Annotated in this window: 182 protein-coding genes, 21 tRNA genes, 1 other RNA gene and 1 other annotated feature; of the genes, 81 read left to right on the top strand and 123 right to left on the bottom strand. The window is 39.1% G+C overall.

Going from position 1 to position 206494, the window contains the following annotated elements; translation table 11 throughout:
• Positions 1-134: 134 nt before the first annotated feature.
• From H5118_RS08310 to H5118_RS08300, 3 genes are all read right to left on the bottom strand, one after another.
• Positions 135-210, bottom strand: a tRNA-Glu gene (locus tag H5118_RS08310).
• 144 nt (positions 211-354) lie between these two features.
• Positions 355-430: transfer RNA gene (locus tag H5118_RS08305), tRNA-Glu, on the bottom strand.
• A gap of 37 nt (positions 431-467) precedes the next feature.
• Positions 468-543, bottom strand: a tRNA-Ala gene (locus H5118_RS08300).
• A 1126-nt stretch (positions 544-1669) separates the two neighbouring features.
• Here H5118_RS08300 and H5118_RS08295 point away from each other — a divergent pair.
• The 8 genes from H5118_RS08295 to H5118_RS08260 all read left to right on the top strand — a co-directional run bounded on the left by H5118_RS08295 (position 1670) and on the right by H5118_RS08260 (position 4959).
• Positions 1670-1745: transfer RNA gene (locus tag H5118_RS08295), tRNA-Val, on the top strand.
• A 152-nt stretch (positions 1746-1897) separates the two neighbouring features.
• Positions 1898-1973: transfer RNA gene (locus tag H5118_RS08290), tRNA-Val, on the top strand.
• 161 nt (positions 1974-2134) lie between these two features.
• A tRNA-Val gene (locus tag H5118_RS08285) sits at positions 2135-2210 on the top strand.
• 151 nt (positions 2211-2361) lie between these two features.
• A tRNA-Val gene (locus tag H5118_RS08280) sits at positions 2362-2437 on the top strand.
• Between the two features lie 48 nt (positions 2438-2485).
• Positions 2486-2561: transfer RNA gene (locus H5118_RS08275), tRNA-Val, on the top strand.
• Between the two features lie 32 nt (positions 2562-2593).
• Positions 2594-2669: transfer RNA gene (locus H5118_RS08270), tRNA-Val, on the top strand.
• A gap of 61 nt (positions 2670-2730) precedes the next feature.
• Positions 2731-2806 (top strand) — tRNA-Val (locus H5118_RS08265).
• A 506-nt stretch (positions 2807-3312) separates the two neighbouring features.
• Positions 3313-4959, top strand: a complete 1647-nt coding sequence (locus H5118_RS08260) for a tetratricopeptide repeat-containing response regulator (protein WP_033020645.1) — start codon at positions 3313-3315, stop codon at positions 4957-4959.
• Between the two features lie 4 nt (positions 4960-4963).
• Here H5118_RS08260 and msrB read toward each other — a convergent pair whose 3' ends face one another.
• The 10 genes from msrB to H5118_RS08210 form a co-directional block, all read right to left on the bottom strand.
• On the bottom strand, positions 4964-5404 hold the full coding sequence (gene msrB, locus H5118_RS08255; protein ID WP_024605441.1) for a peptide-methionine (R)-S-oxide reductase MsrB: 441 nt from the start codon (positions 5402-5404) through the stop codon (positions 4964-4966).
• Between the two features lie 147 nt (positions 5405-5551).
• Positions 5552-5992 carry a hypothetical protein gene (locus H5118_RS08250; protein WP_138489371.1) on the bottom strand — a complete coding sequence of 147 codons (441 nt, stop codon included), beginning with the start codon at positions 5990-5992 and terminating at the stop codon, positions 5552-5554.
• 2 nt (positions 5993-5994) lie between these two features.
• Complete coding sequence (locus H5118_RS08245) at positions 5995-6513, bottom strand: DUF2919 domain-containing protein (protein WP_182712209.1); 519 nt, start codon at positions 6511-6513, stop codon at positions 5995-5997.
• Between the two features lie 10 nt (positions 6514-6523).
• Positions 6524-8542: an NAD-dependent DNA ligase LigA gene (gene ligA, locus H5118_RS08240; protein WP_182748458.1), complete on the bottom strand. Its 2019-nt coding sequence runs from the start codon at positions 8540-8542 to the stop codon at positions 6524-6526.
• An 80-nt stretch (positions 8543-8622) separates the two neighbouring features.
• A complete protein-coding gene (zipA, locus tag H5118_RS08235) occupies positions 8623-9390 on the bottom strand; it encodes a cell division protein ZipA (RefSeq protein ID WP_182733428.1) in 768 nt (255 codons plus the stop codon).
• 74 nt (positions 9391-9464) lie between these two features.
• The gene (locus H5118_RS08230) at positions 9465-12866 is read right to left on the bottom strand and encodes a chromosome segregation SMC family protein (RefSeq protein ID WP_182748457.1); all 3402 of its coding nucleotides are present in this window, start codon (positions 12864-12866) and stop codon (positions 9465-9467) included.
• A gap of 67 nt (positions 12867-12933) precedes the next feature.
• On the bottom strand, positions 12934-13665 hold the full coding sequence (locus tag H5118_RS08225; RefSeq protein ID WP_182724598.1) for an RNA methyltransferase: 732 nt from the start codon (positions 13663-13665) through the stop codon (positions 12934-12936).
• Between the two features lie 76 nt (positions 13666-13741).
• On the bottom strand, positions 13742-15778 hold the full coding sequence (locus H5118_RS08220; protein ID WP_002958579.1) for an FUSC family protein: 2037 nt from the start codon (positions 15776-15778) through the stop codon (positions 13742-13744).
• A 10-nt stretch (positions 15779-15788) separates the two neighbouring features.
• On the bottom strand, positions 15789-16649 hold the full coding sequence (locus tag H5118_RS08215) for an HlyD family secretion protein (RefSeq protein ID WP_024605435.1): 861 nt from the start codon (positions 16647-16649) through the stop codon (positions 15789-15791).
• Positions 16650-16817: 168 nt separating this feature from the next.
• Entirely contained in the window at positions 16818-17021 is a 204-nt protein-coding gene (locus H5118_RS08210) for a DUF1656 domain-containing protein (protein ID WP_024605434.1), read from the bottom strand.
• A gap of 392 nt (positions 17022-17413) precedes the next feature.
• Between H5118_RS08210 and H5118_RS08205 the strand changes: the two genes are divergently transcribed.
• The 3 genes from H5118_RS08205 to H5118_RS08195 are packed head-to-tail and all read left to right on the top strand — an operon-like array spanning position 17414 to position 19940.
• Entirely contained in the window at positions 17414-18523 is a 1110-nt protein-coding gene (locus H5118_RS08205; RefSeq protein WP_002958576.1) for a YjgN family protein, read from the top strand.
• Positions 18524-18532: 9 nt separating this feature from the next.
• The gene (locus tag H5118_RS08200) at positions 18533-19555 is read left to right on the top strand and encodes a M48 family metallopeptidase (RefSeq protein ID WP_182748456.1); all 1023 of its coding nucleotides are present in this window, start codon (positions 18533-18535) and stop codon (positions 19553-19555) included.
• Positions 19542-19940, top strand: a complete 399-nt coding sequence (locus tag H5118_RS08195) for a DoxX-like family protein (RefSeq protein ID WP_182748455.1) — start codon at positions 19542-19544, stop codon at positions 19938-19940. Before H5118_RS08200 ends, H5118_RS08195 begins: the two co-directional genes overlap by 14 nt.
• 54 nt (positions 19941-19994) lie before the next feature.
• Here the strand turns inward: H5118_RS08195 and speB are convergent, their stop codons facing one another.
• From speB to H5118_RS08165, 6 genes are all read right to left on the bottom strand, one after another.
• Positions 19995-20918, bottom strand: coding sequence for an agmatinase (speB, locus tag H5118_RS08190; RefSeq protein ID WP_182748454.1), 924 nt, complete (start codon positions 20916-20918; stop codon positions 19995-19997).
• 3 nt (positions 20919-20921) lie between these two features.
• Complete coding sequence (speA, locus tag H5118_RS08185) at positions 20922-22835, bottom strand: biosynthetic arginine decarboxylase (RefSeq protein ID WP_002958572.1); 1914 nt, start codon at positions 22833-22835, stop codon at positions 20922-20924.
• Between the two features lie 529 nt (positions 22836-23364).
• The gene (locus H5118_RS08180) at positions 23365-23697 is read right to left on the bottom strand and encodes a YnfA family protein (protein WP_007378102.1); all 333 of its coding nucleotides are present in this window, start codon (positions 23695-23697) and stop codon (positions 23365-23367) included.
• A 77-nt stretch (positions 23698-23774) separates the two neighbouring features.
• Positions 23775-24644 carry an MYG1 family protein gene (locus tag H5118_RS08175; protein ID WP_154903389.1) on the bottom strand — a complete coding sequence of 290 codons (870 nt, stop codon included), beginning with the start codon at positions 24642-24644 and terminating at the stop codon, positions 23775-23777.
• 232 nt (positions 24645-24876) lie between these two features.
• Positions 24877-25338, bottom strand: a complete 462-nt coding sequence (locus tag H5118_RS08170) for a GNAT family N-acetyltransferase (RefSeq protein WP_002958569.1) — start codon at positions 25336-25338, stop codon at positions 24877-24879.
• 207 nt (positions 25339-25545) lie between these two features.
• Entirely contained in the window at positions 25546-27798 is a 2253-nt protein-coding gene (locus H5118_RS08165; RefSeq protein ID WP_182748453.1) for an EAL domain-containing protein, read from the bottom strand.
• A 310-nt stretch (positions 27799-28108) separates the two neighbouring features.
• On the opposite strand from H5118_RS08165, the gene cysZ reads away from it, so the two are divergent.
• Positions 28109-28819 carry a sulfate transporter CysZ gene (gene cysZ, locus H5118_RS08160; RefSeq protein ID WP_182671383.1) on the top strand — a complete coding sequence of 237 codons (711 nt, stop codon included), beginning with the start codon at positions 28109-28111 and terminating at the stop codon, positions 28817-28819.
• 73 nt (positions 28820-28892) lie between these two features.
• On the opposite strand, the gene H5118_RS08155 is transcribed toward cysZ, so the two are convergent.
• From H5118_RS08155 to hemA, 14 genes are all read right to left on the bottom strand, one after another.
• Positions 28893-29414 carry a hypothetical protein gene (locus tag H5118_RS08155; protein ID WP_024605426.1) on the bottom strand — a complete coding sequence of 174 codons (522 nt, stop codon included), beginning with the start codon at positions 29412-29414 and terminating at the stop codon, positions 28893-28895.
• 1 nt (position 29415) lies between these two features.
• Entirely contained in the window at positions 29416-32724 is a 3309-nt protein-coding gene (locus H5118_RS08150) for a PKD domain-containing protein (protein WP_182748452.1), read from the bottom strand.
• A 16-nt stretch (positions 32725-32740) separates the two neighbouring features.
• Positions 32741-33826 carry a 23S rRNA (cytidine(2498)-2'-O)-methyltransferase RlmM gene (gene rlmM, locus H5118_RS08145; protein ID WP_024605425.1) on the bottom strand — a complete coding sequence of 362 codons (1086 nt, stop codon included), beginning with the start codon at positions 33824-33826 and terminating at the stop codon, positions 32741-32743.
• A gap of 17 nt (positions 33827-33843) precedes the next feature.
• Entirely contained in the window at positions 33844-34212 is a 369-nt protein-coding gene (locus H5118_RS08140) for a DUF423 domain-containing protein (RefSeq protein WP_182748451.1), read from the bottom strand.
• A gap of 19 nt (positions 34213-34231) precedes the next feature.
• On the bottom strand, positions 34232-34867 hold the full coding sequence (locus H5118_RS08135) for an alpha/beta family hydrolase (RefSeq protein ID WP_182748450.1): 636 nt from the start codon (positions 34865-34867) through the stop codon (positions 34232-34234).
• 2 nt (positions 34868-34869) lie between these two features.
• Positions 34870-35772, bottom strand: a complete 903-nt coding sequence (locus tag H5118_RS08130; protein WP_002958561.1) for a transcriptional regulator GcvA — start codon at positions 35770-35772, stop codon at positions 34870-34872.
• 121 nt (positions 35773-35893) lie between these two features.
• Positions 35894-36748 carry a 3-deoxy-8-phosphooctulonate synthase gene (gene kdsA, locus H5118_RS08125; RefSeq protein WP_002958560.1) on the bottom strand — a complete coding sequence of 285 codons (855 nt, stop codon included), beginning with the start codon at positions 36746-36748 and terminating at the stop codon, positions 35894-35896.
• A 9-nt stretch (positions 36749-36757) separates the two neighbouring features.
• Positions 36758-38011 (bottom strand): DUF819 domain-containing protein, encoded by a 1254-nt coding sequence (locus H5118_RS08120; RefSeq protein ID WP_024595290.1) that lies wholly within the window; start codon positions 38009-38011, stop codon positions 36758-36760.
• Positions 38012-38025: 14 nt separating this feature from the next.
• Positions 38026-38853: a tetratricopeptide repeat protein gene (locus H5118_RS08115; RefSeq protein ID WP_002958558.1), complete on the bottom strand. Its 828-nt coding sequence runs from the start codon at positions 38851-38853 to the stop codon at positions 38026-38028.
• Between the two features lie 149 nt (positions 38854-39002).
• The gene (locus H5118_RS08110) at positions 39003-39377 is read right to left on the bottom strand and encodes a SirB2 family protein (protein WP_007583965.1); all 375 of its coding nucleotides are present in this window, start codon (positions 39375-39377) and stop codon (positions 39003-39005) included.
• 29 nt (positions 39378-39406) lie between these two features.
• Positions 39407-40951 (bottom strand): response regulator, encoded by a 1545-nt coding sequence (locus H5118_RS08105; protein ID WP_024595292.1) that lies wholly within the window; start codon positions 40949-40951, stop codon positions 39407-39409.
• 54 nt (positions 40952-41005) lie between these two features.
• Positions 41006-41845, bottom strand: coding sequence for a peptide chain release factor N(5)-glutamine methyltransferase (gene prmC / locus H5118_RS08100; protein WP_182733438.1), 840 nt, complete (start codon positions 41843-41845; stop codon positions 41006-41008).
• Between the two features lie 2 nt (positions 41846-41847).
• On the bottom strand, positions 41848-42933 hold the full coding sequence (gene prfA, locus H5118_RS08095; protein ID WP_002958554.1) for a peptide chain release factor 1: 1086 nt from the start codon (positions 42931-42933) through the stop codon (positions 41848-41850).
• Positions 42934-42940: 7 nt separating this feature from the next.
• Positions 42941-44197, bottom strand: coding sequence for a glutamyl-tRNA reductase (hemA, locus tag H5118_RS08090; protein ID WP_024594740.1), 1257 nt, complete (start codon positions 44195-44197; stop codon positions 42941-42943).
• 83 nt (positions 44198-44280) lie between these two features.
• Between hemA and lolB the strand changes: the two genes are divergently transcribed.
• The 16 genes from lolB to H5118_RS08010 all read left to right on the top strand — a co-directional run bounded on the left by lolB (position 44281) and on the right by H5118_RS08010 (position 50962).
• The gene (gene lolB / locus H5118_RS08085) at positions 44281-44868 is read left to right on the top strand and encodes a lipoprotein insertase outer membrane protein LolB (RefSeq protein WP_182748449.1); all 588 of its coding nucleotides are present in this window, start codon (positions 44281-44283) and stop codon (positions 44866-44868) included.
• A gap of 2 nt (positions 44869-44870) precedes the next feature.
• Positions 44871-45728 (top strand): 4-(cytidine 5'-diphospho)-2-C-methyl-D-erythritol kinase, encoded by an 858-nt coding sequence (ispE, locus tag H5118_RS08080; protein ID WP_154903382.1) that lies wholly within the window; start codon positions 44871-44873, stop codon positions 45726-45728.
• Positions 45729-45816: 88 nt separating this feature from the next.
• Positions 45817-46764 (top strand): ribose-phosphate pyrophosphokinase, encoded by a 948-nt coding sequence (locus H5118_RS08075; protein ID WP_002958550.1) that lies wholly within the window; start codon positions 45817-45819, stop codon positions 46762-46764.
• A gap of 149 nt (positions 46765-46913) precedes the next feature.
• Positions 46914-47525 (top strand): 50S ribosomal protein L25/general stress protein Ctc, encoded by a 612-nt coding sequence (locus H5118_RS08070; protein ID WP_002958549.1) that lies wholly within the window; start codon positions 46914-46916, stop codon positions 47523-47525.
• Between the two features lie 19 nt (positions 47526-47544).
• Positions 47545-48129, top strand: coding sequence for an aminoacyl-tRNA hydrolase (gene pth, locus H5118_RS08065; protein WP_002958548.1), 585 nt, complete (start codon positions 47545-47547; stop codon positions 48127-48129).
• Between the two features lie 53 nt (positions 48130-48182).
• Positions 48183-49274 carry a redox-regulated ATPase YchF gene (gene ychF, locus H5118_RS08060; protein WP_002958547.1) on the top strand — a complete coding sequence of 364 codons (1092 nt, stop codon included), beginning with the start codon at positions 48183-48185 and terminating at the stop codon, positions 49272-49274.
• A 454-nt stretch (positions 49275-49728) separates the two neighbouring features.
• Positions 49729-49805, top strand: a tRNA-Met gene (locus H5118_RS08055).
• A 46-nt stretch (positions 49806-49851) separates the two neighbouring features.
• Positions 49852-49936: transfer RNA gene (locus H5118_RS08050), tRNA-Leu, on the top strand.
• Between the two features lie 39 nt (positions 49937-49975).
• A tRNA-Gln gene (locus tag H5118_RS08045) sits at positions 49976-50050 on the top strand.
• 5 nt (positions 50051-50055) lie between these two features.
• A tRNA-Met gene (locus tag H5118_RS08040) sits at positions 50056-50132 on the top strand.
• Between the two features lie 89 nt (positions 50133-50221).
• Positions 50222-50306 (top strand) — tRNA-Leu (locus H5118_RS08035).
• A 40-nt stretch (positions 50307-50346) separates the two neighbouring features.
• Positions 50347-50421: transfer RNA gene (locus tag H5118_RS08030), tRNA-Gln, on the top strand.
• 71 nt (positions 50422-50492) lie between these two features.
• Positions 50493-50577: transfer RNA gene (locus H5118_RS08025), tRNA-Leu, on the top strand.
• A gap of 39 nt (positions 50578-50616) precedes the next feature.
• Positions 50617-50691: transfer RNA gene (locus tag H5118_RS08020), tRNA-Gln, on the top strand.
• Between the two features lie 71 nt (positions 50692-50762).
• Positions 50763-50847 (top strand) — tRNA-Leu (locus H5118_RS08015).
• A 40-nt stretch (positions 50848-50887) separates the two neighbouring features.
• Positions 50888-50962, top strand: a tRNA-Gln gene (locus H5118_RS08010).
• Positions 50963-51003: 41 nt separating this feature from the next.
• Here H5118_RS08010 and H5118_RS08005 read toward each other — a convergent pair.
• Together H5118_RS08005 and H5118_RS08000 are read right to left on the bottom strand one after the other, a co-directional pair.
• On the bottom strand, positions 51004-52587 hold the full coding sequence (locus tag H5118_RS08005; RefSeq protein WP_002958546.1) for a bifunctional diguanylate cyclase/phosphodiesterase: 1584 nt from the start codon (positions 52585-52587) through the stop codon (positions 51004-51006).
• Between the two features lie 154 nt (positions 52588-52741).
• Complete coding sequence (locus H5118_RS08000) at positions 52742-53911, bottom strand: FAD-dependent monooxygenase (protein WP_259397927.1); 1170 nt, start codon at positions 53909-53911, stop codon at positions 52742-52744.
• A gap of 256 nt (positions 53912-54167) precedes the next feature.
• On the opposite strand from H5118_RS08000, the gene miaB reads away from it, so the two are divergent.
• Genes miaB through lnt form a run of 5 tightly spaced genes read left to right on the top strand, consistent with a single transcriptional unit; the run spans position 54168 to position 59626 of the window.
• A complete protein-coding gene (gene miaB, locus H5118_RS07995) occupies positions 54168-55616 on the top strand; it encodes a tRNA (N6-isopentenyl adenosine(37)-C2)-methylthiotransferase MiaB (RefSeq protein ID WP_182748448.1) in 1449 nt (482 codons plus the stop codon).
• A gap of 50 nt (positions 55617-55666) precedes the next feature.
• Entirely contained in the window at positions 55667-56725 is a 1059-nt protein-coding gene (locus H5118_RS07990; RefSeq protein ID WP_002958543.1) for a PhoH family protein, read from the top strand.
• A gap of 4 nt (positions 56726-56729) precedes the next feature.
• Positions 56730-57188, top strand: a complete 459-nt coding sequence (ybeY, locus tag H5118_RS07985; RefSeq protein ID WP_024596412.1) for an rRNA maturation RNase YbeY — start codon at positions 56730-56732, stop codon at positions 57186-57188.
• Between the two features lie 22 nt (positions 57189-57210).
• A complete protein-coding gene (corC, locus tag H5118_RS07980; protein WP_002958541.1) occupies positions 57211-58095 on the top strand; it encodes a CNNM family magnesium/cobalt transport protein CorC in 885 nt (294 codons plus the stop codon).
• Positions 58076-59626 (top strand): apolipoprotein N-acyltransferase, encoded by a 1551-nt coding sequence (gene lnt, locus H5118_RS07975; RefSeq protein ID WP_182748447.1) that lies wholly within the window; start codon positions 58076-58078, stop codon positions 59624-59626. Before corC ends, lnt begins: the two co-directional genes overlap by 20 nt.
• Positions 59627-60106: 480 nt before the next feature.
• On the opposite strand, the gene H5118_RS07970 is transcribed toward lnt, so the two are convergent.
• The 4 genes from H5118_RS07970 to H5118_RS07955 form a co-directional block, all read right to left on the bottom strand.
• The gene (locus H5118_RS07970; protein WP_182748446.1) at positions 60107-60556 is read right to left on the bottom strand and encodes an ATPase; all 450 of its coding nucleotides are present in this window, start codon (positions 60554-60556) and stop codon (positions 60107-60109) included.
• An 89-nt stretch (positions 60557-60645) separates the two neighbouring features.
• A complete protein-coding gene (locus H5118_RS07965; RefSeq protein ID WP_182748445.1) occupies positions 60646-61494 on the bottom strand; it encodes an alpha/beta hydrolase in 849 nt (282 codons plus the stop codon).
• A gap of 29 nt (positions 61495-61523) precedes the next feature.
• Positions 61524-62558: an RDD family protein gene (locus tag H5118_RS07960; RefSeq protein ID WP_182733445.1), complete on the bottom strand. Its 1035-nt coding sequence runs from the start codon at positions 62556-62558 to the stop codon at positions 61524-61526.
• 151 nt (positions 62559-62709) lie between these two features.
• The gene (locus H5118_RS07955) at positions 62710-63795 is read right to left on the bottom strand and encodes an alkene reductase (RefSeq protein ID WP_182748444.1); all 1086 of its coding nucleotides are present in this window, start codon (positions 63793-63795) and stop codon (positions 62710-62712) included.
• A gap of 180 nt (positions 63796-63975) precedes the next feature.
• Between H5118_RS07955 and H5118_RS07950 the strand changes: the two genes are divergently transcribed.
• Positions 63976-64752, top strand: a complete 777-nt coding sequence (locus H5118_RS07950) for a hypothetical protein (RefSeq protein WP_182748442.1) — start codon at positions 63976-63978, stop codon at positions 64750-64752.
• 67 nt (positions 64753-64819) lie between these two features.
• Complete coding sequence (locus H5118_RS07945; protein WP_182694060.1) at positions 64820-65344, top strand: CIA30 family protein; 525 nt, start codon at positions 64820-64822, stop codon at positions 65342-65344.
• A gap of 144 nt (positions 65345-65488) precedes the next feature.
• Here the strand turns inward: H5118_RS07945 and H5118_RS07940 are convergent, their stop codons facing one another.
• The 4 genes from H5118_RS07940 to H5118_RS07925 all read right to left on the bottom strand — a co-directional run bounded on the left by H5118_RS07940 (position 65489) and on the right by H5118_RS07925 (position 69207).
• A complete protein-coding gene (locus H5118_RS07940) occupies positions 65489-65743 on the bottom strand; it encodes a hypothetical protein (protein ID WP_182748440.1) in 255 nt (84 codons plus the stop codon).
• A gap of 25 nt (positions 65744-65768) precedes the next feature.
• Positions 65769-66245, bottom strand: coding sequence for an FKBP-type peptidyl-prolyl cis-trans isomerase (locus tag H5118_RS07935; RefSeq protein ID WP_024594701.1), 477 nt, complete (start codon positions 66243-66245; stop codon positions 65769-65771).
• Between the two features lie 2 nt (positions 66246-66247).
• Positions 66248-68671, bottom strand: coding sequence for a Lon protease family protein (locus tag H5118_RS07930; RefSeq protein WP_259397925.1), 2424 nt, complete (start codon positions 68669-68671; stop codon positions 66248-66250).
• Between the two features lie 77 nt (positions 68672-68748).
• Positions 68749-69207, bottom strand: a complete 459-nt coding sequence (locus H5118_RS07925; protein ID WP_002958528.1) for a zinc ribbon-containing protein — start codon at positions 69205-69207, stop codon at positions 68749-68751.
• 175 nt (positions 69208-69382) lie between these two features.
• Between H5118_RS07925 and leuS the strand changes: the two genes are divergently transcribed.
• The 13 genes from leuS (at position 69383) to lipA (ending at position 82135) form a co-directional block, all read left to right on the top strand.
• Positions 69383-71971: a leucine--tRNA ligase gene (leuS, locus tag H5118_RS07920; protein ID WP_024594703.1), complete on the top strand. Its 2589-nt coding sequence runs from the start codon at positions 69383-69385 to the stop codon at positions 71969-71971.
• Position 71972: 1 nt separating this feature from the next.
• Positions 71973-72464: an LPS assembly lipoprotein LptE gene (gene lptE, locus H5118_RS07915; RefSeq protein WP_024594704.1), complete on the top strand. Its 492-nt coding sequence runs from the start codon at positions 71973-71975 to the stop codon at positions 72462-72464.
• On the top strand, positions 72464-73501 hold the full coding sequence (gene holA / locus H5118_RS07910; protein WP_182748437.1) for a DNA polymerase III subunit delta: 1038 nt from the start codon (positions 72464-72466) through the stop codon (positions 73499-73501). Before lptE ends, holA begins: the two co-directional genes overlap by 1 nt.
• 21 nt (positions 73502-73522) lie before the next feature.
• On the top strand, positions 73523-74158 hold the full coding sequence (gene nadD, locus H5118_RS07905) for a nicotinate-nucleotide adenylyltransferase (protein WP_024594705.1): 636 nt from the start codon (positions 73523-73525) through the stop codon (positions 74156-74158).
• Between the two features lie 55 nt (positions 74159-74213).
• Entirely contained in the window at positions 74214-74531 is a 318-nt protein-coding gene (gene rsfS, locus H5118_RS07900) for a ribosome silencing factor (protein WP_002958523.1), read from the top strand.
• A gap of 37 nt (positions 74532-74568) precedes the next feature.
• Complete coding sequence (gene rlmH / locus H5118_RS07895; RefSeq protein WP_002958522.1) at positions 74569-75039, top strand: 23S rRNA (pseudouridine(1915)-N(3))-methyltransferase RlmH; 471 nt, start codon at positions 74569-74571, stop codon at positions 75037-75039.
• 9 nt (positions 75040-75048) lie between these two features.
• The gene (gene mrdA, locus H5118_RS07890; RefSeq protein ID WP_182748435.1) at positions 75049-76917 is read left to right on the top strand and encodes a penicillin-binding protein 2; all 1869 of its coding nucleotides are present in this window, start codon (positions 75049-75051) and stop codon (positions 76915-76917) included.
• Complete coding sequence (rodA, locus tag H5118_RS07885; protein WP_002958520.1) at positions 76914-78020, top strand: rod shape-determining protein RodA; 1107 nt, start codon at positions 76914-76916, stop codon at positions 78018-78020. Before mrdA ends, rodA begins: the two co-directional genes overlap by 4 nt.
• Positions 78020-78784 carry a septal ring lytic transglycosylase RlpA family protein gene (locus tag H5118_RS07880; RefSeq protein ID WP_182695326.1) on the top strand — a complete coding sequence of 255 codons (765 nt, stop codon included), beginning with the start codon at positions 78020-78022 and terminating at the stop codon, positions 78782-78784. The genes rodA and H5118_RS07880 overlap by 1 nt, the downstream gene beginning before the upstream one ends.
• Positions 78785-78883: 99 nt before the next feature.
• Positions 78884-80047, top strand: a complete 1164-nt coding sequence (locus H5118_RS07875) for a serine hydrolase (RefSeq protein ID WP_002958518.1) — start codon at positions 78884-78886, stop codon at positions 80045-80047.
• A gap of 174 nt (positions 80048-80221) precedes the next feature.
• The gene (ybeD, locus tag H5118_RS07870) at positions 80222-80500 is read left to right on the top strand and encodes a DUF493 family protein YbeD (RefSeq protein ID WP_002958517.1); all 279 of its coding nucleotides are present in this window, start codon (positions 80222-80224) and stop codon (positions 80498-80500) included.
• 19 nt (positions 80501-80519) lie between these two features.
• A complete protein-coding gene (lipB, locus tag H5118_RS07865; RefSeq protein WP_182748433.1) occupies positions 80520-81173 on the top strand; it encodes a lipoyl(octanoyl) transferase LipB in 654 nt (217 codons plus the stop codon).
• Positions 81170-82135 carry a lipoyl synthase gene (gene lipA, locus H5118_RS07860; protein WP_182748431.1) on the top strand — a complete coding sequence of 322 codons (966 nt, stop codon included), beginning with the start codon at positions 81170-81172 and terminating at the stop codon, positions 82133-82135. The genes lipB and lipA overlap by 4 nt, the downstream gene beginning before the upstream one ends.
• 80 nt (positions 82136-82215) lie before the next feature.
• Here the strand turns inward: lipA and H5118_RS07855 are convergent, their stop codons facing one another.
• Entirely contained in the window at positions 82216-83502 is a 1287-nt protein-coding gene (locus H5118_RS07855; protein WP_182748429.1) for a VCBS domain-containing protein, read from the bottom strand.
• A 255-nt stretch (positions 83503-83757) separates the two neighbouring features.
• On the opposite strand from H5118_RS07855, the gene H5118_RS07850 reads away from it, so the two are divergent.
• Positions 83758-83997 (top strand): RNA-binding protein, encoded by a 240-nt coding sequence (locus H5118_RS07850; RefSeq protein ID WP_002958513.1) that lies wholly within the window; start codon positions 83758-83760, stop codon positions 83995-83997.
• Positions 83998-84316: 319 nt separating this feature from the next.
• Complete coding sequence (locus H5118_RS07845; protein WP_182748426.1) at positions 84317-85936, top strand: M28 family metallopeptidase; 1620 nt, start codon at positions 84317-84319, stop codon at positions 85934-85936.
• 25 nt (positions 85937-85961) lie between these two features.
• Here the strand turns inward: H5118_RS07845 and H5118_RS07840 are convergent, their stop codons facing one another.
• The 25 genes from H5118_RS07840 to H5118_RS07720 all read right to left on the bottom strand — a co-directional run bounded on the left by H5118_RS07840 (position 85962) and on the right by H5118_RS07720 (position 111033).
• Positions 85962-86909 carry a PDC sensor domain-containing protein gene (locus H5118_RS07840; RefSeq protein WP_024603579.1) on the bottom strand — a complete coding sequence of 316 codons (948 nt, stop codon included), beginning with the start codon at positions 86907-86909 and terminating at the stop codon, positions 85962-85964.
• A 220-nt stretch (positions 86910-87129) separates the two neighbouring features.
• Positions 87130-87345: an EF-hand domain-containing protein gene (locus tag H5118_RS07835; protein ID WP_182737175.1), complete on the bottom strand. Its 216-nt coding sequence runs from the start codon at positions 87343-87345 to the stop codon at positions 87130-87132.
• 80 nt (positions 87346-87425) lie between these two features.
• The gene (locus H5118_RS07830; protein WP_182748424.1) at positions 87426-87632 is read right to left on the bottom strand and encodes a calmodulin; all 207 of its coding nucleotides are present in this window, start codon (positions 87630-87632) and stop codon (positions 87426-87428) included.
• Between the two features lie 169 nt (positions 87633-87801).
• On the bottom strand, positions 87802-88014 hold the full coding sequence (locus tag H5118_RS07825) for a calmodulin (RefSeq protein WP_007585535.1): 213 nt from the start codon (positions 88012-88014) through the stop codon (positions 87802-87804).
• A gap of 601 nt (positions 88015-88615) precedes the next feature.
• Complete coding sequence (locus H5118_RS07820; RefSeq protein ID WP_002958506.1) at positions 88616-88831, bottom strand: TIGR02450 family Trp-rich protein; 216 nt, start codon at positions 88829-88831, stop codon at positions 88616-88618.
• 70 nt (positions 88832-88901) lie between these two features.
• Positions 88902-89255 carry a cupredoxin domain-containing protein gene (locus H5118_RS07815; RefSeq protein WP_008134637.1) on the bottom strand — a complete coding sequence of 118 codons (354 nt, stop codon included), beginning with the start codon at positions 89253-89255 and terminating at the stop codon, positions 88902-88904.
• Positions 89256-89275: 20 nt separating this feature from the next.
• Positions 89276-91522 (bottom strand): heavy metal translocating P-type ATPase, encoded by a 2247-nt coding sequence (locus H5118_RS07810; protein ID WP_182748422.1) that lies wholly within the window; start codon positions 91520-91522, stop codon positions 89276-89278.
• Positions 91512-91955, bottom strand: a complete 444-nt coding sequence (locus tag H5118_RS07805) for a MerR family transcriptional regulator (protein WP_182715658.1) — start codon at positions 91953-91955, stop codon at positions 91512-91514. Before H5118_RS07805 ends, H5118_RS07810 begins: the two co-directional genes overlap by 11 nt.
• A 508-nt stretch (positions 91956-92463) precedes the next feature.
• Positions 92464-92961 carry a DUF2059 domain-containing protein gene (locus tag H5118_RS07800; protein WP_182748420.1) on the bottom strand — a complete coding sequence of 166 codons (498 nt, stop codon included), beginning with the start codon at positions 92959-92961 and terminating at the stop codon, positions 92464-92466.
• A gap of 130 nt (positions 92962-93091) precedes the next feature.
• Positions 93092-93424: a Na+/H+ antiporter subunit G gene (locus H5118_RS07795; RefSeq protein ID WP_002958501.1), complete on the bottom strand. Its 333-nt coding sequence runs from the start codon at positions 93422-93424 to the stop codon at positions 93092-93094.
• Positions 93425-93433: 9 nt separating this feature from the next.
• A complete protein-coding gene (locus H5118_RS07790) occupies positions 93434-93703 on the bottom strand; it encodes a K+/H+ antiporter subunit F (protein ID WP_007378493.1) in 270 nt (89 codons plus the stop codon).
• Complete coding sequence (locus H5118_RS07785) at positions 93697-94233, bottom strand: Na+/H+ antiporter subunit E (RefSeq protein ID WP_002958499.1); 537 nt, start codon at positions 94231-94233, stop codon at positions 93697-93699. The genes H5118_RS07790 and H5118_RS07785 overlap by 7 nt, the downstream gene beginning before the upstream one ends.
• The gene (locus tag H5118_RS07780) at positions 94233-95750 is read right to left on the bottom strand and encodes a monovalent cation/H+ antiporter subunit D (protein ID WP_024595965.1); all 1518 of its coding nucleotides are present in this window, start codon (positions 95748-95750) and stop codon (positions 94233-94235) included. The genes H5118_RS07785 and H5118_RS07780 overlap by 1 nt, the downstream gene beginning before the upstream one ends.
• Entirely contained in the window at positions 95747-96100 is a 354-nt protein-coding gene (locus H5118_RS07775) for a Na+/H+ antiporter subunit C (protein ID WP_010554685.1), read from the bottom strand. Before H5118_RS07775 ends, H5118_RS07780 begins: the two co-directional genes overlap by 4 nt.
• Positions 96100-98892: a monovalent cation/H+ antiporter subunit A gene (locus tag H5118_RS07770; protein WP_024603510.1), complete on the bottom strand. Its 2793-nt coding sequence runs from the start codon at positions 98890-98892 to the stop codon at positions 96100-96102. Before H5118_RS07770 ends, H5118_RS07775 begins: the two co-directional genes overlap by 1 nt.
• Positions 98893-99107: 215 nt before the next feature.
• Positions 99108-100283, bottom strand: coding sequence for a hypothetical protein (locus H5118_RS07765; RefSeq protein ID WP_182748474.1), 1176 nt, complete (start codon positions 100281-100283; stop codon positions 99108-99110).
• Positions 100270-101148 carry a lipoprotein NlpI gene (gene nlpI / locus H5118_RS07760; RefSeq protein WP_002958493.1) on the bottom strand — a complete coding sequence of 293 codons (879 nt, stop codon included), beginning with the start codon at positions 101146-101148 and terminating at the stop codon, positions 100270-100272. The genes H5118_RS07765 and nlpI overlap by 14 nt, the downstream gene beginning before the upstream one ends.
• 141 nt (positions 101149-101289) lie before the next feature.
• Entirely contained in the window at positions 101290-103416 is a 2127-nt protein-coding gene (gene pnp, locus H5118_RS07755) for a polyribonucleotide nucleotidyltransferase (protein ID WP_182715660.1), read from the bottom strand.
• 620 nt (positions 103417-104036) lie between these two features.
• A complete protein-coding gene (gene rpsO / locus H5118_RS07750; protein WP_002958490.1) occupies positions 104037-104306 on the bottom strand; it encodes a 30S ribosomal protein S15 in 270 nt (89 codons plus the stop codon).
• Between the two features lie 153 nt (positions 104307-104459).
• On the bottom strand, positions 104460-105419 hold the full coding sequence (gene truB / locus H5118_RS07745; protein ID WP_182748418.1) for a tRNA pseudouridine(55) synthase TruB: 960 nt from the start codon (positions 105417-105419) through the stop codon (positions 104460-104462).
• Complete coding sequence (gene rbfA, locus H5118_RS07740; RefSeq protein WP_002958487.1) at positions 105403-105885, bottom strand: 30S ribosome-binding factor RbfA; 483 nt, start codon at positions 105883-105885, stop codon at positions 105403-105405. The genes truB and rbfA overlap by 17 nt, the downstream gene beginning before the upstream one ends.
• 109 nt (positions 105886-105994) lie before the next feature.
• A complete protein-coding gene (gene infB / locus H5118_RS07735; protein WP_002958484.1) occupies positions 105995-108655 on the bottom strand; it encodes a translation initiation factor IF-2 in 2661 nt (886 codons plus the stop codon).
• A gap of 25 nt (positions 108656-108680) precedes the next feature.
• The gene (gene nusA / locus H5118_RS07730; RefSeq protein ID WP_182671311.1) at positions 108681-110180 is read right to left on the bottom strand and encodes a transcription termination factor NusA; all 1500 of its coding nucleotides are present in this window, start codon (positions 110178-110180) and stop codon (positions 108681-108683) included.
• A 39-nt stretch (positions 110181-110219) separates the two neighbouring features.
• Positions 110220-110675, bottom strand: a complete 456-nt coding sequence (gene rimP, locus H5118_RS07725) for a ribosome maturation factor RimP (RefSeq protein WP_002958482.1) — start codon at positions 110673-110675, stop codon at positions 110220-110222.
• A gap of 281 nt (positions 110676-110956) precedes the next feature.
• Positions 110957-111033: transfer RNA gene (locus tag H5118_RS07720), tRNA-Met, on the bottom strand.
• A 435-nt stretch (positions 111034-111468) separates the two neighbouring features.
• Here H5118_RS07720 and H5118_RS07715 point away from each other — a divergent pair.
• Together H5118_RS07715 and H5118_RS07710 are read left to right on the top strand one after the other, a co-directional pair.
• Positions 111469-111930, top strand: coding sequence for a globin domain-containing protein (locus H5118_RS07715; protein WP_002958480.1), 462 nt, complete (start codon positions 111469-111471; stop codon positions 111928-111930).
• A gap of 314 nt (positions 111931-112244) precedes the next feature.
• Complete coding sequence (locus tag H5118_RS07710; protein WP_182748417.1) at positions 112245-113801, top strand: cryptochrome/photolyase family protein; 1557 nt, start codon at positions 112245-112247, stop codon at positions 113799-113801.
• 60 nt (positions 113802-113861) lie between these two features.
• On the opposite strand, the gene H5118_RS07705 is transcribed toward H5118_RS07710, so the two are convergent.
• The 9 genes from H5118_RS07705 to H5118_RS07665 all read right to left on the bottom strand — a co-directional run bounded on the left by H5118_RS07705 (position 113862) and on the right by H5118_RS07665 (position 123782).
• Positions 113862-114308 (bottom strand): Hsp20 family protein, encoded by a 447-nt coding sequence (locus H5118_RS07705; protein ID WP_024595972.1) that lies wholly within the window; start codon positions 114306-114308, stop codon positions 113862-113864.
• Positions 114309-114553: 245 nt separating this feature from the next.
• Positions 114554-115084 (bottom strand): peroxiredoxin-like family protein, encoded by a 531-nt coding sequence (locus tag H5118_RS07700; RefSeq protein WP_182748415.1) that lies wholly within the window; start codon positions 115082-115084, stop codon positions 114554-114556.
• Positions 115085-115197: 113 nt separating this feature from the next.
• Positions 115198-116595 carry a sigma-54 dependent transcriptional regulator gene (locus H5118_RS07695; protein WP_084324654.1) on the bottom strand — a complete coding sequence of 466 codons (1398 nt, stop codon included), beginning with the start codon at positions 116593-116595 and terminating at the stop codon, positions 115198-115200.
• Between the two features lie 9 nt (positions 116596-116604).
• Positions 116605-116979: an Hpt domain-containing protein gene (locus H5118_RS07690; protein WP_182736014.1), complete on the bottom strand. Its 375-nt coding sequence runs from the start codon at positions 116977-116979 to the stop codon at positions 116605-116607.
• 108 nt (positions 116980-117087) lie between these two features.
• Entirely contained in the window at positions 117088-117828 is a 741-nt protein-coding gene (locus tag H5118_RS07685) for a bifunctional diguanylate cyclase/phosphodiesterase (protein WP_182748413.1), read from the bottom strand.
• A gap of 500 nt (positions 117829-118328) precedes the next feature.
• Positions 118329-118619, bottom strand: coding sequence for a hypothetical protein (locus H5118_RS07680; RefSeq protein ID WP_182694241.1), 291 nt, complete (start codon positions 118617-118619; stop codon positions 118329-118331).
• A gap of 688 nt (positions 118620-119307) precedes the next feature.
• Positions 119308-122118, bottom strand: a complete 2811-nt coding sequence (locus H5118_RS07675; RefSeq protein WP_182748411.1) for a PAS domain-containing hybrid sensor histidine kinase/response regulator — start codon at positions 122116-122118, stop codon at positions 119308-119310.
• Positions 122111-122722: an isochorismatase family cysteine hydrolase gene (locus H5118_RS07670; RefSeq protein ID WP_182748409.1), complete on the bottom strand. Its 612-nt coding sequence runs from the start codon at positions 122720-122722 to the stop codon at positions 122111-122113. The genes H5118_RS07675 and H5118_RS07670 overlap by 8 nt, the downstream gene beginning before the upstream one ends.
• Before the next feature lie 22 nt (positions 122723-122744).
• Positions 122745-123782 (bottom strand): response regulator, encoded by a 1038-nt coding sequence (locus H5118_RS07665; protein ID WP_259397919.1) that lies wholly within the window; start codon positions 123780-123782, stop codon positions 122745-122747.
• Positions 123783-124039: 257 nt separating this feature from the next.
• Between H5118_RS07665 and H5118_RS07660 the strand changes: the two genes are divergently transcribed.
• The 3 genes from H5118_RS07660 to H5118_RS07650 all read left to right on the top strand — a co-directional run bounded on the left by H5118_RS07660 (position 124040) and on the right by H5118_RS07650 (position 127135).
• On the top strand, positions 124040-124303 hold the full coding sequence (locus H5118_RS07660) for a GrxA family glutaredoxin (RefSeq protein WP_024595981.1): 264 nt from the start codon (positions 124040-124042) through the stop codon (positions 124301-124303).
• Between the two features lie 160 nt (positions 124304-124463).
• A complete protein-coding gene (locus H5118_RS07655; RefSeq protein WP_024606656.1) occupies positions 124464-126308 on the top strand; it encodes a DEAD/DEAH box helicase in 1845 nt (614 codons plus the stop codon).
• Between the two features lie 236 nt (positions 126309-126544).
• Positions 126545-127135, top strand: a complete 591-nt coding sequence (locus tag H5118_RS07650) for a membrane protein (RefSeq protein WP_024596511.1) — start codon at positions 126545-126547, stop codon at positions 127133-127135.
• A 76-nt stretch (positions 127136-127211) separates the two neighbouring features.
• Here H5118_RS07650 and H5118_RS07645 read toward each other — a convergent pair whose 3' ends face one another.
• From H5118_RS07645 to prmB, 9 genes are all read right to left on the bottom strand, one after another.
• Complete coding sequence (locus tag H5118_RS07645; RefSeq protein ID WP_182693393.1) at positions 127212-128765, bottom strand: AbgT family transporter; 1554 nt, start codon at positions 128763-128765, stop codon at positions 127212-127214.
• 142 nt (positions 128766-128907) lie between these two features.
• Positions 128908-129183 (bottom strand): YfcL family protein, encoded by a 276-nt coding sequence (locus H5118_RS07640; protein ID WP_024596509.1) that lies wholly within the window; start codon positions 129181-129183, stop codon positions 128908-128910.
• Positions 129180-130343, bottom strand: coding sequence for an ATP-NAD kinase family protein (locus H5118_RS07635; RefSeq protein WP_182748407.1), 1164 nt, complete (start codon positions 130341-130343; stop codon positions 129180-129182). Before H5118_RS07635 ends, H5118_RS07640 begins: the two co-directional genes overlap by 4 nt.
• Positions 130333-130887, bottom strand: a complete 555-nt coding sequence (locus H5118_RS07630; protein WP_182748405.1) for an elongation factor P hydroxylase — start codon at positions 130885-130887, stop codon at positions 130333-130335. The genes H5118_RS07635 and H5118_RS07630 overlap by 11 nt, the downstream gene beginning before the upstream one ends.
• A 118-nt stretch (positions 130888-131005) precedes the next feature.
• On the bottom strand, positions 131006-131467 hold the full coding sequence (locus H5118_RS07625; RefSeq protein WP_182724571.1) for a zinc-ribbon domain containing protein: 462 nt from the start codon (positions 131465-131467) through the stop codon (positions 131006-131008).
• Between the two features lie 61 nt (positions 131468-131528).
• On the bottom strand, positions 131529-132176 hold the full coding sequence (locus H5118_RS07620) for a glutathione S-transferase family protein (RefSeq protein ID WP_182724570.1): 648 nt from the start codon (positions 132174-132176) through the stop codon (positions 131529-131531).
• Positions 132177-132282: 106 nt separating this feature from the next.
• Complete coding sequence (locus H5118_RS07615) at positions 132283-132660, bottom strand: DUF4112 domain-containing protein (RefSeq protein ID WP_024591638.1); 378 nt, start codon at positions 132658-132660, stop codon at positions 132283-132285.
• 118 nt (positions 132661-132778) lie between these two features.
• Positions 132779-133876 (bottom strand): chorismate synthase, encoded by a 1098-nt coding sequence (gene aroC, locus H5118_RS07610; RefSeq protein WP_002962170.1) that lies wholly within the window; start codon positions 133874-133876, stop codon positions 132779-132781.
• 64 nt (positions 133877-133940) lie between these two features.
• Positions 133941-134876 (bottom strand): 50S ribosomal protein L3 N(5)-glutamine methyltransferase, encoded by a 936-nt coding sequence (gene prmB, locus H5118_RS07605; protein ID WP_007580615.1) that lies wholly within the window; start codon positions 134874-134876, stop codon positions 133941-133943.
• A gap of 152 nt (positions 134877-135028) precedes the next feature.
• On the opposite strand from prmB, the gene smrB reads away from it, so the two are divergent.
• Both smrB and H5118_RS07595 read left to right on the top strand, forming a co-directional pair.
• Positions 135029-135586 (top strand): endonuclease SmrB, encoded by a 558-nt coding sequence (gene smrB, locus H5118_RS07600; RefSeq protein ID WP_007377742.1) that lies wholly within the window; start codon positions 135029-135031, stop codon positions 135584-135586.
• Between the two features lie 27 nt (positions 135587-135613).
• Positions 135614-136543 (top strand): AEC family transporter, encoded by a 930-nt coding sequence (locus tag H5118_RS07595; protein ID WP_182721231.1) that lies wholly within the window; start codon positions 135614-135616, stop codon positions 136541-136543.
• A gap of 1 nt (position 136544) precedes the next feature.
• On the opposite strand, the gene H5118_RS07590 is transcribed toward H5118_RS07595, so the two are convergent.
• From H5118_RS07590 to sixA, 3 genes are read right to left on the bottom strand one after another with little or no spacing between them, the layout of a single operon-like run.
• Complete coding sequence (locus H5118_RS07590; protein ID WP_182748403.1) at positions 136545-137282, bottom strand: SDR family oxidoreductase; 738 nt, start codon at positions 137280-137282, stop codon at positions 136545-136547.
• 8 nt (positions 137283-137290) lie between these two features.
• A complete protein-coding gene (locus tag H5118_RS07585) occupies positions 137291-137644 on the bottom strand; it encodes a RidA family protein (RefSeq protein ID WP_165743672.1) in 354 nt (117 codons plus the stop codon).
• A gap of 18 nt (positions 137645-137662) precedes the next feature.
• Positions 137663-138133, bottom strand: a complete 471-nt coding sequence (gene sixA / locus H5118_RS07580; protein WP_024593905.1) for a phosphohistidine phosphatase SixA — start codon at positions 138131-138133, stop codon at positions 137663-137665.
• Positions 138134-138324: 191 nt separating this feature from the next.
• Between sixA and H5118_RS07575 the strand changes: the two genes are divergently transcribed.
• A complete protein-coding gene (locus tag H5118_RS07575) occupies positions 138325-141048 on the top strand; it encodes an insulinase family protein (RefSeq protein WP_182748402.1) in 2724 nt (907 codons plus the stop codon).
• A gap of 54 nt (positions 141049-141102) precedes the next feature.
• Complete coding sequence (locus H5118_RS07570; protein ID WP_182748400.1) at positions 141103-143355, top strand: EAL domain-containing protein; 2253 nt, start codon at positions 141103-141105, stop codon at positions 143353-143355.
• On the opposite strand, the gene H5118_RS07565 is transcribed toward H5118_RS07570, so the two are convergent.
• On the bottom strand, positions 143352-143546 hold the full coding sequence (locus H5118_RS07565) for a hypothetical protein (protein WP_182695843.1): 195 nt from the start codon (positions 143544-143546) through the stop codon (positions 143352-143354). The genes H5118_RS07570 and H5118_RS07565 overlap by 4 nt on opposite strands.
• Positions 143547-143685: 139 nt before the next feature.
• Positions 143686-144258: an elongation factor P-like protein YeiP gene (gene yeiP, locus H5118_RS07560; RefSeq protein ID WP_002962153.1), complete on the bottom strand. Its 573-nt coding sequence runs from the start codon at positions 144256-144258 to the stop codon at positions 143686-143688.
• A 194-nt stretch (positions 144259-144452) separates the two neighbouring features.
• Here yeiP and H5118_RS07555 point away from each other — a divergent pair, with 194 nt between their 5' ends.
• Positions 144453-144839, top strand: coding sequence for an MmcQ/YjbR family DNA-binding protein (locus H5118_RS07555; RefSeq protein ID WP_039489238.1), 387 nt, complete (start codon positions 144453-144455; stop codon positions 144837-144839).
• Between the two features lie 35 nt (positions 144840-144874).
• On the opposite strand, the gene H5118_RS07550 is transcribed toward H5118_RS07555, so the two are convergent.
• The 3 genes from H5118_RS07550 to fadI all read right to left on the bottom strand — a co-directional run bounded on the left by H5118_RS07550 (position 144875) and on the right by fadI (position 148976).
• Positions 144875-145384 carry a GNAT family N-acetyltransferase gene (locus H5118_RS07550; protein WP_024596740.1) on the bottom strand — a complete coding sequence of 170 codons (510 nt, stop codon included), beginning with the start codon at positions 145382-145384 and terminating at the stop codon, positions 144875-144877.
• A 74-nt stretch (positions 145385-145458) separates the two neighbouring features.
• Positions 145459-147666, bottom strand: coding sequence for a fatty acid oxidation complex subunit alpha FadJ (gene fadJ, locus H5118_RS07545; protein WP_182748398.1), 2208 nt, complete (start codon positions 147664-147666; stop codon positions 145459-145461).
• Entirely contained in the window at positions 147666-148976 is a 1311-nt protein-coding gene (fadI, locus tag H5118_RS07540) for an acetyl-CoA C-acyltransferase FadI (protein ID WP_182724567.1), read from the bottom strand. Before fadI ends, fadJ begins: the two co-directional genes overlap by 1 nt.
• Positions 148977-149282: 306 nt before the next feature.
• Here fadI and H5118_RS07535 point away from each other — a divergent pair, with 306 nt between their 5' ends.
• From H5118_RS07535 to H5118_RS07495, 9 genes are all read left to right on the top strand, one after another.
• Complete coding sequence (locus H5118_RS07535; RefSeq protein WP_182748397.1) at positions 149283-150239, top strand: MoxR family ATPase; 957 nt, start codon at positions 149283-149285, stop codon at positions 150237-150239.
• 3 nt (positions 150240-150242) lie between these two features.
• Positions 150243-151187: a DUF58 domain-containing protein gene (locus tag H5118_RS07530; RefSeq protein WP_004335626.1), complete on the top strand. Its 945-nt coding sequence runs from the start codon at positions 150243-150245 to the stop codon at positions 151185-151187.
• A gap of 2 nt (positions 151188-151189) precedes the next feature.
• Positions 151190-151624, top strand: a complete 435-nt coding sequence (locus tag H5118_RS07525; RefSeq protein ID WP_004335624.1) for a DUF4381 domain-containing protein — start codon at positions 151190-151192, stop codon at positions 151622-151624.
• Positions 151617-152603, top strand: a complete 987-nt coding sequence (locus H5118_RS07520) for a VWA domain-containing protein (RefSeq protein ID WP_182748395.1) — start codon at positions 151617-151619, stop codon at positions 152601-152603. Before H5118_RS07525 ends, H5118_RS07520 begins: the two co-directional genes overlap by 8 nt.
• Positions 152603-154534: a VWA domain-containing protein gene (locus H5118_RS07515; RefSeq protein ID WP_182748393.1), complete on the top strand. Its 1932-nt coding sequence runs from the start codon at positions 152603-152605 to the stop codon at positions 154532-154534. The genes H5118_RS07520 and H5118_RS07515 overlap by 1 nt, the downstream gene beginning before the upstream one ends.
• Entirely contained in the window at positions 154528-156186 is a 1659-nt protein-coding gene (locus tag H5118_RS07510; protein ID WP_182748391.1) for a BatD family protein, read from the top strand. The genes H5118_RS07515 and H5118_RS07510 overlap by 7 nt, the downstream gene beginning before the upstream one ends.
• A 61-nt stretch (positions 156187-156247) precedes the next feature.
• A complete protein-coding gene (locus H5118_RS07505) occupies positions 156248-156805 on the top strand; it encodes a sigma-70 family RNA polymerase sigma factor (protein WP_032827217.1) in 558 nt (185 codons plus the stop codon).
• Complete coding sequence (locus H5118_RS07500; protein ID WP_138489429.1) at positions 156805-157557, top strand: DUF3379 family protein; 753 nt, start codon at positions 156805-156807, stop codon at positions 157555-157557. The genes H5118_RS07505 and H5118_RS07500 overlap by 1 nt, the downstream gene beginning before the upstream one ends.
• A 164-nt stretch (positions 157558-157721) precedes the next feature.
• Complete coding sequence (locus tag H5118_RS07495; RefSeq protein WP_182748389.1) at positions 157722-158576, top strand: Tim44 domain-containing protein; 855 nt, start codon at positions 157722-157724, stop codon at positions 158574-158576.
• Between the two features lie 47 nt (positions 158577-158623).
• Here H5118_RS07495 and ggt read toward each other — a convergent pair whose 3' ends face one another.
• Together ggt and H5118_RS07485 are read right to left on the bottom strand one after the other, a co-directional pair.
• Positions 158624-160297, bottom strand: a complete 1674-nt coding sequence (ggt, locus tag H5118_RS07490; protein ID WP_039489224.1) for a gamma-glutamyltransferase — start codon at positions 160295-160297, stop codon at positions 158624-158626.
• 98 nt (positions 160298-160395) lie between these two features.
• Positions 160396-160938, bottom strand: coding sequence for a GNAT family N-acetyltransferase (locus H5118_RS07485; RefSeq protein ID WP_182748387.1), 543 nt, complete (start codon positions 160936-160938; stop codon positions 160396-160398).
• A gap of 51 nt (positions 160939-160989) precedes the next feature.
• On the opposite strand from H5118_RS07485, the gene H5118_RS07480 reads away from it, so the two are divergent.
• Positions 160990-161355 carry a hypothetical protein gene (locus tag H5118_RS07480; protein ID WP_024596750.1) on the top strand — a complete coding sequence of 122 codons (366 nt, stop codon included), beginning with the start codon at positions 160990-160992 and terminating at the stop codon, positions 161353-161355.
• A 101-nt stretch (positions 161356-161456) separates the two neighbouring features.
• On the opposite strand, the gene fabB is transcribed toward H5118_RS07480, so the two are convergent.
• Entirely contained in the window at positions 161457-162668 is a 1212-nt protein-coding gene (gene fabB / locus H5118_RS07475; protein WP_004335606.1) for a beta-ketoacyl-ACP synthase I, read from the bottom strand.
• A 179-nt stretch (positions 162669-162847) separates the two neighbouring features.
• Between fabB and mnmC the strand changes: the two genes are divergently transcribed.
• From mnmC to H5118_RS07460, 3 genes are all read left to right on the top strand, one after another.
• Positions 162848-164857 carry a bifunctional tRNA (5-methylaminomethyl-2-thiouridine)(34)-methyltransferase MnmD/FAD-dependent 5-carboxymethylaminomethyl-2-thiouridine(34) oxidoreductase MnmC gene (gene mnmC, locus H5118_RS07470; RefSeq protein WP_182748385.1) on the top strand — a complete coding sequence of 670 codons (2010 nt, stop codon included), beginning with the start codon at positions 162848-162850 and terminating at the stop codon, positions 164855-164857.
• 67 nt (positions 164858-164924) lie between these two features.
• Positions 164925-165248 carry a hypothetical protein gene (locus H5118_RS07465; RefSeq protein WP_182724561.1) on the top strand — a complete coding sequence of 108 codons (324 nt, stop codon included), beginning with the start codon at positions 164925-164927 and terminating at the stop codon, positions 165246-165248.
• Positions 165249-165430: 182 nt separating this feature from the next.
• Positions 165431-166066, top strand: a complete 636-nt coding sequence (locus H5118_RS07460) for an NAD(P)-binding oxidoreductase (protein WP_182695815.1) — start codon at positions 165431-165433, stop codon at positions 166064-166066.
• A 176-nt stretch (positions 166067-166242) separates the two neighbouring features.
• On the opposite strand, the gene H5118_RS07455 is transcribed toward H5118_RS07460, so the two are convergent.
• Complete coding sequence (locus H5118_RS07455) at positions 166243-167001, bottom strand: sulfite exporter TauE/SafE family protein (protein WP_182748383.1); 759 nt, start codon at positions 166999-167001, stop codon at positions 166243-166245.
• Between the two features lie 186 nt (positions 167002-167187).
• On the opposite strand from H5118_RS07455, the gene H5118_RS07450 reads away from it, so the two are divergent.
• The 3 genes from H5118_RS07450 to H5118_RS07440 all read left to right on the top strand — a co-directional run bounded on the left by H5118_RS07450 (position 167188) and on the right by H5118_RS07440 (position 169793).
• Positions 167188-168192 (top strand): YHYH protein, encoded by a 1005-nt coding sequence (locus H5118_RS07450; protein ID WP_182748382.1) that lies wholly within the window; start codon positions 167188-167190, stop codon positions 168190-168192.
• A 35-nt stretch (positions 168193-168227) separates the two neighbouring features.
• Positions 168228-168524: a hypothetical protein gene (locus H5118_RS07445; protein WP_182195342.1), complete on the top strand. Its 297-nt coding sequence runs from the start codon at positions 168228-168230 to the stop codon at positions 168522-168524.
• A 162-nt stretch (positions 168525-168686) separates the two neighbouring features.
• Positions 168687-169793, top strand: a complete 1107-nt coding sequence (locus tag H5118_RS07440) for a hypothetical protein (RefSeq protein ID WP_310736094.1) — start codon at positions 168687-168689, stop codon at positions 169791-169793.
• Between the two features lie 243 nt (positions 169794-170036).
• Here the strand turns inward: H5118_RS07440 and H5118_RS07435 are convergent, their stop codons facing one another.
• The 16 genes from H5118_RS07435 to ssrA form a co-directional block, all read right to left on the bottom strand.
• Positions 170037-171200, bottom strand: a complete 1164-nt coding sequence (locus H5118_RS07435; protein WP_182748379.1) for a hypothetical protein — start codon at positions 171198-171200, stop codon at positions 170037-170039.
• Positions 171193-173988, bottom strand: a complete 2796-nt coding sequence (locus H5118_RS07430) for an AAA family ATPase (RefSeq protein ID WP_182748378.1) — start codon at positions 173986-173988, stop codon at positions 171193-171195. The genes H5118_RS07435 and H5118_RS07430 overlap by 8 nt, the downstream gene beginning before the upstream one ends.
• Complete coding sequence (locus H5118_RS07425; protein ID WP_182748377.1) at positions 173985-177263, bottom strand: type I restriction endonuclease subunit R; 3279 nt, start codon at positions 177261-177263, stop codon at positions 173985-173987. Before H5118_RS07425 ends, H5118_RS07430 begins: the two co-directional genes overlap by 4 nt.
• A 19-nt stretch (positions 177264-177282) precedes the next feature.
• The gene (locus H5118_RS07420) at positions 177283-178170 is read right to left on the bottom strand and encodes a DUF4145 domain-containing protein (RefSeq protein WP_182748376.1); all 888 of its coding nucleotides are present in this window, start codon (positions 178168-178170) and stop codon (positions 177283-177285) included.
• A gap of 52 nt (positions 178171-178222) precedes the next feature.
• Positions 178223-179239 carry a virulence RhuM family protein gene (locus H5118_RS07415; RefSeq protein ID WP_182748375.1) on the bottom strand — a complete coding sequence of 339 codons (1017 nt, stop codon included), beginning with the start codon at positions 179237-179239 and terminating at the stop codon, positions 178223-178225.
• Positions 179232-180635: a restriction endonuclease subunit S gene (locus H5118_RS07410; protein WP_182748374.1), complete on the bottom strand. Its 1404-nt coding sequence runs from the start codon at positions 180633-180635 to the stop codon at positions 179232-179234. Before H5118_RS07410 ends, H5118_RS07415 begins: the two co-directional genes overlap by 8 nt.
• Positions 180628-181671, bottom strand: a complete 1044-nt coding sequence (locus H5118_RS07405; RefSeq protein ID WP_182748373.1) for a YhcG family protein — start codon at positions 181669-181671, stop codon at positions 180628-180630. Before H5118_RS07405 ends, H5118_RS07410 begins: the two co-directional genes overlap by 8 nt.
• On the bottom strand, positions 181671-184115 hold the full coding sequence (locus H5118_RS07400; RefSeq protein WP_182748372.1) for a class I SAM-dependent DNA methyltransferase: 2445 nt from the start codon (positions 184113-184115) through the stop codon (positions 181671-181673). Before H5118_RS07400 ends, H5118_RS07405 begins: the two co-directional genes overlap by 1 nt.
• A 1-nt stretch (position 184116) precedes the next feature.
• Positions 184117-185040, bottom strand: a complete 924-nt coding sequence (locus H5118_RS07395; RefSeq protein ID WP_182748370.1) for a restriction endonuclease — start codon at positions 185038-185040, stop codon at positions 184117-184119.
• A gap of 320 nt (positions 185041-185360) precedes the next feature.
• Entirely contained in the window at positions 185361-185615 is a 255-nt protein-coding gene (locus tag H5118_RS07390; RefSeq protein WP_182748368.1) for a hypothetical protein, read from the bottom strand.
• Positions 185616-186236 carry an inovirus-type Gp2 protein gene (locus H5118_RS07385; RefSeq protein ID WP_182748366.1) on the bottom strand — a complete coding sequence of 207 codons (621 nt, stop codon included), beginning with the start codon at positions 186234-186236 and terminating at the stop codon, positions 185616-185618.
• A 127-nt stretch (positions 186237-186363) separates the two neighbouring features.
• The gene (locus H5118_RS07380; protein WP_058552048.1) at positions 186364-186576 is read right to left on the bottom strand and encodes a hypothetical protein; all 213 of its coding nucleotides are present in this window, start codon (positions 186574-186576) and stop codon (positions 186364-186366) included.
• Positions 186573-186782: an AlpA family transcriptional regulator gene (locus tag H5118_RS07375; protein ID WP_182748364.1), complete on the bottom strand. Its 210-nt coding sequence runs from the start codon at positions 186780-186782 to the stop codon at positions 186573-186575. The genes H5118_RS07380 and H5118_RS07375 overlap by 4 nt, the downstream gene beginning before the upstream one ends.
• 338 nt (positions 186783-187120) lie before the next feature.
• Positions 187121-188254 carry a hypothetical protein gene (locus H5118_RS07370; RefSeq protein ID WP_182748363.1) on the bottom strand — a complete coding sequence of 378 codons (1134 nt, stop codon included), beginning with the start codon at positions 188252-188254 and terminating at the stop codon, positions 187121-187123.
• On the bottom strand, positions 188247-189476 hold the full coding sequence (locus H5118_RS07365; RefSeq protein ID WP_259397902.1) for an integrase domain-containing protein: 1230 nt from the start codon (positions 189474-189476) through the stop codon (positions 188247-188249). The genes H5118_RS07370 and H5118_RS07365 overlap by 8 nt, the downstream gene beginning before the upstream one ends.
• 199 nt (positions 189477-189675) lie before the next feature.
• Positions 189676-190032: a transfer-messenger RNA gene (gene ssrA / locus H5118_RS07360) on the bottom strand.
• A gap of 263 nt (positions 190033-190295) precedes the next feature.
• Between ssrA and H5118_RS07355 the strand changes: the two genes are divergently transcribed.
• Entirely contained in the window at positions 190296-191921 is a 1626-nt protein-coding gene (locus tag H5118_RS07355) for a DUF342 domain-containing protein (RefSeq protein ID WP_154903370.1), read from the top strand.
• On the opposite strand, the gene rnt is transcribed toward H5118_RS07355, so the two are convergent.
• Positions 191905-192609, bottom strand: coding sequence for a ribonuclease T (rnt, locus tag H5118_RS07350; RefSeq protein WP_138489440.1), 705 nt, complete (start codon positions 192607-192609; stop codon positions 191905-191907). The two genes, H5118_RS07355 and rnt, sit on opposite strands and share 17 nt — an antisense overlap.
• 202 nt (positions 192610-192811) lie before the next feature.
• On the opposite strand from rnt, the gene H5118_RS07345 reads away from it, so the two are divergent.
• Positions 192812-193690: an OmpA family protein gene (locus tag H5118_RS07345; RefSeq protein WP_024595663.1), complete on the top strand. Its 879-nt coding sequence runs from the start codon at positions 192812-192814 to the stop codon at positions 193688-193690.
• A gap of 67 nt (positions 193691-193757) precedes the next feature.
• Here H5118_RS07345 and H5118_RS07340 read toward each other — a convergent pair whose 3' ends face one another.
• A complete protein-coding gene (locus tag H5118_RS07340; RefSeq protein ID WP_182721329.1) occupies positions 193758-194651 on the bottom strand; it encodes a DMT family transporter in 894 nt (297 codons plus the stop codon).
• A gap of 216 nt (positions 194652-194867) precedes the next feature.
• Between H5118_RS07340 and H5118_RS07335 the strand changes: the two genes are divergently transcribed.
• Entirely contained in the window at positions 194868-196070 is a 1203-nt protein-coding gene (locus tag H5118_RS07335; protein ID WP_182748361.1) for an aromatic amino acid transport family protein, read from the top strand.
• A 73-nt stretch (positions 196071-196143) separates the two neighbouring features.
• On the opposite strand, the gene H5118_RS07330 is transcribed toward H5118_RS07335, so the two are convergent.
• The 4 genes from H5118_RS07330 to H5118_RS07315 all read right to left on the bottom strand — a co-directional run bounded on the left by H5118_RS07330 (position 196144) and on the right by H5118_RS07315 (position 200085).
• Positions 196144-197334 (bottom strand): amino acid aminotransferase, encoded by a 1191-nt coding sequence (locus H5118_RS07330; RefSeq protein WP_002962951.1) that lies wholly within the window; start codon positions 197332-197334, stop codon positions 196144-196146.
• 80 nt (positions 197335-197414) lie between these two features.
• Positions 197415-198074: a GAF domain-containing protein gene (locus H5118_RS07325; RefSeq protein WP_182737338.1), complete on the bottom strand. Its 660-nt coding sequence runs from the start codon at positions 198072-198074 to the stop codon at positions 197415-197417.
• Between the two features lie 56 nt (positions 198075-198130).
• Positions 198131-199780 (bottom strand): SpoIIE family protein phosphatase, encoded by a 1650-nt coding sequence (locus tag H5118_RS07320; RefSeq protein ID WP_182748359.1) that lies wholly within the window; start codon positions 199778-199780, stop codon positions 198131-198133.
• Positions 199780-200085: an STAS domain-containing protein gene (locus H5118_RS07315; RefSeq protein ID WP_149602997.1), complete on the bottom strand. Its 306-nt coding sequence runs from the start codon at positions 200083-200085 to the stop codon at positions 199780-199782. Before H5118_RS07315 ends, H5118_RS07320 begins: the two co-directional genes overlap by 1 nt.
• 135 nt (positions 200086-200220) lie before the next feature.
• Between H5118_RS07315 and H5118_RS07310 the strand changes: the two genes are divergently transcribed.
• Positions 200221-200550 (top strand): translation initiation factor, encoded by a 330-nt coding sequence (locus tag H5118_RS07310; RefSeq protein ID WP_002962947.1) that lies wholly within the window; start codon positions 200221-200223, stop codon positions 200548-200550.
• A gap of 12 nt (positions 200551-200562) precedes the next feature.
• Here the strand turns inward: H5118_RS07310 and H5118_RS07305 are convergent, their stop codons facing one another.
• Complete coding sequence (locus H5118_RS07305) at positions 200563-203577, bottom strand: EAL domain-containing protein (RefSeq protein ID WP_182712752.1); 3015 nt, start codon at positions 203575-203577, stop codon at positions 200563-200565.
• Between the two features lie 192 nt (positions 203578-203769).
• Positions 203770-203887: a sequence feature (Phe leader region), on the top strand.
• Positions 203888-203931: 44 nt separating this feature from the next.
• Between H5118_RS07305 and H5118_RS07300 the strand changes: the two genes are divergently transcribed.
• Positions 203932-205089 (top strand): chorismate mutase, encoded by a 1158-nt coding sequence (locus H5118_RS07300; RefSeq protein ID WP_002962945.1) that lies wholly within the window; start codon positions 203932-203934, stop codon positions 205087-205089.
• Positions 205090-205171: 82 nt separating this feature from the next.
• Here H5118_RS07300 and tyrA read toward each other — a convergent pair whose 3' ends face one another.
• Complete coding sequence (gene tyrA, locus H5118_RS07295; RefSeq protein ID WP_182748357.1) at positions 205172-206305, bottom strand: bifunctional chorismate mutase/prephenate dehydrogenase; 1134 nt, start codon at positions 206303-206305, stop codon at positions 205172-205174.
• Positions 206306-206494: the final 189 nt, after the last annotated feature.

The raw sequence follows: 206494 nt of genomic DNA, 5'->3' as shown, positions 1-206494 counted from the left end.
CCGTGAAAGGGCGGTGTCCTAGGCCTCTAGACGATGGGGACACATAAATGTGTCACTAGGACAACTGAATTTTTAGACTCGTTTCAGGCGAGCTTTCTTAATAACACTACACTTCCCTATTAAAAATAAGTAAGTGGCGTCCCCAAGGGGATTCGAACCCCTGTTACCGCCGTGAAAGGGCGGTGTCCTAGGCCTCTAGACGATGGGGACACATAAATGTGTCACTAGGACAGTTGATAAGTTTAACTCACATCATGAGCTTTAAGGTAATTGCGTTTAATACAAGTAAAGACTCGGGCTTTAATTGTGACGCTATTTTCTCGGTAAAACCGCCTTTAACTAATAAAAGTTAAGTGGCGTCCCCAAGGGGATTCGAACCCCTGTTACCGCCGTGAAAGGGCGGTGTCCTAGGCCTCTAGACGATGGGGACACAGAAAACTGCTACCCTAGGACAAAACACTAATTTTTGGTGGAGCCATGCGGGATCGAACCGCAGACCTCTTCACTGCCAGCGAAGCGCTCTCCCAGCTGAGCTATGGCCCCAACTTAATCAATACCCACCGTGATAAACACATCGTGTATCGCTTAGTGCGGGGCGCATTCTATGCACCACCCAAAATAAAGTCAACAGTTTTTTACCTAGCTTTATTTAAATGGTTTAATTTTCAACAAACTGGCTATCAAGCGTGCTAAAAAATACAATTTGAATAAGATTCAAGCCCTACTGCTTATAATAACATCACTATATTGCAGCGAATACTCAATAGCCCCCACTCCCCCATTTAATGAAACAAAATTGCATCAAAGCAAAGGTATACATTTATATGCAAATTAAACTTATCTATAAACTACCAATTAAGGCCCCGCCAATCGCCTTAATCTTTTAAAAGTTACAATTGCTTATAATAACCAAAACTTAAATGTGGGTTTGAGAGTACCCGCAGCCTTTACTTGCTTAATAACCAGCGTAACTCGTACTAAAAAATTCGATTATTGTTTGAAGAGCATTTTTAAAAGAGCACTGTTGCTTCGTAATTCTATGTATAAAACTTCAAGGCGCGTTGATCTTTGGTGGGTGAAGCGGAAGCTTTGCTCGGCTTTTACTTGGCCCACTAGGTTACAAACCTCGCGCCACGATTTAATCGTCCCTAGATTGAACAAATTTGAATCCACAAAGGTCAACACGCCCTAGTTATATGTGATCTATTTAGTCTTAACCCGAAGCTAGTAGCGAGGAATACGTATTTACGAGATGGCTAGGTTGGCTTATAAAAATAAAGTAAGTACAAAAATAGAGTTTAGAATGCTGAAATAGCATTTATTTTGGGAAGTTTAGATTAAATTCATTTTTAAAGGACCACTCTATTCACTAAATAACTCGCCCTAATATTAATCGATCTTGCTCATAATCATAAAAACGACTCCAGTAAAAAAACAATGAGTATCGTAAAACTAAATTTAAGGTTAATAAAATACAATTCCCTACTCACTTTTAGGTGCTTAATTGAACTGCAATATCAAATTTGATGATAAAATAGACTTCAACCATATCCTATTGTTTATAAAACCTTCATTCAGCACATTTTTATCATTCAAGTGTTGACACATTTCCAACTCTATCTATAATAGCGCCCCACAACAACGCAGCAATGCAATGTTGTTTAGATGTGGGTGATTAGCTCAGTTGGGAGAGCATCGCCCTTACAAGGCGAGGGTCACTGGTTCAAGTCCAGTATCACCCACCACTTTTTAGTTAAAGTGTTCACATCTAAATTCTATATGGGTCATAAGCTCAGTTAGAAAATAGAGAGCATTACCGCTACTAACAAGTAACGGCAAAGTTCACTGGTTAAAGTCCAGTACAATTTATTTAATAGTAGCGTTTTAAATTATATGTGGGTGATTAGCTCAGTTGGGAGAGCATCGCCCTTACAAGGCGAGGGTCACTGGTTCAAGTCCAGTATCACCCACCACATATAAAACCTATTACTATATTAATAGTCGTGTTTTAAAATTGTAATATGGGTCGTTAGCTCAGTTACAAGAAAAGAGAGCATCACCGCCTTTTATAAAAGATGGCGAGGTTCACTGGTTAAAGTCCAGTACTATCTATATCGGTAGTAGCATGTAATATGGGTCGTTAGCTCAGTTGGGAGAGCATCGCCCTTACAAGGCGAGGGTCACTGGTTCAAGTCCAGTACGACCCACCATTTTTTAAATGGTGCATATTACAAAAAATCTAAATGGGTCGTTAGCTCAGTTAGAAAAAGAGAGCATAACCGCTATTTACAAGTAACGGCGAGGTTCACTGGTTAAAGTCCAGTACTATTTATTTTAATAGTAGCGTTTTAATTTATATGTGGGTGATTAGCTCAGTTGGGAGAGCATCGCCCTTACAAGGCGAGGGTCACTGGTTCAAGTCCAGTATCACCCACCACATATAAACCTATTATTATATCAATAGTCGCGTTTTAAAATTTAATATGGGTCGTTAGCTCAGTTGGGAGAGCATCGCCCTTACAAGGCGAGGGTCACTGGTTCAAGTCCAGTACGACCCACCATTCCTAGAATGGTGCATATTAAAATGTAATTTGGGTGATTAGCTCAGTTGGGAGAGCATCGCCCTTACAAGGCGAGGGTCACTGGTTCAAGTCCAGTATCACCCACCAAATTACATCAAGCGGTTAATTGATAATAAAGAATTAAATAACAGGCATACCTATTATATGTGGGTGATTAGCTCAGTTGGGAGAGCATCGCCCTTACAAGGCGAGGGTCACTGGTTCAAGTCCAGTATCACCCACCACATATAAATACCATCAGATAACTTCTCTAGTAATAACTCTTTCTTTTCATATTAAATACATTTAAGAACTTTATAAAATCTCAATATAAAAATCGTATGTAATTAACTTAGTCGTAAGAAAAAGAGCATCACCACCCTTTACAAATAATGGCGAGGGTCACTGGTATCAAGCCAAGTAATCACCCACCACATATAAATACCATTAAACAATTTCTCTAGTAATAACTTTTTCCCATATTAAATACGTTTAACTCCTATTTTTACCTTAAATATATTTCATATTTTTATTAAAATCTAAATTTCCATATCAAAGCACTCATCAAATATAGCGTTTCCATTTTACTTATTTGGTTTTTAATTATGTTATTCGGCTCAGTACTTTCGTAGTTAGATAAACGTATTAGGCAAAGTTAAGTACCTAATAAATACAGCTATCATTTAAATTCCCTTGTAAGGAGTTAAACTGTTGATTATAGTCTGTGTTAAATACAATTACGCTTAAGCCAATGCCAACTAAGATCTATTCAAAAGCCAAAATACTTATAGTAGAGGAGCAGCCACTTGCTCAAAGCTATATGAAACAATCGTTAGAAAGGCTTGGCTTTCGGCAGTTGCGCTTTGCTGATCATGCAAACTCTGCAAAAGAGCAGTGTTTAAGTGAAGAATTTGATCTAATAGTTTGCTCATTCAACTTAAACAAACACCAAGATGGCTACCAGCTTTATGAAGAGCTACGTGTAAAGCAGCTCATAAAAAGTTCGACTGGCTTTATTTTTATCTCAGCAGAAACAAGTGGCTCACTCGTTCATAGTGTTCTTGAGCTGCAGCCAGATGACTTTTTAGTTAAGCCTTTTACAGTACAAGAGCTTAAAACACGCATTGAACGAATCTTAAAGCGTAAACACGACTTACAAACAGTGTATTCATTAATTGATGATGGTAACGATTCAAAAGCTATTAAATTTATTGATACCGCTCTGGATAAAAAAAATAATAATTACAGTCCTATCCTACTTCGCTTAAAAGGCGATGCCCTACTTCGCTTAAAGCGTGCTCAAGATGCAAAAGACTTTTTTAAGTCTGTTCTCGATATTCAAAAATTTGCTTGGGCAAAAGTAGGTTTAGTAGAGGCACTTATAGCGAATAACGAACATATTTTGGCGCAGCGAATGCTCAAGACAATGTTAGAGCGCCAAGAAACTCGTTTAGTAGCCCTTGATTTGTTGGGCAGATTAGAAATAAAGCTAAATCAGTTTGAACTAGCACAAAGCTTTTTAAGTCAAGCAGCAGACATTGCACCGCGAAACATCACACGCCAAAAATCGTTAAGTAATGTGTCGCTAATTAATCACGACTACGAAAAAAGCTATTTAACTCAAAAAGATATAGCCACCTTTGCAAAGCACTCAATACACGACCACCCCGATGTATATTTAAATGCAGCACGTGCCGGTATCGACTTTGCGTTAACGACTGATCAAACTGATCAAATTCAACGAATTTCTAGACAAACAAATCAGTACATTAATGATTTAAAAAAACAGTTTCCTAATAATGCAAATCAAGCGCAAATTGATGTACTTAATGCACGACTTCATTACTTAAAAGACGAGCATCAAAAAGCGAAAAAGCTAATTGAGCAGCTTGATGACGACGATACTCATATCCGATCGGTTGATGGAGCACTTGATAAAGCAAAAGCATTTCATGAACTGGGGTTTCATCAGAAGGCGCAAACCTTATTCACACAAATAATTAGCCACTGTGAAAGACACCCTGCAGTTAGCGACACAACTTACTTGCGTTATATTCAGCAGCAACAAAGTGAGCGACGCGATATTAAAATGGGTCCAAAAGAGCTTAATAACCATGCCGTTAATCAATTTAATAAAGGGCAGTTAAATACTGCGCTGGAAGCTTTTACGCAAGCATTTAGAGTAATGCCTCGCAATCAGAGTATTGCACTTAATTTATTACAGTGCCTATTTGATTCAACCAAGCAATCTGGCAGCTCATTTAATATGGATCTTGCTAGAAGATGCTACGCCCTTCTTGATAAAACTAAATTACAAGCAGATCAGACGCAGCGTTTAGATAAGATTTTACATATAGCAAAAGAAATGAATTTAGATATTCAAAGCGCTAGTAAATAAAATATTAGATCTTTTTCATTGCTGCGGCATTAACGCAATAACGTAAACCTGTTGGTAATGGGCCATCTGGAAAAATATGGCCTAAGTGCGAATCGCATACGTTACAAACCACCTCTATGCGCTCCATACCATGACTTGTATCGTTTACATAACCAATCGCTTCAATTGTTGCAGGTTGCGTAAATGACGGCCAACCAGTGCCACTATCAAACTTTTCATCGGCATCAAACAATAGATTATCACAGCAAATACACACATACTTGCCAGGTTCGAGTAATGTACAACTACCCGAGCTATCTGGGCGCTCTGTTCCCTTCTTACGTGTTACGTAATATTCATCTTCTGATAGTTGCATCCGCCACTGCTCGTCAGTTTTGACTACTTTTTTACTTGGGGTAGGATTGCCGTTGGTGGCAAAGTTAATAACATCATTCCACTTCAACATAATAGCCTCATTGAATAGTTGATTAACCGTACTTAATAAATTTATAAGAAGTACGGTTAATTATTACGTTATTTAATACACTAAAGATCAGCTAAAGAGTGTTGACCGTTTAAAACTAAAACTCGTTCAATTTTAAAGGTAATCTCCTCAGCTAAAGGTAATATTTTGTTTTTCTGAGTCGGTAAGTATTCGTTTAATAAAACTATCTAGCTCTGCTTTTTTTACAGGTAAACTAACACTCATTTGGCGCTCGTTATTACTGTAAATAATTAGCTCATCATCCTTTGTTGTTATGCGTTCAATACTCTCAATAACTAACCAATTTGGACCATGCTTTTTATCAAAAAATCCCATCAAACTAAAAAGTAGTAAATGTTGGGCATCTCGCTGAATAAAATCCTCTAGCCTATTTCTTGATTTAAATAAGGGCGTTAGCCTATAAACGCTTGAGCAAAAAACAAATACCCACAACCCAAATAGCGCTTTAAACCACATAGACTCTAAAAGCTCAGTGCTAATCATTAAAATAATAAGCACTAACCCTATTAACGATATAGCTATCGCTATTTTTTTATTTACAGCGTCCACAACTAATCCCTTTTAAGTCGCTTTTTTTCTTCTGATGCTTTTTCTGTCGGCTCAGGCCAATCATTAAAAAAAACGGTTAAATAACGGCTTTTCACCAAATACCACAATACCCATAAAACAATCATCATTTGTACTGCTAAAAATGATGAAAATCGATAATGGCTATGCGCTGCCTGAATACTTAACCATGTTAAATCAACAACAGCACATAAAATAAGAGGCCAGCGCATATGTCGCCATATTTTTGCTAACTTATCGCTCGCACTGTGTGAATCTCGTGGTCTGCGTAAACAAAATAAAATAGTCGGTATTATTGCAATACTTCCAATTGCTATTGCGATAAAAAAATCATTTTTATTTTTAAAAAATAACGACATTAAATCCAGTTCAGGCCTGCGGCTTAAAGCCGCAATCACCCAAATAAAATAGCCACGTAAAAGCACCAGCAAACTTAAATGAAATGCTATAGGTGTACGGTAACTTCCGTACTTATCCCAGTATTCTGGCCCATATCGGCTCATTGTCGCTTTCCTAGCCATTATGCTTTTTAAGCAGCTCAATTAATTCATCTTCCGTGAGTATGTCGATACCTAAATCTTGCGCTTTAGTTAGTTTTGAACCTGCTTTTTCACCTGCGACTAACGCATCAGTTTTCGCTGATACGCTACCAGATACTTTAGCACCTAATTGCTGCAAGCGAGCTTTAGCATCATTGCGGTTAAGTGTATTAAGCGTGCCGGTAAGTACATATGTAAGTCCTGCGAGTGGTTGCTCTTGCTCAGAAGGCGCACTCAACGCTGGCCAGTTTACGCCTTGCTCTATAAGCGCATTAACAACTGCTAAATTATGCTCTTCATCAAAAAAGCCACGAACATGCGTTGCAACTATTTCGCCTACATCACTTACCTGCGTTAAACTATCAATGCTGGCATTTATTATATTTTCAAGGGTAAGGAAGTGATTAGCTAAATTTTGTGCTGTTGCCTCACCTGCTTCGCGAATACCTAATGAATATAAAAACTTAGCAAGCGTAGTGCCTTTCGCCTCTTCAAGGGCTGTTACTAAATTTTTCGCTGACTTAGGTCCCATTCGTTCAAGTGACTCAAAATGTCCTTGTTTTAAAACAAACAAATCAGCGGGTGTTTTTATAAGCTCTCTGTCTACCAGCTGATCAACAATTTTATCGCCAAGGCCGTCTATATCCAGCGCTTTGCGTGACGCAAAGTGTTTAATTGCTTGTTTGCGTTGTGCAGGACATACAAGCCCACCCGTACAACGAGCGACAGCTTCGCCTTCAACCTTTTCAACATGAGAGTCACATATAGGACAAGTTACTGGAAATTCGATATCTCTGGCATCATCAGGGCGGCGCTCAAGTACAACTTGCGTTATTTGTGGGATTACATCTCCAGCACGGCGAATAATAACTGTATCACCTACTTTTACACCCAAGCGTGCAATTTCATCACCATTATGTAGTGTTGCATTTGATACGGTAACACCACCAACAAAAACAGGCTCTAGGCGTGCAACTGGGGTAATAGCGCCAGTACGGCCCACCTGGAATTCGACATCCAGCAGTTGGGTTATTTCTTCTTGCGCGGGAAATTTATACGCTATAGCCCAGCGGGGAGCTCGTGCCACAAAGCCTAGACGCTCTTGTAAGGCCTTTTGGTTTATTTTTATTACTACGCCATCAATTTCATATTTGAGCTCACCACGGCGTGTTAAAATATCGCTGTAGTACTCAAGCGCGGCTTTAGGACCTTCAACTAATTTTGTTTCTGGGCACAGTGGCAACCCCCAATCAGTTAACTTTTCTAATTGCTGATAGTGATCCTCAGGAATACTGCCATCAGCTACAAGCCCGGTACTATAGGCATAAAACATGAGTGGGCGTTTAGCTGTAATTTTAGAGTCGAGTTGACGCAAACTCCCCGCGGCTGCATTACGCGGGTTAACAAATACTTTTTCACCGCGTTTTTGCGCTTCAGTATTTAATTTATCAAAGCCAGCGCTGTTCATAAATACTTCGCCGCGCACTTCAAGCTCTTTTGGGTAATCACCACGTAACTTAAGCGGTACATTACGAATGGTTTTAACATTTTGAGTAATGTTTTCACCGGTAAAGCCATCACCCCGCGTAGCCGCTTGTACAAGCACACCATCACGATAAATAATTGATACGGCTAATCCATCAAGTTTTGGCTCACAACAAAAAGTAAGCTCATCAGTACTCATTAAGCGCTCTTTTATACGACGATTAAACGCAGTGAATTCTTCTTCACTAAACGCGTTATCAAGCGATAACATGGGTACTTGGTGCGCTACTTGCTCAAATTTACTCAGTGCGGCACCGCCTACTTTTTGTGTCGGAGAGTCGGCGGTTAAAAATTCAGGGTGCTGCATCTCTAGTGCGCTTAATTCGCGTAATAACCTATCGTATTCAGAATCAGGAATACTGGGGGTGTCGAGCACATAATAGTTATAGTTGTGTTGCTCTAATGTAGTACGAAGATGATTAATTTGCTCACTAATGCTGCTAGACATTTAAACCTCAATAAACATAAAAAAAGCCACTTTGACGATTCACCGTCCAGTGGCTTATAAAAATATAATGTATGCGTTATTTACTCTGAAAAAGAACGAACCTGTTCAACATATTGCCTGATGCGCTCTACTGTCATTTCATTTCGCTCAGCATCTAAAATTTGTGCACCAAATTCATCCGCTAACTTTTTAGCTGCGCTGTGCAACATATTAAATGCCGCTAGACCATCGCCGTCGCACGGTAACGTCATAAATAAGCTTACCCCAGCGGTACTAAACTGTTCCATATTATCAATATCAAACGTACCTGGGTTATACATATTTACTAATCTAAATAAAACAGGGCCTTGGCCAGCCGGATCTAAGTGGCGATTAAAAAAACCTTCCTCAGAATATTTAAAACCTAAAGTATTAACTGCTGGTAATAATTTACTGCCCTGCATACTAAGCTCTTCTGGCATTTGAATATGCACAATAACAAAGTCAGACATTTGAGTAGGCGCTTCTTCAGCACTTTGATCTTTTGTTTCAAGATCATCAACTATCTCTAGGTCGTCTTCAATTGGTGTTTCTGGCACGCTTGTATCAATTTGCGGCTCATTTGCATCAAAGTTAAGCTCGCCAAATTGTGGCTCATCACGTTCGTCTTGCATTGGCTCTTTTGGCTCAGCCTCAGTACGAAACGGTTTAGATGAAGCTGGTGCGCTTTGTTGTAATGGCTCAACCCGTTTATTATCCGATACTTCTGGGCGGTCTTTTTTTCTGACTGACCACAATCCATGTATTAATAAACCACCAATGACAATTACACTGATAACGATTAAAACCCATCTTAATTGTTCGGCCATCCCCTCACCTTTTATTATTTGATATGCCTAAAACCTGTATATTAATGAAAAACTAATACACTTGTTATAAAAATTTATGCGTGTGCAAGTTGCACAGCTTGCTCTATATCTACAGCAACCATACGCGATACGCCAGGTTCTGCCATAGTAACACCTGTTAATCTACCTGCCATTTCCATCGCAATTTTATTATGACTAATATAAATAAACTGCACTGATTGTGACATTTCTTCAACCAAACGGCAAAAACGCACAACGTTGGCATCATCTAGTGGTGCATCTACTTCGTCCAGCATACAGAAAGGAGCTGGATTGAGCCTGAATATAGAAAACACTAATGATAATGCGGTCAGCGCTTTTTCTCCACCACTTAACAAATGAATTGTTGAATTTTTCTTACCCGGTGGTCGTGCCATTATACTAACACCACTTTCGAGTAAATCGTCACTGGTTAATTCTAAATACGCGCTCCCACCACCAAAAACTTTAGGAAATAGCTCAGCAAAGTCTTCGTTAACTTGATCGAACGTCGCTTTAAAGCGTGTTTTGGTCTCACTATCAATTTTACGAATTGCACCTTCAAGGGTACTTAACGCTTTTGTTAAATCATCTAATTGATTATCAAGATAATCACTACGTGCCTTGGCTAAATCAAACTCTTCTATTGCCGCTAAGTTTACTGCACCTAATTTATCTAACTGATTAGTAAATCCGGTTAACTGATTTTGTGCTGCACTTAAATTTAATGAATCTGGTAATTCATCAAGTATTGCTTTTAAGCTTTGTTTTAATTCTTCTAATGGTTCAAGCGCAACTTGCGCTTTTATTACTAAGCTTTGTTCTTCAATTGTTAGCTTTTGGTGCTGCTCTTGCAAGCCCACCAGCTCACCTTGTGAATTTTTAAGGCTTATTTGCTTAGTGTTTAAGCTCTCTTTCGCCTGAGCTAATTCTTTTTGTAGCAATACTAATGCCTGCTCACCTTTTTGATGCTGTGCTAAGAGCTGCGTAATTTTATCGCTAAGTTCTTGCCCTGGTATCAGCAGCTCTTCTATTTCATTTAGTAGTTCTTGCGCACCTTCTGATGCACTAACGTGCTCTTGCTCCGCATGGCTCAATTTGGTTTGGCTTAACTGCCATTCACTGCGTGCCTTTTGCTCTGAGAGCGTTGCCTTATGTGCTTGTGTTTTATATTGCTCAAGCATGCTTAATGCTTCGCTATAACTTTTATTACTTTGTGAGCGCAAGCTATTTGCAGCGTCTATTTCATCCGCTAAGTTAAGTTGCTGCTCATTTAACACTTCAAATTGCGCTACTTGCTCATCAAGCACGGTATTTAATTGTAAAAGCGCAGTGGTGAATTGCTGTTTTTGTTGCTGTAGCTTTTCTAGTTGTAACTTAAATTGTGCTACTTGCTGTTTGAGCATATCGCTGCGCGTACTGGCTACCGCTATATTTTGCGCAAGCTCATGTATGGCTTCTTTTAGCTCGCTTTGCTCGTTAACTAACTTTATTTGCTCAGCTGTATGTACGTCACGCGTGTGTGTTACTTGTTGTAGCTCGTCCTCGGTATTATTTAATTGCTGCGCTTTATCTTGCAATTGCTTATGCTTTAACAGTAATGAGTTTTCTGCATTACATTCGGCACTTACATGCCAGTTACGACCATATAAAGCACCGTTTTTATCCATAATGGCTGTATAAAAACTATCTTTTAGTATTTCTAAATCACCGCTTTCACTATAAGCAATACGTGCTAAATGCTCTGGATAAACACCGCTTGTTATATATGTAGCTAAGCTATTTGTTGGCATGCTTTTATCACTATTTGGCCACACACTGTTATCAGCTTGCTGCTCACTTACATTTAAATGCTCTAAAGATTTAAGTGCTTGCTCTATTAGAAGCTCAAAGCCTTCTTTAACACCTAGCTGATTAAACAAACCATTAGTACGTTCACTTTTCTCATCAAGCCCTAATGTACTTTTAAGCCCCGTTATACTGGCTTTTAACTCGTTTATTGTTTGAGTGAGCGTCGAATATTGTTTTTGTGAGTTATTAACAAGCTCATTTTGCACTTCAAGCTTAGCAGTGCACTTCGTATGTGCTGTTTGTTTAGCGGCAAGTTCTTGAGTTAAGGTTTGTGTTTGCTGTGTTTGCTGTATTAACTGCTGCTCTACATCACTACTTTGTAGCTCACTAAGCTGAACAGTTAACTGATCAATTTGCTCGTTAACGTGGCTTATTTGCTGCTGAGTTTGTTTAATGTGACTACTATGTAGTTGCACGTTATTATTAAGCTGTTGCTGTTGCTCACACAAAGCTTGCCAATGAGTATGGTGGCGCTGCTTAAGTGCTAATAATTCCTCAAGTTCATGCGTTAACCCACTAACTTGCTCTTCACATATTAAGGCGTTTTCATTTGCCTCTTGCAGGGCTTCATTAAGTTGCTCGCACACAATTTGCTGCTGCGATTTTACCTCAGCACTTTGAATTTGGCGTTGCTGTAATTTAATTAAACTTTGTTTAAGCGTTTGGGTTTGCTGCTTTACATTGATTTGTTGTTGCTCAGCGCGAGTAAGCTCGGTGTGTATTACATGTTGCTGATGCTGTGCATCGCTTAGTTTATCTTGCTGGGCTTGTACTTGCCCCTCTAGGCTTGCAAGTACATCGTCATGCCCTGAGTTAGCGGTTTTAAAAAACAAAATTTGATCATTAAGTTTTTTAATTTGGGCACTTTTTTCAAGTTGCTGCTGATGTAACTTTTGCCATTTTAAAACGGCAATTTGGCCTTTTAGCGTACGTTCTTGTGCTTTTAATTCGCGGTATTTTTTTGCATCAACCGACTGCACAGCCAATTTATCGAGCTGGCTTTGTAATTCTTTACGCACATCTAACAAACGTTCAAGATTTTCGCGAGTGCTCTTTATACGAGTTTGAGTTTCGCGGCGGCGCTCTTTGTATTTAGAAACGCCAGCGGCTTCTTCTAAAAATACGCGCAGCTCTTGTGGTTTACTTTCTATTAAGCGCGAGATCATCCCTTGCTCAATAATTGCGTAACTACGTGGACCAAGACCGGTGCCTAAAAATATATCGGTAATATCACGCTTACGGCATTTACTGCCATTTAAAAAATACAGTGACTGTCCGTCGCGCGTTACTAAACGCTTAATAGCAATTTGGTTTCGATCGGCAAATGTGTTTGAAGGACTTCCTTTATCGTTATCAAAAACAAGCTCTACAGAGGCTTGTGATATGGCTTTTCGATTAGTTGAGCCATTAAAAATAACGTCGGTCATGGCGTCGCCACGCAGGTTTTTAGCAGAGCTTTCACCTAGCACCCATCGTACTGCATCAATAACGTTAGATTTGCCACAGCCATTGGGGCCAACAACACACGTCATTTGATCAGGAAATGGAATTTTAGTGGGCTCTACAAACGATTTAAAGCCCGCTAATTTAATAGTGCTTAAGCGCATCTTATTGTTATTACCGATTATTATTGTTATTGATTACAAACAATTTAACTCATTAACAGTTAAATTGTTAAGCTTGTCGTTTAAAATTATCTAAAATAATACCGGTCGCCATTGCAACATTAAGCGATTCTGCACCACCAAAAGCGGGGATGGTGATTTTATTAGTTACTAACTTTGCACATGTCTCGCGTATTCCATGCGACTCACTGCCCATTAGTAAAACGCCTGAGCCCGTAAATTGGGTTTTATGCACGCTTTGCCCATCTAAAAAAGCACCGTAAACAGGTAAATTTAAAGACTGTAGGTAATCAGGTAAATCTACTTGGCTTACCGATACCCTTACAAATGAGCCCATCGTGGCGCTAATTGTTTTTGGGTTGTAAGCGTCTGCGCTGTCGGTGCTAGTTACTATATGTTTAATACCGTACCAGTCTGCCACTCTTATTATTGTGCCTAAATTACCAGGGTCTGATACGCCATCAAGTGCGAGTATTAAGCCACTTGCTTGTGGTAAAGCTGCCTTTGGCATATCAACAATAGCAATGGCTGCATTATTGCTAACTAGCGTGCTGGCTTTGGTGAGGACTTCTTCATCAGCTTCAATAAAATTAGCGTGCTGATACTTACCTTGGTACGCATTTATAAATTCGTTTGTAGCAAAAATATTAACCACATTTAATGGGCTGTTTAATAACTCAAGTACGTTTTTCTCACCCTGTACAAGGTATTGATTATATTGCTTTCGGTACTTTTTTTGGCCAAGTTGGCGAATAAGTTTGAGTTGGTTTTTTGAAATCATAACAGCCCCATAAAATTATCCAGCAAGTATAACAGATTTCGCTATAACATCTGAACTCGAAAAGCAGCGAATGGGGCTAATTTATCTTACTCGCACTTCTTTCAAAGGTCAGATTAATGCGAATAAACATGCCTTTTATTGCTTCTAATTGATTTGAATCGTCAACCGTCTGAGCCAATTCCTCATAAAGATTATCTGACGCTTGCTTAAACTTATTATTAAATTTGCCCTTGGTTGCCAACATAAATGCATCGGCTAATGTACGCTGCCACTCATTTAAATACTTTAGCTTTGTATTACCAGCCAAATTTTCACAAATTGAGTTTAAACGTACCGACGCATGCCCTAAATTTAGAGCGGTTAGTGCAAGATCTGTAATAACGCGTGAGTGTGAACCTTGATCGTAATTAGTTAAGCGTATTAACCTATCTGCCATGCGGCGGTTATACCAAATACTTGGGGTTGGATGGTTATTTATTTCGAGTAAATCTTTATAAGTAGCCTTAAAAACACGATGAACAAGTAATTGTACACTCGGGCCTGTGAATAACTGAAAAATCCAAAATAAAATACTCACCCCCGCAAAAATTGCCATTGCAGAGCTAAGTGTGTAATCGATTGAAAACGCAAGGCTCATATCGGTACTGGGTCTTACCAAAATCGTAAATGGGATACAAAACCCCAAGCCATATGGCAATGTTTGTTGATCAGCTAGCAGCAATAAACCCAAAAAATAAGGCCCTGCTAATACAAGTAGCAATATTTCTAATTGCCCACCACTTTGTGATAATAAATTGAGTGCGTAAAAAATAGTTACAATAGCAGCAACCACCACGCCTACCAATAAACGCTTTATTACCACCTGTAAAATAGCTAACGGTATTCTCGCCAACATTATCGAAAATATGACCGGTAAAATCATAATTAATAATGCAGCAGAAGAACCTGTATTAATCCAAATAAATGCGCCGATAGAAAATACCAAAGCAGTTCTAAATCCAACAATAATGCCAGCTAATGGGTCGCGATATGTAAGCATACTGGGTGCATTTAATAATGTTTTATCACGCTCTTCTAACGCTCTGTATGCGCGTAGTAAAATTGTTAAGTCGGCTGCTACTTCTAAGCTCACATTGAGCATGTGAGATTCAAATGGCGAATCACACACCGTATTTGCTCTATAGTCGGTTAGCTCTTTACGCAGCGTTTTAACTTGTTCGGCGCAGTAATCAAAATCGTCAGACTCCTTAATTTGCGCAAATACGTGCTTAAGTTTACTTATTAATTTATCTAAAGTAGGTGTAATAAGGTCTTCGTGGTTTCGCTGTAGACGGCCAATTATTTGAATTAAGGCCAATAAAGAAAGTACTTTTTGCGACAACTGATTTGCAGCACGCGAGCGCCCTGGACCTTTTGGTCCTTCGTACCTTACTGCGCTGGAATCTTCGTTTATTGATCCCAATGTTGCCATAATGCCATCTATTTGCTGATGACGGTTTTCGTGCGAGCCCTTAGAATCAAGCTCAATAACTAAATAATGTAACGTTTGATTTATAACCGACCGCGCTTGTGTTTGCAGTAAATGTTTAACCTTTACAGGCCAAAATAGATGACTCACAAGCCCAGCACATACAGAGCCTATTATTATTTCGCTTACTCGCGCTTGTGCAATATCAAATATACTTTGGCTGCTCACCATTGCCGGAGTAACCATGACTAAAAGTACAATAATGGCGGCTGTTACACCGGCCATAGCAAACGCATACACAAAGTTTGCTTGGCGTACCATTGCCGATAACGCAGAGTTCACCCCCAACCATAATGCCAGTGCACCGAGCGCTAAATAAGGGTAGAGAATTAACTGAGTTAAAAGCAATATGCCAAATAAACCGCCCACTATGGTGCCTATTATTTGGCAAATTGCTTTTTCAATAACCAATCCGCTTTGCGGGCGTAATTGCAAAAATATAGCCGAGACTAACGCCCAATAAGGCCTTTCAAGATTAAGCGACATAGCAATAGTGAGCGCCATCACCATGGCTATAACGCCCTTAGTCGCAAAAATAATTGCCTGTTTTTTAGGAAAAAACAAATTTTGTAATACAACGCCCACTGTATTCCCCTTAACGTGTAGCGAGATGTATAGTGGCGGTCATTCCTGCGCTAAGCTGTGTATTTTCGGGCAATGAATCTAACTTAATATCAACAGGTATACGCTGTGATAAACGTACCCAATTAAATGTTTGTTGCACTTGCGGTAAAAGCTGACCGTTACTTTGTGTATTCGTATTTGCAATGGCTTTACCTACACTCATTACGTGCCCTGTTAATTGCTTACCACCGCTTAGAAGCGCTATTTTAGCTTTTTGATCAGGATAAATAAGCGGTATTTTACTCTCTTCAAAGTAACCCGTTACGTAAAATGAATCTGACTGAACAATAGCAAAAACAGGTGTGCCTTGAGCTACATAGTTACCTTGGCGTAAATTTAAATTAATTATTTGCCCTGATGCAGGCGCAACAATTTTAGTTCTATCAACATTTAACTGCGCAATTGTTTGCTCTGTTTTAGCTAGGTTATAATTTGCCTCAGCAATTTTAGTATTGATACGCGTTGATTCTAAAGTTTCTTCACTTATTGCCTGTTGAGTGTTTAGCTCAACACGTCTTTCGTATTTATGTTTAGCAAGTTCCCATGTATACAATGCGTTTTCTGTGTTTGCTTTACTTTTATCAAGCGCTGCTTGATAACGCTTTTTATCAACATTAAAAAGTACTTCGCCTTTTTGTACGTTTTGACCATCTTTAATATTTAAAGCAGTTACCCAACCCGACACGTCTGGAGCAACCGTGACAATATCGGCTCGAATACGCCCATCACGCGTCCAAGGAGTATGCATGTAGTCAGTCCATACCCAACGCCCAGCAAAAACCGCAGCTATAACAATCAAGATAGTAAAAGTAATACGCAGATATTTAATCATTCAATTTATCTTCCACTTAGTAATACCAACCCGCAATAATACTTGAGTAATTTGAGGGCTTAAACCTGACGCTAACTGTGTTAAAAATTTCTGATATAGAACAACTAAATAACGAAATTTTTGCCTTGTTATCGACACGGTTTTCTTGCCTCAAAATAGCTCAATTAATTAAACAGATTGGTATAAATAGACGGCGAGTGCCAAGTAACAAACAAATAGTGACACCTCAAACCAAGCCACTTTCCAAATACGGTCATGCCAATCTAGTCGATGCAAAGCAAAACGAGTCAACGCCGTTAAAATAAATGCTATTGGGAAGTAAACAATCAGCGGGCTAAACTCTAACCCCCCTAACACGACTGCTTGGAACATAATAAATATCCTAATGTTATTTAAAGCGGTGATAAAAGCTGTAAAACCTAAATAAATTTACATCCGCACTACTCTTACAATCTATTATTTTGGCATATAAATCAATTAGCTTAATTGTACGTAGGTGTGCTTAATACATAATTAATGCCATTACATTTAAGCAGCACTAAGTATGTATAGTAGCTAAATCGCATATTAATAAGCTAAAGACCCCAGTTACCAGCCAAATAAATAAACCAGCGAGGTTTATTTATAAAAAAGTATTAGAGTATTTAACTCAATATTTAAAACGCCTATTTATAGCTGTTTGCAGAAGGGTTGGATAATTATAAACATTGAATTTTGCACTAAAAATGGGTAAATTAACAAAAAAACAACATGGATATAATTTAATGGAATCAATACACCCTACCCCATCTGAAACAACCCCACCAATAAATGAACCTGCTGAACCAATTTTTAGCGGAAAAGTGCAATTTAGTGGTAAAGGTGGTGAGTTTTTTGGAATTTGGATTGTAAATATATTACTTAGCGTTATTACGCTTGGCATATATTCGGCGTGGGCTAAAGTACGTACGCATCGCTATTTTTACGGCCACACCCGTATAGATGGCCATAGTTTTGACTACCTAGCAACACCAATACAAATTTTAAAAGGTCGGATTTTAGCGGTTGTTGTATTTTTTATTTATACATTTTCTATTAGCTTTATGCCTATTTTAGGCCTATTTATTGCTCTTGGTTTTATCTTTTTAATGCCATGGATTATTAACCAAGGTTTACGTTTTAATCTGCGTATGACCCGCCATCGTAATGTTCGCTTTGCTTTTAAAGGCAGTTATGGCGAAGCCTTTGTTAACTTTATACTTTTACCTATTGCAAGCATATTTACGCTTTATTTATTAATGCCTTACGTTATAAAACGTATTGATAGTTATATCCATAGCAATATTAGTTATGGCGATAAACCACTTACTGTAAATCTTAAAGGCGAAACCTATTACCTAACAGCGCTTATTTGCTTTGTAGTGAGCTCTATCACCATGGTGGTATTTATGGGGATTTTAGGATTATTTGGCCTCAACTTAGTAGATATTGAAAACCAACAAAATTTAGAAAACTCTGCAGCGATGGTTATGCTTCCTATCTTTATGATGATTGCCTATGTGCTAATGATTGCCATTGTTTCTGCTGTATGGCACGCCGCTATTAGAAATCACATTTTTGATAACAGCCATTTTGAAGGCGTTGCTACATTTAAATCAGAGCTAAAACCAATTCCTTTCGCTGTTTTACTATTAACTAATATGTTGGCTATTGTATTTTCTTTAGGGCTTGCATACCCATGGACAAAAGTACGTACATCAAAAATGCTCGCTGATGTAACTAACGTCACTATTTATCCTGGTGCATTAAACCTAATCGATACCGCGCAAGAACAGCAATCATCATTTGCTGAAGAAGCTGCAAACGTATTTGATATTGACCTTTCTTTAACTTAAGAGCTCACCATGCATGTAAAGGGACATTTTTTCCCCATCGCATCGAGTAACTATCAAGTGTGTGTTGCAACTATTAGCGACACACACATTGAGGTTATCAACGATGAACACGTTATCGCTCGCCACGCAATCTCAAGTCTTAAATTAAGTTCGGGGATGGCAGGACTTGCCGACGAACTAAACTTTGAAGATGGCAGTCGTTTTATTCCTCAAGATGTAAGTTACAGATGGCCATTTAAAGAAAATAACCATCACATAATGGAGCGCCTTGAAAAAAGTAAATGGGCAATTTTAGCCGCAGTCATATTTACACCACTTTTTATGTGGTTAGTACTTTATAAAGCGGTACCTGCCATTGCTGTTTACAGTGTTGATACCCTGCCACGTAATGTAGTGGAACAAATGGGGGAGCAAAGCTTTACACTTATTAAAAAGATTGCGCTTGACCCAAGTGAGCTGCCCGCAGAGCAGCAAACTAAAGTACAAGCACATTTTACAAGTATGCTTAATGCGTTATCGCTTGACCAATCGGTTTATAGGTTATCGTTTTATAAATCAGACAGCTTTGGTGCTAACGCGTTTGCACTACCCCATGGCCGTATCGTGGTAACCGATGATTTAGCAAATTTACTTGCCGATAAACCCAATGCACTAAAAGCGGTATTGCTACACGAAATGGGCCATGTAGTCCACCAGCATAGCGTACGTATTACAGCACAATCTGCCGCAAGTACGATTGTACTAGCAGTTGTATTTGGTGATTTAGAGGGAGTTGCAGAGGTTGCATTAGGTACGGGTGCATCGTTTGCTCAGCAAGGGTTTTCACGAGATATGGAACGCGAGGCAGATAGCTTTGCACTCACCCAATTAGAATCGCTTGGGTATTCGAGTAATGACTTTGCTGATGCAATAGAAGCGCTGCAAGAAAGCCATACCAGCGAAAACGAACACCTCGAAAAAGTAAATGACTTATTAGAGTACTTATCTAGCCACCCAAGTGCACAAGAGCGTATTGACAATGCTAGGAAATAATCGCGGTTATATCCAACTTGCTCGCTACATAGTGAGTTTAAGTTGGATATATCACGGCTTTTTCCCAAAGCTTTATCACGTAGCACCACTTGAAAAATTAATGACTGGCAGTGCTGGTTTTTCAGCCGAAGTGTCTGATTTAATTACACGTTCGGCGGGTGTTGGCGAAATTATATTTGGCTTGTGTTTATTTGTGTTTTATAAACATAAGCATTTGGTAGCTTTAAATATATTGGCGCTTATGGGGCTTTTACTTGCTGTAGTTGTAATGCAGCCACAATTGCTTATTGAAGCATTTAACCCTGTAACTACTAACCTGCCGCTTATTGGGCTAAGCGTTATTTGGTTAAAAGAAATTGAGCAGTTGAATAATCGATACCTCTAAATAAAAAAGGGTAAGCAAATGCATACCCTTTTTTGTAGTACAAAATTTATAAAATTAGTACTTATTTTTATGCGTCCACAAATGCAGTAATTCGCTCGCAATGGTTGCTGCAGCAATTGCGGTAAGCTCACTTTGGTCGTACGAAGGTGATACTTCTACCACATCCATACCCACCATGTTTATGCCTTTCAGCGCACGCAGTACTTTAAGTATTTTATCTGACGTTAAACCACCACACACAGGAGTGCCTGTACCAGGCGCAAACGCAGGGTCTAAACAATCTATATCAAACGTTAAGTAAACAGGTAGGTCACCTACTCGCTCAAGTATTTGCGCTGCAATATCATTAGCATGTAAATCGTTGGCTTGCATTGCATCAATCACAGCAAACTCATGTTTACTTTGATCAAAGTCGGTACGAATACCTATTTGTATACTGTGCTCAACATCAATCAGCCCTTCCATTGGTGCATGATAAAACATAGTGCCGTGATCAAATCGCGAGCCATTGCTATAAGTATCGGTGTGCGCATCAAAATGTACCAGCGCCATTTTGCCATGTATTTTTGCATGAGCACGTAATAGCGGAAGCGTTACAAAGTGATCGCCCCCTAAACCTAATAGTGTTTTACCTTGGCGAAGTATTTGATCAGCAGCCATTTCTAGTTGCGCAGTAAAATACTCAGGATCGCCAACAGGGTAAGTAAAGTCCCCTGCGTCTGCCACTTTTAAGCGCTCAAACAACGGGAAAGTCCACGGGTATTTAGTGTCTTCCCATGCTAAATGAACCGATGCACGACGAATTGCATCAGGGCCTAAGCGCGCACCAGGGCGGCCCGAGGTCGCTAAATCAAATGGTAAGCCTAAAACCACTACGTCTGCATCAATTGCATTAATGTTTTGCACCATAGGACGACGTAAAAACGTCATCCCATTTGAGTACAATGAGTGATCTGCGTGACCAAACAAAGTTGACATTGCTTATAACTCTTCTAAATAAGTGTAGCCATCAAGGCCGCTTTGCAACTCGTCTAAAACGCTTTGCTGTTCGTGTTTTTCAATTTTAGTGCTTACTAACTGCTCGTATGATTGCTGAAAACTTTCAACATCTAAATGTACATAGCGCATCATATCGGCAACAGTGTCACCTTGGTTTATCTCGGTAATACTTGCAACGCCTTGCTCATCCATATTAACAATTGCGCTGTGCGTATCACCAAACAAGTTATGCATATCACCTAAAATTTCTTGATAAGCACCCACTAAGAAAAAGCCCATTAAATAAGGTTTATCAGCACTAAACTCTGGCACTGGTAGTGTGCTTTCAATACCTTGTCCATCTACGTAATGCTCAAGTGCGCCATCTGAATCACAGGTTATATCAAGTAATACGGCACGTTTTTTTGGTGCTTCAGTTAAGCCACTTAATGGCAATACCGGAAACACTTGATCAATGCCCCATGCATCTGGAAGGGATTGAAATAACGAGAAGTTTACAAAAAACTTATCGGCTAAACGTACGTTTAACTCGTCAATAATCGGACGATGAAAACGGTTTTTATTATCCATGTGCTTGTTGAGTTCATAACAAATACGAATATTAATTTGCTCAGCCCATGCACGTTGCGATAAGTCTAATAACCCGAGTGCAAATTGGTTATGCGCTTCAGCTAAATCACCTTGGCTGTCGTGATAAATCTCAATTAATGCACGGTCATCCGTTAAATCAGTTAACTGTACAAACGATGCCCACATGTTTTTTAATAACAGGGGTGCATCTGCCGCTGGCGCTACTAACTCTTCTGGCGTGTAACTTTCAGTACCAATAACATTAGAAATAAGCACAGCATGATGCGCCGTAAGCGCACGACCCGACTCAGAAATAATAGTCGGCATTGGTTGCTCATATTGCTTACATGTATCACCAATGGTGTACACAATGTTATTCGCATATTCAGCTAAACTATAATTCATAGAGTTATGCGACTGACTACGCGTGCCGTCGTAATCAACAGCTAAACCACCGCCTACATCAAGACAATCAATTTCTGCGCCTAATTTACGTAGCTCACAGTAAAAACGCGCAGCTTCGCTTACACCTAAACGTACGTCACGAATGTTCGCCATTTGTGACCCTAAGTGAAAATGCACAAGCTGCAATAAATCAAGCTGGTTTGCGCCTTTTAAACGATTAACTACATGTAAAACTTGCGATGCGGATAAACCAAATTTTGATTTTTCGCCACCACTCGCTTGCCACTTACCTTTACCTTGCGACGCTAAACGTACACGAATACCAATGCGTGGTTTTACGTTAAGCTCTTTTGCTTGGCTAAGCACCATGTCTAGCTCAGAAAGCTTTTCAAGTACGATATACACTTTATGACCTAGCTTTTCGCCAATAAGTGCTAAACGTACGTATTCTTTATCTTTGTAGCCATTACATACAATAACAGCGCTGGTTTTTTCAGCTAATGCTAATACTGTGAGTAGTTCTGGCTTGCTGCCTGCCTCTAAACCAAGTTGCTTTTTTTCTACTTGTGCTTGGCTTGCTACTATTTCTTCAACCACTTCACGTTGTTGGTTTACTTTTATCGGGTAAACTAATAGATAGTCTTTAGGGTAACCATAGTTTTCAATCGCAGTATTAAATGCGCCGCATAAGCTGTGTACACGATGGTGTAAAATTTGCGGAAAACGAACTAAAGCAGGTAAGCTTAAACCTTTATCTTGTAGTTGCTTTGCGATATCTGTTAATGCAATGGTTTGCTCTGGTGCATGAGCCTTGGGTGCAACATACACATCACCTTGATCATTAATACCAAAAAAACCTTGGCTCCAATGACGAACATTGTAGCTCGTACGAGCTTGTTCTAGTGATGTTGTCTCTTTCATTTATCTTTCTCTTTTATTTAATTAATGCCGGCTCGGCTAGTGCCGCGCATTAAAAGAAAAATAGAGATTCAAGTCCAACAAGTATTTTTACTCGTAACGAGTGATTTTTGATGTTAAAAAAATAACCAAACAACTATTGCCCGCTAGCATATATAAAACAGGACTTTGATGATTTTAAAGATAAGAAAAGTTATAAAAAATGGCTATTTTTAAATGACTCATTATAAATTTTATTAGTAAAAATGAATTAGCTCGTTCAATAAAATTCATCTTGAGTTACTTTGTTTATAAAATTTACTTTTGATGGATTAGAGCAAGACGTTCTCAACACCTCAATTACTCACAGTTGAGGCTGCGTGTTGTGACCAAGTAATACCTATGTATTCTGCAAAGTGAATAAAAACTGCACGTCAAAAACGCTTAGCATACATCCACCGGCGCATATGTAGCGTTAGGTATTGCCTGTGGTATTGAAAGTGGGAAATTGCAGTAGTGTATAAGCGAATTCGATTAATTGGGTATAAGCTAGCTATGCACTTTTTGGGGCGAACATAATTATTGCCATACCTAGCAGTGCAACTAGACCACCGATAATATCCCACATAGTAAGCTTTACGCCATCTACAACCCATAACCATAATAGCGCAACACAAATATATACGCCGCCATAAGCAGCATACACACGCCCTGCTGCAGTAGGGTGTAAAGATAGCAACCATGCAAATAGTGCCAAACTTAACGCTGCAGGAATTAAAAGTAAAATGCTCTTATCTTGCTTAAGCCAAAGGTAGGGCAAATAGCAACCCACTATTTCTGCTAAGGCTGTAATAGTAAAAAGTGCGATTGTTTTTAATTCAAACATAATGCTCCGCGCAAAAATAACAAGCATAACAATCAATACAAATTGTTATGCTTAGTATTCGTTATGAATCTGCGTTTTTATTCGCTAAGCGCCATAGTGGCAAGTTTCATTGTGCTTTCAAACGACTTGGTACCCGCTATAAATAAACCATTATGGCAAAACACTGCGTCATCAATACCTGTTTCATCTACGAACGCTTGATCAGATAAACCAGACCATGCTTTAGGAAGCGGTTTTCTATCTTCAAACGAGCCAGGCTCAACGGGTACTGTTTGTAATATCCATTGCCCAGAATGCGATGGGTAAACCATGTATAGCGCCTCACTTGATAAAATATGCACTGTTTTTTTCCACGGTGTGTACTTTTCAAGCACGATTACTCTGGCATCGTCTGCATTTTCAATTGCTCTGGCGACAATCTCTTTTGCATTAACACTACCGTGAGCTGAGGCGATAAAACGAATGAGCATACGTGCTGCAAATTCAACGGCTTCATCAAAACAGGTATCAAAGTTACTTTCTTCTTCCCATGTAGGGTTAAACATTGAAATTGTTTGGCTCAAGCTTATCCCTTTTGATACACCTTCAACATGACCACAATCAATGGCGTCAATAGTTGAAACTAAGCCTGAATCCACTCTATCAGCAACGGCCTGGTTATCATCACACAGTGCTAAGCCGTATTTTTTCCACACTAAACCAAATGATGAAAAAGGAATGCCATTTTCTCGCTCGCCTGCACCACCACGTTGATGATGATCAAAGCGATTAGTTTCAGGATCGTATTCCCCACCTACATCTATTACGTAGTCGGCACTTTCTATAAGCGCTTTATCGCGTGTGCGTACCAATTTAAACGTTGGCAAAACATGTTTAAGTACCGCAATACTAAAAACGTCATCTGCATGAAAATTACCATTGTGGGTTACTACTGTTATTTCGCTCATTTGTTTATTGCTACTTTTAGAAAAGATAAAAATTCTCGCTTTGTAAGTTAGTCACTAATTATCGAGGCAGATTTTATACGAAGACAGGTGTTAAAAACAGTGAAGTATTTTTGCATCACTATAAAAGCTGCTTTTATAGTTACTAGTTTGAGTATGACTTTTATTACAAGATAATAATGAAGGCAGATATTTACGACACATTAAGCTTTAACATGTCGCAGCGTTAATGAACTTATTTACTAAGCCCTAATTCCATAAAAACACTTTGTGGATTATCTACATATGAGCCAAAACTGCTACAGCGTTTAAAGCCTAAATTTTCATATAAATTGATTGATTTTATTTGTTTTGGGCCTGTTTCTAAGCGTATTAACGGGATTTGTTTTTCGCCAGCTTGATGCAATAAAATCTGCATAATACGTCTTGATAGCCCTTTACCACGATGACTTGGTTTTACATATAAACGTCTTATTTCGCCGTAAGGCTGGGTATCAAATTTCTCTACAATCGCACCGCAGGCAATAATACCTTCTTCAGTTTTTAAACCAATAGCGTACACATTAGGTAAGGTTAATTCGTTTAACTCCAGAGACTGTGCGGTAGCAACAGGATATAAAGAGTTTATAAGCCGGTCTATATCATCAAATACATTTACCACGTCGGGATCATTCGGGTTCAAATCGACTAACTGCATAAAGCTTCCATTCATTGTTATAAGTTTATTAAGCTTTAAATAATATATTTAAGCGGTCATAGCTTAGCATTGTTTAATTAAAAAATCTTTACTCCTTATTTAGCATATGGCTTAGGACATTTCTCCAGCTAAAAGAGCAAAAGTGGCCTAGCAAGTGTGTAAATTTTGCTAAACTATTACTAATTAATAAATAGTAATGTTCAAGTATTATTGCGCATTAGTATTAGCGCTATGCCATTTTGAATAGCCTTCTTTATCCATCGGCCTTGCAATTAAGTAGCCTTGCATGGCGTCAATATTCATTTTTTTAAGTAAGTCATATTGTTCTGTTGTTTCTACGCCCTCAGCAACTACCTCTAAGTTTAAGCTTTTTCCTAGGCTGATAATTGTTTGCGCAATATTAAAGCCAACCGTGCTATCTAAAATTTTATCAATAAAGCTTTTATCTATTTTTAATTCTTTAACAGGAAACGCGCTTAAGTACGCTAAGCAGGAGTAACCGGTTCCGAAATCATCAATCGAAAATAAAAAGCCAGCGGCAATGAGTTCTTTCATTTGCCTAATTGTATAATCTATATCGCTTGAGAGCATTGACTCAGTTATTTCTAACTTAATTTGCTGTGCCCGAATATCAAATTTATTGATAGTGCTAAACAGCTCTCCTTTTAAATTTGATGAATTAAACTGGCTTTGACTAATATTAATTGAAACACTAAACGAGTCGTCTATTATGTTATCTGCTTTAAGTTCGTTTATTAAAATACATATATCATGTAAAACAATATTTTGTAGTTTTTGAATAAGCCCGTATTGCTCTGCAATTGGTATAAATTCGTTTGCCGCTATTAACCCTTTTTGAGGATGGTTCCACCTAATGAGTGCTTCAGCACCAATAACATCACCATACGTATTTACCTGAGGCTGAAAATAAGCACAAAACTCATCAGATGCAATCGCCCTGACTATATCGGTTTCTAGTTCAGTTTGTTTTTCAAGCAGTGTTTGTAAGGCTGGATCGTAAAAGCTACTGCTATTCCCCCCTTTATTTTTAGAACGATACATAGCCGTGTCTGCAAATTTTAATATATTGCCTGCCTGCGCATTTACGCTATCAATTAGACAAATACCTATGCTGCAGCTTACTTGAAATGCAAGGTTGCCCACTTCAAATTTATCATGAAAAGCTCTTTGAATCTCTTTGGCTACTATTTTGCACTCGATGCTCGCCTGCTGTGTATTTTCTCCAACGTGTTTTAGTAAAATAATAAACTCATCGCCACCCGCTCTGGCCAACGTATCAGAGCCTTTTATTATTGCGCTTAACCTTTTTGATAATTCCACAAGTACTTCATCACCCGCACTGTGCCCAAGTGAATCATTAATACGCTTAAAATTATCTAGGTCTAAAAATAATAACGCCCCTATATTTTTATCACGCTTAACACTCTCCACACACATGCTTAATTTGTCGCTAAGCATTCTTCTATTTGGAAGATTCGTTAATGGGTCGTAAAAAGCAAGCTTATGTACTTCTTGTTCGGCCTTTTTCTTTATTGAAATATCTCTGGCCATCCATACTACGTGCCTTTTTGTAGGACTATTGGGGTGGTAATGATCTAATGCAGCAGCCCTGCCTTCAAAAACTATATTCCCCTTTGGTACAGCTAATTCATATTCAAAAATTTGCGTCTCGTTAGTCGAGAGTGTTTTTTTAATAACGTCCATTATCATTTGTGCATCGTCTTGGGAGAGCAGTTCCTTAACACTTTGACCAATAAGGTCCTTGCTTGAATCAAGCAGTAACTCATTAGAGGTACCATACACATCGGTATAAATTCCCTCTTCACTTAAAATAAGAATGAGATCAGGCATTACCTTAGTGAAGGCTTTAAACTTTTCATTACTTTGCTGTAAATTCGCGAGCAGCTGTTTTGCTTTGTTAAATTCGTTACTTTTTTCAAGAGCGATACTAGAAAAGTGTACAAAAAAATCGATTAACTCTAAGTCTTGCTTTGATGGTGATTTAGGAGTGCTGTGATAGATAGCAAAGGTGCCTAATAAATCGGCTTGAGTTGAAAAAATAGGCGTTGACCAACATGACTTAAGACCAAACTTTAGTGCTAAGTCTTTAAAGTCCTCCCACAGCGGTGAAGTTTCGATATTTTCAACAATAGTGCGCGATTTCGAAAATGCAGTAGTACCACATGAGCCCACTTTTGGCCCTATATAGACTCCATTAAGCAAACTACAGTACTCTGGATGAATATTAGGAGCTGCGCAATGAAAAAGCTGCTGGCCTTTAACTGATAAGATTGAACACCTAGCGGATTCATCATCAATAATCTGCTCGATTGATGAACAAATTTCAGTAAGCACCTCAGTTAAAGGTACCCCTAATGCAATTTTAGATAAAATGCCTTGCTGGTGAGATAATAACTTTTTTAACCTATCCGTACCCATTTTCCTTTACCCGTATTATTTATACACATTGAAACAACAAAAGCTTTAATCAAGCGCTTTTTTCTTACGCAGTAAAGTTCAGTATAGTCATGATTAGTAAGTTTTTTATTTTATTGGCAAAAAATAATCGGGCCTGTCTTAAATAATCATAGTTGCATATTACTGAACACCTATTGTTACTATATAAACAAAACCACAATATTAAAGCTAACACTTTGTTACTTAAAAGTACTGTTCAAAATTTTTAAGCTATTTATACTATAAGTAATGGTAAATATTTTTTGAGGTTACAGTGCAGATCACACAAGGTATGGAATACTTTTTTTCGGGGTTTAAATTAATTAGCCAAAAAGGGCTAAAGCGTTTTGTCCTTATTCCGCTATTGATTAATATTTTGCTGTTTGGTAGCTCGCTGTTTTTTTTAGTTGGCTGGTTAAGTGATAGTTTTAGCTACATAAACAACATGCTCCCCGAGTGGTTAAGCTGGTTAGAGTGGCTAATGTGGCCTATTGCCGTATTAGTTGTTTTGTTTAGCTATAGTATGCTCTTTACAGTTATCACTAATTTTATTGCAGCCCCTTTCAATGCGCTCTTGAGTGAAAAAGTTGAGCTTTACCTAACAGGTCAAAAAATTAACGATGACGGCTTTGCCGAACTAGTTAAAGATATACCTCGCATGCTTGCCCGTGAGTGGACAAAACTATGCTACTACCTTCCTCGCGCAATTGGCTTTTTTATATTGTTATGGGTTTTACCGGTCATTGGTCAAATACTATGGGTGTTATTTACTTGTTGGATGTACGCAGTTCAATACGAAGACTATGCGTTTGATAATCATAAAATTGACTTTAAGCAAATGAAAGACGATTTAAAATCTAAGCAAGGTTTGTCATACGGATTTGGTTTTGCTGTTATGTTGTTAACTGCTATCCCTTTTATAAACTTAATAGTTATGCCAGTCGCAGTGTGCGGTGCAACACGTTTATGGGTAGATAACTATCGTCCAAAATATCGCAGTTAATTAAAAGGTTGCTGACTTTTCAATATTCGAAGGACACCGCATTCTAGATTAAAAAGCACCTAAGGTGCTTTTTTTAATCTATTTTTAAAGCAATAAACTCAAGCGATGCACGCCTTGGTAATGCATCGCTTTGTTTATCTACTTCTTCAAATTTTTTAATCAAAATACTAAAGCGCTGATTATTAATATTAACGGCTGTAACTTCACCAATTTTTATACTGTAGTTTTGCTGCTGATCAAACAGCTTTAGTATTTGACCTTTTACACGCTCTACGTATAAATAAGGTGTTTGGTCTGGCATCTTTAAACGAATGACATTGATTTTACTTAGTTCATGTACCGCGACCCAATTCTGACTCTGCATTAACGTATTATAACGACTAATACCTTCAGGCTGATAAACAACATCTTGGCTTATAACGCATGTATTACAGTCCTTTACTGATTCAATTCGCCAGTCAACAGCTGTATTTTTATAATACAAATTATCATTTTTTAGTAACCACTCACGTGCATTGTTAGTATCGCTACACGCTATTAGTAAGCTAAAAAAACTACTCAAGATAATAAACTTAGTGCTTAGCATTGGCTTCATACTATTGCTCTTTAATTGCTTTTAACTCAGCAATAATTGCACTACTAGGCTGTGCTTCTTTTATATAACTGGGCAGCGTTTCAATATTAGTAGGCGAGCTTTGTAAATTATGCACCTTACTGTTATTTGTATTTGGCACGCCAAATCGATTACCTGCACTTTGCATATAAAACTGTAAATTAAGCATGCTCCACTCATCTACATCACTCAGTATTGATATTGTATTATCTTGGTTAGTATCAAAGCTGGTTAAGCTTTCGGTGTAAATTGCATTACAATTAAAATCAACTGGTAGTGAGCTATTTCTATTTAACCCCTGTATTTCAAGTATGGTGCTTTCATTTAAATCTGCTGAACTACCATTTGAATAATCAATAATAAAATCATCCGTAGAGCCTAAATGACTATTAGTATTTGGTGCAATATCGCAACTAGCATTGCCTGGGTAAAAACGCTCATAGTAACGATCGCCTTCGTTATTACCTATTGTTGATAAACCCGCTAATTGATATAAATAATTCATGGAGCTGAGGTGGTTAGGCTTAAAATTAACCTCCTCATCACCGCCATGGTATAAACCTAAGTTATGACCTAACTCATGAAATATTGTTGATGCTTGATAATTATAAGTTACATTGGTTGCTACTTGCGTATCAAGCGTTAAACCCCAGCCTCCCATAGTTACCATTAAATCATTACCGCTTATCTCAGCAATACCCGACCCACTAATACTACCGTCTTCGTTACCACTACTTGCCATTAATAAATAATGGAAAATGGGCCTGCGAGTTATATCGCTAAATTCCATTTTATAAGCAAATAAATTAGGGCTACTTAAATCGTATTCAAACGGGGTATAGCTGTTAAAAGGGACAAGATTTCCGCCACCTAAATCAAAGTTTTGCGGTGCTGTATTTGTATTTTGATCAAACAAATCACCTACGTCAAAGTGGACTGTATAGCCTTTTTCTGCAAAAACAGTGGCTACTTTTTCAAGTGCGATTCGATGTGGAGTAATACCTACATCAGTGCTGTCCATATAATCAACTTCAATAAATATATCTTTTTGTGAGGTACGCGCCCCCCACTCATAAAGTGGTAAACCCGCGAATGTTGTACCCTGTTGCTCAGCGCAATCAGGAATACCATCCTCATCATCATCTATTGTGCAATTTATATTGTTTGGCCCAGCGGGTGTGTTAAACACAGAATAACTCCAATCAGTACTTTGATTAGTGTCTGTCGCATTAAGCTCGCGCTTTAAGCTGCCTCCTTGCTCGGAGTTGATTTGCTCTGCGTTACCACCTTGCCATTGTGATGGCGTTACTGGTTCTTGTACTGAGTTACCAAATTTTACAAAGTCGATTGTTTGTGTACCTGCACTATTAAGTAATTCTACAAAACCGTTTATGTACCAATAAGGTCTAATTTCATCACTAGCATTACCCACAAGCGCTATTTTAGGGTTGTTAACTGATGCACTGACTAAAAAATCATCTCCAAACTTGCTTTGTAAAATAAGGTACTCACCATTTTCAAGCTCTTTATTGGGCAGTGAAAAAGTTGTCTCTGCACTAGTCGAGCTATTAATCATATTAATACTGCGGGTTTTAAGCGAGTAACTCTGTAAGTTTACAGCAGCCCCTGTGCCGTTATAAATTTCAATCCAAGGTAAGTCGTTACTAAATTGCACAGAAGAAACTTCAGTTATTTTTATATCTTGGCTAGAGGTAGTAAAAGAAGTAGCGGTTTGCGTTTCAATGGCCGTATCATCAAAATTAGTTAAATCAGCTGTAACACGGACAATATATTGGGTATCTTCATTAAAGCTTGCGCTTACATTTACAGTATGAAAATAAGTACTTGTGTCACTAGTAGTACCCGACAAACTTTCAATATTTAAGGCCAAGCAAGTAGTAAAATTATCTGCCGACACTTGTACGCTTCCTGTACAAACACCACTACTAGAATTAACTGCTAAAGTGCTCGTTAGCATAATATCTGAAAATGTAATACTAACAGGGCTATCTACAAGAACTGGGTCATTATTACTTTGGGGTGTTACATTACTAATTGTAGCGGGCGTTGAATCAACCACAGTAATATTCAGGGTAAATTCGGTTGTGTCTTTTGAATCAGACGCAGTTAACGTATAGCTTTGTGAAGTAATACTGTTTGCAGGAGGCGTGTAGCTAAAAAGTAAGGCTTGTGCATCAATAACACTAATTTGTGCACCATTTAAATCATCACCAAAATCAATCTGAACCGTATCGTTATCAGCATCGCTAACTACTAAACTAAATTCTGTGGCTTGATTATATTGCACGCTAATACTTACATCATCTGCAGTTGGTGGATTGTTTGGTGCTAATACTACAACTGTTTTTTGAGCGCTATTTGTAGCGTTATCGTCATCGGTTACAGTAACCACAAATGTAACATTGGTATTTTGTGCAACAGTGGGCGCATTAAAACTAATGCTTGTTTGTGTTTGAGTAAGTTCAACTACAGGACCACTTATTTGCTGCCAAGTTATGCTATTAATACTACCATCGCTGTCTTGTGCATCTGCAACTAAGGTTACACTGTCACCTTTTTCAGCTTCTTCAGGGCCTGTAACAATGACTGTTGGCGCGCTATTTACTTGATTAATTAAAACCGTTTTACTCGCTTGAGCGCTTTTACCTGCATTGTCAGTTACGGTTACGCTAAAACCTAGTGTTGTATTTTCAGATACATTAGGGGCGGTAAAACTAAGGACTCCATCAGTTTGTGAAAACTCAACATTGTCCCCAGCAGACTGAATCCAATTAATATTACTTATAGTGCCATCTGTATCTTGAGCGTTAGCAACTAAACTAACTTGTGTGCTGGCAAGTGCACTACTTGGGCCTGTTATATTAACTGTAGGAGCATTATTTTGAGAGGTGATAGTGCCTGAAAAAACTTGTTGTGCAGTAGCACCTGAGTTGTCAGTAACTGTAACCGAAAAGCTAAAGGTCGTATCGGTTGTTACACTAGGTGCAGTGGCTGTAAGCGTGTTACCGTTAGAGGTAAACGTAAACTCAGGCCCGCTAAGTTGTTGCCATTGATAGCTGGCAATTTGTCCGTCGCTATCACTTGCAAGCGCTGTAATAGTAAATGATTGATTAGAAGTAATAACGTTACTGCTAACCGAAAGCGTAACACTGGGCGCAGCGTTACCAGGGGCCGTAGTTGTATCACTACTTTCGCCTCCCCCGCCACAGCCTGTGATTAAAAGTGATAAAAAAAGTAAACTTAGCCATTTATTAATATTGTTTTTTACCACTTTTAGCCTCTACATATTAACTATACAAATTTTGTGGCACCTTAGTAACGTTTAAATGAACGGTTATTTCCTCACGATCATGATATAGATGTTTAGCTTGCAACTCGTAATTGATACCTTGTTTCTCAAGCTCTTTTCTGATCATCGAAAGACATTCATAAACACTATCAAAGCGTTTTTTCATAGGCAGCTTTAAGTTAAATATAAACTCTTTTGCGTATGCATTTACTGCCCAGTCAATCATTAGCGTAGTCACTTTGGTCGGTTTTTCCACCATATCGCACACTAACCAAGTAATATTTCTTTTTTCTGGGCGATATTTAAAACCGTCGGCTCTAAAATGTTTAACTTGCCCAGTTTGCATTAAATCGTCATTCATTGGGCCGTTATCAATCGCACTTACAAACATACCACGGCGTACAAGCTGATAAGTCCAACCACCTGGGCATGCACCTAAATCAACACTGCGCATACCAGCAGCTACGCGTGACTCGCGTTGTTGCTCAGGTATAAATACGTTAAATGCTTCATCGAGTTTTAACGTTGAGCGACTCGGTGCATCGCTTGGCATACGAAGGCGCAAAATACCCATGAAAAATGGAGAATTATTAAAGCTATACGAGTAACCAACATAAGCCGTATTGTTTGTTAAAAACATGACATGCATTACTGGGCGATTTGCTTTTGGCTCACGCAGTACTGTATTTTGTTTTTCGAGGGCTTTTTTAAGCGGTGTTGAGATTTTTTTACAGAACGTTAAAAGCTCTTTGCCTTCGTTTGTGTCTGGCGTTTCAACGCGCAGTTCTGAGCACAATGTAAAATCTTTAGCAGCTTCAACTACTGCGCTCACACGGTCCTCTACTGGCATGTTTTCAAGTAATGTGCCGGCAAACCATTGACGTGCAAACACCATGTTTTTAAAATCAACTTTTTTGATTATTTCGTCGCTGTGATGCGCTTCAAAACATTCGTAAACAACATAACCTGTATTTGGTTTTGCTTTTACATACCCTGCAAAACCTTGCTCTGCAGCATGAAACGTTATTTCAGCAGCGGCATCGTTTTCAAAACCACTACGACAAAAAATCACAACACTAGACATATTAACCCTTAAACTCTTTAAAACTTAAATCGTGCAACTTGCACTAAAATAACAATCCAACCAATAATAAAGCACAACCCACCAAGCGGTGTTATAGGCCCAAGCCACTTCATTCCTGTTAGAGCGAGTAAATATAAACTACCACTAAAAAGTAGTGTGCCCATTATAAAAAAGCCACCAGCCCAACTCAGGTTTATGCCCCATTTAATTAAAATAGCCACCGCCATAAGTGCAAGTCCATGTACCATTTGATACTCAGCAGCCGTTTTAAAAACGCCTAATGAATACTCCGATAAGCGGCTTTTTAAACCATGGGCAGCAAATGCACCTAACATCACCGAAAGCATACAAAAAATACTACCGGTCATTAAAAATAATTTAATCATCTAACCTCCTGCTCGAGTCTTAACGTATCTCAATTTGTTGCTTAATAAATTCAACAGCACTTAACGCTGCTTTTTCTCTATTTTGCAGTTCAGTTACGCCACTTTTTTTACGTGGTTTTAATGAGTGATCGCCATCACTCAGCCAAGTAAACAAAGGCTGCTTTGGCATTTTCATAGTAAGCAGTTCTTCACGTGTACCAAATGTATCTCGCTCGCCCTGTAATACTAAAAAAGGGCAAACAATATCAGCAAAATGATCGGTGCGTAATTTTTCTGGCTTACCCGGCGGATGAAATGGATAACCAAATGCTATAACACCTGAAAGGCTTTGCTCTGTACTACATGCAAGCATTGATGCCATGCGACCGCCCATCGATTTACCGCCTATAAACAACGGCAAATCTGGCTGCGCACTCGTTAGCACTTGTTCATAATAAATAAGTAGCTTTGGTGCTCGCTCAGGAGGCCTGCGTTTATTAGTTTTTTTAGCGATTTGCATATATTCAAAATCAAATAAACCAACATCAACACCCTGCTCGCTTATTAATTTTGCCATGTGCTGCATAAAGTCAGAATCGCTACCAGCACCTGCGCCATGTGCAAATATAAACTGTGCTATTGCAGGTTTCTCCGTGCTTTTAAACCATTCAATCATTATTAATACTCATGTTCTTGCTCATGCTCTACTAAGCTCAGCATCCACTCTTTAAACGAAACTATTTTACCAAGCTCTGTTTGCGACTCACGAAGCACTAAGTAATACGCATTTTTACTCTCTAGGCTATGATTAAACGGAATTACCAAACGCCCTGCGTCTATGTCGGGTTTAGCTAATACACTATTGCCGATTGCCACACCTTGTCCATGTACCGCTGCTTGTAACACCATAGAGGAGTGGCTAAATATAGGCCCTTGATTTACCTGGATGTTACGCACGCCTGCGGTTTTCATCCACGTTTTCCAGTTTTTACGTGTAGTGTCGTGTAATAGTGTGTGATGCGCTAAATCACTAGGTTGATCAAGCGGCTTTAATCCGCTTAATAACATAGGACTACAAAGTGGTACTAAATATTCGGTATGAAGCTTGTACGCTTGTACGCCATTCCAATGACCCCTTCCATAATAAATAGCAATATCTACGTCATCCGTGAGTGAGTTTTCATCTTGGTCTTGTGCTTTTATTCGAACATCTATCTCTGGATGTAACTCATTAAACAAACTCAAACGAGGCACTAACCACTGAATAGCAAAACTAGGGGTTAGGCTTACCGTTAGTGAGCCCTTAGCGCCACGAGCTAATAGCTTTTCAGTTGCATCAATAAGCTGAGTAAAAATCTCTTTAATATCTAAAAAATAGCCTTGGCCTTCTTCAGTTAACAATAAAGAGCGGTTTTTACGTAAAAACAACTTCAGCCCTAAATGCTCTTCAAGTGTTTTTATTTGATGACTTACTGCCGCCTGCGTTACATAAAGCTCTTCTGCAGCTTTTGTAAAACTTAAATGGCGTGCAGCCGCTTCAAAGGCTTTTAATGCGTTTAATGGAGGTACCCGTCTTGACATAATAACCAAGCTTAGAATTAGTTTTTCTTATGCGTGAGATTATATACATCATATAAGTTTGTGTATATTAAAGGCATAAAAAAAGCGACCTGAGTCGCTTTTTAATAAACATCATGCTTAATTATAAATCGCTTGCACTTGTATCAAGTGGGGCAAAGCTTTTAATTAAATCATCAACCGCTTTCATTTGCGTTAAGTAGCCTTCTAACTTACTAAGCGCTAGCGCACATGGGCCATCACATTTAGCTTCGTTAGGATTTGGATGCGCTTCGATAAATAAACCAGCAATACCCAACGCCATACCGCTGCGCGCAAGCTCTGCTGCTTGTGCACGACGACCATCAGCAGAGTCAGCTCGTCCACCAGGGCGTTGTAACGCATGTGTTGCATCAAAAATAACAGGTGCCATTGCCTTCATGTCATCCATACCCAGCATATCAACCACAAGGTTGTTGTAACCAAAGCTAGAACCACGCTCACAAAGGGCTACGTTGTTATTACCAGCTTCATTAAATTTAGTAATGATATGACGCATTTCATGTGGCGCTAAAAACTGTGGTTTTTTCACATTAATAATTGCACCTGTTTTAGCCATCGCCACAACTAAATCTGTTTGACGCGCTAAAAAAGCAGGTAACTGAATTACATCAACAACTTCTGCAACAGGTGCAGCTTGATGCGGTTCATGTACGTCAGTAATTAGTGGAATTTTAAACGTGTTTTTAATTTCTTCGAATATTTTTAAACCTTCTTCCATACCTGGACCGCGGTACGAATTGATTGAAGAGCGATTAGCTTTATCAAATGAGGCCTTAAATACATAAGGAATATTTAATTTCGTCGTAACTTCTACGTAATGCTCTGCAACACGCATTGCTAAATCGCGAGATTCTAATACGTTAATACCACCAAACAAGACAAACGGTTTGTTGTTTGCAAGTTCAATTTCATTAATTTTAATAATTTGGTCTTTCATTTAAATTCCTTAAGGTGCAACTGCTTGCATCATTAATCCACAAATATAAGCCATATAAGTACCCACACCGTAGCCCAGTACAGCTAACAAGACACCAACAGGCGCTAATGACGGATGAAACGCTGATGCTACAACAGGTGCTGACGCTGCGCCGCCCACATTAGCCTGAGAACCCACTGCCATATAAAATAACGGTGCTTTAATCAGTTTAGCCACAATTAACATAATGCTTGCATGCACTAACATCCAAATTGCACCCACTAAAAATAGCCCAGGGTTATTGAAAATAGCGGTTACATTCATGTGTAAACCAATCGATGCAACCAAAATATATAAAAAGCTAGAAGCTACTTTTGAAGCGCCAAACGCTTCTATTTGCCTCACTTTAGTAAACGATAAGCCTATACCAATCGTTGTTGATATAACAATTAGCCAAAAGAATTTACTGTTTAAGCTGTATTCTTTTGCCCATTCATAAGTAGTGCCAAAGTACGGCCCCAAAAAGTCAGCGCAAAAGTGTGCTAAGCCAGTTATACCAAATGCAATTGCAATCAGCGTCATGTAATCATTAAGAGTTGGGATGCGTGCATGTTCTGCGTGATATTCTTCCACACGCTTTTTCAAATCTTCAATTGCGCTTGTATCAGCACCCGTCGCTGCATCAATCTTTTTATGATTTGCTGCCATTAACAATAAAACAGCCATCCAAATATTAGCGACAATTACATCTACTGTAATCATGACTGAGAATATATCACCACCAACTTCAAACATTTCTTTCATTGATGCTTGGTTAGCACCGCCGCCAATCCAGCTACCTGCAACAGTTGTCATACCGCGCCATACGGCATCTGGGCCATGCCCACCAACAATACTTGGGTCAAATGCGCTCACTACTAAAATAGCTAATGGCCCACCAATAACAATGCCTAAAGTACCCACTAAAAACATAATAAGTGCTTTAGGGCCTAAGTTAATAATCGCTTTTAAATCAATACTAATGGTAAGTAGTATTAAACAGGCAGGTAGTAAGTAGCGCGAAGCCACATAATAAACATTAGATTTATTACCATCTACAATACCAAAGGTATTTAATAACGAAGGTAAAAAGTAACACAGTAATAAAGCAGGTACGTATTTATAAAAACGTTTTAAAGCTGGACGCTCACTGTTTGAGGTTTTAAAAATAAACCCCAAAATAATAGCAAGCAAACCAAGCACAACGGCATCATTTGTAATTAATGCGCTTTGAGTTTCAACCATAATTATTCCTATTCTTAATGGTGCGTTTTATTATTATCTTCTAGTTCTTCTATTTGGTGTTGAATAATCTCTATTGCAGGATCGTCCGGACACTCATCTACAAAAAACTGTAAATCATCACGTGCCATTTTAGGGCAACCGAGCTGATTTAATAAGTAACCTCTGTCGCGTCTCTCATACGGGTCGTCGCCTATTAACTCCATTAGCATCTCTACACAGGTTAAAGCATGACCAAATTTATTTTCGCTAATGAAAGACCATTTTTGCTGAGCTAAAAATAACTTATATACTTCGTCATCAAAAATCAGTTCTAGTGGCTCTTGCTCTTGACCATCATCTTCATCTGCGTTTTCAGGGATAATATACCAACTTTGTTGTCCACTGCTTGGCTCTATTATGTAGCCTTCTTCATCACTAATCGCCACATGTACACCAACATCACCTTGGGTAAGACTAAGGTTCGCGTCACAGTTAGCTTGTTGTAAAAAATGACAAAGTATAATTGCCAGTGTTGTAGGTGAACCACTGCGCATAGAAAGCGTATAGCTTAATGTATTTAATTTATATTCAGGCACTTTTAAACCTGATGCACTAAATAGCCAATCACTGTAAAACATATCTAATAATTTTTCGAGGCGATCGTGCTCATCACTCACTTTTAAACACAGCGCTGAAATTTGCTGTTCAAAGTCAGTTAAAGTTTCATAACATGGTGTTAAATCTATCTGAGGGTCCCACTTTGACTCTGCTTTAATACAGCGGTAAATCGCTGGAGGTGTAAATTCATCGTAAGCATCATCAAGATAAGATTCATCGTGTTCGTCAAACCCGAGGGTAGTCATTAATACTGCAACATTTTAGAAAACGAAGGCGTAGTTTACCTAACTTTAAAGCTATATACCAATATAGAGGTGTATTTGAATATTTTCTGAGAGGGAGTTGTATTTGAGCTTTACAAAACAACTATAAAGCTCAAATAGTCAGATATTACTTAAAGCAAAAAAGCTGATTTAGACGTCGCTAAATAACCTATCGCTAAAATAACAGCGGTATTAACTAAAACGTAAGCAACTTTAGCCGTCATTTTAGTTTGTCTGGCGCTTTTAGCCCCAATACCGATGTATATAACCACTAAAACTATTTTTTCTAATAGCCAATATTGTTCAAACGGATTAATTTTGGCCATAAATATAAGCGTAAGTGCAGACACTAATAACAAAGTATCTATACTGTGACTACCAATCATTACTGCTTTATTTTTTGCTAATTTACCACTGCCCATTCGCGAAAAAGCGCGAACATAAAATAATATTACACTTAACATCGCAATTGCCATGTGCGAGTGCTTTACTGCTAAATAATCCATATGCCCCTGTACTTCTGTTTTATAAAAATCTAATCAGGAAAACGGCTAAGAACCGCCTCTAACTCATCAAGCTTTTCGTTAAATACTTCAACCATTTTTGGTTCAAAATGTGTGCCTTTTTCAGCATTAATTTCATCAACCACATTTTGTAATGTCCAAGGCTCTTTATAACACCGTTTATGGCGAAGTGCATCGTATACATCAGCAAGTGCGACTATGCGACCAAATACATTAATTGCGTTTCCGCTTAGACCTTGTGGGTAACCAGACCCATCCCATTTTTCATGATGCTCTTTTGCAATAATTGCACCTGTACTCACAATTTCATGGGGAGAGTCTTTTAAAATAGTATAGCCTTTATCAGTATGGGTTTTCATCACTTCCCATTCTTGAGGTTCTAACTTTGCTGGTTTGTTTAAAATCGCATCAGGAATACCCACTTTACCTACATCATGAAGAGGAGACGCCAACCTTACTAAATCTGCATCATGTTTAGATAAACCATAGCCCTCAGCTAAAATATGACAAATATGTGCTACACGTTTAACATGATTACCTGTCTCGGTTGAGCGCTGCTCTACTGCTTCACTTAACCTATAAACAAGCTCTTGTTGTGTCGCTTCTATTTCAGACTGAAGCTGCACATTTTCAAAGGCAAGTTGCACATTTTGAGAAAATATTTTGATTAAATGACGCTGAGTATCCGTTAAATCCTTTGGGACACCTGATATGAACAGCATTGAGTTATGATTGTACTCACTACTGCAGTACGCAAATAAGTAATTATCTTTATAAATAATACTTTTATCATTAAGCGCCTGATGACACGCACTTAACTGCTCAGCTTGTAATACCTCATCAAGCTCTTTACCTTCACTTTTTTCAAAATCGCCAGTGCCAGAGCAAACTATTAGTTTTTTATTTTTTTCATGTTCTGGGTTTTGTGCAACTAAAGTGGTGGCATACATAGCTTGATCAGCAATACCCAATAAAGATGTTAATTGCTGCATAACGCCTTCAATAAAGTGCTCAATTGAATGCGCAGAAAAAATATCACGAGACGCTATAATTATTTTCTCAAGCCCTTCGCGTGATTGCTCAATCGAAATAATATCCCGATACGAGCGTAGGCTCGACATAATAACAGTAAATAATTTTTGAGCCGTTAGCTCCGTTTTCGATTTGTAATCGTTAATATCATAATTAATAATGACTTGACGTTCAGGTGCCTGGCCAGGTTGGCCTGTTCTTAAAATAATCCGTATATGATTATTTTTAGCTTCTTCACGAATAAACTTAGCAACCTGCAAACCAGCGTCGTCGGTTTCCATTACCACGTCAAGTAGCACAATAGCGGCATCTGGATGCTCTTTTATGAGCTCTTTCGCTTCAGCACCTGAGTAGGCACTAATAAACTCTAAGCGTTTATTTTGAAATTCAAAATCACTCAGTGCTAGTTTTGTAACAGCATGAACTTCAGGTTCATCATCAACGATTAATACTTTCCAGGTACCGTGTTCAATCTCATCGATTGTTTCTTCTGGTTCATCTGAAAATAAAAAATCACCCATCATAGTCGAAATTCCTTCATGGCATTATTTAACGCACTAGTAGGCAATTATTATTCTCTAGGGCCACAGTGCAAGTGTTACACGGTCATTGTTACCAAGGTCTTTCACTGTTTTAATATTAACAAACGCCATTTTTTCAAAAAAATGACGAACAGCTTCACCTTGCTCAAAACCGTGTTCTATTAAAAGATAGCCATTAGATGACAAATAGTCACGTGATTGTGTAATTATTTGTTTAATATCAGACATTCCGCAATCATCAGCCACTAATGCCGATAGAGGCTCAAAGCGCACATCACCCTGATTTAAATGTATATCACTACTTTCTATATAAGGAGGGTTAGTGACAATTAAATTGAATTTTTCGCCATGCAACTCACTAAACCAGTTACTTTGTTTAACATGTACATTATTAATCGCTAATCGCTGCTGGTTACGTGTAGCAAGTGCAACTGCATCGCTTACTCTATCTACTGCAGTAATTTGCCAATTAGGCATTTCACTACCCAGTGCCAACGCTATTGCACCAGTACCTGTGCCTAAATCCAGCACCTTTGCTGTAGCGGGTAGCGCTATTTCAAGTGCTTGCTCGACTAATGTTTCAGTATCTGGTCGAGGTATTAGGGTCGTTGCGTTAATTTCAAGCGATAAGCTCCAAAATTCACGCAGCCCAGTTATATGGGCTACGGGCTCACCTTTTAAACGTCTTTGGATAAATACATTAAACTGCGATTGTTGCTCATCACTAAGCGCATGTTCTGGCCAAGTAAAAAGGTAACTGCGAGGTTTTTGAAGTATATGAAGAAGTAAAACTTGTGCATCTAATTTAGCACTTTCGCTGCTAAGTGCTAATAAGTCAGCACCTGCAGCAATTGCTTGTTCAAGAGTGTGAGCCACAATTACTCGTCGCCCATGGCCGCAAGTAAGTCAGCTTGATGCTCTTGCATTAATGGGTCAATAATCGCACTTAAATCACCGGCTACCACTTCGTTTAAACGATAAAGTGTTAAGTTAATACGGTGATCGGTAATACGACCTTGCGGGTAGTTATAAGTACGAATACGCTCAGAACGATCGCCACTACCTACCAAGTCACGACGTTCAGAGGCTTCTGCCGCATGGCGTTTTTCATCTTCAGCCTGTTGCAAACGTGCTGCAAGTACCGACATCGCTTTAGCACGGTTTTTATGCTGCGAACGCTGATCCTGACACTCAACCACAACACCGGTAGGTATATGTGTAAGTCGAATAGCAGAATCAGTTTTATTTACGTGCTGACCACCTGCGCCTGATGCACGAAATGTATCAACTTTTAAATCTGCTGTATTAATTTGTATCGCTTCAGCTTCTGGTACTTCTGCCATAACCGCAACAGTACACGCTGAGGTATGAACACGACCTTGTGATTCAGTCTCTGGCACACGTTGTACGCGGTGTACACCTGATTCAAACTTTAATTGACCGTAAACGCCTTCGCCACTGATATTTGCAATAACTTCTTTGTAACCGCCATGCTCACCTTCATTGGTGCTTACAACTTCTACTTTCCATTTTTTATTTTCTGCGTAGCGGCTGTACATACGAAATAAGTCACCAGCAAAAATAGCAGCTTCATCGCCGCCCGTCCCTGCACGTACTTCAACAAACACGTTGTTGTTATCTCGCGGATCTTTTGGCAACATTAATACTTGAATTTGATCTTCAATCACTAGTATTTGTGCTTTTGCTTCTTTATATTCTTCTTGCGCCATTTCACGCATTTCAGGGTCAGAATCTTTAAGCATTTCTTCTGCACTGGCTAAATCGTCTTGCGTTTCTTTATAGTTTAAAAACGTTTTTACAATCTCTTCAAGCTCAGAATACTCTTTTGAAAGCGCACGAAAACGGTTTTGATCACTAATGACCGACGGGTCGCTTAGCAGCGCTTGTACTTCTTCATAACGCTCTACTAAGGTTTCTAATTTATTATAAACAGACTCTTTCATTTAACGGTTATTCCTGATCAATACCTAACATTTTTTTCAACTGGTTTAGCTGCGCCACTTCACCTTTTTTCGCTGCATCTTGTATTGCACGGGTAGGCGCGTGCATTAAGCGATTGGTTAATTTATTGGCGAGCTCTAATATAATTTTTTCTGCATCTTTACCTGTATTGAGCTGACTAACAGCACGCTCTACAAGCTCAGACTTAATTGTTTGTACATCGTTTCGATAATGGCGGATTAAATCTACCGAATCGAGTGAACGCATCCACATTGCAAATTCTTTGGTGCGTTCAGTAATAATTATTTGCGCTTGCTGTGCAGCTTGCTCGCGCGCTGCCATATTCTCGCTTACAATGGTTTGTAAGTCATCAACGGAATATAAATAGGCAGCATCTAGCTCCCCAACTTGGCTTTCTATATCACGCGGAACCGCTATATCTATAAATAGCATAGGTTTGTGACGTCGCTGCTTTAGCGCCTGCTCAACCACCCCTTTACCAATAATAGGCAAAGTGCTGGCTGTAGAACTAATCACTATATCGGCTTTATGCAAACGCTCAGGCAATTGCGCCAAAGCAATCACATCTGCCGACACTTCATCAGCTAAGTTACGAGCTCGCTCAATAGTTCTATTTGCAACAGTGATATTTTGAGGCTCATTTTGGTATAAATGTTTAGCAACCAATTCAATGGTTTCACCTGCGCCAATTAATAACACATTGGTCTTATCAAGCTTGCCATAAATATGCTTTGCCAAGTTAACTGCAGCAAACGCTACCGATACAGCACTTGCGCCAATATCGGTTTCAGTTCTAACTTGTTTCGCCACTGAAAATGTTTTTTGAAACAACCTATCAAACGTAACACCTACAGCATCGTGGTTTTTAGCACTAAAAAACGATTGTTTTATTTGCCCCAAAATTTGCGGTTCGCCCAACACCAAAGAATCCAACCCACACGCCACGCGCATTAAGTGATTAATAGCATCGTTATCTTCGTAGCAATAAGTGTTTTTGCTCAGTTCATGTTCATCCAAACCATGGAAACTGGCAAGCCAGCTCAACAGTGTTTGGGAATTTTGCTGAGCGAGGCTACAATAGATCTCGGTTCGATTGCAGGTAGACACAATAACCGCTTCATTAAAGTCGGCATGGCCACTTAATTGTTGCAACGCCTCTGAAATTTGCTCAGGCGAAAAAGCCACTTTTTCACGTAATTCTACGGATGCGGTTTTGTGATTTATACCTAGTGCTATTATGGTCATATTTGCCAAATATTGCTGAGCCCTACTTCAAAGGCGGTAATTTTACCAAAAATCAGCGGAATATGGAAAGTAAGGAACAACATTTGATTCGACAATATTTGATTTTATTCATGTTTTTTTTGTTTTTAGGTGGCTGTGCTCATCAAATTGATACAAAAACAACACTTTATGATGATTGGAAACCACGTTTAGCTGCTCAAAAAACTTGGCAAGTAGAAGGTAAACTTGCATTTATTAGCCCAGAAGAGCGTCAATCTGCAAACTTAAATTGGCAGCAAACAACAAATTCCAATAATTTAATACTGACTACTTTTATTGGTACTCGTATTTTGTCGCTTAAACAAACAGCTAACGGTGCTGAATTAAAGTTTGACGGTGAACAATACTTTGATACTAACGCTGCAGAGCTTTTAAAACGATTAACGGGTTTTACACTACCGGTTGATAATGCCGATAACTGGCTTAAAGGCACTATTGACGATGAAAGTTTAATTGTTGATGAGCTTGGGCGTGCAAAGCAAGTATTATGGTTTGATAATACAGGCAAAAAATGGCAAATAGATTATGGCGCCTATGTACAAAACGCAGGTTACTGGTTACCTACTAAACTGACGTTAAAGCACCAACAAATAAAAATTAAAATTCAACTATACGATTGGCAGTTTAAATAAGTATGAATAACAAAACCTCTTTTTCACTTATTGCTCCGGCAAAACTCAATTTATTTTTACATATTAATGCTCGCCGAGAAGATGGTTATCATGAACTTGAAACCTTATTTACTTTTTTAAATTTTGGCGATGAGCTGCATTTTGAGTTAACAACAGATGGGAGTATTTCTGTCGGTGGTGATACTAAAGACATCCCTCTAAATGATAATCTCATCTATAAAGCGGCTTTATTATTACAAACACACTGTAAAACCTCTTTGGGTGTAAAAATAAATTTAATTAAGCGCTTGCCGATGGGGGGCGGTGTTGGAGGAGGTTCATCTGACGCAGCGAGTACTTTATTAGCCCTAAATAAGTTATGGAAATTGGCACTAAATTTAGAAACACTAGCACAATTGGGGCTCAAGTTAGGGGCAGATGTTCCAGTGTTCATACAAGGTCAAAGCGCCATAGCGCACGGTATTGGTGAAAAACTACACCACGTAACACTTGAACAAAAATGGTACTGCGTTGTACACCCTAACCAACATGTAAGTACCGCAAAAATATTTACACATCCAGATTTAAAACGCGACACACCAAAAATAATAGGCGACTGGAAACACCATACTTTGACCAACGATTGTGAGCCTTTAGTTAAAAAGCTTTGCCCCGAGGTTGAAAAAACCCTCCAGTGGTTGCTAAAATACGCACCGTCGAAGATGACCGGAACAGGTTCATGTTGTTTTGTCGAATTTGCTAGCCAAGTTCAAGCACAAGATGTACTTGAAAATCTCCCCCATACTTGGCAGGGTTTTGTGGCTTCAAGCGCAAATGTCTCACCTGCTCATACGGAGTTAACCGCCATATTCGATCAATGAAGTAACGTACAAGTAATCATAAGTTAACCCGCAGTGAAATTTATCATTGCCCGTTAGTCCAAATATTCAGTGCCTGAGGAACCCTACCGTGCCTGACATGAAGCTCTTCGCTGGTAACGCAACACCTGAGTTAGCTCAAAAAGTTGCAAAACGTTTATATATTGAATTAGGCGATGCTGTTGTTGGCCGTTTTAGCGACGGTGAGATCAGTGTTCAAATAAATGAAAATGTTCGTGGCTCGGACGTTTTTATCTTGCAATCAACCTGTGCCCCTACAAACGATAACCTGATGGAACTTATCGTTATGGTTGATGCTCTACGTCGTGCATCTGCAGGTCGTATTACTGCCGTCATTCCTTATTTTGGTTATGCGCGCCAAGACCGTCGTGTACGTTCTGCTCGTGTTCCAATTACCGCTAAAGTTGTTGCAGATTTCTTATCAAGTGTTGGTGTTGACCGTGTTCTTACGGTTGATTTACACGCTGAACAAATCCAAGGCTTCTTTGATGTACCTGTAGATAACGTATTTGGCAGCCCTGTATTACTTGAAGATATGAAAGAACGCGACTTTGAAGACGTCGTTGTTGTATCTCCAGATATCGGTGGTGTTGTACGTGCTCGTGCAATTGCAAAACTACTAAACGATACCGATTTAGCAATCATTGATAAACGTCGCCCTCAAGCAAATGTTTCTCAAGTAATGCACATTATTGGTGACGTTGAAGGTCGTGATTGTATTATCGTAGATGATATGATTGATACCGGTGGTACATTGTGTAAAGCCGCAGAAGCACTTAAAGAACATGGCGCTAAGCGTGTATTTGCATACGCAACGCACCCTATCCTTTCAGGTAAAGCAGCCGAAAACTTACGTGACTCAATGATTGATGAAGTAATTGTAACTGACTCAATTCCGCTATCTGATGAGCTTAAAGCCCTTGATAAAGTTAAGGTACTTACGCTTGCTGACATGTTAGCAGAGACTATTCGTCGTATTAGTAACGAAGAATCTATCTCAGCGATGTTTGAACACTAAAATTAAACATTCCTGAATATAAAAGCGCCTTTTGGCGCTTTTTTTGTAAGCGATGTTTATTTTATCTGGGCGTGGTGGTATGATAGCGCGCCTTTTGGCTAGGGACCTTGGTCGCAAAGGCCCTACACATTTAAATAACTGGAGACATCATGTCTAACAAAACTTATACGTATAACGCTGAACTTCGCGTAGAAACTGGTACTGGTGCGAGCCGCCGCCTACGTCGCGAAGACAAAGTTCCTGCAATCCTTTACGGAGCTGATAAAGAAGCTTTATCTCTTACTTTTGCTCATAAAGATATGATCAAAGCTCAAGAAGACGAAGGTTTCTACACGCATATCCTTACGCTTAACGTTGATGGCGAAGCTGTTGAAGTAATCTTAAAAGATATCCAACGTCACCCATTCAAGCCTAAGCTTACTCACCTTGATTTCCAACGTGTAGATGCTACTCATAAATTTCAAACTAAAGTTCCTCTACACTTCATCGGTGAAGAGATTGTAACTAAAGCTGGCGCAACTGTTGTTCACCAGTTAACTGAAGTTGAAATTACGTGTCTTCCAAAAGCACTTCCAGAATTCATTGAAGTAGATGTTTCTAAGTTTGTTGTTGGCGATTCAGTTCATATCTCTGACCTAACTTTCCCTAAAGGCGTTAGCTCTGTAGATTTAGCTAAAGGCGAAGGCCATGATCAGTCTATCCTGACTATCAAAGCAAACAAAGCAGCTCCAGTTGAAGACGACGCTGCAGCAGCAGAATAATATTTAAGGTCTCGCAACCTTGAATTCTATTCAAATGCTTGTGGGCCTGGCTAATCCAGGCCCCGAATACGCAAACACACGCCACAATGCAGGTGCTTGGTTCATCGAGCAAATCGCTGCACGCTATAACTGCACTCTAAAACACGATCCTAAATATCACGGCCTTACAGGCAAAGTGATCATTCAAGGCCAAGAATTCAAATTATTGATCCCCACTACTTACATGAATTTAAGTGGTAAAGCGGTCAGTAGTTTAGCTAATTTTTTCAAAATCCCTGTCGAGGACATTTTAGTTGCCCATGACGAATTGGATTTAGACCCAGGCGTTGCCAAATTAAAAAAAGGTGGCGGGCATGGCGGTCATAATGGTTTAAAAGACATTATTGCAAAAATGGCAAATCAAAAAGACTTTATGCGCTTGCGCATTGGTGTAGGTCATCCGGGGCATCGTGAAATGGTAACTGGTTGGGTGCTTGGAAAAGCGGCCAAAGAAGACCAAGAAAAAATGGATGCTGCTGTTGATGAAGCAGTTCGTTGCATGGAAATACTTGCAAAAGATGGTGTGTTAAAAGCACAAAACAGACTACATTCGTTTAAACCCTAGTAACTTGGGTCCAAGTACACCGTTTAAACGAATTCTAAACAAGGTATCTTACTATGGGTTTTAAATGTGGCATCGTTGGCTTGCCTAACGTAGGTAAATCAACGCTTTTCAATGCACTAACTAAAGCGGGTATTGAAGCCGCTAACTTTCCTTTTTGTACCATTGAGCCTAATACAGGTGTGGTACCTGTGCCAGATCCTCGTCTAGACGAACTTGCTAAAATTGTTAATCCTCAACGAGTTCTTACCACTAGTATGGAATTTGTAGACATTGCTGGCTTGGTAAAGGGCGCATCTAAAGGTGAAGGCCTTGGTAACCAGTTTTTAGCTAACATTCGTGAAACCGATGCAATTGGCCACGTAGTTCGCTGTTTTGAAGATGAAAACATCATACACGTAGCAGGCACTATTGACCCTGCTGACGATATTGACGTAATCAACACTGAGTTAGTACTTGCTGATATGGATAGCGCTGAAAAAGCCCTTTTCCGTAACGCAAAAAAAGCAAAAGGTGGTGATAAAGACGCCAAAGAGCAAAATGCCGTACTTGAAAAAGTAAAAGTGCATCTTGATGAAGGCTTAACTTTACGCGCTTTAGCATTAACTAAAGAAGAAAAAGCAGCAATCAGCTCTATCAACTTCTTAACTATTAAACCAACTATGTATATTGCAAACGTTGCTGAAGATGGTTTTGAAAATAATCCATACCTTGACCGTGTACGCGCTATTGCTGCAGCAGAAGATGCGATTGTTGTTCCTGTATGTGCTGCTATCGAATCTGAGCTTTCAGAATTAGATGACGAAGACAAGCTTGAGTTTATGGCTGATCTTGGCTTAGAAGAGCCCGGTCTTAATCTTGTTATTCGTGGTGGTTATGAATTACTACAATTACAAACTTATTTCACTGCGGGTGTTAAAGAAGTGCGTGCATGGACAATCCCTGTAGGTGCAACAGCGCCACAAGCAGCGGGTAAAATCCATACCGACTTCGAGCGTGGCTTTATTCGTGCGCAAACGATTGCTTTTGACGACTTTGTTGCCTTTAAAGGTGAAAGCGGCGCAAAAGAAGCAGGTAAGATGCGTCAAGAAGGTAAAGAGTACATTGTTAAAGACGGCGATGTAATGAACTTCTTGTTCAACGTATAAGTCAAATGAAACCAAATTAGTATTGGTAATAATTTTAAAGGCTCGTTTTTACGAGCCTTTTTTGTACCTCCAACGTTATAAACTTATAACATTGATATAGCCCCAACCTAAATGCCTACGTTTAATTTAAAAAACACACTGCGCAGAAGATCAAACCTCAATAATAAGTACCTCTTAAACAAATTAATGTTAAGATTTAACCAGAGCGTAATAATTTGTTGAATAATCAAACAGCTTCAAACTATTGGTTTTTGCTTTTTTTATTTAGCGACAAATTTTGTATGTGAATTGCACTCAAAAAATCATCATTTTTATTAAAATTTAGCCGCTTAGCTTAATTTTCCTGCAAACAAACACAGTTAAGTGTTTTTTTGCAAAAAAGGTGTTGACGAATTTGGGTCATATCAGCATAATACGCCCCGCACTCAGCGATGAAGTGCTAACAAAAAAAGATGGCTAAGTAGCTCAGCTGGTTAGAGCACATCACTCATAATGATGGGGTCACAGGTTCAAATCCCGTCTTAGCCACCATATTTTTTTGTTGCTCAATGAAGAGTTTAAAATAACTACCTTGTGTGCGGGAGTGGCGGAATTGGTAGACGCGCTGGATTTAGGTTCCAGTATCTTAGGATGTGAGAGTTCAAGTCTCTCCTTCCGCACCATAATTCTTGATAAGAATTAAAACTATCAATTGTTATTGTTGGGATATCGCCAAGCGGTAAGGCACCAGGTTTTGATCCTGGCATTCCCAGGTTCAAATCCTGGTATCCCAGCCAACAATGGCTAAGTAGCTCAGCTGGTTAGAGCACATCACTCATAATGATGGGGTCACAGGTTCAAATCCCGTCTTAGCCACCACTTCTTTTTTTAGAAGTGGCTCTGCAAGAGTTAAATTGCACTCAATGAAGAGTCTAAAATAACTACCTGTGTTTTATAACACAAACGATGCGGGAGTGGCGGAATTGGTAGACGCGCTGGATTTAGGTTCCAGTAACTTCGGTTGTGAGAGTTCAAGTCTCTCTTTCCGCACCATGTTCTTGATACGAACTAAAAATATCAATTAATTCTTTGTTGGGATATCGCCAAGCGGTAAGGCACCAGGTTTTGATCCTGGCATTCCCAGGTTCAAATCCTGGTATCCCAGCCAACTTCTTCTACCAAGGAAAGTTGGATAAAAGAATACCTCTTGCTTAGAGTTTAAATGAGCAAATTAGTGATGCGGGAGTGGCGGAATTGGTAGACGCGCTGGATTTAGGTTCCAGTATCTTAGGATGTGAGAGTTCAAGTCTCTCCTTCCGCACCATGTTCTGATAAGAACTAAAATTATAAAAGAATTCTTTGTTGGGATATCGCCAAGCGGTAAGGCACCAGGTTTTGATCCTGGCATTCCCAGGTTCAAATCCTGGTATCCCAGCCAACTTCTTCTACCAAGGAAAGTTGAATAAAAGAATGACTCTAGCTTAGAGGTTAAATGAGCACATTAGTGATGCGGGAGTGGCGGAATTGGTAGACGCGCTGGATTTAGGTTCCAGTATCTTAGGATGTGAGAGTTCAAGTCTCTCCTTCCGCACCATGTTCTTATTAAGAACTAAAATTAATATCAAATTTATAGTTGGGATATCGCCAAGCGGTAAGGCACCAGGTTTTGATCCTGGCATTCCCAGGTTCAAATCCTGGTATCCCAGCCAATTTGACTTCCTCCTCTAAAACTTCTCAATATTCATTAAATTCAGCTTACTTTTTCTGTACTTAAATATACATTTATAAATTCGTCTATATTTATTGGTTTGCTATATAAATACCCTTGTAAATAATCACAGTTCATACTCAATAGCGCTTGCTCTACTTCTTTGGTTTCTATTCCTTCAGCTACTACATCGCAATTTAATCGGCTCGCCAAAAACAACGTAGATTCTACAATAGCGTAATCAGGCGGATTAATGAGCATGTCTTTGATAAACGATTGATCTATTTTTATCTGGTTTATGGGCAACTCCCTTAATAACGACAGTGACGAAAACCCCGTACCAAAATCATCAACACTAAATTTAAATCCACGCATACTTAACTGCTGCATCATTTTTCTTGCTGCGGGTATGTTTGTCATCATTGCCCCTTCTGTAATTTCAAATATTAGTGAATCACTTAAAGTCGGGTCAGTAGTAAGTAAGCTAATTATAAATTCATAAAACTCGCTGCTTTCAATATCTTTCGTTGATAAGTTGACATGAATAGTACCGGTAAACCCAAAGAGTTTAAGTTTTCTAATATGGTTAACTGCTTCTTGTACAACCCATTTCGATAAAACAAAAATAAGCCCTGTACGCTCAGCTACACTTATAAACTTTTCAGGACTAATAAAGCTACCATCAGCTTGCGGCCATCGGATCAGCGCTTCTAGGCCATGCAATTGAATATCTTTGGAGTTCATTATTGGTTGTAAATAAAGCTCGAACTCACCTTTGTGTAACGCGGCTTTAATTTTGACTGATAAATCAAAAAAGTCCTCAGCTCGTTTACCTATTTCAGATGAGTAATTTACTAAAGGTTGAAATGTCTTTTTTGCTTCATGCAGTGCCAAGTTGGCTTTTTTTAGTAACTGGTCGGGTAATCGGCTATCATCTGGGAAACGGCTTACGCCTATACTTAATTGTATTTTAACCATTTGCTCATGTGTACAAAACGGAGCTTTAACGGCTGAGTTTATAATATTTACACAGTGAGCCATGCTTTCATCAGTATCGGTATTCAGTAAAAACGCAAACTCATCCCCCCCGATTCGATATAACTTAGCAATGCCACATAGTTCTTTGCTTAACTTATTAGCAAAAGCAGCCAGTAGTTGATCACCACATTGATGACCAAACGCATCATTAATTTGTTTAAAATTATTTAAATCAATATAAAATAATGCAAATGAAGAAGGGTAATCGACTTGTTTACTCAAGGATTTAAAAAAGTTATTGCGGTTGGGTAAGGTTGTTAAGTTATCGTGCTCAGTTTGATATTTTTGATACTGCGTTGCTTGCTCTATTTTAAGGATGCTTTTCAAACTCAGTTTGACAACTAAGAAAACAAACCCTGCACCACCAAATAATATTGTGGCAACTGCATTTCTTATTATTGGTGCCGTATCGTAATTTGAAAAGTAATAAAGTATCCACCAATACCCTAAAATAAAACAGACAATAGCGCATAACAGTACACTCCACGCTCTTTGCGATGTTTTTTTACAAACTTTAAAGGTTGTTTTTAAGCTAGCAACTAGCAGTAGCGCACCTAAAATAATTATTACTGAAAAAAAATTATCCACACATAGGCTCTTTAAAATTATTAAATTGCGGTTTAGTGATATAACCCTAGTCAAATTAAAATTTTATTTAATATAACTGGGTCACTATTTGTCCACTTAAAAACAGACATAAAAAAAGGCTCATAAATGAGCCTTTTTAATCTCTACTTTAAATTTAGCCTAAATCACCGCTAATTGCGTATTTTAAAACCCAGTTTTTTATAGGGCCTGTATTATTAGCCATTTTTAAAAACTGGCTACGTGCCCATTTAAGTGGCGCAACTTGGTTAGAAAAGCCAAAGTAACAGGCATCCATCATGCTCATCATTAATAAATTAGCCTTACGGCGAGCTCGCTCATATTCTTTAAGCGTTAACGGGCGCCCTATATCCCCTGCATTGTCTAAAACTTCAGCAAGTGCCACTACATCCTGAAAACCTAAATTTACACCCTGCCCTGCAAGCGGATTTATTGTATGTGCAGCGTCACCGACTAAAACCAAGCGCCCTTGTGAATAGTTGTTAGCATGTTGGCGAGTAAGCGGAAATATTGCATGAGTTTGTACTTCAAAGTCTCCAGCAAGTTCAGGAAATTTATTAAGTATGTGCATTTTTAGCTCAGCTGGGTTTAGCCCTTTAAATGCTTGCAGTGTATTTGCATCATCGTACCAAATTAAATTAGCGTATGGTGCATGCATTGGCAAAAATGCGAGTGGCCCACTTGGCGTAAACTGCTGCCATGTTTTTATTTGTTGCGGCGCATCGAGTTTAATTAATACCCCCATGCAATGCTGCTGATACTGCCAGCCGGTAATTCCTATATTAGCTTTAGCACGCAGCTGCGATTGTCCGCCATCGGCTGCAATCACTAAATCAGCGGTATAGGTTTGAGCTCCATACACAAGCGTAATTAAATCATCCGTTTGCTCTATTTTAGTAATAGGCGTGGCTTGCTCAATAACCTCAATTTTATAGTGATCAAATTGCTGCCATAAACTTGCTTGAATTAAACTATTTTCAATTAAGTGGCCTAAATGCGTGGTGTTTATATCGGCGCAGTCAAACAATAAATTATCACCACCGCGCTCAAATGCCTCTAATTGCTGATAAGGCGCTATGCGGTTTTGTCTTAAAAGCGGCATTGCTCCTAATTCATCAAGTAAATTTTCTGAAAAACGATTAATAGCCGACACTCTAATATCAACCTTATCACTACTAAGAATCTGTGATGGGTCTATTAGGTGTTTTTCGATTATGCGTACGCCAAAGCCCTGTTGAGCAAGCTTTATCGCCATAGCCGCGCCAACCATGCCACCACCAACTACTATCACATTATTTTTAGTCATGTTTTTCATCATTTTATTATTACTTGAGTCTGTTTTGATTGTATCAAAATTAATTTGTTTTATACCAGAGGATATCCCTAACCGCTGATTAAACTCGCCTCGTATTGATTTGAGATCACAAACATGAAAACTATACTTGGATCTGGACGGGTATCCAGCTAAAATACGCCTCCTTTAAGTGAGCATGCTTGCTCCTTAATCCTGTTTCAAGCACATTTTTGTGCCACTATCGAATTGAACACGAGGCTATATTTCAATGAGCAAAAAGCTGCATATTAAAACCTGGGGTTGTCAGATGAACGAATACGACTCTCAGAAAATGGCTGAACTTTTAGATGCCACCAACGGCTACCAGCTAACTGAAGATGCAACAGATGCCGACGTAATCTTACTTAACACCTGTTCAATTCGTGAAAAAGCACAAGAGAAAGTATTTCACCAATTAGGTCGCTGGAAGTTATTAAAAGACGACAAGCCAGATTTAATCATTGGTGTAGGTGGTTGTGTTGCCTCACAAGAAGGTGACTCTATTCGCCAACGTGCACCATTTGTAGATGTTATTTTTGGTCCGCAAACGCTACACCGTTTACCAGAAATGATTAAACAAGTGCAAGGCGACAAAGGCTCATCGGTTGTTGATATTTCATTCCCAGAGATTGAAAAATTTGACCGCCTGCCAGAGCCAAAAGCAGATGGCCCATCTGCTTTCGTATCAATTATGGAAGGCTGTTCTAAGTACTGTACTTTTTGTGTTGTACCTTATACCCGCGGTGAAGAAGTTAGTCGCCCAGTAGATGACGTACTACTTGAAGTTGCACAACTTGCAGAGCAAGGCGTACGAGAAGTAAATCTTTTAGGTCAAAACGTAAATGCATACCGCGGCGATACGCACGATGGCGAAATTTGTTACTTCTCTGATTTAATTCGTCTTATTGCAGCTATTGATGGTATTGACCGTATTCGTTTCACCACATCGCACCCGGTAGAATTTACCCCAGATATAATCGACGTTTACGCCGATGTACCAGAGCTTGTAGATCACTTACATTTACCAGTACAAAGTGGTTCAGACCGTATATTAAACCTAATGAAACGTGGCCATACGGCAATTGAATACAAATCGACAATTCGTAAGTTACGTAAAATTCGTCCTAACTTAAGTATGTCGTCAGATTTCATTATTGGTTTCCCAGGCGAAAGCAAAGAAGACTTTGAAGCAACCATGAAGCTTATTAGCGACATAGGTTTTGATATGAGCTTTAGCTTTATTTACAGCGCACGCCCAGGTACGCCAGCGGCAGATTTGCCGGATGACGTAACAGAGCAAGAGAAAAAAGAGCGCTTATACTTACTACAAAACCGTATTACACAAATGGCGCAGCAAATTAGTCGTCAAATGTTCGATACAGAGCAACGTATACTTGTTGAAGGTCCTTCTAAGAAGAACCCTATGGAATTACGTGGCCGTACAGAAAACAACCGTGTAGTAAACTTTGTTGGCCCGCACACTGTGATCGGACAGTTTGTTGATGTACGTATTACCGAAGCACTACCTAACTCTTTACGTGGTGACTTAATTCGTACAGAATCAGAAATGAACTTACGACGTGAAGTCGCTCCTTCAGCTATTTTAACTAAAGCTGCAACTGCAGAGCCAAAACCAGACACTGTTAACGAAATTGGCGTAGCTACTTTCGTTCCTTAGTCACACAATTAGCGCCAGTTAACGCTGGCGCAGTACTATAGGAAGCAATTTTGAGTAATCAGTTAAAAACATTAGAGATTTATTTAGAACCTGCCGATAACAAACGCCTTTCTTCTTTATGTGGCCCGTTTGACGAAAACATCAAACAAATTGAACGCCACCTGGCTGTTGAAATAATTCACCGTGACAACTTTTTTAAAGTAACCGGTAAACTACACAACTGCGCCGGCGCTGTAGAAATCTTAAAAAACCTTTATGTTGATACTCAGCCTGTTCGTGGTGTTTTAGGCGAAATAGAACCCGACGCCGTTCATTTAGCTATTACCGAATCAAAAGCCTTAGAGCAAGATGCATCCAGCAGCGCTTATGGCAAAGAAATGGTTATTAAAACCCGCCGTGGTGTTATTAAACCACGTAACGACAACCAAGGTGTTTATGTGGCTAATATTTTAAACCACGACATTACCTTTGGTATTGGCCCTGCAGGTACTGGTAAAACTTACCTTGCAGTTGCAGCCGCCGTCGACGCTCTTGAGCGCCAAGAAATACGCCGTATATTACTAACGCGCCCTGCTGTAGAAGCTGGCGAAAAGCTTGGCTTTTTACCTGGCGATTTAAGTCAAAAAATAGACCCATACCTGCGCCCTCTTTACGATGCGCTTTTTGAAATGCTAGGTTTTGAAAAAGTAGAAAAGCTCATCGAAAAAAATATCATCGAAGTCGCACCGCTTGCTTACATGCGCGGACGTACTTTAAACGATGCATTTATTATTTTAGATGAAAGCCAAAATACCACCGCCGAGCAAATGAAAATGTTTTTAACCCGTATAGGGTTTAACTCAAAAGCGGTGATTACAGGCGATATTACACAGGTCGATTTACCTCGTGGCACACGCTCAGGCCTTCGCCATGCAATTGAAGTACTTGATGGCGTAAACGAAATTAGCTTTAACTACTTCAAAGCCCACGACGTAGTACGTCACCCTGTTGTAGCACGCATAGTTGAAGCCTACGAGCGTAACGACGAAAGCGAGCGACTTAAGCGCATTGAAAAGCAAAATGCAAAAGACGCACTCGCTGCTCTTCAACAGCCTACTACTAAAGAGTAATACTTTGACAACCGAACTTGATTTACAAATAGCCTGTGAGTTTGACAACCTCCCAAGCGAAGAACAATTTGCGCTATGGGCCGACAAAGCCCTTAGCCAATACCGTGATGAGTCCGAACTCAGTATCGTTATTAGCGACGAAGCGCAATCGCAACAACTTAATAACGACTATCGCGGTAAAAATAAACCGACCAACGTACTGTCGTTCGAATTTGAAGCACCACCAGGCATAGATATTCCCTTGGTTGGTGATTTAATTATTTGCCCAGCCATTGTATTAGCTGAAGCAATTGAGCAAGAGAAGTCATTTCATGACCACTTTGCTCACATGGTTATTCACGGATGCTTGCATTTGCTTGGATTTGACCATATAAAGAGTGAAGACGCTTTAGAGATGGAAAGCATCGAAAAGCAATTACTTGCAGAGCTAAACATAGCAGACCCATACCGGGACGATATTTAAATTAACGGAGCAATTAGACGCAATGAGCGACGGTAACTCGCAATCTAGCCAGGGTTCTTCTGGCAAAACGTGGTTGGGCAGAATAGCCCAAATGTTGCAAGGGGAACCCCAGAATAGAGAAGAGCTGGTCGAAGTTATTGCCGATGCGCAAGAACGAGACGTAATCGATCCAGAAACAAAAGAGATGATAGAAGGTGTGCTTGGCGTGTCTGAGCTTAAAGTGCGAGACATAATGGTTCCGCGCTCACAAATGATCACTCTTGAGATCGACAGCCCGCTTGAAGAACTAATTCCAATGATGGTTGACTCAACTCACTCACGTTTTCCAGTGGTGATTGAAGACAAAGATCATGTAGAAGGTTTTTTACTCGCTAAAGATTTATTGCCACTGATCTTAAATAAAGACGAGCATTTACCATCAATACGCGATTATTTACGCCCAGCAATGGTAGTACCTGAAAGCAAACGTGTTGATACATTGCTAAACGAATTCCGTCAGCAACGCTACCATATGGCTGTGGTTATTGACGAATACGGCGGCGTATCGGGCTTAGTAACGATTGAAGATATTCTTGAAATAATTGTTGGCGAAATCGAAGATGAGCACGACGAAGAAGAAGAACATCAAGATATTCGTCAACTTGCTAAACATGTCCACGTAGTGCAAGCACTCACTCCTGTAGATGACTTTAACGAGCATTTTAAAACAGGCTACAGCACAGACGAAGCCGACACTATTGGCGGAACTGTACTGCACGCATTTGGCCATATGCCAAGCCGTGGTGAAACGATTGACATAGAAGGTTACCAATTTAAAGTAACCAACGCCGACAATCGTCGTATTTTGCAACTGCAAGTCACCGTTCCTAAGGCTGATGATAACGACAGTGAAGAAACTGCTAACTAGACTTACCCTATTAGCAAAAGATAAAAAAGCATGGCTCGCACTCGTTGCGGGCCTTGTTTTAACTTTTGGCTATGCCCCTTTTGAAATTTGGCCCATCGTATTTATTAGCCTTGGCGCTATAATTTTTTGCATTAATCCCAATAATAACGGTAAAGCACACGCAAAAACCGCCGCTAAATATGGCTTTATATTTGGCCTAGGCTGGTTTGGTGCAGGTATAAGCTGGGTACATGTTTCTATTGCCACCTTTGGCGGTATGCCGCTTATAGCGTCGCTCTCGTTAATGGCTTTTTTGTGCGCCTACTTAGCATTATTTCCCGCACTTGCCTTTTGGGCAACTACACGCTTTGCTAGTGGCCCTAAAAGCTTTGGCGCATTACTAATTGCCTGCTTTGCAATTAGTGAGTATTTACGTGGCACCGTACTTACCGGTTTCCCGTGGTTAAGCTTTGGCTACACACAAACCGACGGACCTTTAAGGCTGCTCGCCCCTTATATTGGCGAGTTTGGCTTAACTCTTACCTGTGTCGCTATTGGCTTTGCACTATATAGACTTACCCAAAAAGATTTTAAAACCCCGGCGGTTACTGCGACAGCTGTTGCGCTTATTTTTACAGGTGCAAATACCACAGGCAGCATTCATTACACAGATAAAAACATGTCAGTATTGCTCGTACAAGGCAACATACAGCAACATCTGCGCTTTGAGCCAAGTGAGTTTTGGACCACAATGAGCAAATACCAAGACATGACACGCCCACATTGGGATGCCGACTTAATAGTGTGGCCTGAAGCCGCAGTGCCTGAAATAGAAATGCTTGCCGATTCCTACCTAGCCAATTTAGACAGTGCCGCCTCGTTTAATCAAACCGCCCTTGTAACCGGTATTGTTGACTACCAGCGAGACACCAAAAATATATTTAACACACTTATTGTGGTCGGTAATAAAGAACGCGGCGACGAGCATGGGCATTACCATTACCTTGATAAAAACCGCTATCAAAAACACCAGCTATTACCCATTGGTGAATTTGTACCGTTTCAAGATTTTTTGCGCCCTATTGCCCCATTATTCGATTTACCTATGTCATCGTTTACCCGTGGCGACAAAGTGCAAAACAACTTGCGCGCCAATGGCTATAACCTACTCCCTGCTATTTGCTACGAAATTGTTTTTGCAGATTTAGTACGCGGTAATTACAAAAGCGATTCCGACCTACTCTTTACAGTAAGTAACGATGCCTGGTTTGGTGACTCTATTGGGCCTTTGCAACACATGCAAATAGCCCGTATGCGCGCGCTCGAACTACAACGCCCTCTAGTGCGTGTTACTAACAATGGTGTAAGCGCCGTATACGACCCTATAAGCCACACACAACAAACCATGCCTCAGTTTGAAGCTACAACATTGAAAGCCAACATTAAGCTCATAAAAGGCGACAGCGTGTACAGCCAATACGGCAACATATTTGTGTGGGGATTTGTGTTGTTGATGGGAGTTGTTGGGTTTGGGGTTAGGTTGAGAAAGTGAATTAAAATTAATAGCTGTCGGTGGACAGCTATTTAAAAAAGTGTTTATTGTTGGGTTTCGCTTCGCTCTACCCAACCTACGCAAATTTACTTTTTAATCTAGCCTATGCTAAAAATATAACGAGCTTTGTTCTATTTTTAATGCTTGGTGTTGCTCAATATCAGGTTTAAAAAGTTAAACTCGACTGTAATTTATAATTGGATTTTCACAGATAAACTCACCACCTTTAACGGCATACATCAATACAATATTGAGATTGAGCCTAAATGCCGACCGACTTTAACTTTATCGGTATGCGACTTTATTTCACTTACTTGCGGGAGTTTAATTAAGTATCAAATTTAAATGAGGTTAGCATACAGCATAGTAACATTTTATCGTAACCCGACTATTGGCGTCCACGCTCCCAACTAAATAACTTTTTAGTCATAACTACTCGTTATGCTTTTTGCTTTCTATGGGGGTAGTTTACAGCAACTATCAAAACCACTTAAACTTTAGCTTTGCTGAGTGTACTCTGCTCACCTGTGGCCTCAGTAGATTACAATGAATATCAATATAGCTACTTTTATTTGGTTCTATAAAAATATCATCGCTTTTACCTAAACAATTACCAACAAACTTTCCGTTTTTATCGAATGTAGATGCTATAACACCACCTGCATATATGCTTTCATTGGTGATATTTTTTAACTCGGCAGTTATTCTTACTCGCCCATTTTCTTTAAAGATATCAGAAAGGGTAAGTTTATAATCACTATTTAAGTCGTCAGTGCCCTTCAATGCTTTATTTGATACCTGCTCTTTAAAGCCACTATCAACTTCTGCGGCTATTGTTAGCGCGTACACACTGATACCACCGAGTGTTGCTATTACAAACCCTATCCCCCAAAAAAAGCCCTTTATAGCCTCATTAAAATTATTACTCATTTAATTCCCTTTTAATTTTTCACTACTAAATTTCGTTAACAATATACCCAAAATTACTTCTTTCACTAACCTAGTATATAAATTAAGACTTATTTTTGTAATAAGCTTTTTAAACCATAGTACCAACTAAGCGCTGCCACCGTGCCATGAGTTTCTTCTTCAAAGTAACGTTGATTTATATATAAACTATTACTCGGCTGCGCTTTTAGTTTTTTAGCAAGCTCTAAGCCCCATTTATAATTAGCCTCTCCAATTTCACCAAAAGCTGCATTATTAGCAAAAGTAAAATATACATTGCCTTTAAGCTGCTTATTTATAAGCTGTTGCTCGTCAAAATAACGATTGAGATAATTATTATCCCAAAGGTAGGTTGCATCAATAATTAAGTAATCAGTAAATAAAGAGTGATTTGTAAGTAAAACATAACTTGCGAACAAGCCGCCGAAAGATTCCCCAATTAAGACCCGCTTATTTGATGTACGATAATTTTTATTAATGAAGGGAATAAGTTCTTTTTCAAAAAAAACGGTGTAGTTTGCGGCATTGCCAATGTTTTCAAATTTTTCGAGTAGCTTGCCGTTAAAAGTCCAATCGACATTGGTAGGGGTAAAGTCGCGCTCTCTTATCGCATTTTTACTGTTAGGAACAGCGACAATAATTGCTTGTTGAATTTGTTTTTCTAGCCGCTCAGTACTGAGTGCTTCAACAAGCCCCGCTAAGGCTTTTAAATGGGTTGGGTCGCCATCAAGCAGGTAAATAACAGGATATACTAGTTCGAGGTTTTGCTTGTAGCTTGGCGGTAAATAAACACTATAACTGCGCTGCTCACCTAAAATAATAGACTTAAGCTGATGTGTTTCTGCTAACACAATATTTTCTGACGCATACGAAGCAGTAATAAAATACAGATAACTAAACGCCATTAATAAAGCTTTCATAACCATCCTTGTAATTAATAAGAGCAAACTTAACTTTTTACAGTCTCTTCTACCGTTTCAACGTTTACAACTTGATTCAAGTTACCTTTAATAACTACAGTTGCTGATATTTTATCTTGAATGGCTTGTCTATTTGGGTCCCAATATATTTGTAAAAACCCTAACAAGCCTGTGGCAAAGCCTGCGCCGTAGCCGCCGTAGCGACCAAAACAATCTAATAAACCTAATGGCTCGCCGCTTAGGGCTACAACACGGATATTACAAACCTTTTTACCCGGTGTTTGGCCGCGCCAAAGTAACGAGAACAACGTAAAGTAAACAGCAGCCCAGCCAAAACCTAAGCCTAAGTCTTGAATAATGCCTTTGCTCCACTGCAAAATACTATTTGTGCTTGTTTGTGCAGGTTTTTCTTCTATTAACTGTACAGGTTTTTCTTCTATTAACTGTGCAGGCTTTATTTCGTTATTTTCACTGAGCACTAATAATTGTAAAAGTACGGTAGCAAGTTGTGGGTTTTGTAGGTCATCCATTTCTGCTAATTTGGGAACTTGCCCAATTAAATTATCAAGCGCGTTTTGTTGGCAAGGTTGCTCACAGCTGTCATCGGCTGTTTGCGCTAAATAAGTATTTACCTGTTGTTTTTCTGTGGGAGTAAGCTGAATTTCATCTTGTATTTTTACGCCCTGAACAGCTAAACCTTGATCAGTGTTATCGTCTTCTAGGTAATCTATGCCAATTGAAAGCACAGTAAGTGCGCTTACAAATAAAATACTTGCTGCCGTTATTTTTAAGATTCTTCGCCACACATTCGACATTTTTGGAAGGTATTGCTGTGCAGTGCCTTTATAAAAAGCCATTGCAGCAACAAACGCTATTAAAGCAGCGCTAAGCTTGGCCGCTAAAAATATCAGTGCAACATCAATAATTATCGCTAGTGCACGCCGAATTGGCGTAGCTAAAGGCAAGCCCAGTAAAGCGCTGTCAATTTTAAAAGCGTAGGGTGTAATAACTTCTCGGGTTTCAGAATTTGATAATTCTAATTGTTCTATTTCTGTGGCTTTCATTTATTTTCTTGTTATTAAAATAGGTAACCCGGTTAACTTACGCGTTTTTTATTTTTTGCTCAAGGTAAAGCTATTAGAATCAATGCACAAAAAAGGCTGCATAAAATGCAGCCCTTCATGTTTTTACTCAATGTTAATTACTTACTGGCAATTATACCGTTGGATAATCGGTGTAGCCTTGTTCTGCGCCACCAAACAAAGTGTCGGGGTTGTGGCTGTTAAGTGGCTTGCCTTGCTTTAAGCGTGCTGGTAAGTCTGGGTTTGATACAAACGGGCGACCAAAGCCAATCATGTCGGCCCAGCCTTCGCTAAGTGCATTGTCTGCGCGCTCTTTGGTGTACTTACCTGCGTAAATTAATACTCCACTGTAGGCTTTGCGAATCGATTTTTTAAATTCAACACTCATTAAAGGTGCGTCATCCCAATCGGCTTCGGCTATATGCATGTAACCTACACCGGCTTTATTTAGTGCCTCAGAAACCGCTAAGTAAGTTTCCTTAGGGTTTTCGTCTACAGTGCCATTAAGAGTTGTTAACGGGGCAAGTCTTACGCCTACTTTGCTGCTACCAATTTCGTCGCTAACAGCATGTACCACTTCAATTAAAAAGCGTATACGGTTTTGCACACTGCCACCATATTCATCGGTGCGAGCATTTGACTCTGAGTCTAAAAATTGATTAATAAGGTAACCATTTGCAGCATGAAGCTCTATGCCATCAAACCCTGCATTAACTGCATTTTTAGCTGCTTGGCGAAATTCACCTATGACATGCGTAATATCTTGTTTGCTCATTTCGCGTGGGAGTTGGGTGTCTACAAACCCCGGTGCGCCGTTTGTATCTACAAATACTTTTACGTCTTTTGCAGCAATAGCCGATGCAGAAATAGGCTGCACGCCACCAGTGTTGTCACTGTGGGTAACACGGCCAACATGCCAAAGCTGAGCAAACATCACTCCACCAGCGCTATGTACTGCGCTTGTTACTTTACTCCAGCCTGCAACTTGCTCATTTGAATAAATACCCGGAGTCCAAGCGTAACCTTTACCAAGCTCACTAATTTGTGTGCCTTCGCTTACAATTAGTCCGGCACTTGCGCGCTGTGCGTAATATGTTGCCATTAAGTCGTTAGCTATATCGCCAGGCTGCGTTGAACGCGAGCGAGTCATTGGGGGCATAACAATACGGTTTTTTAATGTTTTACCTGCAAGTTCTATTGGTTCAAAAAGTAATGTCATAATGCCTCCTAAGTTTGATTGCGCTCATAATAACGTAACCAAGCACATGCAAAAACAACAAAAACTGCAAAATAGTTTTGTTGTATCTGCAATAAAGCCACAAAGTAAAACACATTAACTTTAGGTGAACTAAATGTATTTTATTGACTCTTAACAGCACTATTAAGTTGAGGGTTTGATGTGAATAAAGGGAATGCATGGCCGTGGGTTATCTCGTTGTGTATACACGCTATTGCGTTGTACTTTTTGTTTTCGCAATCTATTAAAGTTGCGCCGCCAAAGGAGGAAAAAAACGCAATAATACAGGCCTATGTTACGGTTAATTTAGCAAGCCTACCTAAGCTAAGCTCAGTTGTTACAACAACCAATGCGCCTGATATAAAACCTGTAAACACTAAAACTGATGCACCAAATTCAGCGACCTCTAACACTACACCTATAAAAAAAGATTCTACAAAAGCCAAAGTAAGGGTAACTAAAAAAACGCAAGCCAAAACCATCACGTTACCAAAGGCACAAACAGAGCTTAAAAAAGACCCTGTAAAACCTGTTGACCCCCTGGTAGCGGCGCCTTCAGAGCCTACAACAAAAGCTTCTCAAACATTTAAAAAGCTAAATCCATACGCGCCGCTATTTGGCTCTCCTGTAAATAATATGACTCATAAAAAAATGGTCTCCTTTGGTGAAGATAAAAGCTCTGAAAATGAAGAGATAAACAATCAGCCCACAATTAAAACACCAGTAAAATCTGATAATTCAGAAGTTATTAACCAAAATACAACAGGCACACGACGATTAGAAAAATTTAACGGTAAATGCTATTTAATTGATACTTCAACCGTATTTGGTAGTAATGGCATGCCTCAAGGTAGCGGTAAACCCTGTCCTGAGGATAAAACTGATAAAGAAATTATGTTTGAAAAAATCATGAAAAAATGGAGCCGTAAAAATAATTAACTTTAAATAAGTGAACAAATAATATGTTTATCCGTATTGATAAGCTTAAAGTAATTAGGAGTAAGCCATGATCACCAAACAACTATCCTCACTTTTTGTATTTAATTTATTAGTTGTAAGTGCACAAGCTAATGCAAACCAGCGCTGGTACGTTGTTAACGACTCAGTAATGGGCGGTGTATCTAATAGCCAAGTAACACAAACTCAAGAAAGTTTGCTTTTTACAGGCAATGTTTCGCTTGATAATAACGGCGGTTTTGCATCAATACGTACAGAGCTAAGTACACAAAGCCAAAATACTAAAGCTATAGCGCTGCGTGTTAAAGGTGATGGACAAATCTATCAGCTTAGGCTCAGAACTACCAATTACCTTGATGGCGCAGCGTACACTCACTCATTTAAAACAGTAAAAAATGAATGGGTAGATATAAACTTTGCTCCGAGTGATTTTACTTTAACGTATCGCGGCCGCGTGCTTGAGCAACAACCGATTATTGATTTTGACGATATAAAACAGCTAGGCTTTATGATTGCAGGTAAGCAAGAAGGTAAGTTTAAACTTGAAGTGGGTAAAATTGAGTTTAAAAGCTAATCAAGCAGCAAGCTTTGGCATTGAGCGGTGTAATCATGAGCGCGAATGGTTGCGCTACTTTCGGTGTACTATTTAGCCCTACTAGCAAAAAGCCCCACTTTATTAAAGTAGGGCTTATACCAATTTATCAAACTAACTCGTTACTTACTTAGTGCTTTGGTTATCTTGCGAGAGCGAAATAAGTACAAGCGCCGCATTTAGACGAGTATTTAAATTATTATAAATAGTCATTCCAAACACACCGATAATACAAACTATTAAACCCATTTGTAGGTTAACGCTCATCTCTAGTAAAAAAACAGCTGCAACTAGTAAGCATAGCGCTAATGCATAAATAATAGATTGAAAGGTAAAGTTAATATCACCTTTGGCTATTTTAAGTAATTCATCTTTATTCATAATTTACTTCCTTGTTATTTAATCACTAAGACTCAATTGCCAGTAACTCTACTTCAAAAATAAGTACTGAGGCAGGAGGAATACTCCCTACACGTTTTTCGCCGTATGCTAATTGGTGCGGTACATAAAAAATGTATTTATCACCTGGGCTCATCAGTTGTAAGCCCTCAGTCCAGCCTTTAATCACTTGGTGCAAGCCAAAACTAATCGGTGTTTTACGCTCTACTGAGCTGTCAAACACCGTGCCGTCGATTAGTGTGCCGTGGTAATGCACGTTAACCATACTTGTTGGGCTTGGTGTGTTTTCACTCTCACCTTTGTGTACTATTTTGTACTGCAAGCCAGAAGCTGTTTCTACTACACCTTCTACTTTTGCGTTAGCGGCTAAGTAATCGGCCCCTATTTGTGCATTTATGCCTGCTTGTTGTTTTGCTTTTTTACTATTTTGAAATATTAAAAAACAAAAAATGGCGATAACCACCGCCAAAATTATATTGATCATTATTAACCTTTTTCGTTATCTAGTTCTTCGTCTTTTTCGTTATCGTTATCGCCATTTACTATGTCGGCAATTTCTTTAAGGCGAGCAAGCGCAATTCCGTTTACTGAGTTTTCTGGATACTGGTCATCAATAATATCGCCAGCTTCTATATCCATTAACAGGTTAAGCGCTTGGTCTACGGTTTCAACTGCGTAAATATTAAATTTACCTGCCTCAACTGCATTAAGTATTTCGTCATCAAGCACTAAGTTAACTTGGTTTGATTTAGGAATGATAACGCCTTGCGAACCTGTTAAGCCACGCATTTTACACAGTTTGAAAAAGCCTTCTATTTTTTCATTTACGCCACCAATAGCCTGTACATCACCATGTTGGTTAATAGAGCCTGTCAGTGCAATTGATTGGCTAATAGGTAGGCTTGTAATAGACGAAATAAGCGCACACAACTCTGCTAAAGATGCACTATCGCCATCTATATAACCGTAGCTTTGCTCAATAGCGATATTAGCGCTAAGCGTTAAGCTAAAGTGCTGCGCGTATTTATTACCTAAATAACCGGTAAGTAGCATTACCCCTTTTGAGTGAATTGCTTTACCAAGCTCGGCTTCACGTTCAACATCTATTACGCCATCGGCGCCAGCATAAACCGTTGCCGTAATACGCGCAGGGGTACCAAATGAGGTATCGCCAATGTGTAATACGGTTAAACCATTTACTTTACCAATGGCTTGGCCGTCGGTTGCAATAAGTGTGTGACCTTCTTTTATATCGCTTAGCATGTTTTCACTAATTTGGCCGGTACGGTATTGCTTACCTTCAATGGCTTCATCAATATGATGCGCATCTACAACAGTTAATTTATCTTGTTTTGCGTAGTAACTTGCCTCTGCAACTAATTCAAGTACATCAGCAAAGCGCGCAGAAAGCTTATTGTGATGCTCTGCTTGGCGGTAGCTAAACTTAAGTAAACGCACCATAGCTGCTTGTGTGGTACTGCACTTTAATGTTTGCTCGCAGTACTCGGTAACTTTAGTTATAAATTGGTACTGTAATTTATCGCTACTTGGTAAGTAGTAATCAAAGTCAGCTAATACTCTAAATAACTCTGCAAACTCTTCATCGTATTCACCTATGGTGTAATACAGTTCGCGCGAGCCTAATAAAATAATTTTTACATCAAGCGGTATAAGCTGCGGGCGAAGTGTAAAACTACTACCTACTGAGCTATCTTGATACGGTAAGTCGTTTTTAATTTGATGCGTTTTAAGCGAAAGTTTTAAACCATCCCACACTTGAGGGTTAGCCATTACCTTTTCAGCATCCATAATTAAATAACCGCCATTAGCACGGTGCAATGCTCCCGGCTGAATAGAGCGATAACTGGTAATTAAAGACCCTTGCGATGTGGAATACTCAATTTTACCAAATATATTACCAAATGTTGGATTGGGCTCGTACACCACGGGTGCTGCATCGTCTTCTTTAAATTCAACTAAAATATTAGGTGCAAAAAAGTCGGTAAGCATGCCTTTACGATCAAAGTCTTCTTTGCTTTCTTCGCTTTCGTCTTCGTCATCGAGCCACTCAAGTACCGCGTCTATAATTTCAACGCGTATATCTTTTAAATAACGCAGTACACCAATATGAGTTGCATATTTATGCTCTAAGTCTTTTAAAAGCGGTTTTGTGGCCTGCTCTGCAGTCGACTTTTTAAGATTACGCTGTTTTTCTTTTGATTCGCGCTTCCAGCGTGGCAGCTCAATTAACGCTTCTATTAATGCATCTTCTAGCTTTTCAATTTTTTCAAAAAACTCTTCGCGTAACGTTTCTTCAAGTTCGCCAAATTCGCTATCGCTTAATTGTTTACCATCTACAAGCGGTGCAAACCCTACTGAATTTTTTTCTTCGACTAATGCAACACTTTGCTCAAATGCCGCAATTTCTACTGCGGTAATAGCGCTGTCGTAGGCATCGTTAAATTCACGGTCGATTGATTTTTTTTTGCGTTGGTATCCTGGGTTATCAAATGCAGCAGGAAATGTGTCGAGTACTTCATCTAAAAATGAATCTATGTCGTCACTAAGTTGCTTGCTTTGCCCTGCATGCATAAACAGCGCAATAGGCTCTCTGTGGTCATCGTAATTATTTACGTATAACCATTCGTTTGGTGTTGGGCGGTCTTTTGCGTGTTGCTTAAGTTTATCTTTAACAAGCGTAAAGCGCCCATGGGCAGCCTCGCCCATTACATAAACGTTATAACCAGGTAGTTCCATCCCTAAAGAGAAATCTAAGGCACTTTGGGCGCGTTGTTGGCCTATAAATGTTAGTTGCTCGGGGTATGGATTGCTCATACACGTATGTACGTGATTAGTAGAAATACTCGGTGCGAGCTTTGAAACAGATAGTGGCAGCAATTTTTTCGTCATTCTAACTTCTTTTTTTACCAACATATTCGCTGGCCTTTGGGCGTATTAAGTGGCCAGCAGCCACTTAATACTTATATTTAAGGGTGCAGCGCCTTACGACTAAAATAGATTCCATCACATTCAATACACGGTGTAATTTGTGTCGCGTGATAAACATCGTAACTATGAGTGCAATTCTTACATACTAATGTGCCCATGGCTATCCATTCGCCTGCGTGATACACACCATTGTGCTTAAAATCTTGACTAAGAGATTGCCACTCAAGCTGAGTTTTATCTTCTATGTGCGAAAGCTCAAACCATAAGGACTCTTTAAGCTCTTGCCATGCAAGCGAATTATAGTGAGATTCGTTTTCTTGGACATGTTCTATATCGCGCTGTAAATAACTTTTATATAAAGCGTATCTTTCTTGCCCTAAATCTTTAAGTGCCTGCTCAGATTCAACAAATCGAGTAACTGCGTCTTTTACTTCATGATCTTTTACATCTTTTAGCCATTTGGTTAAATCGCCAAGCCATGCTTTATAATCTGCCATTTTTTACTCCTTCAAAATTGCTGTTAAATCACCCTATAACTTAGATAAGTATAGGTTAACCTGAACTGAAGGTTAGAATTTATCAAAACCGCGTTTTTGACGCTGTGAATAGCACTTTATTTGGGGTATCCTAATGGCAATTTTTTATTAGTTTGCAAGAAGTCTGGAACCATAGATGCAAGAGCAATATAACCCGCAAGATATAGAGTCAAAAGTACAAAGCTACTGGGAAGAAAACCAGGTATTTAAAGTCACTGAAGATGAGAGCAAAGAAAAGTATTATTGCCTTTCTATGTTTCCTTATCCGAGTGGTCGACTGCATATGGGTCATGTACGTAACTACACCATTGGTGATGTTGTTTCTCGTTTCCAGCGCCTGCAAGGCAAAAACGTAATGCAACCTATGGGTTGGGATGCGTTTGGTTTACCTGCAGAAAACGCTGCTATCAAAAACAAAACAGCACCTGCTAAGTGGACATACGAAAATATTGACTACATGCGTACACAGCTTAAGCAATTAGGTTTTGGTTATGACTGGGATCGCGAAATAGCGACGTGTCATCCAGAATACTACAAGTGGGAGCAGTGGTTTTTCACTAAGCTTTACGAAAAAGGCTTAGTGTATAAAAAAATGTCGACGGTTAACTGGGATCCAGTGGATCAAACAGTATTAGCTAACGAGCAAGTTATTGACGGTCGCGGTTGGCGTTCAGGCGCTGTGGTTGAGCAAAAAGAAATTCCACAGTGGTTTATTAAAATTACCGACTACGCACAAGAACTACTTGACGATTTAGACAAGTTGGAAGATTGGCCAGAGCAAGTTAAAACAATGCAGCGTAACTGGATTGGCCGCTCTGAAGGGTGTGATATTGAATTTAAACGCACCGATAACGACGAAACTTTTAGTGTATACACAACTCGTCCAGACACCTTTATGGGTGTTACGTATGTTGCTGTTGCTGGTGGTCACCCTATTGCACAAGAAGCCGCTAAAAATAGCGATGCTGTTGCAATGTTTGTTGAAGAATGCAAAAACACCAAAATTGCCGAAGCAGACATGGCAACAATGGAGAAAAAAGGCATAGCAACAGGCTTTTACGCAACTCACCCATTAACGGGCGAGCAAGTACCAATTTGGGTCGCTAACTTTGTATTAATGCATTACGGCTCAGGCGCTGTTATGGCGGTACCTGCACACGACCAACGCGATTTTGAATTTGCAACGGCTTACGGCCTAGATATTAAACAAGTAATTGCACCGGTTGAAGGCTCAGGTCTTGAAGTAAACCTTGAGCAAGAAGCATTTACCGATAAAGGCGTACTTGTAAATTCAGGTGAATTTGATGGTCTTGATTTTGACGCCGCGTTTAAAGCCATTGCCGACAAGCTTGAAGCACTCGGTGTTGGGGAGCGCAAAGTAAACTTCCGTCTACGTGACTGGGGTGTTAGCCGTCAGCGTTATTGGGGTTCTCCAATCCCAATGCTTAGCGACGAAGAAGGCAAAGAACTTGCAGCAACAGAAGATATGCTACCAGTTCGCTTACCAGAAGATGTGGTAATGAATGGTGTAACGTCACCTCTTAAAGCAGACCCTGAATGGGCTAAAACAACAGTAAATGGCGCACCTGCGTTTCACGAAACTGACACGTTTGACACCTTTATGGAGTCATCTTGGTACTACGCACGCTACTGTAGCCCACGCTACGACGAAGGCATGCTAGATCCAGCGGCTGCTAACTATTGGTTACCAGTAAACCAATACATTGGTGGTATTGAGCACGCTATTTTACACTTATTGTACTCGCGATTTTTCCATAAATTATTACGTGACTTTGGTTTAGTAAATTCAGACGAACCGTTCGACCGCTTACTTTGTCAAGGTATGGTGCTTGCTGAAACATTTTATCGTAAAGATGAAAAAGGCGGCGATGTATGGATTTCGCCAAGCGATGTAAATACCGAAACCGACGACAAAGGCCGCGTAACTAAAGCATGGCATAAAGAAGACGGTGAGCCGGTATTCTCATCAGGCATGAGTAAAATGTCGAAGTCTAAAAACAACGGTATAGACCCACAACAAGTAATTGCCCAATATGGTGCAGATACAGTACGTTTATTTATGATGTTTACAGCACCACCAGAGCAAACGCTTGAATGGTCAGACTCAGGTGTTGAAGGCGCACATCGCTTCTTAAAACGTGTATGGAAATACGCAGTAGACGTTAAAACAGTAGGTTACCAAGCACTTGATAAATCAGCGCTCACTAACCCGCAAAAAGTATTACGTCGCGACTTACACAAAGCAATTGCTAAAGTGACTGATGATGTTGAACGTCGTCAAACCTTTAACACCGCTATTGCAGCCATTATGGAGCTTTCTAATAAGTTATTAAAAGCACCACTGAGCGACAAACAAGATGTAGCGATTGCTAACGAAGCACTTGAAGCATTAGTTATTATGCTTGCACCTATTACTCCGCATTTATCACATGAGCTTTGGAAAGAGCTTGGTAAAGAAGGCGAGATTTTAGATGCGCAGTGGCCAAAAGTTGACGAGTCGGCTCTTGTTGAAGATGAAAAACTAATCATCGTACAAGTAAACGGCAAGCTTCGCGCTAAGTTAACAGTGGCAGCTGATGCCACTCAAGAGCAAGTAGAAGCCCTTGCGTTTGCAGAATCTAACGTAACTAAATTTACGGATGGCGCAACTATTCGTAAAATTATTTACGTTCCAGGTAAACTACTTAACGTGGTAGCTAACTAATATGGCTGCATTTAACGCCATTAAAAATGGACTAGCCTTAGTGCTAGTCTGTTTTTTGTTATCAAGCTGTGGCTTTCATTTAAAAAAAGCCTCTAGCTTGCCTGATAACTTAAAACAGCTAACACTTGTAGGCGATGATGAAAAATCGACTTTATTTACTGAGCTTAAAAAAGAGCTTAAAGCGAGTAACGTAGAGCTAGTATCGTCAGCTAAAGATAAAGCCCAATTGTATTTACGCAAAGAAAGTATTGAACGCCAAACTCTTTCGCTGTTTCAAAATGGTCAGGTTGCTGAATACGAACTTGCTTATGGCGTGTCGTATGTAGTTAAACTCCCAGGCGAAAAAGCGATAGAAAAACGTTTTGAGCTTTACCGTAATTACCAAGACGATCCGGATCATGCATTAGCAAAAGCAAAAGAGCTTGAGCTACTCATTAGCGAGATTCGTGAGCAAGCCAGTCGTCGTATTGTTAGAGAGCTGTCGCAACTATAATGCGCTGCTACGCTAATCAACTACCGAGTGAATTAAATAAAGGGCTAAAGCCCTTTTATTTAGTATTTGGTGAAGAGCCTTTTCAAGAAGCGCAGTGCGTACAACAAATTCGCGACTGTGCTAAGCAACAAGGTTTTGATGAAGTAATTAAGTTTACTTTAATGCAAGGATTCGATTGGCAAGAAATCATAGCCCAGTATCAGAGCATGTCGCTGTTTAGCGCCCGCACTATTATTGAGCTTGATTTAAACCAACAAAAGCCAGGCGTTATTGGCAGCAATACCTTTAAAAAAGTAGTTGAGCTGGTTAATCCCGATACTATTTTAATTGTTAAAGGCGCTAAAGCCAGTCAAGAAGTACAACGTGGTGCGTGGTTTAAAGCCCTTGATAAACTAGGCGTGTTCGTACCTTGCTACCCACTTACGGGCTCTCATGTAAAACGATGGCTTGATGAGCAATGCCAACGTTTATCACTTAATATGCAAAGCGACGCCAAAGTAAGCTTAATAAATGCCACTGAAGGCAACTTATTAGCTTGTTTTCAGGAACTTGAAAAGCTCTCGCTACTGCACGGCAATGCATTAATTACTCAGCAACTAGTTATGCAAGGGCTGTTAAATCAAGCCAAGTTTGATATTTTTGATTTAAGCGATGCACTGTTAAATGGCCACGCTAAACAAGCTATAAAAGTACTAAACAAACTTGCCAGCGATAACACCGAAGTGGTGAGTATTTTGTGGGCTATAACCAAAGAGCTTAATACACTTATAAGTGTGCAACTTGGTTTATTAAATGGCGAACCCATAGCAAATTTATTTAAACAAAAAGCAATTTGGAAAAACCAACAAGGTCCAGTTCAAAACGCAATTAACCGTTTAAATATGCACTCACTAGAACAAATAAACAGTGATGTTGCGTTGTTTGATGCTAGTTACAAGCAGGGTAATTTAATTGCACCTTACCAAGCGCTTGCTCATATTTGTATTAAATTTTGCCAGCCGCTCAACATTCCTATGCCGTGCCACGCGGTTAATTAATAAATAACTAATGGGTGTTAAATGATCGCAATTTTTGGTGGCACTTTCGACCCCGTCCATTTAGGCCATCTAAATATGGCGCAGCAATGCGTTAATGCGTTTAATTTAGATACGCTTTATTTTATGCCCTGTGCACTCCCTGCACATAAAGCAGCTCCGGGAATTAGTACGCAGCACCGTATTAATATGCTAAACGCAGCTATTGCACCTTATCCTCATTTTGAACTCGATTTAAGAGAGCTTAACCGAGCTGGTCCATCGTATTCGCTACTTAGTTTGCAAGAACTTCGTAAAGAGCACCCCACTACACCTATTTTATTTTTAATTGGTATGGACTCGTTTAACAATCTCGATAAGTGGTTTGAGTGGAAGGCAATAACACAGCTTTGCCATATTGTGGTGTACCAGCGCCCAGCTCAACATTGCACTGTAAAAGGTGAGCTCAAAAGCTATATGCAACACGCAAATGCTGGCGAAGTAGCGGCACTTAAACACTCACTTGCAGGTAAACTTTATTTTTTACCGGGCGAAATGCTCGATGCGGCCTCAAGTACAATTCGCAAGCAGCTAAAAAAAAGTAATAAAAAGAATGAACTATTGCCCGATGCAGTGAGTCATTACATAGAAGTGCATCAGCTCTATCAAATTGATGCTTAAAAACTCCTAGCGTGTTAAAATGCGCGCCATTAAATTTTTAAATTGAGACAAAACCTTGGATTCAAAACAACTACTCGCCTTTGCTATGGACAAAATTGACGATATGAAAGCGCGTGACATCGTTCATATTGACGTAACTGAAACATCAGATATTACAGATTACATGGTAATTTGTTCTGGTACTTCTAAACGCCACGTACAGTCAATTGCCGATCACTTAGCAAAAGAAGCGCGTCATGCAGATTCAGAGCCACTAGGTTATGAAGGTGAAGGCGACGGCGAATGGGCACTGGTTGATTTAGGTGATGTGGTTGTACACGTGATGCAAAACGAAGCACGTAGCTATTACGATCTAGAAAAACTGTGGGGCTAAACGCTCACTCATTTTAGACAATGCTTGGAAGTAATACGTGAAAATACAAATGATTGCTGTTGGTACTAAAATGCCAGCATGGGTAGAAACGGGATTTGCAGAATATCAGCGCCGTTTCCCTAAAGATATGGCGCTAGAGTTAATCGAAATTCCAGCCGGTAAACGTGGTAAAAATGCAGATATAAAGCGTATTTTACACATTGAAGGTGAAAAAACATTAGCGGCTATTCCAAAAGGCAATCGTATTGTAACGTTAGAGGTAACAGGGAAAGCACTGGATACTCACCAACTTGCTAAAAATATGGAAAAATGGCAACTCGATGGCCGCGATGTAAGTTTACTTATTGGCGGACCTGAAGGACTTGCTCCAGAGTGTATTGCAGCGTCTGAGCAAAAATGGTCGTTATCTAATTTAACATTGCCGCATCCTTTGGTGCGTATAATTGTTGCAGAGAGCCTTTACCGAGGCTGGAGCTTAAATAACAACCATCCTTATCATCGCGAGTAACCCCTTGCCATGCTAAAACATAGACCCACTATTCGTGACCACTCCGCAGAAGCAAACTTATTTGCTAGGCGAGCATTCGTGGGTTTTGTTTTTGTATTAGGATTAGTCGCAGTATTGCTTTCTAATCTTTATACTATTCAGGTCGAAGATCACCAAGACTACCAAACCCGCTCCAACGATAACCGCATTAAAGTTATTCCTATTGCACCCAACCGTGGTTTAATTTACGACCGTAACGGTGTGCTACTTGCAGAAAACAAACCTGTTTACAATCTTGAGGTCATCCCCGAAGAGGTAGACGACCTTGACGAATCGCTTGAGCAAATAAGTAAAATAATTGCGATTACAGAGCAAGACAAACAAGACTTTTTAAAAGATATAAGACACACCCGTCGTTTTAAATCACAAGTATTAAAAGCCCGCTTAGACGAAACAGAAGTGGCGAAGTTTTCGGTTAATCAACATAAATTCCCTGGTTTTAGCATTGAGGCACGCCTTGCACGCTACTACCCATTTGGTGACACACTAACGCATGCGCTCGGTTATGTTGCCAAGCTTAATAGAAAAGAGCTAAACCAATTAGAACAAGAAGACCGTGCAACCAATTACCGCGCCACACATGATATTGGCAAACTCGGCATAGAAAAATATTACGAAGAAACACTGCACGGTAAAGTAGGCTCACAACGGGTAGAAGTTAATAACCGTGGCCGTGTAATACGCACCCTGAGCATGACCCAACCGCAACCTGGTAGCGACCTAGTACTTACTTTAGACGTGGGCTTGCAACAAATAGCACAACATGCGCTTAAAGATATGCGTGGCGCTGTTGTAGTTATGGACGCCAAAGATGGCGGCGTGCTGGCACTTTATTCAAACCCAAGTTACGATCCAAACTTATTTGTACACGGCATTAGCAGCAAAAATTATAAAGCGCTGCTTAACCAAGACCGACCATTAATAAACCGTACTACGCAAGGTCGTTATGCGCCGGCCTCTACTGTAAAGCCTTTAATGGCAGTATTAGCGCTTGAAGAAAATATAGTAAATGAGTCAACATCAATGTGGGATCCTGGCTTTTTTCAAATTCCAAATGTTGAACATAAATGGCGAGATTGGAAACGTTGGGGCCATGGTCATGTAGATGTATATAAAGCGATTGAAGAGTCGTGTGATACCTATTTTTACGATGCGGCTTATCGATTAGGCATTACTAAAATAAGCGATTTTATGGCCCGTTTTGGCTACGGTGATTTGTCAGGTATTGATATTCACGAAGAAACTACTGCTATTCTACCTTCAAAAGAATGGAAAGAAGGACGCTTCAAAGAGTCTTGGTGGCGCGGTGATACTATTTCGGTAGGCATTGGCCAAGGTTACTGGACTGCCACACCTATTCAAATTGCAAATGCAACTAACATATTAGTTAATCGTGGTATTAATCATCCACCTCATTTGGTGCAAGTAATAAAAAAAGATAACGACATAACGCAAATTAACAACGAAGAAAAACCCCCTGTTATTTTAAAAGATCCGCGCCATTGGCAGGTATCGTTAGATGCAATGCATAATACAGTACAAAAAATATCAGGCACAGCCCACAAAGCATTTAAAGGGACTAACTACGACTCGGCTGGTAAAACCGGTACCGCGCAAGTAGTTAGTATTGCCCAAGGTGAGCGTTACGATGCAGAATCTCTTAAAGAACGCCAACGCGATAATACAATTTATGTAGGCTTTGCACCTTATAGCGATCCTAAAATTGTGGTTTCTGTTGTATTAGAAAACAACCACGGCGGTATTCAAATAGCTCGCCAACTTATGGATTACTACTTTGCAGCCAACCCTGTTAATCTTGCAAGGAACGAGACACCATGACCGCTTTGCACGATAAACGCTCTATTTGGATGCGTATGCACCTAGACCTACCGCTGCTTATTGCACTACTTATAATGATGGCTGGCAGCATAATGGTTGTTTACAGCGCAAGCGGGCAAGAGTCTTCTATGATGATTAGGCATATGACCCGCATGGGCGGTGCGATTGTTGCTATGATTGTTTTAGCCCAGTTTTCGCCTGCCACGTTAAAGCGGTTAGTGATCCCACTTTATTGTGTTGGGTTATTAATGCTAGTCGGTGTACTTTTATTTGGAGTAAGCTCAAAAGGCGCGCAGCGTTGGCTCAATTTAGGGGTGACACGGTTTCAACCTGCAGAATTAATGAAGTTGGCAGTCCCGATGATGGTAGCTTGGTATATAGGTAGAAATCACTTACCACCTCGCCCGCTACATTTAATTATTGGTTTTATGATTGTAATGCTCCCTACATTATTAATTAAAGAACAACCCGATTTAGGTACCGCTATACTTATTGCAAGCTCAGGTATATTTGTATTATTTTTGTCTGGGTTGAGTTGGCGTTTAATAGGGTTTTTAAGCTCGATTGTAGCGCTTGCTGCATGGCCATTTTGGCACTACGGTATGCACGATTATCAAAAACAACGTGTACTCACCTTTTTAGATCCTGAGAGCGATCCGCTTGGTTCGGGTTATCATATTATTCAATCGAAAATTGCTATTGGATCAGGCGGCATAGAAGGTAAAGGCTGGTTGCTTGGTACACAATCGCAATTAGAGTTTTTGCCAGAGCGCCACACCGACTTTATATTTTCGGTTTTAAGCGAAGAATTTGGCTTATTCGGCGTATGTGTTTTACTTAGCCTGTACTTATTTATTATTGGTCGTGGTTTATACATTGCTGTTAATGCACAAGATGCATTTGGTAAATTGCTCGCAGGCGCACTCACCCTCACCTTTTTTGTATATGTATTCGTAAACATAGGCATGGTATCGGGTTTATTACCTGTTGTAGGCGTACCTTTACCACTGATTAGTTATGGTGGTACATCGATGGTGACGTTAATGGCAGGATTTGGCATTATTATGTCAATCGCGACAGATAAAAGGATGCTTTTAAAATAATGCGACACACGAATCAGTTTATATTTACTACATTATTAATTTTACTTTTAAGTGCTTGTAGTAGTGGGCCAAGTAGCCGTTATAGTATGCGTCATGATGCAGCGCCATTAAGAGCTCCAACTACACTTGAGATGCAAGACGCTATAGTTACCGAAACCACTAAAAGTGCTAGCGCTAGCCGCCCATACACAGTGCTTGGTAAAAGCTATTCGCCCATGCTTGATGAGACGGGTTATAGTGAGGAAGGCATTGCCTCTTGGTATGGTCGTAAATTTCATGGTTATCACACCTCAAATGGTGAAACGTATGATATGTTTGCCATGACCGCAGCGCATAAAACGCTGCCACTACCTAGCTTTGTTAAAGTAACCAATACAGCAAATGGTAAATCGGTAATCGTACGCGTGAACGACCGTGGCCCATTTCATGACGATAGAATAATTGATCTTTCGTACGCAGCCGCTTATAAGCTTGGCTACTACACCCATGGTACAGCAAAGGTTAAGCTAGAGGCCGTTACGCTTGCGGGCGCAACTGCGCGTCAAACCTATATTCAGGTAGCTGCAGGTAGTACACTTGCTAATATTGAAGCACTTGCCAGCACATTGCGAGAGCAATACAAATTACCTACAAATATTGTGCAAAAAGACGATATTTACAGATTGCATTTAGGGCCAATAAAAGACACCCCTCATGCAGACGAAGTATTAAAAAAATTAAAACAAAATCAATTTCAAAACGCGTTCTTGCTTTACACTCAGTAAGACTAATACCCAAACCAGCCCAAGATGCTCGCATCTCGGGGTAGTTTGGGTATAAAATGGCGTAACGCGAATCTTTAACTTTAACCATTAATGAGTATGATGAAATCTATTAAACATAAAATCCTCAAAGGTGTATGCGGCCTAGTTTGTACAGCCGCCGTATTCTCAGCCAGCGCCCAAATTATTCCGGCACCACCTCAAGTTAATGCGAAAGGTTATTTTTTAGTCGACTTTACAACTGGTAAAGTTATTGCTGAAGGTGAAGCCGATACACAGCTAGCACCTGCAAGTTTAACTAAAATGATGACCAGTTATGTAATTGGTACTGAAATTAAAGCAGGTAATATTGCCACTACCGATATGGTAACGGTAAGCGAAAAAGCATGGGCTAAAAACTTTCCAGAATCTTCAAAGATGTTTATTGAAGTAGGTAAACAAATTAGTGTTGATGAGCTTAACCACGGTATTATTATTCAATCAGGTAATGATGCATGTGTAGCAATGGCTGAGCATATTGCTGGAAGCGAAAGCGCATTTGCTGATTTAATGAATGCCCATGCTGCTAAATTAGGTATGAGCAACAGTCACTTTATCAACAGCCACGGCCTTGATACTGACGAGCACTTCACAACTCCACGCGATATGGCGACACTTGGTGCTGCTCTTATTCGTGATGTGCCAGATGAATATGCACTTTATAAGCAAAAGTCATTTACTTATAACGGCATTAAGCAATATAACCGTAACTCATTATTATGGGATGAAAGCTTAGATGTTGACGGCATTAAAACAGGGCATACATCAGAAGCTGGTTACAGCCTAGTTACCTCAGCTACTAAAAACGATATGCGTTTAATTGCTGTTGTTATGGGTACTTCAAGCGAACGAGCTCGTAAAGTAGAAAGTAAAAAGCTACTTAACTATGGTTTTCGTTTTTATGAAACAATTACTCCGTACAAAGCAGGCGATAGCTTTGCAGAACAACGTATTTGGATGGGTAACAAAGAGAACGTATCTTTAGGTATTTTAGAAGATACACCAATTACTATCCCACGTGGTCAGCATAAAAACCTTAAAGCTAACTTTGAGCTAGATAATACGCTTGAAGCACCACTTGCTAAAGGTACTAAAGTAGGCACGTTATTCTTACAACTAGAGGGCGAAGATATTGCTCAATACCCACTAGTTACACTTGAAGAAGTGGAAGAAGGCAGCTTCTTTAGCAAAATTTATGATTACTTACGCTTACAGATCATGCAGTAATTTATATCTCCCCTATTAACTAGGTAACTAATTTAAACGTCTCCACTGTGAGGCGTTTTTTTTTGCTTGAAAAATGTTAGAATGCGCCCCATATAAGCAAGACTGCTAATTGCCTATCTGTATTAAGCTTCAAGCTTGTATAGAGTCCACACTTTTGTATGAGGAGTCACCGTCGTGGTTCAACCTGTTAAAGATACTAAATTTGATGAGTACCTAGAGTACCCTTGCCCATTTACATTCAGAATAATGGGTTTAGCTAACGTAAACTTAACTGATCAAATTTTAGCTAAGTTACAACCAATAGCACCTGGCGATTACGCCCCTAAAGTAAAACCAAGCAGCAAAGGTAATTACGAGTCAGTAAGCCTTGTAGCAACAGTTACTAGTGGCAAACACATTGAAGAAATTTACAACGTGATCAGCAATATTGATGACGTACGCCACATGCTTTAATCCATAGTTGAGATTTGTTGTGAACGAAAACACTTTGATCGTACGCCAACTGGGTCGTCAGCGTTATATGCCAATTTGGCAAAAAATGCAGGGCTTTACCGACACCCGTGATGAAAATACGCCAGATGAAATTTGGCTTGTAGAGCACGAGAGTGTATTCACCCAAGGTCAGGCTGGTAAGGACGAACACTTACTAGCTCCTGGCGACATTGAGGTGATTAAAGTTGACCGTGGCGGGCAAGTAACTTACCACGGCCCAGGCCAGCAAATGATGTATGTATTATTTAATCTACGTCGTTTAAAGATTGGTGTACGTGAACTGGTTACTTGGCTTGAAGAGTGCATTATTGAATCACTCGCCGAGTATGGTATTGAAGCTTATGCTAAAGCTGATGCACCAGGTGTATACGTTAATGACAGTAAAATTGCATCCCTTGGTTTAAGGGTTCGTCGTGGTTGCTCGTTTCATGGCTTAGCATTAAATGTTAACATGGACCTAAGTCCATTTTTACGCATTAACCCATGTGGTTATGCGGGCATGAATATGGTGCAAACTAAAGAATTAGATGGTCCTCAAAACCTAGAAAGTGCGGGTGAAGGATTGGTGAAACACATGATCAAGAAGCTTAATGCAACACAGGTTAAGCATACTGAAGGGTTTGAAAACGAATGAATAAACCAGTCAAAATGGAACCAGGTGTAAAACTACGCGACGCAGAAAAAATGGCGTTGATCCCAGTAAAAGTTTTACCTACAGAAAAAACTGAAATGTTGCGTAAGCCAGAATGGTTAAAAATTCGCTTACCTAAATCAACCGATCGTATTGACGGTATTAAAAAAGCGCTACGTAAGCATGGCTTACACTCGGTATGTGAAGAAGCTTCGTGCCCTAACCTATCTGAATGTTTTAACCACGGTACAGCTACCTTTATGATTTTAGGTGCTATTTGTACTCGTCGTTGCCCATTTTGTGATGTTGCTCACGGTCGCCCATTAAAACCTGATGCCACTGAACCTGAAAAGCTAGCACTTACTATTAAAGATATGAAGCTAAGCTACGTTGTAATCACTTCAGTTGACCGTGATGATTTACGTGATGGTGGTGCACAGCATTTTGCCGATTGTATTCGCGAGATTCGTAAACATAATCCAACTATTACTATCGAAATTTTAGTACCTGATTTTCGTGGTCGTATGGACCGCGCACTAGAGATATTAATCGAGACGCCACCAGATGTGTTTAACCACAATCTTGAAACTGCGCCACGTTTATACAAACTAGCTCGTCCAGGCGCTGACTATAAATGGTCATTAGAATTACTTCGTCGCTTTAAAGAAGCTCACCCAGAAGTAAAAACTAAATCAGGCTTAATGGTTGGTTTAGGTGAAGAAATTAGCGAAATTGAAGAAGTACTTCGCGATTTACGTGCTCACAAAGTTGACATGCTAACTGTAGGCCAGTACCTACAACCTTCTAAGCATCACTTACCGGTTAAGCGCTACGTGCCACCAGTAGAGTTTGACGGCTTAAAAGCGTATGCTGACGAAATTGGCTTTACTCACGCGGCTTCTGGCCCGTTTGTACGTTCAAGCTACCATGCTGATCAACAAGCAGCGGGTAAAGAAGTGAAATAATCACATTTATCAAAAAATTAAAAAAGCCGTTAATGATGCATAATCATTAACGGCTTTTTCATGCTAATTGATAAAATAGCTTACTGCGCTATCTTACCTCTTGTGATAGAAAAATCAGCAAACCTAACACGTTCTTCATCAACTCGAAGGCTGTCGGTTTCAACAATCGAGCGGTATATTCCCCACTTAGGACGAGCAAAATCATCATCATTAAAGCCGCGCCACATATCTATGTTTTGCTCGCTTATATTAAATATCTCTGCATTATCGCTTAAGCGCGTTAACGTCATATCAAACTTGCCATTTTCACTAAATGTAGCTTGTACAAATACCTCGACCCATTCATCTGTAATGAGTGACCAGTCGGTTTCAATGAGGTTTTTATCAAGACCCGTGCTATTGCCGTTTTCATCAAACCCTGCGCTATATCGCACTTGCAGCTGATTACCTGTACTGTTTTTTTGTGCTCCAGAGAGCGTAATAACAGGCTGGTCGTCGTTGCCATTAGTATTATCGTTGCTGTCATTTCGAGCTTTTATTTGAAAAAAATGGCTAAACTTACTCGTAAGCTCAAGCTCGCTGCTTACTTTAAATTTCCAGCTATATTGAAATGTCTCACCCTCAAACGCCAGTGTTTCTTGTGGTGATTTATCGTAGGTTTTTATTTCGTTACGTTGTCTATCACTTACGCCTTTGTCTTTATCTTGGTCATCATCTCGGTGAGCTAAAAAGACAAAATGGTTACCAATTATCGTATCGGTATCTTCAATAATATGGACAACACTTTGATGATTGCCAGCATATAAGTCTGGAGATTCAATTGACCCTTCGCCGATGGCATTTTCAATAAGCGTGTATGCGTCAAGCCCCGAATTAACGCCATCTGATCGCAATAAAACGTGTGATATTTTCTCAAAGCCATCAGCTTGAGCTATTGGTGCACATACAATTGTTATGATAATTTGTGCGCTGGTACCATCTACAGAGTTTACTGTTATTGTATCTTGTAGTGTTTCACCTTCACTTAAAGATGTTATTGAAGCGTTTAAATCGTCAAGTGTGTATGACCAATCTCCACCAGCATTTAAGCTAAAAAAACCATAGCTTGTAGCGCTATTTTCTTGTGCTACAAAAGCAGCTTCACCTGATTGTTGATCCGTAATAGTTAACGAGCCTGTTATTGCATCATTACTATCGCTAATAACTTCACCTAGAGTGTTACCACCAATTGTTGCAGGAGTTTGTGAAGAAATCGCTTCATTATTTTGCACCGTAGGATCAGAGCCTGAGCTGCCACAACCAGTAACTAAACAAGATAGAAGTATAGCTGTAACTGTATTACAGGGTTTAAGGGTATATTTAGACATGAGTAGTTCTGCGGTTAATAGTAAGTTAATTAAATATGAATTTACCAATTTATTGTACAAATAACCACAACTCAATTACCAATTAACATTACCAATTTACTGATATTTTAAATTTAATTATAAAATCTATTATTTTCATAGTGATACAAAAAATTATTTCTATAGAGTGTTTATTTATATTTGTTTTAAAATAAAATTAGGTTAAACCTGAGTTACTTGAGATAATTAATACTGACATAATTATTTAGGTTCATTATGAAACTATTAGTTCGTAACTTGTCTCGTGCTACCACTGAGCATGAGCTTCGTACTTTATTTGCAGAGCACGGTAAAGTGACTACTTGTAACTTGGTACTTGATAAAGAAACTGGCCAATCTAAAGGTTTTGCCTTTGTAGAAATGCCAAACGACATAGAAAGTAAAAGCGCAATTACTGCACTTAACCAATCTACTGTTGATAAAAGTAAGATCCGCGTAAAACTTGCAGACGCATAAAGCTAACTGCAACCTATGCAAAAAAACCAGCTAATGCTGGTTTTTTGCTTTTAGTGCCCAGTATTATAAAAGAAGCAGACAGCACAAAAAATGTCTCCTGCTCAGCTAATATTGCAGCAGCAAAAAATGCAATGCCACTAGCTATAAATAAATACCCACTTTTTTACATTGGCCCATTATGTGCTCCTTTAGGTTGTTCGTTATTTATACACTTTATAAAATCAATCTGCAATTGAATGAAAAGTTCTCTATAAAAATTCGACATCGCTGCGGTGCTTCCTTTATATTGAAAGCCTAATTAAATAACAATATGAAGACTATGGCATCTACTCTTTTAAAAAGCGCTAGCCTAAGCTTGCTAGTTGCACTCTTTGGCTGCTCAGAGCCTGCAAGCGAACAAACTCCATTAGAAAATACAGCAGGTGTAAGCCTTAGCAATATTAAACAGCATATTAAAACGCTAGCCTCTGATGACTTTGAAGGCCGAGGCCCGCTTACTCATGGTGAAGTAAAAACCGTAGGCTACTTAAGCGAGCAATATAAAGCGCTGGGTTTAACCGGTGCTTATAAAGGTAAATACTTACAGCCTGTAAAAATGGCAATGGTGACAGCTAATCAGGATATGCAGTTAAAGGTAGGTGATTTAAGCTTTGAATCAGGTAAAGACTTTACCGCACGTACCGAGCAACTTCAGCCATTAATTGATGTACGCCATTCTGACGTTGTATTTGTTGGCTATGGTATTAATGCACCAGAATATAACTGGAATGACTATAAAAATATCGATGTAACTGGTAAAACTGTGGTTGTGCTAGTTAACGATCCAGGCTTTGCTACTCAAAACGACGCCCTTTTTACTGGTAATGCAATGACCTACTACGGTCGTTGGACTTATAAATATGAAGAAGCCGCTCGCCAAGGTGCAAAGGCTGTATTTATTGTTCATGAAACAGCACCTGCGGCATACCCTTGGGGCGTAGTTGAAAGTTCAAACACCGGCACTAAATACACGTTAATGGATAACAATTTAAACGCGTCTAAATTACCGGTTATGGGCTGGCTAACACTTGATGCGACTGAGAAAATGTTTAACGCCGCAAAGCTTAACTACCAAGATTTAAAACAAGCAGCATTAAATGATGACTTTAAAGCGATGCCACTTAACTTAAAAGCAAACCTTGCCTTTAAAAACGAAGTATCACATGCAAAATCGCATAACGTAGTTGCACAAATTACAGGTAGCGAATCACCTGACGAATACGTTGTTATTAGCGCTCACTGGGACCATTTTGGAACTAAACAAACTGATACCGGCCCTAAGATTTATAACGGCGCGGTAGATAACGCTTCAGGCACTGCAGCCACGCTTGAAATAGCACGTATAATGAGCAAAATGAACAAGCAAAAACCATTTAAACGCTCAATTATTTTTGCTAACTTTACAGCAGAAGAAACGGGGTTAATTGGTTCTGAAGAATTTGCATCGGGTGCGGTTGTACCTACAAAACAAATGGTCGGTCTTTTAAATATTGATGGCATGAACGTGCTTGATGGCACTGACTACATTTTACAATACGGTAAAGATTTATCGACAATGGAAAACTATTTAGCAAAGGCTGCAAAATCACAAGGCCGTGTTGTTAAAATGGATCCTCGCCCGCAAAATGGCTTGTTTTTTAGATCAGATCATTTCTCGCTTTCTAAGCAAGGCGTGCCTAGTTTATTATTTATGAGTCTGGGCGATACCGATCCTGAGTACATTGCGCATAAATACCATAAAGAAGCAGACGACTACTCAGCTGGTTGGTCGTTAGGTGGTGTTAAGCAAGATATAGATCTTATTGTTGATATAGCCACACAGCTTGCAAATAATGGCGATTGGCCAAAGTGGACGAGCGAGTCTGACTTTAAAGCCAAACGCGCGCAAGATAAGCAATAAATAGCTATATAATATAAAAATCCTCCTACTTGGAGGATTTTTGTTTTAAACGAGCGCGCATTAATAGCGTTTCGGCCTTTGCCCCTAAATAAACATAAATAGCCAGTGCAATTAAAAGCCCTACTACTGCCAGCATCATCGCTATGGCAGGCATTAAATACTCCGATTGCCCCAAAGCCGCTTTAAACATAGTTAACAGCGCCTCAATTGATATAGCAATCAACACAGTAGAGATAAACCGTGTAATAGTGCGCCGCGTAGACGAGTGCCTAAAAATATCCTTATGCATCAGGATTTCTTCTTCGAGTATTGTTTTACCTAAATCAAATACTGCCAATGCCAAGGTGATGTAAATAATGATACTAAAGGGTTCAAGTGGGTCTGATGAGGTATCTACATGAGTTAATAGAGCGTATATATCACTAAAAACGATATTTAGTAAAAATAATACTAAGCAAAATAAGCACGCCACAATAATACCGTAACCCGCCTTGAAGTAAGGCGACATATTAGCGCGCGCAGTATCACCCATTACAAACTCAATAAGCTGCGTTAAGCTCACATCAACAACCAAGTAATGTTGATTATTAATTGGTTTTTTTAGCTCTTTAATCGCCGATATACATAAATGGTTAGTCGCTATAGAAATATAGGGATCAGTAAAGCACACTTTATCACTTGCTTTAGCGTTCAAAAAATAGGGTCGCTCACTTAAATCTTGTTGATTACCACTTTCACCTAATTTTTTGCTGTATGCGCGTTTAAAGCAGACGTTATTACCCTGCTGCAAACCTTCTGCATTTAAACAATATTGTAATTCTAAAAATGGGTACTGCTTAATCAGATAGCGGGTATCACGCTCTTTAGTTAATCCGTCCTCAATACTCATTAAAATAGATTCAAGTAAACTGTGTATTACATGCTCATATTCGTGGTAGCGCTCAACACTACTGATATAACTCATCCGCGCCATTTTAAATACTCATTAACCTAAGTTATAAATAGATTTGCAAGTTTAAAACCAACAATAAAATAACTTAATAATCAGTAACTTGACACTATTCAAACTCAAGCTTTGCACTACTTTGGTGACTAAATAGTAATATATTAAATTAAATGCACAAAAAAGCAGCTAAGTATTAATTACTTAGCTGCTTTGTGAGTATGACTGGTAAGGTTCTACATAGAGCTTATTACTGAACCTTCGAAAACTCTTCTTTAGATAACTCGCCATTTCCATCTGTATCTAATTGTTCAAAAAGCTGTACTAGTTGCGAATTTACTTGGGCTTCTGTTTTGCTAATTACGCCGTCGCCATCTGTATCAAAAGAATCAAAATCTACCGCAGCAAACGCCGCTGAAGAAGAAGCTAGGGCTACAAGAGCTAGAGTTTTATGTAATGTTTTCATAATCGTTTCCTTAGGCTTTGGGGCTGATTAGGGGTAAGAAGTCCTTTTCAAAGATCCTTTAGGAGTAAAATGTCTATAAATTAATATTCAAAAAAATCATTTTCTGTCGGAGCACCGCTACTTTGAACATTCAGCTCGTCAAATTGCTCTATCACTTGCGCCGATTCTTCAGAGCGACTAATTGAAGTGTTGTCGTCTGCATCGCGTGTTTCAAAGTCTGTGCTTGCAAATACTACTGACGAAGAAACAATAGCCATAAGTACAAATGTTGATTGTAGCTTTTTCATAATTTAATCCTTCAAAAGTATGCGGTGTCCTAAATAAATTTGCTCTATAGTGCTCTCTAGTCACTTCCTGGTTAATCTTTTTAGTAGGCTCCCTTGCCTACTTAGGTTGTCTTTGGCAACTCAGAATTTAGATAACATCACAGAGCATTAACTGCTTAAGGCTTTAATTTTAGGCCTTAGAAAACTCATCTTCAGATAGCTCACCATCTTGGTTAGTATCGAGTTCTTCAAACTTGCTTAAAAGCTCAGCATCTACTGAGGCTTCGGCTTGGCTGATTGCGCCATTACCATCTACGTCTAGCGTATCAAAATCTGTTGCTGCAAAAGCCGCTGATGAAGAAGCTAGCGCCATTAGTACTAATGTTGATTGAAATGTTTTCATAATAGTATTCCTTCATTGGGTTGTTGCGATTAAGGCCTTTGGCTTTCATCACGTTTTGCTTAATACACTCTAGGTATTACAACTTCGGTGCCACTTTTTATTTATTATTTAAAAACAATGAGTTAAATGATATAAAGCGAGAGAAGCTTAATTTGGGGAGGTGTTATTGTTGCTATTTAGCAACAGCCATTTAACTAAAAATAATAAACCATTATAAATCAATTGGTTAAGTTTAATTAAAAAGACACACTTTTGCTAAAAAGCCAATAAGGGGGCGTTTAGGTTAGCCTTCAAAATAAACTGAATATGAACATGAAAATTACATCGGATTTATTTTCGGCTATTAAATAATTAATTTATTTATAATCAGTAAGTTATATTGTTTTTGAAATTTATTATAAAAATTTTGGAAAGATATTTTGAAATTAACTGTTTTGTTGCCAAATGGCGAATTTATCTAGTAAGGTTTCAATGCTAAAGCAAAGTTGTAGCATTAAACTCATAATTTAATGCGCTGTAAAGCATAGGTTCGCTTGAGTTAAGCAAACCTACATCGTGTGCCAGCCAGCTATTGGAGTGAGGTAAATTATATAGATTTAAACTACTTCCACCCTTGCAGCCACTTTTGGTTATCTTTTAAATCTCGCCAACTAATTGGATATTGATTTTTTGACATAACAGCCTCAGTAATACATTCAATTACATTGCCGTCTTCATCAAATTCCACCTCAACAATAATGAAGTGTTTTTCTTTATTTATAGCAGGTGTTGCGGTCCATTTACTATTCAATAATTTTTTAGGGTTTAGTTTATTCATTCAATGTAACCACTCCTACTCATAGCTTATATAAGGCAACTATACGACCCCAACACCTACTTAGTTCAGACTACTCTGCAACTAGCTTGCCTTTGTACATTTGCATTTGACAATGAAAGTCATATTCACCGGCTTCAAGCGCAGGTAGTTTAACCGTATTGCCATCACCCATTGCCAGCGTTTTACTTATATCAAGCTGTGGAAATACCACTGTTTCGGCGCACGGCGCGCTGTCTTTTCTATCAAAGGTAAGTACAACCTCTTTGTTGGCTGCCACTTTAATGTGTCCTGGCTTATAAACACCGTTATCAACGACTATCGTTTCTTTGTTGTCATCACTTTGTGTTTGCTCTGGTTTGTATAGCCAAAACCAATAAATAATTGCAGCTATTAACAGTGCACCACCTATATTAATCATCAACATAATGTACTCCTTAGCTTAAATTACGATTTATTTGGTTTGAAAAAACGTAAGCGATTAGCGTTACTTACCACTGTAAGCGATGAAAGTGCCATAGCTGCACCTGCAACAACAGGGTTAAGTAGGATGCCAAAAAATGGATACAACACGCCGGCTGCAATCGGAATACCCGCCACGTTATAAATAAAGGCACCAAATAGGTTTTGTTTAATATTTGAAATAGTTGCATTACTCACTGCAATTGCATCAGCAAGGCCATGTAATGAACCACGCATTAAGGTAATGTCTGCACTTTCTATTGCAACATCGGTACCTGTACCAATTGCAAATCCTACGTCGGCTTGTGCAAGTGCGGGAGCATCGTTAATACCATCACCTGTCATACCCACTATTTCACCATTTGCTTGGCGTTTTGTTACTTCGTTTACTTTATCATCGGGCATTACTTCTGCAATAAAGTCATCAATACCAACTTGTTTAGCAACGGCTTGTGCAGTGGCTTTGTTGTCACCTGTTAGCATAACTAGGTGGATACCTTTATCTTGCAGGCGTTTAATAGCTTCAACTGAATCCTCTTTAATTGGATCGGCTACTGCAATAATAGCGTGGAGCTTATTATTACTTGCAAAATACATGGGCGTTTTAGCATCACTGGCAAGTGTTTGAGCTTGCTCGATTGCATCATCAACGGCCACGTTGTATTTATCCATTAGCGCTTTATTGCCAAACAACAATGTTTGCCCGTCAACACTGCCAGTGACACCTTTACCTGTAATTGCATTAAAGTCGGCTACTTTACTTAAAGCTAAGCCCTGCTTTTTAGCGTGTGCCGTAATTGCTTGGGCTAGTGGATGCTCTGAGCTACTTTCAAGGCTTGCAACAAGTTGCATTACTGTATTTTCATCACTGTTATTAAAGGTAACTACATCGGTAACTTGCGGTGTGCCTTGAGTAATAGTGCCTGTTTTATCTAAAATCATGGTGGTGATTTTAGATGTTGTTTGCAGCGACTCACCATTTCGAATTAATATTCCTGACTCTGCAGCTTTACCAATACCCACCATAACCGACATAGGGGTTGCGAGTCCTAGCGCACAAGGACAAGCAATAATAAGTACAGTGGTAACCGCAACAACGGCATAAGCAATTGATGGCTCAGGTCCAAAGTTTAACCATGCAAGGCCTGCAAGCACCGCAATAATCATGACTGTTGGTACAAATATTCCTGATATAACATCAGCTAAGCGCCCTATTGATGGCTTTGAGTTTTGTGCACGCTTTACCATATTGATAATATTGGCAAGTGTGGTTTCGCTACCAATGTGCGTGGCTTTAAATAATAAAGTGCCACTTTTATTAATACTTCCGGCAACGACTTTGTCGCCCGTTTTTTTGCTTACAGCCATTGGCTCACCAGTAAGCATTGACTCATCAACCGTACTGCTGCCTTCAATAACATCGCCATCCACAGGGATTTTTTCACCCGGGCGTACGCGTACTTCATCATTTTTTACAACATCACTAATGTCGATGTCTTGCTCTTGACCATCACGAATTACGCGTGCAGTTTTTGGTTGCAGGCCAATTAAGCGTTTAATTGCTTGTGAGGTGCGCCCACGTGCTTTTACTTCAAAAGCGAGCCCTAAACTAATTAAACCGATGATCATCGATGATGCTTCAAAATATACGTGTCTTGCGACTTGTGGTAATAAGTTTGGTGCTATTACCACAAACATTGAATACAACCACGCAGTACCTGTACCAAGCGCTATTAATGTATCCATATTGGCAGCATGGTTTTTGAATGCCTGCCATGCACCGTTGTAAAATTGTTTACCTGATATAGCCATAACCACAAGCGTGACTATACCCACTAAAAACCAGGCTATTCGTTGTGTGTCGGTGGTCACACTCATATCAAAAATAAGCCCGTATATCATTAACGGTGCACCGACCCCTAACGCTAATATCATATTACGCATTAGCTTTTTGTAATGTGCCTCATCCGATTTTGCTTTTTCATCAAGTGCATCTTGATCAGACTCGTTACTCATTGGCTTAGCTGAATAACCAATGTTTTCGACTGCTTTAATAAGCGTGCTTTCGCGGGCTTTACCTTCTACACGTACTGTACGCTGTGCAAAGTTCATTTCTACATTTTGCGCGCCTTGCACGCTATTAAGGGCTTTTTCAATTTTAGCCACACAACTGCCGCAATTAGCGCCTTCAATAATAAAGTTTTGCGCGGTGTCTTTTGTATTAGTCGTCATTACGCTGCTCCTTATTTGCAGAATCGTTTATTGGATCAACAAAAGATTCTATTAAACTACACACGTCACTGGCATTTGCACCATCGGCTGATGTATCCCATTGCGCCAGAGCTGCATGCATTCTATTTCGTAATTTTAATGTTTCTTGAAATAGTGCTTCGGTTTCTTCTAGGCGTTTAGTAATGAGTTTACGCGTTAACGGACAAGGACAATTCCCCTGCTCAGACTCGCCTATAATGTGTTGAATATCTTTGAGTGAAAAACCAAGTTGACGAGAGCTAATAATAAATTTTAAACGCTGCTGGTCTTGCTTTGTATATTCTTGATAACCATTTTTTTCACTGCGTATTGGGTTAAGTAACCCAATTCGTGTGTAATGACGAACAGTATCTGCAGTCACGCCCATTAACTTGGCGAGTTGTTTAACATACATAATTTAGCTCCGTCGTGTTTCAATAGCTTTATAATAAACCTAGGTGCAACACATAGGTCAATGGCTATTTTAAAACTAACAAAATAATACTAATTGGCTCAATTAAGTGCTCTATTTAAGACAATAAATCGAGTGGATAACAGAGCAAAGGTTTCGTTATTTAGTTGTTATTATTAATTGCCCCTGCATCCATGCAGTCGTATCTCAAAAATGTTTTATGCAGTTAGCACCGAATTTATTCCCTCAAATTGATTATGTATTGTTGCTCATTGGTATAGTGACACAAACATAATTAACTTAAGCTGATATTGGCCGTGTATTATCTGAAGGGGGCGTAATTTAGCAAAGAAGCGCCTAAGTAAGGCGCGTATTAATTTAAGGGCGTGTTGATCATTGGTGATTTAATTTATGCAGACTGTTTGGTCTTTAGGCAAGGCAGAGCCTATGTAGTGTGGTTATCACCCATAAACAGGCGATAACGCAGCATAAATACCAAACATGCGCTGCCCTAGTTTGATTCGCTACGGCTTTGCTCTAATTCGTCGCTTAGTTGCTGCGCTAAAGTTTGTATTTTAGGCATAGCATCTTTCATTAAGCTTTGTGACATTTGCATAGACTCTTGCATTACAACAGGCATTTTTTCAAGTATTTTTTGCCCTGTATCTGTTTTATAAAACGCTAACATATCGGCAATCTCTTGCTCACTAAAATGCTTGTCGTATACATTGACCATCATTGGCTGCATTTTAGCCCAGCTCATTTCGGTTTTTAATACCGTCGTCATGTCGCTGTAGTATTTATCAAAAATTGCTTGCTCAGAAGGCTTAACACCCATTTGGTCTGACATGCCTTTCATCATACCTTCAACCTGGCCGTACATAGAATCAACCATTGAATCTAAATTCATCACACTAATGAGTTCATCTATTTTTTGCTGCTTAGTATTTTGTTCAGCATATAAACTACTAGAAAAAATCAGTAATGATAAAAGTAGTACCTTACCCATAATAATATCCTTTCATATAAATAATTAATTTATAGTCACATGAATAGTTTGTATTGTAAAGGGTACAAGCAATCATTAAAAAGGCCGAATAAAATGAATTTATTCGGCCTTTTATAAATTACTTTTTGCGTTAGTCGTCTTCTACATTATCTAGGCCTTTAGTGCCTTCTTTGGCTTTTAGCTTATGATGAATAGCTGACTTTATTAGCATGTAACCACTAATCGGTGCTGTAATTAGTAAAAATATAGTAATGAGTATTTCTTTAACACTTAGGCCATGCTCTGAACTTGCAAAATAAACCATAGCCGCAATTAACATACTCGCCATGCCTAACGTGGTTGCTTTAGTTGGTCCATGCAAACGCATAAAAAAGTCAGGTAGTTTAATTAAACCTATTGAGCCAATTAAAATAAACGTACCACCAAATAACAATAATATTGATACAACCCATTCGCTGATCATGTTTTCACCTTATTCAATTATATCGCCACGTAGTAAATACTTACACACTGCAACCGTACTTATAAAACCTAGCATGGCAATAAGCAGTGCAGCTTCAAAATAAAGCCCTGTATCCATACTAATGCTGTATAAAATAATCAGTGCGATGACGTTAATGTACATAGTATCGAGCGCTAAAACACGGTCAGGCACTGACGGACCGATGATCAATCGCCATAAATTAAGCAATAATGATAAGCCAATCATCGAAAAAACAATGAGTAATACAGTATCTAACATTGAAATATCTCCTTTAGTGGAGCTTCGTAGCGTTGTTTTATTTGTTTGATAAGTGCTTCTTCATCTTTAAGATCAAGCACATGTATCAGTAAGTAGCGTTGCGTTGGCTCTTCACCTTCAGGTAACGACTCAGCAATTGGATAAACCTCTGCACTCACAGTACCAGGTGTAAGCGATACACAACTAGCCAATATAGTAATTGGCATGTCGTGTGTTAAATCTATAGGAACTTTTATAAAGGCCGGACGCAATTTTTTTGATGGTCCAAGTATAAGTAAAGCCACTTGTAAATTTGCAACAACAATATCGTATAGCACTATAAGTAACTGCTTAAGCGCCAAGCCTGGCTTTAAAATCAGTGGCTGAGGGTCTCGAAACGAAAAACTTAAAATAGGGATAAGTATCGCAAAAATAGTCGCTAATACTAAGTGCCCTACCGATACGCTATTGTTTAACAATAACCAAACCATAAACAAAAATAAGCTACGAAATGGCGTTGGTAACCAACGAAAACGGGCTTGTAATCTCATCACATGCCTCCTTTAAGTACAGCATTAATACCGCCGCTTAGATCATGTAACTGAGTAGCAGCATTTAGCATATATTCACTTATTGGTCCGCCCAAAATAACGAGCAATGGCGAACATGCAAGTAAAGCTATAATTACAGTTACCTGCAACGGGTGTGCACTTGCACAATCGGCATTTTCGCTACTTTTGCTTCTATGCTCCCAGAACAAAGTTGTGCCAGCGCGCGAAAGCGCAACTAACAACGCAAAACTTGTTACTAAATATACTGGCCAAAATAGTAAAGCTTGCTCACTGTTTAATGTCGCTTTAAGTATCCAAATTTTACCTACAAAGCCTGACAGTGGTGGCATACCAACTACCGTTAAAGACGCAATAATAAAGCACACACCTAATAAAAATGGCTGTTTTACAGAGCGACCTGCTACTAGTCTATCGCCAACTTTACCGCGCTGGATTGAAACTAAGTCTGCTAGTAAAAATAGTGCGGCACTAACAAGTGTTGAATGCACTAAATAATATAAAAGTGCAGCAGTGGCATTTACATTTTGCAATGCTATTAGCGCAACCAGCGTACCTACCGATACTAATACTAAGTTAGAGGTGAGTTTACGTAAGTCTTGTGCTGCCATCACACCAATTGCACCTACTATAATGGTAGCAATTGCTAAGCCCCAAAGCCAAGGCTGCGCCATGTGTTCAAGCGCTCCGGCTTGTTCACCAAATATCACCGTATAAACACGAAGCATAGCGTAAACGCCTACTTTAGTCATAATCGCAAACAATGCAGCAACCACAGGTTTAGCACTTGCGTAAGTATTTGGAAGCCATAAATGCAGAGGTAATAGTGCGCCTTTTAAAGCAAATACTATTAATAGCAGTAAGCCGCCTGCTTTTGCTAGATATACATCATCACCTGTAAGTAGTGATACCTTTTGCGTCATGTCTGCAATATTAAGCGTACCAAGCACACCGTACAAAATACCCAAACCAATTAAAAATACGCTTGAGCCAACTAAATTCAATATTACATATTGCAATGCCGCGCGAGTATTTTGTTTATCACCTGCGTGCATTAACAATGCATAAGATGCAATCAGTAGCACTTCAAAAAATACAAATAGGTTAAATAAATCGCCAGTTAAAAACGCGCCATTTACACCTAATATCAAAAAGTGAACAAGTGGGTGATAAAAGCTGCCTTTTTCATCATCGCCAGCACTACCATATAAAATAGCGCCCAAACCTAAAAATGAAGTTAACGTAACCAATAAGGTAGACAACATATCGGCTACTAAGACTATTCCAAATGGTGCAGACCAATTACCAATAGCGTAAACGTTAATACCTGTATTATTAACATGTACAAGTAAAAGCACACTAATGGCAAAAGTAGCTATTGCCATTACAATTGAAACTAAGCGGCGAATTTTAACGCTTTTACCACATGGTGGCAGCAATAAAATAACAGCCGTCAGCATAGGTAATAAAATAGGGAGCGAAGCTAAATGTTGGATCATTTTTGCTCCTTATTATCTGCAGAGGTGTTGGGCACATAACCATCAACATGGTCGCTACCTAAATCGGCGCGTCCACGTATTGCCAAAATAACCACGAATGCGGTCATCGCAAAACCAATAACAATAGCTGTAAGCACTAAAGCTTGAGGTAGAGGATCGGCGTATTCTGTACCAGTACCAAGCACTACCGCTTTATTAATAGTAAGACGACCTGCTGAAAACAAAAATAAGTTAACAGCATATGAAATCATAGTAAGCCCAAGTACTACAGGGAACGTACGAGCTCTTAGCAGTAAAAACACACCGCAACTGACCAATACTCCAACGCAAGATGCGTACAATAATTCCATTAAATATTTACCTCTTTTTTCTGGGTATCTGCCGTCATATTACCTAAGCTTGCCAAAATCATTAGCGTAGCGCCTACAACCGTTAAGTAAACACCTAGGTCAAATGCAATCGCGCTGGCAAGCTCTGTTTTACCGACAAACGGAATATCAAAGTAGTCAAACCAAGTTGTTAAAAATGGCTTATCAAAGAACCAGCTACCCACACCAGTGAACAGTGAAATACCAATGCCTGAAGCTATGATTTTACGATAATTAACATCAAAACGTCCGTTTATCCATGCTGTACCATGCGCCATGTATTGCAAAATAAACGCGATTGACGTTACCAGTCCAGCAATAAAGCCACCGCCAGGTAAGTTATGTCCGCGTAAGAAAATATATGCAGAAACCAATAACGCAAGCGGTAATAAACTTTGTGAAATACTCGCCAGTAAGATTGGATGGCGCTCTCGTGCCCATGGGCGCCCTTCGCTGTCACTTGCTGGCATAAATAATGGGATTCGAGAAAGTACTTTAAATATACCTAATGCGGCAATGCCTAATACGGTAATTTCACCAAGCGTATCAAAGCCCCTAAAGTCGACTAAAATAACGTTAACTACATTAGTACCACCGCCACCAATTTTAGCGTTAGCAATAAAGAAGTCTGAGATTGAATCTAATGGACGTGTAAGTAATGCATAACAGATACTCGCTATAACTACACCTAACGTAGAGGCAATTCCTAAATCTCGAAGTACGCGTAATGAACTTGATTCTTTTGGCGTATGCTGGGGCAAGAAAAACAATGCCAGCATAAGTAAAATAATAGTAACAACCTCAACAGTTAACTGTGTAAGTGCTAAATCAGGAGCAGAAAAGCGTGTGAATACAACCGATACCATTAACCCTACGATTGAGAGCATTAACAACGATACCATTCGAGAGCGATGCCAAATAACGGTAGCAAGAGCACCAATAATCAATAAGCCCGCACCAATTGCATTGTGCACATCAACAGGGGTAAGTGGCATGCTGCCAGCAAGTTGTTGCATTTCAAATAATGGCCAACCGGCACACAGTAAGACTACCGCTAACATAATTACTAGGTAGCGCTGCAGCGATCCATTTTCGATACTGCTTACCTTTGACTGACACCAGGCAACAACACTTAAAATTACACGTTCAAAGGTTTTTTTAGCATTTAAAGGTGGTAATGACGCTTGAAACTGAAATAGATATTTACGATTAATATAAATAAATAAACCGCCAGCAATCGCCATTGCACTCATTAATAGAGGCAAGTTAAACCCGTGCCAAATAGCCAATTCGTAAACTGGCATTTCTTTTCCAAGTACAGCTAAAGACGCCGCAGATAAAATGCCATCAATTGTAAAGTGTGGGAACATACCCACTAGCAAACAAATCACAACTAATATTTCTATTGGTACACGCATATAACGTGGCGGTTCGTGCGGCGTGCGAGGTAAATCAATTGGTTCACCATTAAAAAACACGTCATGAATAAAGCGAGCGGAGTACGCAACAGCTAATGCACCTGCAACCGTTGCCAGTACTGGAATTAACCACGACATAGAACCAAGCACTTGCTGATGCAGCGTTTCTGCAAAAAACATCTCTTTAGACAAGAAACCATTAAGCAATGGAACCCCTGCCATTGCAGCCGCCGCGACCATTGCAAGCGTTGCAGTGTATGGTAAGTATCGCCACATACCATTTAATTTACGCATATCACGCGTGCCTGTTTCATGATCGATAATACCAACGGCCATAAATAACGACGCTTTAAACGTTGCATGGTTAATTATATGAAATATAGCAGCAACAGTCGCAAGCTCAGTATCAAGCCCGAGTAATAGCGTTATTAAACCCAAATGGCTTATTGTTGAGTAAGCTAACAATCCTTTTAAATCGTGTTTGAATAATGCTATATAAGCACCAAACAACAGCGTAGCTAAACCAGTTAACCCAACAAGTAAGAACCACGTATCGGTGCCAGCTAAGGCAGGATGAAAACGTGCTAACAAAAATATACCGGCTTTTACCATGGTTGCAGAATGTAAATACGCGCTCACTGGCGTAGGCGCTGCCATTGCATGAGGAAGCCAAAAATGAAATGGAAATTGTGCCGATTTAGTAAACGCACCCAATAGCACCAATACTAATGCTACTTCGTATAAATCGTGAGATTGAATTATCGCTTTACTCGCTAGGATAACATCTAGGTCATAACTACCAACAATATCACCTAATAGCATTAAGCCTGCAAGTAACGCTAAGCCGCCCGCGCCTGTTACAGCAAGAGCCATACGAGCACCCTTTCGCGCTTCAGACTTATGCCACCAAAAACTAATTAATAAAAATGAGCTAATGCTCGTTAATTCCCAAAACAACCACAGCTGAATAACATTGTTAGACATAACAATGCCAAGCATTGCGGTCATAAACAGCATTAAATAACTATATAACTTAGCCATTGAGTCGTTGGCACTGAGGTAGTAACGCGTGTAGAGAATAACGAGCAAGCCTATGCCTAAAATCATAAACATAAACAATAAACTGAGGCCGTCTAACCGCAGAGATAGGTCGAGCCCTATTGACGGGATCCAAGCGAAAGAGTAACGAATGGTTTCGCCCGCTAAAACTGCAGGTGCATGGTATAAAGTTATTCCCAAAGCCGTTAAAGGCGCAAGAGCCGTTAAACTAGTGCTTAAATTGCGGGATAACTTACCTGTGCATGCAGAAATAACACTGCCAATTAAGGATAACAAGGGTATCCAGAGCAAAGTCATAATGTAGGGCCTTTTATAATCATAAGTTTATCAGGGCATCTCTTTTTAATACTAAGGGATGCTTTTACTGCCTGTTTTTAAACGACATTAATGACTATAGTTATACTGAAAAACACTGATTTTGTCTATAAAAAGCGGTTCTGTATGGGTGTTTTTTAAACATTTACTAACAATTTATTAAGCCTACAAAAACAATTAATTAATACTGATAATTGTTAATTTAATATGGCCTTATTTGCAAATGTAAGCGCGCTGGAGTGGCGATAAGAATTACCATTGGTCATATCTAAATGCTTCAACCAAATCTCTCTATACTGCGCCGAGAGCCCTAACTGCTGATATTGCATAATAGACCAATTTTCACTAGGTTTATATGCAACACCACCTATCTGGCAACTCTTTGCTTTATGCCAGCCTATTGGGGGCGACTCATCATGAGAGATAAATAAATTAGGTGCCACAAAACCCGTTTTTGCACACAACCATGCTTGTTTAGTTTTAGGCAAAGCATATTCATCTTCAAAACCGTTAAAATGCATCAACTCATGCAAAAACACACTGTATTTTGCTTTTGAGTTTATTAGCATTGTTCCTTTAGTAACATTAGCCGTTCCATCTTTTGGCATCATTACTATAAAATTAAAATTGTTAGGAAGCTGGTTATTGAGTTTAGCTGATTGCCAGTCACACTTTGCTATTTGATTAGTGCTACTTTTACACTCAAGCATACCTGCAACGTAAACTGGTTTTGAAAAGCAAAAAATATTTTCACGGGGCTCTGGCTGTTTATTATAAGCATTAATAAACTCGGTAAGTTTATATAAGCCACTACGATGATCGCTCATAGTCAGCACGTTAAACATACATTGATTATTAGGTTTACTTATATTTATTAAAGATGAAAAACCGAGAGCGTGGATAAACTCACTAGATACTTTACTCTGTGGTGTTTTTAACTGAAGCTTTAGATGATTTAGCACATCCCCTGCTGGTAATTTGTTTTTACTAGCGAGTAACTTTAAATCGCTCCAACGTGAGTGCTCAAGTAACTTTGTTGCTAATATTTTACGCTCTGGGATTGTTAAGTCATTTATAGCGGAGAGCCAAAATTGTTTTGCAGTATCGCTCTGACTGTTTTTAATAAGCTTAAGAGAATACATATATTGGGCTGAAGAAATTTTACTGCGGGCGAGTATAGCTAAAGAGGTATTTGGTAACTGCTCTAAGTGATCAGAAAAATAACCAGGTGATTTCCAATAACTTTGTAGCACATTAGCTTTTGCGTTTAAAACATGCCAAAAGCCAATAGCGCCTAGGTGATTACTCGAGCCTGTAATTAACAAACAACATAGTAATACACCTATTAATTTAAAACGCTTAACTTGCGTCAACACCTTGCATCAACTCAAGCTCTAAACGCGCATATTTGTACTCAATAAACTCGTGTACATTAGTTGCTAGCGCAAGCCTAAAGTAGTCTGATGCTAAATACAGCTCACCTGCTGCTTGATGCATTTTAGCTAAATAAAAATAAGCTTCGCATAAACGCTGCGCATATTCTTGCTCAGTTCTAACACCATCACTAATGCCAGATAAAAATGCATGTTCACTCATATCCCCCGTATAAAGAGAAATTAACTGGTACGCCCATTGTGACTCATCAAGCGCAGTGGCATTTTGTTTAAGTGCATCAAGCGCAACGGCTTTATCCTCTTGTGCTTGTGCTAAATAAACCCATAAAACTCGGTACGGATCTTTTGGAGAGCGAGCTAAAAATTCATTAAAATCATTTTTAGCAAGGCCTGCTCTGTCGCCGTAATACAGTGCGATACCACGATTTAAATAGGCGTATTCATGCTCTTCATCAAGTTCTAGGGCAGAATCGAAAAACTCATAGGCTTTTTCATACTGCTGCATAAGCGTATGTTGAATACCTAAAAAATTATACACTTCAGCTAAATCAGGCTTAAGCTTTACTGCGCGATTAAAATCAATACGCGAAAGAGTTGTCATACCTAGACTATCAAAAAGTACACCACGGTCGTAATAAAGCTTAGCTTGTTGTTCTTCGCTTAAGTCGGCTCTATTTAATAGCTCTGAGTAGCGTGCAATAGCAATTTCACTTCTAAAGTCAGAAGCTAAAGGTGCAGTAAATGGCACATTAACAATCGGGGTTGGTTCTGATTCTGTTGTAGTTTGGCAAGCGCTTAAAGACAAAATAGCAAAAGATGCCAAAGCTAAATGTTTGAGTATCATTAAAATCCTTAATACCAAGATATATCGCGATTAATATAAGACAGACCTTGTCCAATAAGGTTTCATTAAAGCATAAAAAAAGGGGCTAAACAGCCCCTTTTTTACTATCTAGCTAATATAACTAGATTAATAAGTTAGCAATTACGCGTCAGTTGGCGCGTCAGCTGCAGGTGCTGCTGATTCCATTGCTTCTTTAATACTTAGACGTACACGGCCTTGGCGATCTACTTCTAGTACTTTAACTTTAACTTCTTGACCTTCAGAAAGGTGATCAGCCACGTTATTAACGCGCTCAGTACTAATTTGAGAAATATGTACTAGACCATCTTTGCCAGGAAGAATGTTTACAAACGCACCGAAGTCTACGATACGTACAACTTTACCTTCGTAGATAGTACCTACTTCAAGTTCAGCTGTTAATTGCTCAATACGGCTAATTGCATTAGCTGCACTTTCGCCATCTGTAGCGGCAATTTTAATTGTACCGTCGTCACCGATTTCAATCGTGGTACCAGTTTCTTCAGTAAGCTGACGAATAGTTGCGCCACCTTTACCAATAACTTCAGCGATTTTCTTCTGTGGGATTTTCATTGTGTATATGCGAGGAGCAAACATTGATAGCTCTTCAGAAGGAGCAGAAATCGCTTCATCCATCACTTCTAAGATATGTAAACGTGCAGCTTTTGCTTGTTTAAGCGCAATTTGCATGATTTCTTGAGTGATACCTTCGATTTTGATATCCATTTGAAGTGCAGTAATACCTGCAGCAGTACCGGCAACTTTAAAGTCCATGTCACCTAAGTGATCTTCATCACCTAAGATGTCAGAAAGAACAACGAATTTATCGTCTTCTTTAACTAGACCCATCGCAATACCAGCAACAGATGCTTTAATTGGTACACCCGCGTTCATAAGTGCTAGAGAAGTACCACAAACAGACGCCATTGAAGAAGAACCGTTTGATTCAGTAATTTCAGATACTACACGGATTGAGTAAGGGAACTCAGTAAGTGTAGGCATTACAGCTGAAATACCACGCTTAGCAAGGTTACCATGGCCTATTTCACGACGCTTAGGAGAACCAACAAAACCAGTTTCACCTACACAGAATGGAGGGAAGTTGTAGTTAAGCATAAAGTGGTTTTTATGAGTACCAGTTAAATCGTCGATTAACTGTGAATCACGTTCTGTACCAAGTGTCGCTGTTACTAACGCTTGAGTTTCACCACGTGTAAAGATAGCAGAACCGTGAGTACGCGGTAATACGCCAGTCATTACGTCTAGTGCACGAATCATATCTGGTTCACGACCATCGATACGTTTTTCGCCAGCAGCTATACGGCCACGAACGATTTTCTTCTCAAGTGAACCGAAGATTTTGCCAATTTCTTGCTTGTCTAAAGACTCGCCTTCAGCAAGTTCAGCTGTTAATACTGCAACAACTTCATCTTTAGCTTCACCAAGAGCTTCTTTACGCGCTACTTTATCAGTGATTAAGTAAGCTGCGCCTACTTTTTCAGCAGCAATAGTTGCTACTTTATCTTCTAGTGCAACATCTTTCTCAGGTGCAGTCCAATCCCAAGTAGGCTTGCCTGCTTGCGCTTTAAATTCTTCGATTGCAGTAATGATCGCTTGAGATTGCTCATGACCATATACAACAGCGCCAAGCATTACGTCTTCTGCAAGTACGTTAGCTTCTGATTCAACCATAAGTACCGCTTTATCAGTACCGGCTACCACTAAATCAAGTTGGCTTTCTTCAAGCTCTTTTAATGTAGGGTTAAGTACGTATTCGCCGTTGATGTAACCAACGCGAGATGCACCAATTGGACCACTGAATGGGATACCAGAGATAGCAAGTGCTGCTGAAGTACCAATCATCGCAACCATATCAGGTTGGATTTCAGGGTTAACAGAAACAACAGTAGCAATAACTTGTACTTCGTTTACAAAGCCGCTTGGGAAAAGTGGACGAATTGGACGGTCAATAAGACGTGCAATAAGAGTTTCGCCATCGTTAGGACGACCTTCACGCTTTAAGAAACCACCAGGGATACGACCAGCAGCGTACATACGCTCTTGGTAGTTAACTGTTAGTGGGAAAAAGTCTTGACCAGGTTGTGCTTCACGCTTACCAACAACAGTTACTAAAACTGAAGTGTCGCCAATGCTTGCAAGTACAGCGCCGTCTGCTTGACGAGCGATTGCACCAGTTTCTAGAGTCACTGTATGTTGACCTAGTTTGAATTCTTTAATAATTGCTTGCACTTAAAATATTCCTTAAATGTATTCTAATAAGTTGTCATCAAAGTACCAATTACAGTACATAATTGTATTCAGTTGGAAATCAATTAAGTACTACAATTGGCAATGATGTGAATAATTGCAGATAAACCTTTTTACCTACGCGCATAGTATATACCAAAGCTACTTCAAAATGCGAGTCTAGGGTGTGTTGATCTTTGTGGATTGAAATTTGTTCAATCTAGGGGCGATTTAATCACGGCGCGAGATTTGTAACCTAGTGGGCTAAGTAAAAATCGAGCAACAAAGAGTTAATCGCCCCTAGGATGAACCCGCAGGGCAGCGCATGTTTGGCATTTATGCTGCGTTATCGCCTATTTATGGGGAATAATCACACTACATAGGCGCTGCCTTGCCTAAAGACCAAACATACAGCTGCAAAATTAATCACGAAAGGTCAACACACACTAGCTACTAGATTTAAGCTGGGCTAATGAGTGGGTAAATACAACGATGCTTGATAAGCTATGAAATAGGAGTTTTACAATATAATTCAATAAGTTTATAAATTTGTTTTATTTTCAAACACAAATTTTAGGCACAAAAAAAGGAGCTAAAAAGCTCCCATTTCTATAATCTAGTTCTTAACGACGTAGGCCAAGTTCTTTGATTAGTGCAGTATAACTAGTGATATCTTTACCTTTAAGGTAATCAAGTAGTTTACGGCGAGTGCTTACTTTACGAAGCAGACCACGACGTGAGTGGAAGTCATGCTTGTGATCAGCAAAGTGACCTTGAAGCTTGTTGATATCATAAGTAAGTAATGCTACTTGTACTTCTGATGAACCTGTATCGCCTTCTGCACGTGCAAATTTAGCAATGATATCGATTTTTTCTTGATTGCTTAGTGACATAGTAACTCCAAAAATTAAATTTAAAAGGTGTCTTAGCCGATCACTAATTCAGCCAAAACGATTAAGCCGGCGTATTCTACCAACTGTGGGAATAACTACAAGTTAATTATTCCCATCTACAACTAATAAGCCACTGCTGGGCACACTAATTGCTTATTCAGGCTTTACGTAATCATCTTGCTGGCTAGCAAGACCACGTTTAACCTTTAAATGGCCACTTGAGTTGCACTCGCCAGTACCAATAAACACACCATCCGCAACAACTTTAATTGCCCCCTCAGGTAAAGCTTCAGGTAACTCGACTGCTTGCCCATGACTAAATACTTTGCCCTGCTCTTTCGAAATTTCAATAACAGGTAAATCAGTTAAAGCAGTGTCTATAGGTAATAACAACGCGTCTAAATAAGTAGAAGGCGCAAGCTCTTCTGCTTTCGCTTTAGCAAGCAACGCTTCAATTTCATCAAGCGAAACCATTTTATCTGCCGGATACTGACCAACAGCAGTTCTGTGAAGCATTATAACGTGTGCGCCACACCCTAGGTTTTCGCCCAAATCATCAACGATTGTACGAATATACGTCCCTTTTGATACATGAGCCGTCATTTGTAATACGTTGTTTTGTTCATCAAATTCGTCAAACGATAAGCTAAACACATTTATTTTTCTGCATTTACGAGGGACTTCAATACCCTCTCGTGCGTACTTATATAATGGTCTACCTTGATACTTAAGTGCTGAGTACATTGATGGATATTGATCTGACTCTCCAACAAAAGCTGCAATTTCTTTTGTTAACTGCTCACGCGTCACATTCACATCTTTCGTGCTTACGATTTCGCCATCAGAATCTGATGTTGTTGTACGCTCACCCAGTTTTGCACGAACGATATAGGTTTTATCTGTATCGAGTAAAAACTGCGTAAACTTAGTCGCCTCACCAAAACAAATTGGCAGCATACCTGTAGCAAGCGGGTCTAAAGCCCCAGTGTGGCCAGCTTTTTGTGCAAAATAAACACCTTTCGCTTGCTGCAGAGCTTTATTTGATGAAATGCCTTGCGGTTTGTTTAACAACAAAATACCGTCAACTGCACGGCCTTTACTGCGCTTTGCCATCTGTATCAGTGCCTTCTTCGCTATCTGTATCTTCTACGTGCTTAGTACTTTGTTCACTATCTGAAATATCAGCATCAACACTTTCTACATCTTCATCGACATGCTTTGCGTTATCTTCGCGGATAATAGAATCCACTAAATTAGAAATACGCATACCTTCCATCAGTGAATTATCAACTACAAACTTTAACTCAGGCATTATACGAGCACGAATACGCTTACCAAGTAACGAGCGAATATAACCCGTTGCTTCATTAAGTACTTTAGCGCTTTGCTTAGCTGCATCTTCATCTTGTGTGTTAAACACAGTGATGAAAATTTTGGCATAAGATAAATCACGCGATACTTCTACCGCTGACACTGTCACCATACCTAAGCGTGGATCTTTAATTTCGCGTTGTAAAATTACAGCAATTTCTTTTTGGATTTGCTGTGCAACACGATCAGTGCGAGAAAATTCTCTCATTGCATTTGTCCTAAAATCATAACTTATTGAAATTTAATAATAAGCTAATTAAATAATGGATACACAAATGGGGGCTAAGCCCCCATTTATTAGTTTAGCGAGCTAACAATTAAAGAGTACGTTGTACTTCAACTGTTTCAAATACTTCGATTTGGTCACCAACACGTACGTCATTGTAGTTCTTAACGCCGATACCACATTCCATGCCGTTACGAACATCAGCAACATCGTCTTTAAAGCGACGAAGTGACTCAAGTTCACCTTCATAGATAACCACGTTTTCACGTAGTACACGGATTGGAGCGCTACGTTTAATAACACCTTCAGTAACCATACAACCAGCAATTGCGCCAATTTTTGGAGACTTGAATACGTCACGAACTTGCGCAAGACCAATGATTTCTTGTTTAAACTCAGGTGCAAGCATGCCTGACATTGCTTGCTTAACTTCTTCGATTAAGGCATAAATTACGCTGTAATAACGAAGGTCTAAGTTTTCAGTATCAATCACTTTACGAGCAGAAGCATCAGCACGAACGTTAAAGCCAACTACAATTGCGTTAGACGCTGCAGCTAGTGTCGCATCAGTCTCAGTAATACCACCAACACCAGAGCCTACAATCTTCACTTTTACTTCATCAGTAGAAAGTTTAGTTAGTGAATCAGAGATTGCTTCGATAGAACCTTGAACGTCTGCTTTAAGTACCACGTTAACTTCAGAAACATCACCTTCAGTCATGTTAGTAAACATGTTTTCAAGCTTAGCTTTTTGTTGACGTGCTAGTTTAACATCGCGGAACTTACCTTGACGGTATAAAGCAACTTCACGCGCTTTACGCTCATCTTTAACTACAGTTGCTTCGTCGCCCGCAGCTGGAATACCAGAAAGACCTAAAATTTCCACTGGAATAGATGGACCTGCCGACTTGATGTCTTTACCGTTTTCATCGCGCATTGCACGAACACGGCCATACTCAAGACCACATAATACAATGTCACCTTGGTTAAGCGTACCAGATTGAACAAGTACTGATGCAACTGGACCGCGGCCTTTATCAAGACGAGATTCAATAACAACACCTGCAGCCATACCTTCGGTAGGGGCAGAAAGCTCTAAAAGCTCAGATTGCATAAGTACGGCTTCAAGAAGGTCATCAATACCTAGACCAGTTTTAGCTGAAATATGAACGTACTGCGTATCGCCGCCCCATTCTTCAGGGATAACGTCTAGCTGAGCTAGTTCGTTTTTAACGCGATCTGGATCTGCGCCTTCTTTATCCATTTTGTTTACAGCAATGATTAAAGGAACGCCAGCTGCACGTGCGTGCTGTACCGCTTCTTTAGTTTGTGGCATAACACCATCATCTGCTGCAACCACTAAGATTACGATATCTGTCGCTTTAGCACCACGAGCACGCATTGATGTAAATGCAGCATGTCCTGGAGTATCTAAGAAGGTAATCATATTGCCGTTTACATCAACATGGTATGCACCAATATGCTGTGTAATACCACCGGCTTCGCCAGAAGCAACCTTCGCAGAACGAATGTAATCTAGAGTCGATGTTTTACCATGGTCAACGTGACCCATTACAGTTACTACTGGAGCACGAGGCTCTGACTTACCATCTTCATGGCGGTCGTTAAGTACTGTTTGCTCTAATTCGTTTTCTTTAACAATGATAACCTTGTGACCCATTTCTTCTGCAACTAGTTGTGCAGCTTCTTGGTCAATCACTTGGTTAATAGTAACCATGTCACCCATTTTCATCATTGTTTTAACAACTTCAGCGCCTTTAACAGCCATGCGTGATGCAAGCTCAGCTACTGTAATTGTTTCGCTAATACGCACTTCATTTTTAACATCAACAGTTGGTTTTTGGAAACCATGCTGCAGCGATGCTGGTGCTTTTAATTTAGACTTGTTACGGCCTCTTGACGCTGCAAATTTATCTTTTGCTGGCGCTTTTTTCTTTTTCTTAGCACGGCGAGTGCCTTGCTCATCACGAGCATCGGCAACATCTTCTGCTTCACGTGCATAAGTTGAAGTCGTAAGATGGTGATCCGCTGTTTCTTCGCGTTTCTTACGTTCTTCTTCTTCTTTCTTCCAGCGTGCTGAATTCTCTTCAGCTAGCTTTCTTGCCTCTTCTGCTTGACGTTTCGCTTCTTCTTCAGCTTTCTTCAATGCGGCCTCTTCTGCTTCTTTTTGCAGACGCTCAGCTTCTATGCGATCTTTCTCAGACTTAGCACTTTGCTCTGGGGTCATCTGCTTTTGTTTCGCTTTACGCTCTGCATCAGCTTTGCGTTTAGCTTCTTCTTTGGCTTTACGGTCAGCTTCTTCTTTCGCTTTACGTTCTGCCTCTTGTTTCGCTTTTAATTCTGCGGCTTCTTGTTCAGCTTTTTGTTGCTGTTCAAGACGGGCTTTTTCTTCAGCGGCTAAGCGTGCTTGCTCTTGTTCTTGTTCCATTGCGCTTTTCTTCACGTAGGTACGTGTTTTACGAACTTCAACTTGAACATCTTTAGCTTTACCCGTAGAACCAGTCACACTTAATGTGCTTTTGCTCTTACGTTGTAAAGTCATACGCGCTGGGCCATCTGAACCTGTACCACCATGATGCTTGCTTAAATGATCAAGTAACGTTGCTTTTTCAGCTTCTGTTACGTTATCAGTTGCTTGCTTAGTGATACCTGCTTGTGAAAACTGCTGTAGCAATTTATCAACAGTTGTACCTATATCGCCGGCTAGTTTTTCAACATTTACTTCTGCCATAGTGTGTAATACCTCCGTTAATAAATTACTCGTCTGCAAACCAACAAATGTTTCGTGCAGCCATAATCAGTTCACCCGCTTTTTCAGATGAAAGTTCTGTGATATCAACTAATTCGTCAATACCTTGCTCTGCCAAGTCTTCAAGTGTAACAACACCTTTGCTTGCCATAACAAATGCTAAGTGACGCTCTAAGCCTTCAAGCGCAAGTAAGTCTTCAGCAGGCTCTGCGCCATCTAAGCTTTCTTCCGTTTTAAGTGCTTTAGTTGTCAATGCATCTTTTGCGCGTGAACGCAATAAATCTACAGTATCTTCATCAAGACCATCAATTTCTAAAAATTCAGACGCAGGTACATACGCCACTTCTTCAAGTGTCGAGAAACCTTCGTTAATAAGTAATGATGCAAACTCATCATCTATATCTAAATTTTCAGTGAATAAGTTAAGTAACTTATCAGATTCAGCTTCATTTTTAGTACGCATGTCTTCAACAGTCATTACGTTTAGTTCCCAGCCAGTTAATTGGCTTGCTAAACGAACATTCTGACCATTACGACCAATTGCTTGTGCTAGGTTATCGGCTTCTACAGCGATATCCATTGAGTGAGTGTCTTCATCCATTACGATTGAAGCAACTTCTGCTGGTGCCATTGCATTGATAACAAATTGTGCTGGGTTGTCATCGTAAAGTACGATATCAACACGTTCACCACCAAGCTCAGACGATACAGCTTGAACTCGTGCGCCACGCATACCAACACATGCACCAATTGGATCAATGCGTTTGTCGTTAGATTTAACAGCAATTTTAGCGCGTGAACCTGGATCACGTGCAGCTGCACGTAACTCAATCATCTCTTCGCCAATTTCTGGCACCTCAATGCGGAATAATTCCATTAGCATTTCAGGTTTAGAGCGCGTTACAAATAATTGTGCACCGCGTGCTTCAGGTTTAACTTCATATAAAAGACCACGGATTCGATCACCCGGGCGGAAGTTTTCACGTGGCAACATGTCATCACGGTAAATTACCGCTTCTGCGTTGTTACCTAAATCAAGTACGATTGCATCGCGAGTTGCTTTTTTAACAACACCCGTTACCAGCTCGCCTTCTTGATCTTTGTATGCTTCAACAACTAAAGCGCGCTCAGCTTCACGTACTTTTTGTACGATAACTTGCTTAGCCATTTGTGTTGTAATACGGTCAAATTTGATTGAGTCGATTTGCTCTTCAACATAATCACCCATTTGCAAATCAGGTTCTTCAACCTGTGCTGCTTCTAGAGTGATTTCGCTGTATGGGTTCTCTAAAGAACCATCTTCTAATACAGCGGCAATTTGCCAGCGACGGAACGTATCGTAATCACCGGTTTTACGGTCAATTGCTACACGTACTTCAATTTCGCCATCGTGTTTTTTCTTTGTCGCTGTCGCTAGAGCGAACTCTAGAGCTTCAAAAATCTTTTCTTTTGGAACCGCTTTCTCATTGGAAACGGCTTCAGCAACCAATAATATCTCTTTTGCCATGGGTAATGCCTCGCTTGCCCTATTCCTTCGCACTCGAATTTAAAACTTCGCGATTAAATTCGCACGTTCGATGTTACTAAGCATGATCAGATGCTCTGCACCATCGCTAGATAGTGTGATCATATCGCTGCTAACTGCTACTAAGTCGCCTTTAAAATTACGACGACCATCCTGTGGAAGTTTAGTACGCACGCGTACTTCCTCTCCTTGCGCCTGCTCGTAGTGATCTTGTTTGAATAATAGACGATCAACACCAGGAGACGATACTTCCAAATCATATTCATTTGTAATTGGGTCTTCGACGTCTAAAATCGCACTAATTTGGCGACTGGCATCCGCACAGTTATCAACTGAGATCCCATCCTCATGAGCAATATATACTCTTAAGGTAGAATGGCGACCCGCTTGTACAAATTCAAGACCATGCAACTCAAAGCCTAACATTTCTACCGCAGGCGTTAACATGGTTACTAAATCTTGTTCAAGTTTTGTCACGAAAATCCTCCATACAAACAAAAAAAGGGCTTATAGCCCTAAAATACTGAGTTTAAATTTTAATTTGATAGCAATTGCCACAAATTGTAAGGTGCAGATACAACAACGCCCCGAACCAAGCGGGGCGTCACACCAATAAAGCATAAAACTGTGTGGCCGAGGGCCAAGCTTGGTTGCGAGTCAGTAAACTGACCTAATTAAACTACATAGCCTAAAACGCAAAACGCGCATTACTTAGAATGCGCGATATAAATTAGTAAGGTAATACCTACTAGTAGAATTGGTTGCGGGAGCCGGATTTGAACCGACGACCTTCGGGTTATGAGCCCGACGAGCTACCAGACTGCTCCATCCCGCGCCAATAGATATCAAACCTTAAATTTAATATCGCTGTTAGCTGTTATACAACACGCTAAACAATGGCCGCTATTATAAGGATGTACAGGATAATTAGCAACTATAATACGCAATTAGTTTATAAAATTTGCAATTCGTCAAGATGCTAATTTAATGTATATGTAAGTAACATAAGTAATCAGCCAACTTTATAAAATTCCCATACTTGAGTCATAAAATGTAGTAGCTTATTATTTCAGGATAAAAATCAGATAAACTGAAGTTTAATAACTCTTAAAATACGTTTTAAAGGCTCACTAATTACCAGAAAGTAAATAGATATAACAAAAAGCCATACTTTCACACTAAAAAAACGTGCAGAATTTGAACTGCCCGCTATAATCAACTTTATTCCTACTTGATAATAATAGTTATTACTCACTGCAACGAGATAAAAATGAATCAACAACAATCAGCATTATTAAATAACTTAACAATTATTAAGCCTAACTTTCATGCGTTTACGGCTAAGTTTCATAGTAAATTAGCCCAATCCAGTATTGAGATGAATTACCCGACGGCCTTACAGTTTAACGAAAAGAGCTTTACCCTCTTTTGCGTATTAGAACGAATTGTTAAGCATTTAGATAAACCAGCATCGGTAGCTCCTTTTTTAGCTCACCATTTAATGTATCTAAAAAAAAGCGGCGCTTCACACAGTGACATTGCCCTTTTATCTAACGCTTTTTACGAAACCCTTGAAGAGCACCTTGGTAAACATTTTACTACTGAGAGTCAGCTCGCTTGGAAAAAAGCGCTTAGGTACTTTGAAAGCTTTGCAAGCAATGTTCTTTTCAACGTTACCAATGTGGTTTCGTTACAACAAAGAATGCAGCAAAAGCAAAGTAATAAAATTTAGATATTCAATTTTGGGGGGGTGACTTAATTTACTTAATCTCCCCTTAATTAGACTCATTTTAACACCATGGTCAAAAACGCCTTGATATGCGGTTAAACTTTTTTGCCCTATTGCTAACAGCACACTGTATTGTGTTATTTAACGCTTCTATTCGTTTTACTAATCTATTATTAAACTCAAGAAACAAATAATCCCCAGCATTAAAAACAGCAAACTATTGTCGTTACGCACTTATTTACTCCTATTTGCTTGTTGTAAAATATTAAAACGATCGTTTAATTAACTATGCCCGTATAAAAAAATTTGGCTTTACTATGACCCATCACAAAACACTTAGATTAATACTAGGCGATCAGCTAAACCCATCTCATTCATGGTATAAACAAAAAGACGACGACACGCTTTATCTCATCGCAGAATTAAAACAAGAAACCAACTACGTTAAGCATCACATTCAAAAACTGTGTGCTTTTTTTAATGCTATGGAAAACTTTGCAACTGCATTAAAAACGGCAGGATTTAATGTTTTGCATTTAACACTTGACGATACCGCTGACGACAAAGATTTAATTGAATTACTCAAGCGAATTGCTGATAAATACCAATGCGAAACTATTGAATATCAATACCCTGATGAGTTTAGGCTTAAGTCCCAATTAGCTAAGTTTAAAAGTGATGGCTCATTTGATGTAATTGCCACAGATACTGAACATTTTTTATTACCGTTCACCGATATAAAAACACGCTTTACAAAAAACAAGCATGTGACAATGGAGCACTTCTATCGTGCTATGCGTAAGCAGTTTAATATATTAGTTGATGATACTAAGCCAACCGGTGGCAAATGGAATTTTGACAGTAATAATCGTAATAAATTTTCCAAAGCTGACTTAGCGTGTATACCAAAACCTAAGCTATTCAATAATAATGTCAAGAGCATCATTTCTCGCTTAAATAAGCACAAGATCGTTTACTTTGGCGAAATAGCCGATCAGAAACTAGAGTGGCCAACAACGCGTAAACAAGCTATTGAATCTCTCGAATACTTTTGCGAGCATTTACTTAGTTGCTTTGGTCACTTTCAAGATGCGATGACAGATCAAAGTAAAAATAATTCCAGCTTGTACCATAGCCGATTATCGTTTGCCCTAAACGCAAAAATACTCCACCCGTTATATGTAATCAAACGTGTAATAAGAGAATACGAACAAAGACCAAGTGAAATATCCCTCTCGCAAGTAGAGGGCTTTACTAGGCAAATATTAGGTTGGAGAGAATATGTACGTGCCATCTATTGGATTAACATGCCCGACTACGCTGTTAAAAATCAATTACAAGCCAAAAACACACTACCATCTTATTTTTGGAACAGCTCAACAAAAATGAATTGCCTAAGCCACTCATTAAAACAAAGCCTTGAAACCGCTTATGCCCACCATATTCAACGCCTAATGGTTATTGGAAACTTTTGCATGCTTACAGGAATAAACCCTGATCACGTAGATAACTGGTACCTAGGTGTTTATATCGATGCCATAGAGTGGGTAGAGATGCCCAACACCCGAGGAATGAGCCAGTTTGCCGATGATGGAATAATTGCGACTAAACCTTATGCTGCAAGCGGTAACTACATTAATAAGATGAGCGATTACTGCAAAAGCTGTCAGTACGATGTTAAACAAAAAGTAGGTGATAAAGCTTGCCCGCTAAATAGCCTGTACTGGCATTTCATGAATAAACACAGAGACAGGCTAGAAAAGAACCCACGTATTGGTATGGTATATAAAAACTGGGATAAACAAGAAAAAACACTCCAAGAACAAACGCTGCAACAAGCAACCTACTACCTTAATAATTTAGAAGCGCTGTAAACAAAAAAGCCGCCTCGAATGAGGCGGCTAAGTAATCAGGGGAATATGTACTTTAGAAGATTATTTACCTTCTATTAGATTGCTATTACCAATTTCAATTTTACGTGGTTTTAGCGCTTCAGGGATTTCACGTTCTAAGTCAATACTTAGTAAGCCATTGGCTAAATCTGCGCCAAGTACTTTTACATGATCTCCTAACTGGAATTTACGTTCAAAGTTACGCTCAGCAATACCTTGATGAATAAATTTACGCTCTGCGTTTTCATCTTTATTTGCTTTAGTACCTGTAACTTTTAATGTGTTATTTTCTGACTCAATGGTTAATTCGTTATCGCTAAAACCGGCAACGGCCATAGTGATTCTGTATTTGTCTTTATCGAGTGCTTCTATGTTGTAAGGAGGAAAACTTGGCTGCTTATCTGTATTAGCTGCCGCATCCATAAGTGATGCTAAATGTTCGAAGCCGATAAATGAACGATAAAGTGGTGATAAGTCTACTGTACGCATAATAATATCCTCATATTTAAGCGATATTTTGCATGTGCTCTTCTATTGAACAAGCTCAAGCAAAGTTTAATTAATAGTATAAATTTCAATTATTTAAGTTTAATTAAGGACCCATCAGGCGTCCTACTTAACTATATATGGACGGTAAAATTGTTTTCAAGAGATTAATTTAAAAAAATTAAAAATAAATAAAAATAAATAAAAAAAGCACTAAAAAGTGCCTTTTGAAACCATGAAAATGAATGTTATTTAATAAATGTGCCTCGGATTGGATAGTCGTTTTCTCTAGAAAACTTAATTCCACCTAGCAGTTGCTCTAAATCAGGACGAACAAATGGGCTGTTTGATATATCGACCATTTGAAGCTGATTTTTTTCATTAAGTACAAAAATGCCTGGCTCAGCAAATGGATGATCAGTTTCTGCATCACTGCGAGGCTCGCTGATATGTAGCCCTAAATCGGTCATTTGTTCGATTGTTAAACCATAGTAAATTGGGAAGTTAATATCTATTTTTTCAAGATGTTTATCAAGCTGCTCATGGCTATCACCACTTACCGCAACCACTTCAACACCAGCATCTTTAAAGTCTTTATGAACTTTAGCAAGCTCGTTAAGTTGCGCAGTACATTTAGGGCAGTGCTGGCCTCGATAAACAACAATCATTTTCCAGGGAGAGTCACTTACTCTATCAACTAAATCTACCTTATTCTCATCAACATCTCTCACTACTAGTGATGGCATAATATCCGCAGGTTTTAAACTAGTGTTACTCATTGCGATCTCCTTTTACTGTTTCAGATTAAAAATTAATTTGCTCTTACCCATAGAGCTTAGGGTAACTTTTATTAATTCAACCTGAAAAGTGTAATTAAAAATCGATTATAACTTTAAGACCATCCCTTTATTTTTCTATAAATGGTAGATGCACTAACCCCTAGATAAGCAGCAGCAAGAGGAATATTGTCTTCACAACTTTTAATTGCATTTTCAATCGCCCTTTTTTCAACTTGCCACAAAGGTTCTATATCGTGAACAGACATAGGCGATAATTGAACACTCTGCTCGTTTGTATTGTGAACTGACTTAGCGGATATCGAGTGCTTCACAGCCCCTAATCCAAATGAGCTTGGTAGCATGTCTTTTTCAATTACATCGCCATCATTAATAACAACGGTGTTTTCAATTACATTTTGTAGTTCGCGAATATTTCCTGGCCAATCGTAATTACAAAAAAGCGCCTTAACTTCATCAGAAAAACCAGTAAAATGCTTTGCATTATTATCGCTTTTTTGTTTCAAAATATACTCAGCAAGCAGTAATATATCGCCTCCGCGTTCTCTTAAAGGGGGGAGCTTTACGGGGATAACATTTAAACGGTAATATAAATCTTCTCTAAAACGCCCTTCTGCAACCTCTATGATAGGGTTTCTGTTTGTTGCACAGACTAAACGAACATCGCTGTGTAATACTTCACTACTACCCACCTTACTAAAAATGCCTGTTTGTAAAAAGCGTAATAACTTTGCTTGTAAGTTAAGTTCCATTTCACATAATTCATCTAAAAATAAGGTACCGCCGTTGGCCACTTCAACAGCCCCTTTTCGATCGCTTAATGCCCCACTAAACGCACCTTTAACATGACCAAAAAATTCTGATTCAAATAGCTCAGCAGGGATAGCTGCACAGTTTATGGCAATAAATGGTCCTGTATTTCTCGGGCTTGTATCATGAAGGGTTTGTGCGCAAACTTCTTTACCGGTTCCACTTTCACCTGTGATAAATACACACGCTTTACTTCTAGCTGCACTATCAAGTAATCTAAAAACGGTTTTCATTGCCAGTGATTCACCAACAAAATCTTGATTTTTATCTCTGTTTTTAACCAATGGTTGAACTTTAACTTGCTCTTTTGGCGTCAAGGCACTTTCTACTGAACTAATGAGTCGTTGACTTGTGAAAGGTTTTTCTAAAAAATCAAAACCGCCTAAACGCATTGCTTCCACTGCAATATCAATAGAGCTGTTTGAGGTGATCATGACTACATTAGCAGGATTTTTCTGCTTATTTACAAATTGTAATACCTCAAGCCCACTTATATCTGGCAAGCATACGTCTTGTACTATGACCGCTGGCATTTTTTCTTTAATACCTACTAAAGCAGAGTACCCATCTGTAAAGTGTTTGCATTGGAAACCAGCCTGCTCAAGCTGACTTGCATATAAAGCACCACTGGCAATGCTATCTTCAACAATATAAACAAGACCTTTATCAATTATATCTGACACAGCTTTCTCCTAGATAGCTATACTATTACTCATTATTTGATACGCATCTCGGGTTTTATCCAAGTTGTGTTTAATAACAAGCGCTGCGTGCAAGTTTTCTTGTGTAGTTGACGGTGGCGAATCGTGTAATTGTGTTGCTAACGCAGCTAAAGCAGATGCACCATATAAAGCTGCTGAATTTTTTAAGACATGCATTACTTCTTTAATTCTTATAGTATCTTCACTACTAATTGCCGTATCTAATTGGTTAGCCATAGTAACTAATTCATCAATAAATAATTTAATTAAACGAGCTAACACGGTTGTCCCAACATCCTTTTCGAGTTGAGTTAATACATTTAGCTCGGTAATACTTTTATCGACAAACTGCTCTGATATGGGCATAGATAACCTTTGTGTAAGTTAAAACTTCGTACACTAATAATATGTAAGAGTTGTAGTTTAAGAGTAATTTGTTTTTTGCATTTTGCAAATCAAAATGAATATAAACATTTACAAAGCCCAAGTATCAATACTTTTAGTTAACGTTTGCGGCTTATCTAGCAGGTACCCCTGAGCTATATCGCAACCAAGTTGTTCTAATATTTGTAATTGCTCATTCTCTTCAATACCTTCTGCTACCGTTTGTAAACCCAATCGTTGAGCCATCGCAATAATTGCGCTACATAACGTAAAGTCTTCATTATTAGTTGCAATACCACTTACAAAACTGCGATCAATTTTTAAACCATCAATATCAAATTGACGAAGTAAACCTAAAGAGGCATACCCAGTGCCAAAATCATCAATCCACACCTTTACGCCTTCTTTATGGAAGTTTTCAAACGCCTTAGCTATTTTATCAGGACTATGAATGAGCGCTGTTTCCGTTAATTCGACTTTAATAGCCTGTGGTGGTATTTGGTGCTTTTCTAGCAAAGACATTACTTTTGCAAACACATCACCATCTAAGATTTGTACCGGTGAAATATTTAATGAAACAGCAATATCTGTCATACCAAACTGCCGCATATGTTTTAAATCAGACAAACATTGCTCAAAAATCCAGTCACCTAATTCTAAAATCATTCCCGATTGCTCTACATGAGGGATAAACTCATCAGGGCCAACAATGCCAAAGCGCGGTGATTGGCACCTTACTAGCGACTCAAAGCCGACCAGCTTTCCAGATCCCAATGATAAAAGCGGTTGATAAACCATTTTAAAATAATTATTTTGCATTGAATCAGACATGATTCTCTCTAACTCATGCCATCTTGCTAGATTGACTGGTTTTTCCGATTCTAGGTATTTAAACGCACTCATGATTTTGCTCCGGTTTCACTCTTAGTGACTTATTATATTAAAGAGCAATTTACAGGCCATTTTAAATACAAAAAAACAGAAATAAAAACCAATATATTCAGGTAGTTAAATTAGAATATTAAATGGATTTACTTCTCCCATTTCATTCGCATTTTGCAATTCAGTTTGCAATGCAGCTACATTGGCAATGTGAGCGCTTAATCGAGCTTATAAAACACAGATAAGCCAGTTAATAGATACTGACCAAAGCTAATATTAGCAATTGTATATGAGAAAAGAGAAAGCTTTGATAAAACCCTGTTTAGGTTAAGCACCATCTAAATTTAAGAGAAAATAAATAATTTTATGGGGAGGGATAAAAAATTAAATTGGTGGTAGGAACATAAAAAAACGCAGGCAACTATAAATAGTTACCTGCGCAAAAGTCTCTAGTTTGAAAGAGTGTCGTTATTTTCGTTTTTAGAAGAAGTTACATGTTGTGCATAGTTGGTATTTTGCGAGTCAAACGTATTACTCATCAACTGAGCGTTTTCAACATCAGCTTGTGTAAAAGTAATTGGCTGAATATCTGCCAGCGGTTCAATCGAATCGTTACCTCGTAAAACTGTTATACCTATTACTAAAGTGGCAACAAGCAAAATTGACAAAACCATAATTTCAGGTGTTAGTACCCAATTGTTACCTTTAGGCTGTTGTTTGGCTTTTGTGTTTGTTTGCATATTGCACCCCTTAAAAATTTAACTAAATTCGTCTTGATTTGATATTTAATATATTGCGAAAGTCGTGCCAACCAGATAACAACTTTACAAAAAAGTAAAAACCTTACAAAATCATGTCGTTAAAATAAATTAAAGGTATGATTGAGTATTTAAATAAAGTTCATAACATTTTATTTTTATTTTGAATTGCAATTTGCGAATCAAATTAAAAAAAACACACTAAAAAACACTCATTAATTACTAAAAAATAAATTTAACTTACCCCTAAAATACTAGGTTAATTTCTCCGTTTATCAAGTTTTATGCAACACAAACCCACTTTTTATATTGTCTGTTGATCTTTGCGGATTAAAATTCGTTCAAACTACAGGCGGTTTAATCGCGGCGCGAGGTTTATAACCTAGCGGGATCGGTAACTGCTCCTGCGTTACCCTACTGACTTACATCGATGTAAGACCGAGCAAAGCTTCCGCGTTCTGCTCACGCCCCTTACCTACATCCATGTTGGCAACAAAGAGTAAATAGCCCTTAGGAAGAAACCTTTGGGCAGCGCCTGTTTGGCATTAATGCTACGTTATCGCCCATTTATGGAAAATAACCACACTGCATAGGCTCAACTTTGCCTAAATACCAAACACACTGCTACAAACTTAACCCTAAACGTTTAACAAACCCTAGCCTTCATTGCTCAACTCAGCTTTTCCCACACTTGCGCTAAACGAGAGAGCTTTAAATGTTTAGCTTCAATAACCTGCTCTGGGGCATATTTATCAAGTAATAAATAAAGTGTCTCACTTACAATTGGCTTAGCTAAATAGTCATTCATCCCCGCGTCTATAAATCGCTCTTTATCACCATGAATCGCATTTGCAGTGAGTGCTATTATGGGGGTGGTTATACCTAACTTTCTGATTGCTTTAGTTGCAGAAATCCCATCGAGTATTGGCATTTGGATATCCATAAAAATAATATCAATTTCATCGTTTTGCGCCTTTATTATTGCCTCTTGACCATCACTAACAATATGTACACGGCGACCTTTTTGTTCTAAAAACTGCCGAATTACAATTTGATTATTCGTATTATCTTCAGCAACTAATACCTTGGTTCCGCTTAACTGAGTTAACCCTAAGGGGCTTTCTAAAGTTTCTTTTTGCTCACGATTGGTAAATATAATATCCAAATGAAACAACTGCTCTTCTAATAAACTAATTGCCCGTAGTACATGGGATACTTTATAAGGGCCATTTAACCTAAGCTCTCTGTCGTTAATATTTTGCGGTAATAAGCTTTTACCTAGCAAATCTAGGATGAGTAAACACGGTGAATTAAGGGAGTTGTATGTATTTATACGCTCGCGTGTTTGGGCTAACATTTGAGGATCAGTTAGTACAATTGCATCAGGAAAACTATCGTACTTGGGTATATCTGGGCATACTTCGTAGTGTTCAAAAGTGATAGAAAACCGAGTGAGCGTATGCTCCAAGGCTGTTTTTAGAATTTCGTGACTTCCTACTATCCATACTTTTGGCTTTTTACTTCGTGCTGCAAACCCTTCTCTTAAAATTGAGTCAGTTGTGTCTATTTGCAGCGGGTAATTAACTATAAACTCGCTTCCTTTATTAAACTCAGAACTAACCGAAATATCTCCACCTACCACATCACAAATTTGCCTACATATCGCAAGCCCTAAGCCACTGCCACCATGCTTTCGAGTAATTGAATTATCGGATTGAATAAAAGGCATAAACATACTGTCAATTTTATTTTTTGCAATTCCCATACCCGTGTCTTTTACAGATATATAAAGGTTTAAATTATTACCTTCAATATGAGTGCACTTAACAGTAACCGTTATTACACCATGTTGAGTGAACTTAATCGCATTGGCTAATAAATTTATGACTATTTGTCTTATACGGGCATGATCACCAATTACTTGAGCTGGTACATCAGGATAAAAATCAAAAATAACCTCAAGCCCTTTTTGTAAAGCGCTTTGGGAAATTATATCTATTGCTTCTTCAATACACGTATCAATACTAAATGGCTGATTATTGAGTGTTATGGCTTGTGCTTCAAAACGTGAGTACGTTAATACATCGTCCAATACACTTAATAGCGCGTCAGAACTTGTTTTAATCATTTGTGTATAGCGCATTTGTTCAGAAGTTAAACCGGTATGATGCAAAATATCTGCAGATCCAATCACAGCATTTAATGGCGTGCGAATTTCATGACTAATATTTGCCATGAATCGGCTTTTTGACTCCGCTAGGGTTTCTGCCTGATGTTTAGCTTCAAGTAATATTTGCTCGCTTTCAATACGCTCTTGTATATCCACAAGTGTCGCAGCAATTGATGATAAATCACTTTCGTAGCCACCAACAATTGGAGTAAGTGTAATTTCGACCCAGTTATTTATACCTTGTGCATTAATTAAACGTATATCAAAGCGACGAATGTCACGCTTACCTTGTTTATAATCAAGTAAAGTGCTACTAATTTTTTCTACATCTTCTTTTGCTATAAACTTAATTATAGGTAAGCCAAGGCTCTCATCTACCTTGCTGTGTAGAACACGCTGCCATGCTTGATTTATAAATAATAGATTGCCAAATGTATCAAGGCGTAAAACAATATCAGGGATATTATCAACGACAGAGTGATAATTATATTCTATCTCTGCCATTGCTTGTTCGGCTTTAACTCGCTGCGTAATATTAGTTTCTATAGCGATAAAGTGCTTTACTTGGCCTTCATCATCTCGCACTGGGTTTGCATCAATAGCAACCCAATAAATATTACCGTTTTTATCGTAATTTGTAGTTTCAACTTGAAAAGGAAGTCCATTTTTTACGGCATGAGACATGACCTTACGGCTTTTTTCACATGTTTTTGGCCCTTGCAGTAAATGACCAGGACTGGTGCCTATAACCTCATCACAGGTGTAACCTGTAAGTACTTCAAAACTATTGTTAACCCACTCAATTACGCCAAATTTATCTGTAATTATCACTAAGTTATTTGTATGGCTCGCAACAAGCGATAAGCGTTTTACATATTTTTGCTGTTGTGTAAGCAAAAATTGTGAGTCTTTATGACGTTGAATGTCATAGAGTGAACCTATAAAACCGCTTTTTTCATCATAAACTAGCCTCAACTCAAACCAGTTTAAGAGTCCGTGACTATTTTTTATTTGTATTTCTACACTAGGAGTCTGCTTTCCTTCAAGCAAACAACAACTGTATGCAACAAAATGCATAATATCATCGCAATTCATTAACTTAGTAATATTAGAACCAATTAATGAATCGCTTGAGTAACCTAGTTTCTTCTCCCATGCTTCGTTAATATAGGTAAGATTTAAATGTTTATCACACTCAAAAATACATTCATCTAAAATAGCTAATAGCTTTGCTTGACGTCGATTACTATTGGAGAGCTTTTCGACCAATGCATATTGGATTTGCACTTGTAGTTCATCGTTGTTATCCATGCTCTCTCCAATGCTTAATAAAAGTTTTACTATCACAAACTCGCGCATAAAGAGGAAAAACCTCTTCACAGTAAAAAGTTTGTTCAAAAGGAGTGCGACTCGATGTACAGTCACTTAAAATAGTGACGTTAAAACCAAGTTCAACAGCCGTTCGCGCAGTTGAGTCAATACAAATAGAAGTCACCGTACCGGCTAAAATTACATTAGTGACACCATGTTCTTTGAGCTTTTGCGCTAGAGCAGTATGTGTAAAAGCATTTAAACCTCTTTTCCCAGGCACCACTTCTATAACATTGCTAAAAAAATCTAGCTGCTCAATGGTTTGAGCGCCGTACGAACCTGCTTTAAATGCGCCCACATCTGCAATAGCTTTTAATATGCCAATCGGATTTTTAAGCTCACTGTAGTTTTGTGTAAAATGAATGGGTGTATTAACAACTAGCGCAAAATGCTCTGCACAGGCGGCCAATAAAGAGAGTGTATTTTCTACCACGCCAGTAATTCTTGACGACTCTTCAACTACGTCATACAAAATACCTTTTGGTGAAAAGTAATCATTTTGAAAACCAATCAAAATAAGCGCTGTTTTAGAAAAGTCATGCATCATTGCCACCTTATTAACCAATTTAAGACGCTAATTGCCAAGGTTTAATAAACTTTTCAAGCACTGCTTTGGTCACTGGTTTTTGTAAATAGTGCGTAATACCTTTTTCAAATAACTCAGCTATCTGCTCATCCCCTGTTAGCCCAGTTAAAATAACTTTGGGTGTATCATTATTAGGGGTATTTTGACGCACCAATTGCTGTGCTACGTCACTGCCAAACATTCCTGGCATGCGCTCATCTAAGAGCAGTAAATCAAATGGTTCATTTTGAGCAAGCGTTAAAGCACTAGCGCCATTTTCTGCACATGTTACTAAGCAGCCCAGCATTTCGAGCATCACTTTTGTTGCAATTTGGCTTGGTAAGCTATCATCCGCCACTAATACAGATAAACGTGTTTGCGTATGAAATGTTGTTAAAATGGTAATGAGGTCAGTATCAAAAAATGGCCAACCTAATATTTTTTTAGATAGTTTATTCTCTTGGCTCAGCTCACTGATATCGCTAATAGTGCATAACTTTATGTGTCTATTTATGCTGTCACCATTTAGTTTATAAGTTAGCGCGTCACCACTAAGGTGACGTAAATCCTCAATCTGTACCGTTTCCTTAAAAGTGCTATTGAATAATTTAAAATTTAAGCCAAAGCGCTCATGGGTATTATCCGATGTTATTAAACAACTTTTAAATAACGCCTCACAATCAGTTAGAACATCTATATTTTGGCTAATATCAAGCGCCAAACTAACTGACTCTTTTGTTGCTAAAAGCCCATGAAAATCCAGCGTGTTTACTTGCTCAGAATCATCAATCTGGTAATGAAGGCTAACCCCTTGTATATTTGCTTCTAGGTTAAGTAAAAAGCTCTGCTTTACAGATGCTAGCGCTGGAATCAGAAATTCCTCGCATTGCGCAATCATTTGCTCAAGAGGAATTTGCAAACAAACGTAGTTACATTGCAACTTGTTAATTAAAGTAACTGAAAAATTTCGATTTTGGGTTTCACAATATTTACCGATTACCCCTTGGATAATTTCTAAAACGTGACTATTAATATTCATAAAGTATTCTCGTTAACCCAATGTATAGCTCTTAATCATCAAGTTATGTGCCACAAATTAGTTCTTGTAAACACACTTGCATTCATATACTTAAGTATTAGACAGACAGCGCTTTAGTTTCTAATTCGCATTTTGCAAATCATATTGCTATGCAATATATGATTTATAGTTTTTATTAGAATGGTGTAATCGATTTTTTTTGCTTTAAATAATTTTTCAATCATTTAAACTGATTTTATCAAATTGAGGAGAAAGCTATGTTAACTGTAATTTTTGGCCGTGAAGGTTGTCCATATTGTGTTCGTGCAAAAGATGTTGCGGAGCAACTATCAAATGAACGTGATGACTTTAAATTTCGCTACATCGATATAATTAAAGAAGGCATTAGTAAAGCCGACCTTGAAAAGTCAGCTGGTAAACCTTGCCCTACCGTTCCACAAATTTTTGTGGATCAAAATCACATCGGTGGATTTACAGAATTTGAAGCTTACGCAAAAGAAAACCTAGGCTTGTACAAATAAGCGTTGTATTAAATATGTTAACCAGTTTAATAAACCCCAAATCAAACTGGTTAAATTTCGACCAACATCAAACACATAGAAATTAGTTTCAATTTATACAAGCATTTGCCTCGCGAATCCTATATAATGCGCGCCTCTTTAAATTCGTTGAGGCGTATTAATGTCAGAACCAGTCACGTTTGAATCTCTAAATCTTTCTCCTGCAATTTTGAAGGCAGTTGAAGAGTTGGGTTACAAGACACCATCTGAAATCCAAGCTCAATGTATACCGTTATTGCTAGAAAGAAAGGACGTACTGGGACTAGCTCAAACGGGTACAGGTAAAACCGCAGCATTTGCACTGCCATTACTAAATAATATTGACCCGTCTGTGAAACAGCCACAGATCCTTGTACTCACACCAACACGTGAGCTTGCGATCCAAGTTGCTGAGGCATTCGAACAATATGCTAAACATGTTCGTGGTATTGAAGTTTTGGCACTCTATGGTGGCCAAAGCTACAGTATCCAATTAAGCGCACTTCGTCGTGGCGCTCAGGTTATTGTTGCGACTCCAGGTCGTTTAATCGATCACATTAACCGTGGCACTATCAAGTTTGATGCTCTACAAGCACTTGTACTTGATGAAGCCGATGAAATGTTACGTATGGGCTTTATCGATGATGTAGAAAGCATCATGGAAAAAACACCGCGCGAAAAGCAAACATGTCTTTTCTCTGCGACTATGCCTAAGCAAATTCAAAACATCAGCAGCAAGTATATGAATAACCCTGAACAGGTTCATATTTCTGCGCGTAACTCTACAGTATCATCTGTTGAGCAAGTGTTTTGGAATGCAAGCGTACATAAAAATAAAGCAATTGTTCGCTTCTTAGAAGCTGAGCAATATGAAGGTGCTATTGTTTTCGTACGTACGCGTAACGATACAGTACAACTTGCTGAGTTATTAGAGCGCGAAGGTTTCTCTGCTGCTCCACTTAACGGTGACATGAACCAGCAAGCACGTGAACGCACTGTAGATCGCTTAAAAAGTGGCATGCTAAACATTGTTATTGCAACAGATGTAGCGGCACGTGGTCTTGATGTTGACCGTTTAAGCTTAGTTATCAACTACGATATCCCACAAGATTCTGAAGCCTACGTTCACCGTATCGGCCGTACAGGTCGTGCTGGTCGTACTGGTAAAGCAATCTTATTCGTAAAACATAACGAACGTTATTTACTTAAAAATATCATTCGTCATACGAAGTCTGAAATTGCTCAAGTTGAATTACCTACAGCAAAAATTGTTGAAGAAAAACGTATCGAAGCGTTACAAGCAAAATTAACTATTGCGCTTGAAAACAAAGACATCACGTTCTTCAATGAAGTAGCTACTAACATGGCTGAAAAACTTGATCTTCCTCTTGAAAGCTTAGCGGGTGCGTTACTGTGTTTAGCACAGCAACAATCGCCAATTAAAGTTGAAGAAGTTAAGATTCAACCTCGTGAACGTAACGAGCGTAACGACCGCAATTCACGCAACGATCGTGGTGACCGTGGACGTCGTAACGAACGTGGCGGCGAACGTGGTGGTGAACGCGCTGAGCGTAAACCTCGCGAACGTAACAGCCGTGATGCAGGTCCTATGGATACTTACCGTATCGAAGTAGGTCGTGAACATGGTGTTCAGGTTAAAAATATTGTTGGCGCTATCGCTAACGAAGCTGACATCTCAAGCAAGTTTATTGGTGATATTCGTCTACACGACAATCACAGCACGGTTCAATTACCGCAAAACATGCCTAAAGATGTACTTGATCACTTCCAAAAAGTGTTTATTTGTAAACGCCCTATGGGCTTAACAATTACAACTGATCAAGGTCCTGCTGAACCACGTGGCGAACGCTCTGAGCGTCCAGCTGGTGATAAGAAACGCAGCTTTAATAAAGATGACGGCGCACGCGGTGATAAGCGCAGCGGTCCTCGAAAAGAACGTCGCCCTGTAAGCTTCACAGCTAAATAAGCAACGACTCTTTAATAAAAAAACCTTGCCACGAAAGTGACAAGGTTTTTTTGTTTTTAAGCTGCTGCTACAGTGAAAACAAAGTAAACTTTCGCGTCAATTCAATAGCGGCTTGAGATAGTTTTTTTAGCCTGAGTTCGGGTTGCTTAATGCCTATAAATACATTTCTCTGATTTTTAAAATAACAAAAATTCTGTAAACTAGACAAAGGCTATAGTTCACGGACGAATTAAAAATTGAAAAAGATTTACGACAACTTGCTCTTTGTAGCAATAGTACTCCCCATTTTATTATGCATCACTATACCTATTTTAATGGACTTTACAGATCCACCATTCATCTCAAATGAACTATACGACGCTGTTTTCTTTATAACCCTCCCTATTATCTGTTGTGCACTATTTATCTATTTAAATATACTTATATTCAATAAATATAAACGCTGCAGTAAATATAGAGAATCACTTAAATACAATTTCTCAGATACTAAAATAAAATTAGCATCCATTTTCATGTACCCATTATCCCCTTTATTAATCTTTGGAATACTCTATGTTTTTATCTCTGATCCTATTAAATTATGGGCTTACTACACACAAGGCGACTATTGGTATAAAGAATACATCCTGACCGATGTACAAGAGTGTGGCACTGAGTATGAAGATAGCTGTACTCGTTTATACTTCAAAGACCCTAAAACGAATAAGATTCATGATTTTAGGTGGTATGACGATAAGTCTACAATAATGAACAACAAAAATGATTATGTGTATATTGTTGGAGAGGCCAGCTTATTTGGCTATATAGTGAGAGATTTAGAAAGATAACTTAGACTTACTTTTACATTACAGGACTTTTATTTAAAAACCTCACTCAAGTGAGTGAGGTTCATAAAGGTTTAGGCTAAGGCAATGCTGGATAAATGTAGCTTGCATCTAAACCTAAAGGAATACCAAGTGCCCAATAACCTAATAAAAAGATACTCCAGCCAATCATAAAGGCAATTGAGTACGGCAGCATAATAGCAATTAAAGTGCCTATACCGGTGCCTTTGACATACTTTTGACAGTACACCACCACTAATGGGAAGTATGGCATTAACGGTGTAATAATATTAGAGCTTGAGTCACCTACACGATAAGCGGCTTGAGTTAAGTCTGGCGAAATGCCAAGTTGCATTAACATCGGTACAAAAATGGGGCCAAGTAACGCCCATTTTGCTGAACTTGAACCTACAAACAAGTTAACAAAGCCAGTTAAAAAGATAATGCCTACAACCGTTACTGCACTTGGCAATTCCATCGCCTTTAATAACTGCGCACCTTCAATTGCGAGCAGTGCACCTAAATTTGATTTACTAAATGCAGCAATAAATAGCGAACAGAAAAACGCCATGACGATATAATATGCCATGCCGCTCATCGCTTTACTCATAGCATCAATCATATCTTTTGAAGTATTAAAGGTACCTACCGTAAAACCATATACAGTGCCTGGGATCCAAAAAAGTAAAAATATTAGTGGTACAATTGATTGCATTAAAGGAGAGCTAAAATTAGTAAGGGATCCGTCACTACTGCGCATTGCAGAATCGTCTGGAGCAGAGACAAATGCTAATAACGCAAGTCCAGCAATCATCACGGTACTGGCTATATAAAAGGCACGTTTTTCATCACTACGTGCATCTTCAAATACAGGTAAATCCTCTTTAGCACCATCAACTGCTGTTTTTTGTAAACGTGGTTCAATAATTTTATCGGTAATGTACCAGCCTAATGCCACAATAAATAAGCTAGATGCTGAAGCAAATGCCCAGTTATTTAACGGGTTAATTGTTATTGCAGGATTAATTATTTGCGCCGCACTTTGGGTAAAGCTTTGTAGCAATGGGTCGATACCCGATGGAATAAAGTTAGCCCCAAAACCACCACTGACTCCTGCAAATGCAGCTGCAATACCCGCAAGCGGATGGCGTCCTGCTGCATAAAATATAACACCGGCAAGTGGAATAACTAATACATAACCTGCGTCAGTAGCGGTATGGCTCACAATGGCCACTAAAATGATTGAAGGCGTTAATAGCTTTTTAGGAGTAACTTTAAGCATTAACTTAAGGCCGGTATTAATAAATCCCGAATGCTCTGCAACACCGACACCTAACATAGCTACTAAAACGACACCTAAGGGAGCAAAGCCAGTAAAGGTTTTTACCATAGAGGATAAAAAAGTAGCGAGCGAATCACTTGCCAGCATATTATTAATAATAATCGCTTCACCGGTACGTGGGTCTATTGCATCAAAGCTCACGCCTGAAAACCACCACGACAAAAACCAAATTAATAACATTGCAAATAGAAATATTACGGCTGGATCTGGAAGCTTATTTCCTACTCGCTCAACAAAATTTAAAAAACGCGCTACAACCCCTGAAGGTAAAGCGTCTTGATTATTATTCATTTTTATTGTTCCTAAAATTTATTTTAGTAACAATATCGCATAAAAACAAAACAGTAAATTAACATGGGAATGTGCTTTAAAAGTTTTGGGCACAAAAAAACACGATAGTGATAAACAAATCGTGTTTTTTTGCCACTTAGGGTTAAGCAAGGGCTTTAACTTCATCCCACAAGCGTGCAACTAATGCCTTGTCTTCTTCGTTAAGCTCGCCGTTGCGATATGCTTTAACTAAGCTTTGCTCTACAGTTTCATTTAGCTCATCTATACTGATTGTCAGCTTTTCTACTTCGGCATAACCAACTGCAAGATCAAAATGACCTCGTAAATAGCCGCCAGCAAATAACTCATCGTCAGTTGCTTTTATTACTAAATCATCGAAGTACTGCTGGGCTGCATCGATATAGTTCACTAAACTCATTTATTAATCTCCTGGTTTTGCAAAGCACCTATATTTTCAATGTTCTGGTGCCCTACTGCATACATAATATGGTCGTTAAATCCGGTGGTTACTTTAATATAACCGGTTAATTCATCATCTAATTCGCCATCGCCTGTATCACAAATAAGGGGACGACCATTAAGCGCTTGTAGTTTTGTTTTTGTTGCTACTACAATAATATTTTCTTTGCCAATTGCACGTATAAGCGCAGGACTCAATTGCTGGTTACCACGGCCAAATATATGCCCTTGCCCGCCAATGAGCGTAATAACTAACTTAGTACTTTGCTCATGAGTAAGCTCAAATAGTTGCTTAGCCGTTAAATCTTGAGCAACTAAGGTTTGATCTTTTATTAAGTCAACACCAAGTAACGTATTCTCAAGCCCCATTTCTTCCATTATGGCTTCAACAGTTGAGCCGCTACCCATTATATAAAATGTGTCTTCATCCATTTGCGACACAACATGTGCTGCAATGTCGGCAAGTACGAGTTCGTCGGTTTCTTTACCGCCATTTTTAACCGCTTGCATATAGCGTACTTCGCTAGGTGTTTGCATTTCGCCGTAGCGTTTGGCTTTTACTGTGCCTTGCCTGAAAGCATCTTCATCTATATCCATTACATCTGCATCGGCTAAGGTAACTAACTCCCCCTTAACCAGCATTTCGACTACGCGCCCTGCAGCCTTTGGCGTGATAGCGTAAACACCAGAATGAATTTTACAACCTGCGGGAATACCAAGTACGGGAATGGTATCCTCTATTGCATGGCAAATGTTACGTGCTGTACCGTCGCCTCCGGCAAATAAGACTAAATCAACACCAGAGTTTTTAAGTATTTTTGCGGCTTGTTCTGTGTCATCTGGGGTTGTTATTGCAGAAGTGTTATATACAACCTCTACATTAAAGCCCAAAGCTTTTGCTGTTTGCTCACCCATGTCACCGTTAACAGTGTAAATGGTTAAGCGTTCTTTATAAGGTAATAGCACCTCAAGCGCTGCTTTTGTTCGGCTATTTGCTTTTGGCTCTGCGCCTAACTCTATTGCTTTTGCCGCTGTGTGTGCGCCATCACTGCCTTTTAAAGCGACTGTGCCACCTAAACCTGCTACAGGGTTTACAATTAAGCCTAATTTAAACGCCATTACAAAGCTCCTTTGGGTGTTGCCAATTAAATTGCTGCGCTGTTAATGGCCACGGTGTATTGTAAAAATCACAGAGTGCTTTTAAAAGTGACTCTGTACGAGAGTTAAAGCCATTTTCGATTAGCGATAATACCTGTGCATGTACTCGCTGCTGAAAATCAAACCGACACGTTTGCTCGCCGTTTAAGTTATCCACCGACACATTAAAATTAAACCCTGCTGCGGTGCTTAATAACCACTCTATAGCTTGGGGCTTTACTTCTACGTTTTCAAACTCAGCTTGTTTTTGTTTGTCGCGCCCGTCTGGGCAGTACCAGTAGCCGTAATCTTCTAATAACCGACGTGCATCACCGGCCACCAGCCAATGTGCTACTTCATGTAATGCACTGGCATAAAAACCATGCGCAAATACAACTTGGTGATATAGCACCTGCTCTGTTGCTGGTAAATACACAGGCTCACAATCGCCTTTTATCAGTCGTGTATTGTGACTTTGATAAAAAGTGCGCTCAAAAATTGAAATTAGATCAGCTATTTGATGCATAAAAATTGATTAATTCGTCTCGGTTACAGCGCCATATTAGCGCACTAAAAACGAGACGAATTGTACGGGCTTTTACAACTAAAGTAAAAATAAGGCGTGATAGTAAAATATAAGCGGATTAATCTTTCACTTTATTGATATTTTTAATAATACCTAAACAGTAAAGCGTATTGGCAAGTTCTTTACGCTGTGTTTTTTCACTTGAGGTTTTATTGGCTAAGCTAGTTAACATACCGTACCGTTTACGTAGAGTTAGTATATATCTGGCATGCTTACGGCATTCAAAACAACGTGTACAGTGTGAATCGACCCAAAAATCAAGTACCTCAAACCAATATTGCTGCTCTTGAGCAAAAAAAATAAATGCCTTAGAGCAACTTTCGCACTTCTCTTCAATATCAACATAAAGTGCCCGAGGGTCAATGGCATAGTTTTGCTTTTTTATATCTGCCAATATTACCGTATCAGGGAAGTATTTAAGCCTCGAGTAACGCCAGTGCGCATTCTCTATAGCTTCTATTGTCACTGAGGTATTGGTAGTTATCGGTTTATTGCCATACCTTGGGTGATTTAGATACATGAGCTGCCTAGTTTAAACTTATGATTTTAAGGCATAGAACATGCCATATGAAAAACAATAATTATAAAGGCGTTCCTGCTTCATCACACTCTACAATATCGGTTTCGGTTAATGCCTGAGTGATCCATACTTGTAATACTGGGCAACGCATAACAAAGTCACAATATTGTTGCGCCTCTGGCGATAACGTAATTTGATATGTTTTTAAACGCAATACAATAGGTACGTACATAGCATCAGCAATACTAAAGTCACCAAAAAACCACTCATTTGGAAACACATCTTGTTGCTGTGCAAATATCTCGTCTATACGGGCTATGTCTTTTAATGCTTCGCTCGATAGGTCTACTTTACGGGTAGCTCTTATATTCATTGGCATTTCACTGCGCAGCGCCATAAAGCCTGAATGCATTTCAGCGCTTAGCGCACGCGCTTTAGCTCTTTGGGTAATATATTTTGGCCATGCAGCGCCCGATAAGTAAGCATCGTTAATATATTCACAAATTGCTAGTGAATCCCAAACCTGTAAATCACCATCGATTAACGCTGGAACTTTTTGCACAGCAAAGGTCTTTTTTAGTTCATTGTAAAAATTAGGGGTGTCGAGTACCAGCTGGGTTTCACTAAACTCAACGTCAAACCTACTCATTAAATACCATGCGCGTAATGACCAGCTGGAGTAGTTTTTATTACCGATGAATAATTGCATATTGTAAATACCAAAGTGAATAGACGCTCCTACCTTACTAGGTGATTAAACAACCAACAACATTTTGTTTAAAGTCTCTTTGCTAACTGTTACTTAAAGCTATTAATTACTCACTTAACTGCTTGTTTAAATGTTTTTTTAATAGTTGTGTATTACGCGTATTAGCTTTAAAAAACGCATCAAATATATCGCCAAAAAATGGCACTAAGCCGCCCACAAAATCTATGAGCATATTAATGATCATCTTAGTCTTTATACGTTTACTCACACCTAAACGCTGCGCTTCTATAAGCACATAGCTTGATAAAATTAGCCCTGCGGCATCACCTATTACAGGGATTAAACCAATCACAGCCTCCAAACCTATATTAAATTTAGTAAAAGGAATACCAATGCTGCTATCCGTTAACTTACTGAAACGTTCTAAGCGGGCTATTGCAGCTTGGGCTTTTATTTGTGAGTGTTCATTAATATTATCGTTCATGATTACTACCCTCCTTCTTGCAGTATATAGGGCTTACTTGAACAACTCCTGAAAGGCTCGTAACTAAATTACAGACATAAAAAAACGCGGTAATCCGCGTTTTTATAATTATAAACACTTACACTGAGCCGTTAATTGGCCCGTGTTGATGATTTACATGCGGATTTTGTCCGCGTTGACGCAGTAAGTGGTCCATTAAGGTAATGGCCATCATTGCCTCAGCAATCGGGATTGCACGAATACCCACACACGGATCGTGACGACCTTTAGTGATCATCTCAACCGCTTCGTTGCTTGTATTAATGCTGTTACCTGGAATAGTAATGCTCGACGTTGGCTTAAGCGCAATAGAAGCAATAATATCTTGCCCTGTCGAAATACCCGCAAGTACGCCACCTGCATGATTTGATGTAAAACCCTCAGGGGTTAGTTCATCACGATGCTCAGAGCCTTTTTGCTCAACTACGTCAAAGCCATCACCAATTTCAACGCCTTTAACAGCGTTAATACTCATTAATGAATGTGCAAGTTCGGCGTCAAGACGGTCAAATACTGGCTCTCCAAGACCAACTGGTACATTGCTTGCCACTACTTTTACTTTAGCGCCAACTGAGTCACCTTGCTTTTTAAGGTCACGCATATATTCGTCAAGCGCTTCAAGCTTACTTGCATCAGGGAAGAAGAATAAGTTATTTTCCACTTCATCCCAGTCAAACGTTTCCGCCTTAATAGGGCCAAGCTGACTTAAACATGCTTTAACTTCAATCCCATGAAATTGCTTTAAGTATTTTTTAGCAATAGCACCTGCCGCTACGCGAATCGCGGTTTCGCGTGCAGATGAACGACCGCCACCGCGATAATCGCGCAAGCCGTACTTATGCCAATACGTGTAATCGCCATGACCTGGGCGAAATACATCTTTAATTTTGCCGTAATCTTGCGAGCGTTGATCGGTATTTTCAATCAATAAACCAATGCTGGTACCTGTGGTTTTACCTTCAAAAACGCCTGCTAATATTTTTATTTGATCGCTTTCACGGCGCTGCGTTGTATAACGGCTTTGGCCTGGTTTTCGGCGATCTAAATCAATTTGTAAGTCGGCCTCTGTGATTTCAAGACCTGCGGGAGTACCATCAACAACGCCGCCTAATGCAACGCCGTGGCTCTCACCAAAGGTGGACACTTTAAATAACTGCCCAATGCTATTACCTGCCATTAACTTTCCTCATTCCTAATGACTACCAATAGCCAAGCACAGGGCTTGGCTATTCATTTTTTACTTATTTTGCAAAATACTCATCTAGCTGCTTTTTGCTAATTACAAATACACCTAAGCCGCCTTGTTCAAATTCAATCCATTCAAACGGCGCGCCCGGATAAAGTGCATCCATATGTACCATAGAGTTACCAACTTCTACAAATAACAAACCGTTATCAGTTAGGTGTTCACTCGCTTCACTTAAAATAGTACGGGTTACATCTAAACCATCGTGGCCTGATGCAAGCCCAAGCTCTGGCTCATGATGAAATTCGCGTGGCAGGTCAGCCATATCTTCTGCATCAACATACGGTGGGTTTGCAACTATTAGGTCGTATTTTTGACCTGGTACACCGCTAAATACATCAGACTGAATCGGTAACACGCGATCACTTAACATGTAATCGTTAATGTTAATGTCTGTCACTTCAAGCGCTTCATACGATATATCTACCGCATCAACTTGTGCTTCCTCAAAAGCTTGAGCAAGTGCAATTGCGATACAACCCGACCCCGTACATAAATCTAATATGCGGTTAACCGATTGTGGCTCTTCAAGCCAGGGTGTAAAGCGGTTACTAATAAGCTCAGCAAACGGTGAGCGAGGTATAAGTACACGTTCATCCACATAAAATGGCATACCCGCAAACCATGCAATATTTGTTAAGTAAGGTACTGGTGTGCAGTCGTTAATACGTTCTGCAATAAGACCCGCAAGTCGGTTTTTTTCTGTGCTTGTTAAACGCGCGTGCATTAATTCTTTTGGCGCATCAACAGGCAAGCTAAGCGCAGGCAGTAATAAGCTTACAGCTTCATCCCATGCGTTATCTGTACCGTGTCCAAAAAATATACTACTACTTGCAAATTGGCTTGTAGTCCAACGTAACCAGTCATGTAAAGTTGACAGTTCTGCAACGGCTTCTTCGAGTGTTGCTTCTTCTATTTGTAAATCGCTCATATATTTTTACCTGTATTAGCTTACTGACTGTTTTGAGTCTTTAAGACGATTGCATTGCCTATCTGCGCTGGGCAAATTACAATTGCCCCTCATTTAAGTATTGTACCGCCTTTTGCGCTGCGTTTTTACGTTTTTTTGTTTAGGTAATAGTTATGAAAAAAGACACTCCATCACATTCGTCCCTAAGCAATGACGACATAAGCTTATTTCGTCAAACGATCACAGGCGCCAAAGTATTTAAACAAGATACTCATCGTTTTGATACAAAGCCTAAGGTGTCACAAGCTAAGCAATTTGCCCAGCAAAAAAAGCAGGCTCAATCTGAATTTTTCTTCTCAGACGTTTATATTCCCGATATAGACACCCACGGCACGGTTAAATATGTAAAACCTGGCCAAGATACTTTCCTAGCTAAACAGCTTCGCCGTGGTGACTTTGCACCCGATTTGACGCTAGATTTACATGGCTTAAATAAAGAACTTGCTAAAGACGAACTCGCTGGACTCATTCACGAATGTAAAAAGCAGCATTATTATTGTGCATGTGTAGTGCACGGTATTGGTGGCGGCGTACTAAAGCACAAAGTGCCTCAGTACTTAGTACAGCACCCTGACGTAATAGCGATGCACCAAGCCCCTCTCGAATATGGTGGAAGAGGCGCTGTACTTATTTTAATTAATTTACCGCAAAGTGATGAATTTAGACGCTAACTTTAGCCATTACTAGGATGTAACTACGTGCATATTTTTTCAATTATTTTTCCGCTCATTTTTATTGTGGCACTGGGTTATAGCTGTTGCCGATTAAAATTTTTCGACAAGCAGCATATCGCAGGCCTGAGTAAGTTTACTTTTTATATTAGTTTGCCTGCTTTTTTATTATTAAATATGTCGCAAATTAACTTACAGCAAAGTATTAGCCTTTTTGCATTTTTGAGCTTTTACATACCTGTTTTGAGTGTATTTGGGGTGGGTATATTAATTGATCGCTTTTATTTAAGTAAAAAACATTTAAAAAACTACCAACAACACGGTGTATTTGGACTTGCTTCTAGCTATTCAAATATGGTGTTAGTGGGTATTCCTATTGTTATTGCCTCGCTTGGCAAAGAAATGATAGCCATTGCATTTATGATCATTACTTTTCATAGCACATTGTTATTTGCACTTACATTTTTAATAGGCGCTAAAGGTAGCAGCGATAAATTTTCGTGGTCGCACTTTGGTAAAAGTATGGTACTAAATCCTATTGTACTGAGTATTGGGTGCGGGCTTATATTAAACATATTAGGAGTTACACTGTTTAGCGACTTAGCAAATAGTTTGGAGCTATTAGCTAAACCAGCAATTGCCTGTGCGCTATTTGTACTTGGAGCAAATTTAGCTTTTTATAAAATAGCTGCAAATTGGCAACCGGCGTTAATAGCATCAATTTTAAAAATATTTTTATTGCCTGCATTAGTTTTATTGGTAGGCACTTATGTATTTAAGCTAGACACGCAAATACTTAGTGTATTGGTACTTTTAAGTGCGTCCCCTGTTGGCGTAAATGCTTATCTTATTGCGACTCAAATAAAGCAACATGAAGCTACTCTTGCTGGGGCTGTCGTACTTTCTACTATCTTAAGTGTTATTAGCTTTACGTTTTGGCTAGCTTTACTACTTTAGCTTACAAACCGCCGGCTACATCAACAAAGCTACCCGTTGTAAAAGAAGCGTGCTCTGAAGCTAAAAAGTAAATTGCTACAGCAACTTCCTCGGGTGTACCGCCTCTGCCAAGGGGTAATTTACTTTTAAGACGATCGACTCGATTTTTTTCACCGCCATCGCTATGCATATCAGTGTAAATAAGCCCAGGTCTAACCGAGTTAACTCGAATACCTTTACTTGCCACCTCTTTTGCCAAGCCAATAGTAAATGTGTCCATTGCACCTTTAGATGCTGCATAATCAATGTACTCATTAGGAGAGCCCGTTTTAGCGGCCCCCGATGAAACATTAACAATACTACCGCCATTTCCCATTCGCTTTATTGCCTCACGGCTACATAAAAAAGCACTGGTAATATTTGTAGTCAAAACTTCGTTTATGCGCTCAGCACTCATTTCTAACAAGGGCATTTGTGGTTTTAAAATACCGGCGTTATTTATTAGTACATCAAGTTGACCAAAGACTTTATCTATATGCATAAATAAAGCTAAAACGTCAGCCTCTAGTGACACGTCACCTTGAATTACTTCAGCCTCAACTCCTAATTGCTTTACTTTTTCTGCCACCAATATTGCACTAGCTAAATCTGCTTTATAATTAATGCAAACATTATAACCGTGCTTTGCAAAATATAGTGCGGTAGCTGCGCCAATACCTCGGCTAGAGCCTGTGATAAGTACAACGGGGGAGCGATTCATTAAAGCTATTATTCTTTTAAAGCTGCGACTACTGAAATTTCAACAAGTAGTGCTTCACGTGCCATTTTAGCTTCCACACAGGCACGTGCTGGTGCATAACCCTCGGGTACCCATGCATCCCATACTGCATTCATATCAGCAAAGTATTCCATGCTCTTTACATAAATAGTCGCGCTAAGCATATGTTCTTTTGAACTCCCTGCTTCATCAAGCAGCGCCTCTACTTTATCAAGCATAGTTTGAGTTTGCTCTTTAATACCTTTTTGCGCGTCGGCGCATACCTGCCCACATAAATAAACAGTGCCGTTGTGTTTTACTATGCGGCTCATGCGCGCACCTGTTTGTAAGCGTTCTATCGTCATAATACTTTTCTCAATTATTTAAAGGTTTTCTGGGGCATTTATACTTATATAACTACTACGCTGGGTTTGCTCATCATAACTAATAACAGCAACAGCACCTGTATTAAAAATTGGCATATTACCAGGGCTTAATTGATCCACTAAATAACTTACAATAGGCATGTGTGCCACTATAAGCCATGTGTTGCATTGGGGATGAGTAGCAATAAGCGTTTCAAGATAGTCAGCAGCAATTTGAGGTTTGCCTTCGGGGATAATATCGGATGTGGTTTCGCTAAATTTAAATACGTTATTTTTAGCCACACCTGCAGCTGTTTGCTGTGCACGAATGTAAGGACTAACTAACAGTGCATCAGGGCAATGTGCTTTACTGAGCCAAAGGCCCATTTTTTCAGCTTCATCGTGCCCTGCTTGGGTTAAATTTCTACCTGCATCATCAGCCTGCATGGGTGTTGCTTCGCCGTGGCGCATTATTAGGATTGTTTTCATAAAAAATCAACCGATTAAAGAATATAAAACAGTAGCCAGTTTGCCCATTTGTCAGCTATATTAACAACATAAATCTATTTATTTCTAAATAATTCTTTCATGAGATTCAGGTAAATCTTTAAGCTGTATTTCGCTTTCCTGAAGCCATCATCTGTTGTTAACAAGTAAACGTTTAGTTTCAGGAGCATCATTTGAATATCAGCCGCAATGATAACAGAGCATACCGCGCCTTTACACTGGACAATGGTCTAAAAGTACTATTAGTGCAAGATAAAGATTCTACAAAAGCGGCAGCATCAATGGCAGTTAACGCCGGGCATTTTGACGATCCTCTTGATAGGCAAGGCCTAGCACACTTTTTAGAGCACATGCTTTTTTTAGGCACAGACCAATACCCAGATTCAGGCAGTTTTAATAATTTTGTTTCGCAAGCTGGCGGGAACACTAATGCGTGGACTGGCACTGAGCATACCTGTTACTTTTTTGATATTAATAACCAAGAATTTGAACAGGCGCTTACCCAATTTAGCCGTTTTTTTATTTCGCCACTTTTAAATTCAGCCGAAACAGAAAAAGAACGCAACGCAATTGAAGCCGAGTTTAAACTAAAAATAAAAGACGATGGTCGCCGTATTTATCAAGCCCACAAAGAAACGGTAAATCCAGCTCATCCATTTGCTAAATTTTCTGTAGGAAACCTACAAACCTTAGCTGACAGAGAGCGCTGTATTAGTGATGAGCTTCGCGACTTTTTTAATAGTCAGTACCAAGCTCAGTGGATGACTTTAGTTATTTGCGCAAACGAAACATTAGACACACTACAAAGCTGGGCACAAACTTACTTTGGCGCAATTAAGGGTAATAAAAACCTCAAAAAGCCAGAGATCAGTGAGCCACTTTATCGCAAACAAGACATAGGAAAAACACTTCATATTGAGCCGCATAAGCATATGCAAAAACTTATCATAAGTTTTGCTATGCCTAATATTGACGACTTTTATCGCCACAAAACAGTGAGTTTTATTGCCCATTTACTTGGCTATGAAGGCGCGGGCTCTCTTTATTCTATTTTAAAAGAGCAAGGCTGGATAAACGCGCTTTCTGCTGGCGGTGGTATTAATGGCAGTAACTTTAAAGATTTTAATATTAGCTTAGCGCTTACCGATGAAGGTATTGAATACTTCGAAGACATTATTGAAATGGTGTTTGAATATATTTGCTTAATTAACGATAACACCGAAAAATTGCCGCGTTTATATCAAGATAAAAAAAATCTATTACAAATAGCATTCGATAACCAAGAAAAGTCACGCTTGATTGATTGGGTCAGTAATTTAAGCATTAATATGCAGCATTACGATGAAGCAAACTACGTGCAAGGCGACTATTTAATGGAAGGCTTTAAAAAAGCGACCCACGAAATGGCCATGCAGTGGTTAACGCCACATAATATGCGCATCGTACTTATACATCCAGATGTAGAGCCTGAACATAAAACCGCATGGTACAACACACCATATAAAGTAGAACATATTTCACCTAGTTGGCTTGATGCACTTAGCGAGATAAATAAACCGCTGAGCGAAATGCTGCTGCCTACCGCTAATCCTTTTTTAACAAAAGAAGTGGTGTTATTTGATGTCATAAAACCACAAACAAAACCCGAGTTATTAGTAAAAGAACCCGGTTTTGATTTTTGGTTTAAACAAGACAACACATTTCGTGTTGCTAAAGGCCATTTTTATTTGGCCATGGATTCTGATTTTGCCGTAAAAGATGTAAAGCATATGGCACTCACCCGCTTATTTACAGATTTATTTATGGATAGCGTAGGCGAGCAATTTTATCCTGCAGAACTTGCAGGACTTAGCTACCACTTAACCTCGCATCAAGGTGGATTAACTCTACATACCGCTGGGCTTTCATCCAGTCAGTTAGAGCTTGTTGATCAATTAATAGATGCTTTATTTAATGTAGAAATTTGTGCAAAACGCTTTGCTGAATATAAAAAACAACTTGTAAGGCATTGGCGCAATAGCAACCAAAACAAACCAGTCAGTGAGTTATTTAGTATTTTAGGCGCAAAAATAATGCCTTGGAACCCTCAACCTGGGGAGCTTGCATCGGCATTAAAAAACACCTGTTTTCAGCAATTTAATGAGTTCAGAACAGACTTTTTTAAAGCACTACATGTTGAATCATTTTTACATGGTAACTGGCAGCAAAGTGATGCATTAGCCTTTCAAAAAAAGGTCGCCGAACACCTAAAAAACGCAGCCATAATTGAAGATTTAAGACGCCCTCTTTTTGAAATTAAAAAAGTAACTCGCTATGAGTTAGAACTTCCTTGTAGCGACCATGCCATGGTAGTTTACTATCAGGCGCAAACGGATTGCGTGGCCGAAAAAGTAAAAATGATGGCGTTAAATCATTTAATTAATCAAGATTACTTTAACGAGTTACGAACAACGCAACAGCTAGGTTATTTAGTGGGCGCAGGTTATGCACCTTTTAATACTCGTGCTGGAATAGCATTTTATGTGCAGTCACCTAAGTTTGATGCAAAAACATTATTGCATCGTCATAACAGCTTTATTAAAAAATACCTTGATAACATTGATGCACTTGATGAAAACGATTGGCAACAGCAAAAACATGGCCTTAGTACTCATATTGCAGAAAAAGATAAAAACTTGCGCCTGCGCTCACAACGGTTATGGCTTGCTATTGGTAACAGAGATCACGAATTTCATATGCAGCAGCGACTTTTAGATGCCCTAAACGCACTAACACTAAGAGAAGTAAAAGTTTATGCACTAAGCCTATTTGATGATAATAGACCAAGATATGAGCTTTTAAGCTCGGCGAAAGTCAGTAAATCTCAAAATATGCCCGTTTACTCTCAATCTCTTTGACTCTAGGTTTAGCTTGTTTTAAATTATCATTTGTAAATTAGAAGTAATCAAAAAATGATAAAAACAATAATAAAACTAAGCATGCTTGTAGTACTTGCTTACTCATTTGAGCTTTTTGCCTTTGAGTCATCACTTAATTACAACTCAGACAATATACTTATACTAGCAAGCGCCATTATATCGCTTGCTTTGCCCTACCTGTTATTTGTAATCCATAAACTTAGACGTTCACGCCGCCAACTTCGACTTTCGGAAAAACGCCTTAAAAGTACCGTAGAAGGTAGCGGCGATACACTTTGGGACTGGAACATAAAAACAGGCGAAGTTATTCGTATTAACGATAAGTATTTAATGGACTCAACTACGTTAATGGGGTTTCCACCAAATAAAGGCCTTATCCATCCTCACGATATTAATAACGTTGAGCACTTGCTAAAAGTGCACTTTGCAGAGCAGTCTGCTTTTTTTGAAGCCACCTACCGAATCAAAGATACTTTTGGTCGTTGGCACTGGGTGCTCGATCGCGGAAAAATAATTGAAAAAGACGCCAACTTATCCCCCCTTAGAATGACGGGTACCGTTCGCGATATATCACAGTTAAAATCAACTGAAGAGCGCTTAAACCTTTTTGCAAAATGTGTTGAGTCGCTTACTGACGCCTTAGCAATTTACGATAAAAACTTTAAACTGGTTGATATAAACCCTAGCTTTTTAACCTTGTTTGGTGGCGTACGCGAACAATACTTAGGAAAAGATTTTAGCCTATCTGGGTATGAGCCAAGCTACACAAACAGAATTATTGAAATAGTAAAAGAGCGCGAACATATTCAACAAGAAGTGAAGCTTCGTAATAGTGAGCGTATTTTATTACCGATAGAAATATCCATAGATGAAATTAAAAACGATCAAAATCAAATAACTAATTATGTCGTTGTATATTCAGATTTAACAGAGCGTAAAAAAGCAGAATCGCAATTACATAACTTATCGAATCGAGATCGCACAACCAGTCTGCCTAACCGAAATTTATTTTTTACTGATTTGCATAAACTAGTAAAACTCAATTCGCATCACGCCTTGCTTGTATTCGATTTAGATAACTTTAAAAAAATAAATGACTCGTTAGGACATCAGCTAGGTGACAGCTTATTAGCTAAACTAGCAATGCGCTTAAATAAACTAACCCGCGAAAATGATGTGTTTTATCGTTTAGGCGGCGATGAGTTTGCTCTGGTAATGTCTGACACTAACGACATACATGTAATTACACGCATGGCTAAACAGTTTTTAGCAGCCATTGCTACACCATTTAAAATGGCAGGCCACGAACTGGCAATCACCTCAAGTGTAGGTATTGTATTATTCCCTGAAGACGGTAATACGCCTGAACTGCTTTTAAAAAATGCAGATACCGCCATGTATCATGCTAAAAAGAAAGGTAACAGCTACTTATTTTTTAACGACACGATGAACCGTAAAGCCGTTAAACGACTGCAAATTGAAAACCTCATGCGCTTTGGTTTAAAAGAAGACCATTTTGAAGTGTACTACCAACCAAAAATGAATATTCGCACAGGCAAGCTAACCGGAATGGAAGCATTAGTGCGCTTTATTACACCCAAAAAAGGCATTATTAGTCCGGGAGTTTTTATACCTATAGCCGAGGAAACGGGCCAAATAATTGAAATTGGTGAGGTGGTATTAAACAAAGCCTGCAGAGACGTAAAAGAATGGCTAGATAGCGGTTTATTTAGCGGCCGAGTAGCTGTCAACTTATCAGCAAAGCAATTTAGCCTCCCCGATTTAACCTCTCGTATTGACGTTATTTTGCAAAAAAATGAATTACCTTCTTACTTTTTAGAGCTTGAAATAACAGAAGGTACTGTAATGGATGACCCTAAAGAAGCCATTGCAATTATGCGTTCGTTAAGTGCCCGAGGTATTCATTTAGCAATGGATGATTTTGGTACTGGTTATTCATCATTAGCGTATTTAAAGCAATTTCCGCTTAATACACTTAAAGTAGATAAAGCATTTATAGATGACATGACCAACGAACGTGGCCGTAATATGGTCGACTCAATAGTCACTATTGCGCATAACCTTGATTTACATGTAGTGGCTGAAGGTGTAGAACAAGCCCATCAAATTGATATACTCAAAAAGCTTAATTGCGAAACAGTACAAGGTTATTATTATTCCAAGCCACTATCAAAAAGTGAATTTACTGAATTTTTAAAGCAGCAACAAACTAAAGCAGCCCCAAGCTTAATTAGAAAAAATAAAAATGTGGCGTCGATAAATTAAGGGCGCCATATACACGCATTTATTCCTACATTTCTAACTAAAGCACGACGATAATGTAGATTAAACAAGCACCAGGCTACTGGTCCAAATAAACCGCCTAAAATCAGCCATCGTTTAATTGGCATGCCTTTTTTAATGGTTTCTAAATACATTAAAGCTATAAATGCACTGCTTAGTAAAACTATAAACAAAGCTACCCCTTAAAGTTGCTCAAAAATACGGCGCTTATTCTAACGCTAACGTGATTAAATTTAAAGCAACAAATCCCCGCGCGCAAAAAAGCCGAACCTGTTAAACACAGATTCGGCTTTTAAAATTATAATTTACGCGTTACTTTTCAGCACGACCCATAAATTTGTGTTCAACAGTATTAATACGGATACGGTCACCTGTTGAAATATGCTCTGGCACAGAAATATTTAAGCCAGTAGACATACGTGCAGGTTTTGAACGAGCACTTGCAGATGCACCTTTAATAGATGGGTCTGTTTCTTCAACAACAAGTTCAACACTTGATGGTAAATCAAGTCCTACTGGCGCGCCATCAATAACAATGACGTGTACGCCTTGCGTTTCTTCATTAACAAATAAAATTTCTTCGCTAATAGCATCTTTGTTTAAGTTGTAAGGCGTGTAATCTTCATTATCCATGAACACATACTCGTCGCCATCAATGTACGATAGCATTACTTCACGGCGTGTTAAATCAGCCAGCGTTAGCATGTCACTGTCTTTAAATGTTTCGTCAACTTTACCACCGGTTACCACATCGTATAAACGCATACGGTATAAACTACCACCAGCACGACCTTGCGGCACAGAGCGCACAATATCTTTTACAACTAAAACGCGGCCATTGAAGTCAATAGCAGTACCTTTTTTAACATCACTCGCCTTTGGCATGTGTGAATTCCTATTATTTTTTTGATTGGCAGAAACATACCACGAACTGGATTTTGTTCAACTAAAATTACGTTGGTTTTACGCTACATGTTGTATTAGCTTGTAAAATTTTAATTTATACTAAAATACATATAATCAAATGTGAAAAAAACTGCTATGGTAGCTTTACCGAGTATGACTTCAAGGAATGGATCATGGACCAGAAAAAAGTACATGAGTATTTAGTTAAAAAACCACTTGTTCAGGTTACAAAACCATTTGCGCAAGAGGTTGATGTATATAAAGTGAATCATAAAATGTTTGCGACTCTTGCTATTGGCAATGACGGTCAAACTAATGATGATGGTGAGGTTATTTGGTGGCTTAACTTAAAATGCGATCCTGATGAAGCAATATCATTGCGTGATACTTTCCCGGCAGTGATCCCTGGTTACCATATGAATAAACGCTTATGGAACACAGTAATTTTAGACGGCACAATTGCACAAGGTGAAATTGAGAGAATGATTGATAACTCATTTAATTTAGTCGTAGAAAACATGCCAGAAAAAGACCGCAAAGCTATCGCACTTCACTTGTAGCACTTTTTGGGCTAGGAAACTAGCCCATTAAAACCTTAAACCTTAAGCGTATAAATTAAATCGTCATATAACTTTTCGCCTATTGTATGCACTTTAAAAAGTGTATCGGTATGGGTTAAGCCGCACTTACTAAGCACCTTTTCAGAACCAATATTGCCACGCGTTACGACAGCTTTAAACTGCCTAATACCACATTCTTTCCAAGCCCAATCAATCACAGCTCTTAAAGACTCTGTCGCGTAGCCTTTATTAAAATACTCTGGCAATAATAAATAACCAAGCTCTGCGGTTTCTCCGTCATAGGCAAAGCCTGTAACACCCACTGGTTGTTTTGTTTTATTATTAATAATGAGTAAGCACAGTGGGTGGCGTGATTTAGTATTCCACTTAGGTAAGCGTATCTCAAAGCGGTTTCTTATCAGTGACTCCATTGGCATATCAAAACAATACTTAAGGACTTGAGGATCGCGATGAAGCGCTAGAAAAAGAGGCCAATCAGATTCTTCCATTTGGTACATGCTCAATCTTTGTGTAAATAATGTCATTAAGCTCCTCATTTAAATATTAAAAATCATAAAAAAACCGCATCTAAATGCGGTTTTTATAAACAGTAGAAACTTTATTCTTTTGTTTCAATCTCTTTAGTAACTTCAGGCTCAGTGACACTTTGCTCTTGTGGCTCAGTGCTTTGTACTTCAGGAGCTACAACCTCAACAGTTGCTGCATTATAAAAAGTAGTACCAGAGCTTGCCATTGTTACCAGTGACTCACATGGAGCAAAGTTAGCATCGCTGTTAGCTAATGTAGACATATCAGAGCTTATTTTACTTGCGCCTAATTTATCCATATAGCTAAACGGGCCACCTAAAAATGGTGGGAAACCAATACCAAATATTGCACCAATGTCGCCATCACGAGGGCTTGCAATAATGCCATCATCTAAACAGCGTACTGCTTCGTTAAGCATTTTCGATACACATCGCTTAGCAATTTCGCTTTTGTTTAAACGTGGAGCTGGGGTAACACCCAATAGTTCGTAAACTGACTCATCAACCTTTTTGCCTTTTTTGTCGTATTCATAAAAACCACGACCGGACTTACGGCCAAGGCGTTTTGAATCAATCATACTCATAAATGCATCAGGGCCTTTAAAACGCTCACCTAATTCTTTTTCAAGAATTGGAGCAATTTTAGAGCCAATATCAATCCCTACTTCATCAAGTAGAGCCAGCGGTCCTACCGGAAAGCCAAACTCAACTAGGGCTTCATCAATCTTTTCAATTGGCTCACCCGCAAGCATTAAATTAGCAGCTTCGTTTAAGTAAGGCGCTAAAATACGGTTTACGTAAAAACCGGCCATGTCTTTTACAACAATTGGCGTTTTACCTTGCTTACGTGCAAAGTTAACAACGCGAGCAATAGTCTCTTTAGATGTACCTTCGTGTGGAATAATTTCCACTAATGGCATTTTTTCTACTGGTGAAAAGTAATGTAAGCCAATTACATTTTCAGGACGTGCTGCCTGCGCTGCAATTTGCGAAATTGGTAATGATGACGTGTTACTAGCAAAAATTGTATTTTCTTGGCATTGCTGCTCTACGTCGGCAACCATACCTTGCTTAAGCGCAAGATCTTCAAACACAGCTTCTATTACTAAATCAATGTGTTTAAAGCCGCTGTAGTCTGTTGTACCTGTAATACGGTTCATTGTTAACTGCATATCAGCTTTAGACATAATACGGCGCTTAAGGCGCTTGTCTAAAATTTTGTAGGTGTAGCTCATTGCATTACTAATGCCCTGCTCTGCTACATCTTTAATACGTACCGGTACTTTAGCTTTAACAGCACTTACGTGCGCAATACCTGCGCCCATTAGTCCACCACCTAAAACAGCAGTTTTGCTAATTGCGGGTGCGTCTTCATTGCGCCACTCTTTTTTCATTTCAGTGGTTGCAAAGAAAATACCGCGAAGCGCTTTCGATTCGTCACTCATTACAAGTGTTGCAAAGCTTTCAGCTTCTGTTTTATACGCTTTTAGCTCATCAAGCTCTACACTAGCACGCACAGCTTTAATAATAGCGAGTGGTGCTGGGTAGTGCCCGCCCGTTTTTTTAAGTACGTTTTCTTTAGCTTTTTTAAAGATAAAGTTACGGCCAAACGGGTTTGACTCTAGTAATTTACTAATATTGTCGAGCTTTGGCTCTTTTGCTTGTGGCTTTTTCTTAGTCGCAAATTCTTTTGCAACTTTTAGCAGCACACTGTGTGGTACACAGTCATCAAGCACGCCTGCTTTTTTAGCTTGCTTAGGGCGAATTTGTTTACCTGTTAGCATCCACTCAAGTGCTTTTTGAATACCAACAATTTTAGTTAAGCGCTGCGTACCGCCGCCACCTGGTAGTAAACCAAGTTGCACTTCTGGTAAGCCAATTTTTGTTAAATCGCTGTCGGTACCAACACGGTAGTCACACGCTAAAGCAAACTCTAAACCACCACCTAATGCAGCGCCATGAATCGCACTTACTGTTGTGTATGGCAGTTTTGTCATATCAAAAAATGCTTGATGGCATAGTTCGCTAATAGCTAAAGCATCATCACGCTTTTGAACGCTATCAAGCATTTTTACATCGGCGCCCGCGATAAAGTTATCGGTTTTTCCGCTTATAAATACCATGCCTTTTACATTTTGCGACTTAGCGTCTTCTAATAATGCTTTTAAGTCATCGGCAAAACTACTGCGCAGGGTATTCATTTTCTCCCCTGGCACATCAATCGTTACTACGGCAATTTTGTTTTCATCTACCGCTAAATTAAATACTGAATCAGTCATTACGCGCTCTCCAATACAAAGGCTGCACCTAAACCACCAGCAGCACACGCTGTTGTTAATGCCAAACCGCCACCACGACGTTTAAGCTCGTGTAAGCTTTGCGTAATTAAGCGTGCACCTGTTGCTGCAAATGGGTGACCATATGCTAAAGAGCCGCCGTTAACGTTAAACTTATCCATGTTAATTTCGCCAATTGCTTTGCTGCGACCTAAATGCTCTTGTGCAAATTTGTCTGAGGCAAACATTTTCATATTGGCAAGTGTTTGCGATGCAAACGCTTCGTGCATTTCAATTAAATCTAAATCAGCAAGCGTAATACCCGCTCTATCTAGTGCAATAGGCGTTGAATGAGCTGGGCCCATTAACATGTCTTTTTCTACGCCAATTGCCGAAAATGCAAAGCTACGTACGTAACCTAGTATTTCATAGCCAAGTGCTTTTGCCTTGCTTTCGCTCATCATAAGTACGGCCGCTGCACCATCAGTTAATGGTGTTGCATTTGCAGCGGTAACAGTACCGTGCTGACGGTCAAAAACAGGTTTAAGCTTGGCGTAGCCTTCAACCGTTGAGTTTTTACGAATGTTGTTGTCTTCTGAAATAAAGCTTTTATATGGCGGTAAATGCGCCGTCATTACTTCATCTTTTAACTTACCATCAGCCCATGCTTGCGTTGCAAGTGAGTGAGAACGATGCGCTAACGCATCTTGATCTTCACGGCTAATGTTGTGTGTTTTAGCCATTTGCTCAGCAGTTTGCCCCATTGAAAGGCCTGTTGAGTACTCTGCAACTGCAGGAGGCACTGGTAATAAGTCTTTTAAACGCAGTTTTGAAAATATTTTTAAACGTTGACCAAGCGTACGCGCTTTATTTAAATCAACTAAGCTGCCTGCTAGATTTTTACTTACACCAATTGGCAATACTGATGACGAATCTGCGCCACCTGCAATACCTACACTTACAGATCCCGCCATAATAGACTCAGCTACATTAGCAATAGCCTGAAAGCTGGTAGCACATGCGCGCGATACAGAATATGCATCAACCGATACAGGCATACCTGTGCCCAATACAATTTCACGTGCAATATTTGGCGCTTCTGGCATTTGTACTACTTGACCAAATACAAGTTGATCAATTTCTGACTTATTGAAATTTAATCGTTCAAGCATTTCGTTAACCACCAATTTCCCCATATCAAGTGCAGGTACATGGTGAAACGCTGTTGCTTGTTTTGCAAAAGGTGTACGTAAGCCGCTAACGATGGCAATACGGTCGCCCTTTGGTGTTTTTAGTATGTTTTGCTCAGACATTTATGCTCTCCCGCTGACAGGTCTGACCTGTTTGTTTTCCTCGATTCTAAACAACCCGTGCCCTAAAGCCAATAGATAAACACAAATTTATATAAACAGTGTTTAATTACGACTATCACAATAGGCTTTTTTAGACGCATTTACAAAGTTTTGTGGTACGCTAAAATTCGTTAAAAAATAACGAACTATTTTAAAAAATACAGTCTAACTCTTGAGTTACCCAATTATAAACCTTATAAATAGGTCAGTATTTATCACCTAACACTATTAGGTACAAACCCAGCTGACGAGGACAGTCCACTTATTATGGCAGCTAACGCATTTTCACAATTAAAAACGTACTTAGATACACAAATCATTGGCCAGCCAGAGCTTACTCAAGCGCTACTTATTGCTATTTTAGCTGATGGTCACTTATTAGTAGAAGGCCCTCCTGGGCTTGCAAAAACACGTGCAGTTAATGCACTTGCTAAAGGCATTGAAGGCTCATTTCAGCGCGTACAGTTTACGCCAGATTTATTACCAGCTGATGTAACAGGTACCGATATTTACCGCCAACAAACTAGCGAGTTTGTATTTGAAAAAGGCCCTCTTTTTCACAACCTAATTTTAGCTGACGAAATTAATCGTGCACCAGCCAAAGTACAATCAGCACTATTAGAAGCCATGGCAGAGCGACAAGTTACCGTGGGTAAAAATACCTATCCGCTTAGCGAACTGTTTTTAGTTATGGCAACGCAAAACCCGCTAGAGCAAGAAGGGACTTACCCGTTACCAGAAGCCCAGCTGGATCGCTTTTTACTGCACCTAAGTATTGACTACCCTGGCGCAGAGCATGAGCTTGATATACTGCGTTTAACACGCGGCGAAGCGCTTAACGAGCAACAACCAGTAATGCAAAAAATTAGTCAAAGCGATTTATTTGCAGCGCGTAAAGAAATATTAGGCCTTTATTTAGCAGAGCCACTTGAGCAATATTTAGTACAACTTATTATAGCCACCCGTGAAGGCGCTAAATTAGACGCGCAACTAGGTAGCTGGATTGAGTTTGGTGCAAGTCCGCGTGCAACAATAGCACTTGATAAATGTGCTCGTGCTCATGCATGGCTTCAAGGCCGTGACTTTGTAGCACCTGATGATATTCAAGCTGTTGTGCATAACGTACTGCGTCATCGCATTATTTTAAGTTACGAAGCCCAAGCCGTTGGCATTACTAAAGATCAAGTAATAAGCCGTATAGTTGAACTTGTAGCCGTACCATAAGTTATGCAAAAACAATTAGAAACCCAAGCATGGCTCAAACAGAGCCATAGCCACGGTGTTAATTTAGCACTCAAAGAGCTGATGTATTACAAAGCCAAAGCGCAATTGCTTGAACTTGCCCCTAAGGTAAAAATAAAAAACACCTTAACAGGGCAATACCTTGCACCGCACAAAGGCCGAGGAATGGAATTTGCCGAAGTGCGACATTATCAGCAAGGTGACGATATTCGCTCTATTGATTGGCGAGTTACTGCGCGTACCGGCGAGACTCACACAAAGCTCTTTCAAGAAGAAAAAGAGCGCCCTGTGTTTGTGTTCACTGATTTTTCTAACTCAATGCTGTTTGGCTCAAAGTTACTGTTAAAGTCGGTGCAAGCTGCGCATATAAGCGCTCTTGTTGCATGGTCGGCGTGTCAGCGCGGCGATAGAATTGGCGGTATTGTGTTTAATCAGCACTCGCATTTAGAGCTAAAACCCAGCGCCCGTGAAAAAGCCGTGCTTAAGCTTTGTCATAATTTATGCGACAACCACCAGCAAGCGCTTAACAATATTGATAAAACAGCCACTAACAACTTTAGCGATAACCTAAAGCGCCTTAACCATTTAGCAAAACCAGGCAGCTTAGTGTATTTAGTGTCTGATTTTAATGCTCTGGATGATGCCAGCTTTAAGCAACTTGAAATATTAAGCCGCCACTGCGAGCTGATTGGTTGCCACATAAGCGATCCATTTGAGCATCAGTTACCTGCGTTTAAGCAAGCCGTTACCGTTAATGCAAATGGTCAAGACTTTGCCCTACCATTAATGGATAACAGCTTTAGAGAACGCTTTGCTAAAAATGCTGAGCAAGCATTTAGCGCGCGCTTTAATCGCCTAACTAAATCGGGTCTTAATTTAATATCATTCAATGCAGCAACACCGCTTGAGCTGCAATTAGTGAGAAAATAACCATGCAAACCAATCCACTCGATGGCCTGCACGATATAATAGCGCCAAGCCAAGTTAATTGGTGGCCACTCGCCCCTGCTTGGTGGGTTATTATTGCACTGCTGTTTTTAGCACTGTGCGCAGCTATTTATATATTTTATAAAAAACATAAATTTAAAAAGCCTAAACGCTACGCAATACAATTGAGCCAAAGTGAGCAAAACCCTCAGCAACTGCATATTATTTTAAAACGTTTAGTGATTGAATATTACGACAAGCGACTTGCTGCGCAATCTACCTCTAAATGGTGCACAACACTTAATACACTCACCGGTTTAAGCTTTACAGAACAAGAAATACTAAGCTTGTATAACCCCAGCCAAAAAGATACAACACTGTGCGAAAAATTTCGCCAAGGTATTAAGCAATTTAAAATAAAGGAGTCAGTAAATGTTTGAATTTAGCTGGCCATGGTTATTTTTATTACTACCCTTGCCTTTATTACTTTTACTATTAAAACCCGCAGCAAGTAATGCCAGTACGCGTTTACGTATACCCAGTTTTGCAAAGCACAATTTAATCAGCCAAAGCATCGAGCCACACGCACGACGTTTAAATCCCCTCGAGTGGATAATTTGGTTATTACTTGTTACTGCTGCTGCCAATCCAACATGGTTAGATGAGCCAATTTCATTACCAAATGAAGGACGCGATATAATGTTAGCAGTTGACTTATCAGGCTCGATGACCGAACAAGACATGGCTTATAATGGCCAATATGTTGACCGCCTTACCATGGTAAAAGCTGTACTCAGTGATTTTATAGAGCAACGTCAAGGCGACAGGCTTGGGCTAATATTATTTGGCGACACCGCGTTTTTACAAACCCCGCTCACCCGCGACGTTAAAACAGTAAGTAAAATGCTCAGCGAAGCGCAAATTGGTTTAGTGGGGCGCGCAACAGCCATTGGTGATGCATTGGGTCTTTCGGTAAAACGCTTTGCCAATAAAGATGAAAGTAACCGAATTGTGGTGCTATTAACCGACGGACAAAACACCGCGGGCAATCTAAACCCAGAAGATGCCCTACTGCTAGCTCGCGAAGAAGGTATTAAAGTGTACACCATTGGTGTTGGCTCAGATAATCCGCGCGGCTTTAGTCTCTTTAATGTGGGAGGCTCTAGTGGCAGTAATTTAGATGAAAGCTTACTTAAAAAGATTGCCGAGCAAACTGGCGGATTATACTTTAGAGCTAAAGATGTAGCTGGCCTTCAACAAATTTACGCAGAGCTTGATAAGCTTGAACCTATTAGCGCTGATGAACAAACTTTTCGCCCACAAAGCTCATTATTTTACTACCCGTTACTTATCGCTATTTTACTTATTAGCTTAAAAGTAATGCTTAGTACACTGCGTGCATTAAAGGAGCCAAACTAATGGATTTTGAATTTATTCGCCCCGCTCTTTTATGGTTACTCATACCTGCTGTGGCATTATTTTTTGTTGCCTTAATTAAGCATAAAAAAACCACCAGTGAGCAGCTAATTGCACCTCATTTAGCACAATTTATAATGAGCGAAGCAAACACTAAAGCCAGCCAGCCACTTTGGTTAGTTGCTTTGTTTTGCAGCCTTGGCATTTTATTTAGTGCTGGGCCTAGTTTTGAGAAAAAACAAGTTCCTGTATTTCAAAGTAAAAGTGCCCGTGTAATTGTTATGGATATGTCGTACTCAATGTACAGCACCGATATTTTACCAAATCGTTTAATGCAATCACGCTTTAAAGCGCTTGATATGATTGAGCTATTTAAAGAAGGTGATACCGCGCTTGTAGCTTACGCAGGCACGGCCTATGTAATTTCGCCACTAACAAACGATGCCACAACACTCAGTAATTTAATTCCAAGCTTAAGCCCTGAAATAATGCCAGACAAAGGCTCAAACGTTTTAGCCGGTCTTGATATGGCCAAAGAGCTATTAACGCAAGCGGGTTATATTGATGGCGACATTATTTTAGTAACCGACGGTATTGACCAACAAGAACAAAGCGACGTAAGTAGCTTTACCAGTAACACCCAATATAGATTAAATATATATGGCGTAGGCACCGCTCAAGGCGCTCCAATTAAGTTACCTGAAGGTGGCTTTTTGAAAGACAGATACGGCCAAATTGTAGTACCTACACTTAATGCCAGTCAGCTTAAAAATTTAGCATCAAGCAGCGGCGGTAAATTTGCGAGCTACCAACCTAGCAATAACGACATAAATACGTTTGCTCCAAATGCGCAGAGTGAATTATTGAAAGACGAAAAACAAAGCCACGCGCTTTGGCGAATAGATGCAGGTATTTACGGACTCTTGTTATTACTGCCATTTGGCTTGTATTTATTTAGACGCGCTGCCTTGTTGGGGGCTTTTTTAGCTTTTGGTTTTTTACCGCAGCAAAATGCGTATGCCGTAGAGCTCCCTACTCTTTTGCAAAATGCAGATCAACGTGCATTAGAGGCTTACAATAATAAAGAATACGATGCAGCAACACAGGCGCAATCGAGTGAGTTAAAAGGCGCGGCGCTATACCAGCAAGGTAATTTTGATGCTGCACTTAATGAGTTTAGTAATGATAAGTCGGCTATCGGTTTATACAACTACGGTAATGCCCTTGCCAAAGCTGGCAAACTTGAGGACGCAATTGAAGCGTACAAACAAGCCCAAACCTTACAAGATGACTTTACGCAAGCAGCCGATAACCAAGCCTTAGTTGAGCAATTACTAAATCAACAAGAGCAACAAAACCAGCAAGATCAGCAAAGCGACGGCGACGACTCTCAAGACCAAGATGATAGTCAGAAAAAAGATGAGCAAAACCAAGGGCAAAATTCTGATGAGTCAAAACAGGATCAGCAACAAAATGGTGATAAAAGCAATTCTGAAAAAGGCGAAAACGAAAGTCAAAGCTCAAGCGATGAAAAATCAGATAAAGAGTCTGAACAACCCAAAGATCAACAAGGTGAGCCTGGCGAGCAATCAGATAAGCAAAATGAGCCTGATATGCAAGCCCAGCCACAAAGCGAACAAGGGCAAAATAAAGACGCTGACCAGCCTAAAGAGGATGAGCAGCAACAAAGTAAGCCACAAGCAATAAGTGAGCAACCTGCCACTGATGAGCAAAAACAAAATGCTCAGCAACAAGCGATGCAAGCCCAAGCAAGTGAGCTCACTAATGAAGAAAAAGAAAAAGCACAACAGCTTAATCAACTACTTAGAAAAGTCCCGGACGATCCGGCTATTTTATTACGGAATAAAATGCAATTAGAAGCCCAAAAAAGACAATACAAACGTCGCCCTACAGGAGTCGAAAAATCATGGTAATGCGATTATTTTGCTGTTTATTGCTATTAAGTGCGATGCCTTCGTGGGCTGCCACCAAATTAGAAGCCAGCGTAGATAAAAACCCTGTATTAGCGGGTGAATTTTTTATGCTTAATATATCGGTAGACGATACAGTTAAAGGCGAGCAACCAGACACCTCATCGCTGTTAAAAGACTTTGTTGTAGGCCCAACAAGCTTAAGCTCTCGTACCAACATTATTAATGGCAGCATTAATAAACAAACTACGTGGTCAGTTAAACTAATGACCCGTACAGAGGGTGATTACACGATACCAGCATTTAGCGTTGCAGGGTTAACCTCACAACCTATTAAGTTAAAAGTGGCAAAACGCTCAGTTGATGCAGATAAAAATAACGAAATATTTTTAAAAACGTCGCTCTCGAGTAATTCATTATTTGTGCAAGAAGCCGGTGTTTACACTGTTAAGCTCTACCTTGCCAAAGAACTGCTTGATGGCAGCTTAAGCACACCAAGTATGGAAGATGCTCAGCTAACCCAATTAGGTAAACAAACTGAGAGTTATGAGCTAGTTGATGGCAAACGCTACCTTGTTATTACTCGTGAGTATTTAATTCAACCACAAAAAAGTGGTGCCTACACGATTGCAGGCCCCGCTTTTCAAGGGCGAGTACAGCAAAATTACCGCCAACTGGAGGTATCTGCTCTTGGCGATGATCAGCAAGTAGAAATAAAACCAATCCCGAGTGATTATAAAGGCGCATGGTTACCAAGCGAATTGGTTAACCTTGATGAAGAATGGCAACCTAACGACAACACAGTAGAAGTAGGTACGCCTATAACACGTACTATTACGCTTACCGCGCTTGGAGTTACAAAAGAGCAATTACCTGAAATCTCTATGCCTACTATTGATGGCATACGCAGCTACCCTGACCAAAAAGAAAATAACAATGCAGTGCGAGACGGACGCGTTGTGTCGCAGCAAACTGCATCGTATGCCTTACTGCCGCAAAAACCAGGTACTTATACTTTGCCTGAAATAAAGCTGCCTTGGTTTAATACCAAGATGAACCGTATTAGCGTAGCCACATTACCAAAGCGTACTATTACAGTAACGCCAAGTACTACCGCGCCTAATACAGCCATAGCAAACCCACAACCCAGTACAAATATTTCACCTACCCTTGAAAATATTTCGAATCAAGCAACTGGCACACAACCTATTGAAACTAAAAGTGATACTCCTCTTTGGTTAATAGTTTTTGCCGCTTTAGGGTATATTTTATGGATTGGTACTGTAATTTTTTACTTAATAAGCCGTTCTACTAAAAATACGACTGAAAAATTACAGCTAAACACCCGTGGTACTTCTCAGCCAAGCTTAAATGAGCTTAAAGCATTAGCGAAAACACACGATGTAAAAGCCTTTTACACCGCATTAAATAACTTTTCTGTAAAGGTGACCCATAAAAATGTTGGCGCGATTGATGAGCTCTGCATCCGCGTAAACAGCAGCGAGCTTAATGGTCTCATTAGCCAATTGCAGGCACAACTTTACAGTAATAAAGGCGCAAACACGGATCTTAATGCTATTATTAAAATTCTTGAGAACTATCAAACTCAGGCATCAAAGTCGCAACAAGCTGTATTAAAAGACCTTTATAATTAATAACTACGAACCTTAGGTCTTTTTTTGCAATAACTAATAATTTTTAATTAAAAAAGTGCTTATGCTTGGAAAGAAAAAATCAAACAATCAGGTCTTAATCGATATGGCAGAGAAACAAAAGCGTTATGAAGCCTTGGTCCACGTTTACAATAAAGAGCTTTATCGCTTTGCTTATTGGTTATGCCGTGATCCGCACATAGCAGATGATTTAGTACAGGAAACGTTTTTACGCGCATGGCGTTCACTCGACTCTTTACTTGATCAAAAGGCAGCTAAACCTTGGCTGCTTACTATATTACGAAGAGAAAACGCACGCCGATTTGAACGTAAACAGTTTGATTACAGCGACGTAGAAAACGATACGCTTGTTGATGAAACCAGCCATTCATTAGACGATGAAATGGAACAAACGGTAATTCAACGCCAGATTGCACTGCTATCTGATGAATACCGAGAGCCATTATTACTGCAAGTTGTAATGGGCTGCTCTGGTGAAGAGATTGCAGGCATACTTAATTTAAATAAAAACACGGTAATGACTCGTTTATACCGTGCCAGAAATCAACTTAAAGAGGCTTTAAGCCGTGATGATGAACAACTTAAAGGGGCATCAAAATAATGGATGAACTTGAGTTTCGTCGCCGCACTATTGCGCAGCCAAACGACATTGACAAGGAGCTTATGGAGTTTGCTGACAATAACCCAGAGCGACAAAGTTTTATTAACGATATGAAAGATTTTGATAAATTCATTCAAGATTCTTTAGATATACCTGTGCCTGAAAATCTTGCAGACCGCATTCTTTTAAACACATCGTTAAAAGAAAAAGCACTCCAAGAAGAACAAGCAACTGGTAAAAACGTGGTTGATGCTCGATCGCGTTTTAAGTTTGATCGTGTACATCTTGCGTTAGCAGCGTCTTTTGTAGTGGCGATTAGTGCCTTCTTTTTTAGTACAGAGCAAAATATTGCACATGAAGCAGGTGAGCATGCGCTTGCCCATGTGTACTACGAAATTAATGCGCTTGATAAAAAAGAGCCCATTAGCCTACAAAGCGTCAACGACAAGCTTGCAGTATTAGGTGGTCATCTTGATGAACTTCCTGGCGCTGTAACTTATGCGATGTTTTGTGATTTTAAAGGCGAAAAAGGACTGCATTTAATATTTGAGTCTGACTTTGGTCCTATGACGGTATTTATAGTGCCTTCTGAAAATAAATCATTTGGTTTTGGGGATGACAACTTCCGCGATGAGCGCTTTGAAGGTCACATTAATCGTGGCTCACAAGCTGATACTATTTTAGTGGCAAGTCTTGGAGCACCTCTAGATACATATAACGAACGCGTTACTGGCGCAATTCGTTGGCTTTAAAATAGACAAATTTACCGCTTAGTTTCTACTGAGCGGTTTTTTGATTATATACTCACCAACAAAGCGTTTCTTCACTCCCCAAAACCTCTGATTTTTAAAGTAATTAATTAAATTCCTAAAGAAAGTAAATTATAATCGCGGCTCGATTTTAATTAGGGAATTTCATGAAGAACATCATCGTTATTTTTTCATTATTGGCATTATTATGTACTGCCAGTTTTGATGCACACGCACGTAAAAAATTTGGCAGTAGTAAACGCGGACAGACACCTGCAACACAACAAACAGCGCAAAAACAACAAACAGATACAACAACACCTAACGCTACACCTAAAGCCACATCAAATAAAAAAGGCATTATGGCAGGCGTTTTTGGAGGGCTTTTAGCGGGTGGCTTAATTGCAGCAATGTTAGGCGACGATTTTGAAGGTTTTCAGCTATTAGAAATGATTTTATTAGCTGGCGCACTCTTTATTTTATTTAAGCTAGTAACGGGCTTTTTACGTGCTAATCGTGCCCCACAACTTGCCAGTGCAAGTACAAGTGCTCAGCAAAATGCTTTTAAACAAGCACCTATCGAGCAACCAACAAGTACCGGCTTTGCAAGCAGCGCCCCACAAGGTGAAAGTGTGCCTTTTAATTTACCACCTAACTTTGACGTTAATGGCTTTTTGCAAGGTGCCCGTAGTCATTACCATACGCTACAAACTGCATGGGACAATGCCGATTACACCACAATGGCTGAATACTTAAGCCCTGCACTTGTTGCCGAGTTTAAAGCTGAACGTGAAGCTATACAAAGCGTAGAAACAGAAGTGATGTTTATTGATGCCGAACTTGTGCGCGCAGATACAAACGCGCAATCGTGGCAGGTTAGTGTTCGCTTTAAAGGTAAGTACCGTGATTTAGGCGATAAAAAAGAAGAGCCTATTTTAGAAATTTGGCACTTAGAGCGTCTAATTTCAGACGACGCTCCATGGCTAATAGTGGGTGTTGAAGATTTAATTGATACTCAATAATTTTGTATTGTTTAAAGCACCGCGCTTTTAGCGCGGTGCTTTTTTATTTAAAAAACAATCGATTTTCCACGTCCTGATGCTTCAGAAGCGGCATCTAGTTGGCCCTCTTTATTAATAATAACGTGTAAGTCACCAAAGTGATTCTCATCTATGGTGTAACCCATTTTTGTAAGCTCTGCTTTTACGCTATCGGTTAAACCTATGTGTGTTCTAATTATATTTTTAGGCCACAGTTGATGATGAAAACGAGGGCTATTTACAACCTGCTCTGCAGTCATATCAAACTCTACCGCATTTAAGATAGATTCGTACACAGAGCTAATAATCGTTGTGCCACCTGGCGAGCCTGTCACCATTTTAACGGTGTTGTCTTTAAGGAGTATTGTAGGCGTCATAGAGCTAAGCATACGCTTGTGCGGCTGTATTTCGTTAGCTTTGCCGCCTATTGCACCAAACACATTCATAACGCCTGGTTTGGCACTAAAATCGTCCATTTCATCATTTAAAATAAACCCTGCACCTTCAACAACTACACCGCTACCAAACCCTAAGTTTATTGTGGTGGTATTTGCGACAGCGTTACCCATTTTATCAACAATTGAAAAGTGTGTAGTTTGCTCACTTTCTTTAAGGCCCGGTTTAATATTTTCGGTAGTCGAGATAGCGGTTAACGAAATGCCATTACTGCGCTCTTTGAGGTAGTTAATATTAGTTAATGCGTTGACTGGTACATCAAAAAAATCAGGATCGCCTAAATACTCCGCCCTATCTGCAAATACACGTTTACCTATTTCAGAAAGTAAGTGTACATACTGAGTAGAGTTATGCGCTAAGCCCGCATCTGGTTTTTGTAACTCATACATTTTAAGCCACTGTAAAATAGCAATACCACCTGAACTCGGCGGTGGAGAAGTAAGTACTTCATAACCATTCCAACTCGCTTTAATAGGTGTACGTGATTTAGCGGTGTAACCTTTTAAATCATCTTGATTAATTATACCGCCATGTTGGTGCATAAATTTAGCAATAATATTTGCAGTTTCGCCTTTATAAAACCCATCTTGGCCGTTATCACGGATACGCTTTAGCGTTGCCGCTAACTCGGGTTGCTTAAATACTTTATTAGCTTTTACATCAGCAAAGTATTTTTCGAAGTTTACATTTATTTTTTGCTCTTTTAGATGGGCTATATAATTGCTCACACCTTTTGCTAACTTAGGCGGAACTACAAACCCTTGCTCAGCCAACGTTACCGCTGGTTGTACTAATTCTTCCCACTTTAAAGTGCCATGTTTTTTATGGGCAAGCCACATGCCCGCTACACTGCCAGGTACACCGCTTGCATGAATACCATATATTGATTTGTTTGCAATAACATTGCCTTGCTCATCTAAATACATATCACGATGAGCCGCTGTTGGCGCTGTTTCGCGATAATCTATAAAATCGCCCTTGCCATCTTTTTGAATAAGCATAAATCCCCCGCCGCCAATATTGCCGGCTTCAGGAAGCGTTACTGCAAGTACAAATTGTGCCGTAATAGCCGCATCAACAGCATTACCGCCTTGCTCTAATATACTTTTAGCAGCATCGGCACTGAACGAGTCAGGCATTGCTACCGCGCTTTGCGATAAAGGCTGCGCTAAAACACTAAAAGCAGCGAACTGTAAAACCAGCACACTTTTGACAATTAATTTACTTGGTGCAAAAAACAATCCCATACAACATCCTTAATTTATTATTTTTTAGTTACGCATCCTTATTAATGCACGTCAGTTAAGGACAGGTCAATCTTTATACTGTTGATATTTAATCATCTTTAAACACTTTTTGAATAAAGCACCGCAGGTAAGTCGCCTTGCTCGTCTGTATGTGTATAATTTTTTATAAATTGCAGACCTAGCTTTTTCATTATATTTATAGAAGCCGTATTATCTTTTAGTGCCATTGCACTTATCGCCTTAACGTCATCTTGCTTTATAAGTTCATCACATAATGCTAAAGCCGCCTCGGTTGCATAACCATGCCCCCAACTTGCTTGCTTAAAGCGCCAGCCTATTTCAATATCACTGTAGTTTGGTGCATCAGTAAAAAAGCACATAGGTCTTATTAATACCCAACCTATAAATGTATTGGTTTGCTTTATAGTGATACTCCACAGCCCCCAGCCTTTTAGATCATTTCGATATGCGAGCATACGAGGCACACCCTCATTTTTTATATGCTCTAAAGAGGTAGGTTCACCTCGTGTTAAATACTGCATTACAGCTGGGTCTTGGTCGAGTTCAAATAATTGAGGCCAATCATGCTCATTCATTAATTTAAAATTTAATCGTTTTGTTACGGGGGCGTTCATTTTCATTGTTGTATAGTCTGCCTCGAATTAATTATCAGTCTCTAAAGGAGATAGCACATGAATAAATTAGCAGGTTTAGCTTTATTAGGCACTTTAATTACATTAACTGGTTGTGAAGATGCCAACGAAGTTAAAGAAGATGCAAAAGATAAAAGCGCACAAATGCAAGAAAAGCTTGGTGATGCATGGAACGACGTTAAAGAGACAACTAACGATCTTAAAAATGACGAGTCTTTAAACGAGCTATTAGAGCAAAGTAAAGCAATGGGCTTAGACATGTACGACGACGGCAAAGAGATTGCGGTTGACGCATGGATTAAAAGCAAAGAAGCTGCTGGCGAGTTAACTGAAAAAACTAAGCAAAAAGCGCAAGAAATTGCAGACGAAATTGAGCAAGCGCGTCAAGAACATAACGAAGGTTAATTAAACTTTCGATAATAAAAAAGGAAAGCCTCGGCTTTCCTTTTTTGTTTTGGACTATTTAGCCCAGTTATGCGTTTGCATATAGGGCTTATAAGCTCAAATTAACCTTTGTACTTACTCATCACTAAAGTCGCGTTTGTGCCACCAAAGCCAAAGCTATTAGACATTACAGTATTTAACTCAACATCACGACGCTCAGTAATAATATCTAAACCTGTCGCTTGCTCATCTAGCTCATCAATATTAATTGAAGGTGCTACAAAGCTGTGCTCTAGCATTAATAATGAGAAGATAGCTTCGTGAACACCTGCAGCACCTAGGGCATGACCCGTCATTGCTTTAGTTGCGCTGATCATTGGTGATTTACCACCAAACACTTCTTGTATCGCACCTAGCTCTTTAACGTCACCTACTGGTGTAGATGTACCATGCGTGTTTAGGTAATCAATACTATCTACATCTTGCATAGCTTGGCGCATACAACGTGCTGCACCTTCGCCAGATGGAGCAACCATGTCGTAGCCATCTGATGTTGCACCGTAGCCAACAATTTCAGCGTAAATGTGCGCGCCACGTGCAAGTGCATGTTCAAGTTCTTCAACTACAACAATACCGCCGCCGCCAGAAATAACAAAACCATCGCGATTAGCATCGTATGTACGAGATGCTTTTTCAGGTGTTTCGTTGTATTTAGTAGAAAGTGCGCCCATAGCGTCAAATTCCATTGCCAATGTCCAGTGTAGCTCTTCACCACCACCAGCAAACACAACGTCTTGCTTGCCAAGCTGGATTTGCTCTACTGCATTACCAATACAATGCGCAGATGTTGCACATGCAGAGCTAATTGAATAGTTAACACCTTTAATTTTAAATGGTGTTGCTAAGCAAGCAGATGTAGTGCTCGCCATAGTGCGTGGCACCATATAAGGCCCTACACGTTTTACGCCTTTTTCACGTAAAATATCAGCAGCTTCTACTTGCCATTTAGACGAACCACCGCCAGAGCCAACAATAATACCCGTGCGCTCATTTGATACTTGGTCGTCAGACAAACCTGAGTCTTCAATTGCTTGCGTCATTGAAATATAAGAGTAAGCAGCAGCATCTCCCATAAAGCGCATTGCTTTGCGGTCAACGTGTGCTTTAACGTCAATATCAATTTTACCCGATACGTTACTACGTAACTTATAATCGGCAAATTCTTGATTAAAAGCGATGCCGCTTTTGCCCGTTTTTAACGATTCTAATACTTCTTCTTTGTTGTTACCTATACTTGATACAACACCGATACCTGTAATTACAGCTCTTCTCATGGGTAATTCCCTTAGCTTAATACTTAATTGCATTCTATTTTACGCGAATTTAATCACCTAAGTGGTCAGCTTTCTAGCGTACACTTGTACTCTGAACTGCTAGCTTATAAATAACGCCAGACTATTTCAAAGAAAACCCGTAAAATAATTAAAAAATATATCTATAAAATTAAAAAATCATGATCAAAAATGCACATATACACTTTAATAATTTAGGTACACCTTTCGCTAATGACTTCGGTGATATTTATTTTTCTAATGACGATGGCTTAGCTGAATCGCATTATGTGTATTATGAGCAAAATAATATAGATGCACGATTACAAAATCATGACCAGCCACATTTTGTTATTGCCGAAACCGGCTTTGGTACAGGTTTAAACTTTTTAAATACATGGCAACGCTTTACTGACCACCTTGCACGTCAACAAGTTCAAAATCAATTAGATAATGGTGTTAAACGCTTACACTTTATTTCATTTGAAAAATATCCACTGCACATAGACGATTTAAACAAAGCACTACAGGCATGGCCTTCATTAAGCACCTTTAGTAACAAATTATCTAAACAATACCCAATTAATTTAGAAGGATGCCACAGACTCGAATTTGACAATGGACTGGTTGTTCTCGATTTATACTTTGGTGATGCACTTGAATCAATACAAGCAATGAGCTATCCGCAAACAGGAATAGTTGACGCTTGGTATTTAGATGGTTTTGCGCCAAGTAAAAACCCCGAAATGTGGCAGCAAAGTTTATTTAATTCTATGGCCAATATATCAAGGGCAAGTGCAACCTTATCAACATTTACTTCAGCAGGCTTTGTTCGCCGTGGATTAATTGATGCAGGGTTTAATACTAAAAAAACCAAAGGCTTTGGCCAAAAAAGAGATATGCTTGTTGGCCAACTAGAGTGCGTAAATGATGCTCAATCAGCTCCTGCATATTTTCATCAAGATAGCAGCGCTTTAAAAAAAGTAGCGGTCATTGGCGGCGGTATAGCCAGTAGCTGCATTTTATATAGTTTGGCTAAACGAGGCATAGCAAGCCAATTATTCTGCCAAGATGAAAAACCAGCTATGGGGGCATCGCACAATGTGCAAGGTGCTATTTACCCTCACCTACAAGCTAAAAATTCACCGCACAGTGAATTGTTTGCACATAGCTTTTTATACGCAAAGCGCCTATATAACAACTTACTTAGCAGTGGTTTTAATTTTGATTACGATTGGTGCGGCGTATTACAACACGCAGTAAAAAAGCCTCTGGCCGATAAACATGAAAACTTAGCACAAAAACAACTGTGGCCAACCCAGCTAATGCACAACGTAACCGCAGAGCAAGGCGTCGAAATAGCCGGCGTAGAAACAGGTTATTCGGGCGTGTTTTTTGAGCAAGGCGGCTGGGTTAACCCTCCGCAATTAGTAAACGCCATGTTAAGCGCTGCAAATAGCATAAACCCATTTAAAAGCGTATTTAACTGCAATATAAAACAGCTTAAAAAAACTGACAGCGGTTGGTTTTTATTAACGAATGATGAGCAGTTAGGTCCTTTTAGTGATGTAATTATTTGTGCGGGCGAGCACAGTGATTCATTTGAGCAAACAAAAGCGCTACCAATAGTAGGCGTACGCGGGCAAGTTTCACATATTGAGGCAAGTGAGCAATCACGCAAACTTAAAACAGTGCTATGCCATAAAGGGTATTTTACCCCAGCCTATTTAGATCATCACTGTATGGGTGCAACGTTTGAAAAAAATACCAAAAGCCGTCAAGTTACAGCGCTCGACAACCAGTTAAACCAAGAGCAACTACTTAGCTTTTATCAGCAAAGTGAATTTGCCTCAACCCTTGGCAACATTACCTCGGCAAAAGCAGCTGTACGATGCACATTTATAGATCACCTACCAATGGCAGGGCAATGGTGCGAACAAAGTGATTATACAATGGCCTTTGCTAACTTACGCTTAGGTAAACGCTATCAGTACGAGCAACTTAATAAGCCACAACAAGGCCTACATATTTTTACCGGCTTTGGCGCCCGCGCTTTATGTAGCGCACCGCTAAGTGCAGAACATCTCGTAAGTTGTTTAAATAACGAGCCTCGCCCATTAAGCGAACGTGTAAGCCAAGCTATTCACCCAGCTCGGTTTATAGTACGAGATTTAATTCGTAATAAAATTTAAATGACAAAGGTGCTTATTGAGGTAAAATGAGTACCAATAAATGGAATTTATTATTTAAAGGACTTTAATGAAAACTTTAGCATTTTTAATAATACTGCTATGCGCTCTATCGTTTAATGTACTTAGCCAAAACGTCACTGAAATCCCACTTCCTGAAGAGTTTGTTACAACAATGGATGTAGCAGGTGAATACCCAATGGTTCGCACTGGTTATTTAACAGATTCAATTTCTGATATCGCTCGCTTTTATCAGCAAAAATTAGGTGAGCCGTTAAAAACAAACGGCAATAATACATATCGCACTTTGTTTTATAATTACCAAGAACATAAGGTTCGTATTAGTCTATATCGCCGTAGTTATGTGACCGAAGTGAGTATAATGGTTGAATAAAAAGTTCTAAAAAACACACCAAAAGCCGCTAATTTTAATGCTCAGTTAAGTATTGAATTTTAATTAAAGTATTTTTTGAAATTAGCTCATTTAAACTCTTTTTTACCCTTTAAAAATTATCCCCTACCCCAAGGTCTGTTTGTAAGCACATTACTTTTACTATTTATTGGAAGGAGTTAATTATGAGTAAGACCCTAATTATTGGCGCAAGCGGACAAATAGGTAAAATGGCAACTGAGCTACTTTTAAAAAATGAGCAAAATGTTGTGGCATTAGTGCGTGACAAAAATAAGCTAAGTGATTTAAACAGCTCTTTTTTAACTATTGTAGAGCAAGATCTTGAAGGCGATTTTGGCGAAGCAATAAAAGGCTGTGACCAAGTGATTTTTGCTGCAGGTTCTGGCGGAAGTACGGGCGATGATAAAACTGTACTTATTGATTTATGGGCTGCAACTAAAGCAGCTACCTTTGCTAAAGAACATGGCGTTAAACACTTTATTATGGTCAGCTCAATTGGTGCAGACGACCCAGATTCGATTCAAGGTGATTTAAAACCTTACTTAGTTGCCAAGCACATGGCTGACGAGCACCTAATAAATAGTGGTTTAAATTATACCATTGTTCGCCCTGGTACACTGACTGATGATAGCGCTTCAATGCAAGTAACGACGCAGCGACCAAGTGATCGTTCTGAGGCTAAAATTAGCCGCGAAAACGTAGCCAATGCATTATTACATATTGCGACTAACTCATTTATTAGTAACCGCATTTTTGAGTTATTTGATGGCGACAAACCAATTAAAGCCGCTGTTAAATAAGCTTTAATACCAATTTAATTAAACGTATAAACAATTATTGCAGATTAGTATAGTTCATCGATAAGCCAAAAAATTACAGTGTAGTCGCTCTGCATCGGTAGTTTTTAGGCAATGAATTGTTTAATTCGCTTAAGTGATTTATGTTTAATAAAATTAAATTTACTCCACTAAGTAAATTAGTGGAGTAATATTTTAATACCTTGCCAACCGAGTTGTAGCGTTAATAACGTTAAAACGACTCTAAAAATACGCTTAAATTTATCCCCGGCCATACTTTTAAGTAATTTAATTCCAAACCAAGTACCTACAGCACCACTTATTACCATAGCAATTACAAGCGGCATCCATTGCCAAAAGCTAAAGCCAACAGCACCATAAATTACCGCTTTTAATAAATGCTGCACACTCATAATGCTCGAAAACGTTGCCGTAAATTTTAACTTTTCGTAATTATTTATATATAAACAGCTACCAACTAATGGCCCGCTCGCCCCCACAAACATAGAAACAAAAGTTGTTATGCCACCGGCGACCATACGCCATAGCTTAGAGGTTAATTTTACTGGCGGTGTTTTACCCCACAGTAAATAAATAACAAAAATAGCGACCACTAACTTCATAGCATCAAGCGATATATCATCAATAACAAAACTTGATAACCCCGCCCCTACTAAGCCGCCTAACGCAAAATATACAAACATGCTTTTATCAATATGCTTAAAGCTGAGTAATAACCTATTTGCATTAGAGCCAAGCTGTACTAAACCATGCACAGGCACAACAACTGCCATGGGCATAAACGACGCCATAACAACAAGCAACATTAGCCCGCCACCCGCACCAAATGCAGCAGATATAAAAGAAGTAAAGCCAGCGGTGATCATCATTAATAAAAACAAAAATAAAGACATACTGTCGGGAAATAAAAAGTCCATAAAACTCCACTGCCTATTTAGGTACTTTAAAGTCGCAGTATTTTAAACAATAAAATGTACAACATACACCTATAGCAAGCGTTATAAGCCTCTATTTCAGGCAATGTATTATGTTGCGTTGTTTTTGCACTTTGTTTGCACATTTAACAAATATTATACATTCAACTTCATTACCGGATATTTCTGATGAGAAAACTTAACGCACCAATTTTAGCACGGCTTACAGTGTGCATACTTGCACTGGGCTTAGCTGCCTGTAACGGTAGCGATGCTGAAAATACCGTCGTAACTGAAACAACCACCGATGAGGGCACTACAACAGGTACTTCAACCGATTTCGTTGTTGAAGTTGACCCTTTTAACTTTGAAAGCGATGCGCTCATTTCATCAATTACCACTCAAACATGTACGCTAAGTAATGGCGATGAAGCTTCATGCTACAAAATTGATATTGCCGGTGCGCCTTCAAATTACGAGATTGGTGTATTTTGCCCTAGAAATATCACATCAACAGCAGACGAAGCCGGTATTTGGTTTGACGGCACCGGTGAGGTTTACGATATAACTGGCGACTTTATTTTAAATCTACCAACATTATATAACGATAGCCATTGGCAGCTATACGACGAAGGTACAGGCCTTGTAAATGTAACAGACACACAAGAATCGTGTGATGGTGCTGCACGTCCAAACGTAGAGGAGCAATACCAAAACCACTGCGTAGAATGCTCTATTGATTATGTTGATGGCGGTATATCAGAATCATTTTTAATTCCAATAACGCCTGTTGCAACCACTCAAAATAGCAGTATTGGTAACACTAATGTAGGTGTTGCTCTCAATGGTGTTGTACTTGCTGCACCCGCCCCTGTTGAGGCTATTTTAGGCGCATACACTATTGCAGCCTTTGATGATTGCGCTGGGCATATTAACTTAGTAGCAGGTTATCACTACCACGGTGAAGCAGGCTGTAGCCAAACACAAATCCAATCAGATGGTCATGCCGCCATGATGGGTTATGCACTCGATGGATTTGGTATATTTGGCATGCTTAACGAAGATGGATTAGAACCCACTGATTTAGACGAATGTAGAGGCCACACCGACGATACACGCGGATACCACTACCATGCAGCCGATGTATCTGAAAACATGTTTATTGGTTGTTTTAAAGGTGCTACCGCAAGATAACTCGCATTCTGGCCAAATAATTAACTGAGATACTAATGAAAATATTTAACGTAATAAAAGCACTAACCACTGGCTTTTTACTTGCTACCTCATGCTCAGCGCTAAGTCATGCAGGCCACGGCTCAAACGCGCCTTGGGAAGCATGTGAAGAAAAAGCCATTAATGAAGGTTGTAGCTACACAAGCCATGATAAAAAAGCGACAGGCACATGCCAAGCAATGAACAAAGTACTTATGTGCGTTCGAAATAAACCACTTGAAACATTAATAGACAAAGCAACCCAATCTGCCAGTGATCAAAAGCAATCTGTAAAATCACTCGCAAAACGATAAAGTAAAGTAACAGCTACACGCCAAAGTCTTAACGCTGTTTGTTAAGGCTTTTTTTAATCACAAATCATTAGAAAGCATACCCTTTATCTGTTAAATTAGCTTTGTGTATCAAATAATAAAAATAAAATTCCAAAAATGGAATTACACAAGCAAGGTACTAACGTGAGCGCTACATTTAAAATTGTTTTTAATGGTCAGTTATATCAAAATACTGACCTTACCTCTGCCCAAGAAAAACTTAGCCAACTTCTAAATATTCCTCATAATATTGTTGTTCAGTTATTTGATGGAAAAGCTTACGCTTTAAAAAAAGACTTATCGAGTATTGATGCTGTTAAAACAGAATCCTCACTAAAAAAGCTAGGATTAATTACTAAAGTAGAACCGCAACTCTCTACTGTAACCTCTCAATCTAAAAATAATCAAATAGCACTCACTGAGCACAGTAAAAATACAGATAAACACATTAGTGAAAGTACTGAAGGCAAAAGTATCTCAGTACAAAGTGAACGCCTAGATACGGGCAAAGCCCCAAATACAGCTGCCGCTATTAAGCAAAGTTATAATAAATATAAACTACTGCGTAACACTTTAAAAAGCGCATTGTACTTTTGCTATAGCGCACTTTGTATTATTACCTTAATAGGCGTAGTGATCAGTGTTAATGCACTGAAAAACAACTTTGGCATTCTAAATAACGGAACTACAAATAACACAACTACAAACAACTTAAGTTATCAAAATTATAAACAATATTTGATTGATCAAAATAGCCTAAATCAACCAGCAAAAAAAGTAACAAACGAGCGAACAGCTAACCCTACACAGCAAAAAAGTAATGAGTACTTTAGACGCTTTTCATCGCTAATAAATAGCTACGCGCAAAGTACCGGACAAGCTGATATAAAAACGATGGGGGGTGACAAATTACAACAGCATCTACAAGAGATAGACGACCTAGGCCCTAAAAATGAATTTTGGCAGCAACTGATACAACTTTCAAAAAGCTTAGATAACGATAAGCACGCAATAGGGATGCTCAATAATACTGACCCCGCCAAAGTACAATGGATAAACGCGGTAGATTGGATCAGCCAAAGCTACATTAGGCAACATCAAAACTCGCAAACTATAAACAGCTCTCCGGTCAGTACCGATGAGCCAAGCAACCCAATACTTAATCTAACGTTGTTAATAAGTATGCTGTCGTTATTTAGCCTGCTTGTGATTGCAATAAAAATGAAACTACGTGCTATAAGACATTCTTAAACTTTATTTTATAAATTCCATAAAAAAACCCGCAAATTTGAATTAACAAATTTGCGGGTTTCTTATGGTTTTCGAATAACGAGTTCAAAAACCTTTATTGGTGGAGCTGGGGGAGTCTCAACCCAACTCCCAACCCTTTGCTTTAAAATAACTTTAAAATAAAGCACCAACCACCAAGGTACTAATCATGGTACTAAATGAAAATGTGCTTAAGCTACGTTTAGTTTTGTTATAAAAGCTAAATCACTTAATATTAGCTTGTTTTGCTATATCTGATAAAAATTTAGACTTTGGCAATTCTGACATATTATGATTGTTTAACTGCTTACCAAAAACATTCTCTTTTACTTCGTCAACTGTAATACCAAGCATTTTCGACATGCTTATCAACTTATCGGGAGTATATCTACGACCTTTGCATATTAAATCTAAAGCTTCCCCCTTAAACTCTTTATATCGTGCATTTAGCTTAAAGGTCTGATCATATCTATCATACTCATTTTTCTTTGTGTTAGGTTTAAGCCTTATAGCGAAGTTATCAATAGCTTTTATGTGAGTAACGGATGTTACCTCGGAACTGAAATATATTTTGAAAGTATTATCTTTACAGAATGAAAACTTATCAGACGTAGGGCTTAAAAATTCATCATTTTTATCTTTAATCAATACCCTAGTTGTTTTGAATTTGGAATTACACGCATAGCAACTCGGAACTAAATTAAATAATGACAAAGATGAAAGTGGGTTATCGCCTTTATGTAACACATGGTCCAGAGTAAAATAATATTTATGGGCGCTAAACTCAATACTTTCCAATCTTGTTATCTCTTTTTTTTCTACTGCATTTTCTTTTAACTTTTCAAGTATGTCTTCTAAGTTGAGCATTCCACGAAACTCATTCTGACAACCCTTAATTTTTTCTGCTGTTGTATTTCCAATACCTCTTATTGCAACTAAATCCTCTATGGTTCCGTATTTCAGTAGTTCCACATCATTAATATAATCAGACGTATCAGTAAACGCTGAAATATTTTCTAAGTTGCAAAAATAACAAGTTTTTAATTTTAGAACATCCTTATTTTTTACAAAAAATTTAGCTATCTTACTCTGGTATTTATCACAAGAAGGTTTGAATATGGAGTCATAATTGAAGATCTTCTTAATAGATTCCTTTTCTTCCTTTGTAGGCTTACAAGAAGCGAAAGCTTTATTCAAGTCAATTAGATGCCCTAAATCAGATGTCAAAATTTCTGAAACCTTAAGTTTCTTTAAAATTTTAAATTTCTTAGATTTTGCTTCAAGAAATGTGTCTAACTCTTTCTGCATAACTATTGTATCGAATATTTTTCTATAATCAGACAAAAATTTTTTAAGATTATTTTGAGTAGGGTAATTAATTTTATTCATCACCTATCCTATTTTCTATTCTTTTTATTTCGGACTGTAATTCTAAGATTCTCTTTTTCTCATCCTCATTAAGTTTAGGTTTAGAAGGTAAACTGAGCATATCCTCAATCTCAAATATATGATTAGCTAATATATTTTTGATATGTTCATCGCCTATGATACTTAGGATATAAGAAAACTTATATTTGAGGTCTTTATACTCTTCCTTAAGTTTCTCATGTTTTTCTTTTGTAGTACCTATGTCAGATCTAACCTTTCCATTAAACGCTACGACTTCTTTAATACATAATTCTGCAAAATTCCCTATTGTCCCATTAACAAAGAATCCATTATTCAAAAGGTCATGTATATTAGCAGCAAACGTCTTGATTTCTTCTCTATAAGGAACTGTTTGAAGCTCATTAACCTCATCATGGTCTAAAAACAATACATTTTGACTTGGGATATCAGATAAAACAAATGGAGAGTGGGTTACAAAACAAATATTGAGGCCTGTAATATGAGTATCCTCTTTAGCAGCAAATTGAGTTAGTTTGTTTCTTAATTCTGTAAAGTAAATTCGTTGTAACTCAGGATGTAAACAAAGCTCTATCTCATCTAGGAAAATATTAAATGACTCATATTTAAAATAACCATCTTCAATTTGGGTTGTATCTACATTTCTCAAATGATATATCAAAGAGCTAATTGAAAATATAATTTGCTTTTCACCTGAGCTCAACTTTGAAAACTCAACCTCATTCTCTAAAAATATGGAAGCAGAAAAGAAAGAAGGAGGTAATAAATAATCTAATTTTTCCTCATCTAATACGACTCCGCTTTTATTTGCCCCTCCCAAAATGCCTTCAATTTCAATAGAGATTTTATCTATTGAAAAAGTACTTCCAGAGTAGTCCTTATATAAATCAAATTTTAAATAATTGATAGCACGTCTTAACTTGACTACTCTGTGACTAGTATCAAGCCTGAGAGCGTTAACAAACTCAATAATACAAATAAATTTATTTTTTTTAGCATTATAAAACTTTTGATACTGAGAATATTTTTTAGCTATCGATACTAACTTAAGCTTTAAATAACTAAGTACGAAATGGTTAATATTTATGCTGCGTTGTGCTTTGAAGAAGTTATTTGGAACCGGACATTCAAATTTTTTCAATAAAGCGACTGAGAGTTTTTCAAAACTATCTTTAAACTCCCTCGTATTAGTACCCAATCCCCTTTGAGATTTTTTCTTATCTAACTCTAAGATAAAAGACTCGGCTTTATAGGCATGATTATTACCTCTTTTCAGTATTCTATGACTTTGCTCAATATCATCTTTATCTTCTGCTATTAGTAAGTTGCTTAAGAGCCTCTGTTTTGCTAAATCATCCTGTAAGTTGATATTAATGTTACCTTTGTCTCTGAATGGCTCTATAACAACAGGGGTTTGGTAACCGTCGTTTTTATGAAAGAGAGGTTCAAGCCATTCATTGTCTAACGAAGAGTTGAGTCCATGTAATGAATAGTTAATAAGTATCGAGTAAAAATAGGAGTTGAAATTAAACAACCCTATATCAAGGTTTTCTTGTTCCTCAAATATAAATTCTTTAACTTCTTTATATTTTATTATTTTTATTTTTTCATCTAAAAAAGTAACTTTATAAATGCTATCCGTCTCAAAGTATAATTCTATATTTAAATTATCTATCCAACATAATTGATGCTTATTTCTAGTGGTTCCTTTGCAGTAAAGGTTATTAGAAGCCGCCATAAATAGCTCTACAATAGTACTTTTACCAGTACCATTTTTACCCACGATAGCATTCACATTAACTTTTATGTCATCCACATCAAAAAGGCTATATTCACTTTTTCTGTAAACCCCACCTTTATTAGTTAATTCGAACCCATTACTCAGTTTATAAAGCTCATCCACTTTCAACGATTTAATTAAGTTAGCATTACATCCTTCTAAAGGCTTTATAGCTAACAACCGAAATTGATGCTTTACGCCTTCAAAGCTATTATGTTTTTCTTTTTTTAAATATTGATCAATTTCATATCTTTCCGAATCAGCTAGGTTGTCGTAAAACTCTATGTCGTAAGACACTAAAGCTAAATTTTTATAAAAATTCGTTTCCCTTTTTTTAATAAGTAATGGTGTATATTCGGCGCTATTCCTAGGGTCTCTTTCTATAATATTGTTTTCTTTCAGTATTGCTACTGTATTTCTATCTAACGGTAAGAAACTATCTGGTCTTATCCAAAATAAGTATATCGTTAACAACCTTGTAGAAAATCCATACCATTTTTTACTTTTTAAAAATATATCGTTTAAATCACAATCTTGACCTTTAACATAAATATCGATGAAACTTCGCCAAATCTCCTTCTGACTATCCTCATTTCTTATTGCCAACGAGTGTATTTGCGGTGGTGCTGGGCAGCCATCGAAACTTAATATAAAAAACTCACCTTTTTTTTGTTTATACAATGAATAAGGTTCACCTTTTAGAATCTCTAAAAGTAGTTTAATTCTATATTCTCTTTTTTTACCGCTGAGATTATTAGGTGATATAGATGCAAAAAGATGCATAGGATCAACTGACTTAATTAGATTACTATTAGTAAATTTTTCAAACCATTTATTCTCTTCTAGAAAGCGGCTGTCGTTTATAAGTAAGTTATAAAGTTCCTGCCCAACAGAATTAGAATTGTGTTCCTTTCTTTTATAAAATGAATATAACTCTGAAGATAATTTCTTATATTCATCAAACCACATAGTAGTTGTGACTAGACTCATATACTTACCCCTTTAAACCCACTCAACATATCAAATATCACTCGTGCAAATTGCTGGTTTCTTGCGGGATCTGACAGCAGTTGCATCATTTGTTCTTGGTGTGCGTCACTGCTTCCTAAAATGGCGTCATCCATTGCTTGAGGGAAATCACCTAGCATAGCTTGCTCTGGGCTGTTGTTTGCAATCTGGCTCATTACAGAGGCGTTTTCAGTTAGTTTATCGCGCACTGTAAAAGCGTAATTAAGCATATCTTTATTAGTTAGGTTATCTGTAATAAAAACCTCATTAAGCTTGTCGATTATCTGAGATAAGAACGCTTCTTTTTTATCCTTCGCTTTAGCACTACCCACATCATTACTTGGCTCAAGCTTGTAATCAGGCGCGTCTTCTTTTAGCTGTATATCTTGCTGGCGTATTTTTGATAGGCGGTAATGGCTCATTACTACGTTGTCTAAATCAAGCTCATCTTCAGTCACTACTTTTTCACGTAACAGTGGGCGTAAGTGGCGGGCGAATAAGCTTAGTTTTTCAAGCTCTTTGTCGTCGTACTCCACCAGCTGCGACATAAACTCGTAAAAGCGGGTAAAGCTGCCTAAATCCTTTTTGAATATTTCTAGGCGGTCTTTTTCTTGTTTGCACTCTTTAAAGCTTGTTTCTGCGTTAGCTATTAATACAGCGTCTTCAGTCTTTTTAGTGCGTTCAAACATTTCTTTGGCTTTTATATACGCCTCAATTGCAGATGCGTAACGCTTTTGCCAACGCTCTTTAGCGGGGTGAATAATATTACTGATCGCCGCGTTTGACTTGTTCTTGGTAAAGAAGGCTGCACAAAACTGCTCAACCTCAGACCACAAAAATATACCGCTAGCACGCAGCTTTTCAAACAAATCAAAAACAACCTGAGGGTCAGTAACATCGGCAAGCTCTGCTGTTTGGTAGTAAGGCTGAAATGCTTCTAGTATGTCTTCTGGGGCATTAAAGAAGTCCAATACAAACGTGCCTGTTTCAGCTTTACTTGGGTAAGTACGATTTAATCGCGACAGGGTTTGTACACACTCAACGCCGCCTAGCTTTTTATCTACATACATAGCGCATAGCTTTGGTTGGTCGAACCCCGTTTGAAACTTATTAGCCACCAGCATTACTTGGTAATCGTCACTATCAAAGGCTTTGCGCATATCGCGGCCTTTAAGGTCAGGGTTCATATTTTTTTCAGTAAACTTTTTATCTAAAAATGCAGCGCTATCAGGGTCGCTTTTAGTAAACTCAACTTCGCCTGAAAATGCCACCATAGCGCGTATTGTCGAATAACCAGTTTTTTGCTCTGCTAGGGCTTCAGCTACATATTTATCAAATGCTAACTTATAGCGTACAGCCTCTTTACGTGAGCCTGTTACTACCATTGCTTTGGCTTGCCCGCCTAAAAAACCCATTACGTTATCTTTAAAGTGCTCAATAATCACTTTAACTTTTTGCGATATATTATGGTCGTGTAAACGCACCCATTGGTTAAGTTTTACCGCTGCCTTTTTGCTATCAACCTCTTCATCTGCCGCTTCTATTTTTTGAGCCAGTTGGTACATCACCTTATAGTTAGTGTAATTTTTAAGTACATCTAATATAAAGCCTTCCTCTATTGCTTGGCGCATTGAATATATATGGTACGCCACTGGCTTATTTTGTTTTGATGGAGGTAGTTCTGGGTTAGGTAATCGACCAAACAGCTCTATTGTTTTTGCTTTAGGTGTGGCAGTAAATGCATAGTAGTTAAGGTTTGCACTACCACGGCGGGCTGCAACGGTTGCATCGAGTATATCCTCTGACGATAACTCAACATCGTCATCAGTCTCTTCAGTCATTAGTACTTCTTTTAACTGGCGAGCGGTAGAGCCGCTTTGTGATGAATGAGCTTCATCGGCAATAACTGCATAGCTGCGCTCTTTTAAGCTGGTACTGTTCTCTATAGCACGTAATACAAACGGAAAGGTTTGAATGGTCACAATAATAATAGGCTGGGCGTTTTCAAGTGCACTGGCGAGCTTCTCTGATTTAGAGCCATCACCTTCTTTATTATTAATACGCCCTACTACACCGTCTGCATGCTCAAACTGATAAATAGTATCTTGCAGCTGATCATCAAGTACTGTTCGGTCTGTTACAACAATCACTGAATGAAACTGTTTGTTACCTTGCTCGTCATAAAGAGTAGAAAGCTGGTGGGTTGTCCAAGCAATAGAGTTTGATTTACCTGAGCCCGCACTGTGTTGCACTAAATACTTATTACCTGTGCCCTCTTCTATTGCCGCATCAATCAGCTTACTTACTACATCCCACTGGTGATAACGCGGGAAAATAAGCGTTTCTTTTTTGTATTTACGCCCTTCCCAATCTTCCTTGTCTTCTATCTGCAAATGTACAAAGCTGCCTAAAATATTAAGCAGATTTTTAGGAACTAATACTTCATTCCACAGGTAATCGGTTGCATAACGGCTAGTGTCTTCAGGTATATCATTGCCTGCACCACCTTCGCTTGTGCCTTTGTTAAAGGGTAAAAAGAAGGTGTCGTCACCCGCAAGCTTAGTGGTCATATACACTTCATACTGGCTTACAGCAAAGTGTACTAATGCACCGCGCTTAAAGGTAAGTAGTGGCTCTGGCTTTTTAGTTGCGGGGTCTTTAGGTAAGCGGGTTTGTTTGTACTGCTTAATTGCATTTTCAACCGCTTGTTTAAATTCTGATTTAAGCTCTAGGGTTGATACGGGTAAGCCGTTTACAAACAACACTAAATCTATACGCCAGCTTTTGGCTTTGCTACCTGTTGCTGCTAAGTGTTCAGCATTCGCATACGGGCTATACACTAACTCTTGCACTATACGACAAGTATTTTGCTCGTAACGCGCTAGGGTTTCGGGGTTTAGGTTGTGCTCTGGTTTAAATTGGCAAAGCTCAAAACGCGCATTACGAATTTTTAAACCATGGCGTAACACACCTAATACACCATACGTGCGTGAGGCTTTATCTGTGGCGTTTATATCGGCTTTTTTAAGTTGTGCCACCAGCGCTTCTAAAAAGTGGCGTTCAGGGTCATTGGGGAACACCTTACACAGCTTTTGCCACTCTTTAGGTTGGGTGTTTTTAACAAAGGCCAGCGCATCTTGTTCATACAAAGCGGTTTCGCAGTTATAGCCAGCACCTGTGCCTCCAACCCAACCATTCGCAACCATCTGGCTAATTATGTCGTCTTGAAAAATACGTTCTTGAGTTACATCATTCATGATTTTATTCTTATAATGTTTAGTTATTTAAAACTTCTGGAGCTGCTTGCTTATGTTCTAGCTGTAACTTGTCTTTTCCAAATCTTAAAGCTAGCTTATCGTAAACGTCCTTAAGCTCATCAAAGCGAGCATTACGATCGTAGAGCTCTAAAACAAACTGAAACATTTGGAAGGCATACAATAAATCGAGTTCAGTAACATCTGACTTATGAGTTCCTTCATTCCCTACTAATTTCAATGGCTCAAGATACGAGGCTTCTTCAGGGCGGGTCTTAGCCAAATTTTGAATCATACGGTTAAGATTACTTCCCTCAACCTTCATATCCTTACAAAACTTCTCGATTGCTCGTCTTAACTTAGAGGCTGATGATGGTGGATCAAAATGAAAATGTTTAAATGCGTCAAATAGTTCTTCACTAATTTCTTTCGGGGTGTTTATCGATAGAGGAAATATAGGCACGGTTGGCGAAAAATGGTCTATTTTTATTTGCTTTGTTTTTTTTGCCTTGGTATCAAAGCTATTACTCGATTCAAGTAATACACCCGATGCGGTAGTACTTTTTTTACATTCGCTACAGCTAAAAAAGCTATTAAACAAATAAGTATCACCATTTATCGGATCAATATGGTCAGAGTACACCGTAGCAATTGCGCCCATTAGGGGTAACCAAAAACCATCACTTTTACTAATCACCTCTTGGCTAGCTTCTAATTTAACCCGTCTAGTTTCTTTTTCTGAACGAAACTTCCTGCTCGATAGCAGTAAACTTTTTTCTGATGTTGGCCCTGTTTGAATACTTTCTTTATCTAACTTTAGCGCCAACTTATTACAGTGAGGGCAAGGAAGCTCAGGGTAATTATCTAAGTTAGCAAAGCCTGAAATCCTTTTCCATAATTCTATATCCATTAATTTTCTATCCCTTTGTTATTTTTTACTTTATGTGCAAAATTTATTTAAGTTACTTTTCAGGTTTATCCTGCAGCTGCTTTAGCGCATTCGCTAAGTCTAAATCAACCTTTGATGGCTGGGCATCAATTACTCTGCGGTACTTATCGTATTCTTGTTTTGCTTTTTCAGTGGCTTGTGCCTGTGAAATATTGCCAGCGTGGTTAAGTACTTCATAGTCACTTAGGCGCAAAAAGTCATCGAGCTTACTTGCCCAATCTGCCATTCTCATTAGCTTACCGTTACGGGCTTGTAGCTCGGCAAATTCTAAGTAGGAGTTAACCAATCTATTTAAAGTATCGAGTTCTTTCTCGTCTAAATAGTTTTTGCCTGTAACCACCTCTTTGCGGGTTGGCTCTGTGCCTGCAAAGCTGGTTAAGCCTAAATGGGGTTTGTCGGCATCAATTCGTTTAAACACGAGCTCTGCTGCGGTATTACCATGGGCAGCCCAGTGCATTTTATTTTGAACTTTAGCAAAAAAATCAATGCTCGTTTGTGCTTTACCGTCGTAGTCTATGCTGGTGGCATATATGTCGCATACTTTACGCCAGAATATCTTCTCTGATGAGCGTATATCACGTATACGATTTAACAGCTCGTCAAAGTATTGCATATTATCTGGGTTTTTAAGGCGCTCGTCATCCATTACAAAGCCCTTAGTTAGATACTCTTGTAATGTTCTTGTCGCCCACTGGCGAAATTGAGTACCTTGCTTAGAGCGCACACGATAACCTACTGTTAATATGGCTTCTAAATTATAATGCGCTACATCGCGAGTAACCTCACGCGTGCCCTCTTTTCGAACTATTCGGAAATTCCTAATGGTTGCATTTTGTTCAAGTTCGCCCTCGCTATAAATGTTACTTAAATGCTCATTTATAGTCGGTACACTCTTTTGATACAGCTCAGCTATTAGGTTTTGAGTTAACCAAAGTGTTTCAGTTTCAAAGCGACATTCAACCTTGGTTTGCCCTTCGTCTGTTTCAAATAAAATAAACTGCCCAAGCGGCGGCGTAACATTATTAGTCATTAGGCTGCTCCCAATGTCGCACGTCGATTTTGCCGGTGACTGCGGCGGATATTAGAGCAGTGCGACGCTCTTGCAGAAAATTAATCGCACGCCGTTGCATTTTCACAAGATCGTCAATTTTTGCTGTTACATTTTTTAAATGATTTGCGATCATGAGTTGTTCGTTAATATCAGGAATAACAAGTTGATAATTTCCAATAGCTTGTTGTGATATACCTAAGAAAGTTGAGCCTGCTCCATTCACCTTAATAAACCCTTGAAAAAAATCCGTTTGAAACAAGTAATATAAATATTCTGGTATATATAAATACTGTTTATTTAAACTCAGTGGCCTAAATAAAAGAAGGTGACTGTTTAGGCATGCTTTGCCTGGAAGATAATCGACAAACGCCAACTTCCCCATGGCCGCGCCATCTTTCATCAATAAAATGTCGCCCTCTGATAACTGAATATTTTTATCCATTTCATAGCGTTCTTGCGATACATGGGGACAGCTCTCCCATTCAATTATATGGTTATTAAAATGGGCACTACTTACCACATAAGGGCCTTCATCAATATACTCATCTGCTTTCAAGCCTTGAAAGCCTATTCGCCCTTTTAATGAGGAAATATATTTTATTTTGGTTGCGCACTCCCAATGCTCCGGCACTTCGCCCAACCACTCTACACCTGAGTCTTTCATTGGGGCTTGTGGATTTAGGCCTTTAGTCACTGCATGGCTAATCACTGCTTGGCGCTTTTCTTTTAGCAGCTTAATCAGTTGTTCCTGCTTTTCAATCAAGGTGTCGATTTTAGCGGTTTCGTGATCGAGGAAGCTAGCGATTTGAGTACGCTCTTTTAACGGAGGTAGCCAAATATTAACCCCACGCAATATTGCTTGAGTAATGCTAAAGACCTTCACCCCTTTCACTGCATGTCGGATCTGTGTTCTTAGCTCTTTAGAATCGAGTAAGTATGCATAAAATCGACTGCACTCTCTATCAAATGGACGCGCTATAATAGTATGGTAACCAGCAAATATCTGCTCATCTGAAACCAACTGCGTAAAGTTTCCAGAGCCATCAATATCTTCTGAAGTATCAGCAAATACAATATCTCCATTTTCTAGCAGCGCATAAGGTGATGTTTTAAGATACTCCTCATCTACACACTTCAAAGGATGTTTTTGTGGATTAACTTCAAAGCCATATTTAGAATGAACTTCACCATAATTAACACAAGGAATCCCTGTATCCCTAAGGTTTTCCTTAGTTATAGTTAGTCCTTTTCCAAAACTAAATGTGTAACGGAGCTTACTTGTCGTCCAGTGTTCTGGAATAGAATCTAACCAATCGATATTCGAATCTTTATACTCAGGATACGCCTGATACCTGCTAGCCTTTAACTCACTCATGATCACTCCCCAACTGCGCTAAGACTTCAACACTCGGTAATTTATTTTTCAACGAATCGGGGAGCTGTTGGGTTAAGCGATACTCGGCAATGCCCATGGGTTTGTCCATGCCACTCAGGGCATATTCGGCCACTAACTTATCTTTGGTTTTGCACAATAACAGGCCAATGGTGGGCGCATCGCCTGCTTTGGCGAGCTGCTCATCCACAGCTTTAATATAAAAATTAAGCTTGCCTGCGTGCTCTGGCTCGAAGTCTCCAAGCTTTAATTCGATCACTATATAGCAATGCAAATGCACATGATAAAACAACAGATCGATATAAAAATCACGTTCGCCCACTTGCAACGGGTATTGCTTGCCAATGTAAGCAAAGCCTGCGCCGAGTTCGAGTAAAAACTGAGTAATGTGTTTTACCAGTCCTTGCTCTAATTCGCGCTCTGAATGATTTTTGGCGAGACTTAAAAAGTCAAAAATGTATGGGTCTTTTAAGGTTTGAATTGCCAACTCTGATTGCGCGGCAGGCAAACGCTGCTCAAAATTATGTAGGGCTTGACCGTCGCGTTGCCACAGGCCACTTTCAATTTGGTGCACCAACACATTACGGCTCCAGCCATGATCTAATGTGTTACTCACATAATAAGCCGCCTCGTTAGTGGTTTTGCACTTACTGATAATTTGAATATTGTGCCCCCAAGGGATTTGCACTAATTGGGCAACAAGCTGTTGCCCAATTGCATCACTTGAGAAAAATTGATACCACTGGCGAATATACTTAAGGTTGCGCTGTGAAAAGCCTTTCATTTGTGGAAATTCGGCCATTAAATCTTGGCTGAGTTGGGCTAATAACTTATCGCCCCATGCGGCTTGCTGTTGGCGGGCAACTATTTCTTCGCCTAGTTGCCAATACAAGGTTAAAAGCTCGGTATTTACTTTAACAACGGCTTTTTGCTGGCTTGATGCCACCTTTTGTTTAAGCTCTATTAGCCATTGTTTGTATTCTGCACTTTGCAGTAATGCTGGGTATTTGTCGCTCATTACGAGTGTACCTCTTGCAACAACTTCATTATGTCACTGCTCACAGCATCAAGTTCTTCGTCAATCTCGGCTAAATCACGTGGTGGCTGGTATTCATAAAAATGGCGGTTAAACGGTATTTCGTAACCGACTATGCCTAGCTCGCCGTCTTTATCATCGCACTTAGTAGCGTTAATCCATGCATCACTTACGTGCGGAGCTACTTCGCGGTTAAAGTAGTTTTCTACCATTTGGGTTGTGCTAATACTTGGCTGAGCTGAGCCGTCTAAATAAGCTTCTTTTAACGGTACATTTTCATTATCGCGTAAGTCGCCATCTTGCTTATAAGTCACGACCTTGCCTTGCCACTTTGTTACATTACCTTGATATTCAAATGCACCGTACATTGGGCTTGCTGAATCTTTAAATAATTTATCAACCACGCATTCCGCTGCTGGATTTTTAAAGGTAATGGCATCAAGCAGTTGTTTTTTCTCTTTGGTGTCGAGCTTAATATCTAAGGCTTTAAGCGCTTGTGTATAGGTAATGTCAAACTGGTTAAAGTCGTCTGATTGCAAGTGCTTGCCACCAGCATCGTCACTTAATTGTGTTTGTAGCTGCTGTGCTTTTTCCATAAGGGCTTTTTGGAATAACCAAAGCTTAGGCTCTAGTACATCTTTAATTTGTTTTTCTTTCAGCTCTGGGAAGTCGGCTTTAATAATGGCTCTGGCTTCAACTTCAACAGCGCTCAAATCGCCATATTGATGATTACCCGAACTGCCACCTAAATTATCCGTAGACCACTCTTTACCAAACTTTTCATAAAGCGCCATCATGGCTGCATTGTAGGGCTTAGGCGCAAAACGCAGTGATGTAATGGCTTCATCCGTCACTTGAGTTGACAACCTAAGTGGGCGCTCTATGGTGATACGGCGATAACCAAACTCATAGGTATTAAATATTTTACTGGCAAAGGTTTTTGCTACATCGGCTTTAGGGTTAGCCGCTTGGCGACCTCGGCTACTTTTAGCTTCGGTTGGTTTAGCTAGCCCTAGCTCTTCTAGGGTTGTTGTTTCTACTTGTTCAAAGTTACCAAAGCTACGAGTGATTAGTTTAATGTCGCCTTCGCTCATAATATTACGTTTAGAGCCAAGAGATTTACGCATTTTACCGCATAGGTTAGCGCCATTAATTAGCTGAACCTTGTTTTTTCGCTCAGCGCTTTGCTGCGCTTTTTTATTAGATAAGACCCACACATAGGTAGCAATACCTGTGTTGTAAAACATATCGGTAGGTAAGGAAATAATTGCCTCAAGTAAGTCAGACTCTAAAATATAGCGACGAATTTCGCTTTCACCGCTGCCTGCTCCGCCCGTAAATAAAGGTGAACCATTTAGAATAATACCAATACGCCCGCCGCTGTTAGTAACATCTGCAGAGGCATCGCGCATTTTACTAATAAGATGCATTAAAAATAATAATGAGCCGTCTGACACTCTTGGTAGGCCTGCGCCAAAGCGTCCATCAAAGCCCTTAATGGTATGTTCTTCTTTAATATCGCCTTCAATCTTTTTCCAATCGACCCCAAACGGAGGGTTAGACAGCATGTAATCAAACTTATCTACTGCTAGCTGATCATTCGATAAGGTATTACCTAGTTTGATGCGGCTTACGTCTTGCCCTTTAATAAGCATATCGGCTTTACAAATAGCGTAAGACTCTGGGTTTAACTCTTGACCAAATGCGCGCATAACCGCATTAGGGTTAAGCTCATGTACGTACTCCATACCTGATGATAAAAAGCCGCCAGTTCCCGCTGTTGGGTCATAAATGGTGCGAATAATACCTTCTTTGGTTAGGGCGTCGTCGTCTTCCATAAATACCAGCGAAGTAGTTAAACGCACTATATCGCGAGGGGTAAAGTGTTCCCCTGCGGTTTCGTTAGAACTTTCAGCAAAGCGACGTATTAACTCTTCAAACACTAAACCCATATCGTGATTTGATATAGCTTGCGGGCTTAAGTTGGTCGTTGCGAATTTTTTAACTACTTTAAAAAGTAAGTTGGCGTCATCTAATAGCCCTATAAACTCATCAAACTTAAAGTGCTCAAATATTTCGCGGGCATCGGCTGAAAAGCATTGAATATAACGCTCAAGATTGGCTTTAATATCACCCTGCCCCATTTTTCCTAAATCCATAGGCGAGGTATTAAAAAAGGTTAAGCCGTTTGTAGCTCTGACCAACAGCTTTTCTTGTGCATCTTCTGGGAGGTTTAACGTTTTAATGCGCTCAAACTCGGCGACTACTGCATCTTTACTTGGTGCAAGCACACACTCAAGGCGACGTAATAAAGTAAAAGGTAAAATAACACGGCCATATTGAGACTGTTTAAAGTCGCCGCGAAGAAGGTCAGCTACTGACCAGATAAAAGCAGCTGTTTGAGAAAAGTTATTATTAGTTGTCATTTTAATCTTCCATAAAGTAATCGCTATCGAGCGCTTTTACTTCAAATACATGTTTGGTGCTTACACCTAAGTTATGGGTGAGCATGAGTTCGGTTAGTTGTGCGCCATCCACCAGCACTATGCGCTTTTCTATCATGCCTACGTATTCGAGGGCATCCTTACTAAAGCTGCTGGTGGTAATGAACACGCCCTTTTTAGCACGGTGCATATCAAGCGCACCTGCAAAGGCTTGTATATCTGGGCGACCAACTGTTTTATTGGTATAACGCTTGGCTTGCAAGTATATCATTTCAAGACCAAGTTTATCTTCTTTGATTACACCATCAATGCCACCATCCTGCGTATATTGTGTGGCTTGCCCTGCATCTTTTCGTGAACCGCCGTAACCCATGGCGAGCATTAAATCGACCACTAGGTTTTCAAAAAATACTGGGGATGCTGCTAATATCGCTTTTAGTATTTCGTCACTTAGGTTGGTATTGAGCGTATCTACTGCGGCTTCTATGAGCTCTTCAGGGGTTTTATTAGAGTTATTACTTACTATGCTGGTGGTATTTACTTGTGCGGGCTCACTTGAATCTTTAGAGCGTGTTTTAAAATCGAGGAAAGCATCGAACTTACTTAAATATTGGTTATTGATTGGCTCGCCCGATTCGATTGCAGCTAACCCTTTTTGTGTGATTTTACAAAAAGCCCTTTTAGGCTGCTCTATTAAACCCGCTTGAACTAGGTAAGTTTTAGCCCAACCCAAGCGATGATAGGCATATGTTTGCTTACCGCTGGGTATGCGGAGCTTTAGTTGATCGGCACTAAGCCCAAGTTTACGGTAAACATCGGCATCAATATCACGCAGTTTAACGGTTTTACCGTCGGCTAAACATGCTAGCAACGGGGTCATAAATGATTGGTAATCAGGAAGTGACATAGAATTCCTTTACTAGTGAAGTAGCTATAATCCATTATTAAGTAAAAGATATTATATAAAACTGACCCGTTTATCAAAACAAAGGCTGCTTTAACTCTTGCATGGTAGTGAAATGGTAAATTTAAAGACCAAAGGTGATCGAATACAAGAGCGATCACCTTTTAGAATGTATACAAGGTTAGTCATAAAAACCTTAAGACACTGAATTTAAATGAGAAATAAAAATACATTTGATTGTTTGGTAGCTTGATCGGAAACTTTCCTTTTTTTATTTTACCGTGTTAAAGCGACTCTGCTGTGTACCAAGCCCACCTAAATCCTTAAAAGTCGAACGACAAAGTGCCTTTATACCTCATAAAATGTTTATAAATTAGAAGTCTGGATTCGTAACTGTCATCTTTATTAAGCTTTTTGAGGGTTTCTAACTGCACTAAGCACAAGGCTTTATATTCAAAGTCAGATAGCTGTTTATCTAAGGGTACACCATGCATTACCTTAGCCCTGCCGCCATGCTTAAGAGCATTTTTGTTACCTTTTGGCGCACCTGCGCCTTTTCTTTTACCACCCCTAGCCATTTAACTACCCTCATTATATTCAAGTCTACTTGAAGAGTAGTTTTTTACTGATTGCGAGACACGCCGTTTTGAATAGCATTTAGCAAGGTAACTAAGCCTGTAAACGGCCTCCTTAAAGTTATCGTAAAAGTTAGGCTGATTAATGAATAACTGATAAAAGCAATGCTCAGGTATATATAGTGTTCCACCAGCCGAAGCCTTGAACCATCCAGTCTGAATTAAACTTATGACCTTACTAGGGTGCATAATTTTATGACCATTAAAAAAGTAAGCTATATGGTAATGCTGCTTATCCGCTTTATTTTGCTCCCTTACCCATATATAGGCGAACTCACCGTATGTATTTTTTATTTTCTTTTGAATACTATTAATAAACTGTGAAACAACTTTATTGTCTTTACTATATTGTTCTAATCTTAAATCGAGCCTGAGTACTAGCACTTTGGAAAACTTACAAAGCATCACATCCAATTGCTTTAGGGTAGCTTTAATAATGTCGTAGTAATATCCACTTGGGAAATTCATTATCTCCAAAGCCATATAAGATTCTTCTGATAGTTTTTGATAATGTACTTCAACACCATATTTATCTTTTAATTTTTGAACTAACTGAGATGGCATGATTTTCTCTAAATATTATAAATAACCTGCATTACAACAATGAAGTTAACCCCACTATGATTGACGTTTTAAGCAAGTAAAGGTCATATAAAAGGGTCTAACTAATGAAATAACATCCCTTGTAATCCTAAGAAGTGCTAATTTGGTTGAGTTGCTTTACCTCTGTCAAAGGCCAACCAGTAACCTTTTGAACTAACTCCACAGGCTCTGAAAGAGTCCTTTCTTTTACTAGCTTGCCTATTAAGTAAGACGAAAAACCAAAGTGCTTTTGAATCGCAACTTTTGAAATAAAAACATCTTCATCAGCAATTTTAACTTCTCGTTTAGCTAAAAACCTCATGCTTGTACTCTTGAGTCAATCCAATCAATAACATCACTATATTGCCACCCCATAGCCCGACCGCTTTGTACGAGCTTGATACTCTGCGGGAACTCGCCTTTACTCTGTAAGTCGTAAATCATTGTTCGAGATAAACCAGTTAAAGTTTGTACATCTTTAAGGCGAAGAATTCTTTTGCTGTTAGTTAATAGGTTATTTAAATTCATGATACTGCTCCGAATCATTTGAGACTTTGTCCCGTTAATTTCTAAGATAGACAGGTATGTCCGTCTAGGTACGAAGCTATATTGCAAAACTTTTTTCATCGTTTAATTAACTATTCCGTGAGGAATCAGCATTAAAACAACTCAAGTGCACGAAAATCATACATAAAACTTAATTTTTTATAATTTAATTGAGTTGCTACTAATATATGTGAGTAATTTAAAGAGTATTTATGGTTAATTATTAGTTTTGTCTAACAAAGTAATTTTTAACTGATTAGCACTGCATACTTATGGTAAAAGCCCGTAGTTAGAAACTGACAAGGCTTTATGACTGTGCTCTATAGTTTGTATTTAACCTTTTTGTTATTTGCTAATCCTGCCCCATTAAATGAATACTTAATTCTGAGCTCAAGTAGCTGTGATTCAATAGGTGTTAAACAACAATTACTTGGCTGCGAAAAAAATGCAGGACTTATTGCTCTGATCTCATTATAAATAGACTGGCTATACATAAACTCATCTAAATCGGTTAAGGACTTGCTGCCTGATATTTTAATTAATGATTTAAGATGTGAGAGTATATATTGAGTTACAAGCTTTGCAGAAAGCCTCATTATAAGAGGAACATGAAGTGGCTCTACTTCCTCATCGTAACGCAATTCATACTTTAATAAGTAATGTAAGACACCTAGGCACTTGCTTAAATTAGCATCTGTTGAATCAGTGATAGTGTGATTGTTGTATTCGAACTCTTCACTTTTATAAAATGTTGAGTAAAGTTCATAAATATCAGAGCTATACTCACGATTTAAAAAAACAACAACCTTATCTCTTAATTTCAGCATCTCACTATTTGGCTTTCCTTTGCCTATTTCTATATTTAAATATTTAGCAATTTTTTGGGATGAACTCTTTTTTTCTATAAGCATTGCACTATCTAGTGAAGTCTTAAAAAAAATATCCACGCCACTGATAATCGCCCAATCGTTATTGGCAAAACCTAGATTTTTAATTGCGCAAAAAATCTCTTTAGAAAGCTTTAAATAAGTTTGAGTTTTTATTTGCTTGCCAATATTAGCTTTTTGCGCTTTTTCTTTCGTTTGTTGATGAAGAAGTAAGCTATTAGCAAACCGATGAAGGGTGTTGTATTCGCCTATTAGAGCACCTAATGTAAATAACTCTAAGCCTTCAGGTTGCTTATTGTTTAGTACATTAGCTAAAAGTTCTTCCGCTTTTGTTTTTAAGTGACTAAGGCTAACTCCTGTTAAATGCAACAAATCAAAGTCATTTAATATCCTATCCGATGTATTAGCTTCAATCGCGTAAATAGACGTGATGATATCTTTTAGTATTTGCTTTAAACAAACTTTCTCTCCCTCTGCAGACTGAAGCCGAGAGGGATCAAAATCAATCCGTTGAATTGTTGTTTCTTGTAGCAAATTAAGGTTAGCTAACGCTTTAAAGTTAGACAAGCGACTGTACCTTAGCGTTATGAATATACTCACTCCACCAGCACATTATTTCTCTTCTACTTTCTAAGTAGTCACTTCGATTATATGCAGCTCGAACTTGGTTCGTGTCTTGATGCGCTAATGCAACCTCTATTAACTCAAATTCAAATAACCTAGATTCATTTAACGCGGTGCTTGCAAGTGATCTTAAGCCATGAGCAACAAGCTCTCCTTTATAGCCCATTCGACCAATTGCGGTATTTGGGGTTTGAGGATTCATATGTCCTCTAGGGTTTCTATCAGCGGGAAAAATATATTCACGATGACCACTTATCGGTCTCATCAATTCGAGTAATTTTAACGTTCTTGGAGTTAATGGTATTTTATGGACTTTAGCTGCTTTCATTTTTTCTGCAGGTAATATCCACACATTGTTTTCTAAGTCTATCTCAGACCATTTTGCTTTTGTGGCTTCATTTGGCCTTACCATTGTATGTAATTGCCACTCAATCGCACATTGAGTAGGAAACTTTATACTGGCTCTTAAAAGATCTCCCATAAGTTCAGGCATCCTTATAACATCTATCGTTGGCATCGGCTTTGTTACAGGTTTTGCAAAGGCATCCCTAATCCCCTCTAAAGGGTTATGTTTGATGACTCCTGTATTTACTGCGTAGCGCATAATTTGATTGAGGATCTGACACGTCCTTCCCACTGTTTCAAGAGCACCTTTTGCAGCAACAGGCTTTAATGTATTAATTGTAATTACTGCATCGATACTACTTATAGGTCGCTTACCTAATTCAGGAAGTACATGGTTTTTAACCTTACCCCAAATGCCTTCTGCGTGCTTAGGCTTTACTGCTAACTTTTTAATTTCAAACCATTCCCACGCTACTTTCTCTAAAGTATTTAAACGTGCTTGGGTCTCTTGAGTATATTGTTGCTCTTTGTACTCTTTTGGGTCTATTTCATTAGCAAGAAGCCCGCGCGCCTCTTCTCTTTTTGCTCTAGCGGCGGCAAGGGTAATTTGAGGATACTGTCCAAAAGAAAGGTTTGTTCTTTTTTTAGTAAATGGCTTGTAGTACTTAAATATCCAGCTTTTAGTGCCATTAGGTCTAATAGATAGCTGAAGCCCACTACCATCAGAAAGTGAATACTCCTTTTCCTTAGGCTTAGCTTGCTTAATTTGCGTATCGTTGAGGGGTTTTACAGTTCTGGCCATTTCTTTTATATATACCATGCTCTAGCCCTGTGAATTCAAGGCTTTCTGAGTTTTAGTACCACAGCATTTTCACGAATGAGTGCTGTGGTACTAACCATGGTACTAAAAATACTGGATGTAGGTAAACACCTTGGGATATCACAGGCAATAAAAAACCCGCTAACCTATGTGGTTAGCGGGTTTCCTGTATCTGTTCGGATGTTATCGAACAGCAAATTGGTGGAGCTGGGGGGATTTGAACCCCCGTCCGAAAAGCCTCGACCGTCGGTACTACATGTTTAGTATTGTCATTTAATTAACCTTTAAGTCCCGGACAAACACGGTAAATAAAGGCGAGGCCGCTTAGTTTTAACGCTTCAACCCCGGCCAGGGTTTCCGTCGCGATCAGGTGTTAGGGTGACACTCCAAAATCCAGTCCACAAGAATACATGGAAGGAGCGCTAGCCAGCCTAAGCTGCTAGAGAGTAGTTATCGTCGTTTGCGATTACTTTAGGTTGCGGCTGTTTAACGAGGCAAACCGCACCTCGACATGCACCTTGGGCTTCTTGAATTCCGTCGAATCCTAATCAGCCCCTGAATTAGTAACTCAATTCAGAGCGTGCAAACAGTATAACTGAGTAAAGTACTGATACTCAAGGCCTAGTAACGCTTTATTTTAATTGCGTGCACTAACCGAGCATTAAGTAACCAAAATTTAGTTTATGCAAGCCCATATAAACATTTGCTTAACAATGTGTTTAACCTGTGTTCAAATAAGGAGTTAAGGTTTTTGTCATTTCTAAACCTTTAGTTGTAAAAAACAAAAATAATAACAGGCATAGAGTAGGGAATTAATAAATGTCGGTTTTTTCATTTGATCAAAATACAGGGTTTGTCTCTTTAGTTAGTCACCCTATTGATAGTGGCTTTCCTGTTACGAGTACTCAGCTTACGCAAATGCTCGAACAATCTGAGTTTAGTGAGTACGAAGCTGTCATTGCCAATATTGGAAAGCTTTTTGCGCCAACTAAAAACTATCAGGAAGTATCACTTGTCGTTGCTAAAGCGGTAGATGCGTCGCTTGTCATTAATATTGATGAAAAAAACATGGTCGCAGAAGCAACATTAACTACCGCTAAAGGTGGTGCGCTTTTGTCTATGGAAGGTGCGCAAAAAGCGCTTGCTGATGCAGGTGTTAAAAAAGGAATAAGCCCACGCGCGCTTGATACCTTTTTAGGCCAGCAGTTTGAAAAACCAGCAGGAAGCTCTTATAGCGCCATAATTGCACATGGGCGTAATCCTAAAAAAGGCAGCGATGCTAAATTTGTGCGCTTATGCTCAACAGCCCAAGACCGTGTGCTTAGCCCACAAGCTAAGGAAGGTGGTAAGGTTGATATGAAAAATCTTGGCGCTATTATCACCGTAAAACCTGGTACTCCCTTAATGCAGCGTATTGCCGCTACTCCTGGAGAAGATGGCTATACGGTATTTGGCGATTCAATTAGTGCAAAACCAGGTACAGATCACCAACTCCAGCCTTTCGAAGGTACAAAAGTAGATCCTAATAATCCTAATATGCTTATTGCCGACTGCAAAGGTGTGCCCGTTGCCCTACCCCGAGGAATGCGTGTAGATGACGTTTTATGCTTTGATAACGTAGATGTAAGTACAGGCCACGTTGATTTTGATGGTAGCGTAATTATTACTGGCGATATTAAAGACGGCATGCGTGTAAAAGCCAATGGTGATATTACGGTACTGGGTTTTGTAGAATCAGGAGCTGTTGAAAGTAAAAGTGCGGTAACCATTATGCTTGGCGCAATTGGTAGAAAACGTGAAGGCGAGGAAGCATTTACATGCTCTATAACCGCTCTGCGAACTATTTCTATTGGTTATGCTCAGTACTGCAATATTAAATCCGAACAAGATTTATTTATTGAACGCCAAGCTCTACATTGTGATTTAAGTGCTAGGCGGTTAATACGTGTAGGCAAAGCAAACGATCCGCGAGGTAAAATTATTGGCGGTAATATTTTAGATGCTATGCGCATTGAAACAGGTGAGCTAGGCGCGCCAGCCGGTACTAAAACGCGCGTATTTTTAGCGCAACTCTGGTTTGAGCTTCGCCAAAAGCAAACACAAATAACCGATTTTGAAAAAGTACTTGCGACTAAAGTAACCGCTTTACAACAGGCTCGTGAAAAAGCGAGTAAAATTGCGGGGGCTGCTCAGCGCCAGCAATTCATGAATAAGATAACTGAAAATGAAAAGCATATAAAAATACGCTCTGCACATATTCATCGTCAAAAACTACTTATTAAGCAAAAAATAGTGCAATTACTTGCCAGTAGTCGTTTAAAAGTAAATGAATTAATGCACCCTGGTGTGGAGCTTAAAATAGCGAAAGATTCTAAACAATTTTCGCGTATTTACCCGCCCCACCTAGTTAAGCTAACTGAGGGTAAAATTACTCAGACGTTTTAGTTTCTTCGTTATTTTGTGTATCAGTTTCAACTTCGCCATTTGCGTCGCAATCGTCGGTTGGCGCTAATGGCCAACCACCTAATTGCTGCCAGCGGTTTACTATTAAGCAATAAAGCTCAGCTGTACGTTCTGTGTCGTAAAGCGCTGAGTGTGCTTGGCTGTTATCAAACTCGATACCTGCCGCTCTACATGCTTTTGCTAATACAGTCTGCCCTAACGCTAAACCCGCTAAAGATGTTGTATCAAAGCTTACGAACGGATGAAATGGCGTACGCTTAATGTTATTACGCTCTATTGCTGCATTTAAAAAGCCATGATCGAATGCGGCATTATGCGCCACAATAACTGAGCGTTGGCACCCTGCGGCCTTTTGCGCTTTGCGTACTACTTTACATATTTCTTTAATTACTTCGTCTTCAGGTACTGCGCCACGTAATGGTGAAAACGGGTCTATACCGTTAAAGTCGATGGCTGCTTGTTCTATATTAGCGCCTTCGAATGGCTGAACATGAAAATGAACAGTATGATCTATGCTGAGCAGTCCTTCGTCATCCATTTTTAAAACAGAAGCTGCTATTTCTAACAAGGCATCTGTCTCTTTGTTAAAACCTGCAGTTTCAACATCAATAACAACAGGAAAAAATCCACGAAAGCGTTTTGCGAAAGGTGTTTGCTCAGTATTTGCCATAGTCTTCTTTGTTTATACGTGTAAGCTGACTATTATGTCAAAATTGATGCCCCCTAGGCTAGGGGATTTAAGTATTTATTGCTTTAAAATTGTAGGCACATAACTTGCTTTAACTTATAAGTTAGTTACGTAGAGAACAAACTAATCATTGCAGTCGTTAATTTGCCAAATTATTGGCATTCCCGGATAGCTGGAGAGCACCATGAAGTATAAGTTGTTATTTATTAGCCTTAGTATAAGTGCAGTGCTTTGCAGTACTCACTCGCAAGCTGCTATGCGCCAATACACAGCAACCCAAGACAACTCCAACTGGGAAGTCGTTAAAACAACGCGCTTACAATGCCAATTAAATCATGAAGTTCCTTATTATGGGGAAGCTATTTTTAAAGCTTCAGCAAGTAAAAATAAAAACTTAACGTTTAATTTAGATATGGTTGTACGCCCAGATAATTACGCAATTGCTGGTTTAAAAGCCGTGCCACCGTCTTGGCGAGCAGGCTTACCAGCCCGTGATATTGCAAATATGAAATTACTTAAAAAGTTTGATGGTGAGCTGGGCAATAAAACCGCATGGGAGATGCTTAGTGAGCTTGAAAAAGGCTACTACCCTACTTTTTATTATCAAGACTGGCAAAACAGTGCCGATAAAATTGCCGTTGGTATATCGAGTGTAAACTTTAAACAAGCTTACTGGGCTTTTTTACAATGCCGTGATGAGCTACTCCCTTACAGCTTTGAAGATATTTCGTTTACTGTAATGAACTATCAATCTAACAGCAGTAAATTAACTAAATCGTCGCAACAACGCCTTGATAAAATTGCTGAGTATTTAAAAAATGATGCAAGCATAGAGTCCATTAGCATTGACTCATACACCGATAGTTATGGCGGCCGCTGGAATAACTTAGATTTATCGCGCAAGCGCGCCAAAACTATAAAAGATTATATGGTGAGCTTGGGTGTCGATGAAGCAAAAGTGCAAACCACCGGTTTAGGCGAAAAACGCTTTGTTGATAATAACGATAACATTTTAGGCCGAGACAAAAACCGTCGTTTAATTATTCAAATAGAGAAAATGTAGTAAAACTAATTGTGTTTACTTTCTTTAGCTTTAAAAACTTATCACCAAATTGAAAAATGTAGTAAAACTAATTTGCGCTTACTCTCTTTTGCTTTAAAAATTTATCACCAAATTGGAAAAAACCCAGACTAATTAAAATAATAACCGCACCAATGATTAGCTCTTGGCTTAATGGCTCATTGTTTAGCCAAGCTCCTAAGCCTAACGCAAAGCTAGGAGTTATGAGCGTAGTAAGTGATACCGTACTCGCATTTAGGTTTTGCAGTACATGAAAATACGCCAAAGCCCCAACTAAAGATCCAAACACACCTAGATAACCAATTGCCCACAATGATTTTGCACTCCAGTTTTGTATATGCAACTGACCATCTAATAACCACCAAGCAATAAAAAAGAGTGGGGTTACAAAAACTAAGGCACCAAATGTTGTTGCCATAGGGTGAATCGCAATTTGTACGCGTTTAATCATCACACCACTTAAACTAAAAAAGCAAACAGCCATAAACACATAAAGCAACCCGAGCCCTTGGGTTTGCGAGTTTTGTACTTGGTTATAACTAACAAAATATAAGCCGATTAAGGCGCACGCTAACGCCACTAATTTAATCGGGCTAAATTTAGGTTCATTTAATAACTGCTGAGCAAGCAACCCCGACAAAATAGGTGCAAGGCCAAACATAAGCGAAATAATACCCGAAGGGACTGTTTTAGCTGCCATATAGCTCAGTAACATACCGCCAAAAATACCTATACTCGAATAAAAATAAAGTAAGCACGCATTTTTGCTCCAAGGTACTCTAATGTTTGTTATGGCAACAATTAAACCACCTAAAAACAACCCCACCAGCATACGCATTAATACAGCAAGCGTTGGCGATACTGTTTCACTGCTCCACACAATCCCCAGAGGTGTAGTAGACCAAATGAGAACCATAAAAAAATACGATACTTTTACCGGCACATGCCAATCCTTAGCGTTTTATAACGCAATCCAACGTACATAAAATTATACCCTCACCACCCTATTTTAATACTTTTAAATGCATACAAGTCCTTAATAAATACAGTTGTAAATTGTAAGTTACATTTTAATACTGCTCTTTTATTACAAAACTATTTGAGATTTGAGTAACTAGTTATATCGTGCATGTATATTAATAATAATTAAGGTAATTAAGTGCTTAAAAATAAAACAACTGGAAGCATGTTAATTGTTGCTGGCACAACTATTGGTGCAGGTATGTTGGCATTGCCAATTGCATCTGCCGGGCTTGGGTTTAGTACTGCCCTTGCATTAATAATTGCTAGCTGGTTACTAATGACCTACACCGCACTACTCATGCTAGAGCTACACCAATATGCACCACGCGATGCAACGTTAAATACGTTGGCTAAATTATGGCTTGGAAAGCGTGGACAATACATCGCGAATTTTTCGATGGTTTTTTTATTTTACGCTTTATGCGCTGCTTATATTGCAGGTGGTGGTGCACAACTTCAAGCGCGTATAAATATAGGCTTTGATGTAAATATAGCCCCACAGTTTGGCTCTGTGATCCTCGCTGTTATTATTGCAAGTGTGGTAACGCTGGGCACAAGCAAGGTAGATAAACTAAATAGAGTGTTATTTACAATAAAAATTATTGTATTAGCTAGTTTGTTTTACATGCTAACCCCTTATGTACAAGGTAAGCATTTATTAGAGATGCCTGTAGAGCAAGGGTTAATCCTTTCAGCTATACCGGTTATATTTACTTCGTTTGGCTTTCATGGCTCTATTCCTTCTATTGTTAAATATGTTGGTGTAGAAATAAAAGTACTGCGCAAAGTAATGATTGCTGGAGCCGCCCTACCTTTAGTCATTTATATTTTTTGGCAACTACTTAGCCAAGGTATTATGAGCCAAGTTGACTTACTCAACAGCCAAGGCCTTAGTGGCTTTGTATCAAGCGTGGCAAGTATTGCGCATAACCCAAGTGTAGCAACGGCCGTTAAGTTATTTGCTGATTTAGCACTTGCGACATCATTTTTAGGGGTGAGTTTAGGGTTATTCGATTTTTTTGCTGATACATTTAAAAAAGGTGACAATAAAACGGACCGAATTAAAACGGCCTTAATTACGTTTATTCCGCCGCTTGGCTTTGCATTATTTTATCCTCAAGGCTTTATTATGGCTTTAGGTTACGCAGCAATAGCACTTGTCGTACTTGCAATATTTTTGCCCGTAGCAATGGTTTATAAACAGCGTACAACATCAAGTAAAACAGGCTACAAAGTTAAAAGTGGGAATGTTGGGCTTGGCATAGCAGCTATATGTGGCATAACGATTATTGCTGCGCAGTTTATGCAAATGGCGGGGCTAATTCCTGCTATCGGTTAAAGCTTTTTGTTTTAATTTAGATAATAAAAAACCGCACATCATTAGATGTGCGGTTTTTTTATATTAACTGCGTTTATTTACAAACGTCAGCTACAGCATTTGAAAAGTATTCAATATTTGACTGGCTAACACCTGCAACATTTACGCGGCTAGAACCAACAATATAAATACCATATTCTTTTTGTAGGCGAGCAATTTGCTCTTTATTAATACCTAAGAAAGAAAACATACCGTTTTGGCGTTCAATAAATGAGAAGTCTTGCGCAATATCTTTAGTTGCTAAGCTTTCTTTAATTAAGCTACGTAAGCCATTTATGCGGCTACGCATTTCATCAAGCTCTGAGTGCCATAATTGTGTAAGCTCTGTACTGCTTAAAATAGTATTAACAATATCAGCACCATGCGCTGGCGGCATTGAGTAAATACTACGTACAACGCTTAGCATTACAGAGTTTGAAATATCTGCTGTTGCGCTATCTTTTGCAATTAGTGAACATGCACCAATACGCTCGCGGTATAAGCCAAAGTTTTTAGAACATGAAGAACAAATAATTAGCTCTTCTACTGCATCAGCTAAAATACGTAAGCCACGTGCATCTTCTTCAAGTGAAGCTCCAAAGCCTTGGTATGCAATATCAACAAGTGGTGTAAAGCCAACTTCTTTTGCAAGTTCGGCAACTGTGTTCCACTGTGTTTCGTTTAAGTCCATACCGCTTGGGTTATGACAACATGCATGCACTAAAACTACATCACCTTTAGGCACTTGTTTAAGTGTATTGATCATTTCATCAAACAGTAAGTCTTTATTTTCGTAATCGTAATACGGGTATTCTTTTACTGTTAAGCCTGCAGCTTCAAACAAGCTAATATGGTTTGCCCATGTTGGATTAGTTACCCATACTGTTGCATCTGCATTGCAACGCTTAATAAATTCAGCTGCAACGCGAAGTGCACCCGTACCACCTGGCGCTTGCGCAGTACGTACGCGATTTGCTAGCAATGCTTGATGTTCGCCTAGTAGTAACTGCTCCATCTTTTGGCAGTAATCTAAGTTACCCGCTAAACCAATGTAAGATTTGCTCATTTCGTTTTCAAGACGAAACGCTTCAGCTTTTTTAACCGCTTTAAGAACCGGTGTATTGCCTTGCTCATCTTTGTAGACACCTACACCTAAATCAATTTTATTAGGGTTTGTATCTTGTTTATAGGCCGCCATAAGGCCAAGAATAGGATCTGTTGGTAATGGTTTTAATACTGAGAACATTGGCTATCTCTTATCGTTATTTAGGGGTTAGCTGTTAAGCTAAGCTTAACATAAAAGCACATCATGTTGACTAGCGTTATTTACACTAGAAAGTGAGGAATTTTAATACAACATGCAATTAAAACGGCAAGCGTCTTTTCATCAAAAAAATCATTTTTAAAGGCTTCAGCATCTACAATACCAACACATTCATTTTGTGTATTAAATAAAGGTAAGCAGGTTTCTGATTTAACTTTAGGATCGCATGTGTAGTATTCACCACCTTGTGATAAGTACTCTTCAACGTTATTAATAATACGGCCCTTGTGAGATAGCGCAACCTGCACGTTATTACTACCTGCCGCAAATGCTTGCGTTAAAGGGAACAACGGACGACTAGGCGCACCATGATAAGCCAATTTTAATAGTTGCTTACCTTCACTAGTATTAGTTGATTGATAAATACCATACCAATCAACACTTGTTTGTTGCTCAATGTAGCTCACAATACTTTGTAAATTAGCTAGCTTGAACTGGGTTTGCTCATCATTTTCAAGATAATCAGTTAATTTGAATGGCTCATCTTGTAGGTAACCAAATAAACTACACGCACCGCCCTCGCCAAGCTCAGGTATTTGATACTCCCAACATACATCAGGCAAAGCTGTGTTTGCTAAATGTAGCTCAAGCTTTTCAAGCTCTGTTGAAATCAAAGCTGGATTAGCACTTAGTTGTGCTTGTTTTAGGTAAGAAGAAATCATTTGGCCATCCATACATCTAAAGTTTCGAGAATAATAGCATGGATATTTTTGCAGAGCTAGCTCAACTTGTAGCACATTTCAACTTGGTTACCGCTGGCGTTATAAGTTACTTTTTCGGCTATTTCTTCTAGTAAAGACAGCCCTCTACCAAATTCATTATTAACCTTTGCCAACTCATCGTGCTTACTACTAAACCCTCGGCCTGAATCACAAATAATGAAATATAAACTGAGCGTATCGGGGCAATAGCGCATATCAATAATAATCATAGCATCTGTAAGTTTAGCAAGAGCTGCCTCTCTTAGTTCGTAATATCGAAAAAAGCCGTCTTCTTGTTTTTTAATCTCTGAGTTAAGTCCTAGTACGCCATGATCAAGCGCATTGTTATAAGCCTCAGACAACAGTAAAAATATATTAGAACGATGGGCATTTAGCCCCCCAACACTGCTTAAAATATTAACAACGTCGTAAACGGGGTCTGTTTTTTTTATTTGTTCTGAGTTTAAACTCAAAGATAAATTAAACGCTAAAGTAGAGAATGCTTCTCGCTCTTGCTCCTCAGGAACTAAAGGCAGGCAGTTTAGTAAAACAATGCTTAAATCGTCTTGCTGTTTAGTGCCATCTGCAAACTTAGTAACGTCAGCCACTATATCTTCGCTACTAATCATCGATTTACTTTTTAAGGTTTGTAAAAAACGCTCTTCCCCAAAAAATGTATCTTCTTTGTTTGCTGTTTCTATAATACCGTCGGTTGCTAATACTAGGCGTGTATTACTATTCGTTTCAAAGTGAATAACTTCATATTCAAATTCTTGGTCGCCTAAAATCCCCAGCGCCATATGTTGCGACTCTAATGTTTGTTTTACATTACCGTCTTTATCTATTAGGTACGCATCTGGCAGGCCGCCCATCCATGCAGAAATACTTTTACCGGATGCACTAAGCTCTATAATGGTTGCAGCACAAAACATGTGTCCAGGTAGGAGATTGTAAAGCAGTGTATTTAGCTCACAGGCAATGTCATTAATCGCCATGCCTTTTTGTACCATAGTATAAAAAACACGAGAGATAGGTAATGCACCAATAGCTGCCGCTAAGCCGTGCCCTGTAAAGTCTCCCAACATGCAATACAGATTGCCTATTGGACTTTGCGCCACTAAAAACATATCGCCGTTAAACATAGACGCCGGCGATAAATTAAAATCGAGGTACTCTTTAAACTTGCCTTGATTCTCTAATGAGTTATTAAAAATATGCTCAATTATTTCGTGTTCACGTTCAATTTGATTGTGATGATATTCAAGCAGTTTTTTTTGTTGATTTGATTTTTTACTTAGCTCTCTGGTGCGGCTATGTGCTTTAATTTTTGCATGCAAAATAACTTTTTCAAATGGTTTATGAATAAAGTCATCGCCACCTACCGCGAGGCACCGCTCAAAACTTGCTTGATCTTCTAAGGAGGTTATAAAAATAATCGGTAAGTAAACTTCACTATACTGCTGCTTTATTTTTTCAGCTGCTTCAAAACCATCCATTACGGGCATTAATACATCGAGTAAAACAATGTCTATTAGCTCTCTTTTAAGTACATTAAGTGCATCTAGCCCATTGTAAGCCACTGAAATTTTGTAACCTTCCTGCTCAAGCATTTTACTTAGTAAAATGCGATTGAGCGCCTGATCGTCAACAATCAACACATGTATCATTAGCTAATATCAAACTTTTTATCAAAACGTGAAATTTGTAGGATTTTTCTAAGCTGAGGCTGGCAATTACTTATTTCGATTGTTTGTACTTGGCTATCAATGGTTTTTTTCATGTTAAGTAACATGCCAAGTGCTGAACTATCCATATAATCAGTCTCTCTTAAATCGATAATAACCTTTACTGTTTTTTCGCTCATTTGAGCATAAGCTTGGCGAAACGATTGCACTAAATTAAAATCAAACTTACCTTTAATTTGTATTGTTAATGTAGTGCCATCGACTGATTCATTCTTAGTTAAACTCATAGTAAACTCCAATAATATTTCCTTTGAACTAAATATAACCTGTTAAAAGTATTTAGCAAAAAGAAAAACACACAACTTCAAATTTGCTATCATTTACACCAGTATTTAATTCATTTTTATCCACAAAGGTAAGGTATGAGTGATAGTCACTTAGTATATTCAACTAGTACGGGTCGCATTGACCAGCCGAAACCAGAAAAAGAGTTGCACGCTAAACTTTTTAAAGATGGTTTTATTCGCATTGAGCGTCAAACTAAAGGGCGTAAAGGCAAAGGCGTAATGCTAGTTGTTGGCATTGATCCAAAAGATCACGATTTAAAAAAGTTAGCTAAAACTATAAAAAGCAAAATGGGCCAAGGCGGCGCAGTAAAAGAAGGCATTATTGAAGTACAAGGTGATGACCGAGATAAACTAAAAGGCATTTTAGAAGCGTTAAAATTTAAAGTTAAAATTGCGGGTGGTTAACCCGCAATTTTATTAACTAGTTACTTCGCTATTTGCGAGTTCATTTAACCTTTCATACAAATTCGGTAGTTCGTGCTCAGCAATTGGCTTACTAAAATAATAGCCTTGCACAATGAAGCAATTATTATTTTGTAAAAACTGCATCTGCTCTATTGTCTCAACTCCTTCTGCGACCACGTCTAGCTTTAACTTTTGCGCCATGGCAATAATAGCTGCAGTGATTTCCATATCATTTGTATCCTCAGGGATATCTTTTACAAATGAACGGTCAATTTTCAATATATCAACCGGGAACCGTTTTAAGTAACTGAGCGACGAATAACCTGTACCAAAGTCATCAATAGAAATAGATATACCTAATGCTTTAAGCTCGTGCAATTGTGTAATGGCTGCCTCTACATTACCCATTAGCATGCTTTCGGTCAGCTCTAAATGAAGGCGCTTTGCTGAAACACCCGACTTAATTATCATTTTGCTCAGTGTTGTAACTAAGCTTGAGTCTTTAAACTGGCGGGCCGATAAGTTTATCGATATATTATTTTCTAGACCTTGTTCTGCCAATCTTACGGCAAAATCACAAGACTCTTGAAGCACCCATTCACCTAATTCAACTATAAGGCCTGTCGCTTCTGCAATAGGAATAAATTTATCTGGAGGGATTGCGCCTTCAGTTGGGTGGAACCATCTTAATAACGCTTCATAACCAACGACCTGATGAGTACGGCTATCAACTTGAGGTTGGTAGTAAACTACAAATTGCTTTTCTTTGAGCCCTATACGTAACTCATTTTCGATAAATAAACGCTCATTTGCGGCCGCGTTTAATTCTTGGCTATAAAAGTGGAAGGTATTACGTCCTTTTGCTTTTGCCTCATACATTGCCAAATCAGCATGTTTGAGTAACTGATCTTCCTCTAAGCTATCGTAAGGAGCCATAGTTATACCAATACTTGCACTGACAATAACTTCATTGCTACCTAGTTTTATGGGCACGTTCAGTGTTTTTTGAATTGTATTGGCAACATCAGCCGCGTGAGCTTGGCTTTCTATACCACTGAGCAACACTGCAAATTCATCACCACCTAAGCGCGCTATGGTGTCCTCGGCTCGTAAACGTTTTTTAAGTCTGTTTGCCACTTCAATTAATAATTGATCGCCAGCATCGTGCCCTAATGTGTCGTTAATACGCTTAAATTCGTCTAAATCAAAGTAAAACAAAGCAAATGCATAATGCCCGCGCTCTGCTAATGCCATTGATTTACGCAATTGCATTCTAAAAAATGTTCTGTTGGCAAGTCCCGTAAGGGTGTCAAAGTAAGCCAATTGTTCCATTTTACGCTGGCTTTCTTTTACAAACGAAATATCTTGTGCTGATGCTACATAACTGGTTATTTCACCGCCCTCTTCACGAATTGGCGAAACACTTAAAGACACCCAAATTGGCTCTTTGTTTAAACCAGCTATTAATGTGTCCCCGCGCCAGTAATTACGGCTGCGTAAATCTATGTCTATATCTTCAATTAAAATAGACATTTCTGAGGCAATAATATTAAGTAATGGTGCTCTATTAAAATGGCTTTCTGGATAGCCTGTCATTTCGAGCATTTTGGGGTTTACGTACTCAATGACAAAATTTTCATCGGTGATCACAACCCCAGTGCCCGAGAACGCTACCGCTTTAGATAAACGATTAGCTGCTTTTTCAGCAATTTCTTTTTCTGTAATTCTTTGGTTTAAACCATCAATAAGTTTGCGGATTTCTACCGTCATGTCTCTAAATGAGCCATTAAGCGTACCAATCTCATCTTTGTTTTCTGGCGGAAACTCTGTTGTTAGCTGACCTTTACCAAAGCTTGTTACTGCATAAACTAAAGTATGTAAACGCCGAAGCACTAGTTGATAAAGCGCCTGATGCAGCAATAAGGCAACTAATATTGCGTATAAAATAAAGAGTCCAAAAAACTTCAGTTTTAAATCTTGTAACGCAGATAACGTTGATGAACGTTTTTTATAAACCCCTATGTACCAATCTAAATCATCAATTTTACGGATATTAATAATGTGAGCTTCATCATTTTGTTCAAATGAATTGGCGTATTCTGGTAACTTCACCGCAATTGCATCGTCAATAATTGACTGCAGTTCTGGGTTTACAAATTCGTTAGTAGCGAGTGCTTTATTGTCACTACCGTAGTCAGCTAATAATGCAGGGTTTAGATTGGGATGGGCTAACAATTGCCCTTTACTATCAAATACAAGTAAGTGTTTTTCTTTATCGCCAACAGGTAAAAATGAAATAAGTTTATTAAGGGAAATATCGCTTCCCGTTACACCTAAAAACTCGTTATCAACATACACCGGCACTAGTAAGCTAATAACCCACTTTCGCCATACTGTATCGTAATAAACTTTTGACCATGCAGGCTCTCGCTCTGACCCCAACATACTTTTAATATATTTATACGTTGTACCTTGCGTAACTCTAAACTCGGCTGGTGCATTTAATGCCCAGTTTGGAGGAGAAACACGAATGAAATCGTCATCGGTAATTAAATAAAAGTTAAAAAAGTCATGTACCAGAGTCGGAGAAATTATACGCCATAACATTTCAGAATCATTAAATAGGCGTTTATAAAAAGGAGAGTAATTTTGCTGTGGTAAAAATGCTGCTGATAATCCGTCAGCCGAGGCACTTCGAATGGTACCATCGCTATTAAACTGTAACTGTGATTTATTACCTAAATTAATTGGTGAATTAGATTGAAAAAGCTGCTCTGTCACTACGTTATTAGCTTGCTGAGCAATATTTATTTTTGTTTTAATACGCTCATTAAACTGCTTCACTAATAAATCTGTAGAGCTTTTTAACACCTCATGTTCTTCAAAAACAAGTTGTTTCTCTTCAGATTTAAGCATTAAGGCAGCCGCACATACCCCTGCTATTAAACAAATAGCAGATATAAGCAGTGAAAGTTTTACACTTAAAGAATTCAATCCAAAACGAGATGGAGGCCGTCTGTAAACCACGGGTCAACCTTAATTATTAATAATTGTTATTATTTGAACCAGTTAACGAAATATACCAGATCCGCATTCATATTTATAAATTATTTGTAAAGTTTCTATAATAATCACCTAAGGTAAATAAATAGTACCCTAAGCTTATTTAGATCTTTATTGACATTGTTGGCAACTCTCCATACATTAACCGTATGAACATATTTATCTCTCGCACTTTTTTTTCGTTTTTTAGCTTCTTTATATAGAAGAGGCTTCCCTGTTTGTGAGATAAAATCAATCGAATAGTAAAGCCTCCCAACCGGGAGGCTTTTTTGTTTTTGCTGTGTAATAACAGCCTACTTTTGGAATGAGGATACCAAAATGACAAATGATGTATTAAATGCACTAAGACACGATATAAATGAAATAGACTCCGACCTACTCGTGTTATTAGCTAAACGCCGTCGCATTAGCCACGGTGTGGTTGAATATAAAATCGCCAACAACAAGCCAATTCGCGATGAAGCACGTGAACTCGCGCTTCTAGAAAAATTAATTGGTTATGGTAAGTCACTGGGTTTAGATGCTTACTACGTAAATAATGTGTTTCAAACTATTTTGGAAGATTCAGTTTTACACCAACAAGCAATGTTACAAAAAAACCTTAATCCAGACGCACTGAGTGAAACACACCGTGTAACTTACTTAGGTGGTCAAGGTTCTTATAGCCAGCTTGCATGTCATAAATACTTTAGTCGCCGCCCTGGTAAATTAATTGAAATTGGCTGTACATCGTTTGACGAAATAACAGGTAAAGTAGAAAACGGCCAAGCTGATTTTGGTTTATTACCGATTGAAAACACAAGCTCTGGTAGCATTAACGAAGTATTTGACTTATTACAGCACGCACAAGTCTCTATTGTTGGAGAAGTCACTCACAGTGTAGAGCATTGCTTACTCGCAAACCCTGATACTGAACTTAGCCAACTGACAAAAGTATTTGCACACCCACAACCATTTGCACAGTGCAGCCGTTTTTTACAGGGCTTAGGTGATTTACAACACGAAACATGTGACTCTACATCAAGCGCATTACAATCAGCTCTAAACACACCAAATAGTGCTGCAATTGGCTCTGCACAAGCAGGAAAAAATGTCGGCCTTGAAGTCATCAAATCCAACCTAGCTAATCAAAGCGAAAACCATAGCCGCTTTATTGTTGTTGCGCGTAAACCTCTGCAAGTGTCTAACCAAATTCCAACTAAAACTAGTTTAATCATGTCGACAAAACAGCAAGCGGGCTCACTAGCCGATGCGTTGATGATTTTTAAACAGCATAAGATTAATTTAGTAAAACTTGAGTCGCGCCCAACTCCGGGCAATCCGTGGGAAGAAGTATTTTATGTAGATCTTGAAGCAAACTTAGCTGATAGCCAAGTAAAAGAAGCGCTAGAAGAGCTTAAAGAACACACCCAATATGTGCGTATTTTAGGCTGCTATCAAAGCGAGTCATTACAGGCAGTAAGCGTTAATACTTAATACTTAATACTTAATACTTAATACACACTTTCATAATTAAAAAGGGCCGATATCGGCCCTTTTTAGTAAAAAGTGACAAGTATTAGTCTAAAACTTTTGAATCATTCGCTTTATTTAATAAGCTTCGGCTTTGTGTTAAAAAGTGCTCTGTTGAGTCAGAAAAGTAAACTTTCGCTTGCGCAAAAGAATCAATAAGCGCTGCTTTATCTCCTGCTTTTAATTTTTCCAATGTACTTGCAAAAGTGTCTTGGTACTGTGCGAGCAGGCTCTCTACATCATCGAATTGCGCTAACATAATATCTGAGTACAACTCCGGCGACTGCGCAAATAAACGCCCTACCATCATCAGCTCTAATTGATAAATAGGTGACGAGCAACTACGTAACTCTTCAAGTGTATGACTTTGTTTTGCTAAAAACTGTCCGTACACAAATGTTGTTAAATGGCGCATTACCTGAATAATTTGCATTGCTTCGTCGTGCTTTTTAGCATCAAGCTCAACAAGCTGACAACCCCATACTTGTAACTGCTGTAACAAACCTTTTGCCGCTTGGTGCTCTCGCCCTTCACATACAACGACCGTTTGTTTTACCCAATGTGATATGTCAGGGCCAAACATAGGATGCAAACCAACCACAGGGCCACTGTGCGCAGCTTTTAGTGCTTTAATAGGCGATTGCTTTACCGATGTAATATCAACTAGTAAACAGTCATCATCTAGTTTAGGTAACTTAGCAACTACTGCGTCCAATGCATTAATTGGTACGCTAATCATTACCAGCTTGGCACCTTTTAAAAGATTTTGCGCATCGTTTTGCTGATCTTTATCTAAAACTTTAACTTCGTAACCTGAGCGAATAAACTGCTGAGCAAATAGCTGCCCCATAGCACCTTGACCACCTACAATAACAATTGGCGAAAGCTCTGACGCTGCACATGCAAGTTTTGCTTGTTGGTTTTGATAGGCTTCTCGCATCATGCGTCTTAGTATATCTTCAACTAGATCGGGGCTTACATTTTGATTTATTGCTTCTTGTCTTCTTGCCGCTAATAGCTCTGCTTCACGATTAGGTGCATGCAAAGGCGCGCCTGTTTGTTGTTTTATCTCACCAATTTTTTGCGTAATACCATTACGTTTAGCAAGTAAGGCAACAAGTTGTGCGTCGCATTCATCTATACCTTCTCTCAGCTGTGCTAAATCACTTATGTCAGCCACGTTCATACCACCTTAAAAAACAAATAACGTAAATATAAATTTACATAAAAGTAAACTAATCAATACGATAAATACTAACAGGATCAGCTAATTGATAAAAGGCTAAAGCTTAAATTTTACTAATAAGGAAATAAGAATTGATAATTGAGAATTGAGAATTGAGAATTGAGATAATAATATTCTAAAACC

It is taken from the genome of Pseudoalteromonas sp. SR41-1 (assembly GCF_014164015.1).
Taxonomy (GTDB): domain Bacteria; phylum Pseudomonadota; class Gammaproteobacteria; order Enterobacterales; family Alteromonadaceae; genus Pseudoalteromonas; species Pseudoalteromonas distincta.
The sequence above is the reverse complement of the archived record's forward strand: the minus strand, read 5'-3'. Positions and strand labels throughout refer to the sequence as shown.

What these genes read in the sequence shown, in the direction of transcription:
- H5118_RS07445 (WP_182195342.1), top strand. Translation starts at nt 168,228, where the DNA reads ATGAAAATATTTAACGTAATAAAAGCACTAACCACTGGCTTTTTACTT.
- H5118_RS07525 (WP_004335624.1), top strand. Translation starts at nt 151,190, where the DNA reads ATGCAAACCAATCCACTCGATGGCCTGCACGATATAATAGCGCCAAGC.
- truB (WP_182748418.1), bottom strand. Translation starts at nt 105,419, where the DNA reads ATGGCAAAGCGCAGTAAAGGCCGTGCAGTTGACGGTATTTTGTTGTTA.
- H5118_RS07530 (WP_004335626.1), top strand. Translation starts at nt 150,243, where the DNA reads ATGCAAAAACAATTAGAAACCCAAGCATGGCTCAAACAGAGCCATAGC.
- H5118_RS08170 (WP_002958569.1), bottom strand. Translation starts at nt 25,338, where the DNA reads ATGCAGTTAGTCGATTTGAACCCGAATGATCCCGACGTGGTAAATGTA.
- rodA (WP_002958520.1), top strand. Translation starts at nt 76,914, where the DNA reads ATGACCGCTTTGCACGATAAACGCTCTATTTGGATGCGTATGCACCTA.
- ggt (WP_039489224.1), bottom strand. Translation starts at nt 160,297, where the DNA reads ATGGGATTGTTTTTTGCACCAAGTAAATTAATTGTCAAAAGTGTGCTG.
- H5118_RS07505 (WP_032827217.1), top strand. Translation starts at nt 156,248, where the DNA reads ATGCTTGGAAAGAAAAAATCAAACAATCAGGTCTTAATCGATATGGCA.
- H5118_RS07480 (WP_024596750.1), top strand. Translation starts at nt 160,990, where the DNA reads ATGAATAAATTAGCAGGTTTAGCTTTATTAGGCACTTTAATTACATTA.
- infB (WP_002958484.1), bottom strand. Translation starts at nt 108,655, where the DNA reads ATGGCAGAAGTAAATGTTGAAAAACTAGCCGGCGATATAGGTACAACT.
- H5118_RS07415 (WP_182748375.1), bottom strand. Translation starts at nt 179,239, where the DNA reads ATGACTAATAATGTTACGCCGCCGCTTGGGCAGTTTATTTTATTTGAA.
- H5118_RS07660 (WP_024595981.1), top strand. Translation starts at nt 124,040, where the DNA reads ATGTTAACTGTAATTTTTGGCCGTGAAGGTTGTCCATATTGTGTTCGT.
- H5118_RS07805 (WP_182715658.1), bottom strand. Translation starts at nt 91,955, where the DNA reads ATGTATGTTAAACAACTCGCCAAGTTAATGGGCGTGACTGCAGATACT.
- H5118_RS08200 (WP_182748456.1), top strand. Translation starts at nt 18,533, where the DNA reads ATGCATGTAAAGGGACATTTTTTCCCCATCGCATCGAGTAACTATCAA.
- H5118_RS07800 (WP_182748420.1), bottom strand. Translation starts at nt 92,961, where the DNA reads ATGGGTAAGGTACTACTTTTATCATTACTGATTTTTTCTAGTAGTTTA.
- H5118_RS07500 (WP_138489429.1), top strand. Translation starts at nt 156,805, where the DNA reads ATGGATGAACTTGAGTTTCGTCGCCGCACTATTGCGCAGCCAAACGAC.
- H5118_RS07405 (WP_182748373.1), bottom strand. Translation starts at nt 181,671, where the DNA reads ATGAGCGACAAATACCCAGCATTACTGCAAAGTGCAGAATACAAACAA.
- sixA (WP_024593905.1), bottom strand. Translation starts at nt 138,133, where the DNA reads ATGAAAACAATCCTAATAATGCGCCACGGCGAAGCAACACCCATGCAG.
- H5118_RS07785 (WP_002958499.1), bottom strand. Translation starts at nt 94,233, where the DNA reads ATGAGATTACAAGCCCGTTTTCGTTGGTTACCAACGCCATTTCGTAGC.
- H5118_RS07935 (WP_024594701.1), bottom strand. Translation starts at nt 66,245, where the DNA reads ATGATCAATATAATTTTGGCGGTGGTTATCGCCATTTTTTGTTTTTTA.
- H5118_RS07355 (WP_154903370.1), top strand. Translation starts at nt 190,296, where the DNA reads ATGTCGGTTTTTTCATTTGATCAAAATACAGGGTTTGTCTCTTTAGTT.
- H5118_RS07420 (WP_182748376.1), bottom strand. Translation starts at nt 178,170, where the DNA reads ATGGATATAGAATTATGGAAAAGGATTTCAGGCTTTGCTAACTTAGAT.
- H5118_RS07615 (WP_024591638.1), bottom strand. Translation starts at nt 132,660, where the DNA reads ATGAACGATAATATTAATGAACACTCACAAATAAAAGCCCAAGCTGCA.
- H5118_RS08070 (WP_002958549.1), top strand. Translation starts at nt 46,914, where the DNA reads ATGTCTAACAAAACTTATACGTATAACGCTGAACTTCGCGTAGAAACT.
- H5118_RS07485 (WP_182748387.1), bottom strand. Translation starts at nt 160,938, where the DNA reads ATGAAAATGAACGCCCCCGTAACAAAACGATTAAATTTTAAATTAATG.
- ychF (WP_002958547.1), top strand. Translation starts at nt 48,183, where the DNA reads ATGGGTTTTAAATGTGGCATCGTTGGCTTGCCTAACGTAGGTAAATCA.
- H5118_RS07815 (WP_008134637.1), bottom strand. Translation starts at nt 89,255, where the DNA reads ATGTTGATGATTAATATAGGTGGTGCACTGTTAATAGCTGCAATTATT.
- H5118_RS07625 (WP_182724571.1), bottom strand. Translation starts at nt 131,467, where the DNA reads ATGTATCTAAATCACCCAAGGTATGGCAATAAACCGATAACTACCAAT.
- zipA (WP_182733428.1), bottom strand. Translation starts at nt 9,390, where the DNA reads ATGGCCGAACAATTAAGATGGGTTTTAATCGTTATCAGTGTAATTGTC.
- H5118_RS07965 (WP_182748445.1), bottom strand. Translation starts at nt 61,494, where the DNA reads ATGAAAGCTTTATTAATGGCGTTTAGTTATCTGTATTTTATTACTGCT.
- speA (WP_002958572.1), bottom strand. Translation starts at nt 22,835, where the DNA reads ATGAAAGAGACAACATCACTAGAACAAGCTCGTACGAGCTACAATGTT.
- H5118_RS07925 (WP_002958528.1), bottom strand. Translation starts at nt 69,207, where the DNA reads ATGGCAGATTATAAAGCATGGCTTGGCGATTTAACCAAATGGCTAAAA.
- fabB (WP_004335606.1), bottom strand. Translation starts at nt 162,668, where the DNA reads ATGAGAAGAGCTGTAATTACAGGTATCGGTGTTGTATCAAGTATAGGT.
- H5118_RS07380 (WP_058552048.1), bottom strand. Translation starts at nt 186,576, where the DNA reads ATGAGGTTTTTAGCTAAACGAGAAGTTAAAATTGCTGATGAAGATGTT.
- H5118_RS07820 (WP_002958506.1), bottom strand. Translation starts at nt 88,831, where the DNA reads ATGAATAAACTAAACCCTAAAAAATTATTGAATAGTAAATGGACCGCA.
- H5118_RS07780 (WP_024595965.1), bottom strand. Translation starts at nt 95,750, where the DNA reads ATGATCCAACATTTAGCTTCGCTCCCTATTTTATTACCTATGCTGACG.
- ispE (WP_154903382.1), top strand. Translation starts at nt 44,871, where the DNA reads ATGAATAACAAAACCTCTTTTTCACTTATTGCTCCGGCAAAACTCAAT.
- H5118_RS07670 (WP_182748409.1), bottom strand. Translation starts at nt 122,722, where the DNA reads ATGCATGACTTTTCTAAAACAGCGCTTATTTTGATTGGTTTTCAAAAT.
- H5118_RS08140 (WP_182748451.1), bottom strand. Translation starts at nt 34,212, where the DNA reads ATGATTAAATTATTTTTAATGACCGGTAGTATTTTTTGTATGCTTTCG.
- hemA (WP_024594740.1), bottom strand. Translation starts at nt 44,197, where the DNA reads ATGACCATAATAGCACTAGGTATAAATCACAAAACCGCATCCGTAGAA.
- H5118_RS07640 (WP_024596509.1), bottom strand. Translation starts at nt 129,183, where the DNA reads ATGAGTTTAGTGAACTATATCGATGCAGCCCAGCAGTACTTCGATGAT.
- H5118_RS07715 (WP_002958480.1), top strand. Translation starts at nt 111,469, where the DNA reads ATGAATCAACAACAATCAGCATTATTAAATAACTTAACAATTATTAAG.
- H5118_RS07960 (WP_182733445.1), bottom strand. Translation starts at nt 62,558, where the DNA reads ATGAAAGCCACAGAAATAGAACAATTAGAATTATCAAATTCTGAAACC.
- H5118_RS07590 (WP_182748403.1), bottom strand. Translation starts at nt 137,282, where the DNA reads ATGAATCGCTCCCCCGTTGTACTTATCACAGGCTCTAGCCGAGGTATT.
- H5118_RS07810 (WP_182748422.1), bottom strand. Translation starts at nt 91,522, where the DNA reads ATGACGACTAATACAAAAGACACCGCGCAAAACTTTATTATTGAAGGC.
- H5118_RS07645 (WP_182693393.1), bottom strand. Translation starts at nt 128,765, where the DNA reads ATGAATAATAATCAAGACGCTTTACCTTCAGGGGTTGTAGCGCGTTTT.
- H5118_RS08225 (WP_182724598.1), bottom strand. Translation starts at nt 13,665, where the DNA reads ATGATTTCAAAAAACCAACTCAAACTTATTCGCCAACTTGGCCAAAAA.
- H5118_RS07665 (WP_259397919.1), bottom strand. Translation starts at nt 123,782, where the DNA reads ATGAATATTAATAGTCACGTTTTAGAAATTATCCAAGGGGTAATCGGT.
- msrB (WP_024605441.1), bottom strand. Translation starts at nt 5,404, where the DNA reads ATGTTGAAGTGGAATGATGTTATTAACTTTGCCACCAACGGCAATCCT.
- H5118_RS07655 (WP_024606656.1), top strand. Translation starts at nt 124,464, where the DNA reads ATGTCAGAACCAGTCACGTTTGAATCTCTAAATCTTTCTCCTGCAATT.
- holA (WP_182748437.1), top strand. Translation starts at nt 72,464, where the DNA reads ATGCGCTGCTACGCTAATCAACTACCGAGTGAATTAAATAAAGGGCTA.
- H5118_RS08130 (WP_002958561.1), bottom strand. Translation starts at nt 35,772, where the DNA reads ATGTCAAGACGGGTACCTCCATTAAACGCATTAAAAGCCTTTGAAGCG.
- H5118_RS08135 (WP_182748450.1), bottom strand. Translation starts at nt 34,867, where the DNA reads ATGATTGAATGGTTTAAAAGCACGGAGAAACCTGCAATAGCACAGTTT.
- H5118_RS08210 (WP_024605434.1), bottom strand. Translation starts at nt 17,021, where the DNA reads ATGTTCCAAGCAGTCGTGTTAGGGGGGTTAGAGTTTAGCCCGCTGATT.
- H5118_RS07930 (WP_259397925.1), bottom strand. Translation starts at nt 68,671, where the DNA reads ATGACGAAAAAATTGCTGCCACTATCTGTTTCAAAGCTCGCACCGAGT.
- H5118_RS07510 (WP_182748391.1), top strand. Translation starts at nt 154,528, where the DNA reads ATGGTAATGCGATTATTTTGCTGTTTATTGCTATTAAGTGCGATGCCT.
- H5118_RS07845 (WP_182748426.1), top strand. Translation starts at nt 84,317, where the DNA reads ATGGCATCTACTCTTTTAAAAAGCGCTAGCCTAAGCTTGCTAGTTGCA.
- aroC (WP_002962170.1), bottom strand. Translation starts at nt 133,876, where the DNA reads ATGGCAGGTAATAGCATTGGGCAGTTATTTAAAGTGTCCACCTTTGGT.
- H5118_RS07395 (WP_182748370.1), bottom strand. Translation starts at nt 185,040, where the DNA reads ATGTCACTTCCTGATTACCAATCATTTATGACCCCGTTGCTAGCATGT.
- H5118_RS08105 (WP_024595292.1), bottom strand. Translation starts at nt 40,951, where the DNA reads ATGATGGGTGATTTTTTATTTTCAGATGAACCAGAAGAAACAATCGAT.
- H5118_RS07570 (WP_182748400.1), top strand. Translation starts at nt 141,103, where the DNA reads ATGATAAAAACAATAATAAAACTAAGCATGCTTGTAGTACTTGCTTAC.
- H5118_RS07390 (WP_182748368.1), bottom strand. Translation starts at nt 185,615, where the DNA reads ATGGCTAGGGGTGGTAAAAGAAAAGGCGCAGGTGCGCCAAAAGGTAAC.
- H5118_RS07435 (WP_182748379.1), bottom strand. Translation starts at nt 171,200, where the DNA reads ATGAATAAAATTAATTACCCTACTCAAAATAATCTTAAAAAATTTTTG.
- corC (WP_002958541.1), top strand. Translation starts at nt 57,211, where the DNA reads ATGAGCGACGGTAACTCGCAATCTAGCCAGGGTTCTTCTGGCAAAACG.
- yeiP (WP_002962153.1), bottom strand. Translation starts at nt 144,258, where the DNA reads ATGCCAAAGGCGAGTGATGTTAAAAAAGGTACTGCTATTGACTTCAAT.
- H5118_RS07675 (WP_182748411.1), bottom strand. Translation starts at nt 122,118, where the DNA reads ATGGATAACAACGATGAACTACAAGTGCAAATCCAATATGCATTGGTC.
- H5118_RS07515 (WP_182748393.1), top strand. Translation starts at nt 152,603, where the DNA reads ATGGATTTTGAATTTATTCGCCCCGCTCTTTTATGGTTACTCATACCT.
- fadI (WP_182724567.1), bottom strand. Translation starts at nt 148,976, where the DNA reads ATGTCTGAGCAAAACATACTAAAAACACCAAAGGGCGACCGTATTGCC.
- H5118_RS07825 (WP_007585535.1), bottom strand. Translation starts at nt 88,014, where the DNA reads ATGAAAACATTTCAATCAACATTAGTACTAATGGCGCTAGCTTCTTCA.
- H5118_RS07680 (WP_182694241.1), bottom strand. Translation starts at nt 118,619, where the DNA reads ATGCAAACAAACACAAAAGCCAAACAACAGCCTAAAGGTAACAATTGG.
- H5118_RS07320 (WP_182748359.1), bottom strand. Translation starts at nt 199,780, where the DNA reads ATGATACATGTGTTGATTGTTGACGATCAGGCGCTCAATCGCATTTTA.
- H5118_RS07840 (WP_024603579.1), bottom strand. Translation starts at nt 86,909, where the DNA reads ATGGCGCGGATGAGTTATATCAGTAGTGTTGAGCGCTACCACGAATAT.
- H5118_RS07945 (WP_182694060.1), top strand. Translation starts at nt 64,820, where the DNA reads ATGATCACCAAACAACTATCCTCACTTTTTGTATTTAATTTATTAGTT.
- H5118_RS07550 (WP_024596740.1), bottom strand. Translation starts at nt 145,384, where the DNA reads ATGACATTATTTACACAAAGATTGAGCATGTACCAAATGGAAGAATCT.
- cysZ (WP_182671383.1), top strand. Translation starts at nt 28,109, where the DNA reads ATGGAATACTTTTTTTCGGGGTTTAAATTAATTAGCCAAAAAGGGCTA.
- H5118_RS07770 (WP_024603510.1), bottom strand. Translation starts at nt 98,892, where the DNA reads ATGACTTTGCTCTGGATACCCTTGTTATCCTTAATTGGCAGTGTTATT.
- H5118_RS07315 (WP_149602997.1), bottom strand. Translation starts at nt 200,085, where the DNA reads ATGAGTTTAACTAAGAATGAATCAGTCGATGGCACTACATTAACAATA.
- rbfA (WP_002958487.1), bottom strand. Translation starts at nt 105,885, where the DNA reads ATGAGAGAATTTTCTCGCACTGATCGTGTTGCACAGCAAATCCAAAAA.
- ligA (WP_182748458.1), bottom strand. Translation starts at nt 8,542, where the DNA reads ATGTCTAGCAGCATTAGTGAGCAAATTAATCATCTTCGTACTACATTA.
- prfA (WP_002958554.1), bottom strand. Translation starts at nt 42,933, where the DNA reads ATGAAAGAGTCTGTTTATAATAAATTAGAAACCTTAGTAGAGCGTTAT.
- H5118_RS08115 (WP_002958558.1), bottom strand. Translation starts at nt 38,853, where the DNA reads ATGACTACCCTCGGGTTTGACGAACACGATGAATCTTATCTTGATGAT.
- H5118_RS07635 (WP_182748407.1), bottom strand. Translation starts at nt 130,343, where the DNA reads ATGGCGTTTAAATTAGGCTTAATTGTAAACCCTGTAGCAGGTTTAGGT.
- H5118_RS07310 (WP_002962947.1), top strand. Translation starts at nt 200,221, where the DNA reads ATGAGTGATAGTCACTTAGTATATTCAACTAGTACGGGTCGCATTGAC.
- H5118_RS07365 (WP_259397902.1), bottom strand. Translation starts at nt 189,476, where the DNA reads ATGGTATATATAAAAGAAATGGCCAGAACTGTAAAACCCCTCAACGAT.
- H5118_RS08245 (WP_182712209.1), bottom strand. Translation starts at nt 6,513, where the DNA reads ATGAGCCGATATGGGCCAGAATACTGGGATAAGTACGGAAGTTACCGT.
- H5118_RS07535 (WP_182748397.1), top strand. Translation starts at nt 149,283, where the DNA reads ATGGCAGCTAACGCATTTTCACAATTAAAAACGTACTTAGATACACAA.
- H5118_RS07345 (WP_024595663.1), top strand. Translation starts at nt 192,812, where the DNA reads ATGAAGTATAAGTTGTTATTTATTAGCCTTAGTATAAGTGCAGTGCTT.
- H5118_RS07955 (WP_182748444.1), bottom strand. Translation starts at nt 63,795, where the DNA reads ATGACATTACTTTTTGAACCAATAGAACTTGCAGGTAAAACATTAAAA.
- H5118_RS07455 (WP_182748383.1), bottom strand. Translation starts at nt 167,001, where the DNA reads ATGGACTTTTTATTTCCCGACAGTATGTCTTTATTTTTGTTTTTATTA.
- H5118_RS07790 (WP_007378493.1), bottom strand. Translation starts at nt 93,703, where the DNA reads ATGTTAGATACTGTATTACTCATTGTTTTTTCGATGATTGGCTTATCA.
- H5118_RS08000 (WP_259397927.1), bottom strand. Translation starts at nt 53,911, where the DNA reads ATGACTAAAAATAATGTGATAGTAGTTGGTGGTGGCATGGTTGGCGCG.
- H5118_RS07425 (WP_182748377.1), bottom strand. Translation starts at nt 177,263, where the DNA reads ATGAATGATGTAACTCAAGAACGTATTTTTCAAGACGACATAATTAGC.
- H5118_RS08110 (WP_007583965.1), bottom strand. Translation starts at nt 39,377, where the DNA reads ATGGATTATTTAGCAGTAAAGCACTCGCACATGGCAATTGCGATGTTA.
- H5118_RS07690 (WP_182736014.1), bottom strand. Translation starts at nt 116,979, where the DNA reads ATGCCCATATCAGAGCAGTTTGTCGATAAAAGTATTACCGAGCTAAAT.
- H5118_RS08180 (WP_007378102.1), bottom strand. Translation starts at nt 23,697, where the DNA reads ATGTTTGAATTAAAAACAATCGCACTTTTTACTATTACAGCCTTAGCA.
- H5118_RS07400 (WP_182748372.1), bottom strand. Translation starts at nt 184,115, where the DNA reads ATGACAACTAATAATAACTTTTCTCAAACAGCTGCTTTTATCTGGTCA.
- nusA (WP_182671311.1), bottom strand. Translation starts at nt 110,180, where the DNA reads ATGGCAAAAGAGATATTATTGGTTGCTGAAGCCGTTTCCAATGAGAAA.
- lptE (WP_024594704.1), top strand. Translation starts at nt 71,973, where the DNA reads ATGGCTGCATTTAACGCCATTAAAAATGGACTAGCCTTAGTGCTAGTC.
- nadD (WP_024594705.1), top strand. Translation starts at nt 73,523, where the DNA reads ATGATCGCAATTTTTGGTGGCACTTTCGACCCCGTCCATTTAGGCCAT.
- H5118_RS08215 (WP_024605435.1), bottom strand. Translation starts at nt 16,649, where the DNA reads ATGATTAAATATCTGCGTATTACTTTTACTATCTTGATTGTTATAGCT.
- H5118_RS07630 (WP_182748405.1), bottom strand. Translation starts at nt 130,887, where the DNA reads ATGCATCAAATAGCTGATCTAATTTCAATTTTTGAGCGCACTTTTTAT.
- H5118_RS07850 (WP_002958513.1), top strand. Translation starts at nt 83,758, where the DNA reads ATGAAACTATTAGTTCGTAACTTGTCTCGTGCTACCACTGAGCATGAG.
- speB (WP_182748454.1), bottom strand. Translation starts at nt 20,918, where the DNA reads ATGTCAACTTTGTTTGGTCACGCAGATCACTCATTGTACTCAAATGGG.
- H5118_RS07855 (WP_182748429.1), bottom strand. Translation starts at nt 83,502, where the DNA reads ATGTCTAAATATACCCTTAAACCCTGTAATACAGTTACAGCTATACTT.
- H5118_RS07940 (WP_182748440.1), bottom strand. Translation starts at nt 65,743, where the DNA reads ATGAATAAAGATGAATTACTTAAAATAGCCAAAGGTGATATTAACTTT.
- H5118_RS08120 (WP_024595290.1), bottom strand. Translation starts at nt 38,011, where the DNA reads ATGGTTGAAACTCAAAGCGCATTAATTACAAATGATGCCGTTGTGCTT.
- H5118_RS08205 (WP_002958576.1), top strand. Translation starts at nt 17,414, where the DNA reads ATGGAATCAATACACCCTACCCCATCTGAAACAACCCCACCAATAAAT.
- H5118_RS07705 (WP_024595972.1), bottom strand. Translation starts at nt 114,308, where the DNA reads ATGCGTACAGTAGACTTATCACCACTTTATCGTTCATTTATCGGCTTC.
- H5118_RS07875 (WP_002958518.1), top strand. Translation starts at nt 78,884, where the DNA reads ATGAAATCTATTAAACATAAAATCCTCAAAGGTGTATGCGGCCTAGTT.
- H5118_RS08155 (WP_024605426.1), bottom strand. Translation starts at nt 29,414, where the DNA reads ATGAAGCCAATGCTAAGCACTAAGTTTATTATCTTGAGTAGTTTTTTT.
- H5118_RS07795 (WP_002958501.1), bottom strand. Translation starts at nt 93,424, where the DNA reads ATGATCAGCGAATGGGTTGTATCAATATTATTGTTATTTGGTGGTACG.
- smrB (WP_007377742.1), top strand. Translation starts at nt 135,029, where the DNA reads ATGAAAAAAGACACTCCATCACATTCGTCCCTAAGCAATGACGACATA.
- rnt (WP_138489440.1), bottom strand. Translation starts at nt 192,609, where the DNA reads ATGGCAAATACTGAGCAAACACCTTTCGCAAAACGCTTTCGTGGATTT.
- H5118_RS07450 (WP_182748382.1), top strand. Translation starts at nt 167,188, where the DNA reads ATGAGAAAACTTAACGCACCAATTTTAGCACGGCTTACAGTGTGCATA.
- H5118_RS07830 (WP_182748424.1), bottom strand. Translation starts at nt 87,632, where the DNA reads ATGAAAAAGCTACAATCAACATTTGTACTTATGGCTATTGTTTCTTCG.
- rpsO (WP_002958490.1), bottom strand. Translation starts at nt 104,306, where the DNA reads ATGTCACTAAGCAATCAAGAAAAAATCGATATCATTGCTAAATTTGCA.
- H5118_RS07775 (WP_010554685.1), bottom strand. Translation starts at nt 96,100, where the DNA reads ATGGAATTATTGTACGCATCTTGCGTTGGAGTATTGGTCAGTTGCGGT.
- H5118_RS07710 (WP_182748417.1), top strand. Translation starts at nt 112,245, where the DNA reads ATGACCCATCACAAAACACTTAGATTAATACTAGGCGATCAGCTAAAC.
- H5118_RS08175 (WP_154903389.1), bottom strand. Translation starts at nt 24,644, where the DNA reads ATGAGCGAAATAACAGTAGTAACCCACAATGGTAATTTTCATGCAGAT.
- H5118_RS07835 (WP_182737175.1), bottom strand. Translation starts at nt 87,345, where the DNA reads ATGAAAACATTACATAAAACTCTAGCTCTTGTAGCCCTAGCTTCTTCT.
- H5118_RS07520 (WP_182748395.1), top strand. Translation starts at nt 151,617, where the DNA reads ATGTTTGAATTTAGCTGGCCATGGTTATTTTTATTACTACCCTTGCCT.
- H5118_RS07970 (WP_182748446.1), bottom strand. Translation starts at nt 60,556, where the DNA reads ATGAGTAATAATTTTAATGAGGCTATAAAGGGCTTTTTTTGGGGGATA.
- mnmC (WP_182748385.1), top strand. Translation starts at nt 162,848, where the DNA reads ATGATCAAAAATGCACATATACACTTTAATAATTTAGGTACACCTTTC.
- H5118_RS08230 (WP_182748457.1), bottom strand. Translation starts at nt 12,866, where the DNA reads ATGCGCTTAAGCACTATTAAATTAGCGGGCTTTAAATCGTTTGTAGAG.
- rlmM (WP_024605425.1), bottom strand. Translation starts at nt 33,826, where the DNA reads ATGTCTAGTGTTGTGATTTTTTGTCGTAGTGGTTTTGAAAACGATGCC.
- H5118_RS07495 (WP_182748389.1), top strand. Translation starts at nt 157,722, where the DNA reads ATGAAGAACATCATCGTTATTTTTTCATTATTGGCATTATTATGTACT.
- H5118_RS08165 (WP_182748453.1), bottom strand. Translation starts at nt 27,798, where the DNA reads ATGGGTACGGATAGGTTAAAAAAGTTATTATCTCACCAGCAAGGCATT.
- H5118_RS07555 (WP_039489238.1), top strand. Translation starts at nt 144,453, where the DNA reads ATGGACCAGAAAAAAGTACATGAGTATTTAGTTAAAAAACCACTTGTT.
- H5118_RS07375 (WP_182748364.1), bottom strand. Translation starts at nt 186,782, where the DNA reads ATGAATTTAAATAACCTATTAACTAACAGCAAAAGAATTCTTCGCCTT.
- H5118_RS08260 (WP_033020645.1), top strand. Translation starts at nt 3,313, where the DNA reads ATGCCAACTAAGATCTATTCAAAAGCCAAAATACTTATAGTAGAGGAG.
- H5118_RS07700 (WP_182748415.1), bottom strand. Translation starts at nt 115,084, where the DNA reads ATGAGTAACACTAGTTTAAAACCTGCGGATATTATGCCATCACTAGTA.
- H5118_RS07385 (WP_182748366.1), bottom strand. Translation starts at nt 186,236, where the DNA reads ATGCCATCTCAGTTAGTTCAAAAATTAAAAGATAAATATGGTGTTGAA.
- H5118_RS07300 (WP_002962945.1), top strand. Translation starts at nt 203,932, where the DNA reads ATGACAAATGATGTATTAAATGCACTAAGACACGATATAAATGAAATA.
- leuS (WP_024594703.1), top strand. Translation starts at nt 69,383, where the DNA reads ATGCAAGAGCAATATAACCCGCAAGATATAGAGTCAAAAGTACAAAGC.
- H5118_RS08195 (WP_182748455.1), top strand. Translation starts at nt 19,542, where the DNA reads ATGCTAGGAAATAATCGCGGTTATATCCAACTTGCTCGCTACATAGTG.
- H5118_RS07460 (WP_182695815.1), top strand. Translation starts at nt 165,431, where the DNA reads ATGAGTAAGACCCTAATTATTGGCGCAAGCGGACAAATAGGTAAAATG.
- H5118_RS07330 (WP_002962951.1), bottom strand. Translation starts at nt 197,334, where the DNA reads ATGTTCTCAGTATTAAAACCATTACCAACAGATCCTATTCTTGGCCTT.
- H5118_RS07325 (WP_182737338.1), bottom strand. Translation starts at nt 198,074, where the DNA reads ATGATTTCTTCTTACCTAAAACAAGCACAACTAAGTGCTAATCCAGCT.
- prmB (WP_007580615.1), bottom strand. Translation starts at nt 134,876, where the DNA reads ATGAGCGATTTACAAATAGAAGAAGCAACACTCGAAGAAGCCGTTGCA.
- H5118_RS07430 (WP_182748378.1), bottom strand. Translation starts at nt 173,988, where the DNA reads ATGAGTCTAGTCACAACTACTATGTGGTTTGATGAATATAAGAAATTA.
- lipA (WP_182748431.1), top strand. Translation starts at nt 81,170, where the DNA reads ATGAATAAACCAGTCAAAATGGAACCAGGTGTAAAACTACGCGACGCA.
- H5118_RS07685 (WP_182748413.1), bottom strand. Translation starts at nt 117,828, where the DNA reads ATGTCTGATTCAATGCAAAATAATTATTTTAAAATGGTTTATCAACCG.
- H5118_RS07410 (WP_182748374.1), bottom strand. Translation starts at nt 180,635, where the DNA reads ATGAGTGAGTTAAAGGCTAGCAGGTATCAGGCGTATCCTGAGTATAAA.
- H5118_RS07585 (WP_165743672.1), bottom strand. Translation starts at nt 137,644, where the DNA reads ATGACGATAGAACGCTTACAAACAGGTGCGCGCATGAGCCGCATAGTA.
- nlpI (WP_002958493.1), bottom strand. Translation starts at nt 101,148, where the DNA reads ATGATACTCAAACATTTAGCTTTGGCATCTTTTGCTATTTTGTCTTTA.
- kdsA (WP_002958560.1), bottom strand. Translation starts at nt 36,748, where the DNA reads ATGAAAGACCAAATTATTAAAATTAATGAAATTGAACTTGCAAACAAC.
- H5118_RS07620 (WP_182724570.1), bottom strand. Translation starts at nt 132,176, where the DNA reads ATGCAATTATTCATCGGTAATAAAAACTACTCCAGCTGGTCATTACGC.
- mrdA (WP_182748435.1), top strand. Translation starts at nt 75,049, where the DNA reads ATGCTAAAACATAGACCCACTATTCGTGACCACTCCGCAGAAGCAAAC.
- H5118_RS07880 (WP_182695326.1), top strand. Translation starts at nt 78,020, where the DNA reads ATGCGACACACGAATCAGTTTATATTTACTACATTATTAATTTTACTT.
- fadJ (WP_182748398.1), bottom strand. Translation starts at nt 147,666, where the DNA reads ATGACTGATTCAGTATTTAATTTAGCGGTAGATGAAAACAAAATTGCC.
- H5118_RS07465 (WP_182724561.1), top strand. Translation starts at nt 164,925, where the DNA reads ATGAAAACTTTAGCATTTTTAATAATACTGCTATGCGCTCTATCGTTT.
- miaB (WP_182748448.1), top strand. Translation starts at nt 54,168, where the DNA reads ATGAGCAAAAAGCTGCATATTAAAACCTGGGGTTGTCAGATGAACGAA.